Source organism: Bradyrhizobium sp. Ken01, assembly GCF_055807355.1.
Map to the genome: position 1 here is coordinate 1 of NZ_JBVVPC010000007.1, position 205,720 is coordinate 205,720.

At 64.6% G+C, this 205,720-nt stretch carries 189 protein-coding genes, 1 tRNA gene and 1 pseudogene; 108 read left to right on the plus strand and 83 right to left on the minus strand.

What is annotated here, in order from left to right; all coding sequences use genetic code 11:
* Positions 1-170 precede the first annotated feature (170 nt).
* Entirely contained in the window at positions 171-1,223 is a 1,053-nt protein-coding gene (locus AC0L3S_RS09585) for a SphA family protein (protein ID WP_473278887.1), read from the plus strand.
* Positions 1,224-1,240: 17 nt separating this feature from the next.
* Here AC0L3S_RS09585 and AC0L3S_RS09590 read toward each other — a convergent pair whose 3' ends face one another.
* Together AC0L3S_RS09590 and AC0L3S_RS09595 are read right to left on the minus strand one after the other, a co-directional pair.
* The gene (locus tag AC0L3S_RS09590) at positions 1,241-3,208 is read right to left on the minus strand and encodes a putative bifunctional diguanylate cyclase/phosphodiesterase (RefSeq protein WP_473278888.1); all 1,968 of its coding nucleotides are present in this window, start codon (positions 3,206-3,208) and stop codon (positions 1,241-1,243) included.
* Positions 3,209-3,535: 327 nt separating this feature from the next.
* The gene (locus tag AC0L3S_RS09595) at positions 3,536-3,901 is read right to left on the minus strand and encodes a nuclear transport factor 2 family protein (RefSeq protein ID WP_473278889.1); all 366 of its coding nucleotides are present in this window, start codon (positions 3,899-3,901) and stop codon (positions 3,536-3,538) included.
* Between the two features lie 101 nt (positions 3,902-4,002).
* Here AC0L3S_RS09595 and AC0L3S_RS09600 point away from each other — a divergent pair, with 101 nt between their 5' ends.
* The 3 genes from AC0L3S_RS09600 to hemC are packed head-to-tail and all read left to right on the plus strand — an operon-like array spanning position 4,003 to position 7,278.
* A complete protein-coding gene (locus AC0L3S_RS09600) occupies positions 4,003-4,593 on the plus strand; it encodes a TetR/AcrR family transcriptional regulator (protein WP_354057384.1) in 591 nt (196 codons plus the stop codon).
* 53 nt (positions 4,594-4,646) lie between these two features.
* On the plus strand, positions 4,647-6,272 hold the full coding sequence (locus tag AC0L3S_RS09605; RefSeq protein ID WP_473278890.1) for a GMC family oxidoreductase: 1,626 nt from the start codon (positions 4,647-4,649) through the stop codon (positions 6,270-6,272).
* Positions 6,273-6,297: 25 nt separating this feature from the next.
* Positions 6,298-7,278 carry a hydroxymethylbilane synthase gene (gene hemC / locus AC0L3S_RS09610; protein WP_473278891.1) on the plus strand — a complete coding sequence of 327 codons (981 nt, stop codon included), beginning with the start codon at positions 6,298-6,300 and terminating at the stop codon, positions 7,276-7,278.
* A gap of 204 nt (positions 7,279-7,482) precedes the next feature.
* On the opposite strand, the gene hemE is transcribed toward hemC, so the two are convergent.
* Positions 7,483-8,517, minus strand: coding sequence for a uroporphyrinogen decarboxylase (gene hemE, locus AC0L3S_RS09615; protein WP_473278892.1), 1,035 nt, complete (start codon positions 8,515-8,517; stop codon positions 7,483-7,485).
* Positions 8,518-8,627: 110 nt separating this feature from the next.
* On the opposite strand from hemE, the gene AC0L3S_RS09620 reads away from it, so the two are divergent.
* Positions 8,628-8,843: a hypothetical protein gene (locus AC0L3S_RS09620; protein WP_473278893.1), complete on the plus strand. Its 216-nt coding sequence runs from the start codon at positions 8,628-8,630 to the stop codon at positions 8,841-8,843.
* Positions 8,844-9,014: 171 nt separating this feature from the next.
* The gene (locus AC0L3S_RS09625; RefSeq protein ID WP_473278894.1) at positions 9,015-10,919 is read left to right on the plus strand and encodes a sensor domain-containing diguanylate cyclase; all 1,905 of its coding nucleotides are present in this window, start codon (positions 9,015-9,017) and stop codon (positions 10,917-10,919) included.
* 6 nt (positions 10,920-10,925) lie between these two features.
* On the opposite strand, the gene AC0L3S_RS09630 is transcribed toward AC0L3S_RS09625, so the two are convergent.
* On the minus strand, positions 10,926-11,144 hold the full coding sequence (locus AC0L3S_RS09630) for a SlyX family protein (RefSeq protein WP_007606917.1): 219 nt from the start codon (positions 11,142-11,144) through the stop codon (positions 10,926-10,928).
* On the minus strand, positions 11,134-11,916 hold the full coding sequence (trhO, locus tag AC0L3S_RS09635) for an oxygen-dependent tRNA uridine(34) hydroxylase TrhO (protein ID WP_473278895.1): 783 nt from the start codon (positions 11,914-11,916) through the stop codon (positions 11,134-11,136). The genes AC0L3S_RS09630 and trhO overlap by 11 nt, the downstream gene beginning before the upstream one ends.
* A 184-nt stretch (positions 11,917-12,100) precedes the next feature.
* Here trhO and ggt point away from each other — a divergent pair, with 184 nt between their 5' ends.
* The 5 genes from ggt (at position 12,101) to AC0L3S_RS09660 (ending at position 18,311) form a co-directional block, all read left to right on the plus strand.
* Positions 12,101-13,687 (plus strand): gamma-glutamyltransferase, encoded by a 1,587-nt coding sequence (gene ggt / locus AC0L3S_RS09640; protein WP_473278896.1) that lies wholly within the window; start codon positions 12,101-12,103, stop codon positions 13,685-13,687.
* 169 nt (positions 13,688-13,856) lie between these two features.
* On the plus strand, positions 13,857-14,471 hold the full coding sequence (locus AC0L3S_RS09645; protein ID WP_473278897.1) for a (2Fe-2S)-binding protein: 615 nt from the start codon (positions 13,857-13,859) through the stop codon (positions 14,469-14,471).
* A 4-nt stretch (positions 14,472-14,475) separates the two neighbouring features.
* Entirely contained in the window at positions 14,476-15,492 is a 1,017-nt protein-coding gene (locus AC0L3S_RS09650; RefSeq protein ID WP_473278898.1) for an FAD binding domain-containing protein, read from the plus strand.
* Positions 15,493-15,494: 2 nt separating this feature from the next.
* Entirely contained in the window at positions 15,495-17,786 is a 2,292-nt protein-coding gene (locus AC0L3S_RS09655; RefSeq protein ID WP_473278899.1) for a xanthine dehydrogenase family protein molybdopterin-binding subunit, read from the plus strand.
* A gap of 60 nt (positions 17,787-17,846) precedes the next feature.
* Positions 17,847-18,311, plus strand: coding sequence for an FKBP-type peptidyl-prolyl cis-trans isomerase (locus AC0L3S_RS09660; RefSeq protein WP_473278901.1), 465 nt, complete (start codon positions 17,847-17,849; stop codon positions 18,309-18,311).
* A gap of 67 nt (positions 18,312-18,378) precedes the next feature.
* On the opposite strand, the gene AC0L3S_RS09665 is transcribed toward AC0L3S_RS09660, so the two are convergent.
* Positions 18,379-18,597 carry a CsbD family protein gene (locus AC0L3S_RS09665; RefSeq protein ID WP_007606928.1) on the minus strand — a complete coding sequence of 73 codons (219 nt, stop codon included), beginning with the start codon at positions 18,595-18,597 and terminating at the stop codon, positions 18,379-18,381.
* Between the two features lie 128 nt (positions 18,598-18,725).
* On the opposite strand from AC0L3S_RS09665, the gene AC0L3S_RS09670 reads away from it, so the two are divergent.
* The 3 genes from AC0L3S_RS09670 (at position 18,726) to AC0L3S_RS09680 (ending at position 20,329) form a co-directional block, all read left to right on the plus strand.
* Positions 18,726-19,238, plus strand: coding sequence for a cupin domain-containing protein (locus AC0L3S_RS09670; protein ID WP_473262780.1), 513 nt, complete (start codon positions 18,726-18,728; stop codon positions 19,236-19,238).
* A 131-nt stretch (positions 19,239-19,369) separates the two neighbouring features.
* Positions 19,370-19,798, plus strand: a complete 429-nt coding sequence (locus tag AC0L3S_RS09675; RefSeq protein ID WP_473278902.1) for a VOC family protein — start codon at positions 19,370-19,372, stop codon at positions 19,796-19,798.
* A 42-nt stretch (positions 19,799-19,840) separates the two neighbouring features.
* The gene (locus AC0L3S_RS09680; RefSeq protein WP_473278903.1) at positions 19,841-20,329 is read left to right on the plus strand and encodes a VOC family protein; all 489 of its coding nucleotides are present in this window, start codon (positions 19,841-19,843) and stop codon (positions 20,327-20,329) included.
* A 156-nt stretch (positions 20,330-20,485) separates the two neighbouring features.
* Here AC0L3S_RS09680 and AC0L3S_RS09685 read toward each other — a convergent pair whose 3' ends face one another.
* Both AC0L3S_RS09685 and AC0L3S_RS09690 read right to left on the minus strand, forming a co-directional pair.
* Positions 20,486-21,625, minus strand: a complete 1,140-nt coding sequence (locus AC0L3S_RS09685; protein WP_473278904.1) for a hypothetical protein — start codon at positions 21,623-21,625, stop codon at positions 20,486-20,488.
* A 2-nt stretch (positions 21,626-21,627) separates the two neighbouring features.
* On the minus strand, positions 21,628-22,329 hold the full coding sequence (locus AC0L3S_RS09690) for a FecR family protein (RefSeq protein ID WP_473262784.1): 702 nt from the start codon (positions 22,327-22,329) through the stop codon (positions 21,628-21,630).
* Between the two features lie 51 nt (positions 22,330-22,380).
* Here AC0L3S_RS09690 and AC0L3S_RS09695 point away from each other — a divergent pair, with 51 nt between their 5' ends.
* The gene (locus tag AC0L3S_RS09695) at positions 22,381-23,811 is read left to right on the plus strand and encodes a phospholipid carrier-dependent glycosyltransferase (RefSeq protein ID WP_473278905.1); all 1,431 of its coding nucleotides are present in this window, start codon (positions 22,381-22,383) and stop codon (positions 23,809-23,811) included.
* Between the two features lie 57 nt (positions 23,812-23,868).
* Here the strand turns inward: AC0L3S_RS09695 and AC0L3S_RS09700 are convergent, their stop codons facing one another.
* On the minus strand, positions 23,869-24,510 hold the full coding sequence (locus AC0L3S_RS09700; protein ID WP_473278906.1) for an OmpA family protein: 642 nt from the start codon (positions 24,508-24,510) through the stop codon (positions 23,869-23,871).
* Between the two features lie 510 nt (positions 24,511-25,020).
* Between AC0L3S_RS09700 and AC0L3S_RS09705 the strand changes: the two genes are divergently transcribed.
* From AC0L3S_RS09705 to AC0L3S_RS09765, 13 genes are all read left to right on the plus strand, one after another.
* Positions 25,021-25,266, plus strand: coding sequence for a hypothetical protein (locus AC0L3S_RS09705; protein ID WP_473262787.1), 246 nt, complete (start codon positions 25,021-25,023; stop codon positions 25,264-25,266).
* Positions 25,267-25,386: 120 nt separating this feature from the next.
* Positions 25,387-25,641, plus strand: coding sequence for a hypothetical protein (locus tag AC0L3S_RS09710; RefSeq protein WP_473262788.1), 255 nt, complete (start codon positions 25,387-25,389; stop codon positions 25,639-25,641).
* Positions 25,642-25,757: 116 nt separating this feature from the next.
* Positions 25,758-26,921 carry a winged helix-turn-helix domain-containing protein gene (locus AC0L3S_RS09715; RefSeq protein ID WP_473262789.1) on the plus strand — a complete coding sequence of 388 codons (1,164 nt, stop codon included), beginning with the start codon at positions 25,758-25,760 and terminating at the stop codon, positions 26,919-26,921.
* Between the two features lie 146 nt (positions 26,922-27,067).
* Positions 27,068-28,399 carry an MFS transporter gene (locus AC0L3S_RS09720; RefSeq protein ID WP_473262790.1) on the plus strand — a complete coding sequence of 444 codons (1,332 nt, stop codon included), beginning with the start codon at positions 27,068-27,070 and terminating at the stop codon, positions 28,397-28,399.
* Between the two features lie 221 nt (positions 28,400-28,620).
* Positions 28,621-29,727 carry an efflux RND transporter periplasmic adaptor subunit gene (locus tag AC0L3S_RS09725; protein WP_473262791.1) on the plus strand — a complete coding sequence of 369 codons (1,107 nt, stop codon included), beginning with the start codon at positions 28,621-28,623 and terminating at the stop codon, positions 29,725-29,727.
* A gap of 180 nt (positions 29,728-29,907) precedes the next feature.
* A complete protein-coding gene (locus AC0L3S_RS09730; RefSeq protein WP_473278907.1) occupies positions 29,908-33,045 on the plus strand; it encodes an efflux RND transporter permease subunit in 3,138 nt (1,045 codons plus the stop codon).
* A gap of 36 nt (positions 33,046-33,081) precedes the next feature.
* Positions 33,082-33,681, plus strand: coding sequence for a TetR/AcrR family transcriptional regulator (locus AC0L3S_RS09735; protein WP_473278908.1), 600 nt, complete (start codon positions 33,082-33,084; stop codon positions 33,679-33,681).
* A gap of 178 nt (positions 33,682-33,859) precedes the next feature.
* Positions 33,860-34,483, plus strand: a complete 624-nt coding sequence (locus AC0L3S_RS09740; RefSeq protein WP_473278909.1) for a flavin reductase family protein — start codon at positions 33,860-33,862, stop codon at positions 34,481-34,483.
* Positions 34,484-34,760: 277 nt separating this feature from the next.
* Positions 34,761-37,028 carry an acyl-CoA dehydrogenase gene (locus AC0L3S_RS09745; protein ID WP_473278910.1) on the plus strand — a complete coding sequence of 756 codons (2,268 nt, stop codon included), beginning with the start codon at positions 34,761-34,763 and terminating at the stop codon, positions 37,026-37,028.
* Entirely contained in the window at positions 37,028-38,311 is a 1,284-nt protein-coding gene (locus AC0L3S_RS09750; RefSeq protein ID WP_473278911.1) for an acetyl-CoA C-acetyltransferase, read from the plus strand. Before AC0L3S_RS09745 ends, AC0L3S_RS09750 begins: the two co-directional genes overlap by 1 nt.
* A 2-nt stretch (positions 38,312-38,313) precedes the next feature.
* Positions 38,314-40,410, plus strand: coding sequence for a 3-hydroxyacyl-CoA dehydrogenase NAD-binding domain-containing protein (locus AC0L3S_RS09755; RefSeq protein ID WP_473278912.1), 2,097 nt, complete (start codon positions 38,314-38,316; stop codon positions 40,408-40,410).
* A 52-nt stretch (positions 40,411-40,462) separates the two neighbouring features.
* Entirely contained in the window at positions 40,463-40,873 is a 411-nt protein-coding gene (locus AC0L3S_RS09760; protein ID WP_018454990.1) for an acyl-CoA thioesterase, read from the plus strand.
* 221 nt (positions 40,874-41,094) lie between these two features.
* Positions 41,095-41,286 carry a hypothetical protein gene (locus AC0L3S_RS09765; protein ID WP_200472535.1) on the plus strand — a complete coding sequence of 64 codons (192 nt, stop codon included), beginning with the start codon at positions 41,095-41,097 and terminating at the stop codon, positions 41,284-41,286.
* A 226-nt stretch (positions 41,287-41,512) separates the two neighbouring features.
* Here AC0L3S_RS09765 and AC0L3S_RS09770 read toward each other — a convergent pair whose 3' ends face one another.
* Complete coding sequence (locus tag AC0L3S_RS09770) at positions 41,513-42,004, minus strand: nuclear transport factor 2 family protein (RefSeq protein WP_473278913.1); 492 nt, start codon at positions 42,002-42,004, stop codon at positions 41,513-41,515.
* A gap of 154 nt (positions 42,005-42,158) precedes the next feature.
* On the opposite strand from AC0L3S_RS09770, the gene AC0L3S_RS09775 reads away from it, so the two are divergent.
* Both AC0L3S_RS09775 and AC0L3S_RS09780 read left to right on the plus strand, forming a co-directional pair.
* Complete coding sequence (locus AC0L3S_RS09775) at positions 42,159-42,833, plus strand: HAD family hydrolase (RefSeq protein WP_473278914.1); 675 nt, start codon at positions 42,159-42,161, stop codon at positions 42,831-42,833.
* Positions 42,834-42,924: 91 nt separating this feature from the next.
* Entirely contained in the window at positions 42,925-43,767 is an 843-nt protein-coding gene (locus AC0L3S_RS09780; protein ID WP_473262799.1) for a DeoR/GlpR family DNA-binding transcription regulator, read from the plus strand.
* 3 nt (positions 43,768-43,770) lie between these two features.
* Here the strand turns inward: AC0L3S_RS09780 and AC0L3S_RS09785 are convergent, their stop codons facing one another.
* Together AC0L3S_RS09785 and AC0L3S_RS09790 are read right to left on the minus strand one after the other, a co-directional pair.
* Positions 43,771-44,196: a PIN domain-containing protein gene (locus AC0L3S_RS09785; protein ID WP_473262800.1), complete on the minus strand. Its 426-nt coding sequence runs from the start codon at positions 44,194-44,196 to the stop codon at positions 43,771-43,773.
* A complete protein-coding gene (locus AC0L3S_RS09790; RefSeq protein ID WP_473278915.1) occupies positions 44,193-44,474 on the minus strand; it encodes a type II toxin-antitoxin system Phd/YefM family antitoxin in 282 nt (93 codons plus the stop codon). Before AC0L3S_RS09790 ends, AC0L3S_RS09785 begins: the two co-directional genes overlap by 4 nt.
* A 231-nt stretch (positions 44,475-44,705) precedes the next feature.
* Here AC0L3S_RS09790 and glpD point away from each other — a divergent pair, with 231 nt between their 5' ends.
* The 7 genes from glpD (at position 44,706) to AC0L3S_RS09825 (ending at position 52,405) form a co-directional block, all read left to right on the plus strand.
* Entirely contained in the window at positions 44,706-46,256 is a 1,551-nt protein-coding gene (gene glpD, locus AC0L3S_RS09795; RefSeq protein WP_473278916.1) for a glycerol-3-phosphate dehydrogenase, read from the plus strand.
* A complete protein-coding gene (locus AC0L3S_RS09800; protein WP_473278917.1) occupies positions 46,253-47,332 on the plus strand; it encodes an ABC transporter ATP-binding protein in 1,080 nt (359 codons plus the stop codon). The genes glpD and AC0L3S_RS09800 overlap by 4 nt, the downstream gene beginning before the upstream one ends.
* An 11-nt stretch (positions 47,333-47,343) precedes the next feature.
* Positions 47,344-48,429 carry an ABC transporter ATP-binding protein gene (locus AC0L3S_RS09805; protein WP_473278918.1) on the plus strand — a complete coding sequence of 362 codons (1,086 nt, stop codon included), beginning with the start codon at positions 47,344-47,346 and terminating at the stop codon, positions 48,427-48,429.
* Positions 48,429-49,331 carry a carbohydrate ABC transporter permease gene (locus AC0L3S_RS09810; protein ID WP_219684474.1) on the plus strand — a complete coding sequence of 301 codons (903 nt, stop codon included), beginning with the start codon at positions 48,429-48,431 and terminating at the stop codon, positions 49,329-49,331. The genes AC0L3S_RS09805 and AC0L3S_RS09810 overlap by 1 nt, the downstream gene beginning before the upstream one ends.
* The gene (locus tag AC0L3S_RS09815) at positions 49,331-50,137 is read left to right on the plus strand and encodes a carbohydrate ABC transporter permease (RefSeq protein ID WP_007606994.1); all 807 of its coding nucleotides are present in this window, start codon (positions 49,331-49,333) and stop codon (positions 50,135-50,137) included. The genes AC0L3S_RS09810 and AC0L3S_RS09815 overlap by 1 nt, the downstream gene beginning before the upstream one ends.
* Positions 50,138-50,205: 68 nt before the next feature.
* Positions 50,206-50,535 carry a DUF2160 domain-containing protein gene (locus AC0L3S_RS09820; protein WP_211398805.1) on the plus strand — a complete coding sequence of 110 codons (330 nt, stop codon included), beginning with the start codon at positions 50,206-50,208 and terminating at the stop codon, positions 50,533-50,535.
* 127 nt (positions 50,536-50,662) lie between these two features.
* Positions 50,663-52,405, plus strand: a complete 1,743-nt coding sequence (locus AC0L3S_RS09825; protein WP_473278997.1) for an ABC transporter substrate-binding protein — start codon at positions 50,663-50,665, stop codon at positions 52,403-52,405.
* Positions 52,406-52,607: 202 nt separating this feature from the next.
* Here AC0L3S_RS09825 and AC0L3S_RS09830 read toward each other — a convergent pair whose 3' ends face one another.
* From AC0L3S_RS09830 to AC0L3S_RS09840, 3 genes are all read right to left on the minus strand, one after another.
* Positions 52,608-53,708, minus strand: coding sequence for an alkene reductase (locus AC0L3S_RS09830; protein ID WP_473278919.1), 1,101 nt, complete (start codon positions 53,706-53,708; stop codon positions 52,608-52,610).
* A 183-nt stretch (positions 53,709-53,891) separates the two neighbouring features.
* A complete protein-coding gene (locus AC0L3S_RS09835) occupies positions 53,892-54,395 on the minus strand; it encodes a DUF1993 domain-containing protein (protein ID WP_473262807.1) in 504 nt (167 codons plus the stop codon).
* Between the two features lie 261 nt (positions 54,396-54,656).
* Positions 54,657-55,958, minus strand: coding sequence for a lytic murein transglycosylase (locus tag AC0L3S_RS09840; RefSeq protein WP_473278920.1), 1,302 nt, complete (start codon positions 55,956-55,958; stop codon positions 54,657-54,659).
* Positions 55,959-56,144: 186 nt separating this feature from the next.
* Between AC0L3S_RS09840 and htpX the strand changes: the two genes are divergently transcribed.
* Both htpX and AC0L3S_RS09850 read left to right on the plus strand, forming a co-directional pair.
* On the plus strand, positions 56,145-57,077 hold the full coding sequence (gene htpX / locus AC0L3S_RS09845) for a zinc metalloprotease HtpX (protein WP_354057314.1): 933 nt from the start codon (positions 56,145-56,147) through the stop codon (positions 57,075-57,077).
* 134 nt (positions 57,078-57,211) lie between these two features.
* The gene (locus AC0L3S_RS09850; RefSeq protein ID WP_473262809.1) at positions 57,212-57,853 is read left to right on the plus strand and encodes a tetratricopeptide repeat protein; all 642 of its coding nucleotides are present in this window, start codon (positions 57,212-57,214) and stop codon (positions 57,851-57,853) included.
* Positions 57,854-58,047: 194 nt separating this feature from the next.
* Here the strand turns inward: AC0L3S_RS09850 and AC0L3S_RS09855 are convergent, their stop codons facing one another.
* A complete protein-coding gene (locus AC0L3S_RS09855) occupies positions 58,048-58,395 on the minus strand; it encodes a hypothetical protein (RefSeq protein WP_473278921.1) in 348 nt (115 codons plus the stop codon).
* Between the two features lie 164 nt (positions 58,396-58,559).
* Positions 58,560-59,366: a hypothetical protein gene (locus AC0L3S_RS09860; protein ID WP_473262811.1), complete on the minus strand. Its 807-nt coding sequence runs from the start codon at positions 59,364-59,366 to the stop codon at positions 58,560-58,562.
* 229 nt (positions 59,367-59,595) lie between these two features.
* Here AC0L3S_RS09860 and AC0L3S_RS09865 point away from each other — a divergent pair, with 229 nt between their 5' ends.
* The gene (locus AC0L3S_RS09865) at positions 59,596-59,889 is read left to right on the plus strand and encodes an antibiotic biosynthesis monooxygenase (RefSeq protein ID WP_007607017.1); all 294 of its coding nucleotides are present in this window, start codon (positions 59,596-59,598) and stop codon (positions 59,887-59,889) included.
* Positions 59,890-60,096: 207 nt separating this feature from the next.
* On the opposite strand, the gene AC0L3S_RS09870 is transcribed toward AC0L3S_RS09865, so the two are convergent.
* Positions 60,097-61,542 carry a helix-turn-helix domain-containing protein gene (locus AC0L3S_RS09870; protein WP_473278922.1) on the minus strand — a complete coding sequence of 482 codons (1,446 nt, stop codon included), beginning with the start codon at positions 61,540-61,542 and terminating at the stop codon, positions 60,097-60,099.
* A 231-nt stretch (positions 61,543-61,773) separates the two neighbouring features.
* Between AC0L3S_RS09870 and AC0L3S_RS09875 the strand changes: the two genes are divergently transcribed.
* The 3 genes from AC0L3S_RS09875 (at position 61,774) to AC0L3S_RS09885 (ending at position 64,396) form a co-directional block, all read left to right on the plus strand.
* Complete coding sequence (locus AC0L3S_RS09875; protein WP_473278923.1) at positions 61,774-63,405, plus strand: isocitrate lyase; 1,632 nt, start codon at positions 61,774-61,776, stop codon at positions 63,403-63,405.
* A 30-nt stretch (positions 63,406-63,435) separates the two neighbouring features.
* A complete protein-coding gene (locus AC0L3S_RS09880) occupies positions 63,436-63,642 on the plus strand; it encodes a DUF4170 domain-containing protein (RefSeq protein ID WP_007595122.1) in 207 nt (68 codons plus the stop codon).
* A 199-nt stretch (positions 63,643-63,841) separates the two neighbouring features.
* Complete coding sequence (locus AC0L3S_RS09885) at positions 63,842-64,396, plus strand: hypothetical protein (protein ID WP_473262814.1); 555 nt, start codon at positions 63,842-63,844, stop codon at positions 64,394-64,396.
* Positions 64,397-64,516: 120 nt separating this feature from the next.
* Here the strand turns inward: AC0L3S_RS09885 and AC0L3S_RS09890 are convergent, their stop codons facing one another.
* Positions 64,517-65,398, minus strand: a complete 882-nt coding sequence (locus AC0L3S_RS09890; protein ID WP_473278924.1) for a metallophosphoesterase family protein — start codon at positions 65,396-65,398, stop codon at positions 64,517-64,519.
* 80 nt (positions 65,399-65,478) lie between these two features.
* Here AC0L3S_RS09890 and AC0L3S_RS09895 point away from each other — a divergent pair, with 80 nt between their 5' ends.
* From AC0L3S_RS09895 to AC0L3S_RS09915, 5 genes are all read left to right on the plus strand, one after another.
* A complete protein-coding gene (locus AC0L3S_RS09895; RefSeq protein ID WP_473262816.1) occupies positions 65,479-65,970 on the plus strand; it encodes an NUDIX domain-containing protein in 492 nt (163 codons plus the stop codon).
* 62 nt (positions 65,971-66,032) lie between these two features.
* Positions 66,033-66,980 (plus strand): glycosyltransferase family 2 protein, encoded by a 948-nt coding sequence (locus AC0L3S_RS09900; protein ID WP_473262817.1) that lies wholly within the window; start codon positions 66,033-66,035, stop codon positions 66,978-66,980.
* Positions 66,981-67,047: 67 nt separating this feature from the next.
* Positions 67,048-67,563: a GNAT family N-acetyltransferase gene (locus tag AC0L3S_RS09905; RefSeq protein ID WP_247291302.1), complete on the plus strand. Its 516-nt coding sequence runs from the start codon at positions 67,048-67,050 to the stop codon at positions 67,561-67,563.
* Positions 67,564-67,600: 37 nt separating this feature from the next.
* Positions 67,601-68,278, plus strand: a complete 678-nt coding sequence (locus AC0L3S_RS09910; RefSeq protein ID WP_473278925.1) for a methyltransferase domain-containing protein — start codon at positions 67,601-67,603, stop codon at positions 68,276-68,278.
* A gap of 31 nt (positions 68,279-68,309) precedes the next feature.
* Positions 68,310-69,464 carry a hypothetical protein gene (locus AC0L3S_RS09915; protein WP_473278926.1) on the plus strand — a complete coding sequence of 385 codons (1,155 nt, stop codon included), beginning with the start codon at positions 68,310-68,312 and terminating at the stop codon, positions 69,462-69,464.
* Between the two features lie 24 nt (positions 69,465-69,488).
* On the opposite strand, the gene AC0L3S_RS09920 is transcribed toward AC0L3S_RS09915, so the two are convergent.
* The 6 genes from AC0L3S_RS09920 to AC0L3S_RS09945 form a co-directional block, all read right to left on the minus strand.
* A complete protein-coding gene (locus tag AC0L3S_RS09920) occupies positions 69,489-71,879 on the minus strand; it encodes a TonB-dependent receptor (RefSeq protein ID WP_473278927.1) in 2,391 nt (796 codons plus the stop codon).
* Between the two features lie 148 nt (positions 71,880-72,027).
* Positions 72,028-72,432 (minus strand): DUF2946 family protein, encoded by a 405-nt coding sequence (locus AC0L3S_RS09925; RefSeq protein ID WP_473278998.1) that lies wholly within the window; start codon positions 72,430-72,432, stop codon positions 72,028-72,030.
* Between the two features lie 149 nt (positions 72,433-72,581).
* Positions 72,582-74,645 (minus strand): hypothetical protein, encoded by a 2,064-nt coding sequence (locus AC0L3S_RS09930; protein ID WP_473278928.1) that lies wholly within the window; start codon positions 74,643-74,645, stop codon positions 72,582-72,584.
* A gap of 7 nt (positions 74,646-74,652) precedes the next feature.
* On the minus strand, positions 74,653-77,466 hold the full coding sequence (locus AC0L3S_RS09935; RefSeq protein WP_473278929.1) for a DUF4159 domain-containing protein: 2,814 nt from the start codon (positions 77,464-77,466) through the stop codon (positions 74,653-74,655).
* Complete coding sequence (locus tag AC0L3S_RS09940) at positions 77,463-78,407, minus strand: DUF58 domain-containing protein (protein ID WP_473278930.1); 945 nt, start codon at positions 78,405-78,407, stop codon at positions 77,463-77,465. The genes AC0L3S_RS09935 and AC0L3S_RS09940 overlap by 4 nt, the downstream gene beginning before the upstream one ends.
* Positions 78,407-79,405 carry an AAA family ATPase gene (locus AC0L3S_RS09945; RefSeq protein ID WP_007607042.1) on the minus strand — a complete coding sequence of 333 codons (999 nt, stop codon included), beginning with the start codon at positions 79,403-79,405 and terminating at the stop codon, positions 78,407-78,409. The genes AC0L3S_RS09940 and AC0L3S_RS09945 overlap by 1 nt, the downstream gene beginning before the upstream one ends.
* A 280-nt stretch (positions 79,406-79,685) precedes the next feature.
* On the opposite strand from AC0L3S_RS09945, the gene AC0L3S_RS09950 reads away from it, so the two are divergent.
* From AC0L3S_RS09950 to AC0L3S_RS09965, 4 genes are read left to right on the plus strand one after another with little or no spacing between them, the layout of a single operon-like run.
* On the plus strand, positions 79,686-80,297 hold the full coding sequence (locus AC0L3S_RS09950; RefSeq protein WP_063993497.1) for a DUF1285 domain-containing protein: 612 nt from the start codon (positions 79,686-79,688) through the stop codon (positions 80,295-80,297).
* Positions 80,294-80,965: a CoA pyrophosphatase gene (locus AC0L3S_RS09955; RefSeq protein ID WP_007607044.1), complete on the plus strand. Its 672-nt coding sequence runs from the start codon at positions 80,294-80,296 to the stop codon at positions 80,963-80,965. Before AC0L3S_RS09950 ends, AC0L3S_RS09955 begins: the two co-directional genes overlap by 4 nt.
* Positions 80,962-81,225 carry a DUF6111 family protein gene (locus AC0L3S_RS09960; protein WP_018454951.1) on the plus strand — a complete coding sequence of 88 codons (264 nt, stop codon included), beginning with the start codon at positions 80,962-80,964 and terminating at the stop codon, positions 81,223-81,225. The genes AC0L3S_RS09955 and AC0L3S_RS09960 overlap by 4 nt, the downstream gene beginning before the upstream one ends.
* Before the next feature lie 9 nt (positions 81,226-81,234).
* Positions 81,235-82,491: a CCA tRNA nucleotidyltransferase gene (locus AC0L3S_RS09965; protein ID WP_473278931.1), complete on the plus strand. Its 1,257-nt coding sequence runs from the start codon at positions 81,235-81,237 to the stop codon at positions 82,489-82,491.
* A gap of 8 nt (positions 82,492-82,499) precedes the next feature.
* Here AC0L3S_RS09965 and AC0L3S_RS09970 read toward each other — a convergent pair whose 3' ends face one another.
* Complete coding sequence (locus tag AC0L3S_RS09970; protein WP_473262829.1) at positions 82,500-83,741, minus strand: AraC family transcriptional regulator; 1,242 nt, start codon at positions 83,739-83,741, stop codon at positions 82,500-82,502.
* A gap of 33 nt (positions 83,742-83,774) precedes the next feature.
* Between AC0L3S_RS09970 and AC0L3S_RS09975 the strand changes: the two genes are divergently transcribed.
* The 3 genes from AC0L3S_RS09975 (at position 83,775) to AC0L3S_RS09985 (ending at position 85,567) form a co-directional block, all read left to right on the plus strand.
* Entirely contained in the window at positions 83,775-84,203 is a 429-nt protein-coding gene (locus tag AC0L3S_RS09975) for an outer membrane protein (protein WP_473278932.1), read from the plus strand.
* The gene (locus tag AC0L3S_RS09980) at positions 84,097-84,660 is read left to right on the plus strand and encodes an outer membrane protein (RefSeq protein ID WP_473278933.1); all 564 of its coding nucleotides are present in this window, start codon (positions 84,097-84,099) and stop codon (positions 84,658-84,660) included. Before AC0L3S_RS09975 ends, AC0L3S_RS09980 begins: the two co-directional genes overlap by 107 nt.
* Positions 84,661-84,799: 139 nt before the next feature.
* Positions 84,800-85,567 (plus strand): sulfite exporter TauE/SafE family protein, encoded by a 768-nt coding sequence (locus tag AC0L3S_RS09985; RefSeq protein WP_473262831.1) that lies wholly within the window; start codon positions 84,800-84,802, stop codon positions 85,565-85,567.
* A gap of 47 nt (positions 85,568-85,614) precedes the next feature.
* Here the strand turns inward: AC0L3S_RS09985 and AC0L3S_RS09990 are convergent, their stop codons facing one another.
* Positions 85,615-85,950: a nuclear transport factor 2 family protein gene (locus tag AC0L3S_RS09990; RefSeq protein ID WP_473262883.1), complete on the minus strand. Its 336-nt coding sequence runs from the start codon at positions 85,948-85,950 to the stop codon at positions 85,615-85,617.
* A gap of 129 nt (positions 85,951-86,079) precedes the next feature.
* Between AC0L3S_RS09990 and AC0L3S_RS09995 the strand changes: the two genes are divergently transcribed.
* From AC0L3S_RS09995 to AC0L3S_RS10005, 3 genes are all read left to right on the plus strand, one after another.
* Positions 86,080-89,637 (plus strand): LuxR C-terminal-related transcriptional regulator, encoded by a 3,558-nt coding sequence (locus tag AC0L3S_RS09995; protein ID WP_473278934.1) that lies wholly within the window; start codon positions 86,080-86,082, stop codon positions 89,635-89,637.
* 169 nt (positions 89,638-89,806) lie between these two features.
* Positions 89,807-91,000, plus strand: a complete 1,194-nt coding sequence (locus AC0L3S_RS10000; RefSeq protein ID WP_473262833.1) for an L-dopachrome tautomerase-related protein — start codon at positions 89,807-89,809, stop codon at positions 90,998-91,000.
* Positions 91,001-91,039: 39 nt separating this feature from the next.
* The gene (locus AC0L3S_RS10005; RefSeq protein ID WP_473262834.1) at positions 91,040-92,122 is read left to right on the plus strand and encodes a two pore domain potassium channel family protein; all 1,083 of its coding nucleotides are present in this window, start codon (positions 91,040-91,042) and stop codon (positions 92,120-92,122) included.
* A gap of 95 nt (positions 92,123-92,217) precedes the next feature.
* On the opposite strand, the gene AC0L3S_RS10010 is transcribed toward AC0L3S_RS10005, so the two are convergent.
* Entirely contained in the window at positions 92,218-92,433 is a 216-nt protein-coding gene (locus AC0L3S_RS10010; RefSeq protein ID WP_473262835.1) for a hypothetical protein, read from the minus strand.
* 423 nt (positions 92,434-92,856) lie between these two features.
* Between AC0L3S_RS10010 and AC0L3S_RS10015 the strand changes: the two genes are divergently transcribed.
* Positions 92,857-93,930 carry a TauD/TfdA family dioxygenase gene (locus AC0L3S_RS10015; RefSeq protein WP_473262836.1) on the plus strand — a complete coding sequence of 358 codons (1,074 nt, stop codon included), beginning with the start codon at positions 92,857-92,859 and terminating at the stop codon, positions 93,928-93,930.
* A 183-nt stretch (positions 93,931-94,113) separates the two neighbouring features.
* Here the strand turns inward: AC0L3S_RS10015 and AC0L3S_RS10020 are convergent, their stop codons facing one another.
* Positions 94,114-95,025: a DUF1127 domain-containing protein gene (locus AC0L3S_RS10020; RefSeq protein WP_473262837.1), complete on the minus strand. Its 912-nt coding sequence runs from the start codon at positions 95,023-95,025 to the stop codon at positions 94,114-94,116.
* A 277-nt stretch (positions 95,026-95,302) separates the two neighbouring features.
* Between AC0L3S_RS10020 and AC0L3S_RS10025 the strand changes: the two are divergent.
* Positions 95,303-95,608, plus strand: a pseudogene (locus tag AC0L3S_RS10025) (winged helix-turn-helix domain-containing protein); the annotation flags it as partial.
* Between the two features lie 1,058 nt (positions 95,609-96,666).
* On the opposite strand, the gene AC0L3S_RS10030 reads toward AC0L3S_RS10025, so the two are convergent.
* The 6 genes from AC0L3S_RS10030 to AC0L3S_RS10055 form a co-directional block, all read right to left on the minus strand.
* Entirely contained in the window at positions 96,667-96,867 is a 201-nt protein-coding gene (locus AC0L3S_RS10030; RefSeq protein ID WP_473262838.1) for a YodC family protein, read from the minus strand.
* A 370-nt stretch (positions 96,868-97,237) separates the two neighbouring features.
* A complete protein-coding gene (locus AC0L3S_RS10035; protein WP_473262839.1) occupies positions 97,238-97,984 on the minus strand; it encodes an HAD family hydrolase in 747 nt (248 codons plus the stop codon).
* Positions 97,981-98,868 carry an oxygen-dependent coproporphyrinogen oxidase gene (gene hemF, locus AC0L3S_RS10040; RefSeq protein WP_473278999.1) on the minus strand — a complete coding sequence of 296 codons (888 nt, stop codon included), beginning with the start codon at positions 98,866-98,868 and terminating at the stop codon, positions 97,981-97,983. Before hemF ends, AC0L3S_RS10035 begins: the two co-directional genes overlap by 4 nt.
* Positions 98,869-98,884: 16 nt before the next feature.
* Entirely contained in the window at positions 98,885-99,250 is a 366-nt protein-coding gene (locus tag AC0L3S_RS10045) for a 6-pyruvoyl trahydropterin synthase family protein (RefSeq protein WP_007607071.1), read from the minus strand.
* 17 nt (positions 99,251-99,267) lie between these two features.
* Positions 99,268-99,900, minus strand: coding sequence for a 7-carboxy-7-deazaguanine synthase (queE, locus tag AC0L3S_RS10050; RefSeq protein WP_473262840.1), 633 nt, complete (start codon positions 99,898-99,900; stop codon positions 99,268-99,270).
* An 18-nt stretch (positions 99,901-99,918) separates the two neighbouring features.
* On the minus strand, positions 99,919-100,377 hold the full coding sequence (locus AC0L3S_RS10055; protein ID WP_473262885.1) for a tRNA (cytidine(34)-2'-O)-methyltransferase: 459 nt from the start codon (positions 100,375-100,377) through the stop codon (positions 99,919-99,921).
* Between the two features lie 289 nt (positions 100,378-100,666).
* Between AC0L3S_RS10055 and petA the strand changes: the two genes are divergently transcribed.
* From petA to AC0L3S_RS10085, 6 genes are all read left to right on the plus strand, one after another.
* A complete protein-coding gene (gene petA / locus AC0L3S_RS10060) occupies positions 100,667-101,197 on the plus strand; it encodes a ubiquinol-cytochrome c reductase iron-sulfur subunit (protein ID WP_007595042.1) in 531 nt (176 codons plus the stop codon).
* A 62-nt stretch (positions 101,198-101,259) separates the two neighbouring features.
* Positions 101,260-103,332 carry a cytochrome b/c1 gene (gene fbcH / locus AC0L3S_RS10065; protein ID WP_473262841.1) on the plus strand — a complete coding sequence of 691 codons (2,073 nt, stop codon included), beginning with the start codon at positions 101,260-101,262 and terminating at the stop codon, positions 103,330-103,332.
* 138 nt (positions 103,333-103,470) lie between these two features.
* Positions 103,471-104,145 (plus strand): dienelactone hydrolase family protein, encoded by a 675-nt coding sequence (locus AC0L3S_RS10070; protein WP_473262842.1) that lies wholly within the window; start codon positions 103,471-103,473, stop codon positions 104,143-104,145.
* 95 nt (positions 104,146-104,240) lie between these two features.
* Positions 104,241-105,413 carry a DMP19 family protein gene (locus AC0L3S_RS10075; protein WP_473278935.1) on the plus strand — a complete coding sequence of 391 codons (1,173 nt, stop codon included), beginning with the start codon at positions 104,241-104,243 and terminating at the stop codon, positions 105,411-105,413.
* 250 nt (positions 105,414-105,663) lie between these two features.
* Positions 105,664-107,829 carry an anthranilate synthase component I gene (locus AC0L3S_RS10080; protein WP_473278936.1) on the plus strand — a complete coding sequence of 722 codons (2,166 nt, stop codon included), beginning with the start codon at positions 105,664-105,666 and terminating at the stop codon, positions 107,827-107,829.
* An 8-nt stretch (positions 107,830-107,837) separates the two neighbouring features.
* The gene (locus AC0L3S_RS10085) at positions 107,838-108,377 is read left to right on the plus strand and encodes an adenine phosphoribosyltransferase (RefSeq protein ID WP_007595035.1); all 540 of its coding nucleotides are present in this window, start codon (positions 107,838-107,840) and stop codon (positions 108,375-108,377) included.
* A gap of 39 nt (positions 108,378-108,416) precedes the next feature.
* Here AC0L3S_RS10085 and AC0L3S_RS10090 read toward each other — a convergent pair whose 3' ends face one another.
* From AC0L3S_RS10090 to AC0L3S_RS10125, 8 genes are all read right to left on the minus strand, one after another.
* Positions 108,417-109,085, minus strand: coding sequence for a hypothetical protein (locus tag AC0L3S_RS10090; protein WP_473278937.1), 669 nt, complete (start codon positions 109,083-109,085; stop codon positions 108,417-108,419).
* A gap of 60 nt (positions 109,086-109,145) precedes the next feature.
* Positions 109,146-109,898, minus strand: coding sequence for a P-loop NTPase family protein (locus AC0L3S_RS10095; protein WP_473278938.1), 753 nt, complete (start codon positions 109,896-109,898; stop codon positions 109,146-109,148).
* A 205-nt stretch (positions 109,899-110,103) separates the two neighbouring features.
* Positions 110,104-111,333, minus strand: coding sequence for a M48 family metallopeptidase (locus AC0L3S_RS10100; protein ID WP_473278939.1), 1,230 nt, complete (start codon positions 111,331-111,333; stop codon positions 110,104-110,106).
* Positions 111,334-111,365: 32 nt separating this feature from the next.
* Entirely contained in the window at positions 111,366-111,926 is a 561-nt protein-coding gene (locus tag AC0L3S_RS10105; protein WP_007595027.1) for a LemA family protein, read from the minus strand.
* Between the two features lie 139 nt (positions 111,927-112,065).
* Positions 112,066-113,043: a small ribosomal subunit Rsm22 family protein gene (locus AC0L3S_RS10110; protein WP_473278940.1), complete on the minus strand. Its 978-nt coding sequence runs from the start codon at positions 113,041-113,043 to the stop codon at positions 112,066-112,068.
* A 57-nt stretch (positions 113,044-113,100) separates the two neighbouring features.
* The gene (locus AC0L3S_RS10115) at positions 113,101-116,565 is read right to left on the minus strand and encodes a chromosome segregation SMC family protein (RefSeq protein ID WP_473278941.1); all 3,465 of its coding nucleotides are present in this window, start codon (positions 116,563-116,565) and stop codon (positions 113,101-113,103) included.
* A gap of 217 nt (positions 116,566-116,782) precedes the next feature.
* A complete protein-coding gene (locus AC0L3S_RS10120; protein ID WP_007607089.1) occupies positions 116,783-117,439 on the minus strand; it encodes a DsbA family protein in 657 nt (218 codons plus the stop codon).
* 127 nt (positions 117,440-117,566) lie between these two features.
* On the minus strand, positions 117,567-118,061 hold the full coding sequence (locus tag AC0L3S_RS10125; protein ID WP_473278942.1) for a DUF721 domain-containing protein: 495 nt from the start codon (positions 118,059-118,061) through the stop codon (positions 117,567-117,569).
* A 122-nt stretch (positions 118,062-118,183) separates the two neighbouring features.
* On the opposite strand from AC0L3S_RS10125, the gene mutY reads away from it, so the two are divergent.
* Positions 118,184-119,284, plus strand: coding sequence for an A/G-specific adenine glycosylase (gene mutY, locus AC0L3S_RS10130; protein WP_473262852.1), 1,101 nt, complete (start codon positions 118,184-118,186; stop codon positions 119,282-119,284).
* A 68-nt stretch (positions 119,285-119,352) separates the two neighbouring features.
* Positions 119,353-119,775 (plus strand): PaaI family thioesterase, encoded by a 423-nt coding sequence (locus AC0L3S_RS10135; protein WP_473262853.1) that lies wholly within the window; start codon positions 119,353-119,355, stop codon positions 119,773-119,775.
* A 205-nt stretch (positions 119,776-119,980) separates the two neighbouring features.
* On the opposite strand, the gene AC0L3S_RS10140 is transcribed toward AC0L3S_RS10135, so the two are convergent.
* Positions 119,981-121,258: a flavin-dependent oxidoreductase gene (locus AC0L3S_RS10140; protein WP_473278943.1), complete on the minus strand. Its 1,278-nt coding sequence runs from the start codon at positions 121,256-121,258 to the stop codon at positions 119,981-119,983.
* A 140-nt stretch (positions 121,259-121,398) separates the two neighbouring features.
* On the opposite strand from AC0L3S_RS10140, the gene AC0L3S_RS10145 reads away from it, so the two are divergent.
* The gene (locus tag AC0L3S_RS10145) at positions 121,399-122,019 is read left to right on the plus strand and encodes a glutathione S-transferase family protein (RefSeq protein ID WP_354209102.1); all 621 of its coding nucleotides are present in this window, start codon (positions 121,399-121,401) and stop codon (positions 122,017-122,019) included.
* Positions 122,020-122,217: 198 nt separating this feature from the next.
* Here AC0L3S_RS10145 and AC0L3S_RS10150 read toward each other — a convergent pair whose 3' ends face one another.
* Positions 122,218-123,132 (minus strand): LysR family transcriptional regulator, encoded by a 915-nt coding sequence (locus AC0L3S_RS10150; RefSeq protein ID WP_473262855.1) that lies wholly within the window; start codon positions 123,130-123,132, stop codon positions 122,218-122,220.
* 92 nt (positions 123,133-123,224) lie between these two features.
* On the opposite strand from AC0L3S_RS10150, the gene AC0L3S_RS10155 reads away from it, so the two are divergent.
* Together AC0L3S_RS10155 and AC0L3S_RS10160 are read left to right on the plus strand one after the other, a co-directional pair.
* A complete protein-coding gene (locus tag AC0L3S_RS10155; RefSeq protein ID WP_473278944.1) occupies positions 123,225-123,668 on the plus strand; it encodes a nuclear transport factor 2 family protein in 444 nt (147 codons plus the stop codon).
* 335 nt (positions 123,669-124,003) lie between these two features.
* A complete protein-coding gene (locus AC0L3S_RS10160) occupies positions 124,004-126,013 on the plus strand; it encodes a HAMP domain-containing methyl-accepting chemotaxis protein (protein WP_473262856.1) in 2,010 nt (669 codons plus the stop codon).
* 58 nt (positions 126,014-126,071) lie between these two features.
* On the opposite strand, the gene AC0L3S_RS10165 is transcribed toward AC0L3S_RS10160, so the two are convergent.
* From AC0L3S_RS10165 to AC0L3S_RS10175, 3 genes are all read right to left on the minus strand, one after another.
* Positions 126,072-126,758 (minus strand): glutathione S-transferase family protein, encoded by a 687-nt coding sequence (locus AC0L3S_RS10165; RefSeq protein WP_473278945.1) that lies wholly within the window; start codon positions 126,756-126,758, stop codon positions 126,072-126,074.
* Between the two features lie 132 nt (positions 126,759-126,890).
* Positions 126,891-127,217 carry a hypothetical protein gene (locus AC0L3S_RS10170; protein ID WP_473262858.1) on the minus strand — a complete coding sequence of 109 codons (327 nt, stop codon included), beginning with the start codon at positions 127,215-127,217 and terminating at the stop codon, positions 126,891-126,893.
* Positions 127,218-127,337: 120 nt separating this feature from the next.
* Positions 127,338-128,468 carry a site-specific DNA-methyltransferase gene (locus AC0L3S_RS10175; protein WP_007607106.1) on the minus strand — a complete coding sequence of 377 codons (1,131 nt, stop codon included), beginning with the start codon at positions 128,466-128,468 and terminating at the stop codon, positions 127,338-127,340.
* A gap of 405 nt (positions 128,469-128,873) precedes the next feature.
* On the opposite strand from AC0L3S_RS10175, the gene ypfJ reads away from it, so the two are divergent.
* Together ypfJ and moaB are read left to right on the plus strand one after the other, a co-directional pair.
* Complete coding sequence (gene ypfJ / locus AC0L3S_RS10180; RefSeq protein ID WP_473278946.1) at positions 128,874-129,809, plus strand: KPN_02809 family neutral zinc metallopeptidase; 936 nt, start codon at positions 128,874-128,876, stop codon at positions 129,807-129,809.
* Positions 129,810-129,944: 135 nt separating this feature from the next.
* Positions 129,945-130,508, plus strand: coding sequence for a molybdenum cofactor biosynthesis protein B (gene moaB / locus AC0L3S_RS10185; protein WP_473262859.1), 564 nt, complete (start codon positions 129,945-129,947; stop codon positions 130,506-130,508).
* Between the two features lie 270 nt (positions 130,509-130,778).
* On the opposite strand, the gene AC0L3S_RS10190 is transcribed toward moaB, so the two are convergent.
* Both AC0L3S_RS10190 and AC0L3S_RS10195 read right to left on the minus strand, forming a co-directional pair.
* On the minus strand, positions 130,779-131,705 hold the full coding sequence (locus AC0L3S_RS10190; RefSeq protein ID WP_473278947.1) for a bifunctional helix-turn-helix transcriptional regulator/GNAT family N-acetyltransferase: 927 nt from the start codon (positions 131,703-131,705) through the stop codon (positions 130,779-130,781).
* Between the two features lie 62 nt (positions 131,706-131,767).
* Positions 131,768-132,343 carry a glycosyltransferase family protein gene (locus AC0L3S_RS10195; RefSeq protein WP_007607113.1) on the minus strand — a complete coding sequence of 192 codons (576 nt, stop codon included), beginning with the start codon at positions 132,341-132,343 and terminating at the stop codon, positions 131,768-131,770.
* Between the two features lie 328 nt (positions 132,344-132,671).
* Between AC0L3S_RS10195 and AC0L3S_RS10200 the strand changes: the two genes are divergently transcribed.
* On the plus strand, positions 132,672-133,511 hold the full coding sequence (locus AC0L3S_RS10200; protein ID WP_473262861.1) for an RMD1 family protein: 840 nt from the start codon (positions 132,672-132,674) through the stop codon (positions 133,509-133,511).
* Between the two features lie 232 nt (positions 133,512-133,743).
* On the opposite strand, the gene AC0L3S_RS10205 is transcribed toward AC0L3S_RS10200, so the two are convergent.
* Positions 133,744-134,931, minus strand: coding sequence for an acetate/propionate family kinase (locus tag AC0L3S_RS10205; protein ID WP_473278948.1), 1,188 nt, complete (start codon positions 134,929-134,931; stop codon positions 133,744-133,746).
* Positions 134,932-134,939: 8 nt separating this feature from the next.
* Positions 134,940-137,354, minus strand: coding sequence for a phosphoketolase family protein (locus AC0L3S_RS10210; protein WP_473262863.1), 2,415 nt, complete (start codon positions 137,352-137,354; stop codon positions 134,940-134,942).
* Between AC0L3S_RS10210 and AC0L3S_RS10215 the strand changes: the two genes are divergently transcribed.
* The 5 genes from AC0L3S_RS10215 (at position 137,353) to AC0L3S_RS10235 (ending at position 141,758) form a co-directional block, all read left to right on the plus strand.
* Positions 137,353-137,535 carry a hypothetical protein gene (locus AC0L3S_RS10215; RefSeq protein ID WP_473262864.1) on the plus strand — a complete coding sequence of 61 codons (183 nt, stop codon included), beginning with the start codon at positions 137,353-137,355 and terminating at the stop codon, positions 137,533-137,535. The genes AC0L3S_RS10210 and AC0L3S_RS10215 overlap by 2 nt on opposite strands.
* A gap of 30 nt (positions 137,536-137,565) precedes the next feature.
* Entirely contained in the window at positions 137,566-138,729 is a 1,164-nt protein-coding gene (locus AC0L3S_RS10220; protein ID WP_473262865.1) for a PA0069 family radical SAM protein, read from the plus strand.
* Positions 138,730-138,753: 24 nt separating this feature from the next.
* On the plus strand, positions 138,754-139,209 hold the full coding sequence (locus AC0L3S_RS10225; RefSeq protein ID WP_473262867.1) for a VOC family protein: 456 nt from the start codon (positions 138,754-138,756) through the stop codon (positions 139,207-139,209).
* A gap of 84 nt (positions 139,210-139,293) precedes the next feature.
* Positions 139,294-140,151: a ribonuclease HII gene (locus tag AC0L3S_RS10230; protein ID WP_473278949.1), complete on the plus strand. Its 858-nt coding sequence runs from the start codon at positions 139,294-139,296 to the stop codon at positions 140,149-140,151.
* Positions 140,152-140,249: 98 nt separating this feature from the next.
* Positions 140,250-141,758 carry a glycosyltransferase family 39 protein gene (locus AC0L3S_RS10235; RefSeq protein ID WP_473278950.1) on the plus strand — a complete coding sequence of 503 codons (1,509 nt, stop codon included), beginning with the start codon at positions 140,250-140,252 and terminating at the stop codon, positions 141,756-141,758.
* Between the two features lie 118 nt (positions 141,759-141,876).
* On the opposite strand, the gene AC0L3S_RS10240 is transcribed toward AC0L3S_RS10235, so the two are convergent.
* Positions 141,877-142,692 (minus strand): uracil-DNA glycosylase, encoded by an 816-nt coding sequence (locus tag AC0L3S_RS10240; protein WP_473278951.1) that lies wholly within the window; start codon positions 142,690-142,692, stop codon positions 141,877-141,879.
* 135 nt (positions 142,693-142,827) lie between these two features.
* Between AC0L3S_RS10240 and AC0L3S_RS10245 the strand changes: the two genes are divergently transcribed.
* From AC0L3S_RS10245 to AC0L3S_RS10255, 3 genes are all read left to right on the plus strand, one after another.
* A complete protein-coding gene (locus AC0L3S_RS10245; RefSeq protein ID WP_473278952.1) occupies positions 142,828-144,489 on the plus strand; it encodes an electron transfer flavoprotein-ubiquinone oxidoreductase in 1,662 nt (553 codons plus the stop codon).
* A gap of 336 nt (positions 144,490-144,825) precedes the next feature.
* Entirely contained in the window at positions 144,826-146,628 is a 1,803-nt protein-coding gene (locus AC0L3S_RS10250; RefSeq protein WP_473278953.1) for a tetratricopeptide repeat protein, read from the plus strand.
* Positions 146,629-146,656: 28 nt separating this feature from the next.
* The gene (locus AC0L3S_RS10255) at positions 146,657-147,541 is read left to right on the plus strand and encodes a 4-(cytidine 5'-diphospho)-2-C-methyl-D-erythritol kinase (protein WP_473278954.1); all 885 of its coding nucleotides are present in this window, start codon (positions 146,657-146,659) and stop codon (positions 147,539-147,541) included.
* Here AC0L3S_RS10255 and AC0L3S_RS10260 read toward each other — a convergent pair.
* From AC0L3S_RS10260 to AC0L3S_RS10280, 5 genes are all read right to left on the minus strand, one after another.
* Positions 147,538-148,398 carry an alpha/beta fold hydrolase gene (locus AC0L3S_RS10260; RefSeq protein WP_473278955.1) on the minus strand — a complete coding sequence of 287 codons (861 nt, stop codon included), beginning with the start codon at positions 148,396-148,398 and terminating at the stop codon, positions 147,538-147,540. The genes AC0L3S_RS10255 and AC0L3S_RS10260 overlap by 4 nt on opposite strands.
* Before the next feature lie 7 nt (positions 148,399-148,405).
* Entirely contained in the window at positions 148,406-149,038 is a 633-nt protein-coding gene (locus tag AC0L3S_RS10265; RefSeq protein ID WP_473278957.1) for a LysE family translocator, read from the minus strand.
* A 59-nt stretch (positions 149,039-149,097) separates the two neighbouring features.
* A complete protein-coding gene (gene fabF, locus AC0L3S_RS10270; RefSeq protein WP_473278958.1) occupies positions 149,098-150,354 on the minus strand; it encodes a beta-ketoacyl-ACP synthase II in 1,257 nt (418 codons plus the stop codon).
* 1 nt (position 150,355) lies between these two features.
* Complete coding sequence (locus tag AC0L3S_RS10275) at positions 150,356-150,871, minus strand: winged helix-turn-helix transcriptional regulator (protein WP_473278960.1); 516 nt, start codon at positions 150,869-150,871, stop codon at positions 150,356-150,358.
* Positions 150,872-151,185: 314 nt separating this feature from the next.
* On the minus strand, positions 151,186-152,193 hold the full coding sequence (locus tag AC0L3S_RS10280; protein WP_007594965.1) for a polyprenyl synthetase family protein: 1,008 nt from the start codon (positions 152,191-152,193) through the stop codon (positions 151,186-151,188).
* 132 nt (positions 152,194-152,325) lie between these two features.
* Here AC0L3S_RS10280 and AC0L3S_RS10285 point away from each other — a divergent pair, with 132 nt between their 5' ends.
* The 6 genes from AC0L3S_RS10285 to glyS all read left to right on the plus strand — a co-directional run bounded on the left by AC0L3S_RS10285 (position 152,326) and on the right by glyS (position 157,977).
* Positions 152,326-152,553 (plus strand): putative signal transducing protein, encoded by a 228-nt coding sequence (locus AC0L3S_RS10285; RefSeq protein WP_007607161.1) that lies wholly within the window; start codon positions 152,326-152,328, stop codon positions 152,551-152,553.
* Entirely contained in the window at positions 152,546-153,316 is a 771-nt protein-coding gene (locus tag AC0L3S_RS10290) for a tRNA1(Val) (adenine(37)-N6)-methyltransferase (RefSeq protein WP_473278963.1), read from the plus strand. The genes AC0L3S_RS10285 and AC0L3S_RS10290 overlap by 8 nt, the downstream gene beginning before the upstream one ends.
* 211 nt (positions 153,317-153,527) lie before the next feature.
* The gene (locus AC0L3S_RS10295; RefSeq protein WP_473265897.1) at positions 153,528-154,436 is read left to right on the plus strand and encodes a S49 family peptidase; all 909 of its coding nucleotides are present in this window, start codon (positions 153,528-153,530) and stop codon (positions 154,434-154,436) included.
* Positions 154,437-154,552: 116 nt separating this feature from the next.
* On the plus strand, positions 154,553-154,744 hold the full coding sequence (locus AC0L3S_RS10300) for a hypothetical protein (protein WP_007594955.1): 192 nt from the start codon (positions 154,553-154,555) through the stop codon (positions 154,742-154,744).
* 198 nt (positions 154,745-154,942) lie between these two features.
* The gene (locus tag AC0L3S_RS10305; RefSeq protein WP_473265898.1) at positions 154,943-155,878 is read left to right on the plus strand and encodes a glycine--tRNA ligase subunit alpha; all 936 of its coding nucleotides are present in this window, start codon (positions 154,943-154,945) and stop codon (positions 155,876-155,878) included.
* On the plus strand, positions 155,878-157,977 hold the full coding sequence (gene glyS, locus AC0L3S_RS10310) for a glycine--tRNA ligase subunit beta (RefSeq protein ID WP_473278965.1): 2,100 nt from the start codon (positions 155,878-155,880) through the stop codon (positions 157,975-157,977). Before AC0L3S_RS10305 ends, glyS begins: the two co-directional genes overlap by 1 nt.
* 185 nt (positions 157,978-158,162) lie before the next feature.
* Here glyS and AC0L3S_RS10315 read toward each other — a convergent pair whose 3' ends face one another.
* On the minus strand, positions 158,163-158,516 hold the full coding sequence (locus tag AC0L3S_RS10315; RefSeq protein ID WP_473265900.1) for a DUF1236 domain-containing protein: 354 nt from the start codon (positions 158,514-158,516) through the stop codon (positions 158,163-158,165).
* Positions 158,517-158,737: 221 nt separating this feature from the next.
* Between AC0L3S_RS10315 and AC0L3S_RS10320 the strand changes: the two genes are divergently transcribed.
* The 3 genes from AC0L3S_RS10320 (at position 158,738) to AC0L3S_RS10330 (ending at position 163,922) form a co-directional block, all read left to right on the plus strand.
* Positions 158,738-158,893: a DUF3096 domain-containing protein gene (locus AC0L3S_RS10320; RefSeq protein WP_007594951.1), complete on the plus strand. Its 156-nt coding sequence runs from the start codon at positions 158,738-158,740 to the stop codon at positions 158,891-158,893.
* Between the two features lie 96 nt (positions 158,894-158,989).
* Positions 158,990-161,971 (plus strand): pyruvate, phosphate dikinase, encoded by a 2,982-nt coding sequence (gene ppdK / locus AC0L3S_RS10325; protein ID WP_473278966.1) that lies wholly within the window; start codon positions 158,990-158,992, stop codon positions 161,969-161,971.
* Between the two features lie 496 nt (positions 161,972-162,467).
* Positions 162,468-163,922, plus strand: coding sequence for a cell wall hydrolase (locus AC0L3S_RS10330; protein ID WP_473278967.1), 1,455 nt, complete (start codon positions 162,468-162,470; stop codon positions 163,920-163,922).
* Positions 163,923-164,083: 161 nt separating this feature from the next.
* Here the strand turns inward: AC0L3S_RS10330 and nadC are convergent, their stop codons facing one another.
* The 3 genes from nadC to nadA form a co-directional block, all read right to left on the minus strand.
* Positions 164,084-164,962 carry a carboxylating nicotinate-nucleotide diphosphorylase gene (gene nadC, locus AC0L3S_RS10335; protein WP_473278968.1) on the minus strand — a complete coding sequence of 293 codons (879 nt, stop codon included), beginning with the start codon at positions 164,960-164,962 and terminating at the stop codon, positions 164,084-164,086.
* Between the two features lie 11 nt (positions 164,963-164,973).
* Positions 164,974-166,578 (minus strand): L-aspartate oxidase, encoded by a 1,605-nt coding sequence (locus AC0L3S_RS10340; RefSeq protein ID WP_473278970.1) that lies wholly within the window; start codon positions 166,576-166,578, stop codon positions 164,974-164,976.
* A 159-nt stretch (positions 166,579-166,737) separates the two neighbouring features.
* On the minus strand, positions 166,738-167,844 hold the full coding sequence (nadA, locus tag AC0L3S_RS10345) for a quinolinate synthase NadA (protein WP_473278971.1): 1,107 nt from the start codon (positions 167,842-167,844) through the stop codon (positions 166,738-166,740).
* 329 nt (positions 167,845-168,173) lie between these two features.
* Between nadA and AC0L3S_RS10350 the strand changes: the two genes are divergently transcribed.
* From AC0L3S_RS10350 to AC0L3S_RS10385, 8 genes are all read left to right on the plus strand, one after another.
* Positions 168,174-169,427, plus strand: a complete 1,254-nt coding sequence (locus AC0L3S_RS10350) for an MFS transporter (protein WP_473278972.1) — start codon at positions 168,174-168,176, stop codon at positions 169,425-169,427.
* 40 nt (positions 169,428-169,467) lie between these two features.
* Positions 169,468-170,454, plus strand: coding sequence for an acrylyl-CoA reductase (NADPH) (acuI, locus tag AC0L3S_RS10355; protein WP_473265907.1), 987 nt, complete (start codon positions 169,468-169,470; stop codon positions 170,452-170,454).
* Between the two features lie 112 nt (positions 170,455-170,566).
* A complete protein-coding gene (locus AC0L3S_RS10360) occupies positions 170,567-171,166 on the plus strand; it encodes a hypothetical protein (RefSeq protein WP_473265908.1) in 600 nt (199 codons plus the stop codon).
* Positions 171,167-171,331: 165 nt separating this feature from the next.
* Positions 171,332-171,583 carry a DUF6894 family protein gene (locus AC0L3S_RS10365; protein ID WP_473265909.1) on the plus strand — a complete coding sequence of 84 codons (252 nt, stop codon included), beginning with the start codon at positions 171,332-171,334 and terminating at the stop codon, positions 171,581-171,583.
* 208 nt (positions 171,584-171,791) lie between these two features.
* Positions 171,792-173,525 carry a methyl-accepting chemotaxis protein gene (locus AC0L3S_RS10370; RefSeq protein ID WP_473278973.1) on the plus strand — a complete coding sequence of 578 codons (1,734 nt, stop codon included), beginning with the start codon at positions 171,792-171,794 and terminating at the stop codon, positions 173,523-173,525.
* Between the two features lie 328 nt (positions 173,526-173,853).
* Positions 173,854-176,010 (plus strand): methyl-accepting chemotaxis protein, encoded by a 2,157-nt coding sequence (locus AC0L3S_RS10375; protein WP_473278974.1) that lies wholly within the window; start codon positions 173,854-173,856, stop codon positions 176,008-176,010.
* A 206-nt stretch (positions 176,011-176,216) separates the two neighbouring features.
* On the plus strand, positions 176,217-178,187 hold the full coding sequence (locus AC0L3S_RS10380; RefSeq protein WP_473278975.1) for a methyl-accepting chemotaxis protein: 1,971 nt from the start codon (positions 176,217-176,219) through the stop codon (positions 178,185-178,187).
* Positions 178,188-178,471: 284 nt separating this feature from the next.
* The gene (locus AC0L3S_RS10385) at positions 178,472-180,160 is read left to right on the plus strand and encodes a methyl-accepting chemotaxis protein (RefSeq protein ID WP_473278976.1); all 1,689 of its coding nucleotides are present in this window, start codon (positions 178,472-178,474) and stop codon (positions 180,158-180,160) included.
* A 3-nt stretch (positions 180,161-180,163) separates the two neighbouring features.
* On the opposite strand, the gene AC0L3S_RS10390 is transcribed toward AC0L3S_RS10385, so the two are convergent.
* The 6 genes from AC0L3S_RS10390 to ygfZ all read right to left on the minus strand — a co-directional run bounded on the left by AC0L3S_RS10390 (position 180,164) and on the right by ygfZ (position 186,891).
* Positions 180,164-182,872, minus strand: coding sequence for a DUF2339 domain-containing protein (locus AC0L3S_RS10390; protein ID WP_473278977.1), 2,709 nt, complete (start codon positions 182,870-182,872; stop codon positions 180,164-180,166).
* Between the two features lie 49 nt (positions 182,873-182,921).
* The gene (locus AC0L3S_RS10395; protein WP_473278978.1) at positions 182,922-183,890 is read right to left on the minus strand and encodes an NUDIX hydrolase; all 969 of its coding nucleotides are present in this window, start codon (positions 183,888-183,890) and stop codon (positions 182,922-182,924) included.
* A 229-nt stretch (positions 183,891-184,119) separates the two neighbouring features.
* On the minus strand, positions 184,120-184,626 hold the full coding sequence (locus tag AC0L3S_RS10400; RefSeq protein ID WP_473265916.1) for a tyrosine phosphatase family protein: 507 nt from the start codon (positions 184,624-184,626) through the stop codon (positions 184,120-184,122).
* A 149-nt stretch (positions 184,627-184,775) separates the two neighbouring features.
* Positions 184,776-185,390, minus strand: a complete 615-nt coding sequence (locus tag AC0L3S_RS10405) for a YfbR-like 5'-deoxynucleotidase (protein WP_473278979.1) — start codon at positions 185,388-185,390, stop codon at positions 184,776-184,778.
* On the minus strand, positions 185,387-186,013 hold the full coding sequence (locus AC0L3S_RS10410; RefSeq protein WP_473278980.1) for a DNA-3-methyladenine glycosylase I: 627 nt from the start codon (positions 186,011-186,013) through the stop codon (positions 185,387-185,389). The genes AC0L3S_RS10405 and AC0L3S_RS10410 overlap by 4 nt, the downstream gene beginning before the upstream one ends.
* Positions 186,010-186,891: a CAF17-like 4Fe-4S cluster assembly/insertion protein YgfZ gene (gene ygfZ, locus AC0L3S_RS10415; protein ID WP_473278981.1), complete on the minus strand. Its 882-nt coding sequence runs from the start codon at positions 186,889-186,891 to the stop codon at positions 186,010-186,012. Before ygfZ ends, AC0L3S_RS10410 begins: the two co-directional genes overlap by 4 nt.
* Before the next feature lie 101 nt (positions 186,892-186,992).
* Between ygfZ and AC0L3S_RS10420 the strand changes: the two genes are divergently transcribed.
* From AC0L3S_RS10420 to AC0L3S_RS10440, 5 genes are all read left to right on the plus strand, one after another.
* Positions 186,993-188,327 (plus strand): dihydroorotase, encoded by a 1,335-nt coding sequence (locus AC0L3S_RS10420; protein ID WP_473278982.1) that lies wholly within the window; start codon positions 186,993-186,995, stop codon positions 188,325-188,327.
* A gap of 179 nt (positions 188,328-188,506) precedes the next feature.
* Positions 188,507-189,376: a sulfurtransferase gene (locus AC0L3S_RS10425; RefSeq protein ID WP_473278983.1), complete on the plus strand. Its 870-nt coding sequence runs from the start codon at positions 188,507-188,509 to the stop codon at positions 189,374-189,376.
* Between the two features lie 103 nt (positions 189,377-189,479).
* Complete coding sequence (locus tag AC0L3S_RS10430; protein ID WP_473278984.1) at positions 189,480-190,184, plus strand: RNA polymerase sigma factor; 705 nt, start codon at positions 189,480-189,482, stop codon at positions 190,182-190,184.
* Between the two features lie 91 nt (positions 190,185-190,275).
* Positions 190,276-190,809, plus strand: a complete 534-nt coding sequence (locus AC0L3S_RS10435; RefSeq protein WP_473278985.1) for a DUF4142 domain-containing protein — start codon at positions 190,276-190,278, stop codon at positions 190,807-190,809.
* Between the two features lie 10 nt (positions 190,810-190,819).
* Positions 190,820-191,137 carry a cupredoxin domain-containing protein gene (locus tag AC0L3S_RS10440; protein ID WP_473278986.1) on the plus strand — a complete coding sequence of 106 codons (318 nt, stop codon included), beginning with the start codon at positions 190,820-190,822 and terminating at the stop codon, positions 191,135-191,137.
* A 90-nt stretch (positions 191,138-191,227) separates the two neighbouring features.
* Here the strand turns inward: AC0L3S_RS10440 and AC0L3S_RS10445 are convergent, their stop codons facing one another.
* The 4 genes from AC0L3S_RS10445 to AC0L3S_RS10460 form a co-directional block, all read right to left on the minus strand.
* The gene (locus AC0L3S_RS10445; protein WP_275171645.1) at positions 191,228-191,494 is read right to left on the minus strand and encodes a hypothetical protein; all 267 of its coding nucleotides are present in this window, start codon (positions 191,492-191,494) and stop codon (positions 191,228-191,230) included.
* A gap of 250 nt (positions 191,495-191,744) precedes the next feature.
* Complete coding sequence (locus AC0L3S_RS10450; protein ID WP_473278987.1) at positions 191,745-192,122, minus strand: TIGR02301 family protein; 378 nt, start codon at positions 192,120-192,122, stop codon at positions 191,745-191,747.
* 207 nt (positions 192,123-192,329) lie between these two features.
* Complete coding sequence (locus tag AC0L3S_RS10455; protein WP_473265924.1) at positions 192,330-192,764, minus strand: NUDIX hydrolase; 435 nt, start codon at positions 192,762-192,764, stop codon at positions 192,330-192,332.
* Positions 192,765-192,782: 18 nt separating this feature from the next.
* The gene (locus AC0L3S_RS10460; RefSeq protein ID WP_473278988.1) at positions 192,783-193,283 is read right to left on the minus strand and encodes a hypothetical protein; all 501 of its coding nucleotides are present in this window, start codon (positions 193,281-193,283) and stop codon (positions 192,783-192,785) included.
* 63 nt (positions 193,284-193,346) lie between these two features.
* Between AC0L3S_RS10460 and AC0L3S_RS10465 the strand changes: the two genes are divergently transcribed.
* A complete protein-coding gene (locus AC0L3S_RS10465; protein WP_473278989.1) occupies positions 193,347-194,102 on the plus strand; it encodes an SOS response-associated peptidase in 756 nt (251 codons plus the stop codon).
* Between the two features lie 190 nt (positions 194,103-194,292).
* Here AC0L3S_RS10465 and AC0L3S_RS10470 read toward each other — a convergent pair whose 3' ends face one another.
* The 6 genes from AC0L3S_RS10470 to AC0L3S_RS10495 form a co-directional block, all read right to left on the minus strand.
* Positions 194,293-195,486: a CaiB/BaiF CoA transferase family protein gene (locus tag AC0L3S_RS10470; RefSeq protein ID WP_473278990.1), complete on the minus strand. Its 1,194-nt coding sequence runs from the start codon at positions 195,484-195,486 to the stop codon at positions 194,293-194,295.
* A gap of 35 nt (positions 195,487-195,521) precedes the next feature.
* A complete protein-coding gene (locus AC0L3S_RS10475) occupies positions 195,522-196,451 on the minus strand; it encodes a glycine reductase (protein WP_473278991.1) in 930 nt (309 codons plus the stop codon).
* A gap of 70 nt (positions 196,452-196,521) precedes the next feature.
* A complete protein-coding gene (locus tag AC0L3S_RS10480; RefSeq protein ID WP_027568647.1) occupies positions 196,522-197,103 on the minus strand; it encodes an NUDIX hydrolase in 582 nt (193 codons plus the stop codon).
* A gap of 9 nt (positions 197,104-197,112) precedes the next feature.
* The gene (locus AC0L3S_RS10485) at positions 197,113-197,556 is read right to left on the minus strand and encodes a GNAT family acetyltransferase (protein WP_473265929.1); all 444 of its coding nucleotides are present in this window, start codon (positions 197,554-197,556) and stop codon (positions 197,113-197,115) included.
* Positions 197,553-198,980, minus strand: coding sequence for an FAD-binding oxidoreductase (locus AC0L3S_RS10490; RefSeq protein WP_473265930.1), 1,428 nt, complete (start codon positions 198,978-198,980; stop codon positions 197,553-197,555). Before AC0L3S_RS10490 ends, AC0L3S_RS10485 begins: the two co-directional genes overlap by 4 nt.
* Positions 198,981-199,002: 22 nt before the next feature.
* On the minus strand, positions 199,003-199,992 hold the full coding sequence (locus tag AC0L3S_RS10495) for an L-threonylcarbamoyladenylate synthase (protein WP_473278992.1): 990 nt from the start codon (positions 199,990-199,992) through the stop codon (positions 199,003-199,005).
* A 68-nt stretch (positions 199,993-200,060) separates the two neighbouring features.
* Between AC0L3S_RS10495 and AC0L3S_RS10500 the strand changes: the two genes are divergently transcribed.
* Positions 200,061-200,137 (plus strand) — tRNA-Pro (locus AC0L3S_RS10500).
* A 227-nt stretch (positions 200,138-200,364) separates the two neighbouring features.
* On the opposite strand, the gene AC0L3S_RS10505 is transcribed toward AC0L3S_RS10500, so the two are convergent.
* From AC0L3S_RS10505 to AC0L3S_RS10525, 5 genes are all read right to left on the minus strand, one after another.
* Positions 200,365-202,137, minus strand: a complete 1,773-nt coding sequence (locus tag AC0L3S_RS10505) for a hypothetical protein (protein WP_473278993.1) — start codon at positions 202,135-202,137, stop codon at positions 200,365-200,367.
* Positions 202,138-202,178: 41 nt separating this feature from the next.
* The gene (locus AC0L3S_RS10510; protein WP_473265933.1) at positions 202,179-202,370 is read right to left on the minus strand and encodes a hypothetical protein; all 192 of its coding nucleotides are present in this window, start codon (positions 202,368-202,370) and stop codon (positions 202,179-202,181) included.
* Positions 202,371-202,645: 275 nt separating this feature from the next.
* Entirely contained in the window at positions 202,646-202,972 is a 327-nt protein-coding gene (locus AC0L3S_RS10515) for a hypothetical protein (RefSeq protein ID WP_473265934.1), read from the minus strand.
* A 221-nt stretch (positions 202,973-203,193) separates the two neighbouring features.
* Positions 203,194-203,421 (minus strand): hypothetical protein, encoded by a 228-nt coding sequence (locus tag AC0L3S_RS10520; RefSeq protein ID WP_473278994.1) that lies wholly within the window; start codon positions 203,419-203,421, stop codon positions 203,194-203,196.
* Positions 203,422-203,575: 154 nt separating this feature from the next.
* Positions 203,576-203,836 (minus strand): hypothetical protein, encoded by a 261-nt coding sequence (locus AC0L3S_RS10525; protein ID WP_473265936.1) that lies wholly within the window; start codon positions 203,834-203,836, stop codon positions 203,576-203,578.
* A gap of 177 nt (positions 203,837-204,013) precedes the next feature.
* Here AC0L3S_RS10525 and AC0L3S_RS10530 point away from each other — a divergent pair, with 177 nt between their 5' ends.
* Together AC0L3S_RS10530 and AC0L3S_RS10535 are read left to right on the plus strand one after the other, a co-directional pair.
* A complete protein-coding gene (locus AC0L3S_RS10530) occupies positions 204,014-204,487 on the plus strand; it encodes a hypothetical protein (protein ID WP_473278995.1) in 474 nt (157 codons plus the stop codon).
* A gap of 191 nt (positions 204,488-204,678) precedes the next feature.
* Positions 204,679-205,638: an N-carbamoyl-D-amino-acid hydrolase gene (locus tag AC0L3S_RS10535; protein ID WP_473278996.1), complete on the plus strand. Its 960-nt coding sequence runs from the start codon at positions 204,679-204,681 to the stop codon at positions 205,636-205,638.
* Positions 205,639-205,720: the final 82 nt, after the last annotated feature.

Below are 205,720 nucleotides of genomic sequence, written 5' to 3' on the forward strand. Positions count from 1 at the left end.
TGCAGCCTCCATCCTTGGCACGGCGACGCGAATCTACTGCGAATCTATGATTGCGAACTTGTGACTCAGGACACTAGTATTGGATGCCCGTCGTAACTTAAGGCTCCGCGGTTCGCGGGGCGCTTTGCAGTAGCCCGCCACTGGTTGCAAATGCCGCCCAGAGGTTTGCAATGAGATCAAACAAGCCGGGAAGCTGCGCCATCAACTATGCGACAACGGTGGCTGCTCTCGTGCTTTGCGCTGATGTTTCGCATGCCGACCAGGGCGGTAGCTCATTCTGGTTTCCGGGTCAGTTTGCGAGTCTCGCCGCCATGCAGCAGACACCGGGCTGGGCGCTCAGCGTGATCGATTACCATTCCAGCGTCGCCACCGCTGGGAGTGCTGCTGCAGCCAAAGAGATCCTGGCCGGCAAAATCCCCGCGAACGTCAATGTTAATTTGAATCTGAGTCTGAGCGGGCGGGCCGATCTGGTCGCCCTTACGCCATCGTATACATTCGCGACGGCGGTGCTTGGCGGTCAGTTGGTCGTAGGCATATCGGGCCAGTACGGCAGAGCCGCCACCAGTATCGCCGGAACGCTGACTGCGATAGCCGGACCGATTGTGGTGACGCGCACCGGAATGCTGGAAGGATCGCTTACCTCCTACGGCGACCTCGCACCGTTCGCGGAACTGCTATGGAACCATGGCGTCGACAATTACATGGCTTACGTCACGGGCAATGTTCCCGTCGGCGACTATGATCCGACGCGGATTCCCAATATCGGGCTCGGGCACGGCGCGATCGACATTGGGGGCGGCTATACCTATTTCGACCCGGCGGCAGGAAACGAAATCTCGGGCGTCGCCGGCCTGACCTACAATTTCAGGAATCCCGACACCCAGTACCGGAGCGGCATCGATTTCCACTTCGACTGGGGCGCATCGCACTACCTAACGAAGCAGCTTTTCGTCGGCATTGTCGGCTACGCCTACCAGCAAATCACCGACGATTCCGGCCAGAACCCGATCCTCGGTGGTTTCAGGTCACGCGTTTTCGGTGTCGGTCCGCAAATCGGGTACAGCTTCCCGGTCGCAGACATGCAGGGCTTCCTTGGTCTGAGGGGATACGGCGAATTCGGTGCAGCCAACCGTCCGTCAGGATGGAATACTTGGCTGACGTTCACCATTTCCCCGTCCGCGCCTGCCGCCATAGCACCCACGAAGCATCTGGTTGTGAAATAAACCTCGTGCCAGCTCGCCTACGCCGCGTAGGTCGCCCGCAGCTTCTTCGGATCAAGCAGCGCCAGAACGCCATCCGCCGACACCGGCCGGCTGATGAGATAACCCTGGACTTCGTCGCAACCGATCTGGCGCAGATATTCGAGCTGGTCGGCGGTCTCGACACCTTCCGCGACCACGCCGATGCGCAGGTCGCGCGCGAGCCCAATCACCGATTTCACGATTGCGGCGCAGTCCGGCTGCACCAGCATGTCGCGGATGAAGGACTGGTCGATCTTGATGCGGCTGAACGGCAGCTTGCGCAGGTAGGTCAGCGAGGAGAAGCCGGTGCCGAAATCGTCGAGCGCCACGGTGACGCCGAGCTCCAGCAGCGCGTTGAGGACGGACGCGGCGGAGGCGTATTTCGACAGCAGCATCGATTCCGTGATCTCGATCTCGATCTCGAGCCGGTGCGGGGCGATCTTCGCGTCCGCGAGCGCCTGCACGATGACCTGGAGCAGGCCGTTGTTGTGAAATTGCGCGGCCGAGAAATTCACGGCGACCCTGATCTCTTCGGGCCACTCGGCAACCGTCGCGCAGGCGCGGCGGACGACCCATTCGCCGATCTCGTGGATCAGACCGGTTTCCTCGGCGATCGGAATGAACTCGCTCGGCGGCACCAGTCGGCGCTGGGGATGCTGCCAACGCAGCAGCGCCTCGAAGCCGGTGATGCGGTTGCCGCCGAGGTCGAGAAAGGGCTGAAAGACCAGGAACATTTCGTCCCTGGCGATGGCGCCTTCCAGATCCAATTGCAGCGCCTTGCGGTCGCGTGACGAGCGGTCGTCGGCTTCCTCGAAGAAACACACCGTGCCGGGTCCGGCCTTCTTGGCGCGGTAGAGTGCGGTGTCGGCGTTCTTCATGATGTCGAGTTGCGTGCTGCCGTCACGCGGCGCCAGCACGATGCCGACGCTGGTCGCGCCGACGATCTGGCGGCCCTCGATCTGGAACGGTTCGTCGAAGGCCGCGACGAAGCGCTCGGCGATCTCGAGCGCATCCTCCGGCCGCGCCAGATTGGCCATTACCAGCGCGAACTCGTCGCCGCCGATGCGCGCGACATGCTCGGCCGCGCGGGTGCAGCGTTGCAGGCGACTCGCGATCTGGACCAGAAACTCGTCGCCGGCGGGATGGCCGAACTTGTCGTTGACCTCCTTGAAACGATCGAGATCGAGCAGAAAGACCGCGAATTCCTCGCCGGACAGAGCGAGCCGCTTCAAGGCTGCATCGAGCGTTTCGTTGAACGCGACGCGATTGGGCAGATGCGTCAGCGGGTCCTGCCGCACCGTACGTTCGGCCTCGATCTGCCGCATCACGCGCCGTGCGAACGCGATCGAATTGACGAACACGCTGCGCAGCAGCACCGATCCGTAGACCACCACCAGGAAGGCGATCAGCAGAAACGCCGGATCGCCATTCCTGCCGAGGCAGATCGCGATGCCAGCGAAGATCGGGGCCGTGAATGCGATCGCGGCGATCGGGATCGTGGCGAAGGCCAGCGCGCCGCCGGCCAGCATCCCCGAACAGAGGCAGGTGATGACGAGCTGCCCGCCCGTTGAGGCATCGGCGAAGAATGCGACCGGAACGGTGCCCCAGCCGGCGCCGAGGAGAAAGGCATTGCGCACCAGCCGATGCATGGCCCGGCGCGAGACGAATTGTGGTTTGGTGATGCGGCGCGCGGCATGGGATTGCAGGCCGAACGCGATCGCGGCGCCCGCCACGATGGCGGCCCAGATCAAGGCCAGCTTCAAGTCCGGCGAATGCCACAGCGCGACGACGAGCACGCCGGCGTTGCAGGCATTGGCCAGCATGATGCCGACCGAATAGCCGAGCACCAGCGACATCTGTTCGGCGCGGATATGGCCCGCGACGGCTTCGTCGGTTACGGGACCGCCAAAGGCCGACAGATCGCCGGCGAACAGCCGCGCGAAATAGCTGGTCGTTTGAGTCCGCATTCCCAGAGCCTAGCAGCATGGGCCGCTTGTCCGGCCCGGTCCGGAGAATTCGCTGCAAACCTTTGACGAACTATGAATTATCTGAGCTTGCGACGATTGCTGTGACCACTTCTGCGTGTTCGCGATATTGTATCGATAACAAATCGATACAAATGCGAGGCGCGGTCGTCATCGTCGTCGCGGCAGGAGCATGCTCACTACCAACTCCGCTGTCATGCCCCGCGAAGGCGGGGCATCCAGTACGCCGCAGCCTATCGAGGAATCACTGCCGTCTCTGGAATACTGGATCGCCCGCCTTCGCGGGCGATGACAGCTGTGCTTTAGGCATCACCGCCCCAACTGCTTCGGATCGTAATAGAACCGTTCTTCGATCAACTGATCGTCCCGCCATGTCTGCCATGCGATCTCGTCCAACGTTCGGATGATGCCCTCGGCATTGGTGAAGCTGAATCTCCAGCGCGTCGCGACATGGTCGCCTTCGATCAGGCTTGGCCCGATGCGCACCGCCTTGACCTCCCTAGAGGCTGCCAGCACGCCGCGCTCCTTGGCCGCGAGCTTGTCGCGTCCGACCAGAGGTTCGGCCTGGTTTTCATAGGTGGCGGCGTCCGGCGTGTAATAGTCGAGGATCGCTCCGACGAAATCCCCGTCCTCCAATCGTTTGGCAAAAGCTTCGACGACATCACGGCTCGGCATGGGCGCACCTCACGAGTAAAACCGACTTATAGTCGGTAAATACCGACCGGCGGTCGAAAAGTCAACTGGCTGTCCTGGCCCGTTTCGACTACAGCAGAGCCATGGCGAAACAGGCGGAGCGGCGGGCTGCGACATCGGAGGCGATCCTGACGGCGGCGCGCCGCCTGTTCGGGACGCAAGGCTTTGCCGCGACGACGATGGACGAGATCGCCGAAGCCGCCCACGTTGCCAAGGGCGCGGTCTATCATCACTTCAAGACCAAGGAGGCGGTGTTCGAAGCGGTGTTCGACCAGGTCTCGCGCGACCTCGTCGCCGAGATCGACAGCACGGCCCGCGCCGAGAAGGACGTGCTTGCCGCGATGGTCGCAGGCACCCAGCATTATTTCGCCGCGACCGCCAAGGGCCCGACCGGCCAGATCATCCTGCGCGACGGCCCGGCCGTGCTCGGCTGGGAGCGCTGGCGCGAGATCGACGCCAGACATTTCGGCGGCAAGCTGCCGCGTGCGATTGCGGCGGCGATGGAGGCCGGCCTGATCGCGCGGCAGCCGGTCGAGCCGCTGGCCCGGCTGCTGCTCGGCGCGGTCACGGAAGCGGCGGTCGCCTGCGCCGGACGCGCCGATATCGCAAGGGCGGGTGCGGAATATGCCCGTGCGTTCAGGTCGCTGGTCGAGGCGCTGCGCGTCGCTGCATGATCGTGCTAAGTGATGATTGGAAACGCCCACACCAACAAAAAGAACAGTAGCGCATGAACGCAACTTCCTCCCTGACGCCCTCCGATCCTGAATTCGACTACATCATCGTCGGTGCCGGCTCTGCCGGCTGCGTGCTCGCCAACCGGCTGTCGGCGAACGGCAAGCACAGCGTGCTGCTGCTCGAGGCAGGCCCGAAAGATTCCAACATCTGGATCCACGTGCCGCTCGGCTACGGCAAGCTGTTCAAGGAAAAAACCGTCAACTGGATGTACCAGACCGAGCCGGAGCCCGAGCTGAAGGGCCGTCAGGTGTTCCAGCCGCGCGGCAAGACGCTGGGCGGATCGAGCTCGATCAACGGCCTGCTCTATGTCCGCGGTCAGCACGAGGATTACGACAGATGGCGTCAGCGCGGCAACGCCGGCTGGGGCTATGACGACGTGCTGCCCTATTTCAAGAAGGCCGAGAACCAGTCGCGCGGCGCCGATCAATATCACGGCAGCGGCGGCCCGCTGCCGGTGTCCAACATGGTGGTGACCGATCCGCTGTCGAAGGCCTTCATGGACGCCGCGGTCGAGACCGGTCTGCCCTACAATCCTGATTTCAACGGCGCCACGCAGGAAGGCGTCGGCCTGTTTCAGACCACGACCCGCAACGGCCGCCGCGCCTCGACGGCGGTGGCCTATCTCGGCCCCGCCAAGGCCCGCGGCAATCTCAAGATCGAGACTGGCGCGCTCGGCCAGCGCGTGCTGTTCGAGGGCCGCCGCGCGGTCGGCGTTGAGTACCGTCAGGGCGCCACGCTGCGCCGCGCCCGTGCGCGCAAGGAGGTCGTGCTGTCGAGCGGCGCCTACAACTCGCCGCAGCTGCTCCAGCTCTCCGGGGTCGGACCCGGCGACCTCCTCCGCAAGCACGGCATCGATGTCGTGCTGGACGCGCCGGGCGTCGGGCACGATCTCCAGGACCACATGCAGGTTCGTATCGTGATGCGCTGCTCGCAGAAGATCACGCTCAACGACACCGTCAATCATCCGCTCCGCCGCACCATGGCCGGTGCGCGCTATGCGCTGTTCCGCAAAGGTTGGCTGACGATCGCGGCCGGCACGGCGGGCGCCTTCTTCAAGACCAGTCCGCGGCTGGCCTCGCCGGACATCCAGGTCCATTTCCTGCCGTTCTCGACCGACAAGATGGGCGAGAAGCTGCATGGTTTCTCCGGCTTCACGGCGTCGGTATGCCAACTCCGTCCCGAAAGCCGCGGGTCCTTGCGCATCAAGAGCGCTGACCCGACAGTGCCGCCGGAGATCCGCATCAACTACATGTCGACCGAGACCGACCGCTCCACCAACGTGGAAGGCCTGAAGATCCTGCGCAAGATATTGCATGCACCGGCGCTGAAGCCGTTCGTGGTCGACGAATACGATCCCGGAGCGAAGGTGTCCACGGATGCCGAGCTGCTGGATTATTGCCGTGAGCGGGGCAGCACCATCTACCATCCGACCTCGACCTGTCGTATGGGCAATGATGCGCTCGCGGTGGTCGATCAGCGGCTGAAGGTGAGGGGCCTCGAAGGCCTCCGAATCGTCGACGGCTCGATCATGCCCGATCTCGTGTCGGGGAACACCAACGCGCCGATCATCATGATCGCCGAAAAGGCCTCCGACATGATATTGGAGGATGCGCGGTAAACTCGCGTCTTGAGAGGATTTGGGCTTGGCTACGCGATTCAAGATCGGCACACGCAAGAGCGCGATGGCGCTGGCACAGACGGAAGAGATCGCGCGCCGCCTGACCGCCGCCATGCCCGATCTCGACGTCGAGATCGTCAAGTTCGACACCACGGGCGATCTCGACCAGACCAGCAAGCTGTTGCCCCATGGTGGCAAGGGCGGTGCCTTCGTGGCGCAGATCCGCGCCGCCGTGCTGTCGGGCGAACTCCAGGCGGCGATGCATTCGCTGAAGGACATGCCCGGCAACGAAGACACGCCCGGCCTCGTGATCGGCGCCACGCTCTCGCGCGATCCTCCCAACGACGCGCTGGTGCTGCGCAACGGCGTGACGCTGGAGGCATTGCGCCAATCGCGTGGCAAGGGTTTCAAGATCGGCACCAACGCCGTCCGCCGCGCCGCCTATGCGCGGCGATTGTTTGCCGACGTCGAGATCATCCACTTCCGCGGCGCCGCCGACACCCGCGTGCGAAAACTCGACTATGGCGAGAAGCAGCGCCTGCCGGATGGCGACGCGGTGGGGCCTGCGGATGCGCTCATCATGGCGCGGTCCGGCCTCGACCGCGTCGGGCTTTCCCATCGCATCGGCTACGAATTCTCCGCAGCGGAAATGCTCCCGGCAGCGGGGCAGGGCATCGTCGCCGTCGAATGCGCGGCACAGGACTGGCAGACGCGTCGCATCCTCGCATCGATCGACGATCCCGCTGCGCACGCCTGCGCCGATGCCGAGCGCGAAGTGCTGTGGGTGCTGAACGGCCATTGCAATTCGCCGGTGGCGGGCTTTTCGACCATTGCGGGCGATCAGATGTCGCTCACCGCGTCCGTGCTCGATCTCTCCGGCAACACCATCATTGAAGCCTTGCGTTCGGGTCCTGCCAATCGTCCCCGCGAACTCGGCCGTGCGGTAGGACTGGATCTGCTGGCCAGGGGCGCCGCCGAGATCATCGAGCGCAGCCGGCCGAGCTAAGTCGGCCGCGAGGCGGGCATAGGTGCGATGATCGCATCATGCGCCTGTTTTGCCCGACGGGTCAAATGTTGGCGCGACCTGATGTGATGACGGCGCACCTGATTTCCGTCCGCCCTAAGTCATTGATCGGGCGTGGCCTCTCTACTGTGCATGGGGTTGTTTTCGCGCTTTTTTGTTTTCCCGCTCCCCAGGGCGCAAAATAAATCAGCCCCGCACCCGCTTCAGCATCTGCTCGACATGGGCGATCGGCGTCTCCGGCTGGATGCCGTGGCCGAGATTGAAGATGAACCGCCCTTGCGCAAAATTCGCCAGCGTGTTGTCGACCGCGCGGTCGAGCGCGGCGCCGCCTGTGATCAGCACCAGCGGATCGAGATTGCCCTGAACCGCAACCTTGCTCTGCACGCGCTCGCGGATGAAGGCCGGCTCCGCGGTCCAGTCGATGCTGACCGCGTTGACGCCGGTCGCCTCGACGAACCCGGGCAGTTGCGCACCGGCACCGCGCGGAAAGCCGATGATCTTCGCGTCCGGCACCTTGGCGCGCACGCCTTCGACGATGCGCCGCGTCGGCTCAATCGACCAGCGCGCGAACTCGGCGGATGGGAGCACGCCGGCCCAGGTGTCGAAGATCTGCAAGGCGTTCGCGCCGGCCGCAAGCTGTGCCAGCAGATATTCGATCGAGTTCTCGACCAGCACGTCGATGATCTCAGCGAACGCCTCCGGATGCCGGTAGGCCATCATCCGCGCCGGCGCCTGGTCGGGCGTGCCCTGGCCGGCGACCATGTAGGTCGCCACCGTCCACGGCGCGCCGCAGAAGCCGATCAGTGCGATCTTGGGATCGAGCGCCCCGCGCACGATCTTGAGCGCCTCGAACACGGGTGCGAGCTTGCCGAAATCGGCTTGCTTCGCCAGTGTCGCGACCTTGGCGGGATCATCCAGCGGTTCGAGCCGCGGACCCTCGCCGACCTCGAAGCGCACGGAACGACCGAGCGCATAGGGGATCACCAGGATGTCGGAGAAGATGATCGCCGCGTCGAAGCCGAACCTCCGGATCGGTTGCAGCGTCACCTCGGCGGCAAGCTCCGGGTTGAAGCAGAGGTCGAGGAAGCCGCCGGCCCTGGCGCGCACCTCGCGATATTCCGGCAAGTAACGGCCGGCCTGCCGCATCATCCAGACCGGCGGAATGACCTGCCGCTGGCCGGAGAGGACGTCGATGAAGGGTTTTGTCGCAGACTGGGGCACGAACGGTCCTGAAGATGGTTAGGGCTCCTGATACACCGCCATGGCCCGAAGCGGAACAGGGGAACCAAGCGCAATTGGGCCGCGTTGACCAGCCAACGGAGGACGAGACCATGGCTGAGACATTCAACCCCGCGCCGCATGACAAGCACGCCGACGACCTGCACCAAGCGCTCGCCGCCGACCGCCACGCCAAGCTCGACGCCGGCCTGAAAGATACCTTCCCTGCGTCCGATCCCGTGAGTGCCGCCCAGCCGACGCCCTCGAAGGCCGATGCTGAGGCCGACAATCCCTCGCTCTGGGACAAGGTTAAGGCCATCTTCAGCTAAGGCGGGGAGCGCCGGATTCCGATAGGTTTGCTAATGCCTTGTTAGCGATGCGCCGATTCCGGCGTACGTACGACTACGGGAAACCGGCAACATCACTGCATATTTATCCCGGCGTTTCAGAGTTCAATAACAGAAGCAGCAGAAGTTCCGGAGATCGGAGATTTCTGCTGCATGAGCGCTGTGACCCAAAGAGCCGGATGGAGCCGCCTGCCGCTGCGAGCGGCTGCGTTCGTCGCGCTGACCTGCGTGGCCATCCTCGGCGTCAGCGGCTGGCGGGAATGGGCGGCCCGCGACGCGGTGCTCAAGGGTGCCGAGACCGAGATGGCGAATGTTGCTCGCTCGCTGACGCAGCATGCCGAGGACAGCCTCGATCTGCTGGATTCAGGCGTCGTCGGCGTCGTCAGCCGGCTGGAGATGGACGGCGCCGAGCCGGCCACGATCGCCAAGCTCAGAACCCTGCTGGAGGCGCGCAAGAAGGCAATAGAGCGCATCCACAGCCTCGCCATCATCGACGAACACGGCAACTGGTTGACCTCGCCTGGCACGATCGGCTCGACTCTCAACGACGACGCGTTCTTCCGTTATCACCAGCTCTCGCCGAAACGGGAGCCCCATGTCGGCCGTCCCGTGAAGAGCCTGCTCGACGGCGAATGGGTCGTCACCTTGTCGCGGCGGTTCAACAAGCCCGACGGCAGCTTCGGCGGCGTGGTGCTCGCGACCATCAGCTCCAACTATCTCTCGCATTTCTACGAACAGTTCGAGATCGGCCGCAACAGCTCGGTGGCGTTGACGCACGGCGACGGCCTGATCATCGCGCGCAACCCCAGCAACGACAGGTTCGTCGGCCGCAGCGTTGCCGATACGCCGCTGTTTCGTGACGCCGGCCTGCAGCGGCCGGGCGGCGCCTATCATTTCAAGTCGCCGCTCGACGGCGCCGAACGCGTCAGCTTCTTCAAGCGCTCTGGCCGGTATCCGCTGGTCCTGCTCGCCACCGTCGATAAGGCCGAACTGCTGGCGCCCTGGCGTGCTGCGGCGACCTCTCGCATGCTCTACGTGCTCGCGCTGGTCATGCTGATCGCGATTATCGGTGCGGTGCTGGTGCGGCAGTTGCAACGGGGCCAGAGCATGGCGGCCGCGCTGGTCGAGAAGGAAGCGCATTTCCGACTTCTTGCCGAAGGCTCCAGCGACATGGTGACGCGGATCGGCCTCGACGAGCGGTTGCGCTATGTCTCGCCGTCGTCGATTGGCGTCGTCGGCTGGCGCGCCAATCAGCTGATCGGGACCCTCGCGCTCGCCGGCGTTCACGCGGACGACCGGCCGCAGGTGCAGGCTCTCGTCGACGCCATGAAACGCGGCGAGAAGGAGGAGGTGCGCGTCACCTATCGCAACGCGCACCGGCAGAATGCCGAAGTCTGGCTCGAATCGACCATGCGGGTGACCCGCAAGGAGAATGGCCGCGTCGACGGCGTGGTCGCGATCTCGCGGGACATCACCGAGCAGAAGAAGCTCGAGACCCGGCTCGAAACGCTCGCGATCGAGGACAGCCTCACCGGGCTTGCCAATCGCCGCCGCTTCGATGAACGAGTGAAGGAGGAGTGGGCGCGTGCCTATCGCGAGCGCTCCAGCCTCTCTTTGCTGATGATCGACGTCGACCACTTCAAGTCATACAACGACGAATACGGCCATCCCGCGGGCGATGCCTGCCTCCGGCAGGTGGCGCAGATCATCGCCGCAGAGATGCATCGTTCCGGCGATCTGGCGGCGCGCTACGGCGGCGAGGAGTTCGCCATGCTGTTGCCGAACACCGACGCTGCCGGCTGCGCCCTGATCGGCGACCGGATTCGACGGGCGATCCGCGATGCGGGCCTCGTCCACACCAGCAACCATGCGGCTGGCTGCGTCACCGCTTCGCTCGGCGGTGCTGCCTGCCGGCCGGCGCTGGAGCGCACGGCCGGCGTGGTCTCGCTGATCGAGGCGGCCGACCAGGCGCTCTATGCCGCCAAGGAGGCCGGGCGCAACCGGCTGATGATGTCGGGCGAGGTGAGCAACCTCCTGCTCAAGGCGTCCGGTCAGTAACCCCGCTCAATAGTGCGGCGGACGCTCATTGGCGGCTCCCGGCGCATTCGCCTCGGCCTCCTGCAGCCGCTCGCCGAGCTCCGCGATCCTCCGCGTCAGCGCGTCGATCTGCTTCCACTGCGCGGTGATGGTCTGGTTCAGCGTCTCGATCGCGTCGTCCTGATAGGCGAGGCGGGTCTCCAGCGTGTCGATGCGCTCGCCGAGCGTCTTGATCTCATTCGTCACGTGCCGCGTCCTTGTCCCGTTCGCGCAATTTACATTCTTGCAAACCAAGTTGCTGCAAACCATGGCCGAGCGCGACGCGCTCGTCGAACACGAAGCATTCGCCGCGCCAGCGGCTCTCGGCCTCCGGCACCTCTTCCAGATATTTGAGAATGCCGCCCTTGAGTTGATAGACCTCGGCAAAGCCGCGCGCGAGCAGGTGCGCGCTCGCCTTCTCGCAGCGGATGCCGCCGGTGCAGAACATAGCGATTTTGCGGTGTTTGGCCGGATCGAGCTGCTCGGCCGCAAAATCTTTGAATTGGCCAAAGCTCCTGATGCCGGGGTCGAGCGCGCCGTCGAACGTCCCCATCGCCACCTCGAAGGCGTTCCTGGTGTCGAGCACCAGCGTGTCGGGCGCCGCGATCAGCGCGTTCCATTCGCTCGCATCGACATAGGTGCCGACCTGCCGCGTCGGATCGGCGGTTTCGTCACCGAGCGTGACGATCTCCTTTTTCAGCCGCACCTTGAGCCGGCCGAATGGCATCGTCTCGGCGGTCGAGAACTTCAGTTCGAGATCGTTCAACCTGCCGCTGAACATGTCGCCGTGCGCGAGCTCATGGGTGAGGGCGTCGATCGCCTCGCCCGGGCCCGCGACCGTGCCGTTGATGCCCTCCTGCGCGAGCAGCACGCTGCCCTTCAGCGCCAGGCCGGCGCAGAACGCGCGCAACGGCTCGCGCAGCTCGCGGTAATCGGGCAGGGCGGCGAATTGGTAGAAGGCGGCGACCTTGTAAATCATGGCGCCCGTTTAGCAGGCGCAGCGTGCCCGGAAAACCCGCAACGAGCAGCTCTATTCCCAACGGATGGCAGCCATTTCCCTGGCATGCCAGCATTGCCCCGGCGGGCCGGAATGTGTCATGTAGGCCCGACTTTTCCGAAACGACACGCCATCCGCGCCAGACGCCAACGAGAGCAAGAATTCGATGAGAAACTTCCATTTCCCCGGCAGGTCCACGGTCCACGCCACCAACGCGATGGTGGCGACCTCGCATCCGCAGGCGTCGCTCGCCGCGATCGAGGTGCTGCGCGAGGGCGGCACGGCGGTGGACGCGGCCGTCGCGGGCTCGGCCATTCTCGGAGTGATCGAGCCGCAATCGACCGGCATCGGCGGCGACTGCTTTGCGCTGATCCAGCCGCGCGGTGAGGGCAAGATCATCGCCTATAACGGCTCCGGCCGCGCCCCGAAGGCGGCGAACGCCGACTGGTATCTCGAGCGCAAGATCAACTCCGTGCCGCTGACCTCGGCGCATGCGGTCTCGATTCCCGGCGTGATCGACGCCTTTGCGACCGTCTTGCGCGATCACGGCAAGTTCGGCTTCGACCGGCTGCTTCAGCCTGCGATCAAGGCCGCCGAGGAAGGCTATGTCGTCGCCCCTCGCATCGCCTTCGACTGGAAGAACCAGTTCGAGAAGCTGAAGGGTGGCACCAACACGGAGCGGTATCTGTTGCCGCACGGTAAGCCGCCGGTGGCCGGCGACGTCATCCGCCAGGCCGAGCTCGGCAAGACGCTGCGGGCGATCGCCAAGGACGGCCGCGACGCCTTCTACAAGGGCCCGATCGCGGAAGACATGGTGGAGACCCTGCGCGGAATCGGCGGCCTGCACACGCTCGACGATTTCGCCGCGCATACCACCGAAACGACGACGCCGATCGGCACCATGTACAAGGGCTACGACGTCTGGCAGTGCCCGCCGAACGGACCGGGCCTCACCATGCTGCTGATGTTGAACATCCTGTCGCGGTTCGACCTGACCAAATACGCGCCTCTCAGCGTCGAGCGTTTCCACCTCGAAGCCGAGGCCGCGCGCATCGCCTACATGCACCGCGAGCTGCATGTCGCCGATCCCGAGCATATGCAGGTCGAGGTCGCCAAGATCCTCGCCAAGGAATACTGCAACGAGCACATCGACAAGATCCGCATGGACGGCATGCTCGACCTGCCGAACGTCGCGCCGCCGATGAATCCCTCGACCATCTACATCACCGTCGTGGACAAGGACCGCAACGTCTGCTCGTTCATCAACTCGGTCGCGCATTCCTTCGGCTCGGCCATCGTCTCGAACAAGACCGGGGTTCTGCTCCAGAACCGCGCCGGCGGCTTCCGCATCCAGCCCGGCCATCCGAATTGCATCGCCGGCGGCAAGCGCCCGCTGCACACGATCATGCCGAGCCTGCTCACCAAGGGCGGCCGTTCCGTGATGCCGTTCGCGGTGATGGGCGGACAGTATCAGCCGGTTGGCCAGACCCATGTGGTGACCAACATCCTCGATTATGGCTGCGACGTGCAGGAGGCGATCGATATGCCGCGCGGCCTGCATTACGAGGGCCAGTACCAGCTCGAGGACAGCGTGCCGGCCGAGATCGCCGAAGGCCTGAAGAAACTCGGCCACAAGACCACCAGCGTCGTCGGTCCGCTCGGCGGCGCGCAGGCGATCTGGATCGACTGGGACAAGGGCACGCTCACCGGCGGTTCCGATCCGCGCAAGGACGGTTGCGCGCTCGGGTACTGACCACCGCGCACGGGGTTCCCCGCGCAAGATCAGGAAAAGTTGACGAAAGGGCGGCGCGGCATTTGCTGCGTCGCCCTTTCTCGTTCGGAACGGAGTTCATTGCTTCAGGTTAAGGGCCGATGAGCGGTGCAGGCGTGCGCTGCTTGCCCGAAGCGGCGGAGGCCCTCCCATGTCGGAAAAACCAGGTTCCGGACCGTCCGGATTCGATCGGCGCGCCTTCATCGCGGGCGCCGCCGGCAGTGCGCTGGTCCCCATGACGGCGCGTGCGGCCGCGCAGGATGCGAGCATGCCGGCCGCCCAGGATCCGGCGCTTCCCGTCGATGTCACGCTGCGGGTCAATGGCAAGGATAAGCGGCTGTGCATCGACGCGCGCACAACGGTGCTCGACGCGCTGCGGGAGCATCTCAAGCTCACCGGCAGCAAAAAGGGCTGCGACCACGGCCAATGTGGTGCCTGTACGGTGCTGATCGACGATCGACGCGTGGTGTCGTGCTTGACGCTCGCGCTCGCGGCCGAGGGGCAGGAGATCACGACGATCGAGGGTCTTGCCACCGACGATCATCTGCATCCGATGCAGCAGGCCTTCGTCGACAACGACGCGTTCCAATGCGGCTATTGTACGCCGGGCCAGATCATGTCCGCCGTGGCCTGCGTCAAGGAGGGGCATGCGGGCAGCGAGGCCGACATCCGCGAATACATGAGCGGCAACATCTGCCGCTGCGCCGCCTATCCCAACATCGTCGCTGCCGTGAAGCAGGCCGCGCCCGAGATCATGAAAGGCTAGGCGCATGCGACCGTTTTCGTATCAAAGGGCAACAGACCCGGACATGGCGGTGCAGGCGCTCGGCGCTGCCGCGGCTGCGAACAATCCGCTGACCAAGGCTACGGTACAGCCGCTCGCGGGCGGCACCACGCTGATCGACCTGATGAAGCTCGACGTGATGCGGCCCGCCGCGATCGTCGATATCAATCCGCTTGCGCGCAGCTGGTCGGCGATCGAGCTCGGCAGTGACGGCTTGCGGCTCGGCGCGCTGGCGAAGATGTCCGACGTGGCCGCGCATGCCGAGATCCAACGCAACTATCCGGTGATCGCGAATTCCCTGAAGCTCGCCGCCAGCGCCCAGCTGCGCAACATGGCGACGCTCGGCGGCAACGTGATGCAGCGAACGCGTTGCAGCTATTTCCGTGATGTCTCCTATGAGAATTGCAACAAGCGCAATCCTGGCTCGGGCTGTGCCGCCATGGATGGCGTCAATCGCATGCATGCGGTGCTCGGCACGTCCGATCAGTGCATCGCGACCTATCCCGGTGATTTTGCCCAGGCGCTGATCGCGCTCGATGCGATGGTCGAAATCACCGGCAGGTCCGGCACGCGCAACCTGCCGTTCGCGGAGTTGCACAAGGCGCCCGGCAGGACGCCCGAGATCAAGACCACGCTTCAGCCCGGTGAGCTGATCTCTGCGTTTTCCGTTCACGGCCGCTGGCCGCGCTCGGTGTATCTCAAGGCGCGCGACCGGCAGTCCTACGAGTTCGCGCTGTCGTCGGCTGCGGTCGCGCTCGACGTGCAGGATGGCACGATCAGGGACGCGCGTGTCGCGCTCGGCGGCGTCGCCACCGTGCCGTGGCGGGCGCGCGAGGCGGAGGCGATGCTGAAGGGACAGAAATTCGACGACGGTCTGGCGCAGCGTGTGGCCGATGCCGCCTTTGCCGACGCCAAGGGCCGCCGTCACAACGGCTTCAAGATCGCGCTCGGCAAGCGCGTGGTGGCGCGCGCGCTCCAGCAGGCCGTAACGATGGAGATCTGATCATGACCGCTGCAGCTCCCGAGCCGAAAGCAAACATGGGCCGGCCGGTGCCGCGCTATGACGCGGCCGCAAAGGTCACGGGCCGGGCGACATATGCATCCGACATGCCGCTCGACAATCCAGCCTACGCATTCCTGGTCACGAGCGGCGTCGCCAAGGGCCGCATCGACAGTTTCGATCTCGACGATGCCAGGCAGGTCCGCGGCGTAATCGACATCGTCACGCACGAGAGCGCTCCGAAGCTGAAAGAATCGAAACTGTTCAGCAATGGCGGCTATGCCGGCACCACGATCCAGCCGCTGAAATCGGCCGACATCGCCCATGACGGCCAGATCATCGCCGTCGTCATCGCCGAGAGTTACGAGGCGGCGCGCGAAGCCGCCAATCGCGTCAAGGTCAGCTACACGGCCGTAGCGCCGAGTGCGAGCTTCGAGTCGACGGGGACCACCACGGCAGCGGCAAAGGGACAGAACGCACAGTTCAAGGAAGACCCGGAGGTCGGCGATTTCGCCAAGGCGTTCGACGCGGCCGAGGTCAAGCTCACCGCCTCCTATGAAACGCCGACCCAGCACCACAATCCGATGGAGCTGTTTACGACGAGCTGCGCCTGGATGGGCGACGAGCTCGTCATCTATGAGGGCAGCCAATATGTCTATGGCCTGAAGAACGGCGTCGCCGAGCAGCTCGGCATCGACGCCGACAAGGTCCGCGTCGTCAATCCCTATGTCGGCGGCGGCTTTGGGTCGCGCGGCTCGATGACGCCCCGCACCGCCATCATCGCAGGCATTGCCAAACGCCTGAACCGGCCGATCAAGCTGGTGCCGACCCGCGACCAGGGCTTCACCATCGCCACCTACCGCGCCGAGACGCGCCATGAGATCAGGCTCGGTGCTGGTCGGGACGGCAAGCTGGTGGCTTTGAGGCATGACGGCGCGGAGGTTTCGTCGCGTCCCGATGCCTATTGCGTCGGCGGCACCAAGACCACGACGCGGCTCTATGCCTGCCCGAACGTCGCCAGTCTGGTGTCGATCGTGCGCGCCGACCGCAACACGCCGGGCTTCATGCGCTCCCCGCCGGAGGTTCCGTATCTCTTCGCGCTGGAGAGCGCGATGGACGAGCTTGCGGTGAAGCTGAACATGGACCCGGTCGAGCTCCGCCGCATCAACGACACCACCATGGAGCCGATCGGCGGCAAGCCCTATACCTCGCGGTCATTGATGGCGTGCTTCGACGAGGCCGCGAAGGCGTTCGGCTGGTCGCAGCGTTCGCCGCAGCCGAAATCGATGTCGGATGGCGATTGGCTGGTCGGCTATGGCTGTGCCGCCACCTGCTATCCGACGCAGATGGCGCCTTCTGCCGCGCGCGTTCGCCTCCAGCGCGACGGCCGTACCCGGGTCGAGATCGCCGGTCACGAGATCGGCACCGGTGCGTATACCGTGATCGCTCAGACCGCGGCCGAACGGCTCGGCGTGCCCTTGGAGAAGGTCGCGGTCTTCCTGGGTGACAGCGATCTGCCGCCGGCGCCTGTTGCCGGCGGTTCGAACTCGACTGCCAGCACCTGCTCGGCGGTGATGATGGTGTGCGACCGGATTCGTCAAAGGCTGTTCAAGGCCGTGATGCCAAGCAACAGCCTCGCCGACAAGGCCAAGGAGACTGTCGGCATCAGCCAGGCGCCGAGCACGCAGGCGGCGCAGAGCGATCGTCCTCTCGATCTTGAGAAGGCCTTCGACGCGCTCGGCGTCGGTATCGTCGAGGAATACGGCGAGTGGAAGCCCGAAGGCGCGCCGCTGGATTCCTTCACGGCGATGCACAGCGGGCACGCGCGGCTCGTCGGTGGCCATCAGATGAAGGACAAGATCGCCTACGCCTTCGGCGCCGAGTTCGTCGAAGTCCGCGTCAATCGCTTTACCCATGAAATTCGCTGCCCCCGGCTGGTGGGAGCGTTCGCGGCGGGCCGCATCATGAACCCGCGCACGGCGCGCAGCCAGCTCATGGGCGGCCTGATCTGGGGCATGTCCTCGGCGCTGCTGGAAGCCACCGAGATCGACGAGCGCAATGCGCGCTACGTCAACGACAATTTTGCCGACTATCTCGTGCCCGTGAATGCCGACGTGCCCGGTGTCGAGGTGTTGCTGCTCTCCGAGCAGGACGATCACATCAACCCGGCAGGCGTGAAGGGCCTCGGCGAGCTCGCCAATGTCGGCACCAATGCGGCGATCTGCAATGCGATCTATCACGCCACGGGCCAGCGTATTCGCAAGCTCCCCGTGCGGCTGGAAAATATCGAGGTGTGAGGGGTGGAAACGGCGTCGGCGTTGCGCTAGACACCTTGCGCCTCAAACGGAAGGTCTCTTATGCAGCGTTCACAGCGCGTGCTCCTCGCCATCATGTCGGCACTCGCGATCACCGTGATCGCCGGCGTGTCCGATTTTGTTTCCACCACGGCCTCGGCCCAGACCGCAGGGAAGACCATGACCACAGCTTCAGGTTTGCAGATCACCGACAGCGTCGCCGGCACCGGCGCTTCGCCCAAGCCCGGCCAGATCTGCGTGATGCACTACACCGGTTGGCTCTACGAGAACGGCCAGAAGGGCAAGAAATTCGACTCATCGGTCGACCGCAACGAGCCGTTCGAATTCCCGATCGGCAAGGGCCGCGTCATCGCCGGCTGGGACGAGGGTGTTGCCTCCATGAAGGTCGGCGGCAAGCGTACGCTGATCATTCCACCGCAGCTCGGCTATGGCGCCCGCGGCGCAGGCGGCGTGATCCCGCCGAACGCGACGCTGATGTTCGACGTGGAATTGCTCGGGGTGAAGTAAGCCCGCAAACAAAAAGACCGGCCTCTCGGCCGGTCTTTTCGCTTTCAGTGCGACGTGTTATCTCGTCTTATTCCGTCGCGCGCTTGGCCGCAGCGGCTGCGCGATCGACCGCATCCTTCGCGGCGTCCTTGGCGTCGCCCATGGCCTGCTGGCCCTTGCCCTTCACTTCCTGGACTGCACCTTCACCCTTCAGGCGCTCGGACCCGGTGGCTTCACCGACGCCCTGCTTGGCCTTGCCCATTGCCTCGTTTGCGGTGCCCTTGATCTTGTCGGTCGTGCTACCCATGAAACTCTCCTCGCGTTTTGCTCGCTAGGACAACGTTCGACGGCTATGAGGGTTCCGATTTTGTTATGGCTCGATGTCGCGGCTTTGGGTTAGTTTGCCGCACACGGAACCAACAGAAAGCAAGTCTCATGACCGGCCATGACCATTCGCATTCCCACCATGACCACGATCACGACGATCGCTGGAAACATGACGGCGTGCGCGTCATTCCCGGCAACCAGCTCGATACCAACGTGCCTTCGACGGCGGGCATGGACCGCGCGGCCGCGATCAATTTCGCGCGCGTCGGTGCGCAGAAATTGTGGGCGGGCACGGTCAGCATCAAGCCCGACGCCAAGACCGGCGCGCACCACCACGGCCATCTCGAAAGCGTCATCTACGTGGTGAAGGGCAAGGCGCGGATGCGCTGGGGCGAGAGCCTGCAATTCACCGCGGAAGCCGGCCCCGGCGACTTCATTTTCGTCCCGCCCTATGTGCCGCATCAGGAGATCAACGCCAGCGCGGACGAGGTGCTGGAATGCGTCCTGGTGCGCAGCGACGGCGAGGCGGTCGCGGTCAACCTCGACATCGAGCCGATCGAGAAGCCTGAGACCGTGCTGTGGGTCGATCCCATTCACCGCGATCCGAACGAGAAGAAGTGAGGAGCGCCTGAAAGCCAGCGGGTTCTGTGCGACAGAACCTCGCAGGCAAGGGTCAAAAAAAGATCCGGAAGCCGTGTCGGATCGCCGCCTGGCCGTCCGTCCTTGGGCAGAACCCCGCCCAAGGAGCTCCGATGCCCAGGATGATTTTCCTCAATCTGCCCGTGACCGACCTCAAGCGCGCCACTGCCTTTTACGAGGCGGTCGGTGCGACCAGGAACCCGCAATTCAGCGACGAAACGGCGAGCTGCATGGTCTTTTCCGAGACCATTTACGCGATGCTGACGACCCACGAGAAATTCCGTCAGTTCACGCCGAAGCCGATCTCGGATGCAAAGACCTCAAACCAGGCGCTGTTCTGCCTGTCCGCCGACAGCCGGACCGAGGTCGACGATATCGTCAGCAGGGCCGCGGCTGCAGGCGGGGTGGCCGATCCCAGCCCGAAGGACGAATACAGTTTCATGTACGGCCGCAGCTTCGAGGATCCGGACGGCCACATGTGGGGCGTGAACTGGATGGACATGGCGGCCTTCGCGGCGCAGTCCGACATGGCGAACGCCTGATCCAAGCCCACAACAGCAAGAAACTGAAGAGGAGCATTCAAGATGTCCAAGCTCGTGCCCTGCATGTGGTTCAACGGCGATGCCGAGGAAGCCGCGAAGTTCTACGTCTCGCTCGTTCCGAATTCGGAGATCACGCACGTTCAGCGCAACGTTTCAGATGGCCCGTCCGGCAAGGAAGGCTCCGTGCTCGTCGTCGAGTTCTCAGTGGCGGGACAGCCTTTGGTCGCGCTCAACGGCGGCATGAAAATGGAATACACCCACGCGATCTCGCTGATGATCCATTGCGACGATCAGGCCCAGGTCGATAGCGTCTGGAATGCGTTCCTGGCCCATGGCGGCAAGGAAGAGCAGTGCGGCTGGCTCAGGGATCGCTGGGGCGTGGCTTGGCAAGTCGTGCCGAAGGTGATGTTCGAGTTCCTTTCGAGCCCCGACAAGGCGGCTGCCGCACGCGCGATGCAGGCCATGATGAAGATGGTCAAGCTGGACGTGGAAACCTTGCGCCGCGCGTTCGAGGGCAAGTCGGCGGCGTAAAGGGCGTGCCCTTGCCGCATACTCACTGTCATCGCCCGGCTTGACCGGGCGATCCGGTACGCCGAGACGGCCGTTGGTCAATCGATAGACCGCGGCGTCCTGGATGCCCCGGTCGAGCCGGGGCATGACAGTGGAATTTGAGGCGAAAGCCCGCCGCTAATAATTGATCCGCAGCCCCACGCCGCCATGGATGGTGTTACCCACCGGCTGCGGGCCGAGCGTGCCGTTGGCGAACAGGTCCACGATCCAGCCCTTCTGTACGCGGAAGCCGAGCCGGCCGCCATATTCGAACCAGCCCTGGTTGCCCATGGTCGGCACCACCACGCCGTCGCCGGTCACGGTGGCGACGATGCCGCTGTGGGCAGCGAATGACTGCACCCAGCCGCCATTGATGTTGGCCTCGATATTGCTGCCATAGAGATGCGTCCACTGGCCGCCGATCTTGACCAGGCTGGTGCGGTCGGTACCGGTCGCGATGCTGGCGTCGAACGGATTGAACGCCACTGCGCTGTCGGTGTAGCCCGCGACGCGCTGCCACAGCTGCCAGACCTCGATCGAGGCGGCGACCTCGTCGCGGGGCGACACGCGACTTATCCAGCCGGCGCGGCCGTAGACGGCGTAGTTCGAAGCGTTGGTCGAACTCGTAACGCTCACCGGGCCGAGGCTGGTGTTGTAGCTGCGGGTGTAGCGCGCCTTCTCCCACGGCGTCAGGATCGTGCCGACGTCGAAGAACGGGCGCGACGAGCCCCAGTCGGTGAAGTCATAACGCAGCGCGAAGGCGCCGATCGGTGCGCTGGTGATGTTGTAGCCGCCCTCGCTGTATTGCGTGTAGGCGATGCCGGCGAGCAGCGACAGATTGTTGGTCAGCTCCTTGCGGCCGTGGATGCCCGCCGAGAACGAGCCGGCCGAGCCGAACGCGCTGACGCAGTTGCTGCAATTGACCTGCTCGTTGACGCCGAGCAGCACCGTGCCGAGCACCCGGTTGGTGATCATCTGGTTGAAGCGCTGGTTGGCAAGGCCGCCGATCGAGCCGCCGCTGGAATCCGCGCCGGTCGGTGTCGGCGTCGGGCTCGGCGACGATGACGGATAAGGGCTCGGCGACGATGACGGGGTGGGGCTGGGCGAGGGCGAGGGGCTGTAGGTCGGCGTCGGCGAGGGGAAATAGCTCGGCGCCGGTGTGGGCGTCGCCGTGGCGGCTGCCGCCAGACGGGTATCGACCGCGATCAGCGCAACCGCGGCCACGGCGGTCAGCACGCTCCCGAGCATGAAGCGCCTGATGGTGGTGGATATCGCCATCTTCAGCGTCCGCACAGCATGCCGTCGTCATGAACGGCGGGCGTGATGGTCGGCGACGCGTCCGCATATTGGTTGACCGCGCACAATCCCGCGCTCGCGGCGCAGGTCGCGGCAAAAGTCCAGGGCGGCGTATTGGTCTTACTGATGGAGACCTTGCCCCCGGTCGAGGTGATGATTGCAGTGTCGCCGGGCTGGGTGAGCTGCACGCACTGTTGGCTTGTCGTGCAGACACTGGCGGCGCCGTCCTGCAGCACGACGACCGAGCGGCCGCGCTGGGACAGGATATCGAGTGTGGTGCCGCGCACGCCGATGGTCGCGAGCGGGGTCGTGATCTTGTAGGCGGTCTTCTCGGAATGTCCGGTGACGAAACGGAATGCGCCGGTCGTCATGCGGATTGCGACGTCGCGATAGCTGTGCTCGTCGTTGAAGACGGTGCGGTCGAGCTTGAGCGTCGCGCTCGGACCGAGCGACAGATTGGTGCTGTCGGCCATCACGAAGCGCGCCGCGCTGCCGGCGCCGGTGCGCACGGTCTCGTCGCGCAGCATGCTGTCGCCGACGCTGATCGGCGTCGTGTTCGCGGCCACGCGAACGACTTCATTCTGAATCAAGACGGCTTCACCGACGCGCGTCTGCGCCTGGGCGCAAGGGGTCGCGCACAAGCCGGCCGACAACAGCGTGAAGAAAAGCCAGAAACGCAAATTCATTTCGCAACCGATCGATGTGTCCCTGATCGTACCGGATCATGCGCGCTTGCGATGTGGCGGAATTATCACAAGCGGCGCGCGACCTGCGTTATGCTTAGTGACAGTTGCGGCAGAATGCGTTCAATGAAAACCGCGATCCCTACTATTCTCCGCGGTGACGCAAAATTGCCACGCAAAACATCCCCCCAAATGCCGCTCGACTTGCCCGCGGTTCCGAAGGTGTCGCGGAGCGCAGTGATTGCTGTCGCGATTTTCCTGGTCGCGCATCTCGCACTGCTGATCGGCCTGACGACGCCGGAAAAGTTTGTCTTCGACGAGGTGCACTACGTGCCGGCGGCGCGACAGATGCTGGCACCATCGATGTCGCAGCCGATGCTCAATCCGATGCATCCGCCATTGGCGAAAGAGCTGATCGCGCTATCGATCGCGGTCTTCGGCGACACCGCGCTGGGCTGGCGCTATCCCGCGGCGTTGTTTGGCGCCCTCGCTATCGTCGCGATCTATCTGTGCGGCCTCGCACTGTTCGCCGCGCAAGGGCCTGCGATCGCCGCTGCGCTGATCGCCGGCTGCAATCAGATGCTGTACGTGCAGGCGCGCGTCGCGATGCTCGACATTTTTGCGCTCGGCTTCGGCCTGCTCGCGATTGCCGCCTTCATGCACGGTTTTCGAAAGGATCGTCCTCATGCGTTGTTCGCGGCTGCCGGCAGCCTGTTCGGCTGTGCTGCGGCCTGCAAATGGAGCGGCCTGTTTCCGCTCGCAATCTGCATCGTCATCGTCGCGGTGATCCGCCTGATGCAGGGCTGGCACACTATGTTTGCCGACGCGAAGCCGGGGGATTGGTACCGGCCCGATCTCTGGCCCGACTTCAGACTACATCACGTCGTGCTCTGCTTCATCGTCCTGCCCGTGGCGACATATCTTGCGGCCTTCGTCCCGCTCTACGGCGTGTCGCTGCCGGATCTGGTCGAGGCGCAACGCCGGATCTTCGCCGACAACACCACCACCGCCATCGCCGGCCACACTTATATGAGCGCGTGGCCGTCATGGCCGCTGCTCGCGCGCCCGGTGTGGTTCCTGTTCGACAAGGGCGCGGACGACAATGTCTCCGCGATCGTCTTCCTCGGTAACCCCCTGGTGCTGTGGCCGGCGCTGCTCGCGCTCGCCGTCGTGCTGCGCGACTTCGTCGTCGCGCGTCGCCGGGATGCGTTCCTGATCGTGGCCTTCTATTTCGGATCCTGGCTCTCCTGGGCGTTGCTGCCGCGCACGCTGGCCTTCATCTATTACTATCTGCCGGCCGCGACCGTGGCGTCGCTTGCACTGGTCTACGTGCTGCGCCGGGACGGTCTGCCACGCTGGCTGTTGTGGGCCTATGTCGCGGTCGCGGCAGCAGGCTTTGCCGCCATGCTGCCGATCTCGGCGGCCTTCGTCGGCACGTCGATGCAGACCTTCAACCGGCTGATGCTCTTCCAAGCCTGGATATGACATCGCCGCCTGCCGGGGGAGCGGCAGGCGGCGCCTTTATGGGCGATGACCTGTGAATTATTTCGACGCTGTCTTGGTGTCCATGTTCACGACCTGGACGCGGCGGTTGATCGGGTCGGCGCCGTTGGCGGCGTCCTTCAGCTTGGTCTTGCCGTAGCCGACGGTGACGAGATCGGTGCCGGTGAGGCCGTAGTTCTGCACCAAATATTTCTTGATGGTGTCAGCACGCCGCTCGGAGAGCCCCTGATTGTATCCCTCGGTGCCGACCGCATCGGTGTGGCCGGCGACCACGAAGGTCGAGCCCTTCAGCGAGGGATCGGACAGCGCCTTGCCGAGCGCCTGCACCGACGGCACTGACGTCTTGGCGATGTCGGCCGAGTTGTAGTCGAACTGGATCTCCAGATCGATCTTCGGCTTGGTCGCGGCGAGCTCGGCAATCTGCTCGCGCTCGCCCGTCGACAGCGACCGCGTCGAGCGGTTGCGCACGGTGTTCAGGAACGTCGATTCCTTGGCCTGCACCGCCGGATCGACCTGCGGACCTGCGGACAGGCCGCGGGTCGTCGACTTCGGCTTCAATGCATCCAGGATCTGGTTGGTAGAGACATTGCCGTCGCCGGCCATGGCCAGGCCGGCTGTCATCGACAGAAGTGCCGAGAGGGTCATCGCCTTCAGTGCAAAAGACTTATTGAAACTAGTCATTGTCGTATCCTCATTGTGACGCCTGATGGCTATTTGATGCTGCAAGCATAGGGCAGGTTCAAAACCCCTGGTGTGATCTTGGTCACGGTGGAAACGGGTTCCTCCGGGGCCATGCAGCGAATTTCAAGCGGTTTCGGGTTCATGGAGGGCCGTCCCGCGGTCCGCTCCAAGGACGGATGCTGACGCGTGAAGAGAGTGGTCGCACGCCTGCCGACGAACGTTCGAGCCGTCGCAATCCTGGCGTGATCCGCATCACTGAGGACCGCCGCGCCCAGGGGCCGCTCGGGGGCCGGGGCCCGGTTCACTCAGGAAACCTGTGCTGACCGATTGTCGCAAAGCCGTCGCGTGATGGCCTGTCTGTGAACAATTTTTCGGCCAGATGGGCGCCTAGCAGGGCACAGCCTCCGACAAGCGCGAACGAAGGGAGCCGAGTTCCACCCAGTGCCGAGGCCGAGTGATTATCAGTTCTATCGCAGTGGCCCGCCGGATCGGACCGTGTCCCTGAGCTCCATGCCCATTTACATCGGCGCGGCGATGATCGCGGTGGCGATCCTGCTGTCGACACTGATCACGGGGCTGACCTCCCGCTATGTCGGGTTTCAAGCGCCGACCGACGAGAACATGTGGCTGGTCGATCGTCTCACCGGCAGTGTCTATCGGTGCCAGGCGGAGGAGCGCGGCAAGGCCTCGTGCGAACCCGATGTCGCAACAGGCAGCGTTGGCGACCGGTCCAAAGCCCCGAAAGCTGGCCGCTGAGCCCTCCGCCTTCGCAGCGCAGCAAGAAAATTGTCTTCTCCCCGAAACGTCTTCGCCGGAGAATACGTATTGCGAAGGCCGGCATGACGCCGGTTTCGTTTTTACGGAGGAGACTTTTCGATGAAAATGTTGCTCACAGCCGCAGCTTTGGTCGCGCTCACCCTTTCCCTTTCACCGGCATCCGCCGCCATGATGGCGTGCACCGGCGATAACATGATGAAATCGACAGCCATGATGATGGGCACGGCCGATACTCCGGCCAAGGTCGCGGCCAACAAGGAAATGGCCATGGCCAACACCGACATGAGCAATGGCAAGATGAAGGGCGGCTGCATGCATTACATGAAGGCGCAGAAGGCCATGATGATGAAATAGGGCCTCGGCCACGCCAAGCGGCCGCGCTGTCAGCAGATGGCAGCGCGGCTTTTTCTTTTGCTGCGTCCAGTCCGCTTCTTTCTCCCGGCGCGAATCCCGCTACATTCCCTCCCGCAATGTCCCGCGCCCCCAAACCGATTCCACTGACCACGAGACAGGCCCGGCAAATCTGGCTTCATGCCCAGCGGCTGGACGAGCGCGCGCCGTTCGGTGACGGCGCGCAAGCCGTCTCCGACGCGGTCGCCCATCTCGGCTATGTGCAGATCGACACCATCAACGTGATCGAGCGCTGCCATCACCACATCCTGTTTAGCCGGATCCCGTCCTACCGCCGCGCCGACCTGCGCCACGCCCAGAGCGTAGATAGAAGCGTCTTTGAGTATTGGACGCATGCGCTCTCTTACGTGCCGGCCGGTGACTTCCGCTTCTTCCTGCCGGCGATGCGCGAGCACCGCCGTGAGGGGCACAAATGGTTCGCCTCGGTAAAACCCGCCGACATGCGCAAGGTGATGCGGCTGGTGCGCGCCGGCCCGCTGACGATCCGCGACATCGAGGACGACGTGCTCACCGAGAAGGAGCATCTCTGGCAAAGCCGAAAACCCTCGAAGCGGGCATTGCAGCTCGCCTTCTATACGGGGGCCGTGACCGTCAGCGAGCGCCAGGGCATGCTCAAGACCTATGAGCTGATGACGCGCCATTTCGGCTGGGAAAAGCTGCCGAAGCCGGCCTCGGCAAAGGACATTACAGGCTATCTGCTCGATCGTGCGCTGCGATCGCAAGGTGTTGTGAGCCTCGATTCGGTCTGCCATCTCGACGCGCCGCGCAAAACGGGGGTGGCTGCGCTGATCGCCTCGCGCGTGCGCCGTGGCGAGCTCGTGCCTGTCGCCATCGAAGGTGCCGGCAAGCAGGAGCACTGGGCGTCGCCGGCTGCGCTCGAGCCAGGCGAGCGTGCGCCGCCGGACCTCGTCCATATCCTGTCGCCGTTCGATCCGCTGATTATCCAGCGCAAGCGCACCAATGTTATCTTCGGCTACAACCATCTGTTCGAGGCCTATGTGCCGAAGGCCAAGCGCAAGCTCGGCTATTTCGTGCTGCCCGTACTGGTCGGCGACGAGATCGTCGCCGCGCTCGATCTGAAGACCGACCGGCAGGCAAAGAAGCTGCTGATGCAGAAATGGACCTGGGTCGGCGAGGGGAAGAAGACCGCAGGGCGCAAGGAATTCAAACGGAAGATCGAGGAGGAGCTCGATCGTTTTGAGAAGTTTCAATTGGCGGAGTAGTTGTGCGCTGCGCGGATGACCGAGCTCTGTCGTAGCGCAACGTGGTGACGGGCTGCGCCCCTCGCATTGCTTGCTCCATTGACTCTTTTGCGGTGATGCTCAAAACCCCGGATCAGCCCATAAAAGCAACAACCCCGGGGGAAGCCATGAGCCAGACCACGACCTATGCCGGTTCGACCGGCGCAGCCAAGTCGGAAATCGAGACCTCGACGATCCGCGCCATCTCCTGGCGCCTGATCCCGTTCCTGGTGCTCGCCTACTTCTTCTCCTATCTCGACCGCGTCAATCTCGGTTTCGCTGCGCTGACCATGAATGCCGAGCTGAAATTCACGCCGCTGATCTTCTCCTGGGGCGCCGGCATCTTCTTCATCGGCTATTTCATCTTCGAGGTGCCGAGCAATCTTGCGCTGGAGAAGTTCGGCGCCAGCCGCTGGATCGCCCGGATCATGGTGACCTGGGGTATCATCTCGGCGCTGATGGCGCTCACGAGCGGCGTCACGAGCTTCTACGTGCTGCGGTTCCTGCTCGGCGTCGCCGAAGCCGGCTTCTTCCCCGGGATCATCCTCTATCTCACTTATTGGTATCCGGCCGAATATCGCGCCCGCTTCCTTGCGGCCTTCGCCATCGCCGTTCCGGTCTCCACTGTGATCGGCGCCCCGGTCTCGGGCCTGCTGCTCGGGCTCGACGGCGCCATGGGCCTGAAGGGCTGGCAGTGGCTGTTCATCATCGAGGGCATTCCCTCCGTGCTGCTCGGCATCGTCACCTGGTTCTATCTCACCGACAGGCCGGAGAAGGCGGATTGGCTCTCCGCCGAGCAGAAGGCCTGGCTCAAGACCAAGCTCGATGCCGAGATCGCTGCCAAGCAGGCGGTGAAGCATTTGTCGCTCAGTGAGGCGCTGTCCTCACCGAAGGTGATCATGCTGAGCCTGGTCTATTTCGGCTTCGTCGGCGCGCTGTATGGCATGCAGTTCTGGCTGCCGCAGATCGTCAAGGCGTTCGGCCTCACCAACGCCCAGACCGGTTTCGTCACCGCCATCCCGTATCTGTTCGGCACCATCGCGATGATCCTGTGGGCGAGGCATTCCGATGCGACGCGCGAGCGCGTGATGCATGTCGGCGCGCCGTTGCTGCTCACTGCCGTCGCGCTCGGCGTCTCCAGCTATCTCACGGACCCCACCCTGACGATGATCGTGCTGACGGTCGCCGCGATCGGCGTGTTCTGCTGCTTCGGCGTGTTCTGGACCCTGCCGACCGCGTGGCTCTCCGGCACGGCGGCGGCCGGCGCCATCGCCCTGATCAACTCGATCGGCAATCTCGCCGGCTTCGGCGGACCGTATCTGATCGGCTGGGTCAAGGAAGCCACCGGCCAGACCTCGAGCGGACTGCTCGTGCTCGCGGTGCTGCCGCTGATCGCCGGCATCCTGGTCTTCATCGGCGGCCACGACAGCAAGCACGAGTTCGCGGAGCAGGGGCGGTAGCCTCGAAATATCGCCCTGGCGAAAGCCAGGGCCCATTTCCGCCTGGCCCTCCGGAGGGCCCGCGGCGCGACGCTTTCTTCTAACAGCCCAGACTTCCGCCAAGGGCAATCGCGGACGTTACCACCTCTTAACGATCACGCTTTCCTGATGACTGACGAATATTGACTTTCATCAGTGATTAGTCGACATTCCTCTCATTGCAGCCGAGGGAGTGTCCTCCGATGTTCGTCCGATCCGTTTTGTCCAGCTATTCGAGGCTCTTGGCTGGTGTTTCGCTGGCGTTGATGGCTGCCGCCCTCGCGGGATGCAATGACACCGTCGCTGAAAAGGCCGAGCCGCCGCGGCCGGTTCTGGTCGCCACCGCCCACTATGACGCCGAAAAGCCCGAGCGCAGCTTCGTCGGCACCATCAGGCCGCGGATCGAGAGCGATCTGGGCTTTCGGGTCGCCGGCAAGGTCGCCAAGCGTCTGGTCGAAGTCGGCCAGACCGTCGAAATCGGCCAGCCGCTCGCGGTCCTCGATGAGGTCGATCTGAAGCTCCAGGCCGAGCAGGCCGTCGCCGAGCAGACCGCCGCGACCGGCGTGCTGGCCCAGGCCGCCGCCGCCGAGCAGCGCGCCAAGGATTTGAAGGCCAAGGGCTGGACTACCGACGCGCAGCTGGATTCGAGCCGCGCCGCCGCCGACGAGGCCCGTGCCCGCCTGAACCGGGCCGAGCGCTCGGTCGAGCTGACCAACAATTCCCTTTCCTACGCGACGCTCAACGCCGACGCCCGTGGCGTCGTCACTGCAACGTTGATCGAGCCTGGCCAGGTGGTTGCCGCAGGCCAGACCTCGATCCGTGTCGCCCGCTTTGCCGAAAAGGAAGCGGTCGTCGCGATCCCTGAGACGCTGGTCGGACGTGCCAAATCGGGCGCCGCCAGCGTCACTCTTTGGTCGGAGCCGGGCAAAAAATATACGGCCAGGCTGCGCGAGATCGCGCCCACCGCGGATCCCGCCACGCGCACCTATCTCGCCAAATTTTCGCTGCCCGAGGCCGACGACAAGGTTTCGCTCGGCATGACCGCGACGCTGACGCTGTCGGACGCTGCCACCGAGCGCGTCGCGCGGCTGCCGCTGTCGGCACTGTTCAACGAAGGCGGCAAGCCGTCCTTCTACGTCGTCGACGACAACGGCGCGGTCACGCTGAAGCCGGTCGTGGTGAAGTCCTACGAGAGCAACGACGTCGTCATTACCGGCGGTGTTGAAGAGGGCGCCAAGATCGTCGCTCTCGGTGTGCAGAAGCTCGATCCGGCCCAGAGGGTGCGGATCGTGTCGTCACTGTCCTTCTAAGTCTCGTTTATGAGTTACGTCGTGTGAGGTGAGTTTCGGCCCGAGCGCAAATGCTTTGGCTGAAGCGGCGAAGCGATCCAGAACCTGCCCAGCCCCCTGGATTGCTTCGCTGCCTCGCGTCGACGCGTTCAACAGAGTGGCTGTCGTTTTTTTGCAACCGGATCATCTTTGGAGAGTGCGATGAAGCGCTTCAACCTTTCGGCCTGGGCCGTCAGCCATCCGACGCTGATCCTGTTCCTGATGCTCATACTCGGCGTCGCGGGGTTCTTCTCCTATCAGAAGCTCGGTCGCGCCGAGGATCCGTTCTTCACGGTGAAGGTGGTCAACGTCTCCGTGCTGTGGCCGGGCGCGACCGCGCAGGAAATGCAGGCGCAGGTCGCCGATCCCATCGAGAAGAAGATCCAGGAGCTGCCCTACTTCGAGAAGGTGCAGACCTATTCCAAGCCCGGCTTCACCGCGCTCCAGGTCACCTTCCGCGATTCCACGCCGCCGAAGGACGTGCCGTATCTCTTTTATCTGCTGCGCAAGAAGCTGGCCGACGTGCAGGGCCAGCTGCCCGCAGGGATTCTCGGGCCCGTCGTCAACGACGAGTTCTCCGACGTCGATTCCATCCTCTACATGATGACCGGCGACGGCGCCGACTACGCCCAGCTCAAGAAGGTCTCGGAGGGTTTCCGTCAGCGCCTCCTGAAGGTGCCGGGCGTGACCAAGGTCGACGTCTATGGCAACCAGGATGAGCGCATCTTCGTCGAGTTCAGCCATGCCAAGCTCGCCACTCTCGGCATCACGCCGCAGGCGCTGTTCGATTCGCTCGCCAAGCAGAACAACGTGACGCCGGCCGGCACGGTCGAGACCTCGTCGCAGCGCGTGCCGCTGCGCGTCACCGGTGCACTCGACGGCGCCAAGGCCGTCGCCGAAACCCCGGTCGAGAGCAACGGTCGCGTGTTCCGCCTCGGCGACATCGCCACGGTCACCCACGGCTATGTCGACCCGCCGAGTTTCATCGTGCGCCAGGAAGGCAAGGCCGCGATCGGCATTGGCGTCGTCACCGCCAAGGGCGCCAATATCCTCGATCTCGGCAAGGAGGTCGAGAAGGCGACGGCTGAATTCATGAAGGCGGTGCCGCAGGGCGTCGACATCAAGCTGATCGCCGACCAGCCCAAGGTGGTCGAGCACGCCGTCAGCGAATTCGTGCACTCCTTCATGGAGGCGCTGGTGATCGTGTTGTTCGTGTCGTTCCTCGCGCTTGGCTGGCGCACCGGCATCGTGGTCGCGTTGTCGGTGCCGCTGGTGCTCGGCATCGTCTTCATCGTCATGAACACCATGTCGCTCGACCTGCACCGCATCACGCTGGGTGCGCTGATCATCGCGCTCGGCCTGCTGGTCGATGACGCCATCATCGCTGTCGAGATGATGGTGGTGAAGATGGAGCAGGGCTGGGACCGCATGCGTGCGGCGTCCTTTGCCTGGGAATCCACTGCGTTTCCGATGCTCACGGGAACGCTGGTCACGGCCGCTGGCTTCCTCCCCATCGGCTTTGCCAATTCCGCGGTCGGCGAATATGCCGGCAGCATCTTCTGGATCGTGGCGATCGCGCTGGTCGCGTCCTGGTTCGTGGCGGTGATCTTCACGCCCTATATCGGCGTCATGCTGCTGCCCAACATCAAGGTGCACCACAATCACGATCCGCACGCGGTCTACGAGACCCGCATGTACCGGGGCCTGCGCGCGATCGTGCAGTGGTGTGTCAACCACCGCATCACCGTGGTGGCTGCGACCGTCGGCGTCTTCGTCGCCTCGATCGTCGGCTTCGGCCACGTCCAGCAGCAGTTCTTCCCGCTGTCCGAGCGCCCCGAGCTCTTCCTCCAGCTTCGTCTGCCCGAGGGCACCGCCTTCAACGTCACGGAAAAGGCGGTGAAGAAGGCCGAGACCATGCTCAAGGACGACAAGGACATCGAGACCTATACGGCCTATGTCGGGCAGGGCTCGCCGCGCTTCTGGCTCGGCCTCAATCCGCAGCTTCCAAACGAGGCTTTTGCCGAAATCGTCATCGTCGCAAAGGGCGTCGAGGCGCGCGAGCGCATCAAGGCCAGGCTTGAAAACGCCGTTGCCGACGGCGCTCTCAACGAGGCCCGCGTGCGCGTCGACCGCTTCAATTTCGGTCCCCCCGTTGGTTTTCCCGTGCAGTTTCGCGTCATCGGCCCCGACGCCAACAAGGTGCGCGAGATCGCCTACCAGGTCCGCGACGTCATGCGGCAGAACAAGAGCGTCAAGGACGTCCAGCTCGACTGGAACGAGCAGTCGCCTTACCTCAAGCTCGTCGTCGATCAGGATCGCGCCCGCGCGATGGGTCTGACCCCGCAGGACGTGTCGCAGGCGCTGTCGATGCTGATCTCCGGCTCACAGGTGACGACCGTGCGCGACGGCATCGAAAAGGTCGGCGTGGTCGCGCGCGCCGTATCGTCCGAACGGCTCGACCTCGGCGCAGTCGGCGATCTCACCATCACCTCGCGTAACGGCGTGGCCGTGCCGCTGCAGCAGATCGCCAAGATCGAGTATGCCCACGAGGAGCCGATCATGTGGCGGCGTAACCGCGACATGGCGATCACAGTGCGTTCCGACGTCGTCGACGGCGTGCAGGCGCCCGACGTCACCGGCCAGATCGCGCCGAAGCTGAAGGCGATCAAGGACAACCTCGAGCCGGCCTACCGCATCGAGGCGGGCGGCGCGTTCGAGGAATCCGCCAAGGGCAACGCCTCGATCTTCATTCTCTTCCCGCTGATGGTCATGGTGATGCTGACGCTGCTGATGTTCCAGCTGCAGAGCTTCTCGCGCCTGATCCTGGTGTTCCTGACCGCGCCGCTCGGCATCGTCGGCGCCTCCTTCGGGCTCAACATCGCCAACGCGCCGTTCGGCTTCGTGGCGCTGCTCGGCCTGATCGCGCTCGCCGGCATGATCATGCGCAACGCGGTCATCCTGGTCGATCAGATCGAGACCGACGTCTCGCACGGCCTGACCCGCCGCGAGGCGATCGTCGAGGCCACCGTCCGCCGCGCCCGTCCGGTGGTGCTGACGGCGCTTGCCGCCATCCTCGCCATGATCCCGCTGTCGCGCTCGGCGTTCTGGGGGCCGATGGCGATCACCATCATGGGCGGCCTGTTCGTCGCAACCTTCCTCACGCTGCTGTACCTGCCGGGTCTCTACGCCCTCTGGTTCCGCAAGAGCCTGGACGAGGCGGGCACGCCCGAACAGCCTGCCGCGCCGCAGCATGGGAGCGATGACGAGAACGCAATTCCGCTTGCTGAGGCGGCTGAATAAGTGAAGATGAATTGGCTGATTGACGAGTCCTGACAGATGACACTGGTTTCGGAACATATCGAAGGCGACACCCGGGATCGTATTCTCGAGGTGGCCGAGCGGCTGTTCCGCCAGATCGGCTATCTCAAGACCACGGTCGGGGACATCGCCAAGGAGCTCAAGATGAGCCCCGCCAACGTCTATCGCTTCTTCGAATCGAAGAAGGCGATTCATCAGGCGGTGGCCCGTTCGCTGATGGGCGAGGTCGAGCTGGAAGCGCAGCGGATCGTGGCGAGACCCGGTCCGGTAGCGCCGCGCTTCCGCGAGCTGCTCACCACCATCCATCGCATGAACACCGAACGCTATGTCGGCGACAATAAGCTGCACGAGATGGTCGAGATCGCGATGCAGGAGGACTGGGACGTCTGCGTCAACCACATGGAGTGCATTGCCGGGGTCATCGGCCAGATGATCGCGCAAGGCGTGGCCTCCGGCGAGTTCGAGGCGCCGGACCTGCAACTGGCCGCGCTCTGCGCCTGCACCGCGATGATGCGCTTTTTCCACCCCCAGATGATCGCCCAGTGCGCTACCAAGCCGGGCCCGACCATCGACCAGATGATCGATTTCGTCATCGCGGGATTGTCCCCGCGGCACTGACGCGGCGACGGATTTCCTCCTATAAGCAGGCCCACCGCCCCGGAATGACGGCTGGTGGCGGGCAAGAACGGATCGACAAACTCCGTCATTGCGAGCGTAGCGAAGCAATCCAGACTGTCTCTGCGGAGGGATTCTGGATTGCCTCGCTGCGCTAGCAATGACGAGAAGGAAACAGCGCGTGACCGACAAAGACCTGCACTTCTACGAGCCCGCCAAGGGCCACGGCCTCAAGCACGATCCCTTCAACGCCATCGTCGCGCCGCGGCCGATCGGCTGGATTTCGTCGCGCGACACCAAGGGCCACGTCAACCTCGCGCCCTATAGCTTCTTCAACGCATTCTGCTACGTCCCTCCGATCATCGGCTTCTCCTCCACCAACTGGAAGGACACGGTGGAGAACATCCAGCAGACCGGTGAGTTCGTCTGGAATCTCGCCACCATGGACCTGGCCAGGCACATGAACGCGACCGCGGCGCATGTTGGCCCTGAGGTCGACGAGTTCAAGGTTGCCGGCCTCACTGCCGTGCGCGGCAGGCTCGTCAACGTGCCGCGCGTCGGCGAGAGTCCCGTCGCCTTCGAGTGCAAGGTGTCCGACATCGTCCGGCTCAAGGGCGCCGACGGCAAGGAAGCCAATGCCTGGTTGACGCTCGGCGAGGTGGTCGCCGTCCACATCGACAAGGCCATGATCAAGGATGGCGTCTACCAGACCGCCGCCGCCCGCCCGATCGTCCGGGCCGGCCGCAGCGGGGATTATTTCGAGATCAAGCCGGAAAACATGTTCGAGATGGTGCGGCCGGATTAGGCGCCTCTCTCTCCATCCCGTCATTCCGGGGCGCGCCGTTAGGCGCGAACCCGGAATCCATTCATCGACCAACGCTGCCGCACCATGGATTCCGGGCTCGTGCTTCGCGTGCCCCGGAATGACATCCCCCGGAACTGCCACCACGCCTTGGCCGTTATGGCCCCTGGGCGGCCGCACGGCCGCGTCAATTCGCGTCTTTTCGCGGGCGAAGTGTTCACCCCCGCCGGCCACTTTCCGCTAAAATGCCCGAGCACCGCGCCGATCCATGAGGTCCGCCATGAGGTTCCGCCGCGACACCCTGACAAAGCCGATTTTCTCCTGGGCGCGCGGCGTGCTGCCGGCGATGTCGGACACCGAGCGCGAGGCGCTGGAGGCCGGCGACGTCTGGTGGGACGCCGATCTCTTTACCGGCAACCCTGATTGGTCGAAGCTGCTGAAGGTCCCGCAGGCAATGCTGACCGACGAGGAGCAGGCCTTCCTCAATGGCCCCGTCGACGAGCTCTGCGCCATGCTCGACGAGTGGAAGATCTTTTGGGAATGGCGCGACCTGCCGCCCGATGTCTGGCACTTCATCAAGCGCGAAAAATTCTTCGGCATGATCATTCCGAAGGAGTTCGGCGGCCTCGGCTTCTCGCCCTATGCGCATTCGGAAGTGGTGCGCAAGATCTCGACCCGCTCGATCGCCGCCGCGGTGACGGTGATGGTGCCGAACTCGTTAGGCCCCGGCGAACTCCTGATGCACTTCGGCACGAAGGAGCAGCAGCAGCGCTGGCTGCCGCGTCTTGCCGAGGGCCGTGACATTCCCTGCTTCGGCCTCACCAGCCCCGAGGCTGGCTCCGATGCCGCCTCGATGGTCGACACCGGCATCATCTGCAAGGGCAGCTTCGAGGGCCAGGAGGTGCTGGGTCTGAAGCTCAACTGGCACAAGCGCTACATCACGCTCGGTCCGGTCGCGACGCTGCTCGGCCTCGCCTTCAAGGCGTATGACCCCGATCATCTCGTAGGCGATCAGGAAGAGCTCGGCATCAGCGTGGCGCTGATCCCGACCAACCTTCCCGGCGTCGAAATCGGCAAACGCCATCTGCCGTCGATGCAGGTGTTCCAGAACGGCCCGAACTGGGGCCGCGACGTTTTCATTCCGCTCGACTACGTCATCGGCGGCCAGGCGCGGCTGGGGCAGGGCTGGAAGATGCTGATGACCGCGCTCGCCGCCGGCCGCGGCATCTCGTTGCCGTCGCTCTCCGCCGCCGGCGCCGCCTATGCCGCCCGCACCACAGGCGCCTATGCCCGCATCCGCGAGCAGTTCGGCATCTCCATTTCCAAATTCGAGGGCGTCGAAGAGCCGCTCGCCCGCATCGTCGCGACCGCCTATCAGCTCGACGCGGCGCGGCGGCTGACCTGCGCCGCGCTGAATGCCGGGATCCATCCGGCCGTCATCTCCGGCATCATGAAGCTGCACGCGACCGAGCGGATGCGCACCGCGGTCGACGACGCCATGGACATCCATGGCGGCAAGGCCGTGATCGACGGTCCGCAAAACTATCTCGGCAATCTCCACCGTGCCGTCCCCGTCGGCATCACCGTCGAGGGCGCCAATATCCTCACCCGCAATCTCATCGTGTTCGGGCAGGGCGCCATCCGCGCCCATCCCTATCTGCTCGACGAGATGAATGCGCTCGCGGATACCGATCGCGAGCGCGGGCTCACCGCCTTCGACAAGGCGTTCTGGAAGCATGTCGGCCACAGCTTCGAGACACTCTTGCGCGCGTTCGGCCGCAGCTGGAGCTTTGGCGTCTTCGCGCTTGCACCCGACGCCGGTGACGCCAGGCCATTCTATCGCCAGCTCTCGCGCTACTCCGCGGCGTTTGCCCTCTGCGCCGATATGGCGCTGCTGACACTCGGCGGCGCGCTCAAGCGCAAGGAGATGCTGTCGGCACGCTTCGGCGACATCCTGTCTGAGCTGTATCTGCTCTCGGCCGCGCTCAAGCGCTGGCAGGACGAGGGCCGGCAGAAGGAGGACTTTGCCGCGCTCGAATGGTGCATGGCGACGGGCTTTCGGACCATCGAGAACCGGCTTGCCGAAATCCTCGCCAATCTGCCCAACCGCTTTGTAGCTGCAATCCTCAAGCTGGTGGTCCAGCCGTTCGGCGCCCGCGTGCTGGGTCCCTCCGATCGGGTCGTGCATCAATGCGCGAGCCTCGTGCTGGAGCCGTCGGCCGCGCGCGACCGCCTCACGCCTGATCTGGCTTATGTCGATGACGATGGCGGCTTCGCCCGGCTGGAGCGCGCGTTCAACCTGGTCGCAGGCACGGACGCCATCGCCAGGCGCATGCGCGCGGCGCACATGAGCAACTGGAAGGATGCGGTGGCCAAGGGCGTGATCACGCAGGCCGAGGGCGAGCAGCTGGCCGCGGCCCGCGAAGCGGTGACAAAAGTGATCGAGGTCGACGATTTTGCGCCGGAGGCGCTGTCGCCGATTTACAAGAAAACCGGTGACGTGCATCAGTTCTTCCAGGAACTCGGTGAACAGAGGGCGGCGAGCTGATGGCACGACCGGTTTTCATCGTCGACGGCAGCCGGACGCCGTTTTTGAAGGCGCGTTCGGGGCCGGGGCCGTTCACCCCGGTCGATCTCGCCGTGCAATGCGGCCGGCCGCTGCTGGCGCGCCAGCCGTTTTCGCCGGATAGCTTCGACCAGGTCATCCTCGGCTGCGTCAACGTGATCGCGGACGAAATGAACCCGGCCCGCGTCGCCGCGCTCCGGCTCGGCATGGGCGAGGACATGGTCGCCTTCACCGTGCAGATCAATTGCGGCTCGGGCATGCAGTCGATCGACACCGCCTACCGCTACATCCGCGAGGGCCATGCCGACATGATCCTCGCCGGCGGCACCGAAGCCTTGAGCCATGCGCCGCTGGTCTGGCCCAATTCCGGCGTGCGCTGGTTCGCCGGCCTTGCCACCGCCAAGGGCGTCGCCGCGAAGCTTGCCGCAGCCTTCAAGCTGCGGCCGCGTTATCTCAAACCTATCATCGGCCTCGAGCGCGGGCTGACCGACCCCATTACCGACTTGAACATGGGCCAGACCGCCGAAGTCGTCGGCCATCTCTTCGGCATCACCCGCGCGCAGTCCGATGCCTATGCCGCCGAGAGCCATCGCCGGCTCGCGCATGCGCAGGCGGAAGGTTTTCTCAAGGGCGAGGTCGAGACCGCGTTCTCCCGTGACGGAAAATTCTTCGAGCATGACGATGGCGTGCGTCCGGACTCGACAGCCGAGAAGCTGGCGAAGCTGAGGCCGGTGTTCGAGCGTCCCTGGGGCCAGGTCACTGCCGGCAATTCCTCGCAGATCACCGACGGCGCGTCCTGGGTGATCCTGGCGTCCGACGAAGCGGTCGCCAGGCACAAGCTGACGCCGAAGGCCGTCATCATCGACAGCAACTGGGCCGCACTCGATCCAAGCATCATGGGTCTCGGTCCGGTGATGTCGGCGACGCCGCTACTCAAGCGCAACGATCTCACTATCCAGGACGTCCAGACCTGGGAGCTCAACGAAGCGTTTGCCACCCAAGTGCTCGGCTGCCTTGCCGCCTGGAATGACGACAAGTTCTGCCGCGAGATTTTGGGGCTCGATGGCGCTGCCGGCGAGATCGACCGCGAAAAACTCAATGTCGACGGCGGCGCTATCTCGCTCGGACATCCCGTCGGCACCTCCGGCAATCGCATCGTGCTGCATCTCGTCAACACGATGAAGCGGCTCGGCACGCGGCGCGGCATTGCCACCGAATGCATCGGCGGCGGGCTCGGCGGCGCCATGCTGATCGAGGCGGTGTGACGATGGATTCCAGGATCATGACCGCGCTCGGCGACCGCGTGCTGGAGCTCGGGCCCAAGCCCGCGCCTGACAGTCCTTACCGCCATTTCAAGCTGACGCGCGACACCGACGGCATCGCCTGGCTGCTGTTCGACCGCACTGACGCCAGCGCCAATACGCTGTCCTCGGACGTAATGGAGGAGTTCGACTCCGTGCTGGCGGCGATCGAGACCGAGCGTCCGGCCGGCCTCGTGATCCGCTCCGTAAAACCGTCCGGCTTCATTGCAGGCGCCGACGTCAACGAATTCCGTGGCGCCGATGATGCCGCGATGGTGGAGACTCGCATCCGTGCCGCCCATGCGGTGGTCGACCATCTGGAAGCGCTGAAGCTGCCGACGGTCGCGGTGATCCACGGGTTCTGCCTCGGCGGCGGGCTCGAAGTCGCGCTCGCCTGCCAATCGCGCATCGCCATCGACGGCGCGCGCTTCGGCTTCCCCGAGGTGATGCTGGGCCTGCACCCTGGGCTCGGCGGCACCGCGCGTTTCACAGCGCTGGTCAATCCGACCCAGTCGATGGCCCTGATGCTGACCGGCCGCACCATCGATGCCCGCCGCGCCAAATCGCTCGGCCTCGTCGACACCGTGACGCAGGAGCGCCACGTTCGCAACGCGGTGAAGGACGCGCTGTTCGGCCGCCTCAAGCGGGCGCGGCCGGGCTTTCTGACGCGTGCGGCGAATTTCGGCCCGGTGCGCGGGTTGCTGGCCAAACGAATGCGATCGGAGGCGGCGAAGGCCGCGTCCCGCGAGCATTATCCTGCGCCTTACGCGCTGATAGATCTCTGGGAGACCCATGGCGGCAGCAAGGCCGCGATGCTCAGGGCGGAGCAGGCCTCGTTCGCCAAGCTTATGGTGACGCCGACCGCGCAGAATTTGATCCGCGTGTTCTTCCTACGCGAGCAGATGAAGAAGGCGGCAGGTTCCGGCAACGCGATCAAGCATGTCCACGTCATCGGCGCCGGTGCCATGGGCGGCGACATCGCGGCCTGGTGCGCGGGGCAGGGGCTGCGCGTCTCGCTCGCCGACATGAAGGCGGAACCGATCGCAGGCGCGGTCAAGCGCGCCGCCGAGCTCTACGGCAAGATCATCCGCAAGCCGATCGAGGTGCGCGACGCGCTCGATCGCCTGATCCCCGACATGGACGGGGAGGGCGTCCGCAATGCCGATCTCATCATCGAGGCGGTCCCGGAGAAGCTCGAGCTCAAGCAGAAGGTCTATGCCGGTATCGAGCCGCGGATGAAGGAGGGCGCGATTCTCGCGACCAACACGTCGAGCATTCCGCTGCATGATTTGCGCACCACGCTGGCGCGTCCGGAGCGGCTGGTCGGCTTGCACTTCTTCAACCCGGTGTCGCGGTTGCAGCTGGTCGAAGTCGTCAGCCATGACGGCAACGATACGCAGGCGCTGAAGGAGGCGCTCGCTTTCGTTGGCGCGATCGATCGGCTGCCGTTGTCGGTGAAGAGCTCGCCGGGCTTCCTCGTCAACCGCGCGCTGACGCCCTACATGCTGGAAGCGATGGTGATGCTGGACGAGAAGATCGACCAGCGCCTGATTGACGCGGCCGCGGAGCAGTTCGGCATGCCGATGGGGCCGATCGAACTGGCCGACCAGGTCGGGCTCGACATATGTCTCGACGTCGGCGACATGCTGCGCAGCAAGTTCGGCGATCTGCTGCCGCCAACGCCGGCCTGGCTGCGCGAGAAGGTCGCCAAGGGCGAGCTCGGCCGCAAGACCGGCAAGGGCTTTTACGTCTGGCGCGACGGCAAGGCCGAAAAGGCGCCGTTGCCCGAGACCGGTCCGCGCGTCACCGACCAGATGATCGACCGCCTGGTGCTGCCGATGTCCAATGTCTGCGTCGCCGCGCTTCGCGAAGGTATCGTCGATGATGCCGACATGGTCGACGGCGCCATGATCTTCGGCACCGGTTATGCACCGTTCCGTGGCGGCCCGTTGAACTATGCGCGCACGCGTGGTGTGGATCATGTCGCATCTACGCTGCGCGCGCTGGCTGGAAGATTCGGCGAGCGCTTTGCGCCGGATCCGGGCTGGGACAATTTCAAGTGAGATGTTTTCAAGTGGGCAATCTTCAAATGAGCAATCTTCAAGTGAGAGCGGCATGAACGAACAAGCCGATGCCGGGCCGGGCGGCGATCTCTGCATTCGCACGCTGGCAATGCCTGCCGACACCAACGCAAACGGCGACATCTTCGGCGGCTGGCTGCTCAGCCAGATGGACGTCGGCGGCGGCGTGTTTGCGTCAAAGGTCGCAAAGTCGCGCACCGTGACCGTCGCCATCGAGGCGATGAATTTCCGCAAGGCCGTCTATGTCGGCGATCTCGTTTCGGTCCACGCCCACCTTGTTCGCGTCGGGCGCACGTCCATCACCGTGCATCTGGAAGCGTGGGCGCTGCGCCGCGGCGAGCAGCAACCGTTCCTCGTCACCGACGGCAACTTCACCTACGTGTCGATCGACGAGCACGGCCGCCCGCAGCCGGTTCGCCCGACCGACACCGCGATCGCGACGTAATCGCGCGCGGCGTTGCGCCTCATCATTCGGTGTATGCGGGGCCACCAAACGCGGCGCGACTGAGACACGGCGTCGCGGCTTTGCCAAGAACCAGTCATAAAACGGATGAGGTCCCGGCGTACCCAATTGCCTGTCGATTCGGGGTGGAAACCGGCTGATTTGCCCGAGGAACTTTCGGGCCGCGATCCGGTTATTTGCCCGCACTGAGGAATCTACGGGCCATGCCGGACAGCTACATCATCGAAGTTAATTCAGAGGCTGCGGGAATCGTTGTTCGTGGCCAGGGCGGCTACTGCTTCTTCGCATCGTCCCACCAATTCAACCGACTCGAAGGCCAGCTCTTCCGCAACGCCCGCGAAGCCGAGCGCGCCGCGCGCAAGCTGGTTAACGGTGATGTGAAGGAAGCGGCGTAGTCCTCCCGCTGGTCATTCCGGGCCGCGCGTAGCGCGAGAGGTAGGAATCTTTTGCCGCGAACTCTTCTTCCCTTCTCCCCTTGTGGGAGAAGGTGGCGCGTAGCGCCGGATGAGGGGTCGTCTGCGCAAATTCCACTGCGAGAGATTCATTCTCGGAGAGAAACCTCACCTGAGTTCGCTTCGCGAAGCCACCCTCTCCGCGTGGGGAGAGGGGAACAGCCGTTGTTCACAACTTCGTCGCCGCCCGCGAGAGCAGCTTCCAGTCGTCGCCCTGCTTCTGCCAGTTCATCAGGATATGAAGGTTGGTCGGCACTTTCTTCCCATCGGCCGCCATCTCCTGTTCTGCCACCCAGTGGAAACGCACGATCGCAGCGGGGCCGACGACCTTGATGGTCGGGTCCTTGTATTCGATGGACAGGAATTTGGATTTGCCGTCGGTGGCGTTGGCGACGAAGGTCGCCTTGTCCTCGACCTTGCCGCTGGAATGGCTGTAGCTCACCTCGTCGGCGCAGAGCGCGCCGAGCGCCTTGGGATCGGCCGCGATCTGGGCGAGACGGAACGCCTCGACCTTCTTCGCCACGGCTTCCTCGTCCGCCGAGGCCGCCAGCACCGGTGTTGCGAGCGCTGAGACGGCAAGAGTGGAGACGGCAAGAGTGGAGACGGCAAGAGCTGGGACTGCAAGAGTCGAGAGAGCCAGATCGCGTCGGTTGATCGTCATCGTTTCCTCCTTTTTGATCTTGCATGGAGTGTTGCAGCCGCGCGCGACTTTGTCGAGTGTCGCGTGGTGGTCATGCACGTGCGTCATTGCGCGATTGGCGCTGTATTGATACGGCTTTCGTATTGATGCGTCATATATTCGGGAAAGTACGGACATGATCGAGGCTATCGGCAGGGCGTTGCTGTTCGACATCGACGGTACGCTCGCCAACACCGATCCGCTGCACCTGAAGGCCTTCAATCAGGTGCTCGGTCCTCGCGGCCATGTCTTCGATCACGCGCGCTTCTCCAGGGAGCTGCAAGGCTTCGCGAATGTATCGATCGGCGAGCGCTTTCTGCCCGACGAGGCGCCGGAACGGCGTGCCTTGATCCTCGATGAGAAGGAGGAAGTCTTCCGCGAACTCGTCGCCGGGCAGATCGAGCCGCTGCCGGGCCTGATGGCGCTGCTCGACAGGGCGGATGCGGCCGGTATTCCCATGGTCGCCGTGACCAACGCCCCGCGGCTCAATGCGGAGCTGCTGCTGTCCGGCCTCGGCATCACGCACCGCTTCAAGGCGCTCGTGATCGGTGCCGAGCTGTTGCACGGCAAGCCGCATCCGCTGCCTTATCAGGAAGGGTTGCGCTTTGCCGGCGCCAGCGCGATGGCCTCAATCGCGTTCGAGGACTCCCGCACAGGCGTGCAGTCGGCCGCGGCGGCCGGCATTCCGACCATCGGCATCCGGACCAGCCTCAGCCATGCTGATCTGGTCGCAGCCGGGGCTATCGCTTCCGCCAGCGCCTTCGACGATCCAGACCTGCTCGCGCGCCTTGCGGACGCGATGGCGTGGTGAGGACCTTCGTCCGTTAACCGTGATCGGCACGCACATTGACCGAACGCGCGAACCGCCGCACCATGCGGCTTCCTGACTTGAGGCCATCGCCGTGACCGGACTGACCCATCGCCAAGCCGAAATCCTCAACATCGCGCGCGCTTCGGGCCGCGTCATGGTCGAGGAGCTGGCGCGCCGATTCGAGGTCTCGGCGCAGACCATCCGCAAGGATCTCAACGATCTCTGCGAGCGGAGATCGCTGACCCGCATCCATGGCGGCGCGATCATTGCTTCCGGCGTGGAAAATCTCGCCTACGAGGCGCGGCGCTTCGTCGCCGCCGACGAGAAGAAGGCGATTGGAGCTGCCGCCGCCTCGCTGATCCCGAACGGCTGCTCGCTCTTCATCAACATCGGCACCACGACCGAGGAGGTGGCGAGCGCGCTGACCTCGCACGAGGACCTCCTCGTCATCACCAACAATCTGAACGTCGCCATGCTGCTGTACCGCCATCCTCGCATCGAGGTGGTGGTCGCCGGCGGCACGGTACGACGCGCCGACGGTGCGGTGGTCGGCTCGACCGCGACGCAGCTGATCGGCCAGTTCAAGGTCGACTACGCCATCATCGGCGCGTCCGCGATCGACGAGGAGGGCGCGCTGCTCGACTTCGACTATCGCGAGGTGCAGGTGGCGCAGGCCATCATCGCCAATGCCCGCAGCGTCATGCTGGTCGCCGATTCCACAAAACTCCGGCGCAGCGCGCCGGTGCGCATCGCCCATATCAGCCAGATCCAGACCTTCGTCACCGACCAGGAATTGCCCGAGCGCCTCGCCACCATCTGCCACGGCAAGGGCATCGAGGTGATGGCGGCGATGCCGAAGGGGGCGGACGTCGATGATGCCCAAGGCGAGGCACAAGAAGCGCCCGAGGCCGCGCCGGTGGTGCGGCTGCGCTAAATTTCATGTGGCTTCCCATGGATTGAGTAGCGGGACGCCGAATACCGCGAAATCCTTCACATTGCGCGTGACGAGCATGAGGTCGTTTGCCAGCGCGGTCGCGGCAAAGAAGCCGTCCATGACAGACAATGCGACGCCGCTTCTGCGGCTCTGAGCCATCAGGTCACCCCAGCGTTCCGCCACCGCGTGGTCGATCGCCAGGGTGCGCCCGGCAAAACGCTCCGGCAGATCGTGGGCAAGCCAGGCGGCCAGTGCTGCGCGCCGACGGCCATCCTCCAGCAATGCGATGCCGCGGCGAAGCTCGGCGATCGATGCCACGCTGATGAACGCACGATCCTCGTCGATCGTATCAAGCCATGACAAGACTTTCGGCGAAGGGGCCGGCCTCTGGACCTCCGACAACACGTTGGTGTCGAGCAGCAGATTCACGGCGTCTCGTCGTGCGGCGCGTCGTGCACGCGTACAAGCTCGAGATCGGCGCTACGCAGCGGCGAAGCCAGCAGGAATTCGGCTAGGGTACCTTTGCGCGCCGTCTTGCGCGCCCATTCCTCGGCGGAAACGATCACCGCATTTGGCTTGCCGTGTCGGGTGATGATTTGCGGGCCGGCCTGGGCACGGTCGATCACCTCGGAGAGCCGGGCCTTGGCGTTGGCAAGCGTCCATGAGTCGGTCGCTGGTGAGTCTGGTGCAGTGCTGTGTTCTGTCATGCAGATAAAGACCAATATGACTACAGTAACTAATAATGGTCCTCGACGACTATTCAAGAGCAAAAATGCTGCTCCGATCCTCTCCTGGACTGCCCATTTTCGCACCCCTTTGCCCACTTATAAGTTCCGCTTTCACTTCCTTTCGCCTCTCTTTCATCTTGCTTTCGTTTTCTGGTGTGATCTAATCAAAAACGAAAGTAACCGCTCGATTGAACGGGCGGTCGCCGGGGGATGCGTCTGTTGGAGCGAATTTTCGACCTCGCCATCATTGGAGGCGGTGTTAACGGCTGCGGCATCGCGCGCGACGCGGTAGGCCGCGGCAACACGGTTTTCCTGTGCGAAATGAACGATCTGGCGAGCGGGACGTCGTCCTGGTCGACCAAGCTGGTGCATGGCGGCCTGCGCTATCTCGAATATTACGAGTTCCGGCTGGTCCGCGAGGCGCTGATCGAGCGCGAGATTCTCTGGGGCATCGCGCCCCACATCATTCGTCCCCTGCGTTTCGTCTTGCCGCACCATGCGGGCCTGCGGCCGGCCTGGCTGCTGCGCCTCGGCCTCTTCCTCTATGACCACATTGGCGGCCGTCATCTGTTGCCGGCGACGCGCTCAGTCGACCTTGGGCGTGACGAGGTTGGCCGCCCGCTGATCCCCAACCGCTACGGTCGCGCGTTCGAATATTCCGACTGCTTCGTCGACGACGCCCGTCTCGTCGTGCTCAACGCGCGCGATGCCGCCGACAAAGGCGCCGAGATCCGCACCCGGACCCGCGCAACCGATATAAAACAGACCGACGGCATCTGGACCGTTGGCATGATCGACACGCTGACCGGCGCGCGCTCGTCGATCCAGGCCCGTGCGCTCGTCAATGCCGGCGGTCCCTGGGTCGAGGATGTGCTTGGCCGCGGCGCCGGCGTCAATGCCAAGGCCAAGGTGCGCCTGGTACAAGGCTCGCACATCGTGGTGAAAAAACTCTACGACCACGACCGCGCCTACATGTTCCAGAATGCCGACGGCCGCATCATCTTCGTCATTCCCTATCAGGACGATTTTACGCTGATCGGCACCACCGACCGCGACTATGACGGCGATCCCGCCAAGGTGAAGGCGACGGCCGAGGAGATCCAGTATCTCTGCACGGCGGCAAGCGAATATCTGGCCAAGCCTGTCACGCCCGATGACGTGGTCTGGACCTATTCCGGCGTGCGTCCGCTCTATGACGACGGCGCCAGCGAAGCCAAGGCCGCGACGCGCGACTATGTGTTCGAACTCGACACGCCCGGCGGCGTGCCGCTGCTGTCGATCTATGGCGGCAAGATCACGACCTACCGCCGTCTCGCCGAGGAGGCGCTGGAACGGCTCGCGCCCTATCTTCGCAGTGCGAAAGCGCGCGAAGGCTGGACCGGCAAATGGCCGCTGCCCGGCGGCGACATGGGCGTGTCCGATGTCGACGGCCTGATCGCCGAGCTTCAGCGCGGTTATCCCTTCCTCAGCCACGAGCATGCGCGGCGCCTTGCGCGCGCCTATGGCACGAGAGCAATCAAGCTGCTTGGGGATGCGAAATCGGCGGCCGATCTCGGCCAGGCCTTCGGTGCGACGCTGAGCGAGCGCGAAGTCCGCTATCTCATGGCCAACGAATGGGCCGTCACCGCCGACGACGTCGTCTGGCGCCGTTCCAAGCTCGGCCTGCGACTAAGTGTCGACGAGATCGCGGCGCTTGACGACTGGATCAGGACCCACGCCGTGCAGCAAAGTCCCCTGCTGGAAGCCGGAGGACGCTCATGACCGTGACCCTCGATCACGTGACCCGGACCGTCGACGGTATCGAGCACATCCGCGACGTCTCGCTGACGCTCGAGAGCGGCACGCTCAACGTGCTGCTCGGACCGACGCTGTCGGGCAAGACCTCGATCATGCGGCTGCTCGCGGGCCTCGACAAGCCGACATCGGGCAAGCTGCTGGTCAATGGCAAGGACGTTACCGGTGTCGACGTGCGCCAGCGCTCGGTCGCCATGGTCTATCAGCAGTTCATCAACTACCCCTCTCTGTCGGTCTACGAGAACATCGCCTCGCCCTTGCGCGTGCAGGGCAAGCCTCGCGCCGAGATCGAGGCGCGCGTTGCGGAAGCCGCCCGGCTGCTCCGGCTCGAGCCGTTCCTGAAGCGCACGCCGCTCCAGCTTTCCGGCGGCCAGCAGCAGCGAACTGCGATGGCTCGCGCGCTGGTCAAGGGCGCCGACCTCGTGCTGCTCGACGAGCCGCTCGCCAATCTCGACTACAAGCTGCGCGAGGAGCTGCGCACCGAGCTGCCGCGCATCTTCGAGGCGTCCGGCGCGATCTTCGTCTATGCCACGACCGAGCCGACCGAGGCGCTGCTGCTCGGCGGCAACACGGTGTGCATGTGGGAGGGAAAGGCGCTCCAGATCGGTGAGACGCCGAGCGTTTACAGGCGGCCGCAGACCTTGCGGGTCGCCCAGGTGTTCTCCGATCCGCCGCTCAATCTCGTCGGCGTCGAGAAAAAGAACGGCTCCGTGCAATATGCCGGAGGCATTGCCGCGCCGGCATCCGGTCTCTATTCGTCTCTCGCCGACGGCGCCTATCGCGTCGGTTTCCGCGCGCACCAGCTCGCGCTCGCCAATGGCGAGACCGACCGCCACGCCTTCCACGCCACGGTAACGGTGACCGAGATCACCGGTTCGGAGAGTTTCGTGCATTTGACCCGCGACGGATCGAACTGGGTGGCGGTGCTGCACGGCGTGCACGAGTTCGAGCCCGGCCAGACGCTCGATGCCGTGCTCGATCCCAACGACGTCTTCGTTTTCGATGCGGCAGACCGTTTGGTCGCCGCTCCTGGCAGTATCTGAGGAGATGCGACATGGCCCGCATTGACCTCGTCGATCTCGCGCACTCCTACGGCGGCAATGATGCGCCGCAGGACAGCTTTTCTCTCAAGCCTGTCACCATGACCTGGCGGCAGGGCGGCGCCTACGCGCTGCTCGGGCCGTCCGGCTGCGGCAAGACCACGCTGCTCAACGTCATCTCGGGCATCATCACGCCGTCGCGCGGGAAAATCCTGTTCGACGGCGAGGACATCACACCGCTGTCAACCCAGAAGCGCAACATCGCCCAGGTGTTCCAGTTTCCGGTGATCTACGACACCATGACGGTGGGGCAGAATTTGGCGTTCCCTCTGAAGAATCGCGGCGTGCCGAAGGCCGAGATCGACAAGCGCGTCGCCGAGATCGGCCGCCTGCTCGACCTCGAGCCCTATCTGAACCGCAAGGCGACGCGGCTCACGGCCGATGCCAAGCAGAAGATCTCGCTCGGCCGGGGCCTGGTACGCTCCGATGTCGCCGCCGTGCTGTTCGACGAGCCGCTCACCGTGATCGACCCCGAGCTGAAATGGCAGCTCCGCTCCAAGCTGAAGGCGTTGCATCGCGAGCTCGACCTGACGATGATCTACGTCACCCACGACCAGACCGAGGCGCTGACCTTCGCCGACACTGTGGTGGTCATGCATGACGGCCGGGTGGTGCAGAGCGGCACGCCGGCCGAGCTGTTCGACAAGCCGGCGCATACCTTTGTCGGCTATTTCATCGGCTCGCCCGGCATGAACATTCTTCCGGCCGAGGTGAGGGGCCGCGAGGCCAGGATCGGCGGTCATGTGATCGCGCTCAACCGCAGCTACGACAAGCTGCCTGATGGCGCGAAGATCGAGATCGGCGTCCGTCCGGAATTCGTCGAGGCCGTTGCGCCTGCGCCCGGCCTGCTCAGTGCGAAGATCGAACGCGTCGACGACCTCGGCCGCATCCGCTTCGCGCGTGCGCGGCTCGGCGACGCAAAACTCGCGGCCCGTGCACCGGCCGGCTTCACGAGCCCGGACGGCACGGCCGGCCTGAAATTCGACCCGTCGCACGTCCACGTCTATGCCGACAGCCTTCTGGTGGAGGGAGCCGCCTGATGGACAAGACCGTCAACCAAAAAGCCTGGTTCCTGGTGCTGCCGGTGTTCCTGGTCGTCGCCTTCTCGGCAGTGCTGCCGCTGATGACGGTGGTGAACTATTCGATGCAGGACACCTTCGGCAACAACCAGTTCTTCTGGAACGGTGTCGGCTGGTTCAAGGAATTGCTCGATCCCTCGACTGATCTCGGCGGCCGCTTCCTGGCCTCGCTCGGCCGCAATCTGTTCTTCTCGCTGGTGATCCTCGCAATCGAGGTGCCGCTCGGCATCGTCGTTGCGCTGTCGATGCCGCGCCAGGGCTGGACGGTCGCGGCATGCCTCGTCATCCTCGCGTTGCCGCTGCTGATCCCATGGAATGTGGTCGGCACGATCTGGCAGATCTTTGGCCGCCCCGACATCGGCCTGCTCGGCTATGTCCTCAATGCCATCGGCATCGACTACAATTACGTCTCCAACGACATCGACGCCTGGGTCACTGTCATCGTGATGGACGTCTGGCACTGGACCAGCCTGGTCGCGCTGCTCTGCTACGCCGGCCTGAAGTCCATTCCCGAAGCCTATTACCAGGCGGCGCAGATCGATGGCGCCTCGCGCTGGGCGGTGTTCAAGGCGATCCAGCTGCCGAAGATGAACCGCGTGCTGCTGATCGCGGTGCTGCTGCGCTTCATGGACAGTTTCATGATCTACACCGAGCCGTTCGTGGTGACGGGTGGCGGGCCCGGCAATTCGACGACCTTCGTGTCGATCGAACTGGTCAAGATCGCGCTGGGCCAGTTCGACCTCGGCAAGGCCGCCGCACTGTCGCTGGTCTACAACCTCATCATCCTGATCGTCTGCTGGATCTTCTACACCGTCATGACCAATGCCGGCGCCGAGCGGAAGCCGCAGGAAGGAGCCGCGTGATGCACTCGATCCCCGGCCGTCGCCTCATCATGGCGCTGTTCTTGATCTTCCTGCTGTTGCCGATCTACTGGCTCGTCAACATGAGCTTCAAGACCAATGCCGAGATCGTCTCGACGATGACGCTGTGGCCGCACGCCCCGACGCTCCAGCACTACAAGCGCATCTTCACCGACGAGAGCTGGTATTCCGGCTACATCAACTCGCTGGAATATGTCGTCCTCAACACCATCATCTCGATCTCGGTGGCGCTGCCGGCGGCCTACGCGTTCTCGCGCTACCGTTTCCTCGGCGACAAGCATCTGTTCTTCTGGCTGCTGTCGAACCGCATGGCGCCGGCCGCGGTCTATGCCCTGCCGTTCTTCAATCTCTATTCGGCGATCGGGCTGTTCGATACGCCTTGGGCGGTCGCGCTGGCGCACTGCATCTTCAACGTCCCGCTGGCGGTGTGGATCCTGGAAGGCTTCGTCTCCGGCGTGCCGCGCGAGATCGACGAGACCGCCTTCCTCGACGGCTATTCCTTCCCGCGCTTCTTCATCAAGATCCTGGTGCCGCTGATCGCGAGCGGCATCGGCGTCGCCGCCTTCTTCTGCTTCATGTTCTCCTGGGTCGAGCTGCTGCTCGCGCGCACGCTGACCTCGGTGCAGGCCAAGCCGATCGCGGCGATCATGACGCGCACGGTGTCGGCCGCGGGCATGGACTGGGGCCTGCTGGCTGCGGCCGGCGTGCTGACCATCATCCCGGGCGCGCTCGTGATCTGGTTCGTCCGCAATTATATCGCGAGCGGTTTCGCGCTCGGTCGGGTGTAGGGAGGCGCGCATGATCCCGAAAAGTGGAAACCGGTTTTCGGACCAGATCATGCGCAAGGAGTAAGAGCATGGAATCTATTGCATGGATGGCCTGGACGCCGCCGACGGCGATCTTCTTTGTCGCGCTCGCCTGCACGCTGGCCGTGATGACCTGGCTCGGGGTGGCCTATCCCGAAGCCGAACGCGTCGGCGTGCTGCGCATCCCGACCACGCGCGGCGACCGCCTGTTCATCTCCCTGATCACGGCAGCGGTCATCCATTTGCTTTGGATCGCTTTCGCCGGCACCGACGCCCTCGCCACGCTGCCGATCGGCGAGGACGGACTTGAAATTTCGCGCCTTTGGATCGCATCAGGAATTTCGCTGGCCACGGCCGTACTCATTTTCCGCACGGTCTAGCCCGCGAAGGAACGGCCAGATCCGGGACCAACCCGGGCCTGTAAAAAGTTTGTCGCTGCAACGGAGGAACAACATGCGGCAGTTTAGGAGAAGGGAACGTCCATTGACCAAGAATAGCTTTCTGACGATGTCCAGCGTCGCCGCCATGGTCGCGGTGTCGTTGGCCGTCTCGGCGCCGGTGCGCGCCGCCGACGACGCCGCGATCCAGAAGTGGATCGCGGAATTCCAACCCTCGACGCTGTCGAAGGAAGACCAAAAGAAGGAGCTGGAGTGGTTCGCCAAGGCCGCCGAGCCCTTCAAGGGCATGGAGATCAACGTGGTCTCCGAAACCATCACGACCCATGAATACGAGTCGCAGACGCTGGCCAAGGCGTTCTCCGAGCTCACCGGCATCAAGCTCAAGCACGACATCATCCAGGAAGGTGACGTCGTCGAGAAGCTGCAGACCCAGATGCAATCCGGCAAGAACGTGTACGACGGCTGGATCAACGATTCCGACCTGATCGGCACGCACTTCCGCTACGGCCAGACCATCGCGCTGTCGGACTACATGACCGGCGAGGGCAAGGACGTCACCGACCCCATGCTCGACGTCAACGACTTCATCGGCAAGTCGTTCGGCACGGCGCCGGACGGCAAGCTCTATCAGCTGCCCGACCAGCAGTTCGCGAACCTCTACTGGTTCCGCTACGACTGGTTCACCAACCCCGACTACAAGGCCAAGTTCAAAGCCAAGTACGGCTACGAGCTCGGCGTGCCCGTGAACTGGTCGGCCTATGAAGACATCGCCGAGTTCTTCACCAACGACATCAAGGAGATCAACGGCGTCAAGGTCTACGGCCATATGGACTATGGCAAGAAGGACCCGTCGCTCGGCTGGCGTTTCACCGACGCCTGGCTGTCGATGGCCGGTAACGGCGACAAGGGCATTCCGAACGGTCTGCCGGTGGACGAATGGGGCATCCGCATGGAAGGTTGCCGTCCGGTCGGCTCCTCGGTCGAACGTGGCGGCGACACCAACGGCCCGGCCGCGGTCTACTCGATCACCAAGTACCTGGAGTGGATGAAGAAGTATGCTCCGCCGCAGGCTCAGGGCATGACCTTCTCCGAGTCGGGTCCGGTGCCGGCGCAGGGCAACATCGCCCAGCAGATGTTCTGGTACACCGCCTTCACCGCCGACATGGTGAAGCCGGGCATCGCGGTGATGAACGCGGACGGTACGCCGAAGTGGCGTATGGCTCCGTCGCCGCACGGTTCGTACTGGAAGGAAGGCATGAAGCTCGGCTACCAGGACGCCGGCTCCGTGACGCTGCTGAAGTCGACCCCGGCGGATCGCCGCAAGGCGGCCTGGCTCTATCTTCAGTTCATCGTCTCCAAGACGGTGTCGCTGAAGAAGAGCCATGTCGGCCTCACGTTCATTCGGGAATCCGACATCTGGGACAAGTCGTTCACGGAGCGTGCGCCGAAGCTCGGCGGCCTGATCGAGTTCTACCGCTCGCCCGCGCGCGTGCAGTGGACCCCGACCGGCAACAACGTGCCCGACTATCCGAAGCTGGCGCAGCTGTGGTGGCAGAACATCGGCGATGCGTCGTCCGGTGCGAAGACGCCGCAAGCCGCGATGGACTCGCTCGCCGCTGCTCAGGACTCCGTGATGGAGCGCCTGGAGAAGTCCGGCGTGCAGGGGGCCTGCGGTCCGAAGCTGCACAAGAAGGAGACGGCCGAGTACTGGTTCGCCAAGGCCCAGAAGGACGGAACGATTGCTCCCCAGCGCAAGCTCGCCAACGAGAAGCCGAAGGGCGAAACGGTCGACTACGACACCCTGATCAAGTCGTGGCCGGCCCAGCCCCCGAAGCGCGCTTCGCTGCAGTAAGGCACGTCTCATAACGACGAAAGGCCGGGAGCAATCCCGGCCTTTTTCTTGTTTTGCGTGACGTCGTACTCTCTCGATTATCCTCCGCTGTCATCGTCCGCGAAGGCGGACGATCCAGTATTCCAGAGGCGGTCGTGGCTTGAATCGAGAAGCCGCGGCGTACTGGATGCCCGCCTTCGCGGGCATGACAGCTGTGCCCGCCTTACTCCGCCGGCTCAGCCGCCAGCGTCGGATAGTCGGTGTATCCCTTCGCGCCGCCGCCGTAGAACGTGTTCTTGTCCCAATCGTTCAGCGTCGCGCCCTGCTTCAGCCGCTCGACCAGATCGGGGTTGGAGATGAAAGGCTTGCCGAAGGCGATGAGATCGGCCGCGTTCGCGTCCAGCACCTTGGTGGCGAGGTCGAAATCATAGCCGTTGTTGGCGATGTAGGCGCCGGGGAAGCGCTTGCGCAGGCCCGCATAGTCGAACGGCGCGATGTCGCGCGGACCGCCGGTCGCGCCTTCGACGACATGAAGATAGACCAGCTTCAGCGCGGCGAGCCCGTCGACGATATGGTCGTAAAGGGCTTGCGGGTTCGAATCCGAGATGTCGTTGGCCGGCGTCACCGGCGAGATGCGGATGCCGGTGCGGTCGGCGCCGGCCTCCGCCACGACGGCCCTGGAGACTTCCAGCATCAGCCGCGCCCGGTTCTCGACGGAGCCGCCATAGGCGTCGGTACGCTTGTTGGTGCCGTCCTTGGCGAACTGCTCGAGCAGATAGCCGTTGGCGCCATGGATCTCGACGCCGTCGAAGCCGGCTTCGAGCGCATTCTTCGTGGCGCGCTTGAAATCGTCGATAATCCCTGGAATTTCGGAGAGCTCGAGCGCACGGGGCTCGGAAACATCGGCGAAGCCGCCGTTGACGAAGGTCTTGCCCTTGGCGCGGATCGCGCTCGGCGCCACCGGGGCTGCGCCATTGGCTTGAAGGTCGACATGCGAGATGCGACCGACATGCCAGAGCTGGATGAAGATCTTGCCGCCGCGCTGATGCACCTGATCGGTGACCTTGCGCCAGCCGGCAACCTGCTCCTTGGAGTAGATGCCGGGGGTGTCCTGGTAGCCTTGGCCCTGCTGCGAGACCTGGCTCGCTTCGGTGATCAGAAGGCCCGCGGAAGCACGCTGGCCGTAATAGTCCGCCGCGAGCGGGCTCGGTACGAAGGTGCCGGGAACGGCGCGGTTGCGCGTCAGCGGCGCCATCACCAAGCGGTTGGCCAGCGTGATCGGGCCGAGCTTGTAGGTCTCAAACGATTTGGTCGAACGGCTCATGAGAATGCTTCCAGGCGATGAGTGGTCCGGAACATTTGTGCATCGCGGCAATCAACGCAAGGGAGGAGCCATACAGAAACTGCAGGCGAGATGCGCATTGGAGCCGCGCAGCATAAATCATGTGCAATTTCGGCCGCGGCAGCAGATTCGATCTCCCGCCGCGGCCGCCTGAATAATCGCGTTTTAGTTCGCGCCGAGGAAATCGCGCTTGCCAATCTCGACGCCGGCGTGGCGCAGAAGGCCGTGGGCAGTCGCGGCGTGGAAATAGAAGTTCGGCAGCGAGAACGCGCTCAGGAATTGCTGGCCCTTCATGGTGATGGACTTGTCGGGACCGGCCGGGAAGGTGACGTCCCTGGTGTCGGCGCCCTCGAACTGCGCCGGCTTGAACGATTTCACATAGTCGATGGTCTTCGCCAGGCGCTGCTTCAACTCCGCAAAGCTGGTCTCGGTGTCCGGTGTGGAGGGCACTTCGCTATGGGTCAGCCGGGCGCAGCCTTTGGCTGCGAAATCGCTGACCAGCTGGATCTGCTTCGACAGCGGCAGCATGTCCGGAAACAGGCGGGACCCCAGCAGGACGCTCGGGTCGACCTTCTTGGCCGCACAATGCGCCTCGGCTTTCGTGAGCAGGCCGGTCAGGCTGTTCAGCATCTGCAAATAGGCAGGAACGACGGCGTCGTGGAAAGACATGTGATGCTCGCTCTGTGGTGGGAAATCTCAGGAGAAACCTGAGCCACTCACATGGGAACCTCATGGAAAAATACAATCGCAAAAGCCGCTTGTGCAGTGCGAAAATTCTACCGGGGCTGTGGCGCTATCGGCGTCATACCCTCGGTGTCATCGCCCGGCTTGACCGGGCGATCCAGTAATCCGAGGCAGCTGGAATTGAATCGATAGGCCGCGGCGTACTGGATGCCCCGCTTTCGCGGGGCATGACAACGATCCTGGTGCTTAGCGGATCGTCGCCGCAGGCTGCGCCTGCGCCGTACCACCGCGCATCCGGGCCAAAAGCTCGGCGGTGGGCCAGGAATCGGCGGGCAGACCGTATTTGATCTGCATCGCCTTGACGGCGGCGCGGCTCTGCTGGCCCAGCACGCCGTCGACCTTACCGACATTGAAGCCGGCCTGGACCAGAAGCTGCTGCAATTGCTTGAGCTCGTTGAACGGCAGCTGCGCGACCGGTGTGGACGGCTTTCGCATCGGAGCCGCGCCCGCGATGCGGGTGGCGAGATAACCAGCGGTGGTCGAATAGATCAGCGAGTTATTCCACTCGGTGTAGGCGGCGAAATTCGGGTACGCCATGAAGGCCGGGCCGAAGCGTCCCATCGGCAGCAGCACGGAGGCCGCGAGGTTGTCGTTCGGCAGCGGCCGGCCGTCGGGATAGGTCACGCCGAGCTGAGCCCATTTCGAGCGCGGCTCTCGCACCGTGAGGTCGGTCTGATCCCACGGCAGGTTCTGCGGCACCTTGATCTCCTCCAGCCAGGGCTCACCGCGCCGCCACTTCAGCCCGTTGGCGATGTAGTTCGCCGTCGAGCCGATCACGTCGTCCTCGCTGCGGAGGAGATCGCGTCGTCCGTCGCCGTCATAGTCGACGGCATAGTTGACGTAATGCACCGGCAGGAACTGGGTCTGTCCGAGCTCGCCGGCCCAGGAGCCGACCATCTCGTCGGGATGCAAATCGCCGCGGTCGATGATCTTCAGCGCGGCGATGGTCTCGTTCACGAACATCTCCGAGCGGCGGCAATCATAGGCCAGCGACACCAGCGATTTCAGCGTCGGCAGATTGCCCATGTTGACGCCGAAATCGCTCTCCAGTCCCCAGAACGCGGCGATCACCGCGGGCGGCACGCCGTATTCCTTTTCCGCGCGCGCGAACGCGGCCGCATGTTGCTTGATGTGCTGCTGGCCGTTCTGCATGCGATAGGGCGCGGCCATGCGGCCGGCAAATTCGGTGAAGAGCTGGCCGAACACGCGCTGGCCGCGGTCGCGATTGACGATGCCCTGGTCGTAGACGAGGTAAGGCGAGGCCGCCGCGATCGTCCGCTGCGACACGCCGGCGGCAACGGCCTGCTGTTTCACGTCGGCCAGGAAGCGATCGAAGTTCGCTCCGTTGTGACACGACGCCGCGCGCGGGGAGGGCGCGCTGGCCCTGGGGGCCGCCGGCTTTGCGGGTGGCGGAGCGAACTGGGCAGAAGCGGGAAGGGCGAGCGTGAGCAGGGCGGCGGCCGCGATCGCAAATCGGGTCTGGAGCATGAGGTTTCCGCAAGGGGAGGAGACGCTTGGATTCTTGGCCAAGCTTAATGGAACGATTGACTTCAAACCAGTGCCGCGGCTCCGCGACGCACCCGGAAACCTTGCGGGCGGGCCGGGGTCATCCCTACCTCATGCTTGCCGGCCCGCAATCCCTCAAGCGGCCACGGCCGGCCTCGGGAGACGGCCATGAACTATCTTCGTACCGCAATGCTGCTTGCAGGCCTCACCGCCCTGTTCATGGGCGTCGGCTATCTGATCGGCGGTGCCGGCGGCGCCATGATTGCGCTCGTTATTGCCGCGGCGACCAATCTCTTCACCTACTGGAACTCCGACCGGATGGTGCTGTCCATGTATGGCGCCCATGAGGTCGACCGCAGCAGCGCGCCGGAGCTGGTCGGGCTCGTCGCCGAGCTTGCGGGCCGCGCCGGCTTGCCGATGCCGCGTGTGTTCCTGATGGACGAGCCGCAGCCCAACGCATTTGCCACCGGGCGCAATCCCGAAAATGCCGCGGTTGCGGTCACCACCGGGCTGATGCGCCAGCTCAGCCGCGAGGAGCTCGCCGGCGTGATCGCGCACGAGCTTGCCCATATCAAGCACCACGATACGCTGCTGATGACTGTGACCGCGACCATTGCGGGTGCGATCTCGATGCTGGCGCAGTTCGGCATGTTCTTCGGAGGCAACCGCGACAACAACGGTCCGGGCATCGTCGGTTCGATCCTGATGATGATCCTTGCCCCGATCGGCGCCATGCTGGTGCAGATGGCCATCAGTCGTACGCGTGAATACGCCGCGGACAATCTCGGCGCACGCATCGCCGGTCAGCCGATGTGGCTGGCATCGGCGCTGGTGAAGATCGAAGGTGCTGCGCATCAGGTCCCGAATGTCGAGGCGGAGCGAAATCCTGCCACTGCGCACATGTTCATCATCAATCCGCTGTCGGGCCACGGCGTAGACAATCTGTTCGCCACCCATCCTTCGACGCAGAATCGCATCGCGGCGCTTCAGCAGCTCGCAGCCGAGCTCGGTGCGCAGGCGTCTCCGTCGGTCGGCGCGAATGAGAACTATCCGCCCCGGAGCCCGTGGGGCCGCTCTTCTTCACGCGGGCCTTGGGGCTGACGCGGACGCGGCCCGAATTTGCTCGCTTTGTGACCTGTCGCACACAGAACGGTCCCGGCCGGTGTTAACACCCTGCCGTGACAGTTCCTGCGAAAGGGGATGCGTGGCCGGCCCTCTGCCTGCCACCGTCGAAGATGACCAAAGCTGCAGTACCATTGTTGATCGCCCTCGGCGTGCTGATCGGCCTGTCCACGCACACCGTCGTCAATTGCGGGGACGAGGACGAGCCCGACATCTGCTCGGCGGTGATCGGCTTCTCGCCGCTGCGCGGCTCGCTGATCGCTTTCGCCTATGAGGGGCGCGGACGGATCGCGCTGCGCCACGGCGACTGGCAGCGGGCGATCGCGGATTTCGACGAGGCCATCCACCTCAATCCCAACCGCGCCTCGCTCTATCGCGATCGGGCGCTGGCGCGCCGGCAGAACGGCGATCTCGAACTTGCGATCGAGGATTACGACGAGGCGATCGCGCACGATCCCAGGCACGCCGCGCCCTATCACCAGCGCGGTCTCGCGCTCGCGGCCGCCGGCGATCTCGATCGCGCGATCCTGAGCTACAACACCGCGATCCGCCTCGACCCCTCGGATGCGCAGCCTCGGCTCGACCGCGGCCTCGCTTTCCTGGCCCGTGGCCAGGCGAATGAAGCGCGCGCCGATTTCGAGGCCGCGCTGGCGCTGCCCGCCGGCAAGGATGCCCACACCCGCGATGCAGCGCGCGCAAAACTCGCCGAACTCGCGAGCGCCGAGCCGACCCGGCTCGCCGCGCCAGGAAGATAGAGATATCTAGAGCTGCGTGCGCCGCTGTAACCCTCTCCCCTTGTGGGAGAGGGTGGCTCGCCGCGAAGCGGCGAGACGGGTGAGGGGTATCTCTCCGCGCGTGAGCCTGCTGCAGTTGAATTCGCGGAAACAACCCCTCATCCGGCGGTTCGCGCCACCTTCTCCCACAAGGGGAGAAGGAAGAAGGTGAGCGCCTACTTCGCCTTCTTGGCTTTGGCTTTCTTGGCCTTCTTCACCGGCTTGTCCTTGGGCGCCTTCTTCTCCGCCTTCACCGCGACCGGCGTGCTGGCGGCGATTCGCATCGACCGCGCGTAGCTGTCGGCGACGTTGTCGGCGGACATCTGCAGGCGCTTGGCGGCCGCAATGGCCTGCTCCATGGTGGCCTTGGCCATCATCTTGAAGCGGTCGCCGGTCTCCTTGCCCTTGGCCTTGGCCGCAAGGCCGTTGAATCGATCCCGCCGCTCCTTGGCGCGGGACATCAGGCCCGTATGCAGCTGTCTGGCCAGTTGCCGGATCACGACATCCAGGTCGGCGTCCGCCATGTTGTTCTATCCTCTTCGAAAACAATATCGATGCGGGCGGGACTATGCAGATCAGGCCCCACCTTGGCAATTCCCGGCCACGCGTCATCCGCAGCTTCCGGTGAGCAAAACAAAAGAGCCGCGCTGCGCGCGCGGCTCTCGGGCTTGGTTTGGCGCTTTCTGTCTTACTTCAGCGAGGCGACCGGGCCGCTCGAGGCTGCCGGATCGGGGTCGAAGCCGAACACGCCGACCAGATATTTGTAATAGTCCGGCAACTTCTCCTTGAGCGCCTCGCGCGACTTCGGGTCGTGGAATTCGCTCTTCCCGGCCAAGAAGATGCTGGCGGTCACCGCGAAGAACTCCATGTGATTCTTCAGCGCATAGGATTCCTTGGGCAGGAGATCCTTGGACTTGGCGTAGGCGTAATAGCCGATCACGCCCTTGTTGGCGTAGCCGTCCGGCAACAGCCGCGCGTGGTAAGCGTGCAGCAGCTCGTGCAGCAGCACGGCTTCCTTTTCGTACCGCATCATGTCCGGCCGCAGCATGATCACGCCGAGGCCGGAATCGACCGCGAGGTCGACGGCGTTCGGATTGCTCCAGCGCTGCTTGTTGGGGTCCCAGACCGTCAGCGTGCGGGGAGCGGTGCGCTGGATGTCAGGCGTGACCCGGCCGTAGCAGGCGGTCGCGGCGCCTTCGTCGAGGCAGGCGAGCTCGCTGGCGATGATCGGGACCGTGCGGAAGAAGCGCAGCACGCGCGGCGAGAGGCCGGCAGCCTCGACCACGTCGATCTGGCTCTTCACATTCTCGGTGAGCTTGTCGACATCCTTGCGGTCGGAATTCTCCGACAGGTCGAACATGTAGCCGCGGTAGCTCTGGAAGCCCGGCGGTAACGCCTGCGCTGCGCCGGCGGACGCATCAAGCGGTCCGGCATGGGACGAATTGGCAAAGAGCGCGCCGACAATGGTCGCGGTCAGCAGCAACGCAATGCGCATGATGAACCCCCTGATGTCACTTCACGCGGCAGAATAAGCCGCCGTTGTTTGCGAAAAGTGAGTGGGGCGAGACTAAGGCAGCGATGTTGAGGCGTGCTTAATCGATCGTTGCGGATCGCGGAACTGAATTAGCGCCGGGTTAACCAAGCGTGGATTGCCCGCGCGCTTCGGCGTAGCATGCGGTCCGGGCACCAAGCCCTCAAACCAGATAGCCGGAAGGGAGGATGCCATGTATGCCGCCATCCGTCAGGCCAAGGCGAAAAGCGGGAGCGCCGAAGAGTTGGCGCGCCGTATCAAGGAAGGCGCCGTTCCGATCATCAGCGACGTCGACGGCTTCCGCGCCTATTACGTCGTCTATGCCGGCGACGACACGGTCACGGCGATTTCGATCTTCGACAAGTTCGAGCAGGCGGAGGAGGCGAACAGGCGTGCGATCGCCTGGATCGAGAAGGATCTGGGCGCGCTGCTTGCAGGCGACGCCCGCGCCGCCGCGGGGCCGGTGATCGTGCATACGCTGGCGTAGGGATTGGGCGGATTGCTGCTTCCCCGATGTCGTCCTGGCGAAAGCCAGGACCCATTACCCCAGCGAGTCGTTGTGGCACGAGATCGTAGTTACGAATCTTCGCCAAACTCGCTTCCGGGGTAATGGGTCCTGGATCTGCGCTTCGCTTGTCCAGGACGACAGCGGAGTGAATGGCGTGCGCTTGCCACTCAGCGCGCAGCCGTCCCCTCACAACTCCCGCGCATTCGAGAATGCAAAGCTCGACACCCGCCGCGTCGTCTCGTCCAGGATCAGCGTGCGCGTGATCGGCGGCTCGGCGCGCTGGGCGCAGTTTTCCCGTTCGCAGAGACGGCAGTTGACGCCGATCGGCGTGCCCTCCGTTTTCTCCAGATCGATGCCGGCGGCGTAGACGAGGCGCGCGGCGTGACGGATCTCGCAGCCGAGGCCGATGGCGAAGCGCGGCTGCGGCAGCGGGTGCGGCGCGACGGGGCGGCGCACCATCTGCGCGATCGAGAAATAGCGCGTGCCGTCGGACAGCTCGATCACCTGCTTCAGCAGGCGATCAGGCGTATCGAAGGTCGAGTGCACGTTCCACAACGGACATGTGCCGCCGAATTTCGAGAACGGGAACGTGCCCGATGAAAATCGCTTCGAGACGTTGCCGGCATTGTCGACACGAAGCAGGAAGAACGGGATGCCGCGCGCATTCGGCCGCTGCAGGGTGGTGAGCCGATGGCAGACCTGCTCGAAGCCGGAATTGAAGCGCTGCGCCAGCAGATGGATGTCGTAGTTCAATGCTTCCGCCGCAGCCAGGAAAGCCGGGTAGGGCATCATCACGGCGGCCGCAAAGTAGTTGCCGAGCGTGATGCGGAACAGGCGGCGCGGTGTATCGTCCAGCGGGCCGGCGCGGGCGATGATGGTCTCCAGGGCTTGCGCGCATTCCACCAGGCCGAGCTGAAAGGCGAGTTGGAACGCGCGGCCGGGCGGATCGACCAGCTCGGAGATCAGGAGCTGGCGGCGGTGGCGGTCGAACCGCCTCAGCGTCTCCCGCATCACGTCCACCGGCATGATGCGGGTCTGGATCGAATGCTTCTCACGCAGCCGCGCCGCGAGCGCCGCATAAAGCTCTTCGGCCGGCACGTTCAGCTCGTCGCGCAGAGTCTCCGCGGCCTGCTCGAGTTCCGGAAAGTAGTTGCGGTTGGCCTCGATCAGCTCGCGGACGCGCTCGACCGGATTGGCCTCATAGCGGGTGCCGACGTCGCGGTCGGCCATTTGTGCCGCGGCCAGCGTCTCGCCCTGCCGGGCCTCGGTATAGGCGGCATAGAGCCGTTGCAGCGCATGGGTGACGCCGGGGCAGAGCTCGGCGAGATCGCGCAGTTCCTGCTTGGGAACGTCGATCTGGCGGAACAGCGGGTCGGAGAAGATCTCGTTGAGCTCGGCGAAGAAACGGTCCTCGTCGGCGGTCGCGAGGTCGCGCAGGTCGAGGTCGTAGGTTTCGGCCAGCCGCAGCAGGATCTGGGCGGTCACCGGACGCTGGTTGCGCTCGATCAGATTGACATAGCTCGGCGAGATCCCGAGCCCCTCGGCGATCTGGGTCTGCGACAGCCCCAATTGTTGCCGGATCCGCCGGAAGCGCGGGCCGACGAAGAGCTTCTTGCTGGAACCGGCGGGCATTCTCAGGTCTCCGGAGGCGGTATCAAGGGCAGGCTTGCTGACCAATTTGATTTACAAGATTTACAAAGTGACATCTATTACAAGTACCGATGTTACATGACATCACCATTCAAATACAAGCCCACTATACGAGCTGAGCTTTCTCGCGTTTAGCTTCTGACACGCATCTCGCAATGCATTGTCAAGAATGTCGATGGCTGGTGGCCATCGTTGGCGAAAAGGATCAGGCACATGAACTACCAACCCCGCGGCATCAGCACCCTCCAGGCCCCCGCCTCGTATCAGAGTGAAGTCGAGGCGGCCCGCTCGCTACTGGAGACCCAGCCGACCTGGAACGGGGTGTCGGCCGAGGCCGTCGCCCGCATGCGCCTGCAGAATCGCTTCAAGACCGGCCTCGACGTCGCCCGCTACACCGCGGCGCTGATGCGGGCGGACATGGCCGCCTATGACGGGGATCCCACCAAATACACGCAGTCGCTGGGCTGCTGGCACGGCTTCATCGCCCAGCAGAAGCTGATCTCGGTCAAGAAGCACTTTGGGAAGACCGATCGCACCTATTTGTACCTGTCCGGCTGGATGATTGCGGCGCTGCGCTCCGAGTTCGGCCCGCTGCCCGACCAGTCGATGCACGAGAAGACCTCGGTCCCGGCGCTGATCGAAGAGCTCTACACTTTCCTCCGTCAGGCCGACTCGCGCGAGCTGAACGATATCTTCCGCAACCTCGATAAGGCCCGCAAGGAAGGCGACAAGACCCGAGAGAAGGAGTTGACCGAGAAGATCGACAACTTCCAGACCCATGTCGTCCCCGTCATCGCCGACATCGACGCCGGCTTCGGCAATGCGGAGGCGACCTATCTGCTCGCCAAGAAGATGATCGAGGCGGGTGCCTGCGCGCTCCAGATCGAGAACCAGGTCTCGGACGAGAAGCAGTGCGGCCACCAGGACGGCAAGGTCACCGTGCCGCACGAGGTGTTCCTGGCCAAGATCCGGGCCTGCCGCCACGCCTTCCTCGAACTCGGCGTCGAAGACGGCATCGTCGTGACCCGCACCGACTCGCTCGGTGCCGGCCTGACCCAGCAGATCGCGGTCAGCCACAAGCCCGGCGACCTCGGCGACCAGTACAACAGCTTCCTGGATTGCGAGGAAGTGACGGCGGAGAACGCCCGCAACGGCGACGTCATCATCAACCGCAACGGCAAGATGATGCGTCCGAAGCGGCTGCCCTCCAACCTCTATCAGTTCCGCCCGGGCACCGGCGAAGACCGCTGCGTGCTCGACAGCATCACCTCGCTGCAAAACGGTGCGGACCTGCTCTGGATCGAGACCGAGAAGCCGCATATCGAGCAGATCGCCAAGATGGTCGACCGGATTCGCAAAGTGGTTCCGAACGCGAAGCTCGCCTACAATAATTCGCCCTCATTCAACTGGACGCTCAACTTCCGCTGGCAGGTCTACGACGCGATGAAGGAAGCGGGCCAGGACGTCAGCAGGTACAATCGTGCCGAGCTGATGAAGGTGGAATACGACGATACGCCGCTGGCGAAGGAAGCCGACGAGCGCATCCGTACCTTCCAGGCGGATTCGGCCAAGCGTGCCGGCATCTTCCACCACCTGATCACGTTGCCGACCTACCACACGGCGGCGCTCTCGACCGACAATCTGGCGAAGGAATATTTCGGCGACCAGGGCATGCTCGGCTATGTCAAGAACGTCCAGCGCGCCGAGATCCGTCAGGGTATCGCCTGCGCCAAGCATCAGAACATGGCCGGCTCCGACATCGGCGACGACCACAAGGAATACTTCGCCGGCGAGGCTGCCCTGAAGGCGGGCGGCGCCCACAACACGATGAACCAGTTCGGCTAACGCATCACGCTAATCGACAGGAGACTGACAATGACCAACAGCAATTTCTGGGTGATCGGTGGCGAGTTCGGTTCGATGAACTTCCACAAGCTGGTGGAAGGCTCGGCCCAGGTGCAGGGTCCGTTCAAGACCCGCAAGGAGGCCGAGGACGCCTGGCGTTCGGTCTCGGAAGAGAACCGCCACAAGGCCGGCGTCCGCTTCTCGATCGTGGAAGAGCCGTCGCGGGTCTCGGCGTGACAATCTGAACTAACATGACAATCTGAATAAGAAGACGTCCAAGGACGGAGGGTCCCATCCGGCGCAAGCCGGGTGGGACCGTCTGTTTTTGGCACAGGTGAAAGATTTGTGGGCGCCGTAAGTCACTGGAATTGTAGGCCCTTTGCGGACACTTTGGTTGCTGATAGGTTAATCCCGCCAAGTGAGGACGAGGCCGCCAATGTCAGAGCCCGAGACCAGCGGGATCCATCCCAGCCAGCCGCGCCCGGTGCGGCTGCGCGATGCGCTGTTGCGGGCGCGGATCGAGGCCGCCGACCGGACCGGCGTCGTCGTCGATTTGCGCGATGCCGAGGTGGCGCGGCTCGAGATCCTCAACGATTCGCTCGATCCCCTGTTCGCGCAGGTGCCGGACAAGATCGACCTGTTCGACCGCGGCATCAGCCAGGGCGATACGCCCAGGCTCTGGATCGACGTCGTCGCGCACATCTTGATGGGGCGCGACAAGCGGATGTACCGCTTCGTGCAGGACACCCGCTTCGGCCGCATCGTGCTCGCCGAATCGCACGACACCGCTGTCATCGTCGAGGCCGTGACCGACTACGTCGCGCGCCGCATGATCGAGCGCGAGCATGCGATGGTGGTCCCGCCCGAGCCGAAGCCCGAGGTGGCGCAGCCACCGCGCCGCTCGCGCGTCTGGCCATTTGTGTTCGGATTTGTGCTCGGCGCCGCCGCGCTGTTCGGGGTTGCCGTGCTCGCGGCCCTACGGAGCTGGTGAACTTTCCTCCACCGTCATTCCGGGGCGCGCGAAGCGCGAGCCCGGAATCCATTCATCAGCACGTATTGCGGCCCGATGGATTCCGGGTTCATGCTTCGCATGCCCCGGAATGACAGTGGTCTAAATCAACTTCACATGCTTGATCTGTCCGATCTGAAATCCGACCCCCACGCTCCGCACCGTCTGCTCGCAACGCCAGCCGGTGTTATCCTTCTCGATCGTGAACAGATTGTAGGCCGCAGCCGGGGTGTGCCCGTGCGCGAGCGCGGAGGCCGACGGCACGCCGATCGAGGGGATGTTGCCGTTGGGGCCTTCGAACCACATCGTCGAATGAATGTGGTCGTGCCCGTGCAGGATCAGCTCGACGCCGTGGCGTTGCAAAAGCGTCAGCAGTCCGGCGGAGTCAGTCATCCGCTTGTGGCGCGCGCCGGACTTCAGCGGATGATGCACCAGCAGCACGCGAAACACGTCCTCGGCTGCGAGCCGCTCGAGCACCTGTTCGAGGGACGCGAGCTGATCCCGTCCAAGCGTGCCTGTCGCCATCAACGGCAAAGTGGGCACCGCCGTGGACAGGCTGATCAGCGCGAGCGGCCCGCGCCGGCGCAGGCTCGGAAAGCCGATACGGCCGTCGTCCCCCGCAAGATAGGGCGCGAAGGTTTCGCCGAAGCGATGAAAGGTGGCGCGGACATAGGCGTCGTGATTGCCGGGAATGGCGGTGACGCGGTCGGGCGGACCGACGCCGTCGAGCCAGGCGCGCGCCGGCGCGAACTCCGCCTCCAGCGCCAGATTGACGAGATCGCCGGTGACCGCGATGTGGTCGGGACCTTGCGCCTTCACGTCGGCGACGAGTGCGTCGAGCACCTCGCGGCGCTGGTACTTGTGACGGTTGCGCGTCCAGTTGACATAGCCGAACGCGCGCTTGCCGGCGAGCTCGATCAACCGCGGCTTCGGCAGCGGCGGCAGATGCGGGTCGGACAGATGGGCGAGCGTGAAGGGGGCCATTGGGGGCGATTGCCTCGCTATTCGCCCGATGTAATGGCAAGGTCGCAGGCCAGGTGCAAGCGGGGCATCAAGGGAGCCCGATGGGAGAACGTCTGAACAGCGTCCGGCGCAGATTCGAGCCGCTGCTGCGGCGAATCTTCCACGCCTATTTCCTGCTGGTCCGCGGCATGACGCTCGGCGTCCGCGCCGTGGTGCTGGATGCCGACACCAGAGTGTTCCTGGTCCGGCACAGCTACGTCACAGGCTGGTACCTGCCCGGCGGCGGCGTCGATCTCGGCGAGACCATGGAGCAGGCGTTGCGGCGCGAGCTCAAGGAGGAGGGGGATATCGATCTCACCGGCGACGCCGTGCTGCACGGCGTCTTCCTCAACAGCCACGTCTCCCGCCGCGACCATGTCGCGGTCTACGTCATCAGGCAGTTCAGGCAGGATCGCCTGCCCGCGCCCAACCGCGAGATCGCCGAGTGCGGGTTCTTCGCGGTTACCGCGCTGCCCGAGGGGACCACGCCCGGCACGCGGCTGCGGATCGCGGAAGTCCTTCACGACAGGCCGCGGATTGCGACGTGGCGATGATGGCGGCCTGTGCTAGTAAATCGCCGCGCTTGCGGTGTCGGCGCATGGACGAGGGATGAAGATTGTCTGAATCGACGAGGTCATGGCCATTTCGGGTCGCCGTGCTGGTGCCCTGCTACAATGAGGAAGCCGCCGTCGCGACGGTCGTCGCCGATTTCCGCAAGGCACTGCCTGCGGCCGAGGTCTACGTCTACGACAACAACTCGACCGATCGTACCGCGGCGGTCGCGCGCGAGGCCGGAGCGATCGTGCGCAGCGAACGGCGCCAGGGCAAAGGTCACGTCGTGCGCCGCATGTTCGCGGACATCGAGGCCGACATCTACGTGCTCGTCGATGGCGATGCGACCTACGACGCGCCGAGCGCCTCGCGCATGATCGACCAGCTCCTCGATGAGCATCTGGATATGGTTGTCGGTCTGCGTGTCGATCAATCGCAAGCGGCCTACCGGCGCGGTCATCGCATCGGCAATCGGCTCTTCACCGGCTTCCTGGCATCGACCTTCGGCCACGCCTTCAAGGACATCCTGTCCGGTTACCGCGTGTTCTCGCGCCGCTTCGTCAAATCCTTCCCGGTCCTGTCCGGCGGTTTCGAGATCGAAACCGAGTTTGCGGTCTATGCGCTGGAATTGTCGCTGCCGGTCGTCGAGGTCGAGACGCCCTATTACGCGCGTCCGGAAGGCTCCTTCTCCAAGCTCAATACTTGGCAGGACGGGTTGCGCATCTTCAACACGATGCTGAAGCTTAACCGGTCGGAGCGTCCGCTGCGCTTCTTTTCGGCGATCGGCATCGTCTTCGCGCTGCTGTCGATCGCTTTCGGGCTGCCCGTCGTGATCACCTTCCTCGAGACCGGCCTCGTACCGCGCCTGCCGACTGCCGTGCTCTCCATGGGCCTGATGATCATGGCGCTGCTTTCGGCTTCGTCGGGGCTCGTGCTCGACACCGTGACGCGCGGGCGGCGGGAAATGAAGATGCTCGCCTACCTGTCCCAACCGCCGCTCGGCCGGACCTGAAATTGCCTCCGGAGCCGGGCGCAATCGTATGGACCGCTGCCCTCCAAGGTGATATCCCGCCGACGCGATGAACGATCTCTCCCTCACCATCCGGTCGGAAGCCGCCGGCGATGCTCAGGCCATCGAGCGGCTGCACGAACGCACCTTCGGACCCGGCCGGTTCGTGCTCAGCGCGTACCGCATCCGCGAGCATGTGGATCATGTGCTCGATCTCTCCTTCACCGCCCGCGTCGGTACGTTGCTGATCGGATCCGTCCGACAATTGCCGATCTGCGTCGGCGACACGCCGGCACTGCTGCTGGGACCCCTGACGGTCGAGCCTCCGTTCCGCAGCCGCGGCGTCGGCCGGCTGTTGCTCGAGCGCGCGCTGAAGGATGCCAAGGCGCAGGGCCATCGCCTGGTGCTGCTGGTCGGCGATGAGCCCTATTACAGCCGCGTCGGCTTCAAGCAGGTCGCCAAGGGACGCGTCACCATGCCGGGCCCGGTCGATTACAGCCGGCTCCTCGTCATTGAACTCGTCGAAGGCGCGTTCGAAGGTGTGTCGGGGCCGGTCGGTCCCGACTGGAGCAAGACGCGCACCTGACGCGCCATCGCTTCGAAGCTCACATGAAGGTAGGGCAGTGCCGGTCGATCAGCAATACTACCGGGAAGTGGCGTCCGGGAGCACGGCGGAAAAGCTGCTGATCGCGGCGCGCGACCGCATCTTCCAGGATTTCATCGCCCGGATGCAGCCGTCCGCGGCGGACGAGATCCTGGATGTCGGCGTGTCCGACGTGATCAACGACGGCGCCAACGTGCTGGAACGAAGCTACCCGCATCAGCACAAGATCACGGCCTGCGGGCTCGGCGAAGGAATAGGATTCAAGGCGGCTTTTCCGCGTTGCCGTTACGTGCAGATCGAACCGAATACGCGGCTGCCGTTTGATGACAATGCGTTCGACCTCGCGACGTCCAATGCCGTGCTCGAACATGCCGGCAGCCACGGAAACCAGGTGCTCCTGGTCGAGGAGCTTTGCCGCGTCGCGCGGCGGGTGTTCATCACTGTGCCCAACAGGTTCTTTCCGGTCGAGCACCACACGGCCATTCCGCTGGCGCATTATCTCGACGGCACCTTCAGGATCGCCTGCAGGGTCGCCGGCAAGTCGGAATGGACCGACGAGCAGAACCTGATCCTGATGACGCGAAAACGACTGCTGGGGCTCGCCGCCAAGTCCTGCACCCCCAAGTCCGCGGCCGTGGGCTACACCGGTTTGTCGCTCGGCCCGCTATCGTCCAATCTCTATCTCGCATTCCGCTAAAGCAGCGCCGTCTCCCCGCAGCATGATCCCGATGAATAAAATCAACACCAGCAAAGCCGTCTTCGCCGTGTTGTTTCTCGCGGTGCTGGTCGGCCATTTCTGGACCATGATGCGATGGAGCGAGGCGCGCGGCGTCTATGACGACATCTGCTACCTCAGGCAGGCGCATCTGTTCCAGAGGTTCGGGCTGGTGGAGGGCTTCGACACCAGCCTCAGCCGCGACGACGATGGCTACCAGAAAGCAAAGCTGAAGGAGATCGGCTACCCCGACTGGAACGATACGACCGCTGCGCCCTGTCACAATCTGATGCCGGCCACGGGGAAGGTCGTCATTCAATACCCGCCGGGTGTCGGCCTCGTGTTGGCGTTGTTTCCGCCGGGTCACCAGGTCGTGCCCATGTACATGCTGGCGACCATTGTCGTCCTCGGCCTTGCGCTGTTTGCGCTTTCTCTCGCGCGCAGCATGAGGTCGGTCCTGATGGCCGGGGCGTTCGGCTGTCTTGCGATCTACCTGATGGTCAATCCGGTCAAGGCGAGCTATTCGATGGCCCCGACCGTCGTCGTGTGCGCGCTCGCAGGATGTCTCACGGCGCGATGGCTGGCGACCCCGCGATCTCAACCGGGGATCTGGCTGCTGGCGCCCATCGGTTTCCTGCTCGGATTGACCGTCGATTTCCGGTTGGCCAATCTCTTCCTGGCGTCCGGCTATGGCGTGTTTCTCCTCGTCGCGTTCCTTGCGGAGCGGAAATTGTCCCGGTTCTTGCAGGGGGCCGTGTTCGGCGTCGCGTTGCTGGCCGGCGTGATCCCGACCATCGTCTTTCACGTCGTCAACGCCGGCAGTCCGTTCGCATCGACCTACGGCAACAACCCCGATGTCAGGCCGCTGGATTTTTCGTTCGCAGTGGTCCGGGACTATCTCGCCGATCCGCTCCAGACCTTGCTGATCGTCATCGGAGTTGCAGGCTCGATCTGGCTGTTGCGGCAGGCGAACGGCATTCGCCGCGTCGCGCTGCTCACGTTGGCCAATCTGGTGCTCAACCTCGCCTTCTTCTTCACCTATCCGATCGCGACCCCATACTACACGATCCCGATTTCTCTCCTGACATTGTGGACCCTGCTGTTTGCCGTGCTGTTTCAGGAGGCGGCGGAGGACGCCCCTGAAGCAGCCGCTTTGGCCAAAGCGTGACGAAGTCGGCTCGCTATCGCGCTTTCAGAACTTGAAGTTCGCGAACGCCCGCACGCCGATGCCGGGCATCAACACCTCGTCCTTGGTGTAGGACACCGAGTTGCGGATGTTTTCGTTCAACAGATTGTTGCCGACGAGGCCGAGCAGCATCTCGCGCGCGCCGAATGCATTCGGGTTGAGCTTGGTCTTATAGCTGACCTCGGCCTTCAGCAAATTGTAGCCTGCCGTCGGCGTCTCCGCGATCACCGCGACGTCATTGTGAGCGAAGGCGTGCAACAGATTGACGCGCATCAACCAGTTGTCGTCGCGCCAGAACACGCCGCCGCCCAGTCTCACCGGCGGAATGCGCGGCACGTTGGTGCCGTCGGTGAAGGTGGCGCGGACCACGTCGAACTGGTTCTCGATGCCCCAGATGCCGCCCTGCAACGCACCGACGTCGAGCTGCGACTGGAATTCGCCGCCGCGGAAGTTCGCGTCCCGCTGCGAATAGACCGCCTGGTTCACCTCGGCGCCGCGCGTGCCGCACGAGGCAAAATCTTCGTCGCACATCACGCCGGTGAGACGGCGATAGATGAAGTTGCTGAAGTGCGTGTAGTAGACGGTCGCCTCGAACCGGAACGGTCCCGTCGCCTTGCGCAGGCCGACCTCGACGGATTTTGCGGTCTCGATGCCGAGGTTGGGATTGCCGATGTCGAAGGTCGCGGTCGCATCATGTGCGCCGCGCGAGAACAGCTCCGCCGCCTTCGGCGCGCGCTCGACATATTGCGCGGTGATGCTGCCGACCAGGCCGCCCGGCAGGTCCTGCAACAGGCCAACGCTGCCGCTCTTCGGCGTGAAGGACGGATTGCGGCCGATACCCGCCTGCGGCGTGCCGTCGGGCAGGAAGTCCGCGGGAAAATCCGGCGTCGTGCCGTGCAGCTCGACATGCTCGATGCGCCCGGCGATCTGCGCCCGCGTCGCGTCCGTGAACTTGAACTCGTTGAAGGCGTAACCGGCAACGCGCGTGCTGTTGTTGGGGTCCCACAGGCCGTTGAACAGCGTGCCCGGATTGTCCGGGCTCGGCGCGCTCAATTCCTGATGGCCGACTTGGAAGCCCAGCGCCGTCGTCACCTCGGCGAAGCGCGCGTTGAACGGCATCAGCTGCACCTCGGTGCGGATCTCCTGCTCCTTGTTGGTGAAGGTCTGCCGCACGCCGTCGCTGGTGGGATCGGCGGGATCGGCAAGCCCGATCTCGTTGTGCCGATAGTCGGTCGCACCGGCCCAGAAGCGAACGACATCGATCGCGGTAGCGTCGGGATGGTACTCGCCCTTGACGTTGATCTTGGTCTGATGGCCGTCGATCCGCGTGTTGTGGTCGGCGCCGTCGATGCCGGGGATGTGGTAGAGCGCGTTGTTCTGGGTAATCGCCGCACCGATATAGCCGCCCTGGAAGAAGTAGGAGCCGCCGATCGAGGCGCCGTCCGAGCGCGTCGCCGAGTTGGGCTGGCGTCCGTTGGCGACGGACCGGGTCTGGTCGGTGAGGTACGGGTAGCTCGGGATGCTATAGTCGGTGGTGTTGCGGCCGTAGACGTCGGCATGGAAGGCAAAATTGCCGCCGCCGGTGTCGAGCAGCACGCCGCTCTCGATGCCACGGTCGACCGAACTGAACGCGCTGCGCGTCTCGGCGCTGACGCAAGGCGAAGTCGCGGCGCTCGCGAGCGGCGCCTTGGCCGGCAGGCCGAAGCTCTGGAACGGCTGGGCACCGCAGTTCGGCAGCGCATCCGGAATCCGGTTGTTGGTGGCGCTGACGACGCCGCCGATCGAGGTCGAGCCGTAGCGCAGCGCGGCGGGTCCGCGCACCACCTCGACCTGGTTGGTCGCGAGCGGATCGATCGGGACGAAGTGATCCTCGCCGAGGTCGGAGGCGCCGCCGGAATTGGTGCCGTTCTCGACGATGCCGACGCGGTTGACGTCGAGCCCCCGGATGATTGGCCGGCTGGAGGCGCCGGGCGCGAAGCTCGAGCCGGTGATGCCGGGTTTCGAGAACAGGAGGTCGCCGAGCTGGCCGCCGCCCTCGCGGCGGATCTCCTCGTTCGGCACCACCGTGACCGTCGCGAACTGGTTGGTCACGATGGGCAGCACGCCCTGCTGAGGTGCGGCGGCGGTAGCCGCTGCCGCCGGCGTGGCTTCCGCCGCGGGCTGGCGGCTGCGCGATCGTCCGGTGTGGGCGACGCGGACCGGGCTGCGGGTCGGCACCACGGCTCTACGCACGATCGGGCTTGGCGCCGTCACGGTGACGGCAGGGATTTCCGTCGACGACTTATCCTGCGAAGGCTGTTGTACCGGTTCTTGGGCGAGCGCGGATGTGGCGGCGGCGCCGACCAGGAGCAGGCTTGCTCCGGCGAGATGCTGCACGCGTCGCAATTCAAATGACATGGTCTTGATTCCAGTCAGGCGCCGTCCGCATGATGGTCTGCTGATCGGCGGCGGCCTGCCGTCGCTGCACGACGGAATTCGACTTCAACTGCTCCCGGGTACGCGCCTGAAAGCGGCGAGCCCGGGCGTGATCAAGCGTTGTTGGAAGTCAGGACGCGGGAGGGGCGCGGGGCTGGAATGCCGTGCCGGCCGATTTCAGATGGACGAATTCGGCGTCGGTGGTGCGGTAGAGCAGGTCGATCGCCTGCGGCAGCAGCAACACAGGCGGCGCCGCGAACAAGACGGTGCCGGCCATCGCGACCAATGCGCAGATCGCGCAATTGTCCTCGCCCGGGTGCTCCCGGTCGGGAGCCAAAGGCGATGGCTGCTCGACCGCGGCGCGGTCGATCGAAGCGAGAGCTTGGGCGCTGTCGGTCTGCTGCAGCGAGGGCTGGGTGAGGGGAGCGGCTTGGGCAAACCAATGGCTGTGGCCGAACGTCAGCGCAAACTGCACCAGCATCGCGAAGATCGCGAGCCGGGCGCCGTGCCTGATATTCGACCGGAACCACTTCATCTGGAAACGCCACCCCACATCGCGAGGTATCATCCCCTGATCCCGCGATGTTATAATGTAACATCGCGCGATCCGTCAGCGAATGTCAACCGCAGCCACAATGATCCGTTCGGGCGATTGCCGGATGTGTCGTTCGCGCAACAGAGCGATCAGCGCCCCTCGCGGATCCACGTCGCAGCAAACGCGCCAAGCAGCAGCAGCAACCCGATCAGGCCGGCAAAGATCGGCAGCACGCCGACGCCCTTCACGACGCTGGCGTCGCGCATCCGCACGCCCATCCAGCCGTCACCGTGGAAGACGCTCGCCGAGCGGACCGGCAGGATGCGCGGCAGCTCGACGCTGGCGCCGTCGACCACCCGCACGGCGTCACCGCCGGTCGCCTGGGTCAGCGGCTTCAACGTCTCGGTGGTGGAGGTGACTTCCGAAAACTCCTTCGGATTGGTCGGACCGACATTGATCAGCGCCTTCAGCGTGCCGTCGGTAGCCTGCCACAGGCCGAGCTCGCTCGCCGGCAGGCTGGCGCGCCATTCGCCGGGATCGCCGGCCGCAAGCGTCAGGTCGCGCGACACGCCCGACGGCGAGGTCACGCTCACCGGCTGAACGCTGTCCGCCATGGTTTGGCGCACCACCACGAGATTCTTGCCCTGCACCTGCAGGCGCAACGCTTCCTCATCCAGATCAGGTTGTTTCATCAGCCAGTGCGACATCCGCCGCAAGAGGTCGAGATGCGGGCCGCCGCCTTCATAGCCGCGCGCCCACAGCCAGATGTGGTCGGAGAGCAGCAGCGCCACGCGGCCCTCGCCGAAACGCGACAGGAACAGCAGCGGCTTGCCGTCGACGCCCGTCATGACGGGCGGGTTGACCGCATTGCGGGTATCGACGGTGCGGAAGAACCGGCTCCAGCGCGGCGGCTCGGAGGCCGAACCCTCGAGGCCACGCGTGACGGGATGGCGTTTGCCGACGTCGGACAAATGCGCGTAGAACGGCTTTTCCGTCACCCCGACCGGTTCGGCCGGCAGCACGGAATCCAGCGGCGTGCGCCAGATGCTGGTGTTGGAGGCGTAATCAGGGCCGGCCGAGACCAGCACTGCGCCGCCTGAGCGAACGTAGCGCGCGATGTTGTCGAAATAGGCGATCGGCAGCACGCCCTGGCGGGCATAGCGGTCGAAGATGATCAGCTGGAATTCGTTGATCTTCTGCTGGAACAGCTCGCGGGTCGGAAATGCGATCAGCGACAATTCGTTGATCGGCGTGCCGTCCTGCTTCTCCGGCGGCCGCAGAATGGTGAAGTGGACGAGATCGACGCTGGCATCGGACTTGAGCAGGTTGCGCCAGGTGCGCTCGCCGGAATGCGGCTCGCCCGAGACCAGCAGCACGCGCAGCTTGTCGCGCACACCGTCGATGGCGACGACGGCACGGTTGTTCACCGGCGTCAGTTCCCGCTCGAGCGGCGAGGCCTCGATCTCGACGATGTTCGGCCCGGAATGCTTGATGTCGACATCGACGCTTGCGCTCTGGCCGCTTCCCAGCGTGCGCTCGTTGATGACCTCGCCGTCCCTGCGGACCGTGACCTTGGCGCGCTCGCCGCTGACGCCCTGGTCATCGAGGCGGTAGGTGATGGTCTGGGGCTGCCCGACGATGCCGAAGCGCGGCGCCGCGATGACCGCGATACGGCGGTCGCGCTCGTCTTTTTGCCCGGTGATCAGCGCGTGCACCGGCGCCTGGAAGCCGAGCCCGGTGGCGTTGGCCGGAATGTCGTGAACGCGGCCGTCGGTGATCAGGAAGGCGCCGGCGACGCGGTCGACAGGCACGTCCGACAAGGCCGAGGCCAGCGCGCCGAAAAGTTTGGTGCCGTCGGTCTCCCCGTCGGCCTGTCCGGCATCGACGACACGGACTTCGAGCCCCTTGATCTTCTTCAGGCTGTCGACCAGCGCTTCCTGCGCCTGAGCGGCCTCGCGATTGCGATTGCCGAAATTCTGGCTCGGGCTCTTGTCGACGACGATTGCGGTGACCGAGGTGAGGGGATCGCGGTCCTCGCGGGTGAAGGAGGGATTGGCGAGCGCCAGCAGGAACAGCGCCAACGCGGCCACGCGCACGGCAGCGCCGCGCGCACGCGCCAGCAGCAGCACGAGCGCAATGACGACGATCGCGGCCAGCGCGAGCCACAGGACGATCGTGGGAACCAGCGGCGTGAATGCGATGCCGTAATTCATATAGATCCTACTGCCCCAGCCGTTCGATCAGGGCCGGCGCGTGCACCTGATCGGCCTTGTAGTTGCCGGTCAGCGTGTACATCACAATGTTGGCGCCGGCGCGGTAGGCGAATTCGCGCTGGCGGGGGTCGCCGCCGGTCACCGGCAGCATGGACTGGCCGTCGGGCCGCACGGCCCATGCGCCGGCCAGGTCGTTCGAGGTGATGATGATCGGCGAGACGCCGTCGCCGCCGCGTGCCGGCCGTTGCGCGCCATCGTCATCGTCGTCACGCGGCAAGGTCTCGACCCAGGTCTGGCCGGTGGTGAAGCGGCCGGGAAAGTCGCGCAACAGAAAGAAGGTCTTGGTCAGCACGTGCTCGCGCGGCACCGGCTCCAGCTCGGGCACGTCGAGCGAGGACAGGATCTCGCGGAGCGTCTGCATGGCGGGGGTCTGCGCGGCGCCGTTCGCGCCGGGCGGCGCTTCGACGGCGTCGCGGGTGTCGAACAGCACGGTGCCGCCCTGCTTCATGTAGACGTCGATCTTGTTGATGGCGTCCCGCGACGGCTTTGGCGCGCCCGGCACGATCGGCCAGTAGATCAGCGGGAAGAAGGCGAGCTCGTCGCGCGCCGGGTCGACGCCGACGGGATCGCCGGCCTCGAGCGCGGTGCGCTGCGCCAGAAACAGCGTCAGTCCCGATAGCCCGGCCCTGACGATGGAATCGACGTCGGCATTGCCGGTCACGACATAGGCGAGGCGGGTCTGCGACACCGCCTTCATCGCGAACTCGTCGGACGCGCTGTCCGCGTGCGACGGCGTCGGCACGAACGAGGCGAGGCCTGCGAACACCAGCCCGAAGACGATCATCGCGGGCGCGGCGCGGCGGCGCAGCAGCGCGGCAAGGCCGCCGCCGAGCACCGCGACGATGATGGCGTCGATCAGGAACAGCGCGAGCGCCGTCGACAGCAGCCAGCCGCGCAAATCCTGCGGTTCGGCATTGGTGTAAGTGGCGCGGCGGGCGCGCAGGCTCGCGGTGTTCAGGGCTGCGATACGGTCGGCGCTGGCAAGCGTGTTCACGGCGAGCGGTCCTTCTGCCGGACCATAGAAGCCTGGCGGATGATCGGGTGTGGCGCGGTCGCGATAATCCGCGGGCAGCGGCTTTGCGGCGGCCGGCGGCGGACCGAAGGCGCCGAAGCCGTCGAGGATATGCAGCGGCGCCACCGTCTCGGCGGTCCCTTCAGTGGCAACGCCTGCCCCCGGCTTGGCGGTATAGCCGGACATGTCGACGACACGCCGCAGAATTTCGACGAAGGTGCCCGACATCGGCAGATCCGACCAGCGCATGTCGGCGCTGACGTGGAACAGGCTGACCACGCCCTTACCGCGATGCTCCCCGGTCACCAGCGGCGTGCCGTCTTCCAGCGACGCCCAGCTCTTGGTGGCGAGCACGGCGTCGGGCTCGGCCAGCACCTGGCGGCTGATGGTGACGTCCTTGGGGACCACCACGCCGGCAAACGGACCGTCGGCGGCAAAGGAGGCCAGATGTTGCGGCTTTTCCCAGGTCAGGCTGCCGCCGAGCGTCCGGCCGCCCTTGCGCAGCTTGACCGGAACGAGATCGTCCTCGGCCTGCGCCAGCCGCGGACCGGCGAACCGCACCAGCACGCCGCCCTGGTCGATCCAGGCATTGAGACGCTCGCGGATTTCAGGCGCGATGGTGCCGACATCGGCAAGGATGATCATCGGCAGCTTCTGGTCGAGGAACTGAGTAATGCCCTGCTGCGGCGAGCCCTTGTCGGCGAGCCGCACGTCGGCGAACGGCGCCAGCGCGCGGGTGAGATAGAAGGTCGGCGCCAACAGCGGCTGCGCGGTCTCGCTGGTGGAGCCCGAGACGATGCCGATGGCGCGGCGGCGCCAGCGCTTGTCGAGCAGCTGCACCGCGCCTGCGGAGCGCTCGCCGGCAATTTCCAGCCGCGTGATGTCGTTGCGCAGCTCGACCGGCAGATCGAACGAAGCTTCAGCTTCCTTGTCCTGCGGGCCGAACGAATAACGGGCCTCGCCGATCGGCGAGGCCTTCTGGTCCAACGCGCGCACGGTGCCGATTGCGATGCCGCTGTCGGTGCGCAGCACCTTCACCGTCATTTTGGCTGCGGCGTTCTCGGCCGCGACCAGGGCCAGCGGCGACGAGGTGCCGCCTTCGAACACGGTCAGGCTGCGATCGCCGATGGTCTTGCCGAGGCCCGTCACGAATTCCTCGCCGCGACCGGTGTCGACGCTGTCGGAGAGCCAGGCGATCTCGCAGTCGCCGGTCGCTTTCAGGAAGCGATCGATCGCGGTCAGGGTCTCGACGCGCTCGATCGAATACGGCTTTGGCGTCAGCTGCCGCAGCGCGACGCGCGCGGCGCCCGCCGGCATCAGGGTGATATCGCGGTTCGGCTCGGACAGCGGCACCAGCGCAATCGCACGGCGGTCGTTCTCGGCACTGGCGATCAACTCGTCGGCGGCCCTGATCCGGATGTCCCAGTTCGATGCCGCGCTCCAGCCGTCGTCGAACATGATCATCAGCGGCGCCTTGCTCGTGGCCGCGCCCGTTTGCGGATTCCAGATCGGGCCGGCGGCGGCGAAAATGACCAGCGCCGCAGCCATGAGCCGCAATGCGGTCAGCCACCACGGCGTCCGCGACGGGGTCTCTTCGCGCGGTGCGATGTCGAACAGCAGGCGCGTCGGCGGAAACTCGATGCGGCGCGGCCGCGGCGGCATCACGCGCAACAGCCACCACAGCACCGGCAGGCTGACGAGGCCGATCAGGAGCAGCGGTTCGGTGAAGGCGAGCGGCAGTCCCATCATGCGGCCGGCCCCGCCTTGATGGTCGTGGTGCGGGCGCCCGATTTGCTCACCTGCATGCCGGCATGCAGGAACAGCAGCAGCTCAGCGGCAGAGCGGTCGGTGGCGTGGGTCGTGAACAGCCAGTCGAGCTTGTTGGTCTCGGCGCGGATCTGGTCGCGGTGCAGCGCGAGCCGCGTGGTGTAATCCTGCGCCCAGCTCTCGGCGCGGCCGGCGGTGATCACGCCGAATCCCTCGGGCTCGACGAACTCGACGCGGCCGGAATACGGGAATGATTCCTCGGCGGGATCGACGATTTGCACCAGCGTGCCATGCGCACCGGAGCCGGACAGGCCGGCGAGCGTGGTCCTGATCTCGGAGATCGGCGACCAGAAGTCCGACAGCACGATCGTCTCGGCCAGCGCCGCGGGCACGAAGGATGGCGGCAGGCTCAGGCGGTCGGCATCGTCATGCAGCATCGCCTGTGCCATCTTGTCGATGACGCTGCGGCTCGCGGTCGGTGCCATCAGCCCGGGAATGCCGACGCGCTCGCCGCCGGAGACGAGCAACTCGGCCAGCGCAAAGGCGACGATCAGCGTCCGCTCGAGCTTGGATTCGCGCGCCTGCTTTGAAGCGAAGGCCATCGAGGGCGAGCGGTCGGGCCAGATCCAGACCGTGTGCGAGGCTTCCCATTCGAGCTCGCGGACATAGAGAAGATCGTCACGCGCCGAGCGCCGCCAGTCGACGTTCTGCGACGGCTCGCCGGAGACGAAGCGGCGGTACTGCCAGAAATTTTCGCCGGAGCCGGCGCGACGGCGGCCGTGCAAACCGTGGATGACGTTGGCGGCGATACGGCGGGCCTCGAGCACCAGGCGCGGCAGCGAAGCGGCGAGCGTGCGGCTTTCGCCATCGGCACGTCGGATCGCGATGATCTCCTTCGCTGCGTGCCCGTTCTCTGCGGCCATCAACCGATCCGTGTCTTGAGCTGCTTGATGACGTCCGGAATCGTGCGGCCTTCGGCGCGCGCCTGGAACGTCAGCGCCATGCGGTGCTTCAGCACGGGCTCGGCGAGGTCGAGCACGTCGTCGATCGAGGGCGCGAGGCGGCCGTCGATCAGCGCGCGTGCGCGCACCGCGAGCATCAGCGATTGGCTGGCGCGCGGGCCCGGTCCCCAGGCGATGAACTTGCTGGTGTCGCCGCCGTCCGGACCCGGACGGGCCGACCGCACCAGCGACAGGATCGCCTCGACCACGGAATCGCCGACCGGCAGGCGCCGGATCAGCCGCTGCGCGGTGATGAGTGCGTCAGGTGTCATGGCGCCCTTCGCCAGCGTTTCGTCGGCGCCGGTGGTTTCGAACAGGATGCGGCGCTCGGCGTCGCGATCGGGATAGTCGACGTCGATCTCCATCAGGAAACGGTCGAGCTGGGCTTCAGGCAGCGGATAGGTGCCTTCCTGCTCCAGCGGGTTTTGCGTGGCGAGCACGTGGAACGGCTTCGGCAGATCGTGACGCGCGCCGGCAACGGTGATGTGCTGCTCCTGCATCGCCTGCAGCAGCGCCGACTGCGTGCGCGGGCTGGCGCGGTTGATCTCGTCGGCCATCAGCAGTTGCGCGAACACGGGGCCGGAGATGAAGCGGAAGGCACGCTTGCCGGAGGTGCTCTCGTCGAGCACCTCGGCGCCGAGAATGTCCGAAGGCATCAGATCGGGCGTGAACTGGATGCGCTTGGCATCGAGGCCGAGCGTGACGCCGAGCGTCTCGACCAGCTTGGTCTTGGCGAGGCCGGGGACGCCGATCAACAGCGCATGGCCGCCGGAGAGGATGGTGACCAGCGTGTTCTCGATCACGCGATCCTGACCGAAGATGACGGACGCGATCGCATCCTTTGCCGCGCGAATCTGGCTCGACACCTGCTCGGCCGAACGGACGACACCGTCTTCGAGCTTCTCGACACTCTCCGCCATCCGTTAGCTCCTTCAGCCTGCCATGCGGCTCGCTTGCGTCGTCATGTCATCACGTCCTCAACTCAAGACGCGGGCCCTATGCTAGACTTGCAGGAAGGCCATGTATTCGTTGAATTAACCTATCCCCACCTTATCGGCTTAGGGATATGTAGGGCATCACGAAGTGGCGACCTCCACACCGGACAAATGCGGGGTGGAACCGAGCACCCGGATACAACGTAAACCTGCACCAATCGTGCCAAATGACCGATCGTGCCAAATGACAAAGTCAGGGCAAACCATGGCGAACCAAGGGCAGAGCGCCGATCGCGGTCTCGAGGGGCTGACTGCCGCTGCCAAAACTGCTGCCGATGCCGAAGGTGCCAAAAAGGGCCTGCCTCCGGTGCATTTGTGGAATCCGCCGTTCTGCGGCGATCTCGACATGCGAATCGCGTCCGATGGTACTTGGTTCTATTTGGGGACGCCAATCGGCCGTCATGCTTTGGTTCGCCTGTTCTCGACCATCCTGAAGCGTGAAGGCGACAAGCATTTCCTCGTCACGCCGGTGGAGAAAGTCGGCATTCGCGTCGATGACGCGCCGTTTATGGCGGTCGAAATGCAGAAGGACGGCGAGGACAACCACCGCGTGCTCCGCTTCCGCACCAATGTCGACGACTGGGTCACCTGCGATGCGGCGCACCGGCTGCGCTTCGAGCAGGCCAAGGACGGTGGGCTGACGCCCTATCTGCATGTCCGTGCCGAGCTCTGGGCCAAGGTCACCCGCGCGCTCTATTACGATCTGGTTGACATGGGTGAGGAGCGGATGGTCGATGGCCAGCCGATGTTCGGTGTCGAATCGGCCGGCGAGTTCTTCGCCATGGCCGATGCGGAGCAGGTGAGGGCCGCGCTTTGAACAAGCCTATTTCCAGGAACGATCCCGCCGTGATCGGTGCGGCCGATTTCTTCGCCCGCTCCACGGCGCGGCTCGGCTTCGACGTTCCGCCCGGTCTCTACGATCCCAACATCATTCCGGCCTCGGGCGATCCCGGCACCGACAAGATGCTCGAGATCATCGCTCGCGAGCAGCCGGTGCGGCCGGCGGCGGTGTTGATCGCGGTGGTCGATCATCCCGAGCCGACCATCCTTCTGACGCAGCGTTCGGCGCATCTGAACGACCATGCCGGCCAGATCGCCTTTCCCGGCGGCAAGATCGACGCGATCGACCGCTCGCCGCTCGATGCGGCGCTGCGCGAGGCCGAGGAGGAGGTCGGGCTGTCCAGAGACTTCGTCGAGCCGATCGGCTATCTCGATCTCTACGGCACCGGCTTTGGCTTCCGCATCCTGCCGACGGTTGCCAGGGTGCGCCCGGGTTTTGAGCTGACGATCAACCATTCCGAGGTTGATGATGCGTTCGAAGTGCCGCTATCCTTCCTGATGAACCCGGCCAACCACCAGGTGCATAGCAAGGAATTCCGCGGCATGGAGCGGTCCTACTACGCGATGCCGTTTGCGGAACGCTACATCTGGGGCGCGACGGCCGGCATGCTGCGTGTGCTCTACGAGCGGATCTATTCATCATGATCAGACCGATCCTGACCGAGATCGGAATCTTCCTCGTTCCCTTTGCCGTCTATGCGCTGTTCCTCGCCGCCACGCGCTCCGGCCTGTTCGTGCAATCGTCCTGGCCGATCACCATCGTTGCGCGGCTCATGCTGGCGGCGCTCGTGCTGGTGATCGCGGGCCTGATCGGCTTTGCGCATTTCTCCGGCGCTGCGCCGGATTCCACCTATGTCCCCGCCCATGTCGAGAACGGCAAGCTCGTGCCGGGCGTGGAAAGATAGGACCGGCCGATGAGCGCGGTGCCCATGCTCGCCGATGCACGCTGGTTGATTTCGGGCGGGACCGCGCGCGTCCTGCAATTGCTCAACGCAGATGGCGAGGAGGCGCGGGTGGTCGGCGGCGCCGTGCGCAACGCGCTGCTCGGCCTCGTGCCTGGGGACATCGACATCGGGACCACGGCGCTCCCGCACGAGGTAATGCGGCGCGCCAAGAGCGCCGGCATCAAGGCCGTGCCGACCGGCATCGACCACGGCACCGTCACCCTCGTCATCGACGGGCAACCGTACGAAGTCACGACGCTGCGTGAGGATACCGAGACCTTCGGCCGCAAGGCCACGGTCGCGTTCGGCCGCGACTGGGTGAAGGACGCCGAACGCCGTGACTTCACCATGAACGGCCTCTCGGTCGATTGTGACGGCGTCGTCCACGATTATGTCGGAGGCATCGCGGATGCGGCCGCGCGTCGCGTGCGCTTCATCGGTGATCCCGACCAGCGCATCGCCGAGGATTTCCTGCGCATCCTGCGCTTCTTCCGCATCCACGCCGCCTTTGGCGCCGGCGATCCCGACCGCGACGGCTACCTCGCCTGCATCCGGGGACGCGCGGGCCTGGCGAGCCTGTCAGCCGAGCGGCTGCGCATGGAGATGCTGAAGCTGCTCGTCGCTCAGGGCGCTTCTGCCGCCGCGCTCGCGATGGCCGACGGCGGATTGCTGCAAGCGCTGACCGGCGGCGTCGCCTATACCGGGCCGCTCACGGCGATGATCGCGATCGAGCGCGAGCTTGGCCTCACCGCAAGCAGCACGCGGCGGCTCGCCGCGCTGACGGTCGCGGTGACCGAAGACGCCAAGCGCGTCGCCACGCGCCTGAGGCTCTCCAATGCGGAAACCAAGGCGCTGGATTCGATGGGACACCGCTGGTGGCGCTTGGCCACCAAGGGCGAAGCCGATGCGCGGCGGCTGCTCTACCGGCTCGGTGCGGAGCGCTATCACGATCGCGTGGTGCTGGGCTGGGCGCGAGCCGGCGGCGACGTCGGCTCGTCGCGATGGCGTGCGCTCGCCGAGCTGCCGCAGCGCTGGACTGCGCCGAAATTTCCGCTGCGCGCCGCCGACTTCATCGCGCGCGGCATGGCGGAAGGACCCGCGCTCGGACATGTCTTGACGCTCGCGGAGGACGCTTGGCTTGCGGCGGATTTTCCCCTGGAGCAAGCCGCAATCGCTTCCATCGCCGATCAAGCTGCGGCACGAATCAGCCGCGACGAGAGAACGTGACCATCGTCTCATGTGGCGCCGTGGTTCGGTCCCATCCGATATTGCGTCGGTGAGCAGCCGAAGCGATCGCGGAAGCGGCGATTGAAGTAAGTCACTTCATTGAAGCCGCAGGCAAAGGCGATGTCACTCACCTTGGTGTCGTCGTAGCGAACGTCCGACAGCATGGCCCGCGCCTTCTGCAGGCGCAGTTCAAGGACTCGCTCGGAGAATGTCGCGCCGCTTTCGAGCAGCAGATCGCTCGCATAGCGGCGCGACAGCTTAAGGGCATCCGCGATCGCCGTGGTCGACAGAGACGGCTCGGCGAAGCGTTTCTCGATCATTGCGATCAGCTCGCGCTGCCGCGCGGCGCGCAAGCCACGTTCCGCCGCAATCTCCGCGACTTCGCCGCGCGCGCCGAGCGCCAACACGATCAAGTCTCCCAGCATGGCCTTGGCGCGCCGCATCAGCTCCGGGTCTTCGTAGACTTCATCGGCTTCGAGGAGAAAATTGATGGTGCGCTCGAGATGCCGTACCGCCGGATTGGCCGGGTCGAGCAACATGGCCGCGCGATGATCGGCATGCGGAACAAGCTTCAGAATTTGCGCACGAGGTATCGATGCCAAATTCCACGCCGTGAGGCCGTCCGTGAAGCTCGAGACCGGTTGGGCGATGTTGAAGGCGACGACGCTTCCCGATTTCAGCTCGAAGCCCTGGTTTCCCACTGTCCATAATTGCGGCTGGGGGCTGCGATAAAAGCCGACCAGGATGTCATCGCGATCGTTGGCCACGTGCTTGCGCGTGCGCACGTAGTGCCCCGTCGTGGTGGTAAACCGGCCGACGCTCAATTCGCCGAGAAGGACATTCTTCGATGCGGTGTAGAAGGGCTTGTCCTCGGCGTGCTTCATCTCCGCCTTGCCGAGTTGCTCCATCCATATCTCGTGCCACAGCCGGAAACGGACCTTGTCATTCAGGTAGGATGGAAGCTGGTCCGATGAAAATTCTACCTTCGGCATGTCCGTCGATGATCCTCGCGTGCCGGTTCCATTGGTACCATGAGGCGGCGTGAAAGGCATCGGGGTACCTGTCCATCGATGTGATGCAAAAGCGGACCGCTGTGCATTCCAGGTCAAGTTCAGTGCCGGATAGGTCAAGTTTTCGGCTGCCGAGCGTTGCGCCGAAAACACATTCGCCAGCGATCCCACTGCCGTACCGTTTCGATCAAGCCCAGCACCTTCGCGGACAAGACGGCCCAGGCGCGGCCCGGTAGTCATTCCGAGCGACGGACTTATTGGGAATTCATAAACATGAGAAAATCGATCGCGGCCGCTGTTGTTTCAGGCATGATGCTGTCGTCGGCATCGGCAGCCGACCTGCCAGTGAAGGCAAACCCGGTCCCTGTCTATGGCTGGACCGGATGGTACGGTGGCGTGAATGCCGGCTACGGTTGGCAAGACAAGAGCGCGGCTTACACCGGCGATTACTTTGCCGATCCGGTGACGAATCTCGGCGGCGGCGCGGGCACTGTGTTCAGCGATGAGCTGGTGACGAGTTCGTCGCACGGGGACGAAGACGCGGCCGATAATCATCCCGCCTACCGGCAACCTCTTCGCGCGTCCGGCTTCACCGGTGGCGGACAGATCGGCTACAATTGGCAGATCGAGCGCAACTGGGTCACGGGTTTCGAAGCTGACCTGCAATACGCCAACATCAAGGGCAATAGCTTCGCCCGATGAGGGCGGTGTCACGCTCTCGGCCGCGTCTTCCCATCAACTCGACTGGTACGGCACCCTGCGCGGCCGGATCGGCTATTTGTTGAGCGATCGCCTCCTCGCTTTCGGCACAGGCGGCCTCGCCTATGGTGGAACGAAGGCACAGGCTGCCATCGCGATCATTGGTCCGCTGGGCTGGAGCGTCGGCGCCGGATTCGCCACGCAGATTTTCTGTCCCGGCTTCACGACCTGCCTCGCGGGCTCCTCGTCACAGACGTCGGTCGGCTGGACAGCCGGTGGCGGCCTTGAATATGCGGTGCTCCCGAACGTCACGATCAAGGCCGAATATCTGCACATGGACCTCGGCCACCAGAACGTGAAGCTGACGGTGCAGAGCCCGGCGACCGGCAATGGCTTCGTCAATGTCAGGTTCAGCAACGCGTACGACATCGTGCGCATGGGAGTGAACTTCCGGTTCTGACGCACTCGCGCCAGCCAAAACGGCGCTCCATCCGGCGGCCGACTGCTTGTTGACACGCGCCGAAGACGCTTGGCTTGCGGCGGATTTTCCACTAGAGGAAGCCGCGCCCGCTTCCACGCATCAACCGCGAACGGAAACATTGACCATCATCTCGGGCTTCGCCGACATCTCGATCTTCCAGCTCCTGCTGGTCGCGTTGATGGCGTTGTTTGCGTCCGTGATCGGTGGTCTCGCCGGCTATGGCACCGGCGCCTTGATGCCGCTGGTGCTCGTGCCTCTCGTTGGCGCCGAGCCCGTGGTGCCGATCATCGCGATCTCCGCGATCTTCACCAATTCCAGCCGCGCGCTTGCCTATCTCCGTTATGCCGATCGCCGCCGCGCGCTGATCGTGCTGGCCTGTGCGGCACTGACGACAGCGCTTGGTGCCTACGGCTATACCCGCCTCACCAATGCCGGCGCGGCGCTGGTGATCGGCTCCATGCTGATCCTGAGCGTGCCGCTGCGCCGTGTGCTCCGCCGCCGCCAGGTCAGGATCGGCGACACCGGTCTCGCGGCCGGCTCGGTCGGCTATGGCGTGCTGGTCGGCGGCACCTCCGGCTCCGGCGTGATCCTGCTGTCGCTGCTGATGGCCGCCGGCCTCGAAGGCGCCGCCGTGATCGCGACCGATGCCATGATCTCGCTCGGCACCGGCCTCATCAAGATCTCGGTGTTCGGCCTCGCCGGTGCCGTCACCGCGCAGGTGCTCGCCTTTGCATTGTTGATCGGCGCGATTGCCATTCCCGGCGCGTTCCTGGCCAAGGCCTTCGTCGAGCGGATGCCGGTGCACATCCACACCGCGATCCTCGACATCGCGGTGATCACCGGCGGGCTGGTGATGATCTCGGCTGCGGCGAGGCAGCTCATCTAATCAAGTCGGATGTGGCACGGGTCCCGCTGCGGGGTTTGGATAACGCCTCAGGCCTGGTGTGAGGGACTGCAGTCCAGTTCCTTGATCCTGCCGGCGGCGTCAAACGCCAAAAGTGCACTCATGACGCCGGCACTGGTGAGGTAAGAGATAATGGTACCGTCGTTGCGCCAGGGATTGAGATCATCCAACGTGCCTGCCGGATATTTTCGGAGGTGATCGACCCAATAGGCACGCAGTGCCTCGCGCCCGGTGATGGTTTGGCGGCCGGCACAGCCGCAGTGGACCACGGCGTCCTCCGCATGAAGTTCCAAAATCGCTTCGATATCGCCCGCGCGATAGGCATCAAGCCAGTCGACTGCAACGGCCATGGGGTCAAAGGACATATTTTTCACTCACATGCGTCCAAATCTGGTTCAGGCTGGGGAACCACCAAGCCTTCTAAGATTTTAGTATCCCACCCGGCCACGGCCATATGCCGAAGGACATAGAGGACCGGGCCGAGGGCAAGATCGATGTTGGACGCGTCCGCCAGGCAGGGGATACTCAAGCCCATCCGGCTTTTGCTCGTTGATCCACAGCCGATTGTTTTGCAGGGACTGAGGTCGGTCCTCGGGACGCAACCGGACTTCGACGTTGTCGCAACGTCCAGCGATCGGACGAGCTGCCTCCAAGCAATCCGGAAGCTGACACCTGACGTCGCGCTTCTTGCCGACAAGGTGCCGGATCTGACGGTCGCCGAGATCCTCGCGATCGTGAAAGCTGAGAAGCTCTCCACGCGCCTGGTGTTCTTTACCGAGTCCGACACCGACCACGATCTGACTTCCGCCATCGCAGCCGGCGCCTGCAGCGCAATTTCGAAATATGCCTCTCCCGCCACGATGCTGCGATCGCTGCGGCTGATGACGAAGAGCGGTGTGGCACTGGCGAAGTCCGATCTCTCGGCAGCCGGCAAGGAAGCGGACGGCGACGGCAAAGTCGAAAAGATGCTGGAGCTGTTGACGCAACGGGAACGTCAAATCGCACGACTCGTGGCGGAAGGACTGTCGAACAAGGAGATCGCGCGCCAGCTCAACGTGTCCGACGGGACGGTCAAAGTCCACCTCTACAATATTTTCCAGAAGCTTGAGATCACCAACAGGACTGTGCTCGCGACCATTGCGTTGCTGCAACGCCCCTCCGGCCTGGCCGCGCTCTCGCTGGCCTTTCTGGCGTTCGCTATTGCGGACGAACTCAAGGCGTCGGAAGCGAACGACATCTTTTCGGATCAGAACGGCAACGGCCACGCGGACGAGCACGCCGCGTACGAGCCCTGGAAAAAAGGAATTCTCCGGCACCTCGTGGTCTGGGAATCCGGCGAGACGCCGACGCAAGCCCAGAGAGATCTGTTCGCCAAGGCCGCCCAAATCACGAACCCGGCGGCGGCAATGGAAGCGCTGCGCACGGCCGAGCAATCCGGAGGCGCGACACCGTGGACGCACCACGCTCCTGCTGGATCGAGCGCGCCCGATCTTCCTGCGCGCTTACTGCGAGAAGCGATCGACATACAGACCGGTGACGACCCGGCCCCGGAACATCAATTCCCGCGGCTTCTTTCCAATGCGATGTCGATGCACGGAGGATCTGGCAACTTTGCTATCCTCACCGGCGCGTTGATCTACGCGCTGCAGGACCCTCATCTCGCCGCGCACGCGCATGACCTCCGTGAAGCCTCGATCGACAGCATCCTGGCTGTCACCGAAGAGAGTGCGACCACAAAACTGGCTGCGATCACTCATGCTGCCGCCAATCCTGACGACCATTCAGCCCCAAGTTTCCTTTCGTACGATGTCCACCTGTCTTCCGCCGGTGCGACCACTGGCCACGACAACGCCGCTCAAGAAGGCGCTCCGGGCCAAAGGGGCGCGGGCGATGCGGGTGACAATCTTCACAAACCTGTTGGCGCGGACCTTGGTCACGATGCCAGTATCGGCGTAGGCGGCAACGTTGAAAACGTAGTTTTTCGTTCCCCGATCGACTCCAAGTCGACAGCTTCCGACACCGTGTTCGACTTCGCATCTGGGCCGGGCAGGATCAATCTTGCGGCTTTCGGAGCGCTTGCCTGGCTGCATGTGACGGCGGCAGCCAAGTCTATACCGCCACATACACTCGCCTGGGTCTACGACTCCGCAAGCAACGAAACGATCGTCTACGTGAATGCGACCGATCGTGTGCTTGATGTCGGCGATCGCGGCCTGCTGGAAATCCATCTGGAGGGGATTGTATCCATTGCGGAGGCGGATGCCGCCTCCGCGCCGGATAGCGCGGCTGTCGTGGCTACCCTGGAGCAGCTCGAAGCAGTGCTGATATCGGCGACCGAAACCGATGAGACTGTTTCGAGCAAGGACCATGTCCAAACCACTATCGAGGGGAGCGAGAGCTCGCTCGGGACGGCTGGAGCCTGGGCCCTTCTGGCCAACAACGGCTCGGGTTTCCAGTTCGGGCAGGCCCGGACCGGCTTGGGAACGTCAACGAGGTTCGGAAGCTCCACAGACGCGTCGGCGGATGCAACGGAAGGGAGCGATGGTGCGTCCGCCGCGTCGGCTCACGCATCATCCATCGAGCTTGCGCATAGCGCGCCGGCCCCGACAATCGCAAATGTGACATCGAACAATGGGCCGATCAACACAGGCGCCGGGGCTTCATCGACTGCACCGAACGAGATCGGCCAACCCAGCGTCGTCACCGCCGACAGCGCGGGGCACGGCAATTCGCAGCACGCTTCGGACCCATCGACTGAAGCTGGCTCCAAACCGGGCAACGGCGTCGGCAATGGCGCCGAGCATCACGATAAGGGCCCGGAGGCTCCGGGAGGGTCAGCGAAGAAGGCAGAACCAGACGGCGCGGAACACGGCAAAGCCGGGCACTCAAACGCTGCAAAAGCACCGGACGCAGCTGAGACCGATCCGGACGTCGCAACGGCCGCCAACGCGGGTCATGGCAACTCAAAGCATGCTTCGGAGCCGGGGTCTGCAAAGGCGGCAGCCGACGAATCGACTGAAGCTGGCTCCAAACCGGGCAAGGGCGTCGGCAATGCCGCCGAGCATCACGATAAGGCCTCGGAGGCTGCGGGAGGGGCAGCGAAGAAGGAAGACCCAGCGGGGGCGGAACACGGCAAATCCGGGCACTCAACGGCGCCGGACGCAACCGATATCGATCCGGGCGCCGCAGCGGCTGCTAGCGCAGGCCACGGCAACTCGCAGCACACTTCGCAGCCGGGGTCTGCAAAGGCGGCGGCCAGCGAATCGACTGAAGCTGGCTCCGAACCGGGCAACGCCTATGGCGCCGATCATCATAACGCTTCGGCCTCTGACGCTGCGCACGGACCAGCGAAGACGGCAGAACCAGGTGCCGCGGAACACGGCAAGTCCGGGCACTCATCCGCTGCAAACGCATCGGACGCAGCTGAGACCGATCCGGACGTCGCGATAGCCGCGAGCGGAGGTCACGGCAACTCGCAGCACGCTTCAGAGCCAGGCTCTGCAAAGGTGGCATCCACCGAATCGACTGAAGCTGGGTCCAAACCGGGCAACGGCACGGGCGATAGCGGCGAGCATCACGCTTCGGCTTCGCACGCTGCGGGGGCAGTGAAGACGACAGAACCAACCACCGTGGACCACGGCAACTCGGAGGACGAGTTACACTCAACCTCTGCCAACGCATCGCAAGCAGCCGATATCGGAGAGCCGAGCGTCGCAGCCGGCGGTAACGCTGGACGCGGCAACTCGCAACACGTTGCGCAATCTGCTGCAAGTGCATCAGAAGACGCACACCCCGCCAAAGCTGCGGTGGAGACCGGCGACCTCGAGCAAGGAGCGGTGTTCCGCTTCGATAGCGGACCAACTCCTTCTACTCTCGTCGCGGTCGTTGAGCTGAAACAGCTCAATAATACGCTCGATCCGCACGTTCCGCATGGTCAAGCGGAGGACCTCGCCAAGCCCGTCCCTCATGCACTGAACGGACACGCGGACGATCACGGCAACAACGGCGCGCATCAAGCGATTGTACCTGCGCATCATGATTTGCTGATTTGAACTGTGATCGCGATGGCGGCGATGGTCTCGCTCGCCCTGCCATATACCTCGGCAACGATCATCGCTGGACCGCTTGATGGAACTAGCCGTCAAAGGCGCGTTGGCAGATGTGCTAGGAACGATCGAAGGAAAGCCGGATTGGGCCCTAAACTTTTTGAAAGGGCCTCTCATGCGTGCAATCGCGTTCAGCTCCTGCGTAGCAGTCGTGCTATCCATTTCGTCCGCGGTTCATGCGCAATCCGCAACGGCTGATATCAAGTCCAAGGCCCAGCGCCTTGTCGCGCCTCTTGTCGAAAGTCGCGACAGCCGGCTGCAATCGGTCGCAACATTCGAGCATCAGGTGACCGGCGTCACCGTCGCCCCGGACGGCCGCATCTTCGTGAACTTCCCGCGCTGGACGGAGGATACGCCGGTTTCGGTGGCCGAACTCATGCCGGACGGCTCGACCAAGCCATATCCCAATGAGGAATGGAACGGCTGGCGCAACGCGCGAATGTCAGAAGTATCGCCCAATGATCACTTCGTCTGCGTTCAAAGCGTCGTAGCGGACCGGCGCGGATCGCTTTGGGTCGTCGATCCCGCGGCTCCCAATGCCGAGAAGACTGTGAAGGGTGGACCCAAGATCGTCGAGGTCGATCTGAAGTCGAACGCTGTGAAGCGGATCTTTCCGATCGCGGCGGATGTCGCTGGTCCGGCCAGCTATCTCAACGACATCCGTATCGCCCCCGACGGAAAATTCGCCTATTTGACCGATTCCGGTTCGCCCGGCGGCCTGGTTGTTCTCAACATCGAGTCCGGGCAGGCTTGGCGGGTGCTGAGCGAGGATCCTTCTACCCAATTCGATCCGAGCGTCACCGTGATGACAGATGGCCAGCCGTTGCGGCGGCCGGACGGACGGCAGCCCTTGTTCAATGCCGACAGTCTGGCGCTGTCGAAGGACGGCAACACCCTCTATTGGCAGGCCCTGACCGGAAAGACGCTCTACCGGATCGCCACGTCCAGCATCCAGAGTGCGGACGCGGCGGCTCACGCTCGCCCGGAAACAGTGGCAACGACGGAGCCCGTCGATGGGCTCTGGACCGGCGAACATGACGAAATCTATCTAAGCTCGATCGCCGACAATGCCGTCAAGGTCCTCAACCCCAGTGACGGGACCGTGCGACAGCTGTTGACGGATTCGCGCCTGCGCTGGCCGGACACCTTCTCGCAAGGTCCTGACGGCGCAATCTATGTCACCGCGTCGCATATCCAGGATTCACCCTGGTTCCACATGGCCTGGACGGACAAGAACTTCACGCTTTTCAAGTTCATGCCAAGCGACGCGAACACCGTCGGGTCAAGTCGCGAGCCGAACCGGCAGTAAGCGCGCGGCTCGGGAGGCGGCTTAGGACGAGGAGGACAGATGGCCCATTGGGTTGAGCCTGTGGCCGGCACGCTGCTGATGGCACTTGTCCTTGCCGACGTATTCCTCACGGTTCTCTACGCACGCGCCGGCACCGGAATTATCAGCGACCGCCTGGCCAGACTGGTTTGGCTTGCACTGCGCCGGTTTTCCTCGCTCTGCAATGGCAGCCATTTGCTTTCATTCTGCGGCCCGTTGATCCTGGTCGCCTTGCTGCTCACCTGGTCGATTCTGCTCGCGCTCGGGGCTGCACTGATTGTGCACCCTCAGCTCGGGACCAGCATTACAAGCAGCCACCAGGAGACTCCAACCGACTTCGTGACTGCGCTTTACGTGGCGGGAAGCAGCCTCTCGATCGTAGGCGGCAGCAACTTTGGTCCGCAAAGTGCCGGAGCGAAACTCCTGTTTCTCCTGAATTCGGTGATCGGGACGTCGGTCATTTCGCTCACCATCACTTACCTGATGCAGATCTATGGCGCGCTCAGGAGCAGGAACTCGCTTTGCCTCAACATTCACGCGCTTTGCGGTGAGACCGGCGATGCAGCGGACCTGCTCGCGCATCTGTTCGCAAATAACCAGCTGAGCGCGGGCTACAACAATCTGTCCGAGTTGGCCGCGGAGGTCACCGATACCAAAGAAGCTCACCACTTCTATCCCGTCCTGTTCTACTTCCGCTTTCCTGAACCGTTCTACTCCGTCGCCCGGTCGTCACTCATCGTGCTCGATGCCGTCTCGCTGATCCGAAGTGCATTGCCGAAGGACGCCGATTGGCTCAAGCAATCCGGCGCGGTCACCCAACTATGGTCCTCCGCGCTGCTACTCCTTTCCACCCTCAACAACGTTTTCCTGCACGAGAAAGCATCGGCTGAAGCCGACGACCGAGATCGGCAGCTCTGGCGGATCCGGTTCGACAATGCACGACGGCGGCTGCGGCAAGCAGGTATCAGTGTCACCGACGATCTTCCGCATTCGTGCGAATCCTACATGGAACAGCGAAGAAGGTGGGACTCTCTGGTTTGCGTGCTTGGCAATTCCATGGCTTACAGGCCCTCGGACATCGATCCGGCGATACTAAGGGCGTAAACCCCTGCCGTACTTCTCGCCGAGCGCGCCTGGCCTGGTCTCGCGTCTCAGCGACGCGACGCCTTCGGCGGATCAGCCTCATGAGGCGAATTGTTTCAGGGTTGGAGCCGTGAGAGCAGACGTTGTCGATCCTGATCGCGATCTCGCTGCTCCATCCGCATTCGTTCGAGTTCGCCTTCAGCTTTGGCTGTGTCCTGATTCTGGCGCTTCATTTCAATGATCAGCGCCTCCTGCTCGGCGAGCCGCCGTTCTCCTTCGACGACGTCGCGCTCGATCTGGCTCAGCTCATCGTATATCGCCGTCGTGTACATCGCGATCCTCGCGCGGCCGTGCTGCAGAAGGCACGCCGGAGAGTAGTTTTCGCCTTTTCCAGGAGCTTGATCGGGCCGCTTGGTGCGGCCTTGACCAAAGCGCAAGGCGCATGACTTTCAACTCAATCAGCTTCTCGAACGTTCCGGCTGTTTCCATTTTTTCCCGGGCTTTGATCGGTCGAACGAGCGGCCGTGTTGTAATCATTTTGGCGGAAGCGGCTCACCTAACACGCGACTGCCTGGAACGGACCTCGTCGCGGCGATAGTGCACTCGGCTCACGGCTGCGCTTCAGTCAAGTTGCAAACAAGCGGTCGGCACAATATCGTCGATCGTCCGCCCGCATCTCTTCCGCCCACTATGTCTTCCGCTCCCACGTCTTCCGCCCCCATGTCTGACGTCCAATCTCCCCAGGAGCCAACACGATGAATGTGGTCTCAGTGCCCGGCGGGATCCATCGCCCTCCAGGGAAGGTCGATATCCCATCCGCATGGCAGGGCGGTGAGATGAAAGCCAATCCCGATCGATGGTTGATATCGCTTGCGGCCGGCGAGATCGCCGAGCTTGAGGGCGCGGCTGAAACATTTCTTGGCAGAAACAAAAAAATCGCCGAGATCACGAAGGAAAGCTTTCCGCTTCCCCGCTTCGGCGCGCATCTGGAAGAGGTTAAGACAACGCTCCTGGCTGGCCTTGGCTTCGAAGTCATCCGCGGCCTCCCGGTGGCAAAATATAGCCAGGAGTTCGCCGCTACGATCTTTTGCGGAGTAGGCGCGCATCTTGGATCGGCGCGGTCCCAGAATGCAGCGGGTCACATTCTCGGTCACGTCCGTGACACCGGCGCCGATGCGAAGGATCCGAACACCCGAATTTATCAAACTTCGGAACGGCAGACATTCCACACGGATTCGTCCGACGTGGTTGGATTGTTATGCATTCGCGAGGCGATGGAGGGAGGGGATTCCCTCCTGGTCAGTACGACGACGATCTACAACGAGATGTTTGACAGACGTCCCGACCTTGCCGCTCTCTTGTTTCATCCGATCGCGACAGACCGGCGAGGCGAGGTGCCGGAGAACGAAAAGCCATATCTTGAAATCCCGGTGCTGAATTGGCATGCGGGGTTCCTGACCGGGTTCTATCAGCGCCAGTATATCGATAGTGCGCAACGCTTTCCCGATGCGCCGAGACTGACGCCGGCTCACGTCGAGGCGCTCGATCTCTTCGACGCGCTCGCAAATGATCCCGCGCTGCATTTCGGCATGCGGCTTCAGCCGGGTGACATGCAGTTCGTTTACAATCATGCCTTGCTGCATGACCGGACCGGATTCCGCGATTGGCCCGATGCAGGCCAAAAGCGTCATCTGTTGCGCCTTTGGCTCAGCATGGAAGGCGACCGGCCGCTGCCCGATTGTTTCAAGCAGCGCTATGGTTCGATTGAGATTGGCAACCGTGGCGGCATCATCACCAAAGGTACCAGTTTGAACGTCCCGTTGGATTGACGTTCCGAATGGGTTGAACCGGAAGCCCGGACCCACCTAGCCTCGCAAGCTCAAGCCGCATGATCAGCCCGGACCATCCCTTCGACAGCGCCAGGCTGAAACTCTCAGGTGCCTCGACGCGACCAGGGCGAGTACCCACAAATGCCGCTTGTTGGCATAAAGCGGACATACGCATCACCCGAGCTACTTGAATGATGCGGTCTCGGCCGGGGCGGGTGTACTTGGCCGCACGAATACAATGGTGGAGTTCACTGGAATTTCCGCGTTCTCGCGGGTGCTCTGGCCGATGAGAATGAGGCCTGCTCCACCATTGGCTACCGTCAGGATGACCGGTTCACCCGCCCATGTCCTGATCGGCTCCATCCCGATGATGAGAAACTCACCGATTGGCTGGTCCAAGTACTGAAGTCTCAGCTGCGGAGCGATTTCTGCGGGCGCAAGTCCGAAGCCCAGCCGTTGCGCGCGCGCATGGATTTCGGTCAGCGACGCTGTCTCGCCCTCGAAGCCGAGCTCAGCGGGCGAGAGAGGGACGAGCTCTACGTCCGTTTTCTTGTCACTCAGAGTAAAAGCCGGCCGCGCAAGGACTTCAGCAGCTGCGCTTCCGACGTCGCAGCCCATTGCACTCATCGCCTTGCGAAGGGCGCGCATGTCCCTGAACGTCCCTGTCGCAATCGTCTTCCAGGGCCGAACATCGGCGGCCGAACTGACGGGAGTCCGCGATCTCGGCACCGGAGCAGCGGTCTTGAGGTCCAGGTGATTCCGCAGAACGTCCTGCGCGGTGCATTGAGCTTTGGCCTCGCTTGCGAAAGCGAGGATAAGGGCGCTACAGAGCAGCAGGGCAATAACGCCGCTGTCCCGTTCTGTCGAACGACTCGGCCTCGCGATGTTTCGGTGCGAGGCGATGTAGTCGATCTCGCCGCGCGTCGTGCCGATGTCCATGAGCTCCCTGTCGCTGAGGCCGCACAGGGTCGCTTGTACGCTCCGGCGTCTGCGGCGCTCCCGCCATGCGCTCAAGAATTGCCGGACGAGGCTGACAACGCGCTGCGTTGATCCGAAGGGCCGTCGCATCCACGCGGCGCCATAGATCGCGCTCATCGCAATCTCCTTTGGCTTGCTTCTCACCGAGGGCTAAGGTGCCAATGCTCGGTCCGGTACGCTTGACGAGGGGCTTACATTTCTCTTACCGGCGGCTTATTCTTTGCGTTCCAGCCGGTGCGGGGCGTTTCCGTGCGGCTGACGTCCGCCGATCCCGCGACACTGGGGCAAGGCACACTTGATATTCGGCTTACATTTTCCGTTTCGAAGGCCTATCTTCTCTGGACAATCGCTGCGGCGCTCTCGGAAGTAGAGGGCACGCCTGGGGAATGGTGCCATGCGCTATTTCTTCGAGGACTGTGTGCTGGATACCGACCGGCGCGAGTTGTGGCGCGGGCCCGATGCCGTTCCTACGACGCCACAGGTACTTGATCTGCTCGGCTATTTGATCCGCAGCAGGGATCGCGTCGTCAGCAAGGATGATCTCATAAACGCAATTTGGAATGGTCGGATCGTTTCTGATGCGGCGCTGACCACCCGATTGAACGCGGTCCGACGCGCGATCGGCGACTCCGGCGCGCAACAACGTCTTATCAAGACATTTCCACGAAAGGGCTTTCGTTTCGTGGGCGCTGTCCACGATGACGAGCGATGTCCCGAAACTGCGGTGATATCAGGCGCCCTCGCAGAATCGTCGAATTTTGCGTGCGCAACCGCCGAGGCAGCGGTTTTGGTCCCGGAGTTCTCCGAAAAAGTAGCTTGCAAACGGCGGCCCAAGAACTGGGTGCGTCACATCAGAGGCCCTCTGAAGTTCGTTGGCGGGACGCTGGCGTCGGTTGCGGCGATCGGTGCAATTGCCGGCGGCCTTCTTGGTTATTGGAATGTTTGGAAGACGCTCCGTACTGACCCACTTCGGGAAGCTCGAGAGCTTCAAGGACAACCGATAGTCAGGCCCGAGATCGCGCATCGTCTCTCTCTCATCGTGTTGCCCTTCATCAACCTCAACAACGATCCAGAGCAGGATCACCTTGCCGATGCCATCACGACAGATTTGACGACCGATCTTGCGCGAGCGCCCGCCACTTTCGTCATCGGACGCGAGGCCGCCCTTGCCTACAAGATTAAGTCGATCGATCTGAAGCAGCTTGGAACGGATCTCGGCGCCCGCTGGGCCGTGCGCGGCGCGGTGAGGGGCAACGGAGATCAGGTGCGGATCAGCGTATCCCTGACCGATCTTCAGACTGCGCGCGACATATGGTCCGACCGGTTCGACGGCGATCGGACAGATCTGGCCATTTTGCAGAAGAACATCACGGTGCGGCTCCTCTGTGTTGCGCACCTGCAGCTCCGTCAATACGAAGAAGCGATCGAACCGTGTAGCCGATCGTTAAACATCGGCGCGGGCCTTCAAGCCTACACAAGCTGATCTCGGCTTACGGCCGACGCGACAAATGGGAAATCATCATGACGGTGCTGGCTGCACCCCTTACGCGAGACACGATGATCCTGAAAGTATCCGCCGAGGAATCCCTTCAGCAAGGTGACGGATGCTGACAAGAGGATGAATTTGGACGACGTCCCGTCGGCCGTTCTGCGCCATGCAGCGATGTCCGCTATCGCGCCATAGTTGGCGACGAAGTGGACATCACACGCGCCGGAAGCTGTGCGCTCCGATCAAACTAGGATGCGGGTCAGCCGCGCCTACTCCTCGTCTTCGTCATCCTCGTCTTCGTCGTCGAGCTCTTCCAATCGATCGAGCACCGCGAACGGCAGCGTCTCGCGAAACAGATCGCCTTCCGCGCCCATCCAGAGACAGATCACGTCGTCGCCCTTCACGTCAGCGACGGTGAGCGGCTGGCCGCCGGATTTCAGCATGACGATGTCGCCGGCTTTTAGTTCCATGGATGGTCCTTTCGGTTTGAATGACGGGAGAAGCTAGCAAAACGGCATGACATGCCGATCACGGGCTACTCGGTCAGTGGATGTGTTGCGGTAGCGCGCATGCGCCGGCCGGGCTGCTGAAATCGATCAGAGAGCTTTAGGCCGGAGCGATCCCATCACGAGAGGCAATGGCGCCTGTTCGATGGATGGCGCAAGGGCTCTTCCGTCCCGTGCGTCGCGACCATGACACCATGCGCCTGTTTTGCCCGACGGAGCAACCGATTTTGTCAGATCCGCAGTTTGCGTTTTCCGCAAGTCCTTGATTCTGCTGCGGCCGTCTACTGTGCATGGGGTTGTTTTCGATGTTTTTGCTTGCGCACCCCGATTGCAGTCAGCCCGGCACCAGTTCTGTCAGCGAGCGGATGATGCGGTCGGGCTTGACGATCGAGCCTTCGGGCAGGCCGTCGCCATGCACGTCGATCCAGATCGAGTAGATGCCGAGACGCTGCGGCGTCACCACTTCCCATTCCAGATTGTCGCCGATCATCCAGGTATCCTCAGCGGTGACGCCGAGCGCCTCCATCGCGTGCAGATAGGCGCGCTCCTCGGGCTTGCCGAAACCGTGCTCGCCCTCGATCTGGATGTGGTGAAAGCGATGCGCCAGCTCGAAGCGCTCCACCTTGGCGCGCTGGGTGTCGGCGGCGCCGTTGGTCACCAGCGCGAGCTTGATGCCGAGCGCCTTGAGCCTGTCGATGGCGTCGTGCGCGCCGGGGAAGACGAACATCTCCTCCTCGCGATAGGCCGTGAAGCGGTCGGCGAGGCGAACGGCGAGGTCGTCGGGCAGGGCGCGATGACCGGCGGCCGCGAGCGCGGCAAAACCGCCCTTGACCGTGAGATGGCGGGCTTCGGCGAGCTTCATCCGCCACGAAGCGTCCGCATTGGCCCAGAAGTTTTTCGCGAAGGCCAGGACGGTGCTTGCGACCAGTTGCGGCGGCAGCGGCGCGAGCTCCTCGGCGAACTCCGCTGTGATCGTGTTCCAGGCGATCTCGGGCCGCGCATAGGCCGACAGGATGGTGTCGTCCATGTCGATCAGCATGGCGCGCGGCAGCGGCTTCATTGCGGGCTTCATCGTCGTCATGGCCACTTCACCTCCGGTGGCAGCGACGACAGGATCGAATCCACATTGCCGCCGGTCTTGAGACCGAAGATGGTGCCGCGGTCGTAGAGCAGGTTGAACTCGACATAGCGCCCGCGCCGGATCAATTGCTCCTCGCGATCCTCCGCGGTCCAGCTGGTCGCGAAATTGCGCCGCACGATGTCGGGATAGATCTTCAGGAAGGCGCGGCCGACATCGCGGGTGAAGGCGAGATCGGCGTCCCAGTCGCCGCTGTCGTGCCAATCGTAGAAGATGCCGCCGATGCCGCGCGCCTCCTTGCGGTGCGGCAGGTGGAAATACTCGTCGCACCACTTCTTGTACTTGTCGTAATCGGCGACGCCGTTCGGCTGCGTGCAGGCCTGTTTCATTGCGGCGTGGAAGGCGATGCTGTCGGCATCGTCCTGCGTGCGCCGGCGGTCGAGCACCGGCGTGAGATCGGCACCGCCGCCGAACCAGGCCTTTGTGGTGACGACGAAGCGTGTGTTCATGTGCACTGCGGGCACGTGCGGATTGCGCAGATGCGCGATCAGCGAGATGCCGGAGGCCCAGAACTTCGGGTCGTCCGCCGCACCGGGAATTTGCGCGCGAAACTCGGGCGCGAATTCGCCGTGCACGGTGGAGCAATGCACGCCGACCTTCTCGAACAGGCGGCCTGACATCATCGACATCACGCCGCCGCCGCCTGCCGCGCCGGTATGATCGGTGCGCTGCCACGGTGTGCGTTTGAAGCGGCCCGGCTCGCCCGAATAAAGGCTTTGCGGGGCATCGTCCTCCAGCCGCTCGAAGCTCGTGCAGATGTCGTCGCGCAAGGATTCGAACCAGGCGCGTGCGCGCGTCTTGCGGTCTTCGATCAAGCTCGGGTCCATCGTGGATGTCATTCTCTCAACCCTGCGGACCGTAGTAGGTGCAGCTCTCGTTGCAACTGTCGCGGTGGATGCTGACGCGGGTGAGCTTGCCGATAGGCGCCAGCCGCTCCCAGACGAAGCGCGAGAGGTTTTCCAGCGTCGGTGTGCCCAGTGCCTCGATCTTGTTGAGATACTTGTGGTCCAGAATCATGCGCACGTCTTCGATGGCGCGCTGGACCAGGCCGAGATCGACCACCATGCCGGTTTTGGGATCGGGCGTGCCGCGCAGCGTCACCTCGGCGCGGAAGGAGTGGCCGTGGATCTCTTCGCTGGCCGCGCCGAACGTCGTTCCCGACAATGAGTGCGCCGCCTCGAAGCGAAACGATTTCGTCAATTCCCACATCTGTTCGAAAACCAATCCTATCTGATACCGAGCGATTTATGCGTCTGCACGCTGAGCCGCCATTGCGGATGATTGAGGCAATAGTCGATGGCGCCCGCAGTGTTTTGGACGACCTCGGGCCCGTCCATCGGCTGCAGCGAGAAGCGCTCGAAGGCGAGATCCGCGAAGGCTTCCGGCATCGCGAGCGGCTGCGGATAGACCAGCTTCAGCTCGTGGCCGCGCCGGATCACCAGATCGCTGCCGCCCTTCGGGCTGACGCAGATCCAGTCGAGCCCCTCGGGCGGGGCGATCGTGCCGTTGGTCTCGACCCCGATCTCGAAGCCGCGGGCATGGAGCGCGTCGACCAGCGCCGCATCGACCTGGAGCAGCGGCTCGCCGCCGGTGAGCACCGCATAGCGGTTGTCGGTGGAGGCCGTCCATTGCGCCGCGATGGTGCCGGCGAGTTCCGCGGCCGAGGCGTAGCGCCCGCCGAGCGTGCCGTCGGTACCGACGAAGTCGGTGTCGCAGAATTTGCAGGTCGCCGCGCTGCGGTCCGCCTCGCGCCCGCTCCAGAGATTGCAGCCGGCAAAACGGCAAAATACGGACGCGCGCCCGGCATGGGCGCCTTCGCCTTGCAGGGTCAGGAAGATTTCCTTGACCGCGTAACTCAACCGTCTCTCCTCAACATGTCAAACTTGCGGGTTCCGGAGCTGCCGCAGCGCTTCGCCTGCGGCCATCGCCGCGGTCATGGCGACATTGAGCGACCGCAGCCCCGGAGCGATCGGGATCACCAGCCGCGCGTCCGCCGCCTCGACCACCGCCTCGGTGACGCCGGCGCTCTCGCGCCCGAATAGCAGGATGTCCGCCGTCTGGTAACGGAAATCGCGGTAGTCGGTCGCGCCTTTGGTGGTGAACAGCAGCAGGCGGGCGCCCTGCGCCGCCCGCCATTGCTCGAATTTCGACCAGGAGTCGTGCCTGACGATGCTGACCTGATCGAGGTAGTCCATTCCCGCCCGGCGGAAATGCCGGTCCGAGACGGGGAAGCCCGCCGGTTCGATGATATGGGCGGCCACGTCCAGACAGGCGCAGAGCCTGAGAATCGTGCCGGTGTTCTGGGGAATGTCGGGTTGGAAAAGCGCTATCTGCATGGGCTGTGCATGGGCTGTGCCGGGTTCGGTGCGGGCCGGAAATGTCTCAATAAAACATCGCTGGCCGCGGAATTCGTGCATTGCACGCTCCCGCGCCGATAGCGGGCTTGCGCTCGCCCGGCAAGGGTGCCAATAGAACGATTCTGGACTGCTGTTTTCGCCTTGTTTTGGTGGGGGCACGTGAAGTTCTGCCGCCGCGGGGGGCCGCGGGCGCCGGCAGGCTGTTCTGGGGACCTTGGGGGCTCCTGGAGCGGTTCCGCCGGCCGCATAAGAAGAAAGGGTTGGAATCGTGACGACAGCGTCTTCGGCGGACCATCCGACACGCCGTGATTTCTTATTCGTTGCAACGGGGGCAGCTGCAGCAGTAGGGGGCGCAGCTGCGCTCTGGCCCTTTATCTCCCAAATGAATCCTGATGCGTCGACCATCGCCGCCGGTGCGCCGATCGAGGTCGATCTCAGCCCGGTCGCCGAGGGGCAGGACATCAAGGTGTTCTGGCGCGGTAAGCCGATCTATATCAGCCACCGCACCAAGAAGCAGATCGACGAGGCGCGCGCCGTCAACGTGGCGAGCCTGCCCGATCCGCAGTCCGACGAGGCCCGGGTCAAGTCCGGCCATGACCAGTGGCTGGTCGTGATCGGCATCTGCACCCATCTCGGCTGCATCCCGATCGCCCACGAAGGCAATTACGACGGGTTCTTCTGCCCCTGCCATGGTTCGCAGTACGATTCGTCCGGCCGCATCCGCCAGGGGCCCGCGCCCGCGAACCTGCCGGTGCCGCCGTACCAGTTCGTTTCCGACACCAAAATCCAGATCGGCTGAGCTTCGGGCCCTCGTCCGAAGCTTCGCGCCGTCTCGTCGTACTATTTCCTCAGGATCGCATCATGAGCGGACCATCCGACTACCAGCCGAGCAATCCGGCCCTGCAATGGATCGAGCGACGTCTGCCGATCCTCGGCCTCATGCACTCCTCGTTCGTGGTCTATCCCACCCCGCGCAACCTGAACTATTGGTGGACCTTCGGCGCCATCCTCTCGTTCATGCTGGGGATCCAGATCCTGACCGGGGTGATCCTGGCGATGCACTACACGCCGCATGCCGACCTCGCCTTCAAGTCGGTCGAGCTGCTCGTCCGTGACGTCAATTACGGCTGGCTGCTGCGCAATATGCATGCCGTCGGCGCCTCGATGTTCTTCGTCGCCGTCTACGTCCACATGCTGCGCGGCCTCTATTACGGCTCCTACAAGGAGCCGCGCGAAGTGCTCTGGATCCTCGGCGTCATCATCTACCTGCTGATGATGGCGACCGGCTTCATGGGCTACGTGCTGCCGTGGGGCCAGATGAGCTTCTGGGGCGCCACCGTCATTACCAATCTGTTCTCCGCCATTCCCTATGTCGGCGAGAGCATCGTGACGCTCTTGTGGGGCGGCTATTCGGTCGGCAACCCGACGCTGAACCGCTTCTTCTCGCTGCACTATCTGCTGCCGTTCCTGATCGCGGGCGTCGTCGTGCTCCACGTCTGGGCGCTGCATGTCTCCGGCCAGAACAACCCTGACGGCGTCGAGCCCAAGACGGAAAAGGACACGGTTCCGTTCACGCCGCATGCGACCATCAAGGATATGTTCGGCGTCTCCTGCTTCATGCTGCTCTACGCCTGGTTCATCTTCTACATGCCGAACTATCTCGGCGACGCCGACAATTACATTCCGGCGAACCCGGGCGTGACGCCGCCGCACATCGTGCCGGAATGGTATTATCTGCCTTTCTACGCGATCCTGCGTTCGATCCCGAACAAGCTCGCGGGCGTGATCGGGATGTTCTCGGCGATCATCATCCTGTGCTTCCTGCCCTGGCTCGATGCCGCCAGGACGAAGTCGTCGAAGTACCGTCCGCTGGCCAAGCAGTTCTTCTGGATCTTCGTCGCGGTCTGCATCCTGCTCGGTTATCTCGGCGCGCAGCCGCCGGAAGGCATCTATGTGATCGCCGGCCGGGTCCTGACGTTCTGCTACTTCGCCTACTTCCTGATCGTGCTGCCGCTGCTCTCGCGCATCGAGAAGCCGCGGCCGGTGCCGAACTCGATCTCGGACGCCGTCCTGGCCAAGACCGGGAGCAGGTCGACGCCGATGGTGTCGAGCGCGATCGTGCTTGCGCTGGCGGGCGCGTTGTTTGCGGGCTCAGCCGACAGCGCGCGTGCCTCCGAAGGCAGCGACAAGCCGCCGGGCAACAAATGGTCGTTCGCCGGTCCGTTCGGCAAGTACGACCGCGGTGCGCTCCAGCGCGGCCTGAAGGTTTACAAGGAAGTCTGCGCCAACTGCCACGGCCTGTCCTACGTCGCCTTCCGCAACCTCGCTGAAGCCGGCGGTCCTGGCTATTCGGTCGCGCAGGCTGCAGCCTTCGCCTCCGACTACAAGGTCAAGGACGGCCCGAACGACGCGGGTGACATGTTCGAGCGCGCGGGCCGGCCGGCGGATTATTTCCCCTCGCCATTCCCGAACGAGCAGGCCGCGCGTGCGGCGAACGGCGGCGCGGCGCCGCCGGATCTGTCGCTGATCACCAAGGCGCGCTCCTACGGCCGCGGCTTCCCGATGTTCATCGTCGACTTCTTCACCCAGTATCAGGAGCAGGGCCCGGACTACGTTTCGGCGCTGCTCCAGGGGTTTGAGGACAAGGCGCCCGAAGGCGTTACCATCCCCGAGGGGTCCTACTACAACAAGTACTTCCCGGGCCACGCCATCAAGATGCCGAAGCCGCTCAGCGACGGCCAGGTGACCTATGACGACGGCTCGCCGACCACGGTCGCGCAATACGCCAAGGACGTCACCACTTTCCTGATGTGGACCGCCGAACCGCACATGGAAGCGCGCAAGCGCCTCGGCTTCCAGGTGTTCATCTTCCTGATCATCTTCGCCGGCCTGATGTACTTCACCAAGAAGAAGGTCTGGGCCGACTCGCACTGAGCGGCCCGAGCCGAGAATGAAGAGGCCCCCGCAAGGGGGCTTTTTTGTTGGGCACGAGAGTGTGTTGTCAGGCGCGATTGCCTATCGCGCGCTCAAACGCCAAAATGCCGCGAATCCAAAAACTCGTCGGAGGACACCATGGGAACCGCCATCACCTTCAAGCGCCCGGACGGCAAGGACGCATCGGGCTATCTCGCCAATGCCGCGCGCGGCAACGCGCCGGGCGTGGTGGTCATCCAGGAATGGTGGGGTCTGTCGGACCAGATCAAGGGCCTGTGCGACCGCTTCGCGCTGGCCGGGTTCGATGCGCTGGCGCCCGATCTCTACAAGGGCAAGGTGGTGCCGTATCACGACACCGACGCCGCCGGCAAAGAGATGAACTCGCTCGACTTCATGGACGCCACCACCCAGACGGTGCGCGGCGCCACGCAATATCTGTCGCGCAACGGCGCCAAGGTCGGGCTAACAGGCTTCTGTCTCGGCGGTGCCGTGACCATCATCGGCGCGGTGCATGTCCCGGAGCTCACGGCGGGCGTTGTGTTCTACGGCATTCCGCCCGAGCAGGCCGCCAAGCCCGCCGACGTCAAGATTCCGCTCCAGGCCCATTTCGCCAACAAGGACGATTGGTGCACGCCGGAGCTGGTCAACGGCTTCGAAAAAGCCATGAAGGCCGCCGGCAAGTCGCTGGAGCTGTTCCGCTATGACGCCGAGCACGCTTTCGTCAACGAGCAGCGCCAGGCCGTCCACGATCGTGAAGCCGCCGAGCTCGCCTGGGGCAGGGCGACGGAGTTTTTCCGGAAGCATCTGGGGTAGGCTGGTCGCCGACGGACCGCGATCAGCGCTACTGCCGCGCCACGATTGAAAGTCATTCACCGCAATCATAGAGTGCAGTCGCAGGGGTTTCCACCATGCGACTGCAGGAGAGCACGATGATTGTGGATGGCCGCTTGACCAAGGTTGTGGTTCCCAGCAAAGCGCTGGAAGCGGCTCGGGACCCCGAGAAGGCCAATTATCTAACCGGCGCTGTGGTCGACTATGTCAGCCAAATTCAGCACTTCGGCGTCTACACGAGAGGTGAGCTTCCGGCCGTGGCCATACAGGCCTATCATGCCGACTTCTATCTCGCTCAGGTCTGCAACGGCGGTCACAGCCAGTTCATCGGCAACACAGGGGTCGCGATGCTCCCAACGACGTCCGGCGATGCACTCGCTGGATTGGAGGCGATGGGAGCGAGCGCGCAACACCAGATCTTGCAGGAGATGATCGCCTGGGTAGAGGCTCATCCCGACGAGGCTGCGCTGCAGACCGGATTCGAAAACCGCGCCGCGGCGCTCAGCGCGCTTGATAAGCGCTTCTATGCGGTAGAACGAGAGCAACCAATGATACCACTCGCGGCCCGATGGATCGCGAGCTGGCCCGAATTGCACGCCGTCTCGCAGGAGCAGTATGCTTCCGAAATCGAGCGGCTTGCGCAGCTTAACCCACATCTGTCCCACCGCCGGATCTGGCAAAGCGTTCGCCACATCAGCTTCCAGATGACTGACGACTTGCAGATCACGGTCGCGGCGGCCTGCGGGGCGGTGAGGCCTGACCCGGAGCTCAAGGTCATGGTGCTTCCAGGATTCGACACGGATGTGGAGGGGCAGCAATGCACGGCGTTCGGCGTCAGGACCAACAAGGGCTCGCGGCTATGCGTCTTTGACGAGGCGGCTGGGCGACTTTATGAACTTGCGAAGCCCCCTACGATAGTGGGCGCGCGGCTGTCGACTGTGGGGACTGACACGATCCAGAATTTCTTGAGAATTGCCGAGAAAAACTTTGCGGCCGAAGCGATCGACCTGCTGTTGCGGAAGTTAAGTCTGGGTCCCACCGCGGTGATCACGGCCTTGAGCGTGAGCGACGATCGAGCCACTTGGTGTGCGGTCACAGGAGAGACCCGCGTTTTGGTCGAAACCTTGGGCGACCGCGCCCAGGTCATCGGATCTGGTGGCGAGCTCGTGCTCAAGGTCATGCGAGACGAAATCGAGCGTCATGCCGCAGACGCGGCCGTGGGGCGCGACAGCCTGCGAGACCGGCAATAGCCCTCGTTGCGATATGCGCCATTTTGCCGGTCGAGGCGGCCCCAGCCACCCTTGACGCCGTCCCCGCGCCATGGTGAGTATCCGGCCATGAGCACCGCCGTCCGCCCATCCCGTCTTTGGTGGCGCACCTCCTGAGAGGTGGCCGGTGCGATTTATTCTCCCAAAATCGTCTGAGGTCGCCCACGCAGTGCGGCGGCCTGATCGTTTGTCCTGTGTGGCGTTCCCTCGACAAGTTTCGTAAGAGGACACCATGAACAGGACCGTCTTTGCCCTTCCGGCTCGAAGCGACTATGTGACCCGCGCGGGGCTTGCGATCACGCGTGTGGCGGAGCAGTTTTCCGGCGGCGCCAACCGGCTCGACGATCTCGTCAACCTGCTCGACCGTCGCCGCGGCGTTGTGCTGTCGTCGGGTACGACCGTGCCCGGCCGTTACGAGAGTTTTGACCTCGGCTTCTCCGATCCGCCGCTCAAGCTCGAGACCACCGGCGTCAATTTCAAGCTGGAAGCGCTGAACGCGCGTGGGGAGGTGCTGATCGCCTTTCTCGCCGACGTCTTCCGCGAACCCTGTGCCGTGATCTCCGAGAAGACGCCGACGCGCCTTGCCGGTCATATTGTCCGCGGCGAAGCCCCAATCGACGAAGACCAGCGCACGCGGCGCGCCAGCGTGATGTCGCTGGTGCGTGATCTCGTCGCCGCTTTCTCCGCCAATGACGATGGGGTGCTCGGCCTGTTCGGCGCCTTCGCCTACGACCTCGTGTTCCAGATCGAGGACCTCGTGCAGAAGCGCGCGCGCGAGAGCGACCAGCGCGACATCGTGCTCTACGTCCCCGACCGCCTGCTCGCCTATGACCGCGCCACCGGCCGCGGCGTCGTGCTCATTTACGATTTCGCGTGGAAGGGCAAGTCCACCGCGGGCTTGCCGCATGAGACCGCCGAGAGCCCCTACCTCAAGACACCGCGCCAGGGTTTTGCCGATCACGCGCCCGGCGAATATCAGGCTACGGTCGAGACCGCGCGCGCCGCCTTTGCGCGTGGCGATCTGTTCGAGGCGGTGCCGGGGCAGCTCTTCGCCGAGCCCTGCGACCGCTCGCCGGCGGAAGTGTTCCAGCGGCTCTGCGTCATCAACCCGTCGCCGTACGGCGCCCTAATGAATCTTGGCGAGGGCGAATTTCTCGTCTCGGCCTCTCCGGAAATGTTCGTGCGCTCGGACGGACGCCGGGTCGAGACCTGCCCGATCTCGGGCACCATCGCGCGCGGTACCGATGCGATCGGCGATGCCGAGCAGATCCGCCAGCTCCTGAACTCCGAGAAGGACGAGTTCGAGCTCAACATGTGCACCGACGTGGACCGCAACGACAAGGCGCGCGTCTGCGTCCCCGGCACGATCAAGGTGCTGGCGCGCCGGCAGATCGAGACCTATTCAAAGCTCTTCCACACCGTCGACCATGTCGAAGGCATGCTGCGTCCCGGCTTCGATGCGCTCGATGCGTTCCTCACGCATGCCTGGGCCGTCACCGTCACCGGCGCACCAAAACTCTGGGCGATGCAGTTCGTCGAGGATCACGAGCGCTCGCCGCGTCGCTGGTATGCCGGCGCGATCGGGGCGGTGAATTTCGACGGCAGCATCAACACCGGCCTCACCATCCGTACCATCCGGATGAAGGAAGGCCTTGCGGAAGTGCGCGTGGGGGCCACCTGTTTGTTCGACTCCGATCCCGCCGCCGAGGACCGCGAATGCCAGGTCAAGGCCGCGGCCCTGTTCCAGGCGCTACGCGGCGATCCGCCGAAGCCGCTGTCGGCCTTTGCGCCCGATGCGACCGGAAGCGGCAAGCGGGTACTGCTGATCGACCATGACGACAGCTTTGTGCATATGCTGGCCGATTACTTCCGCCAGGTCGGCGCCGACGTCACCGTGGTCCGCCATGTGCATGCGCTCGACATGCTCGAGCAGAAGCGCTGGGATTTGCTGGTGCTGTCGCCGGGCCCCGGCAGGCCTGAGGATTTCGGGATCAAGAAGACCATCGACGCGGCACTGGAGAACAAGCTGCCGGTGTTCGGCGTCTGCCTCGGCGTCCAGGCGATCGGCGAATATTTCGGCGGCGAACTCGGGCAGCTCACGCATCCCGCCCACGGCCGGCCCTCGCGGGTGCAGGTGCGCGGCGGGCGGCTGATGCGCAATCTTCCGAACGAGATCGTGATCGGCCGCTATCACTCGCTCTATGTCGAGCGCGACAGCATGCCGGAGGTGCTATCCGTCACCGCCAGCACCGAGGACGGCGTCGCCATGGCGCTGGAGCACAAGACCCTGCCGGTCGCCGGCGTGCAATTCCATCCGGAATCGCTGATGTCGCTCAGCGGCGAGGTGGGCTTACGAATTGTCGAGAACGCGTTCCGCCTGGATGCGCGCGCTGATTGAGAGGCACAATGACTTTTGACCACGATCTGAAGGCGAGCGTCCGCACCATCCCGGACTACCCGAAACCCGGGATCTTGTTCCGCGACATCACCACGCTGCTCGCAGATGCGCGTGCGTTCCGCCGCGCGGTCGACGAACTCGTCAATCCCTGGGCTGGCAACAAGATCGACAAGGTCGCCGGCATGGAAGCGCGCGGCTTCATCATCGGCGGCGCTGTGGCGCACCAAGTTTCGGCCGGCTTCGTGCCGATCCGGAAAAAAGGCAAGCTGCCACACACCACCGTGCGCATCGCCTACTCTCTCGAATACGGCATCGACGAGATGGAGATGCATGTCGACGCCATCCAGCCCGGCGAGCGCGTGATCCTGGTCGACGACCTCATCGCCACCGGCGGCACCGCGGAAGGCGCGGTGAAATTGCTGCGTCAGATCGGCGCCAATGTGGTCGCCGCCTGCTTCATCATCGACCTGCCGGATCTTGGCGGCGCCGCCAAGCTGCGCGCGATGGACGTGCCGGTGCGCACGCTGATGACGTTCGAGGGGCACTGAGCCAGGACGCAGACGAGTATCGGCCGGGTAAATTCTCGCCTAGGACCGTTGCAGGATCAGGCTGAGCTCCAGCTCGCGGAACGCGAGATAGTTCCGCCGGGTCCACTGGTGCAGCTCGGTCGAGGCATCCTTCTCCTGGCGCAGATAACCGGTGAAGGAGAAATTCAGCCGGCCGATATAGGTCTTCAGGAATCCGGGCAGCGCGGGCAGTCGGAATACCCGTCCGGTAGCCATCGCGGCCGGTAGTTCGCCGCGCACGATGTGCTCGTTGTCCACCGTGATCAGGTTGATCCGCGGGATTTGTTCGCGCAACATCTCGTGGGCGCGGGCCGAGACGCGGTCGGTGTCGGCGACGAACAGGATCATCGGCGCGACGTGGCGGCGCGCCGCCTCTTTCAACAGGCCGATCTCCTCGGTCATCTTGAAGAACTCGTCAAAGGCGTGGAAGCCGAGGTCGATGACCTTGGCAACCCCGTCATCGACGATGACGCGATCCATCAGCTGCATCTTGCCGTAGGTGTCGATCACGTCGGCGGTCTCGGTGATCGTTGGCAGATAGTCGAGCAGCGACGGCTCCTTCAGGTTGACGTCGAAGGCGGCGACGTTGCCGTTCTTGAGCAGCAAAAATTCGCTCAAAAGCCGCGCCAGCAAGGTCTTACCGACCTGCGGGCGGGGCGAGCAAATGATGTAGAGGGGCGTCGCGGACATCGCTAGCTATATCAGTCGAACCTGGCGACCAATCCAGCCGTATCCGCCCGGCTTGCGCAACTATTTTTCGCTGTTGCGGCTCGTGGGCTTGGAGCCGACGATGTCGGTCAGCCGGATCCGGTCGAATTCGCTCCAGACGTTCGCCAGCCAATGCCGGACATAGCCGCGCAGCACGAACGAATAGTTCGCGGCCTCGTCATTGATGCCCTTGTTGGCGACGAATTTCAGGAACGGGACGGAGGACACTTCGACCTGCTCATAAGCCATTTCGTTGAGCTTGGGGATGGTCAGCTCGGTCGCATCCTTGATGCGGTGGAAGTAGGAATTATAGGTCGCCTGGTCCCACTGGAAGAACTGGGTGTCGTTGATGAAGTTCTTCACCAGGAAGTATTTGGCACCGGTCATGAAGCCCGCGGTCTCGGCGATTTCGTCCAGAGAGGCGATCGAGGGTCCGAGGATGTGGAACACGGCAAAGGTGATCTGGCCGGCCTTGGCGGCGTCGAGGAAACCGATGTCGCGCAAGGAGGCGAGCGCCGGCGAGAGCAGACCGGCGCGGACGTCGATCACGGTGACCGACGGGCTCGTCGCGTTGAGCGTATCAAAGATCTTCATCTGATCCGATGTCGTCGTCATGTCGACGATCTCGGTGATGTCAGGGTGGAAGCGCTTCAGGGTTCCGCGCGGCGATTCGGTGTCGAAGGCGCGCGTCGGCACGTTGTTGGCGGAAAAATAATCGAGCAAGGTGCGCGATACGGTGGTCTTGCCGACCCCGCCCTTGTCCGCGCCCACCACAACCACTGCCGGCTTTGCCATTGCTGTCCCCTAACGCGCGCCCCCGATCACGAAGTCGCAATCGGCCGGGCCCCAAATCGATGTCGCAAACATGTCCCAAGTCTGCTGTTGGGCGCGAACATGGCAGAAACAAGGGAGAATTCAATTGCTCGGCATGCAGTTACGCCAATTCCCGAGGTTTTTCCCAATCGCGACGAATCTTGCCGCGCATGGCGTCAAATCCCGCTCAATGGCGGCTCCAAGGACCCAAGGGATTGCCTACCGGGTTGCTACCGGCGGTTCCGGCGGAGCTGGGTGCGGGCACGGGCGGCGGATTGGCCGCGCCGCCTACGTCGTTCCAAGGACCTTGCCAGGGGCCCTGGCGTAGCGGCGGTGGGGTGTTCTTGCGGCCGGCTTGCGGGTCTGGCTCCTCGGCCTCATCGGCCGGAGGCGGCAGCGGGCCAGGATCATGGCCGCCGGCGAACTTGACCAGTGCGTCGACTCGCGACTGCACCGAGGGGTGGGTCGCGAACAAATCGGCAAAACCCTCGCGCGGATTGTCGACGCAGAGCTCCATCACCGCCGAGGTTGCGCCCGGCAGCTCGCCGCGCTTCTCGATCTTGCGCAGCGCCGAGATCATGGCGTCCGGGTTTTTCGTCAGCTCGACCGAGCCCGCGTCCGCGAGATATTCGCGCGAGCGCGACAGCGCGAGCTTCACCACCTGCGACAACAGCCAGGCCACCACGATCAGCACGACTGCGATGATGATGACGATCACCGCGCCGCCGCCCGAACTCTTGCTGTCGCTCGACGACGAGGACGATCGTGACGACGAGGAGGAGCCCGACGACCAGGAGCCGCCGGAGCCCCAGCTGAAATTCGTGAACAGGCGGAAGAACAATTCGCCGAAGAACCCGACCACGCCCGCGATGATGACGGCGACCACCATGAGCTGCACGTCGCCGTTCTTGATATGGGTCAGCTCGTGGCCGAGCACCGCCTCGATCTCCTTGTCATCAAGCGCATTGAGGAGACCGGTGGTGACGGTAACTGAATATTGCCGCGGGTTGAGGCCGGTCGCGAACGCGTTCAGCGCCGGGCTCTCCATGATCTTCAGCTTCGGCATCGTGATGCCGCGCGAGATGCAGAGATTTTCGAGCAGATTATAGAGCCGCGGCTCCTCCTGCCGGGTGACGTCGTGGCCGCCGGTCACCGCATCGATCATCGACTGGTGGAAGAAATAGGCGATCACGATCCAGGCCGCTGCGACGACGGTCGCAACCGGTGCGGCGACTTTCAGATCATAGAAGGCGCGTCTCAGATAATCGACGACGGTCTCGTCGCCATTGATGACGACTTCAGCGATCAGCGCGCCGGCATAGACCAGCACATAGACCAGCGCGAACAGGCCGGCGAGCAGCAGCATCGAACGAAACTTGTTCGAGGCGATGTGCGTGTAGAGACCATACGCGGCCATGACGCGATGCCCTGCCGACCTATCGGCTCAACTCAGAACTTCACCTGCGGCGTGGCTTCGACCTCGGAGCGGCTGGCACCGAGATCGAAGAAGTCCTTTTTGGTGAAGCCGAACATACCGGCGAACAGAGCGGCGGGCATCTGCTGGATGCCGGTGTTATATTCCTGGACCGCGCTGTTGAAGAAGCGGCGGCTGGCCGCGATCTTGTTCTCGAGGTCGGACAGCTCGCTGGCGAGCTGCTGGAAATTGGCGTTGGCCTTGAGGTCGGGATAGGCCTCCGACAGCGCGATCAGTCGGCCAAGCGCGCCGGAGAGCTGGTTCTCGGCCGCGGACACCTGCGCCGGCCCCTGTGCCGACATCGCCGAGTTGCGCGCCTTGATGACGTCGTCGAGCGTGCCGCGCTCATGCGATGCGTAGCCCTTCACCGTCTCGACCAGGTTCGGGATCAGGTCGTGGCGCTGCTTGAGCTGCACGTCGATGTCGGCAAAGGCCTGGCCGACGCGCTGGCCCAGCGCCACCAGCCGATTGTAGGCGGCGAAGGCAAAGAACACGAGGACGACGATAACGCCGAGGACGATCCAGCCGGTCGACATGGAGAACTCCTGAAGGGGGAAGAAGGCGGGCGCTAGGGTAGACCAAATTGGCGCGGAGCGAGAGCCCCGGCGCAGAGGGGAGGTAAGACTTGGTCGGATGAGGGACCATCCGAGTTCAAGGCGAAAGCCCCGGAGGAGGTTAACTTTCGGACAGGTCGGCATCACCCCAGCGCCAGCGGCGGGCGCTTGCATAGGCGGTCTTGTCGCGGCGCGGGATCCTGGCGAGTCCGACACCGCCCTCAGCGCAGAGCTTTGCCGTGATCTCGGCCTTGCCGACATCGGGCGGCGCCAGCACGCGCGCGGCGCGGGCTGCGGGCGGCGTACGGGTCAGCGCCACGTAGATGAATCGCTCGTCCTCGAACGGCACCTCGGCGCCCTTGATCTGGCGATGAGCCTGCGAGCGCGGCAAGCGTCGCGAGAAATGGCACCAGTCGGGCGCCGTCAGCGGACACGGCTTTTCGTGCGGGCAGGGTGCGGCGACGTAGGCGCCCGCCGCGATCAGTTGCTGGCGCAAAGCGAGGATGCGGGCGTAGCCGGCGGGCGTGCCGGGCTCGATCACGACCAGCGCGTGGCGGGCTTTCGCCCACATCGCTTCCGCGAGCTTGCGTTGATCGCCCTCACTGAGCTCGCCGATGACATAGCTCGCGACGACGAGATCGGCTTGCGAGACCTCAGCGAGGTTCGCGCCGGCATCGCCCGGCAGATGGCGGCAATCCGCCAGACGCGTGCTGTCGCGCGCCAGTTCGAGCGCGAGACGGCTGAGCGTGGCGTTGGCGTCGAGCAGGGTGAAATCCTGCAGCGAGGAGAACGCCTCCGCCGCGGCCCAGCTCGCGGTGCCCGGACCTGCGCCGACGTCGAGCAGTGTTTCCGGAGCGAGGTCCGGTGCGATCTCGGTCAGCGCATTCAGACTTGCCGCCACCGCCGCATAGGTCGCCGGCATGCGGGCGAGCGCATAGGCGAGCGCGTCGGCCTCGGATTTGATCGTGCCGGAGCCGCCGCCTGCGCGATAGGTGGTCGAGATTTTCTGCGATCGCTGTGCAGCATCGGTGCGTGAGAACCCCTGCAGCTTGCCGTCGAGGGCCGCCTTCAGTTCCGCGGGGAGGGTAGGTGAGATCATGTTTCATCATCCGCTTTCGCGGATGATGACGTCAATGGGTGCGTGACGGGCGCAGCCTCACGCCACGTTCTGGTCGAGAATGTCCACCGCCTCTTGCAGATTCACCGACACCAGTTGCGAGACGCCGCGTTCGGCCATGGTGACGCCGAACAGGCGGTTCATCCGCGCCATCGTGATCGGGTTGTGGGTGATGATGATGAAGCGCGTCTCGGTCGAGGCGGTCATCTCGTGCAACAGATTGCAATAGCGCTCGACGTTGTGGTCGTCGAGCGGCGCGTCGACTTCGTCCAGCACGCAGATCGGCGAGGGATTGGTGAGGAACACCGCGAAGATCAGCGCCATTGCGGTCAGCGCCTGCTCACCGCCCGAGAGCAGCGACAGCGTCTGCGGCTTCTTGCCGGGCGGCTTGGCGATGATTTCGAGGCCGGCTTCGAGCGGATCATCGCTCTCGATCAAATGCAGCGCGGCTTCGCCGCCGCCGAACAGCTCGACGAACAGGCGCTTGAAGTGGTTGTTGACGACCTCGAACGACGTCAGCAGCCGCTCGCGCGCCTCCTTGTTGAGGCTCTGGATGCCCTGGCGCAGCCGTTTGATGGCTTCGACGAGGTCATCGCGCTCGGTGACCAGGCCGTTGTGCTGGGTCTCGACCTCGCGCAGCTCTTCCTCGGCGCGCAAATTGACCGCGCCCAGTCGCTCGCGATCGCGGCGCATTTTTTCGAGGTCTTCCTCGATATCGTTCAGCGGCGGCAGCTCGGCGCCGGGCTCGATCTCGGCGAGGCCGGCGACGGCCTGCGGCTCGACTTCGAGCATGTCACGGATCTCGCGCTCGATGTCATCGAGCCGGCGCCGCGCGCTTTCCATGCGCTCCTCGGCGCGGGCGGTCGCCTCGCGCGAGCTCGACAGCGCCTCGAGTGTCAGCTTGGCGACGCGATCGGTTTCGGCCATCGCGGTTTCCGCGCTGGCGAGCGCATCGGCGGCCATGCGGCGGTCGTTTTCGGCATATTCGATCTCGGTGATCAGCGCGCTGCGCTTCTCCGCGAAAACCGCCGGCGCGTTCTCGAGATCGCTGCGCTCGATCGAGACTTCGGCGATGCGCGCCTGGATGGTGTCGATATGGGAGGCCGCGCTCTCCTTGCGGTTCTGCCACTCGGTACGCTCGGCGAGGATCGCCTGCACGCGGCGGTCGGCCAGCTCGGCTTCGCGCGCCAGCGCCTGGGCCTCGGCGCGGACCTGCGCGGCCATGCGGCGATGGCCTTCGATGTCGCTGCGGACGGCGGCGAGACGGGTTTCGGTGTCCTCGCTCGACGGCAGCTCGGAGATCCCGGCTTCAGCGTATTCGCAGGCGGCTTCGGCTTCGGCACGGTCGGCGGCCAGACGGCTGTGGGCTTCCGACAGCGTCGCCTTGCGCGCGGCGTGGCGGCTGATCTCGCGCTCGACCATGGCATGCCGCTCGCGCGCGACGTTGAGCTCGCGCTGTGCTGCGCGCCAGGCTTCGCGGCTTGCACCTTCGGTGCTGGCGGCCATCTGCAGCTCGGCCTCGGCGTTCTCCAGCGCTTGACGCTTGATCTGCGCGTCGATGCGGGCCTGCTCCAGCTCGTTCTCGATTTCGATGAGGCGGGCGCGCTCGGCAAGCCGCCGTGCTGCGCCGGTCGGCGCGTGGGCGGCTGCGACAAAACCGTCCCAGCGCCAGACGTCGCCTTCGGGCGAAACCAGCCGCTGGCCGGTCTTGAGCTGCGAGACCAGCTCGGCGCCGCGCTCGCGCGGCACCACGCCGATCTGCGCCAGGCGGCGGGTCAGCTCGGCCGGGGCCTGCACGTGGCGGGCGAGCGGCACGACGCCGTCGGGCAGTTCCGGATCGCCGTCGGTGACGCCGGCATTGGTCCAGCGCATCGGTGCGGACGGATCGACCGGGGCGTCGAGATCGTCGCCAAGCGCCGCGCCGATCGCCTTTTCAAATCCCTTGTCGACGGTGATGCCGTCGATGATGGGCGGCCACAGATTCTTGGTCTCGCCGTTGAGGATCTTGGAGATCGTGCGCGCCTCGGTATCGAGCCGCTGCACGCGCTTGTCGGCTTCGACGAGCGGCGAGCGCGAGGATTCCAGCGTCTGCCGCGCGGCGACGTGCGCTGCCTCGCTGGCTTGAGCCGCGGCTTCCGAGGCCGCCAGTGTCTGCTCGGCGTTCTCGACCGTCGCGGTCAGCTCGTCGAGATCGCCGAAGCCGCCGGTCGCCTCGGTCAGCTTCTGCTCTTCCGTCGCGACGTTCGAAATCTCCTGGTCGAGCCGGGCGAGCTTGTCGCGGTGGGTCCGAACGTTGGCTTCGAGTTGATTGCGCTTGGCGGTGAGGTCGGCGAGCGCGGTGGTGAGCTCGGCGAACTGCTGCTCGGTTTCGGTCAGCACCGCCTCGGCTTCGGCGACACGCTCGTCGACGCCGGAGCGCTTCTCGACGCGCGACTTGATCTCTTCCTTCAGCTCGGCATCTTCGGCGTCGAGGCGCTGCAGCGCGACATCGGCGTCCATGGTCTGCTGCTGGGCACGCGAGATGTCGCCTTCGAACTGGGCGAGGCGCCGCTCGAGTTCCGCGACGCGCTCCTTGGCGCGCTCTTCCTCGCGATCGAGCAGCTCGCGGGCGTTGGTCAGGCGCTGGAGCCCCGCCGCGGCGCGCGCTTCGGCATCGCGCAGCGCCGGCATTTCGGCGGCGCGGATCGCCTGGATGCGGGCGGCCTCGGCCTGGTGCTGGGTACGCTCGGCCATCTCGCGGACCGCGAGATCGTGGGTCTGGCCGGATTCGTTGACGTCGGCATGGGCCCCGATCCAGCGCAGATGGAACAGGGTTGCTTCGGCCTTGCGGACCTTGGCCGCGACCTCGCGATAGCGCACGGCCTGGCGGGCCTGCTTCTTCAGGCCCTCCATCTGGCCTGCGAGCTGGCCGATCACGTCCTCGACGCGGGTGAGATTGGTTTCGGCGGCCTTGAGCCGCAGCTCAGCCTCATGGCGGCGGGCATGCAGGCCGGCAACGCCGGCGGCGTCTTCCAGCACGCGGCGGCGCTGTTCGGGCTTGGCCTGAATGATCTCGCCGATCTTGCCCTGGTGGACCAGGGCCGGCGAGCGCGCGCCGGTGGCGGCGTCGGCGAACAGAATCTGCACGTCGCGGGCGCGCACGTCGCGGCCGTTGATGCGGTAGACCGAACCGGCCTCGCGCTCGATGCGGCGGGAGATTTCGAGCAGCTGGCTGTCGTTCATCGCCGCCGGCGCGGTGCGATCGGAATTGTCGATCGTCATCGTCACTTCGGCGTGGTTGCGCGCGGGGCGATTGCCGGAGCCGGCGAAGATCACCGCGTCCATGTCGGCGGCGCGCAGCGACTTGTAGGAGGTCTCGCCCATCGCCCAGCGCAGCGCCTCGACGAGATTCGACTTGCCGCAGCCGTTGGGGCCGACCACGCCGGTCAGGCCAGGCTCGATGACGAAGTCGGTGGCCTCAACGAAGGACTTGAAGCCATGAAGGCGCAGGCGGGTGATTTTCATAAGCACGCATCTCTGTTGGCAGGCGCGAATCCCCCTGCCGGGACAATACCATGGAAGGCAGTGTCGCTATCCGGGCGAGTCGCGCGAGGCGCCTCATGCGGCTGGACAATGGCCGCGGTGTGCCGCGAGGGCAACCGGCGAAAGCCGCTTTTCCCAAGGGATTTATGCCGGGAAAGATACGGCTCTCGAGATGCGAATCAGGATTGTGCCGTGCGAATCAGCTCTTGAGCAGCGGATTGATCTTCTTGGCGAATTCCTCGAACGAGGTCTCGCCCTTGATCTTCTCGCCGTTGACGAAGAACGTCGGCGTCGAATCGACCTTCAGAACGTCGCTGGCATATTTCTGGTCGGCGGCGATCTTATCGAGCAGCGCCTGGTCCTTCAGGCAGGCCTCGACCTGCTGCTGGGTGAGGCCGGCCTGCTTGCCGATCCGGGTCAGGGTCTCCGTGGTGTTCTTCACCACCCAATCGTTCTGCTGGCGGAACAGCATGTCGGTGACGGCAAAGTATTTCGGCGCGTCGCCATTGGCGATGCAGCGTGACAGCATCGAGCCGGCGGCGGCTTTGATGTCGAGCGGGAACTCGCGGAAGACGTAACGCACCTTGCCGGTGTCGATGTATTCCGACTTGATCTTGGGAAACACCTGCTCGTTGAAGGCCGCGCAATGTGGGCAGGTCATCGAGGCGTATTCGGTGATGGTGACGGCGGCGTCCTTCGGGCCCAGCGCCATGTCGGGCAGCGACACCGGCTTGGCGACGTCGCCAGCGGCCTGCGCGATAGCTTCCGAGATGAACCGCAGCGGTGAGAGCCCGGCGACCGCGGCAAGCCCGGTCAGCGACAGCATCGTGTTGAAGGCGCGGCGGGTGATGATCAAGGTCGGCTCCCGGATTGGCGTGGTGTCGCCCGAAATTCCTATTCAGACGGCCTGTCGCTAGCTTGAAACGTCGTTTGAGGCAATGGCGAGCGGCAAGGACAGGTCCAGTTTGGCCGCAGAATAAGGCTCAATTTCGCTTGATGGCGGCCCCGAGGCGCGCCAGCGCCGACTTCAGTTGTTCATCTTCGATGTCGCCCAGGCGCTCAGCTACCTCGGCCACCGACTTGGCATCCGGCGGGTCGGGCCGGGTTGGCCGTCGGGCGCGCGACAGCGGAGCCTGGCGGAAGGCCAGCTTGCCGACCGCGCTCCAGCCGAAGAACCGGTTGACCCGCTGCAGGATCACATCGGCGGAGTGCTGGATCTCCAGCGCCATCGGCCCTTCGACCCGCAGCACCAGCGTTGCCGGCTCCTGCGGCTGGCCCTCGACCGGCCGGGGCCATTGCATCTTGAGCGGCTCGGCATGGGCCGCGATCTCCGGCCCGGCAATGTGCGCCCACCGCGTCACCAACTCACGGGCAGCAAATCCCTGCTTGGCATAGGCCTCGGCAAAGACGTCGTTGAGCAGGAGCGACAGCGGCTTGGCGCTGATGGGCCCTGGTTTGATGGGGCGAAGCTTGGACATGGGACCTTATAGCACTCCGGGGCGTCGGCCACAGGCTCTTCGCCGCGAAGAAAGACGTGGATGCCCGCGCCCAGCGTGGGCATGACGTGGAGAGATCGGTGCATTGCCGCTACAGTGCGAGCATGAGCCCCAAATCCGCCCTTAAAGCGAAATCGGAACCGCTTCAGCCGGAGACCTCGTCGCGCCCACTCGCGCTGCTCGATTGGTACGACCGCCACCGCCGCCGATTGCCCTGGCGCGCTGCGCCCGGCGAGGCATCCGACCCTTACCGCGTCTGGCTGTCCGAGATCATGCTGCAGCAGACCACGGTGAAGGCGGTCGGGCCCTATTTCGAAAAATTCGTCGCGCGCTGGCCGGATGTCACCGCGCTCGGACGGGCCTCGCAGGAGGACGTGCTGCGGATGTGGGCCGGGCTCGGCTATTATTCTCGCGCTCGTAATCTCCATGCCTGCGCGGTTGCGGTGACGCGCGAGCATGGCGGCACCTTTCCCGACACCGAACTGGGTCTGCGCGCACTACCGGGCGTCGGGCCCTATACGGCGGCAGCAATCGCGGCGATCGCGTTCGACCGCCGCACCATGCCGGTCGACGGCAATATCGAGCGCGTGGTCTCGCGGCTCTTTGCAGTTGAAGAAGATCTCCCGCAGGCCAAGCCGCTGATTCAGGAGTTGGCGGCGACGCTGCTTGCGGACTCTCGCGCCGGCGACAGCGCGCAGGCGCTGATGGATCTGGGCGCCTCGATTTGCACGCCGAAAAAGCCGGCCTGCTCGCTATGCCCACTCAATGAGGATTGTACGGCGCGCGCGCTGGGAACGCAGGAAACGTTTCCGCGCAAGGCGCCGAAGAAGAGCGGCGCGTTACGGCGCGGCGCGGCCTTCGTTGTCACGCGCGGCGACGAGCTTCTCGTCCGCAGCCGCCCCGAAAAGGGTCTGCTTGGCGGCATGACCGAGGTGCCGGGGTCGGACTGGCTGGCCGGACAGGACGACGCCAAGGCAAAACAGCAGGCGCCCGAGTTGAAGGGGCTGTCGCGCTGGCAGCGCAAGGTCGGCGTCGTCACCCACGTCTTCACGCATTTTCCGCTGGAACTGGTGGTCTACACGGCGAGTGTGGAAGCGCGGACGCGGGCACCCGCCGGCATGCGCTGGGTGCCCATCGCCACTCTGGCCGACGAAGCATTGCCCAACGTCATGCGTAAGGTGATTGCGCATGGATTGGACCCCTAGCAGCCCATCCTGCTGACAAGATGCTGGCAGCAGGCCTGCGTTAGCTGTGGCCGGCAACGGAGGCTCGCATGATCAAGACCGCGCTGGACAACTTTCCCAGGCCACCCTGTGCCGAGCTATTGGGGTGGCGCCTGCTCGATGCCCGTCCCGGGGAAGGCTGGATCAAGCTCGCCTTCGACGGCAAGCCGGAGTTCTGCAATCCAGCCGGCTTCATCCAGGGCGGCATGCTCTCGGCCATGCTGGACGACACGATGGGCCCCGCCGTGCTGGTGATGAGCGAGGGCCGGCTCTACACCACTACCATCAGCATGACCGTGAATTTCCTGGCGCCCGCCAAGCCCGGACCGATTATCGGCGAGGCCAAGGTGACGCAGCTCGGCAGGACGATTGCATTCGTCGAGGCCAGGCTGACGGCGGAAGACGGAACGGTGCTGGCGACGGCAAGCGCGAGCGAGCGGCTGCTCGAAGCGGCGAGGGTGGTGGGCAAATAGCTGCCGCGCACTCTTCCTTCCTTCTCCCCTTGTGGGAGAAGGTGGCGCGAAGCGCCGGATGAGGGGTTGGTTCAGCGAGTTCTAATGCGAGTTGGTTTCGCGGAGACAGACCCCTCACCTGAGTGAGTCCGCGTCTACCGGCGTCGCTGCCCTCTCCCGCAAGGGGCGAGGGCCCATCAACGTGCGTCTCGCTTCGTGCGAATACTCATTTCGTCGCGCGCGCACCCGCGCTCACGATCGGCGGCTTCGCATTCAGCGCTTCCACCTGGAAGCCGGCGACGCGCTTGTAGTTGGCGGCAACATCCTCGAGCTCCTGTTGCGACAGCACGTCGGTGACGACCTTGTAGCCGTCGGGCGCGCGCTCCTCGACGAGCTGCATCACCTGTTCGGGGCCGTTCTTGCGGTTGAGCAGGACGAGACTGGTGGTTGCGGACCGCCGCTCGGCCTCATAGGCGAGCAGGGCCGCCTGCGTTGGGCCGTGCGCCAGGATCTCGCGGGTGATGGTGCGGGCATCGAGGATCGCCTGCGAGGCGCCGTTGGAGCCGATGGGGTACATCGGATGTGCGGCGTCGCCCATCAGCGTGACGCGGCCGAAAGTCCATTGTGACACCGGATCGCGATCGACCAGCGGATATTCATAGGCATGCGGGCAGTTCTTGATCAGGCCGGGCACGTCGAGCCAGTCGAACTGCCAGCTCTCGAACCAGGGCAGAAATTCTTCCAGGCGGGCGGTGCGGTTATAGTCCTCGCGCCGCCATTGATAGGTCGGCGGCATGTGGCGCTCGGCAACCCAGTTGATCAGATGGTTGCCCGCGGCGTCCGGTTCCTTCGAGATCGGATAGCAGACGAATTTCAGGATCTCGTGGCCGGCCATGATCATGGTGCGGCCGCTGAGGAACGCTTTTGCGGGCGTGACGCCGCGCCAGAGGATGCGGCCGTTCCAGATTGGCGGGCCTTCGTCGGGATAAAGTTTTTCTCGCGCGGCGGAATGGATGCCGTCGGCGGCGATCAGGATCGCGCCCTCGTAAGTCCCCGCGGGCTTGCCGGTCGCCTTGTCGATGAAATCGGCGCGCACGCCGTCAGCGGTTTCGCTCCAGCCGGTCAGATGATGGCTGGTGAGGATGTTGTCGCGACCGAGGCGCTCGATCGCGGTGTCGAGCAGCAATTGCTGGAGCGTGCCGCGATGGATCGAAAATTGCGGCCATTTATAGCCGGCCTCCAGCCCGCGCGGCTCGCTCCAGATCGGCTTGCCGTGCTTGGAGAAATAGGCCAACTCACGTGTGCGCACGCCGGCGGCATCGAGCTTGTCCATCAGCCCGAGCTCGATCAGCTCGCGCACCGCGTGCGGCAGCACGTTGATGCCGACACCGAGCGGCCGCAGCTCCGCGACGCTCTCGAACACTTTCACGGGAATGCCGATTCCGTGCAGACTGAGCGCAAGCGTCAGCCCGCCGATGCCGCCACCGGCGATGAGTACGGTCATGGGAAAGCCCTCCAACTAGGGGCGTCTTGGCACAGCCGGCCGCCGGTGGGCAACTGCGAAGAGCAAGAGCACCGAAAACGCCATGCTATGGACCTCGGGGCCCGCAGCCGTTAACTTCCGGCTTTCCCATGAGGTCCGACATGCTCAAGCTCTACTACGCCACCGGCACCTGCGCGCTCGCCACCTACATCACTTTGGAAGAAGCCGGCGCCGACTACGCGGCCGAGCGGCTGAGCTTCAAGACCAACCAGCAGAACAGCGCGGAGTACCTCGCGATCAACCCGAAAGGCCGCGTCCCCGCGCTGGTGACCGATCGCGGTGTCCTGACCGAGACCCCGGCGATGCTGGCCTATCTCGCGCAGACGTTCCCCAAGGCCAAGCTCGCGCCGCTCGACGATCCCTTCGACTTCGCCCAGGTGCAGTCCTTCAACTCCTACCTCTGCTCGACCGTGCACATCAACCATGCCCACAAGATGCGCGGCGCGCGCTGGGCGAGCGAAGAAAGCTCGTTCGCCGACATGAAGGCGATGATCCCGAAGACCATGGGCGCCTGCTTCGCCCTGATCGAGCAGAAGATGTACAAGGGACCCTGGGTGATGGGCGAACAGTACACGATCTGCGATCCTTATCTTTACACCCTGTCGACCTGGCTCGAAGGCGATAGCGTCGATATCAACGCGACGCCGAAGATCGCCGATCATTTCAAGCGCATGTCCGACCGTCCCGCCGTGCGCAAGGTGATGGACGCGCAGAAGGCGTGACAAACTCGATGTCGTCCCGGGCAAGCGCAAGCGCAAGCGCAGACCGGGACCCATACCGCGGAATCTATCGATTGTGCTCGGTTGAAGTACCGAACGACCAGTCTTCGTCAAACTACGCCCTGGGGTTATGGGTCCCGGATCAGCGCTCCGCTTCGCTGCGCTTGTCCGGGACGACACCGAGATTGGTGAAGCCGCCTCTTAAGAAGCTTTCTTCTCCAATTGCCGTCCCGTCTCCAGCATCAGCCGCCTGAGCCAGATCGAGCCCGGATCCATCTGTGCGCGGGTCGGGTAGAACATGAACTGCTCGTCGATGCCGGGGTCGAGCGGTGGCGTCACCGTGACGAGGCCGAGCTGCTTCGACAGCGCCGCGATCAGCCGGCGCGGCACGAAGGCGACGAGGTCGGTGCGGGCGGCGACGTGCAGCGCTTCGAGATAACCCGGGACGACGAGAGCGATGTGCCGGTCGATGCCCTTGGTGCGTAGCCAGGTGTCGATCAGGTCCTCCGGCTGGCCGCGGATGATTACGCCGACATGGCGTGCGGCCAGAAACATCTCGCGCCGCTTCAGCTTCGTGGCCACGGGGTGGCCGCGCCGTACCGCCAGCGCGTCGCTGTCGGTGTAGAGCAGCTGGCGGTGAAAGCCCTTGAAGGCGTTGCCGATCGAGATCACGAGATCGATGGTGCGGGCGAACTCCGCGTGGAAGATCGCAGGCCCCCGCCACGGCACCACGTCGATTCGGACATTGGGCGCGGCCTGGGTCACCTTTTCCATCAAGGGCGGCATCAACAGCTCGACCGCGAGATCTGGCATCATCAGGCGGAATTGCCGCTCGCTGCGCGCCGCGTCGAATTCATCCGATAGGAACAGCCCGCGCACCTGATCGAGCGCCTGCGCCAGCGGCGCGCGCAAGGCTTGCGCCCGCGGCGTCAGTTCCATCCGGGCACCTGCGCGTACCAAGAGCGGATCGCCAAAGATGTCGCGCAGACGCTGGAGCGCATGACTCGCCGCCGGCTGCGACAGCCCGATCCGCAAGGCGGCGCGGCTGACGCTGACCTCGCGCAACAGTGCGTCGAGCGCGGTCAGGAGATTGAGGTCGAGCGAATTCAAATTCATAGAGCGAATAGATATCATATCCACTATCGATTTGAAGAATTTAGAGCCGGCGGCGATGATCTCGATTGTTCTCACCAAAAGGAGATGCCGCCATGAACGCGAGCGCCAACAAGAAACTGATGCAGGATATCTTTGCAGCCGCCGCCAGCCTCGATCCGGCTGCGCGCGACCGCGGCTTGTTCACCGAAAGTCTTGCCGACGACGCCAAATGGATCGTGACCGGCCAGTACTCCTGGTCGCGCACCTTTTCGGGCAAACAGGCGATCCTCAACGATCTGCACGGTTATGTGCGGACCCGTCTTGTCGACCGGACACGGACGGTCGCCCACCGCTTCATCGCCGACGGCGATATCGTCGTCGTCGAAGCAAAGGGCGACAATGTCACGCCAGAAGGCGTGCGCTACGACAACGACTATTGTCTCGTGTTTCGGCTCGAGGACGGCAAGATCAAGGAGATCCGAGAATATTGCGACTCGGTGCTGACCGAGAAGGCCCTCGGCCCGTTTCCGCAAACGATCGTGAGGGCCGCGAGCTGAGCGGATCGAGCGGCGTCGCGTCCGCCGGCCGGTGCCGTCCGCTGCGGTCGGCGAGGGGCGTGTTGGTCGCGCAGGCCGGTAGGCTGCAGCGGCATGCAGGCCGCTGCGGGTTTCGCACCAAAACCTTGCTCACCTGCCGATAAAATCAGCAGATGTTGTGCCGCCTGGCGCATACGCGCGCGAAAAATTTGAAGGTTCAATTAACGAGTGTCCCCCATTGTGTCGCGGTGCAGCGTGGGTCGCGAAAGACGCGACGCGCGGCTGCCAGGGCGGCGCGACAATGGCCGGAGTTGTTCGTCCGCCCGAATTCACATGCTTCTGAGTGGACAGTGGGAATGCCGAAGTTTCGTTTGCGGATCAGGGGACGCCTGTACGCGGGTTTCATGGCCTTGGTGGCGGTTGGTCTTGTGATGGCGGTGGTCGCCATCTGGAATTTGCAGTCCGTCCAGGATCAGGTCGCAAAACTCTCCAAATTGTCGGACAGCACGGCGCGCATCCTGGAGATATCGACCCATCTTCAGGCCATCCAGCGAGCCAATCTGCGCTACGTCTACGACGCCAACGAGCCTGCGATGCGGGAGGCTGCCGAGCGAGAGAACGCGGCGACCGGGCTGTTGCAGCTCGGAGCAAAGGGCACCCTCTCGGAGGATCGGCGGAAGCTCTACAACGATCTGATCGCCGACATCGCCAAAATGAAAAGCCTGCGTGACAGTCTCGGCGACGCCGTCAACGAGGCCCGGACCGGCAAGGCGACGCTGTTGCCGAGTGGCGAAGAGCTGACCGTCAAGATGGCCAAGCTGGTCGATGTGGCCCGCGCCGCCGCTGACGACGACACGGTGTCGCTCGTCGCGGACCTCGAGTCCCGGGTCCTGCTGGTTCGAATCGCGAACTGGCGCTTCCTCGCTCTGCGCGACACCAACGGGCCCACCGCCTTCAGAACCAATGTCGACAGGGCGGTGCAGCGGCTGGCAGCCGTCGAAAGGAGCCCGCAGGCGGCGGACCTTCGCTCGTCTCTGACGCCTGTGAAGACCGCCCTCGGTATCTACAAATCCGCGTTCGAAACGACCTCTGCCGCGATGCTGCGGTCCGACGAGATCTACCACAAGGATCTCGCACCGCTCATCTCTGCGAGCATCGCCAAGCTCAAGGTCGCGGAAACCACCTTGAAGACCGATTACAACGATTCGCGCACCGCGGCCGATGCCGTGATCGACGGCACGACCTCGCTGCAGGGGATCGCCGGGGGCCTCGCCGTCCTGTTCGGACTGGTCGTCGCCTTCCTGACCGCCCGCAGCATCGTGGGGCCGCTGACCTCGATGACGCGCGCAATGGGGCTGCTTGCCGGGGGCAATCTCGCCGTCGAGATCCCCTCGCGCGGCAAGGCCGACGAGATCGGCGACATGGCCAAGGCGATCGACGTCTTCAAGACCAACATGATCGAGACCGAAAGGCTGCGCCACGAGCAGACGGCAACCGAGGCCCGCCAGGCCGAGAGCCGCAAGGCCGACATGGCCCGGCTCGCCAGTCAGTTCGAGCAGGCGGTGGGCGAGATCGTCGACACCGTATCCTCGGCATCGCAGGAGCTCGAGGGCTCGGCCGGCACCTTGACCGCGACCGCGAGGCGCGCTCAGGATCTCTCCACCGAAGTGCAATCCGCCTCCCAGGAAGCCTCGGCCAATGTGCAGGCGGTCGCCTCCGCGACCGAGGAGTTGTCCTCTTCGGTGACGGAGATCGCGCGCCAGGTGCAGGAATCGGCGCGCATCGCCGGCGAAGCCGTCGGTCAGGTGAGCAAGACCAACGCGCGCGTGAGCGAGCTGTCCAAGGCTGCAGCCCGCATCGGCGACGTGGTCGAGCTGATCAGCACCATCGCCGGCCAGACCAACCTCCTGGCGCTGAATGCCACCATCGAGGCGGCGCGCGCGGGTGAAGCCGGCCGCGGCTTTGCGGTGGTCGCCTCGGAGGTCAAGGCGCTCGCGGAGCAGACCGCGAGGGCCACCGGCGAGATCGCCCAGCAGGTCTCGGGCATCCAGGCCGCGACGGAGGAATCGGTCGGCTCGATCAGGGAAATCAGCGGCACCATCGAGCGGCTGTCGGAGATCTCGTCGACGGTCGCCGCCGCCGTGGAGGAGCAGGGTGCGGCGACGCAGGAGATCTCCCGCAACGTCCAGCAGGCGGCCCAGGGCACACAGCTTGTATCGTCCAACATCGGCGACGTGCAGCGCGGCGCGTCCGAGACCGGCTCGGCCTCTTCGCAGGTGCTCTCGGCGGCACGCTCGCTGTCGGCCGACAGCAACCGCTTGAAGCAGGAAGTCGCCAACTTCCTGAACTCGGTCCACGCCGCCTGAGCCTCAAAAGCAAAAGGCCACGCGCATGCGCGTGGCCTCGCATTGTGACCTGGCGCGGTCAGGCGACTTTCGTCGTCATGTGCTTGAACATGTTGCTGCGGGCCTCGTCGTCCATCTCCGCCTTGAAGGTGAACTTGTCTTTCAGCGCGATCGCGCGCGTCGCCGCAGGCCGCGCCGTGACCTCGTCCACCAGCCGCTTGACGTTCGGATATCGCGCGAAGGCATCGTCGCCGAGCTTGAACGGCAGCATCCGCGCCCAGCCCCACAGCGCCATGTCGACGATCGAATAGCTGTCGCCGACCATGTAGCGGCGGCCTTTGAGGTGACCGTCGAGAATCTTATAATGGCGATCGGTCTCGAACTGGTAGCGGTTATGCGCGTAATCGTGGTTCTGGTCCTTCGGCGCGAAATGCTTGAAGTGCACGGCCTGGCCCGAATACGGACCAACGCCGGTGGCGACAAACATCAGCCATGACAGCATCTCGCCGCGAGAATTGGCGGCCGGCAAGAATTTGCCGGTCTTCTCGGCAAGATAGAGCAGGATGGCGTTGGAATCGAACACGATGGTGCCGTTGTCGTCGATCGCTGGCACCTTGCCGTTCGGATTGATCTTCAGATAGTCCGGCGTGAACTGCTCGCCCTTGCGGGTGTCGATCTTCACCGGCTCGAAGGGCAGGCCGGCCTCTTCGAGATAAAGTGCGACCTTGGTCGGGTTCGGCGAACCGTTGAAATAGAATTTGAGCATCGGGCATCTCCCCTGTGTTTGTTGGCTGAGAGTGGAGGCAGCAACATGTCCGCAAGCGGCCTTGTCTTGCCTGAACCTTATCGGGGAGGGCAACCGGCGAGTTTGCCGGGCGGTATCTGCGCGTCACGCAGATCAGCCGGCGTAACAAAGGCCGATCGCCGCCGTAATGACCATGGCCGCGCCCACGAGCTCCAGGCGCAGCCCGAGCCGGGTGGCGATATGCATGTCGGAGGCCCGCGCCTTGCGGTCCGATCCGCGCGCGTAGCCGTGAACGATGACGTCGTGATTGAAGCTGTCATGGGCCTCGTTGCTGCTGGCGAGCCCGACGCAGACCACGAGCACGCCGAACAAGGCGAGGCCAAAGAATCCCAGCAGCGCGATCAGGAACATCGGAAACATGCCGACCAGAAAGATCGGCAGCAGCGGCACCAGCAGCAATGTCTCGGACTGTCGTCGCATGGCTCGACCGGTCAGGACGGGGCGCAGGAGATTAGTCTAGTCCCGGCGGCGGCCGTGTTCAACCAGTCTCGTCATTCCGGGGTCGCGCCACGAGGTGCGCTCCGGGATACGAAAGAAAGGCTACCCCGCCGCCATGCCGGCGCGGATCTCGGCGCGAAGCTCGTCGATCAGCTTGAGACCCTTCTTGGTCTCGATGTGCCAGAAGGTCCAGCCGTTGCAGGCTTGCGCGCCTTGCGCCACCGCGCCCATGCGGTGGATGGAGCCGACCTTGTCCCCGAACATGATGGCGCCGTCGGCTCGGACCAGCGCACCGAGCTTCTTCTTGGCGTCGAACAGCTTGGTGCCGGGCATGATCATGCCACGCTCGATCAATTCCGAGAACGCAACCCGCGGCGCTTCGCGCGCCGTCATGAACGGGGCGAGGCTTGCCTCCGGCAACGGCTCGACCGCGGCGATGCGCGCTTGAGCCGCTTTCGCATAGGTCTTGTCGCGCTCGAAGCCGATATAGGAGCGGCCGAGGCGCTTTGCGACCGCGCCGGTGGTGCCGGTGCCGTTGAAGGGGTCGATGACGAGATCGCCGGGTTTGGAGGACGACAGCAGCACGCGCGCGAGCAGGCCTTCCGGCTTCTGCGTCGGGTGCACTTTCTTGCCATCGGCGCCCTTGAGGCGCTCCTCGCCGGTGCAGAGCGGGATCAGCCAGTCGGACCGTGCCTGCACGTCCTCGTTGGCGGCCTTCAGCGCCTCGTAGTTGAAGGTGTAGCCCTTGGCCTTTTCGTCGCGCGCGGCCCAGATCATGGTCTCGTGCGCATTGGTGAAACGGCGGCCGCGGAAATTCGGCATCGGATTGGTCTTGCGCCAGACGATGTCGTTCAGGAGCCAGAAGCCGAGGTCCTGCATGATCGCGCCGACGCGGAAGATGTTGTGATAGGAGCCGATCACCCAGATCGTCGCGGACGGCTTCATCGCGCGGCGGGCGGCGAGCAGCCAGGCGCGGGTGAAATCGTCATAGGCGGAGAACGAATCGAACTTGTCCCAGTCGTCGTCGACGGCATCGACATGGGATTCGTCGGGGCGCTTGAGATCGCCCTTGAGCTGGAGATTGTAGGGTGGATCGGCGAACACCAGGTCGACCGAACCAGCCTGAAGCTTCGACATCTCTGCGACGCAATCGCCGAGGACGATGCTGTGCGAAGGAGACTCAAAATTTGTGCGGGGCGCCCTTGCAGACGCCCCGCGACGCGACTCTACCATGACTCAAGAACTCTGACTCAGGCGACGCTGTCGGCGACGCGGGACCAAACAACCGACTGACCGTTACATTGAAGCGGCAAAGTAAAAATCGACTTAACCCGTGGCCTTCGTGAACAGCCCTCACATCGCGCCTTGCACGCCGTTCGCTCCGCGCATTCTCCATGTTTTGCAGTGTATTTCGTATTTGTTCGCGTTGCGGGAGTAACCGGAGCGCAAAAAGACTCCAAATTTCTCTCGGAAAAAATTGCTCGACGCCCGGAAAAAATTGCTGGCATTGCCATGCTGTCGCACTAGGCAATAATTGCCGAGCGGGATATTGATTAACGCAAGGGAAATTTTACGTATGTGGCGCGTTGAGCTTTCGCGCTCTTGCGCCGAATTGAGCCAGGACCGAGGGAAGCCGCCATGCGCTACGATGATTTCCGCCGCAGCGACGACATCGAGGATCGTCGCGACGATGGTGGCGGCGGCGGTGGAGGAGGCGGGTTCGGCCTCCCCATGGGCGGCGGCGGGCTCGGGATCGGCGCCATCATCGTACTCGGCCTGGTCGGCTACGCCTTCGGCATCGATCCGCGCATCCTGATCGGCGGCGCCGAGATCCTCACCGGTGGCGGCCAGGCGCCGTCCTACCAGACCGATCGCCAATCGTCGTCCAACGCCAAGCGCGGCGCGCCGACCGACGAGATGGGCAGCATGATCTCCGGCATCCTCGGCGAGATCGACGATCGCTGGAGCGAGATATTCCAGGCCTCGGGCCAGTCCTTTACCGGTCCGAAGGTCGTGCTGTTCCGCAACGTCACCAATGGCGGGCGCTGCGGCCGGGCGGAGTCGGCGATGGGACCGTTCTATTGTCCGCCCGACAGGACCATCTTCCTCGACACCGGTTTCTTCCGCGAGGTCGAGACGCGTTTTCGCGGCTGCTCCGGCAAGTCCGCTTGTAACTTCACCACCGCCTACATCATCGCCCATGAGGCCGGCCATCACATCCAGAACCTGCTCGGCATCATTCCGCGCGTGACGCGGCTGCAGCAGCAGGCCGGCAGCAAGGCAGAGTCGAATGCACTCCAGGTGAAGGTCGAATTGCAGGCCGACTGCCTGTCCGGCGTCTGGGTCAATCGCGAGGCGAAGAAGCGGCCGAACTTCCTGGAGCCTGGCGACATCGACGCCGCACTCACCACGGCGAGCGCAATCGGTGACGACACGCTGCAGCGCCAGTCCACGGGCCGCGTCGTACCCGATTCCTTCACCCACGGCTCGGCGGCGCAACGCAAACAATGGTTCATGACCGGCTACCAGCAGGGCACCGTCCAAGCCTGCAACACGTTTGGCGGCGGCCAATAGGGGTTATCCGTCATCCTGAGGTGCTCGCCAATTGGCGAGCCTCGAAGGATGGCGAGCCCGTGGCCCCTCCTTCGAGGCGCGCAAGAGCGCGCACCTCAGGATGACGCAGTGGGCGGTGAAAGAAGGTGAGTTGCAATGACCTCCACCGACGAAACAAAACAGTTCGTTCCGCTCAACATCGCGGTACTCACCGTGTCCGACACGCGCGCGCTGGCTGACGACAAGTCCGGCCAGACGCTCGCCGACCGTCTCGCCGCTGCCGGCCATCATCTCGCCGCGCGCGAGATCGTCACCGACGACGTCGAGACGATCCGCGCCGCCATCCGCCGCTGGATTGCGGACGCAGGCGTCGACGTCGTCATCACCACCGGCGGCACCGGCTTCACGGGGCGCGACGTCACGCCGGAGGCGATCGAGCCCTTGTTCGAGAAGCGCATGGACGGCTTCTCGATCGCATTCCACATGCTGAGCCACGCCAAGATCGGCACGTCGACGATCCAGAGCCGCGCCACGGCCGGCGTCGCGGGCGCAACCTACATCTTCTGCCTCCCAGGTTCGCCCGGTGCCTGCCGCGACGGCTGGGACGGCATCCTCAAAGCCCAGCTCGACTACCGCACGCGTCCCTGCAATTTCGTCGAGATCATGCCGCGATTGGACGAGCACCTGCGCCGGCCAAAGGCGCAGGGCGCGACGGTGTAGTTGGACATTCCTTCTCCGCTCATGTCCGCCGAAGCTTTAGCGAAGGCGGATGTGGGGGAAGGTGGCATAGGCGGCCTTGGGCCGTCGTTCTCAGAGAACGCCGAAGCGAAGCTTCGGCTATGGCGCCGGATGAGGGGTATCTGTCCATTTGCACAGATGCTTGCGGAGACAACCCCTCACCCAAGTGAGCTTGGGTTTACCAGCATCGCTGCCCTCTCCCGCAAGGGGGGCGAGGGCACATTCATGCGCATCTCGCCCGCTGTTGCAGCATCACAGATCCCGCTCCCACGTTTCCCCAATCAGATCCTGCCCGAAGCTGTGGTGCTTCTCTTCCTTCACGAGCTTGAAGCCTGCACTTTGATAGATGCCACGCGCGGCGACCAGGATGCTTTGCGTCCACAGCGTCATCTTGCTGTAGCCCCTCTCGCGTGCGCCCTGGATGCATTGCTGGACCAGCGCGCGGCCGACACCGAGTCCCCGCGCTTTCTTTTCCACCTGCAACAGGCGCAGCTTGGCGATCTGGTCCGTAGCCTTGACCAGAAAGATCGAGCCGACCGGCTCGCCGCCCACTTCCGCAATCCAGCAGTGCTCGCGCGCGGCGTCATAGTTCTTGATGAACTGTGCGCAGATCTCGGCGACCAGGGCCTCGTAGCTGATATCCCAGTTGTAGTCGGCCGCATAGGCGGCGGCCTGCCGGGAGATGACCCAGCCCATGTCGCCGACGCGATGGCTGCGCAGCATGAAAGCCGCGGGCTGGCTTCGACGCTCCAGCACGGCCTCGATGGTCGCCATAGCCTGTGTGAGCCGCGTTGCATCGCTGGCCGAAAGCTGAGCCAGCATTGCGGCGACCTCATTTTGCGAGCCCAGGTTCAGCTTGGCAAAGGTCTGGCGCCCCTTGGCGGTGAGGCTGAGCTGGTATTGCCTGCGATCCGCGGGCAGGGGCTTGCGGGTGATCAGGCCCTTTTCATCGAAGCTTTGCACGATCCGGCTCAGATAGCCGGGGTCAAGGCCAAGCTCGTTGCCGATCTCCTTTGCGGCAAGGTCGTCCCGTTGCGCGAGCTCGTAGAGCACGCGGGCCTCGCTGAGCGAGAACGGGCTTTTTCCAAGGTGCTGGTCGAGCACGCCAAGTTTGCGGGTGTAGAAGCGGTTGAAGGCGCGGACCGCTGCGATGTGGTCGCTGGGAGGATTGAACGACATGGGCCACCTCGATATTTGCCATTGTCAAATAATTATTTGACTTTGGCAAGTATCTAGGTGCCTCAGCCGACCATGACGATCCGGCTGCGCAGCATGATGCGCGACGAGCGACCGAGCCGCCGCAGCAGCCGCGCCTCGGAGCGGCGGGCTTGGGGCGGGTAGCCGCCGATGCGGTCGTAGTGATCACGCGCGATCAAAAGTCCCTGATCGCCGAAGGGCCCAACGAGCTTGCGCATCAGGGCCCGGAGGATATCGCGGAAACCGGCATCGGCGTAGGGCGAGCGCGCATAGCGGAAGACGGCCGCACGATCCCGGCCGCTGGTCGAGACCGACTGGATGAACTGGGTGGTTTCCTCGATCCAGCCGGTTTCCAGCACGGCGCCGGCAGGGAGGAACATCAGCCAGGACGAACGGGCCTGGAGTGCGCCGGCGGCAAGCGCGGCGCCTTGCGTGGATCCTTCGAAGCCGATGAAACGGCAGCCCGCGACGTCGGCAACGCGCTCGATGACGCCGTTGCGGGTGCCGTCGACCAGGAGCACTTCCCGGATGATGCCTGCGGCGGCACCGGGTACCAGCGCGGCCAGAGTTGCGACCGCGGTCTGCTCGACGCCTTCGGTCGGAATGATGACGCTCAGCATGATTGAAGCTTCAGTGTCCACACTTCGGGAGAAGCGTAGCTCATTATGATGGCGTCATAAAACATGTGACGCTGCCGAGTGCAACTTTCCGGCCCCGCTTCGGTATACGATGGTAAACCGCTGAGCTGCCGCATCCAAATATGCCCCGTACAGGGCCGCGATATTGCCAATCTGTCGCCCCAAGCCTGTCCTGTCCGTATTAGTCCGGAGATGTGCCGCAACATTGCCCGGCGCACCGGCCGTTCGCAATCCTGCAAGAGGAGGATGCGATAGCCGACGAGCGCGAGAACAGGAAAAACGTGCAATGGTGCTGCTGAAGAGGCTTCGAATGAACGCCGATCAACTTGCTGTTAACTCGCCAGCCACATCTCCCAGGCCGGACGGCGCGCCGACCTTGCGGATACGCGCCGTGATGCTCGGTGAACGCATCAATCCCTCCGGACTCGAAATGGGCGCGACAGTCTCATCGACGCCGGCCGCCTTCCGCGTCCATGCCGGCCTTGCGGTCATCTTCCGCTACGGCGTCGTGGTGCTGATCGGTCTCCTCCCTTCGGAGGAGAAAGTGCTGATCGACAGCCTGAAGCCCCGCGTGATCGGCGAGTTCAGCCCCTACGAGGAAGAGATCGCACATGCGCAACTTTGCAAGGACGAAAGCGCCGAGGCTATCCAGCCGGGCGGCCCGATCTGCCTCGCCAAATTCTCCGACGACCGGCTGTTGCTGATCGCGGACGCGCTTGCAAAGAGCACCTCGCTCGCACGTGACGAGCGCCGCGTCGCCGCGGTCTTCGACGTGATCGAGCCATTTGCGCGCAAGCTCGCCGAGCAGGGCCGCACGCCGCCCCGGCGCAAAGGCATCTTGCAATTGATCGGCAATGCGCTTCTCGTCCAGCAGCGCGTCGCCGGCCGTGTTGCGGTGGCCGAGAAACCCGACGTGCTCTGGGAGAAACCCGAACTCGACCGGCTCTATGCCCGCCTTGAAGACGAGTACGAACTGAAGGAGCGCCTGGACACGCTCGAGCGCAAGCTCGCCGCCGTGTCCGCGACCGCAAACGCGCTTACCGACATCATCGATACCCAGCGCTCGCTCCGCCTCGAAATCGCGGTGGTGGTGCTGATCGTGATCGAGGTCGCGATCGGGTGTTTCCAGATTTGGTCGGGGACGCACTAGAATGCGCGGGCCGCCGGATCAATTTACCCTGCGATCGAGATGCTCGTGACTGCGCCCTCGCCCCTTGCGGGAGAGGGCAGCACCGCGATGAGACACAAACTCACAGGGGTGAGGGTATGTCTCCGCATACTCACATGCATATGTAAGCGACGAAAGAACCCTTCATCCGGCGCTTCGCGCCACCTTCTCCCGCAAGGGGAGAAGGGAAGCAACGCCGACCGTACGCCGTTGATCACGAGCAGACGGCCCGCAGCACCGCCGCACAATGCCGTGCGATCATCAGTTCCTCATTCGTTGGAATGACGAAGACATCGACCGTGCTATCGCCACTGTTGATGCGCTCGCGCGCCGCATCATTCGCAGCCGCATCGATGCGCACTCCGAGCCAGTCGAGACGCTCACCGATCGCACTGCGGATTTCCCTGGCATGCTCGCCGATGCCGCCGGTGAAGACCAGGCAGTCCAGCCCGGCAAGCGTTGTCGCCATCGCCGCCACTTCCTGCGCGGCGCGGAAGGTGAAGAGCTCGACCGCCTCCCGTGCCGCAGCTTCGCTGCTTGCAAGCAGCGTGCGCATGTCCGAAGCGATGCGGGAGACGCCGAGCAGTCCCGATTCGTGATAGAGCAGGTGCTGGACATCTTCGACCGACATCTTCTCGTGCTGTTGCAGATAGAGCAGCACGCCCGGGTCGATCCTGCCGCAGCGCGTGCCCATCACCAGCCCGTCGAGCGGCGTCAGCCCCATCGTGGTGTCGATGCTGCGGCCGTCGCGCAAGCCGCACAGGCTCGCGCCGTTGCCGAGATGCGCGATCACAGTGCGCTTCGGTACGAGCTGCGGCGCGATTCGGGCGAGCCGTCCCGCGACATATTCGAACGAGAGGCCATGAAATCCGTAGCGCCGGACGCCGCGCTCTTCATAACGTCGCGGGATGGCGAAGCGGCTGGCGGGCGGCGCAATGCCGTGGTGGAAAGCGGTGTCGAAGCAGGCAATGTGCGTCAGGTCGGGCCTGATGGCCCTGATGGCACGGACCGGCGCCAGGCACCGCGGCTGGTGCAGCGGCGCCAGCGGCGTCAACGCCTCCAGCTTTGCGGTGACATCGTCCGTCAGCTCGACCGGCGCGGAATAGTGCGGACCGCCATGGACGACACGATGGCCGACGGCGCGCAAGCGACGATCGCCGAAACGATCCTCGATGAAGCCGAGCACGTCGGCGAACAGGTGATCGCTGGCCGCATCCGACGCTTCCCTCCGATTCTCGAACAGGTCTTCGCCCTCGGGGCTCTTCACGACGAGCCGCGGCTTCGTCTCGTGCTCGTCGAGCAGGCCCTTGCAGAGCAGGGTGGGCCCGGCCGCCGAGATATCGAACAGGCCGAATTTGATGCTCGAGGATCCCGAGTTGAGAACGAGAACTGTGTTCGACATCGCTGCTGTCAGTCGCCCGCCTCTGCCGGCGTGTTGCCGCCGGCGCTGTTCTGCCAGACCCATTCCTGAATTTCCGGCATGTCCTCGCCGTATTCGCGCACATAGCGCGAATGCTCGATCAGCTTGTCGCGGAATTGCTGCTTCACGTGCGCCGCCCTGGTCGCGAGCCCCGGCACGCGCTCGATCGCCTCGATCGCGAGGTGATAGCGGTCGAGCTCGTTGAGCACGACCATGTCGAACGGCGTCGTCGTGGTGCCTTCCTCGGCAAAGCCGCGGACGTGCATGCCGGCGTGGTTGGTGCGGTTATAAGTCAGCCGGTGGATCAGATAGGGATAGCCGTGATAGGCGAAGATCACCGGCTTGTCGCGCGTGAACAGGCCGTCGAAGTCGCGGTCGGACAAACCGTGCGGGTGCTGCTCCCTGGGTTGCAGCGTCATGAGGTCGACGACGTTGACGACGCGGATCTTCAGCTCGGGCAGCGCCTTGCGCAGCAGGTCGACGGCAGCGAGCGTTTCCAGTGTCGGCACGTCGCCGGCGCAGGCCATCACGACATCGGGCTCGCCATTCGCGTCTTCCGTGCCGGCCCAGCTCCAGATGCCGATGCCGGCATCGCAATGCGTGGCTGCCTCCTGCATCGACAGCCATTGCGGCGCCGGCTGCTTGCCGGCGACGATGACGTTGACGCGGTCATAGGTGCGCAGGCAATGATCGGCGATCCACAGCAGCGTGTTGGCGTCCGGCGGGAAGTAGATGCGGACGATGTCGGCCTTCTTGTTGGCGACGAGATCGACGAAACCTGGATCCTGATGGCTGAAACCGTTGTGGTCCTGGCGCCAGACATGCGAGGTGAGCAGATAGTTGAGCGAGGCGATCGGTCGCCGCCACGGCAGATGCCGGGTCACCTTCAGCCATTTGGCGTGCTGGTTGAACATGGAATCCACGATGTGGATGAACGCCTCGTAGCAGGAGAAGAAGCCGTGGCGTCCGGTGAGCAGATAGCCCTCTAACCAGCCCTGGCAGAGATGCTCGCTCAGGACTTCCATCACGCGTCCGTCCTGGGCGAGATGCACGTCGTAAGGTTTTGTCGGCTCCATCCAGACCCGTTCGGTGGCCTCGAACACCGCATCGAGCCGGTTTGACGCGGTCTCGTCCGGGCCCATGATGCGGAAGTTGCGGGCCTCGGCGTTGAGGCGGATGACGTCGCGCAGGAATTTGCCGAGCTCGCGGGTTGCCTCCGCCACGACGCCGCCCGGCTCAGCGACCTCGACGGCGAAGCTGCGGAAGTCCGGCAGCTTCAGCTCCTTCTTCAGAAGGCCACCATTGGCGTGTGGATTGGCGCCCACGCGGCGATTGCCTCCGGGCGCGAGCGCCTGGAGCTCGGCAATGAGCGCGCCGTTCGCGTCGAACAACTTTTCTGGCTCGTAGCTGCGCATCCAGTCTTCGAGAATCTTCAAATGCGCTGGATTGTCGCGGCAGTTCGCGACGGGCACCTGATGCGCCCGCCAAAAACCCTCCACCTTCTTGCCGTCGACTTCCTTGGGGCCGGTCCAGCCCTTCGGGCTGCGCAGCACGATCATCGGCCAGCGCGGGCGTTCGACGCTCTTGCGGCCGTCGCGGGCGTGCTGCTGGATCGAGCGGATGCTGACGAGCGCGACGTCGAGCGCGTCTGCCATGGTCCGATGCATCAATTTGGGATCGTTGCCCTCGACGAATAGCGGCTCGTGACCGAGCCCGCGGAAGAGATCGCGGATCTCTTCGTCGCGCATCCGCCCGAGCACGGTCGGATTGGCAATCTTGTAGCCGTTGAGATGCAGGATCGGCAGCACCGCGCCGTCATGCGCGGGATTGAGGAACTTGTTGGAGTGCCAGGACGCGGCGAGCGGGCCGGTCTCGGCCTCGCCGTCGCCGACGACACAGGCGACGATCAGGTCGGGATTGTCGAAGGCCGCGCCATAGGCATGCACCAGCGCGTAGCCGAGCTCACCGCCTTCGTGGATCGAGCCCGGCGTTTCCGGCGCCGCGTGACTCGGGATGCCGCCGGGGAAGGAGAATTGCCTGAACAGCTTGCGCAACCCCTCGGTATCGCGCGCGATATCGGGATAGATCTCGCTGTAGCTGCCTTCGAGATAGGTGTTGGCGACCATGCCGGGGCCGCCGTGCCCGGGACCGCAGACATAGATCACGTTCAGGTCCAGCGCGCGGATGACGCGGTTGAGATGGGCATAAATGAAGTTCAAACCGGGCGTCGTGCCCCAATGGCCGAGCAAACGCGGCTTGATGTGCTCGGGCCGCAACGGCTCGCGCAGCAGCGGGTTGTCGAGAAGGTAGATCTGCCCGACGGAGAGATAGTTCGCGGCGCGCCAATAGCGATCGAGCAGATCGAGGTCGCTGCTCGCGGCGGCCAATTGTTGTTGATTCGTCATGTTCCTGCCGACCTTCACCCGGGATCGTCACCAACCGAGTTCCGGCGAGATCGATCCTTCGGCAGCATCAAACGGGATCGCCGTGACGCTACTGTTGCGTGAAGTCAAAAGCGGGCGCGCGAAGTTTGGGCAGCTCTACTGTGCATGGGGTTGTTTTCACGTTTTTGGTTTGTGTTCTTGATTTGTTCCGTTGGCGTGCTATCTTGGCTTCATGAGTCCAGCATCCTCTCATGCTCTCAAGCACCCGCCGGTCACGGCGCCCTCCGAGCCGGCGGGTGCGCCTTCTGACTTCCCTGAGCTGGCGGTCGCCATCGACCGCCAGCGCAGGCGAGGCCGGGGCGCGCAGTCCAACGCCAGCGGCCGGTTTGAGGCCGAGGCGCGCGTCACATTCGACGATGGCTGGCAGAGCCTTGAAGAACTGCCTCCGTTCAAGACCACGGTCGGGATCGACACCTCGCGCAAGGTGATCACCCGCAACGAATCTCCCGACATTGGCTTCGACCGCTCGATCAATCCCTACCGCGGCTGCGAGCACGGCTGCGTCTATTGCTTCGCGCGGCCGACGCATGCCTATCTCGGCTTGTCGCCGGGGCTCGACTTCGAGTCGAAGCTGTTCGTGAAGCCCGAGGCGCCGGCTCTGCTCGAGAAGGAGCTTGCGGCGCCGGGCTATGAGCCGCGGATGATCGCGATCGGCACCAACACCGATCCCTATCAGCCGATCGAGCGCGAGCGCAAAATCATGCGCGGCATTCTGGAGGTGCTGGAGCGCGCCGGCCATCCCGTCGGGATCGTCACCAAGTCGGCGCTGGTGACCCGCGACATCGACATTCTTGCACGCATGGCCAGGCGCAACCTCGCCAAGGTCGGGATCTCCGTGACCTCGCTCGATCCGAAACTGGCGCGCACCATGGAGCCGCGGGCATCGACGCCGCCGAAGCGGCTGGAGGCGCTGAAGCAGCTTTCCGAGGCCGGCATTCCGACCACCGTCATGGTCGCGCCCGTGATCCCCGCGCTGAATGATTCCGAGATCGAGCGCATCCTGGATGCCGCCGCCCATGCCGGCGTCAAGGAAGCCTCCTACGTGTTGCTGCGGTTGCCGCTCGAGGTGCGCGATCTCTTCCGTGAATGGCTGATGGCGAACTATCCGGACCGCTATCGCCACGTCTTCACGCTGATCCGCGACATGCGCGGCGGCCGCGACTACGACGCGAAATGGGGCGAGCGCATGAAGGGCACCGGGCCGATGGCCTGGACGATCGGCCGCCGCTTCGAGATCGCCTGCGACAGGCTCGGGCTGAACAAACGGCGCTCCAAGCTGACGACGGATCATTTTGCCAAGCCGAAGCGGAACGGCGATCAGCTCAGCCTGTTCTGAGCGACGAAGTGGGAGAGGCGTCGTATGAGTCAGGAACTGCCAGCTCCAATCCCGCGGCTTACCGTCATCACGCTGGGCGTGAATGATATCCGCGCCAGCATTGCCTTTTACGATGCGCTCGGTTTTTCGCGCCGGCTGAAGGTGACCGGCGAGGCCGTTGCGTTCTATGACACCGGCGGTTCGGTGCTCGCGTTGTTTCCCTGGGATCAGCTCGCGGCCGACGCCACATTGCCTGATCATCCGAGGCCATCGACGTTCCGCGGCATGACGCTCGCCTGGAACTGCCGCGCGCGTGAGGAGGTGGATGCGGTGCTGGCCTTCGCCGTCGGCAAGGGAGCCGCGCTGCTGAAGGCCGCACACGAGACCGACTACGGCGGCTATTCCGGTTATTTCGCCGATCCTGACGGCCATCCCTGGGAAGTCGTGGTCGCGCCCGGCATCGACGTCGGCGAGGACCGGCGGGTGCATCTGGCGGAATAGGGCGGCTGACTTGAATCTTGAATAGCGGGAATTGTCCGAGGTTCCCGGTTGCGCAGGCCATGCCGCTTGCGCACGATCCCGACCATGATTCGGGATCAATCCGCCAAGAAGCCGGCCAAAGGCGCGCCCACGAAGGCTGCACCTGAGAACACGAAGGCTGCGCCTAAGAACGAGAAGGCTGCGCCCAAAAAAATCGCCAAGGCGCTGGCCGGCACAAAGAGCGCCATTATCGTCGCCCCAAGCTTCCGTCGCGAGCGCGCGCTGATCAAGCGCGGCGTCTGGCCGGTGGCGGGCTGCGATGAGGCCGGCCGCGGGCCGCTGGCCGGTCCTGTGGTGGCGGCGGCGGTGATTCTCGATCCCAACCGCATCCCGCGCGGCATTGATGATTCCAAGCGCCTGACGGCCGAGGAGCGCGAAAGGCTGTTCGACAAGATCTGCGCCACCGCCCAGGTCTCGGTGGCCGTCGCCTCGCGCGCCCGCATCGACCGTGACAACATCCTGCGCGCCTCGCTGTGGGCGTTGAAGCGCGCCGTGGTGGCGCTGCCCGAGCAGCCCCGGCACGTCTTCGTCGACGGCCGCGACCGGCTCGACACGGAATGCGATTGCGAGGCCGTGATCGGCGGCGACGGGATCGTCCTGTCGATCGCAGCGGCTTCGATCATCGCCAAGGTGACGCGGGACCGCCTGATGTGCGCGCTGGCGCAGGACTGCCCCGGCTACGGTTTCGAGCAGCACAAGGGCTACGCCGTGCCCGAGCACCTCGACGCGCTCAACCGCCTCGGCCCCACCGTCCACCACCGCAGCTTCTTCGCCCCCGTCGCCGCCGCGCGCGCCAAGCACATGCCCTGGACGGTCGAGCAGGCGCAGGATCTGTTTGCGGTGACCGAGATCGAGGTACAGGTGGATACGAGCCTGGAAGTCGACGCGTCGGCAAATCTCTAGACGAGACTCGGTTGCCACGACGCGTGCCGCCCTCTATCAAACCAATCGTGAGCGAATAGGGCCGGCTTCACGGGTTGGCTGCATCTTTCGGACGTTGCATGCGGTTTACCTCCCTGGTCATCGAGCTCATTCGCGCGCGGCCGCGGCTGATCGTCTGGATCGCCGTGCTGCTCCAGGCGGCGATGTGGCTGTTCGTGGCGCTGGTGTTTTATCGCAGCCCGCCCGGCAGCCTCGCGACCCTGCTAGCCTTCGGCCGCGAATACCAGGTCGGTACTGATTTGGGCCCGCCCTTGCCGGTCTGGCTTGCCGACATCGCCTATCGCGCCGCCGGCGGCCACGTGTTCGGCGTCTACGTCCTGGCGGAGCTCTGCGGGGTCGCGACGTTGATCTCCCTCTATCATCTGTCCCGCGCGGTGGTCGGCGCCCAGCAGGCAGTGCTGGCCGTGCTGCTGACCATGACGCTGCTGGCCTTCTCCTCGCCCGCACTCGACTTCGGCCCGCTGGTGCTGGCGCGGCCGCTCTGGGCGCTGCTGCTGCTGCATTCCTGGCAGATCATCGGGCAGCGCCGCGGCAACGCCTGGTTTGCCTGGTCGATCGAGGCCGGCCTCTTGCTGCTGACGACGCCGGCTGCGATCTTCCTGCTGTTGCTGATTGTCGTCTTCGCACTCGCAACCGCGGACGGCCGCCGCACGCTGCGCGCATTCGACCCGCTGTTTGCACTGGTGGTCGTCGCCGTGCTGGCATTGCCCTATGCCGTCTGGCTGATGCCCGCGGAGGTGCTTGTCCTGCCGGCCTTGCCTGAGGTCGCCCAGCTCAATGCCCGCGCGCTGCACGCGGCGTGGCTGCTCGGGGGACTCCTGCTCGGTGCGGCGGCGATCCCGGCGCTGACGGTCCTCAACACCGGCCTGTTCGTTCCTAAGAGCGAGGAGGCGCCGATCATCTACCGCCCGCCGGTCGAGCCGCTCGCGCGCAATTTCGTCTATTTCTTCGCGCTGGCGCCGGCGCTCGGAGCGGTGCTGATCTCGGGCCTGTTGGGCCTCGATGCCGTCGTCGGCGGCGCCGGCGTCGTGCTGGTGTTGTCGGGACTTGCCGTGGTCGTGGGAGCCGGCGATCTCATCGCGATGCGTCGCGCGAGGATGCTGCGGATGGTCTGGGCGGCCGCCGTCATCGCGCCCGCAATCGGCGTCGTGCTCGCCGTCCTGCTCCTGCCGTGGACCGGTGCCAACGAGATCGCGACCTCGATGCCGGCGCGGGCGATTTCGGACTTCTTCGACGAGAGCTTTGCCCGCCGCACCAATCATCGTCTGCGCGCGGTCGCCGGCGAGACCCAGCTTGCGAGCCTGATCACGCTGCATTCCGGCCGGCCCCATCTCTTCATCGATGCCGAGCCCGCGCGCACGCCCTGGATCAATCAGGCCAAGTTCAGCGAGACCGGCGGCGTCGTGGTCTGGCGCGCCTCCGATACCGCCGGCACCCCGCCGCCGGACATCCTCGCGCGCTTTCCCGGCATCGTCCCGGAAGTCCCGCGCGCCTTCGAATGGCTGGTGACCGGACGCCAGCAACTCCTGCGTATCGGCTGGGCCATCGTGCGGCCGAAGGGGACGTAGCTTGTCATTCCGGGGCGCGCCGTCCGGCGCGAGCCCGGAATCCATCGGACGGCAGTTGGTGGATGGATGGATTCCGGGCTCTCGCTTCGCGAGCCCCGGAATGACACCGCGTGTGTCGCTATGGCGCGCCTTGCGCCAGCACCTTCGCGATCGCGCGCAGATCCTGCCAGGCCAGCCGCTTGTACGACGGCGAGCGCAGCAGATAGGCGGGGTGGAAGGTCGGCAGCGCGCGGATGGTGCGCCCGCCCGTCTCGTAGTCGAACCAGCGGCCGCGGGTACGCATGATGCCTTCGCGGGTCGACAGCAGCGTCTGCGTCGAGGGATTGCCGAGCGTCACCAGCACGTCCGGATTCACCAGCTCGATCTGGCGCTGGATGAAGGGCAGGCAGATTTGCGTCTCCTGCGGCGTCGGCGTGCGGTTGCCGGGCGGCCGCCAGGGAATCACGTTGGCGATGTAGGCGGTGGTGCGGTTGAGGCCTATGGCTCCCATCATCAAATCGAGCAGCTTGCCGCTGCGCCCGACGAAGGGCAGCCCCTCGATGTCCTCGTCGCGGCCCGGTGCCTCGCCGACGAACATGATGCGCGCCTGCGGATTACCGTCGGCGAAAACCAGCCGTGTCGCCGTGTGCTTCAGCGCGCAGCCGTCAAAGCTCTGCATCAACTCGCGCAGCGCCTCGAGCGTCGGCGCGGTGCGCGCGGCCTCGCGCGCCGAGGCGATCGCGACGTCGGGCGCCGGTGCCGCCTCGCCGCGCATCACCGCGGGCGCGGCGGCCGGCCGTGAAGCCTCGACGGGAGGTGGCGCGCGCGGGGCCGGAGGTGGAACATCCAATTCCGCCAGGCGGTCGATCGGCTCCTCCGCGAGCGTGCAATCGACTCCGGCCTCCAGATAGAAGGCGAGAAGCTCTCGGACCGTGGGTGCGGGTTCTGGGATCATCGGAAAGTCTGACTATTAGTCCAGTTTGGGGCGCCTTGCACCCCGGCGAAACGCATTTCCGAGGTTGTCCTACCCGGAAAAATCGGAAACAAGAGGGCGCAATCGACCAAGGACCGTCTCAAGGGCTGAGATCAGATGAGCACCGAAGAACTTCCCCCGCGCGAATCCATGGAATTCGACGTCGTCATCGTCGGCGCAGGCCCCTCGGGCCTGGCTGCAGCGATCCGGCTGAAGCAGATCAATGCCGATCTCAATGTCGTCGTGGTGGAGAAGGGCTCCGAGGTCGGTGCGCATATTCTCTCCGGCGCCGTGATCGACCCGGCCGGGCTCGACAAGCTGATGCCGGACTGGCGCGAGGATTCCGATTGTCCTCTGAAGACCCAGGTGAAGGACGACCGCTTCTACTGGATGACGAGCGGCGGCGCGATCAGGCTGCCTAACTTCATCATGCCGCCGCTGATGGACAATCATCACTGCTATATCGGCTCGCTTGGCAATGTCTGCCGCTGGCTGGCACGCAAAGCGGAAGCGCTAGGCGTCGAGATCTATCCGGGCTTTGCCGCGGCCGAGGTGCTCTATGACGAGCAGGGCGCGGTGAAGGGCATTGCCACGGGCGACATGGGCATCGGCCGGGACGGTAAGCCGAAGGACTCCTTTACCCGTGGCATGGAATTGTTCGGCAAGTACACGCTGTTCGCGGAAGGCGCGCGCGGCAGCCTGACCAAACAGCTCATCGCGAAGTTCGCGCTGGATACCAAGAGCGAGCCGGCGAAATTCGGCATCGGGCTCAAGGAAGTCTGGCAGATCGATCCCGCCAAGCACCAGAAGGGTATGATCCAGCATTCGTTCGGCTGGCCGCTCGATCTGAAGACCGGCGGTGGCTCGTTCCTCTATCACTACGACGACAACCTCGTTGCCGTCGGCTTCGTCGTGCATCTCAACTACGATGACCCGTATCTGTCACCGTTCGACGAGTTCCAGCGTTTCAAGACCCATCCGTCAATCCGCTCCACCTTCGAAGGTGCCAAGCGGCTCGCCTATGGCGCGCGCGCCATCACCGAGGGCGGCTATCAGTCGGTCCCGAAACTCAGCTTCCCCGGCGGCGCCCTGATCGGCTGCGCCGCCGGCTTCGTCAACGTTCCCCGGATCAAGGGCGTGCACAACGCGATGGGCACGGGCATGCTCGCCGCCGAGCACGTTGCGTCCGCCATTGCCGCCGATCGCGCCAATGACGAGATCGTCGACTACGAGAACGCCTGGCGCTCCTCCTCGGTCGGCAAGGATTTGTTCCTGGTCCGCAACGTCAAGCCGTTGTGGTCGAAGTTCGGCACGGTGCTCGGCGTTGCGCTCGGCGGCTTCGACATGTGGTGCAATACGCTGTTCGGCGGCTCGCTGTTTGGCACCCAATCGCACGCCAAGCCCGATCGTGCGACGCTCGATCCGGCCAAGACCCACGCACCGCGGACCTACCCGAAGCCGGACGGCAAGATTTCCTTCGATAAGCTCTCGTCGGTGTTCCTGTCCAATACCAATCATGAGGAGGACCAGCCGGTCCATCTCAAGGTCACGGACATGAACCTCCAGAAGACCTCCGAGCACGACGTGTTCGCCGGTCCCTCGAATCGCTATTGCCCGGCCGGCGTCTATGAGTGGATCGAGGAAGGTCCGGGCCCGCGCTTCCAGATCAACGCCCAGAACTGCGTTCACTGCAAAACCTGCGACGTGAAAGACCCCAACGGCAATATCACCTGGGTTCCCCCGGAGGGCGGCGGCGGTCCGAACTACGAGGCGATGTAGGCTGGGGTCATCAAGCCACGATCCATGTGACCAAGGCCCAATGTGACCAAAGTTGCGTGATCTTCGCCCTGTGACGCACGTTCGCGTGAGAACCCGGCCGCCTTCGCGGGTCGTGGCCACGATACGGCCATACTGGCGGCGTCTTGGAGCGCTCTTGACCGGCCACTTGGTCGATTTGGGCCGTGCGGAGGGGATCGCCCGGCCCGAATCCTTGCGGTGAAGCGCCAAAAGCGGCATTGTCGGCCTGACGGTTCCGGGTCCCCATGCCACCGGCCGCGTTCGCATGCGATACGGCCTTCTGCAAACCCAGGCACTACCAACTCAAGGCGAGCCCTGATGCTTTCAAATCGTTTCAACCGTTGGACTGTTGCCGCCATTGCCCTCATGGGCTCAGCGATGGCGACGGTCCCCGGCGCGGTCCTGGCGCAGACGCCGGATCATCCGTCCGATACGGCGGCGCAGTTTCCGACCCGAAACGATCTGAAGGCGCTGACCACCTCCGGCAGCTATCTCGCCGCCCGCCACGCCAGCGTCGAGCGCGATGCGGCCTCCGCCGCCGCGTTCTATCGCTCGGCCCTGCGCACCGATCCCAAGAACAACGAGCTGCTCGACCGCGCCTTCATCTCTTCGGTCGCCGACGGTGACATCGACGAAGCGGTCAAGCTCGCCGAGCGCATCCTGACCATCGACAAGACTAACCGCGTTGCACGCCTCGTCGTCGGCGTGCACGATCTCAAGTTCAAGAAGTATGCGGCCGCGCAGACCAACATCAACCAGTCGATCCGTGGTCCGATCACCGATCTCGTTGCCACGCTGCTGTCGGGCTGGGCCGCCTATGGTGCGGGGGATGCCAAGGGCGGCGTCGCCACCATCGACAAGCTGGCCGGTCCGGAATGGTATCCGCTGTTCAAGGATCTCCACGCCGGCATGATCCTCGAGCTCGCGGGCAAGGAGAAAGACGCCGGCACCCGGTTCGAGCGTGCCTACAAGCTCGACGATTCCATGCTGCGCGTCACCGAGGCCTATGCGCGCTGGCTGTCGCGCAACAAGGACTCGGCGGCCGCGACCACGGTCTACCAGGCTTTCGACAAGAAGCTCGCCCGCCATCCGCTAATCGTGGAAGGGTTGCGCGACACCAAGGCCGGCAAGAAGATGCCGCCGCTGGTCGATAGCGCGCAAGCCGGCGCCGCAGAAGCACTCTACGGCATCGGCGCCACACTGACCCGCCGCGGCGGCGAGGATCTGGCGTTGGTCTATCTGCAGCTCTCGCTCTACCTCCAGCCCACCCATCCCCTGGCGCTGCTCTCGCTCGCCGATCTCTATGAATCGGTGAAGCGGCCGCAGATGGCGATAAAGGTCTATGAGCGGGTGCCGGCGTCCTCGCCACTCAAGCGCAACGCCCAGATTCAGCTTGCCATCGATCTGGATTCCGCCGACCGCACCGACGAGGCGATCAAGATCCTCAAGGGCGTCACCACTGAGGATTCCAAGGATCTGGAAGCCATCATGGCGCTCGGCAACATCGAGCGCGGCCGCAAGAAGTTCGGCGAATGCGGCGCGACCTATTCGCAAGGCGTCGACGTGCTGCCGGCCGGCAACGACAAGGCCAACAGCGTCTGGTATTATTATCGCGGCATCTGCGAGGAGCGCTCCAAGCAGTGGGGCAAGGCCGAAGCCGACATGAAGAAGGCACTCGAGCTGCAGCCCGACCAGCCGCACGTCCTCAACTATCTCGGCTATTCCTGGATCGACCAGGGCATCAATCTCGACGAAGGCATGAAGATGATCAAGCGGGCGGTCGAGCAGCGCCCGGACGACGGCTACATCGTCGACTCCCTTGGCTGGGCCTATTACCGCATCGGCAATTACGAGGATGCGGTGAAGAACCTCGAGCGCGCCATTGATCTCAAGCCCGAGGATCCCACCATCAACGATCACCTTGGCGACGCCTATTGGCGGGTCGGCCGCACGCTGGAAGCCAAGTTCCAGTGGGCGCACGCCCGCGACCTCAAGCCCGAAGCGGATGAGCTTCCGAAGATCGAGGCCAAGATTGCAAACGGCATGACCGACGACAATTCGAACTCCTCGGCTGCGCAGGCGGAGAAGGAGAAGAAGAAGGACGACGGCAAGGGCGGCTGAGTGAGTTGAGGTTGGGGGCGTGTCGTCAATGCCGGCGTTGATTGAAGAAGGGCGCGCGAAGGTCAATCTGAGCCTTCGCGTGGTCGGCCGTCGTACCGACGGCTATCATGATCTCGAAAGCGTCGTCGCGTTTGCCGACTGCGCCGACCGGCTCACGCTGGAGCCCGGCGGCGAGCTGAAGCTCACCACGACGGGGCCGCTCGCGGCGGCCTGCGGCGATATGGCCGACAACCTCGTGTTCAAGGCGGCCAAACTCCTGGCCGAAGCCGTCCCGAACCTGAAGCTGGGCGCATTCGCGCTCGACAAGGTGCTCCCGGTCGCGGCCGGCATCGGCGGCGGTTCGGCCGACGCCGCGGCGGCGCTGCGATTGCTGGCGCGTCTCAACGATCTTTCGCTCGAAGACCCGCGGCTGCAGAACGTTGCGCTTGCGACCGGCGCCGACGTGCCGGTGTGCCTGTTCTCGCGCGCCTGCGACATGACAGGTGTCGGCGAGCAGCTGCTGCCCTTGATGCTGCCGAGCATGCCCTGCGTGATGGTCAATCCGCGCGTGCCGGTCGCGACCAAGGATGTGTTTCAGGCACTGGGTCTGCGCAACGGCGAACTCCTGGTCGGCGCCACCTCCGTCCTCGACGCCCCGGCCTGGCCGGGCGAGGGCGCCTCCATTGCCGATTGGATCGACACGCTTGAGGCCGTCGCCAACGATCTCGAAGCCCCCGCGATGCGCATCGAGCCTGTCATCGGCGACGTGCTGGAAGCCTTGCGTGGCTCCGCCGGCGTCAAGCTCGCCCGCATGTCCGGCTCGGGTGCGACGTGTTTTGCGATCTATGGTGCATTTGCCGAGGCGCATGCCGCCGCCGAGAAGATCCGCAGGGATCATTCCGGCTGGTGGGTGCACGCGGGGACGCTGAGCTAGGCCAGCCCGAGAAACTCCCGGATCTCACTCAACACCTCCTGCGGTTTGTCATGTTGCAGCCAGTGTCCAGCCCCGGCGATGGTCTCGACGCGCGCCTGCGGAAAGTAGCGCTCCAGGCCCGCGGCCCTCGCGCCAACCAGAAAGCTTTCGCCGGCATTCAAGAGCAGTGTCGGACAGGTGATGCGCGACCACAGCGCGATGTGATCGTCCGGCCAGAGCCGGTGCGGCGCAGAGGCGCGCTGGTAGGGATCGAACTTCCAGCTATAGGTGCCGTCCTCGTTCTGCCGCGCGCCGTGGGTGGCGAGATGCAGCGCAAGGTCGTGGGACAGCCGCTTGTTGTGAAGCACCATCTGCGCCGCCGCGTCTTCGAGCGTCGAATAGCGGCGCGGTGCGCGGTCGTGCAGCTTGTCGAGCTGACCGACCCATTTGCCGATCCGTTCATGCACCGGCGGTTTTGGTGTATCCGGCAACATCGTCACGCCGTCGAGCACGACCAGCTTCGAGACCTGCTCTGGGAATGCCCCTGTAAAGATCAGGCTGACCATGCCGCCCATGGAATGGCCAATGAGAGTCACTTGAGGCGCCGCGATGGCACGGATGAGCTGGGTCAGATCATACACATACTCCGTCAGCGCGTAGCTGCCGCCTTTGGTCCAGTCGGAATCGCCGTGACCGCGCAGGTCGGGTGCGAGCACGTGAAAATGCGGCTGTAGCGACCGGGCGATGACGTCCCAGCTCCGGCAATGATCGCGCCCGCCATGGACCAGGATGGCGACCGGCGCGCCGTCGTTGCCCCAGTCGGCATAGTGCAGTCGCAAGCCGTGAGACTCGTAAGTGCGGCTTTGCGGGGCGGGCATGGTGGAGCTATCCATTCACGGGCCGCCGCGCCAGTGCGAGCGACAGGCCGAGCCCTGCGATGAAGACGCCGGAGCCCTGGGTGAGACGTCGCATCAGATCAGGCCTTCCGATCAACTGCGTGCGTGTCGCGGAGGCCATCAGCACCACCACGATATCGGCCAGCGTGTTCAGCGTCACCGAGATCGCGCCCAACATGATGAACTGCAGCGTCGGGTTCGATCCCGCCGGGTCAAGGAACTGCGGAATGAAGGCGAGGAAAAATGCGGCGGTCTTCGGGTTCAGCGCCTCGACCAGCACGCCGTCGCGAAAGGCGCGCTTGTCGCCGACGGGCTCGCTGTCGAGTGACAGCGCCCGGCCAGCGTTGCGAAAAGTCCTGATGCCGAGCCAGACCAGATAGAGTGCGCCGACGAATTTCACGGCGGCAAACAGTTCGGCGCTGGCAAGAATGATCGCGGAGATGCCGAGGCTGCCCGCGACCACATGAACCAGCCCGCCGAGCGCAGTGCCCGCGGTCGATGCAAAACCGCTGGCGCGCCCTTCCGACAAGGTCCTTGCCGCGACGTAGAAAATGCCGGGGCCGGGAACGGCGGCGATGAGACAAGCGGCGGCCAGGAACAGCCAGAAATTCGTGTTGATCATCCTGCTTTGGTAGCGATGCTTGCCGCGATTGCAAGGCCGTCGTTTGTAAGGCCCGTCGTTTAGCCCATCCGGCGGAAGATCACGCTGGCATTCACCCCGCCGAAGCCGAACCCGTTCGAGATCGCGTGCTGCATCGGCATCGGGCGCGCCACACCGGCGACGATGTCGATGCCGTCTGCGGCGGGATCAGGATTTTCGAGATTGAGCGTCGGCGGCGCGATCTGATCGCGCAGGGCGAGCACGGTGAAGACCGCTTCCAGCCCACCCGCGGCGCCGAGCAGATGGCCGGTGGCCGATTTGGTCGCGCTCACCGCGATGCCGCGGTCGCGGCCGAACAGCGCGGCAATCGCGCCGAGTTCGCTCTCGTCGCCAGCCGGCGTCGACGTCGCATGCGCGTTCAGATGCTGCAAATCCGCGGGCGCAAGCTTGGCCTGCCGGAGCGCGATCTCCATTGCGCGCCGGGCGCCGTCGCCGTCAGGCGGACCCGATGTCATGTGATAGGCGTCGGCGGTCGTGCCGTATCCGACGATCTCCGCGATCGGCGTCGCGCCGCGCGCCAACGCATGCTCCAGCTCCTCGATCACCAGGATGCCGGCGCCTTCGCCCATGACAAAACCGTCGCGGTCGCGATCGAACGGGCGCGAGGCGCGCGCGTCGTTGAACCCGCTCGACAGTGCGCGGGCCGCGGCAAAGCCGCCGAGGCTGACGATGTCGATGCAGGCTTCCGCGCCGCCGCAGATCGCCACATCAGCCTCGCCCGCGCGGATCATGCGCGCGGCATCGCCGATCGCCTGAACGCCGGCGGCGCACGCCGTGACCGGTGTGCCCAGCGCTCCCTTGTAGCCGTATTTGATCGAGACGTGGCCGGCCGCGAGATTGGCGAGGAAGGAGGGGATCGTGAACGGCGACAGCCGGCGCGGGCCGCGTTGTTCGGTGATGCGCACCGCTTCCGCCATCGCCGGAAAGCCGCCGACGCCGGAGGCGATGATCGTTGCGGTTCGTTCCTGTGCTGCCGCGTCCTGCGGCGTCCAGCCGGCCTGTGCCACAGCTTCTGCGGTGGCGAGCAGCGCGCACAGGATGAAGCGGTCCATCTTGCGCTGGTCTTTCGGCGCGGCAGCCTGTGCGGGATCGAAGCCGCCGTCCGCGTCCTCGGCCTTGTCGGGCACGAGGCCGGCAATGCGTGCGGGCAGCGCCTGCGACCACTCCGGCAGCGGGCGCAGCCCGCTTTGGCCGGCCAGCAGCCGGCGCCAGGACAGTTCGACACCGCAGCCAAGCGGCGATACCGCGCCCATTCCCGTCACGACGATACGACGCATGTCAGTCTCCAGCCGGCGCGACGGCCGGGTTCATGGCTTTGAGCGAGGTCAGCCGTTTACGCATGAGACGGCTGGCGCGGGGACCGGCGATGATGACCGCATTGGTGAGCGTGATCGGCTGCATGTCGGCGGCATCGACCACGACCGGATCGAACGGACGACGATCGTGCCGGTTCGCGAGCAGGATCGCTTCGCCCTTCGGCGCGAGATGCTTGTTGCCCCAGGCGAGCAGGGTCGCGACCACGGGGAAGAAGTCCCGGGCCTTGTCCGTCAGCACATATTCGTAGCGCGGCGGCCGTTCATTGTAGCGGCGGCGGACGAACATGCCCGTCTTGGTGAGGTGAGCAAGGCGCCGCGATAGGATATTCGGCGCAATCCCGAGGTTCTGTTCGAATTCGTCGAACTTCGTTGCGCCCTGGAAGGCATCCCGCAGGATCAAGATGCTCCACCATTCCCCGACCGTCTCCACGGCGCGGCCGACCGGACATTCCTGGATGGAAGGAGATTTGGGCTGCATGGCGAGAAGCTAGGTAAGTTACTTGCAAAATGCAAGTCACTGGGCGAGCAATGGCCGATTCGGGTGGAGGGAGCCAAGGCAGCTGCGAAGCTGGAGCTGTCGCTGCGCTCGCAGTGACGGTGTTGATGCAGTGGTGGCGCCTACCTCAGCGATGTCGTCCCGGCGAAGGCTGAGACCCATACCCACGACTGTTGTTGTGGTGCACGATGGTGGCCAGAGCCGCTAAGACAACGCTGACCGGGGTAATGGGTCCCGGCCTTCGCCGGGACGACACTGAGGGTGTGGCGACCAGCAAGCGCTAGGGATGCGAGAAGCTAATGCGACCGGGCCAGACAGAACGCCACGACCTGCTCCAGCGCGCTCTTCATCGGCGAGGACGGGAACAGCGCCAGCGCGTCCACCGCCATGGCGCCGTAATGCTGGGCGCGGCTCCGCGTGTCTTCGAGCGCACGATGCTTGTTCATCAACCCGATGGCGTGGTCGAGGTCGGTGTCGCCGATCTCGCCGCGCTCGAGCGCGCGGATCCAGAAGGCGCGCTCGGTGTCGTTGCCGCGGCGGAAGGCGAGCACGACGGGCAGCGTGATCTTGCCCTCGCGGAAATCGTCGCCGGTGTTCTTGCCGAGCTTGGCGCTCTTGCCGCCATAGTCGAGGACGTCGTCGACGAGCTGGAAAGCGATGCCGAGATTCATGCCGACCGAGCGGCAGGCGGTCTGCTCCGCCTTGGGGCGGTTGGCGATCACGGGCCCGACCTCGCAGGCGGCCGCGAACAGTTCGGCGGTCTTGCCCCGGATCACGGCGAGATATTCGTCCTCGGTGGTCGCGGTGTTCTTGGCGGCGGCAAGCTGCATCACCTCGCCCTCGGCGATGGTGGCGGCGGCGGCGGAGAGAATGTCGAGCGCGCGGAGCGAGCCGACCTCGACCATCATGCGGAAGGCTTGCCCGAGCAGGAAATCGCCGACCAGCACGCTCGCCTCATTGCCCCAGAGCATGCGCGCCGACAGCTTGCCGCGGCGCATCTCGCTCTCGTCGACGACGTCGTCATGGAGCAGGGTGGCGGTATGCATGAACTCGACGCTGGCGGCGAGCTTGATATGACCGTCGCCGGTGTAGCCGGCGAGGTTGGCCATGGCCAGCGTCAGCATCGGCCGCAGGCGCTTGCCCCCTGAGGAGATCAAATGGTTGGCGACCTCCGGGATCATGGTCACGTCCGAACCTGTCCGCGACAGGATCGTGGCGTTGACGCGCTCCATGTCACCGGCGACAAGGGCAACCAGCTCTTCGATCGACGCGCCGGGAGTTTCGAATGGTACGATGACGGCCACGCCGGTCTCCAATATTTGCCCCGGAAGGGCTATTCTGATGGAAAGACAATAGAAACTGGACGGGGATGCGGCAAGGGCCGTGGAACCATTGACATTTGCCGCTTCATCCCCGTCAGGCAGGAGGCCTGTGTTTTGCGAGAACTGGTTCGGACCAACGATATGGTGCTGGTGTCGGCGATCGGCGCGCTGCTCGACGGTGCCAACATCCATCATCTGGTGCTGGACCAGAACATGAGCATCATCGAGGGCTCGCTCGGCATTTTGCCGCGGCGGATCCTGGTCCACGAGGACGACGCCATCGAGGCCCGGCAGCTTCTGACCGAGGCCGGCCTCAGCCACGAACTGCGCGGCGATGAGTGAAGCGCTGGCAGACCTCACCGAGGACGCCTTTCTCGGCGGGCGATTGCGGCTGAAGCAGAAGCGGTCCGGCCATCGCGCCGGGCACGACGCCATTCTGCTCGCGGCGGCGACGGAGGCGAGGGCGGGCGACCGCGTCGTCGATCTCGGCGCCGGCATCGGCACGGCCGGGCTTGCGTTGGCGCGGCGCGTGGCCGGGATCAGGCTTGGCCTGGTCGAGATCGATCCCGAGCTGGCGGAGCTTGCGCGCGCCAATGCGGCAGCGAATGCGATTGCCGCCGAGACGATTGTGCTCGACGTTACCGCGGACGCGCAGGCCTTCGCGGCCAGCGGGCTCGCGCCCGACAGCGTCGACGTGGTGCTGATGAACCCGCCCTTCAACGATCCCGCTCGCCATCGCGGTTCGCCCGACGAGGCGCGCCAGATCGCGCATGTGGCGACGAATGAGACGCTGAATGCCTGGGTGCATGCGGCCCGGCGCATCCTCCGATCAAATGGTGCGCTGACATTGATTTGGCGCGCAGATGGGATCGCGGAGGTTTTGGCGGCGCTGTCTCGCGGCTTCGGCAGTCTCGCGATCCTGCCGGTTCACGGTGAAGCCGGGCGGCCAGCGATCCGCGTGCTGGTGCGCGCGATCAAGGGCGGGAGGGCTCCGACACGATTGTTGCCGGGCCTCATCCTCAACGAGGAATCACGCGTGCCTAAAAAAGAGGTGATGGATATTCTGGAGGGAAGGGCGGTTCTACCCCTGGTGGAACCGTGCTGAGCTATTGCGGAAGCGATTCCGATTGCTGCTCTTGGGGAGTCGTCAGGCGGATCGCCATGAACAGCGCACCGATCAGCAGCATCAGCAGATAGATTTTCATGGTGTTCTCCGCTGGCCCATTGCAGCCTCTCAACGGAGTTTCTGCAAAACACGTTCCGGGCCCTTCCAATGACAGTCGCGTGATAAGAAATGGTTAATCAGAGGTAACGGCATGGCCGAACAATTGAACGATCGTGAGAGTTCCGGCCTGGCCGACAAGCTCATGCAATATCTGCCGGCGCGCTTCCGTCCCGGCACGGCCGTGGTGCCGGTGGTGCGGCTGTCCGGTGTGATCGGCGCGGTGACGCCGCTGCGCCCGGGCATGACGCTCGCGACCGTTTCGCGGGTGCTGGAGCGGGCGTTTTCGATGCGCAACGCCAAGGCGGTGGCGCTGGTGATCAACTCGCCCGGCGGCTCGCCGGTGCAGTCGCGCCAGATTTACCTGCGCATCAAGCAGCTCGCGGCGGAGAAGAAGCTGCCGGTGCTGGTGTTCGTCGAGGACGTCGCGGCCTCCGGCGGCTACATGATCGCCTGCGCCGGCGACGAGATCATCTGCGATCCGTCCTCGATCCTCGGCTCCATCGGCGTGGTCGGCGGCAGCTTTGGTTTCCAGGAGGCGATCAAGCGGCTCGGCATCGAGCGGCGCCTCTACACCGCCGGCGCGCACAAGGCGATGCTCGACCCGTTTCTCCCTGAAAACCCCGACGACGTCGCCAAGCTCAAGGCGCTCCAGCGCGAGATCCACCAGATATTCATCGCGCTGGTGAAGGAGAGCCGCGGCGCGCGGCTGAAGGGCTCCGACGACACGCTGTTCACGGGTGAATACTGGGCCGGCGAGAGTTCGGTCGCGCTGGGGCTCGCCGACAGCATCGGCGATCTCCGCTCAACTCTTCGTGCCCGCTATGGCGAGAAGGTTCTCACCCCCGTGATTGCCCAGCCGACCGGTCTGCTCTCCAGCCTTTTGGGCCGGAAATCGCCCGGCGCGGGGCAGCTTTCGGCCGTGGAATCAATGGTCGGCCTGCCGGACGAGCTGATCTCGGCGGTCGAGACGCGCGCGATCTGGGCGAAATTCGGGTTCTAGGCGGCGCCCTCCCGCGCCATTTGGTCCCAAGGAGACTTGAGGCTGAGCCAATTGCGGTGCAGCCGGGTCTGGGCAAGAATGCGCGTGGGGGCTGAGCATTGAACAAGGATCGACCGATGCCGCCGTTCGTCGCTTTCGCGGGCGTCCTGGGCGGGCTTGCCGTGGTCCGCTGGGCCTACAAGACCGCTATCCGGATCAATCAGGAGCTGGAGGAGATGCGCCTCTCGCGCGTCGCCGAGGCCGCCCATGCCGGGGATATTCAGACCCTGAAGCGTGACCCCGTGAGTGGATCTTACCGGCCGGGGTAGCCGCCACAGGCGTCATGCCCGGGCTTGTCCCGGGCATCCACGTTCTTCGTACTGCGGGGAAGGCGTGGATGGCCGGGACAAGCCCGGCCATGACGAAGAGTTCGCCGCCTTGCATTCCACCCCCTTTGCCTTGATTCCCACTCCTGCCGTCGATACGGTCCCGCGCGATTCAACCCCCCGCGAGAGCCCGATCTGACGATGGACGCCTCCTTGCCCGCCCATATGCGCCCGGAACGCTCGTTCCAGGGCTTTATCCTCGCGCTCCAGCGGTTCTGGGCCGAGCAGGGCTGCGTGATCCTGCAGCCCTACGACATGGAGATGGGTGCGGGCACCTTCCATCCGGCGACCACGCTGCGCGCGCTCGGGCCAAAGCCCTGGAATGCGGCCTATGTGCAGCCCTCGCGGCGGCCCAAGGACGGCCGCTACGGCGAGAATCCGAACCGGATGCAGCACTACTACCAGTTCCAGGTGATCATGAAGCCGTCGCCGCCGAACCTTCAGGAGCTGTACCTGAAGTCGCTCGCCGCGATCGGCATCGATTCTGCCATGCACGACATTCGCTTCGTCGAGGACGATTGGGAGAGCCCGACGCTGGGCGCCTGGGGCCTCGGCTGGGAGTGCTGGTGCGACGGCATGGAAGTCAGCCAGTTCACCTATTTCCAGCAGGTCGCGGGTGTCGAATGCGCGCCGGTCGCGGGCGAGCTCACCTACGGGCTCGAGCGGCTCGCGATGTATGTGCAGGGCGTCGATCGCGTCTACGACCTCAACTTCAACGGCCGCGACGGTGACGCCAAGGTCAGCTATGGCGATGTCTTCCTGCAGGCCGAGCGGGAATATTCGAAGCACAATTTCGAGATCGCTGACACCGCGATGCTGTTCGAGCAATTCAAGATGGCTGAAAGCGCGTGCAGAAAGTACCTAGAAGCCGGCTGGAAGGACGGCAAGCGCGAGGCGCATCTGATGTCGCTGCCGGCCTATGACCAGTGCATCAAGGCGAGCCATGTGTTCAACCTGCTCGACGCGCGCGGCGTGATCTCGGTGACGGAGCGGCAGAGCTACATTCTTCGCGTGCGCGAATTGGCAAAGGCATGTGGCGAGGCCTGGATCCATACTGAAGCGGGCGGAGCGGCCTGATGCCTGATTTGTTGCTTGAACTGTTCTCCGAAGAAATTCCCGCACGCATGCAGGCCAAGGCGGCCGACGATCTGCGCCGCATGGTCACCGACAAGCTCGTTGCCGAAGGCCTCGTCTACGAGGGCGCAAAGGCGTTCGCGACGCCGCGCCGGCTCGCGCTGACCGTGCACGGCATTCCGGCGCGCCAGCCTGACCTGAAGACCGAACGCCGCGGACCGAAGATCGGCGCGGCCGATGCGGCCGTGCAGGGTTTTCTGAAAGCGACAGGTTTGACGTCGCTGGATGAGGCCAAGATCCAGCGCGACCCGAAGGGCGACTTCTACATCGCGCTGATTGAGAAGCCCGGCCGCGACGCGATCGACGTGCTCGCGGAAATCCTCCCCGTGATCATCCGCACCTTCCCCTGGCCGAAATCGATGCGCTGGGGTGCGCGCTCGGGCAAGCCGGGCTCGCTGAGCTGGGTGCGCCCGCTGCACGCGATCACCGCGACCTTCGGGCTCGAGACCGAAGAGCCCGACGTCGTGAAGTTTGCGGTGGACGGCATCGAGACCGGCCAAACCACTTACGGTCACCGCTTCATGGCTCCTAGCGCGATTTCCGTGCGACGCTTCGAGGATTACGAAGCGAAGCTGAAGGCGGCAAAAGTCATCCTCGATCCGCAGGCGCGCAAGGACATCATCTTCGCCGACGCCAAGGAGCTGACCTTCGCGCAAGGGTTCGAACTGGTCGAGGACCAGGCGCTGCTGGACGAGGTTTCGGGCCTCGTCGAATGGCCCGTCGTCATGATGGGATCGTTCGAAGCAGAATATCTCGCGATCCCCGACGAGGTGATCCGCGCCACCATCCGCAACAACCAGAAGTGCTTCGTCGTCAGGGATGCCAAGACGGGCAAGCTGACCAACAAGTTCGTTCTCACCGCGAACATCGAGGCGCCCGACGGCGGCAAGACCATCGTCGCCGGCAATGAGCGCGTGATCCGTCCGCGCCTGTCGGATGCGAAGTTCTTCTATGAGACGGACCTGAAGACGAAGCTGGAAGACCGGCTGCCGAAGTTCGAGCAGATCGTGTTTCACGAGAAGCTCGGCACACAGGCCGCGCGCATCAAGCGGATCGAACGTCTCGCCGCCGAGATCGCGCCGCTGGTCGGCGCCGATGTCGCAAAGGCCGCGCGGGCCGCGCATCTGGCGAAGGCGGATTTGCTGACCGAAGTCGTCGGCGAGTTTCCCGAGGTGCAGGGCCTGATGGGCAAGTACTACGCGCTGGCGCAGGGTGAGGATGCGTCCGTCGCGGCCGCCTGCGAAGAGCACTACAAGCCCCAAGGTCCTGCCGATCGCGTGCCGACCGATCCGGTTAGCGTCGCGGTGGCGCTCGCGGACAAGCTCGATACGCTCGTCGGCTTTTGGGCGATCGACGAAAAGCCGACCGGCAGCAAGGACCCGTATGCGCTGCGTCGCGCGGCGCTGGGTGTGATCAGGCTGATCGCTGAGAACGCACTGCGTCTGTCGATCATGAAGATGGCGGCGTCCGCACTCACCGGCTTGTCCTTGAAGCCTGCCGATGCGCAGAAGCTCCCGAGCGACCTGCTTGCCTTCTTCGCCGACCGCCTCAAGGTCCAACTCCGGGAGCAGGGCGCGCGGCACGATCTCGTCGATGCCGTGTTTGCGCTCGGCGGCCAGGATGATCTCTTGATGATCGTCCGCCGCGTCGAGGCGCTCGGAAAGTTTCTCGAGACCGACGACGGCAAGAACCTGCTCGCCGGTATCAAGCGCGCCAGCAATATCCTCGGCATCGAGGAGAAGAAGGACAAGCGCAGCTTCGACGGCGCGCCCGATGCCGCGCTCTACAGGCTTGCCGAGGAGAAGGCGCTGGCGAAGGCGATCGGCGAGGTAACCGCGGAAGCAAGCGCCGCCGTCGCCAGAGAAGATTTCGCTGCTGCCATGAGCGCGATGGCAAAGCTGCGCCCGCCGGTCGATGCATTTTTCGAGAAAGTCCGCGTCAACGACGAGGATACGCAGGTGCGCGAGAACCGCCTGAAGCTGCTCAACGAAATCCGCAGCGCCACGCGTGCGGTGGCGGATTTCTCGAAGATCCAGGATTGAGCGCGGTCCCGCGGCCGCCAACACTGTCATTCCGGGCTCGCGCTTCGCGCGCCCCGGAATGACGAAAGCACAAAAAAGCCCCGCCCGGCGGGGGGAGGACCGGGCGGGGCCTGATGTCCGACTATACTGCTCGCGTCAGCCTGATTGATGTGACGCGCCGGACACCTAGTCGATTCCGGAGAACGCTAGTCCATCACCTCGACGATGCGCCGCGAGCGCGGCTCGACCAGCACGGTCTCGCCGTTCACGACGGTATAGCGATAGGTGGTGGCGCCGAAACGTTGCGGCACGTCATAATAGGTGACGCCACTTTCAGGTAAGGTGGCACCGACCACCACGCGATCCGGGATGCGGAAAGCCGGTACACGTTGTTCGACGACATAGTCGCGGAAAGCCGGCCGCTGCTCGACCGCGATGGTCGGGCCGCTCTCGACGACGACGGGCGCGCGTCCCACGGTGACGCTGCTTTGCGCCTGCGCCGCAAGGGGCGAGCCGATCGCGGCCGCGAGCGCTGCAAGAGCAAGAATCCTGTTCCGCATGGGCAACTCCTTCGAGAAGGTTTCGGGAAGCGCCAATGGCGCGACCGGTTGCCAATGCATGCGTCTTGGCGATGTTCCGGAAAACGCCCGCCGCATTCGCGGCATTTTCGGGCTGTTTTCGCGGAGCCGGGAACTCGCGCGCGCCCAGCGCGTCTCTACCCGCGGAACCCAGTCCGCTATGATCCGCCGCGATTCGCCCCCACTCCACGGAAAGAAAATTCATGCACATCACCGTCGCCCACATCTCGCCGATCCTGTCTCTGCTTGCGGGTGTGCTCATCCTGATCATGCCGCGCTTGCTGAACCTGATCGTCGCGATTTTTCTCATCATAAATGGTGCGATCGGGCTCGGATTGTTGAAGTGGCTCCATCTCTAGGCCTTCATTCTACGGAACTCTTCGACTTGCGCGGACCTGCCCAAAGTGGTGTAAGGCCCGCAATTACCCATTCCTCTCGCAGGTTGTGTGCAAGCTATGGCCAAAGCCGCCTCGAAAACTTCAGCGAAAATGCCAGCGAAATCAAAGTCCTCCGCCAAGGCGAAAGCCGCGCCGGCGGCCCGCAAGGCACTTGCCAAGCGCGCCCCGAAGCCCGTGGCCAAGGCCGCTGCGAAGCCGCTGGCCAAGCCGGCTGTGAAGCCTGCCGCCAAGTCGATTTCCAAGGCTGTTGCAAAGGCACCGACGAAGCCGGTTGCGCCGAAGGTCGCCGCGAAGCCGGTACCGAGCAAGGCTGCTTCAAGCAAGCCTGCTTCAAGCAAGGCTGCGCCTGTTGCGGCCAAGGCCGGCAAGTGGGTGTTCACGTTCGGCGACGGCAAGGCCGAGGGCAAAGCGGAGATGCGCGACCTGCTCGGCGGCAAGGGCGCCAACCTCGCCGAGATGGCCAATCTCGGCCTGCCGGTGCCTCCGGGCTTCACCATTCCGACCTCGGTCTGCACCTACTTCTACGCGCACGACAAATCCTACCCGAAGGAATTGCAGTCGCAGGTTGAGAAGGCGCTCGACCATGTCGGCAAGTTGACCGGCAAGATCTTCGGCGATTCCAGGAACCCGCTGCTCGTCTCCGTGCGTTCCGGCGGCCGCGCCTCGATGCCGGGCATGATGGACACGGTGCTCAATCTCGGCCTCAACGACGAGACCGTGGAAGCGCTGTCGGAACTGTCGGGCGATCGCCGCTTCGCCTATGACAGCTATCGCCGCTTCATCACCATGTATTCGGACGTGGTGCTCGGCTTCGAGCACCATCACTTCGAGGAAATCCTCGACACCTTCAAGGACAGCCAGGGCTATACGCTCGACACGGATCTCACCGCCGACGACTGGGTCGATCTGGTGGGCAAGTACAAGGACGCGGTCGCGCGCGAAACCGGCAAGGATTTTCCGCAGGATCCGCACGACCAGCTCTGGGGCGCGATTGGCGCGGTGTTTTCATCCTGGATGAACGCACGCGCGGTGACCTACCGCAGGCTGCACGACATCCCGGAATCCTGGGGCACCGCGGTCAACGTGCAGGCCATGGTGTTCGGCAACATGGGCGAGACCTCGGCGACCGGCGTCGCCTTCACCCGCAATCCCTCGACCGGCGAGAGCAAGCTCTACGGCGAGTTCCTGATCAACGCGCAAGGCGAGGACGTGGTGGCGGGCATCCGTACGCCGCAGGACATCACCGAAGACGCGCGCAAGGAATCCGGCTCCGACAAGGCGTCGATGGAAGCGGCGATGCCGGAGGCCTACAAGGAGCTGACGCGGATCTACACGCTGCTCGAGAAGCACTACCGCGACATGCAGGACATGGAGTTCACGGTCGAGCAGGGCAAGCTGTGGATGCTTCAGACCCGCGGCGGCAAGCGCACTGCCAAGGCGGCGCTGCGCATCGCGGTCGAGCTCGCCAATGAAGGCCTGATCACCAAGAAGGAAGCGGTGACGCGGATCGACCCCGCCTCGCTCGACCAGTTGCTGCATCCGACCATCGACCCCAACGCCAAGCGCGACGTGATCGCGACCGGCCTGCCGGCCTCGCCTGGGGCGGCCTCCGGCGAGATCGTGTTCTCCTCGGACGAGGCGGCCAAGCTTCAGGCCGACGGACGCAAGGTGATTCTGGTCCGGATCGAGACCAGCCCCGAAGACATCCACGGCATGCACGCTGCCGAAGGCATCTTGACCACCCGCGGTGGCATGACCTCGCATGCCGCGGTGGTCGCGCGCGGCATGGGCAAGCCCTGCGTCTCCGGCTGCGGCACCATCCGCGTCGATTACGGCCGCGGCACCATGAGCATCGGCTCGCGCACCTTCAAGACCGGCGACGTCATCACCATCGACGGCTCGCTCGGCCAGGTGCTCGCGGGCCGCATGCCGATGATCGAGCCCGAGCTGTCCGGCGAGTTCGGCACGCTGATGAAATGGGCCGACCAGGTCCGCAAGATCGGCGTGCGCGTCAACGCGGACACGCCGGAGGATGCGCACACCGCGATCAAGTTCGGCGCGGAAGGCATCGGCCTTTGCCGTACCGAGCACATGTTCTTCGAGGAGACGCGCATCCGCACGGTGCGCGAGATGATCCTCTCCGAGGACGAGCAGTCGCGACGCGCTGCGCTGGCAAAGCTGCTGCCGATGCAGCGCGCCGACTTCGTCGAGCTGTTCGAGATCATGAAGGGCCTGCCCGTCACGATCCGCTTGCTTGATCCGCCGCTGCACGAGTTCCTGCCGCACACCCATGCCGAGGTCGAGGAAGTGGCGCGCGCCATGAACACCGACCCGCGGCGCCTGGCCGACCGCGCGCGCGAGCTGTCGGAGTTCAATCCGATGCTCGGCTTCCGCGGCTGCCGTATCGCGATCGCCTATCCCGAGATCGCCGAGATGCAGGCGCGTGCGATCTTCGAAGCGGCGGTCGAGGCCGAGAAGCGCACCGGCAAGGCCGTCGGCCTCGAGGTGATGGTGCCGCTGATCGCCACCAAGATGGAGCTCGACCTCGTCAAGGCGCGTATCGATGCCACCGCGAAGGCGGTGATGCGCGACACCAACACCAAGCTGACCTATCAGGTCGGCACCATGATCGAGTTGCCGCGCGCCTGCCTGCTCGCGGCCGAGATCGCGGAGAGCGCCGAGTTCTTCTCGTTCGGTACCAACGACCTCACGCAGACGACCTACGGCATCAGCCGTGACGATGCCGCGAGCTTCCTCGGGACTTACGTCTCCAAGGGCATCCTGCCGATCGATCCCTTCGTCGCGCTCGACCAGGAAGGCGTCGGCGAGCTCGTCAAGATCGGCGTCGCACGCGGTCGTAAGACGCGCGCCTCGCTCAAAGTCGGCATCTGCGGCGAGCACGGTGGCGATCCCGCCTCCGTCGCCTTCTGCCACGCGATCGGCCTCGACTACGTCTCCTGCTCACCCTACCGCGTCCCGATCGCCCGCCTCGCCGCCGCGCAAGCCGCGCTCGGCAAGGCGATCGCGAGCCAGGCATAAGCCGATTTGAAATGCTGAATGCGGAGAGGCGGGGCTAAGCCCCGCCTCTTTCTTTTTGAGGCTCGACTGCTTCCACGCCGTCATTGCGATCACCACACACTCGCTGTCATCACCCGGCTTGACCGGGCGATCCAGTACGCCGAGACGTGAGTGCCAGAACGTAGAAGCCGCGGCGTACTGGATGCCCCGATCAAGTCGGGGCATGACAGCGGATGATGTTGCAACACCGGGAACCCATCGCGCGTCCCGCAATGACACGTGCGCGCAAGAGTTCCTTCACCATTCGCGTTGACCGATTGTTTACCCCGTCGCGTGAGGGCGCATTTACCACCGCGCATCATCACCCCGTGAAAACACCTGCGATTGCTTGCGTGTGCCGCATGCGCAACGCCGATTAACGCCTCGGCAACCTAAATTAGATACTCACGATAAAGATCGAATTGCACGGATGTACTGCGGCTCGATTTTCTAGCGTAAGCGTAGCGTGAGCGTATCGATGTTTTTGTTGCGTACCCATCCGAAGGGCGCGCGGTTCGCGTCCTTCGGCATCGGTCTCTGCATCTTCGCATTGATGCCGAGAGAGACCGGCTATCAGGACATTGCCTCGCTGCTGGCGCGCCAACCCGGCGTCGCGGAGCGTTGGCAGAAGCAGGTGTTCTCTGCCGCGTCCTCCATACAGCTCGCCACCTACAGTTTTTCCCGACCGATCGGCACTTCGGCGCCGCAGAGCGCGATGGTTCGCCTCGCGAGCCTCGACGGCCGCGACGTCACCGGCGCGATCAGCCGCAATCCGGCGCTTCAGGCGCCGCCGCGCTACCAGGCCGCCGATTTTCCCAAGGTCGATCGCTCCATGAAGGGTGATCGCCTCGCAACGGTCACACCGACGCAGGCTCCCGAAGCGGGCGCGCCGACGGCAGCGCCGACGCAGGAAGATCCCGCGACGTCGAACAGCTCGGTGTTCGGCGCCAAGACCGTCGCGCTGCCACAGGCGATGTCGCCGGAGTCCGCGGCCGCGCTCGATCCCGAACTCGCCGAAGCGCTGCGCTCGCCGCCGCTGCCGCAATACACCAATGCGCCACAAGCCAGTGATGTTGCGCGCTCGCTCGCGCTCCAGCCGCTCGAAGCGCTGAAGCAGGCCACCATTCCGGCTGCACCGCCGCGCGATCCATTCCGCGTCAAGACCTCGAACCTGTTCTTCGGCAGCTCGTCGCTCGGTGGCAATGTCGAGAGCATCGAGAGCTGGCAACCCGGTGCGGAGCCGCTGATCGTGATGCCCGATCCCGACATGAAGGTGACGGCCTCGTTGTCGCCGCCCTCGGAGGATATTGCGAAGGATATCGAAAGCGGCGAGAGCGTCGCGCCGAAGGGTGAGGTCAACGTCGACAACCAGCGCGCCAGATCGCCGGCGGAGCGGCTCGCACTCGACGACAAGTCGCGCGCGAAGTCTGAAAAATGCCTCGCGGAGGCCGTCTATTTCGAGTCGCGCGGCGAGGCCGTGCGCGGCCAGATGGCTGTTGCGCAGGTGGTAATGAACCGCGTGTTCTCCGGCAAATATCCGGACACCGTGTGCGGCGCCGTCTACCAGAACAAGCACCGCCATCTCGCCTGCCAGTTCACCTTTGCCTGCGACAACAATGCCGACGTGATCCGCGAGCCCGAGATGTGGGAGCGCGCGAAAAAGATCTCGAAGGCCATGCTCGACGGCCAGATCTGGCTACCCGAGGTTGGCAAGTCCACGCACTACCACGCCTATTGGGTGCGCCCGTCCTGGGTCGCCGAGATGAAGAAGATGTACAAGACCGGCGTCCACACCTTCTATCGCCCGCGTGCATGGGGCGACGGCAGCGAGGAGCCGAGCTGGGGCACCCCCGCGCAGACCGCCGCGCTCTCCGCCGAGCTCACCCAGGAAGCCAAGAGCTCCGCCGAGATGGGCGCGACCGAGCGAAGGTAGGCGTTCTTCGCCTCGCCCCGCTTGCGGGGAGAGGTCAGATTGCATCGAAGATGCAATCTGGGTGAGGGGGACTCTCCACGAGTCCAACTCTCACCTTCCCTGTGGAGGCTCCCCCTCACCCCAACCCTCTCCCCGCAAGCGGGGCGAGGGAGAAGCCCACCTCACGCCTCGATATCCAGCGCGCAGTCGAAATTCGGCGCCGAATGCGTCAGCGCTCCGGCTGAGGCGTAGTCGACGCCGGTCGCCGCGATGGCTGCGATCGAGTCCAGGGTGACGCCGCCGGATGCCTCCAGCTCGAGGCGTCCCTCGTTGATCCCAACGGCTTCGCGCAGCGTCGCAATGTCCATATTGTCGAGCAGCACGGCGTCGGCAAGGCCGGTGTCCAGTACCTCGCGCAACTGCGAAAACGTGTCGACCTCGATCTCGATCTTGACGAGGTGGCCGGCATGGGCGCGGGCGCGCGCCAGCACGGGGCGGATGCCGCCGGCGGCCGCGATGTGGTTGTCCTTGATCAGGATCGCGTCGTCGAGCCCGAAACGGTGATTGAAGCCGCCGCCGCAGCGTACCGCGTATTTCTCCAACGCGCGCAGCCCGGGCGTGGTCTTTCGCGTGCAGCAGATCCGCATCCGGGTGCCCTCGGTGCGCGCAACATAGTCCGCCGTGAGCGTCGCAACGCCCGACAGGCGGCCGACGAAATTCAGCGCGGTCCGCTCCGCCGTGAGGATGGCGCGTGCCGGCCCGGAGATCGTCAGCACCTGCTGTCCGCGGGCGACGCGCGCGGCGTCACGAACATGTGCGCGTATCTCGATCCCGGGCGAAAGCTTTTGCAAGGTGGCGACCGCCAGCGGCAAGCCGGCGATCACGCCGGATTGCCGTGCGACCAGGATAGCTTGCGCCTTCGTTGTCTCGGGTATCGTCGCAAGCGAGGTGATGTCGCCGGCGCGGCCGAGATCCTCATCGAGCGCGCGCAGCACGGCCTCGTCGATCGCGAGGGGGGAGAGGAAGGCGTCGGGATAGAGGAGGGAGGTCGGGGTGATCATGGCAGACTCCATCAGGCGATCAGGGGTTGCGCGGTGCGCGGTGTCGGGCGTTCGCTCAGGCTGTCCGCGATCTCGCGTGCCGCCGTGAGCATGGTCATGGTGCGTTGTGCGAGTGCGGGAACGTCCGCGGCATGGTCGGTGCGGAAATGCGCCCCGCGGCTCTCGCACCGGTTCCAGGCCGACGCCGCCACGAGCAGGGCTGCCGTGGCCATGTTGCTGACCGCGATGCTCGTGGCCTCGCGTTCGAGCGCGGCGAAGCTGCGAACTGCGTCCGCAAGCCCGTCACCATCGCGGATCACGCCGACATAAGTGCTCATCAGCATCCGCAGCCGCTTCACGGCCGCAGCATCCGGCGCGCCGCCCCGTGGCGTCACCACGTCGGCAAGGCGGGCGGGCGAGGGAATCGCGCGGCCGGCGATGTCGTCGGCGATGCGCGCGGCGTAAACCACGGCCTCCAGCAGCGAATTCGACGCCAGCCGGTTCGCGCCGTGCGCGCCGGTGGACGACACTTCGCCGCCGGCCCAGAGCCCGTCGATCGAGCTGCGGCCGCGATCGTCCACCGCGATGCCGCCCATGTGATAGTGCGCCGCCGGGGCGATCGGGATGGCCTGCGTGGCGGGGTCGATGCCGGCGGCGATGCAGCTTGCATGAACGGTCGGGAATTTGTCGGCAAAACGTCCGCCCAGCGCCTGCTGCGCATCGAGGAAGGCGCCGCGCCCGGCCGCGATCTCCGCGAACACGCCGCGAGCCACGATGTCGCGCGGTGCGAGCTCGGCGAGCGGATGGCGCGCGGCCATGAAGCGCTCGCCATGGCAGTTGATCAGCGTCGCGCGTTCGCCGCGTAGCGCTTCCGTGGCGAGCGGCACGGGATCACGGCCGACCATGATTGAGGTCGGGTGAAACTGCACGAACTCGGGATCCGCGATGACCGCGCCTGCGCGTGCGGCGATCGCGAGGCCGGATCCGCTCGCCTCGCGCGGATTGGTGGTGACGGCATAGAGATGGCCGATGCCGCCCGTGGCGAGCACCACGGTGCGCGCGGCGAGCAGGACCGGCCGTGCGGCGAAATTTCCGGCTTCGCGCAATTGAAGGCCGGTGACGGCGCCGTCGTCGGTCAGCAGTGCTTCGGCGACGAAACCTTCGATCAGTCGAATTGACGGTGTGCGCCGCACGGCGTCGCTCAGCGCCGCAATGATGGCGGCGCCCGCGCCATCGCCACGCACATGCACGATACGCCGCGCTGAATGTGCGGCCTCGCGCCCGACTGCGAGCCTGCCTTCGAGATCGCGGTCGAACGGCACGCCATAGGCGAGCAGATCGTGAATCCGCGGCGCGGCCTCGCGCGCGATCCCGAGTGCAACAGCTTCGTCGACGATGCCGCCGCCAACGGCAACCGTGTCCGCGGCGTGCGCTTCCGGCGTATCGCCTTCGGCCATTGCCGCGGCGATGCCGCCTTGCGCCCATGCGGACGATGCGCCCTGTCCGAGCGGCGCGGCCGAGATCAATGTCACGGGCCGCGGCGCGAGCTTCAATGCGCAAAAGAGTCCGGCGAGGCCGCCGCCGACGATGACGACATCGTCGGTGCGGGGGAGGGTGTTGATGTTGTTTGTTGTCATAGCTTTCTCCAAGCTCTCCACCGTCGTCCCGGCGAAGGCCGGGACCCATACTCCGCAGCAGGAGTTGTTTGATTGAGCTGCTCGACGTCGTTCTTCGCGCCGACATCTTCGCGCGGTTATGGGTCCCGGCCTTCGCCGGGACGACCGCTGTGTGTGTCGCTAGTTCTTCAGATTGATCATCCGCTCGACCGAGCGCCTTGCACGTTCCGCAAGTGCGGCATCGATCGTCACTTCCTCGCGAAGCGTCAGCAGGCTCTCCAGAATGTTGGCAAGCGTGATGCGTTTCATGTGCGGGCAGATGTTGCAGGGGCGCAGCATCTCCACATCGGGCAGCTCGGCGCGCACATTGTCGGCCATCGAGCATTCCGTGATCATCACCAGCCGACGCGGCCGCCGCTCGCGCACCCAGTTGATCATGTGCGCGGTCGAGCCGGTGAAGTCGGCCTCGGCCAGCACGTCCGGCGGGCATTCGGGATGAGCGATGATCTGTACGGAGGGGTCGGCCTCGCGATAGCTGCGCAGCTCGGCACCAGTGAAGCGCTCGTGCACCTCGCAGGCGCCCTTCCAGGCAATGATCTTCACGTAGGTCTTCGAGGCCACGTAAGTGGCGAGATAGCGGTCGGGCAGGAAGATCACGCTGGGTGCGCCGAGGCTCTCGACCACTTGGACAGCGTTCGACGAGGTGCAGCAGATATCGACCTCGGCCTTCACCTCCGCGGAGGTGTTGACATAGGCTACGACAGGCACGCCGGGAAATCTGTCGCGGAGCAGGCGAACGTCGGCGCCGGTGATGCTGGCGGCGAGCGAGCAGCCGGCGCGCGTATCAGGGATCAGCACCGTCTTGTCCGGATTGAGCAGTTTCGACGTCTCCGCCATGAAGTGAACGCCGCACTGGACGATGATGCCGGCCCTCACCCTGGTGGCTTCGACCGCGAGCTGGAGCGAATCACCGCCGATGTCGGCGACGCAGTGGAAGATCTCCGGCGCCTGGTAATTGTGCGCGAGGATCACCGCGTTCCGCGCCTGCTTCAGCTCGTTGATCGCCTTGATCGTCGGGGCCATCAGCGGCCATTCGATCGGCGGGATGACGTGTTTCACGCGCTCGTAAAGCGGTGCGGTGGCTCGCTCGACCTCCGGCGTCCATTCCAGCGAAGGCATCGGCAGCGGAGGTCCGGTTCGCGCCTGCTCGCCCCGTGCCGGGGCGAAGACGTGGCCCTGCGGCCGGTTGGCAAAGTCGTCGGGGCCGTAAATTCCAGTTAGCGGCATCCAAGCCTCCCGTGCATGTCATTTATACTCATTCTGAGCATATACAGAGCCTGAGAAATCCGGCCGACAGGCCGGGGACCTTCAATATGCTCGTTATGAGCAAATAGAAGCTAACATGCAGCGCGGCAGGCCGCCAGATCTCGCCGCACACATTTCCGTCAGGTCGGTCCCCTCGGCGCGTCGGCTGAGCGCGCGAGGAAATGCAATGCTCCCGCGTCAGCTCTTCGCGGAATGCAATCGCTTTTGACTTGGGGTTTTCATGCAGATGCATTAAACGAGCTGGCTCGCGGCTGCCATTTGCGAATCCGCGACCACGCACGAGGAACAGCATGTCGACACAGATGAGCGAGCTCGGTTCGGTTTCCCGTTCCTCCTCCTGGCGCACGCCGTCGATCATCATTCTCTGCGGCTGCGCGATCGGGATGCTCGGCTTCGGCCCGCGCTCGGCGCTGGGCTTCTTCGTGCAGCCGATGAGCCATGAATATGCCTGGGGCCGCGACGTGTTCGGCCTCGCGATCGCGTTTCAGAATTTGCTGTGGGGACTGGGCCAGCCCGTCGCCGGCGCCGTCGCCGATCGCTTCGGCCTGTTCCGGGTGATGTGCGTCGGCGCTCTGCTCTATGCCGGGGGCTTGCTCCTGATGCGCTATTCCTCGACGCCGCTGTCGCTCAACATCGGCGCTGGCGTCATGGTCGGCTTCGGTCTCGCCGGCTGCTCGTTCAATCTGGTCCTGTCGGCATTTACCAAGCTCTTGCCGGCCGAGAAGCGCGGCCTTGCGCTCGGCGCAGGCACTGCGGCGGGATCGTTCGGGCAGTTCCTGTTCGCGCCGATCGGTGTGGCCCTGATCGACAATTTCGGCTGGCAACAGGCGCTCACCGTGTTCGGCTTCCTGATGTTACTGATCATCCCGCTGTCGCTGGCGCTCTCGACGCCGCCGGTCGCAAGCACGGCAAGCGCGGCGCCTGCGGACCAGCAGACCTTCACCAAAGCGCTCGCGGAAGCCTTCGGCCATCGCTCCTACGTGTTACTTGTCCTCGGCTTCTTCACCTGCGGCTTCCAGCTTGCCTTCATCACGGTGCATCTGCCGGCCTTCCTGGTCGATAGCGGCATCTCCACGCAAATCGGTGGCTGGGTGATCGCCGCGATCGGCCTGTTCAACATCATGGGATCGTTGAGCGTCGGCTATCTCCAGAACAGTCTGCCCAAGCGCTACATCCTCTCGACCATCTATTTCACCCGCGCGCTTGCGACGCTTGCCTTCATCTCATTCCCGATCACGCCGTTCTCCGCGATTGCGTTCGGCGCTGCCTCCGGCCTGACCTGGCTGTCGACGGTGCCGCCGACCTCAGCGCTGGTTGCGATCATGTTCGGCACGCGCTGGTTCGCCACCCTCTATGGCTTCGCCTTCGTCAGCCATCAGGTCGGCGGCTTCCTCGGCGTCTGGCTCGGCGGCATTGTGTTCGAGCGGTTCGGTTCCTACACGCCGATCTGGTGGCTCTCGATCCTGTTCGGCGTGCTCTCGGCGCTGATCAATCTTCCGATCGTGGAGAAACCGGTCCAGCGGGCGGTTGCGCAGCCTGCCTGATCGGCTAAACATCCCCTGAAACAAGTCAGGGAGTTTTGGTGTGGCGACGTTCAAGGCGATCCGGATCGACAAGGCGGACAAGGGCACCACCGCGCAGTTCACGCAGTTCGACGAAGCTGAGCTGATGGAGGGCGACGTCACCGTCCGCGTGGAATGGTCGACGTTGAACTACAAGGACGGCCTTGCGCTCACCGGCAAGGCGCCGGTGGTGCGCCGCTTCCCGATGATTGCCGGCATCGATTTCGCCGGCACCGTCGAGCAGTCTTCCCATCCGCAATGGACGGCGGGCGACAAGGTCGTCTGCACCGGCTGGGGCATGGGGGAGACCCATCTCGGGGCCTATGCCGAGAAGGCGCGGGTGAAAGGCGACTGGCTGGTCGCTCTTCCGCAGGGCCTGTCGGCGCGCGACGCCATGGCGATCGGCACCGCCGGCTTCACCGCGATGCTGTCCGTGCTGGCGCTGGAGAAGCACGGAGTGTCGCCGAACAGCGGTCCGGTCGTGGTGACGGGCGCGGCGGGCGGCGTCGGCTCGGTTGCGACCGCCGTGCTCTCGAAGCTCGGCTATCACGTCATCGCGTCCACCGGCCGTGCGTCCGAAGCCGACTACCTGAAAGAGATCGGCGCCACCGAGGTGATCGACCGCAATGAATTGTCGGCGGCCGCCAAGCCCATCGCCAAGGAGCGCTGGGCGGGTGGCGTCGACAGCGTCGGCTCCACCACGCTCGCAAATCTGCTGTCGATGACGAAGTACGGCGGCGCGATCGCGGCCTGCGGCTTGGCCGGCGGCATGGACCTGCCGTCTTCCGTCGCACCCTTTATTTTGCGCGCGGTGTGCCTTCTCGGCATCGATTCCGTGATGTGCCCGATCGAGCCGCGGAAGGTCGCCTGGCAGCGCCTGGCCTCCGATCTGGATCGGACGAAACTAGCTGAAATTACTCACGAAATTTCGCTTTCCGACGTTCCGGAGTGGGGCGCGAAAATCCTGGCCGGCCAGGTCCGCGGTCGCACCGTGGTAAAAATTGTCTAATGGCGTTCAGACTTTACCAACCATGCTGCTTCAATGTCGCCATGGTTAGTATGGTAAGCAGCGGGTAAAGAGATAAGGCATAGCCCGCTGCGGGGTTGGTTCGGAGTTGAGCATGCTTGCGCGTATTGTGTTGGGGGCGGTCACGGCGGTAGCGACGTTTGCGCCGGCCATTGCTGGAAGCATGAACGCCGATGAGGCGCGCCGCTTCGTCGCCGGGAAGGTGTTTGCTTTCACCTGCTTTGACGGCACCCGGGGCGCGGGCCGTATCATGGACGATCTCGGCGCCGCCGGCGCCGTGCAGTTCTCGGGTGCAGGTCCGGTGAAACATCTACGCCTGCCCGGCAACACGCTTCAGATCCGCGGCCAGAACGTCTGCGCCTCGATCAAGGGCATTCCGTTCGAGCCCTGTTTCAACCTTGAAAAGACCGACGATCGCAGTTTCCGCGGCTCGGTGTCGGGGATGGGCTTCGCCTATTGCGACTTCCATCACCAGGGCGGCAACCAGATGCTGATGGCGCGTGCCGTCGCGCGGCCGCGCTCGCTGCGCACCTCGGAACACACGGGTTCGGTCGGCGCGGCCAACACCGAAGTCGCCGCGCGTGTCGAGACCCCGCGCGTCGAGAGTAGCCGGCTCGAGCCGGTGAAGCCGCAAGCCAAGTCGGAGCCCGCCAAGGACGACGCTCCGCTGGAGCTTCGTCGCTCCACCCAGTGAATTGGTGCGCGGGACAGTCCGCGCACTTTGTCGTTGAGAGCTGCCGTCAAGCACGAAGCCGCCGCGCCGTAGTCATACGGACGGTGGCTTTCATGCGTTGGTAGCTGTTCGCGCCCCAGTTTGCGTACGGCCGGGGGGGGCGCGGCCCGATAAAAGGGTTCAACGATGTCGCTGTACTTCTTCCGTATCAGCACGGGCCGCTATTCCGGTGCTGCCGACCAGCCATATGAGTTCGAGGATCGCGCTGCGGCCTGGACCGAGATGACCGAAGTCTGCGCCAATCTGCTCGGCGGCATCTCGCGCAGCCTGAAGCCGAACGCCGAATGGCGCATGGAGCTGCTCGACGAGAACAAGGAGCCGGTGTTCCGGATCAGCCTGATCGGCGAGAGTCAGAAGGCCCTTGGTCGCACTGGCTAGAAGTCGGGCATCCTACCGCCGCGTGTGGTTAACCTGTTAAGCGCGCGGACCGTGCCGTTTTCAGGGGATTTTCCGGTAAGTCCGGTATTTGTCCGGGGGCGATCGTTAACCGGATCACCACACCTGAAGCTCAGTTTTTAGGCAAGGGCGATCAACGCCGAGGGCGGCCGACAATGACTTGGCCGCGTAATCCCCGGGAAACGCGCCCATGTCGAAACTCATCCAGAATCTGCAAATCGGTACCAAGCTCGCGCTCGCTTCGGCGTTCGGCGTTATTCTCGTCGGCGCGATGATCGCGAGCCAGGTCATCGGCAACAACACCGTGCGTCATTCCAACCAAGCAGCGATTGCGCAGCAGGAATTGGTCCGCGAGGCCACCGAAGCCAAGCTTGGGATACGCGGCATGCAGCTCGCTGTACGAGACATGCGTCTCGCCAACAATCAGGGCGACTTGCAAAAGGCGAGCGAGCTTCTGCTGGAGCGGTCGAAAGCGCTGAACGGCGTCGTCGATTCCATGCTCAGATTGACGCACTCCGCGGAAAATCGCGCGCGGATGGAGAAGGTCAAGTCTACGTCCGCCGATTACCTGAAAGGCGCGCAGCAGAACGCCTCTGTTCGCAGCGAGGCCATTGCCGTGGCGGCTACGGACCCCGCCCGCGCTGCCAAGATTTCCGAGGAAGGCGCGCGCCATGTCCGTGAGGTGACGCTGCCGCTCGCCACCCAGCTGGATAATTTGACCAGCGAGATTGCCGATTTCGCCAAGCACAAAGGCGAGGAAGAAATCGCGGCCGCGGCACAGGAGATGGCCGCGAGCGAGCGTCTCGGCATGATGGTCGGCGCGTGCGCCGTGCTCGTTCTCATGGGCTCGTGGCTGATGTCCTTCCTGACCATCGCGCGGCCGATCCGCGCGCTCACGGTTGCCATGGACAAGCTCGCTGGTGGTGACTTCTCTGTTGTCCTGCCGGGTCTCGGCCGCAAGGACGAGGTCGGCGGCGTCGCTGCGGCTGTCGAGAAATTCAAGGTCGTGTCGGAGCAGAAGGCGCGCGGGGAAGCGGAAGCCAAGATGCGGCAGGACCAGGTGGCGGCCGAGCAGCGCAAGGCCGATATGCGTAGGCTTGCCGACAGTTTCGAAGGCGCCGTCGGCGAGATCGTCGATACCGTCTCCTCGGCCGCGACGGAGCTCGAGGCTTCGGCCTCGACGTTGACCTCGACGGCGGAGCGGGCACAGGAACTGACGATAGTTGTGGCTGCGGCTTCCGAGGAGGCGTCGACCAACGTGCAGTCGGTTGCCTCCGCGACCGAAGAGCTGTCGTCCTCGATCACCGAGATCAGCCGCCAGGTGCAGGAATCGGCGCGGGTCGCGAGCGAAGCGGTGACCCAGGCCCGAACCACGACCGACCGTGTCGGCGAATTGTCCAAGGCGGCGGCTCGCATTGGTGACGTGGTAGAGCTGATCAACACCATTGCCGGTCAGACCAACCTGCTGGCGCTCAATGCCACCATCGAGGCGGCACGCGCCGGGGAGGCCGGTCGCGGCTTTGCCGTGGTGGCTTCCGAAGTGAAGGCGCTCGCGGAGCAGACCGCGAAGGCGACCGGCGAGATCGGCCAGCAGATTTCCGGCATTCAGGCCGCGACGCAGGACTCGGTCAGCGCGATCAGCGCCATCAGCAACACCATCGAAAAGCTCTCCGAGATATCGTCCACGATCGCCGCGGCCGTCGAGGAGCAGGGCGCGGCGACGCAGGAGATCTCGCGCAACGTGCAGCAAGCGGCGGAAGGTACCCATCAAGTGTCGTCCAACATCACCGACGTGCAGCGCGGCGCGGGCGAAACTGGATCGGCATCCTCGCAGGTGCTGGCAGCGGCACAGTCGCTGTCGGGCGACAGCAACCGCCTCAAGCTCGAGGTCGGAAAATTCCTGGACACCGTGCGCGCCGCCTAAGAACCTCGTTCCAGACAGTTCGGGAGACGCCCTGCCTCCTTTGGCGGGGCGTTTTTGCATCCTGATCGTCGCCGCGAATGTCTCGCGCATGCCTTGGCGAACGTCGGCTGCAAAAGCAAACAGCGGCGACCTCAAGCTGAAATTTACAACTTTCTCGCGAAATTATTTCTTCCATTTCAACTATTTGGGCTGAAATCTCAGTATTTCTCCGAGCCCTCCCGTTAACCAGAATGCGAAACCCCAGGGATTAGATTCTCCTGCAAGGACGATCAACGTCCATGCAGCCGGCAAGGACTTGGCTGCGTGTTTCCTGTGGGGGAAACGTACCATGTTGAGCCCTGCTCATCATCAGCAGGCCCGAGCTCAGGCCGCCAGCGCGTGGAGTCGACTCGGGCATGTTCGGATCGGCACGATCTTGCCGATCATCATCTCTGCCCTGGTCTTGCTGGGGTTGGCCTCGGCCGGATTCATCGCCTATGAGGCCATCCTCAAGCGGCGAGAGTCCGACGCATTCCTGAAGGTCAATGCAGTTGCCCATCTGCTGTTGCGCAGCGCAGGACATTGGGCGATTGAACGCGGGCTGACCAACGCCGTGCTAAAGTCTCCTGATGTCGTCAGCGCCGAGCGCCGTGCCGAGATCGCAAAGGCGCGCGCGACGGCCGACGAGGCCTTTCGCCAAGCCATCCTCGATATCAGCGCGATTCCCGAAATGACGGCGGGGCAAAGACAGATTGCGGACGCCGCGGCGAAATTCGAGGCGCTGCGTCTCTTGCGTGAGAAGGCCGACGCGGCAATGTCGCGCCCGCGCGTCCAACGTGAGCCTGACCTCGTAGATGGCTTCGTTCCAACGATTACGGAGGTGATCGACGTCGCGAGCAACCGCTTGCGGCTGACGCTCGAGACGCTCACCAGCCCGCCCGTGGCAAGGCTGGCGCAGCTCATCGGCTTGCGACATCTGACAGCTCAGATGGCCGAGAATGCCGGACGGGAGCGGGCCCTGCTGGCTGGGGTCGTCGGTGCGCGCGCGAAGTTCGGGATGGAGGGCTATGAGCGCCTCTCGGCGCTGCGGGCCAAGGTCGAACTCGCATGGGACACGGTATTGCCGGTGCGGCTGCGCTCCGACCTCGCCGTGCAGATCGGCGAGGCGATGACGGAGGTCGAAAAATCCTATTTTGGAGCCTACGGTGAAACGCGGGCGCTTGTGCTCGCCGGTGGCGAGGGCGGGGACTACAAGATCACCGGACCCGAGTACTTCACGCGGGCCACTGCCGGCATCAACGCGGTGCTGAAGCTCGGTGAAGCCATCGGCGCGGCCGCTGACCGCGAAGCCACGATGCAGGCAGAAGGCAGCACTCGTAGTTTCGCTTTCACGGTCGTGTTGCTCTGCGCCTCGGTGATGCTCGCTGGCCTCAGCTTCTGGATCACCTTTGGCCGGATCATCAAGCCGCTTTCAGCCATTTCGGCAGCGATGGGTGGGCTCGCCAATGGCGACTTCACGACGGTCGTGCCAGGCACCCGCCGAGGTGACGAAGTCGGCGAGATGGCCCGGACCGTTGAAGTCTTCAAGCAGAACGGCCTCGAAGTCGAACGCATGCGTGGCGATCACGCTGCGGCCGAGAGGCAGGCAGCCGAGCAGCGCAAGGCGGAGATGCGGAAGCTGGCCGACGGCTTCGAAGCCGCGATCGGGGAGATCGTCGATACCGTGTCCTCGGCAGCGACCGAGCTGGAAGCGTCGGCCTCGACGCTCACATCGACCGCGGAGCGTGGGCAGCAGCTCACGACCATGGTTGCTGCGGCCTCCGAGGAGGCGTCCACCAACGTGCAAGCGGTGGCGTCCGCGACCGAGGAGCTGTCGTCCTCTATCACCGAGATCAGCAGGCAGGTGCAGGAATCAGCGCGCGTGGCCAACGAAGCTGTCGGCCAGGCGCGTGTCACCACCGAGCGTGTCGGCGAATTGTCCAGGGCGGCGACGCGGATCGGCGACGTGGTCGAGCTGATCAACACCATCGCGGGTCAGACCAATCTCCTGGCGCTCAACGCGACCATCGAGGCCGCGCGCGCCGGCGAAGCCGGTCGCGGCTTTGCGGTCGTCGCCTCCGAGGTCAAGGCACTCGCCGAACAGACCGCGAAGGCCACCGGCGAGATCGGGCAGCAGATCGCCAGCATCCAGACCGCGACCGAGCATTCGGTCGGCGCAATCAAGGACATCAGCGGCACTATCGAGAAGCTCTCGGAGATTTCCTCCACCATCGCGGCTGCCGTGGAAGAGCAGGGCGCGGCGACGCAGGAGATCTCCCGCAACGTGCAGCAGGCGGCGGAAGGCACCCACCAGGTGTCGGCCAACATCACCGACGTGCAGCGCGGGGCGAACGAGACCGGCTCGGCATCGTCGCAGGTGCTGGCGGCGGCGCAGTCGCTGTCGGGCGACAGCAACCGCCTCAAGCTCGAGGTCGGCAACTTCCTCGATACCGTGCGCGCGGCATGACGCGGCCGCCGTCACCAATCATCGATCGACTGCAACCGCCGCGCGAAGACGCGCGGTGGTTCGCATGCGTTCGCAGTTGGATGCCGCGGCGCGATGAGCCGCACGGTTAACCTTCCGGAAAACCGATGCAGTCATGATCTCCGCAATATTCCGGGTGCCGAGTCGCCCTCCTTGTATTGCGTATCGATTTTATTGGAGCACATCCCATGAGTGGCCCTTCCATTCGCCTCACCCATAAGGTCATGGCGATCGGACTGTTCGGATTGTTGGGTCTCGTCGCCTTCGGCGCGATCTATGAGATCGGCAGTCTCTCCCAGGACGCCTCCCGCGACGTTGCCAACCGGGCTCGTGCGATTGCGGATCTCGACAAGCAGCTCTCGATCGAGATGCTGGAGGCGCGCCGCAACGAGAAGAATTTTCAGCAGCGCCGCAACGAGAGCTACGCCAAGGCCCACGCGGAGTTGATCGGGCCGATCAACCGCGATTTCGAAGAGATAGAGCGTCTGATGGCGGCCGGCGGCATGACCGCGCTGTCCGACCGGATGAAGCAGGCCCAGGACGACTTCAAGCGATACGCCTCGGACTTCGGCAAATTGGTGGCCGCGGAGACCCGGCTCGGCCTGAACGAGACGCTGGGCCTGTCCGGCTCGCTCCGCGCCGCGGTGCACGACATCGAAGCCAAGCTCAAGGAGATCGACGATCCCAGGAGCACGAGCTGGATGCTGATGATGCGGCGGCACGAGAAGGACTTCATGCTGCGGCGCGACCAAAAATACACTGTCGAGATGAAGAAGGCCGCAGCCGAATTCTCCAAGGCGATCGAGGTCGTCGCAGTCCCTACGGCCGTGATGAATGACATCACGGCCAAGCTGCAGAAGTACCAGTCCGAGTTCGCGGCCTGGGTGGAGACCGCGCAGCAAACTGCGGCCCTCGACGCCAGTATGATGAAAACATTCCGTGGGTTGGAACCGGGCATGATCGAGGTGCGCAACACAGTCGAAGACCTCTACAGGAAGGCCGAAGCTGCAGAGGCCGCGACCCGCGATTCCGTGCGTCTGTGGATGGCCGTCGCCTTTGGCGTCACCGTCGTCGTCCTCGCCGCGGTTGGCTTCCTTCTGGGGCGCTCGATTTCGAAGGCGCTTGCCGGCATGGTCGGGGCGATGACGCGGCTTGCGCGCGGCGAGCTTTCGATTTCCGTTCCCGGCATCGGGCGCAGGGACGAGATCGGCGAGATGGCCGGTGCCGTCGAGGTGTTCAGGACAAATATGGCGGAAGCCGAGCGGCTGCGCACCGAGCAGATCGAAGCCGAGGCGCGCGGGCGCCAGCAGCGCAAGGCCGACATGCACCGGCTCGCCGATAATTTCGAAGGCGCCGTCGGCGAGATCATCGAAACTGTTTCGTCGGCGGCAACCGAGCTGGAGGCGTCCTCGAACACGCTGACGCAGACCGCAGAGCGCGGCAACGGGCTTGCCACCGTCGTGGCGGCGGCCTCCGAAGAGGCCTCCGCGAACGTGCAGTCGGTGTCTTCAGCGAGCGAGGAAATGACCTCCTCGATCTCCGAGATCAGCCGTCAGGTGCAGGAATCGGCGCGTGTCGCCGATGTCGCCGTCGAGCAGGCCCAGCGCACCAATGCGCGGGTCGCCGAGCTGACCAAGGCCGCTTCCCGCATTGGCGACGTGGTCGAGCTGATCAACACCATCGCCAGCCAGACCAATCTGCTGGCGCTCAACGCGACGATCGAAGCGGCGCGGGCGGGCGAAGCCGGCAAGGGTTTTGCCGTGGTCGCGACCGAAGTGAAGGCGCTCGCCGAGCAGACCGCGAAAGCGACCGGCGAGATCAGCCAGCACATCGGTGCGATCCAAAACGCAACGCAAGACTCAGCCGGTGCGATCAAGGAGATCGGCGACACCATCGCGCGAATGTCGGAGATCTCGTCGACCATCGCCGCCGCGGTCGAGGAGCAAGGCGCGGCCACGCAGGAGATCTCCCGCAACATCCAGCACGCCGCGAATGGCACCTCCGAAGTCTCGGCGAATATCGGCCACGTCCAGCGCGGCGCAGGCGAAACCGGGGCTGCCTCGGCGCAGGTGCATTCGGCAGCACAATCGCTCTCGCAGGAGAGCCACCGGCTGAAGAGCGAGGTCGCGCGCTTCCTGGAATCGGTACGGGCGGCGTGACAGCCGCCGCGTCGGTCGCATGTTGCGGTGCAAGCGGGCAGGGTGCGCGTGGCAGCATGAGGTGGCCGTGAGCTGCAACAGATGGTTGCATGAGAAATCACGACTGTCGGAAGTGTCCCGTAATTTTACGTAGGTCCCTGTTAACGCCTGCTTGCGACTATGTGTGCAATCTCACGGGATAAGAACCAGCCAGCATTGTTGAACTGACATCCGTCTCGCCACCGTCGTGGCGATCACGGCGCAAGTGATTTGCGCGTTGTCAGGTAACATCGGGATTTGTCGTGATGTCGAAATTGTCGATCGTCTTCAAGCTTCTGGCCGTGCTGTCGGTCCTCGTCCTTTCGCTCGCCGGTGTCGGCGTGACGGCGATCGGCACCATGCAGAACATCAATTCCCATACGGTCGAGATTGCGGAGAGCTGGCTGCCCAGCGTGCGCGCGCTCGGCTCGCTTCGCGCCGACATCAACGAGCTGCGCGTCGCGCTCCGTCTGCATCTGATGCAGGACACCATCGAGGGCAAGGACGCCGCCGAGAAGCGCTTGGCCTCGCTGCGCGCGCGCATCGACCAGACCCGCAAGGTCTACGAGCCGCTGATCACCTCCGCCGAGGAGCGCTCGCTCTACGGGCAATGGAGCGCGGCATGGGCCGAGTATCTGAACGGCGTGCAGGACGTGATGGCGCTGTCGCGCAAGGGCGTTGGGCGTTTCCCGGCCGACGCCAACGAGCTGTTGCAGACCAAGGTCGCGAAGATGGCCCAGGCCGCCGACCCGCTGCTTCAGAAGGGCATCGAGATGAACAATCGCGGCGCCGAGCTGGAGACCAAGCAGGCCGCCGACAGCTACGCCATGATCTTCCGCGTGCTGGTCGGCATCATCGTGCTCTCGGTCGTGATCGCGATCGGCGCCGCCTACTATCTCGTGCGCGACGTTTCTCGTGGCATTGCCTCGATCATCCGCCCGATGCAGTCGCTCGGCGAGGGCGACCTTTCGGCCGAGGTGCCGCATCGCGGCGAGAAGACCGAGATCGGCTCGATGGCGGATGCGCTGCAGATATTCAAAGAGGCGCTGATTGCCAAGAAGGCCGCCGACGAGGCCGCTGCGCGCGACGCCGAAGCCAAGATCGAACGCGGCCGCCGCGTCGATGCCATCACCCGCAAGTTCGAAGCCATGATCGGCGAGGTGGTCGGGACCGTCTCCTCGGCCTCGACCGAGCTCGAGGCCTCCGCCTCGACGCTGACCAACACCGCGCAGCGCGGACAGGAACTCGCGACCGTCGTCGCAGCCGCCTCCGAGGAAGCCTCGACCAACGTCCAGGCGGTGGCATCGGCTTCGGAGGAGCTGTCGTCCTCCATCACCGAGATCAGCCGCCGCGTGCAGGATTCGGCGCGGATGGCGGCGGAGGCCGTCGAGCAGGCGAGCCGGACCAACGACCGCGTCAACGCGCTGTCGCAGGCGGCGTCCCGCATCGGCGACGTCGTCGAGCTCATCAACACCATCGCAGGCCAGACCAATCTGCTGGCGCTGAACGCGACCATCGAGGCCGCGCGTGCCGGTGAAGCGGGCCGCGGCTTCGCGGTCGTCGCCTCCGAGGTCAAGGCGCTGGCGGAGCAGACCGCGAAAGCGACCGGTGAGATCGGGGCGCAGGTCTCGGGCATCCAGGCAGCGACGCAGGAATCGGTCAGTGCCATCCAGGAGATCGGCGGCACCATCGAGCGGCTGTCCGAGGTGGCTGCGGCCATCGCCGCCGCCGTCGAGGAGCAGGGCGCGGCCACGCAGGAAATCTCGCGTAACGTGCAGCAGGCCTCGGTCGGCACGCAGGAAGTCTCCTCGAACATCACCAACGTGCAGCGCGGCGCGATCGAGACCGGCGAGGCTTCCACCGAGGTGCTGTCGGCGGCGAAATCGCTGGCGACGGACAGCACCCGTCTCAAGGTCGAGGTCGCGCACTTCCTGGAATCGGTTCGTGCGGCCTGATCCTCACATGCTCGTCTGCGGAGCCGGCGGCGGTGCGACCTGCCGCCGGAACAGGATACGCTGGTAGAGCCAGCCGATCGCGACCAGCACGATGCCGAGGCACATGAACGACAGCGCGCGGTAGACGCCCGTCAGCGTCGACATGTCGATGACGAAGGCCTTCAGGATCGTCAACGCGATCACGACGGCCGACGCCAGCCGCGCCCGCTCGGAATTGACGAGAATGCCGACGCCGAGCAGCACCACGCCGAAGCCGAGCCAGCCGATCGAATAGGTATATTGCTCGGCGCCCGTCGTCGCCCCGGCGGAGAGGATCGGGCCGTGATAGAAGCGGCGGATCTCCAGCGTGACATAGGTCAGCGCGAACAGCAGTGCACCCCCTGCAATCGTGTTGGCGTAGGCCTTGCCGCGTTCGCCAGCCACGGCATAGGACAGCAGCAGCATCAGCACCGCCGGCAGCGCGTAGCCGAGCAGCAGCAGGTTGAACACGGCGCCGCCGACGTCGGTGCGCCACAGCAGCGGGTTCTCCAGGATCAGGAGGCCGAACACGCCGACGAGCCCGGCGATCACCGTGAGCACGACCGCGCCAACATCGTGCACGACGCTGCGGCTGCGCAGCCGCAGGCGCTCCAGCCCGATCGCCATCGCGAGCATCACGCAGACCTGCAGCGCGCATTCGAGCAGCGACGGTGCGTCCGTCATGCCGCCGCCGGTCGCAAAATGGCGGATCTCCATGAAGGCGAGCAGCGCGGTGAACAGGATCGCGGCGCTCTCGACCATGCGCAGCGGCGCGTCGTCGGCGCGGCGGCGCAGGAACAGGCTCGCCGCCCAGAACGATGCCGCCGGCAGGCCGTAGCCCCACAACAGCCAGTTGAAGATCGGCGTGGTTCCGACGGCGTCGCCGACGATGCGCGGATCATAGCCGATCCGAGCGGTGACGAGGCCTGCGAAGATCGCGGCCAGCCAGCGCAGGAACGGGATCGGCCGCTGCATCGAGATCCAGGCGGTGCCGAGCGACATCAGCGCCAGTGCGATCGTGAGCCAGCCCTTCTCCAGCGCAAATGTCAGCGCCAGCGCCAGCGCACCGAGCGTGCCGGTCGCGAACAAGGCCGTGGAGATCATGGCGCCCGGCCGGGTCTCGCGGCGCGCAAGCGCCTCGGTGGCAGCGCCGAAGGCGGCGGCGAGCAGCACCGCGAGGATGGCGAAGGGGATCGAGCGGTCGAGATGCGCGATGCGTGCGTAGAGCGCGACCAGGATCGCGATCGGCGTCGCGACACCCGCGACCGACCACACCACCGGAATGATCGCCGAGTTCGAACGTCCCTGCGCGAGGAAGCCCGCGATGCCGAAGCCGGCGGCGAAGATCGCCGCCATCACCAGATGCAGCGTCACCGCGTTATCGATCGCCGTCGGTGCGATGCCGGCGAGGGGGCCGCCCGGCAGCACCAGCATGTCGGGATTGGCGCGCACCGCCCATTCGGCGAATACGACGAAGACGGTTGCGGCGGCTGCGCCGAGCGCGCCGGTGGCCGCCGGCGCGCGCCAGGCGACAAGCAGCGTCGCGCCGACGAGCAGCGTGAAGGCGATCAGCGCCAGGTCCGCGTGCGCGCTCGACAGCACGATCAGCATCGCGCCGAACAGATAGGCACCGAGCGAGCCCGACGAGACCGGCTCGATCTCACCGTCCTCGATCGTCGGGCCGAACATGAAGCCGCAGACGACGAGAAGAGCGGCAAGAACGAAGCCTGCGATCACATGGAAAGCGTGCGGCGCGACCTGCAAGTCGCTGGTATCGAGACCCGGAAAGATCCAGAGCAGGGCGAAGGCGATCGTGGTGACCGCAAGCCAGCGCCACAACCGGATACGGGCGAGGCTGAAGCTCGCGGCGGTGACGATGGCGAGATAGATGTAGAGCGCCCAATAGTCCGGCTTGCCGCTGGAGACGAGGAGCGGCGTCACGAACGCGCCGACCACGCCGAGGCCCGCGAGCGCGGGCCCGTGCAAGAGCGCCGCAGCCAGCGTGCCGAGCGCGACGAGGCCGAGCAGCACGAAGGCGGTCGCGGGCATGAGGAAGCCATAGAGCGCGTATGCCGCGTAGATGGTCGCAAACGCCACCGCCGTGCCGGCCGCGGTGAGGATCGCGGGAATGTTGGCGATCGGCAGCGCGGCGATGGTGGAGATGCTCTCCTTGCGCCGCGACCATTCGCCGGCGCCAAGCAGCGCAAGCGCGAATACGCCGCCAAGGAACACGCGCACGCCGGGGCCGACGAGGCCGGCCTCGATCGAATAGCGCACCATGAAGAAGCCGCCGAGCGCGAGCGCCAAGCCGCCGATCCAGACCACCCAACGCGTGCCGAGCCGTTCCTCGAAGCCGGGCGCGGGGGCGGGCAGCGGGGGCGGCGCGTTGGCCTCGGTGCTCGCTTCGAGCGGAAGCGGTGAAGCATCCTCGGTGACGATCGGGGGCGGCGCGTCGGCTGCCGCTTCGGCTTGGGGCACAAGCGGCGGCGGCGCTGCGGAAGTCGTCGCGGACGCTTCAGCCCACACATCTGCCGGGATCCGCGGCGGCTGCACGGGCCGTTGCGCGTGGAATGTCGCTTCGAGCGAGCTCAGCCGTCGTCGCAGCTCAGCCGTCTGGCTGGAGGCCTTGATCGCGATGATGAAAGCGATGACCGCAATGATCAGCGCGAAGACGTCGAACGGGCCGTCAGACATAAAGCCTCCAGGCAATCGGCGGGCAGGGGCCGATCGCGCATATCTCGGGTTAGCGCCGGGAGCGTACGCGCAAGCCCGGCGCGGGCCGCTCCTGGAGCACGTCGCGACGGAAGCGGTAGAGCGCCGCCGGACGTCCGCCCGTCTGTGTCGACATCACCCCGGTCGGTTCGACCAGGGCTTCCATTTCGACCAGGCGGCGGAAATTTTGTTTGTGCAGGTGTCGGCCGGAGATCGCCTCCACCGTATACTGCAATTCGGTAAGTGTGAACTCGGCGGGCAAAAGTTCAAAGACCACAGGACGATACTTCAGTTTGGCACGCAGTCGCGCGATCGCTGTCGCAAGAATCCGGCGGTGGTCGAAGCGCATGGATGTGCCGAGCGCGGACAGGGCCTTGCGCGCTAATGCCGCAGGGCGGCCGTCGCGCCGCGCTTCCTCGACCAGCCCAGCCTCGTACAGGAGCTCGTAGCGGTCGAGCACGCGCTCCTCGTCCCATGATGCGCCGTCGAGACCGAAATAGAACCGCACCCGATCCCTCCGCGGCAATGCGCGCGTCGTCTCCGGCGTCTCCCCTTCGGCCCACTCGGTCAATGCCGGAATGATATTGTCCGCGATGATCGCGGGCGGGCCCTCGCGCCAGTCCTCCCAAGGCAGGAAGCGATACCACGGCGCGAAGCTCGCACTCGTGGCTGCCAGTTCGCCGCCGATGGCGCGCGTTAGTGCGAGATAGCCGATCGACACCATGTGCGCGCCGGTGTCGCCGGCCTCGGCATGCCGGCCGCGATCGCCGAACGTGTAGAGCTGTTCGACATAGCCGAGCCGCAGGCCCGTCTGTTCCTCGACCCAGGCCCGCAGGCCGATCTCGAAAGTGCGATGGCTCGGCGCATCGAACGGGCCGAACGGCAGGCCCGCCAGTCCGTCACTGTCGCGCGCGGTGAGGATCAGCGGCTCGTGATTCTCGATCGCGACGATCGCGGCAGTCAGGCCGATCTCGATCGGCGTCAGCAGCTTTTCGCTCATGCGGATGAGATCGCGTGAGTGATCACATACGTATTCCAGTTGATTGAGCCGGTCTCGCCGCGGGCTCGCTGTAACCTCTCCCGCTTGCGGGAGAGGTCGGCGCGCAGCGCCGGGTGAGGGCTTTCTCCTCTAGGGGACTGTCCCGATGCGGAGATACCCTCTCCCCACCCCTCTCCCGCAGCCGGGAGAGGGAGCGCAGTCCCGTTGGGGCTGCTATCCGACTCTCTTCTCATTCGAGCTCGATCACGAAGGGGCGGCCCTCGACCATCATCGCGCCCGGGCCCATCTCGTCGAGCGCGCGCAGCATGCGGCCGTTGCGCCCCAGGGCACGGTCGGCAAGGCCGACGATGCGGCGGTTCGGCGAGGCGATCGGGGAAGCCGCGCGGATCTTCTTCGCGATCTCGGTTTCGTCGCGATCCGGATTGAGTGCACACACGGCGGCGAAGGCGCTCGCGGTGGAGCGGCTGATGCCGGCATAGCAATGCACCACCAGCGGCGCATCGCGGTCCCAGCTGCGCACGAAGTTCAGCACCTGCTCGATATGCGCTTCCGATGGCGCGACGAAGCCGTCCATCTCCTCGGTGATGTCGTCCATCGACACCTTGAGATGGTTGGCCGGCAGTACCGACACCGGCCGCGCCACCTGCTCGACATTGGCCATCACGGTCAGCACGTGGCTGGCCTTGGTAAGGCGGACGGTTTCGGGAAGTGCGGCGAGGGAGCAGACGTGGATCATGGCGGACCTTTTTCCGCAGATTATAGCGAGCGTTGGCGGGGTGGGCAAAGCGAAGCGTACCCACCACTTTCGTCTCATTGCGCAAAATCAGTGGGGGCGGCGCAAGGGCCCAATTGCCCGCCCTGCAGGACTTTAACCCACGACAACGATCACGCAAACACGACGCCAAACCGCTCCAGAAACTGTTTCTCGGCCCGGGCAGCAGTCCAGGGGGTGAGATAGTCGCGCCGGACGCTGTCGGACAGGCCGGGGTCCTTGCCGAACAGGCGCTTGGCCTCGCTCTCGCTGAAGCCAGCGAGCGTCGTCGCCTCCAGATAGGCCGCGCCGCGATCGGCGGCCTTGATCGCCAGCGTGATCTCGTCCGGCAGTATCGGCGGCAGGCCAAAGCGGATGTGGATGGCGCCGAGCAGGCGCTTCTCGACCGCCTTGTAATGGCCGTCGAGCACGGCCTTGAACGGCGAGATCATGTCGCCGATCACATATTCGGGCGCGTCATGCAGCAGCGCGGCAAGCCGCATGCGCAGATCCACGCGCGGGTTCTCGTGCCGCATCACGGTTTCGACCAGCAGCGTGTGCTGCGCGACCGAGAAGATGTGCGCGCCAATGGTCTGGCCGTTCCAGCGGGCGACACGCGCCAGCCCGTGCGCGACGTCGGCGATCTCGATATCGAGCGGGGAGGGATCGAGCAAATCGAGCCGCCGGCCCGACAGCATTCGCTGCCAGGCACGAGACGCCACATCGGGTGACGACTTCCTGGCCGTCATTTGGACTTGAGGCGTGGCTTGCGCTGCGTCTTGCCGCAGTTCGCGTGACAATGGCAGTCGACCAGATGATCGTTGACCATGCCGGTCGCCTCCATGAAGGCATAAACGATGGTCGGGCCGACGAACTTGAAGCCGCGCGAGGACAGCTCCTTGGAGATCTGCATGGAGAGCGGCGTCGAGGCCGGCACGCTCGCGGTGGTCTTGAAATGATTGACCTTGGGCCTTCCGTCCATGAAGTCCCACAGGAATTTCGAGAAGCCGGGGCCCTTCTCCATGATGTCGAGATAGGATTTCGCGCTTGATATCGCGCCGTCGATCTTGGCCTTGTTGCGCACGATGCCGGCGTCGTTCATCAGCGCGTGAACTTGCTTCTCGTTGTAGCGTGCGATCTTTTCCGGCTGGAAATCGTCGAAGGCTTTGCGGAAATTGTCGCGCTTGCGCAGGATCGTGATCCAGGCCAGGCCGGCCTGGAATCCGTCGAGGATCAGCTTCTCATAGAGCGCGCGGTCGTCATATTCCGGCACGCCCCATTCCGTGTCGTGATAGGCGACGTAGAGCGGATCTTCGCCGGGCCAGGGGCAACGCGTCTTTCCGTCGGGATGCAGGCGGGGAGCACGGCTCATGCGATGGGTTGCTTCGTTGGAATGCGCACGACATCAGGTTCCGCTAAACTCATAGCGAGGCCACCGGCAGTCAGCGCCTCTCCTGCATCGAGCGCATCGGCGACACGGTCGATGCGCACCAGCGCGATGCCCTTGCCCTGCGCCGACGAGCCCATCGTGCCGACCGGCTTGTCGCCGGCCATCACGCTGACGCCGGGCTCAGGCGAGAGATCCTCGAGCAGCACCTTGACGCTGCGGGTCCGCGCGGTGCCGCGATGCTGCATGCGCGAGACGACCTCCTGGCCGACGTAGCAACCCTTGTCGAAATCGACGCCGGAAAGGCGGTCCATGTTGGTCTCGTGCGGGAACGCATCGCTGTACGTGAAATCGAGCCCGCCGCGCGGCACGCCGAGCGCGATACGGTGGGCCTCGTACGCGGCGGCGTCGACAAGCTCGGCGCCGATCAGATCGGAGAGCTTCTGCTTGAGATCTTCGGGGATCAGGATGCGGTAGCCGAGGTCTTCATTGCGCGGATCGGCGAAGGCGAGATCGGGCTGAGCCGCGGGCTTGCCGTCCCAAGCCGCGAGCACGCCGAGTTCGTCGGACAGGTTTTCGACCGTCACCTTGGCGCGCAGCTTGTAGAATTTCAGCTTGGTGGCGAGGCCGTCGGCAAGCGGCTTCGGGCAATCGATCAGGAACCCGCCGCCATGGCCGGCAGGCGCTTCCGTGATCAGGAAATCCACGATGATCTTGCCCTGCGGCGTCAGCAGCGCGCCGAATCGGCCCAGGCCCGGCTTCAGCTTGTCGACGTCGGTCGTGACGAGGCCATTGAGGAAGTTGCGCGCATCCTCGCCTGCGACCTTGATCACGCCCCGGTCCGGAAGAAACGCTGATTTCATACGAAAATCTCTTGCGACATGTTGCTCCGGAACGTAAGCCCGCAAGGCAAAAACGACAAGACCTCAAGCCCTGCGCTTGGGGACGAGAGAGGCCTTCAGCCATGACCCAGCGTTTCGACGTGATCCTCAAGGGCGGCACTGTCGTCAACCAGGACGGCGAGGGAGCCCGCGATATCGGCGTCGTCAACGGCCGCATTGCCGAGATCGGCACCCTGTCGCAGGCTTCCGCCGCCGAGGTGATCGACTGCAAGGGCCTGCACATCCTGCCCGGCGTGATGGACACGCAGGTGCATTTCCGTGAGCCCGGGCTGGAGCAGAAGGAAGACCTCGAGACCGGCTCGCGCAGCGCCGTGATGGGCGGCGTCACCGCCGTCTTCGAGATGCCGAACACCGCGCCATTGACCGTGACGGAGGCCACCTTCACCGACAAGGTGAAGCGCGCTCATCACCGCATGCATTGCGACTTCGCCTTCTTCATCGGCGGTACCCGCGAGAACGTGCAGGATCTGCCGGTGCTGGAGCGTGCGCCGGGTTGCGCAGGCGTCAAGGTCTTCATCGGCTCCTCGACCGGCGCGCTGCTGGTGGAGGACGACGAGAGCCTGCGCCGCATCTTCCAGGTGATCCGCCGCCGCGCCGCGTTTCACGCCGAAGACGAATACCGCCTCAATGAGCGCAAGCCGCTGCGCATCGAGGGCGACACGCGCTCGCACCCGGTGTGGCGCGACGAGACCGCGGCGCTGATGGCGACGCAGCGGCTGGTGAAGCTCGCGCACGAGACCGGCAAGCGCATCCATGTGCTGCACATCTCGACCAAGGAAGAGATCGAATTTTTGCGCGACCACAAGGACGTCGCGTCGTGCGAGGCAACGCCGCATCATCTCACGCTGGTCGCGCCCGAATGCTACGAGCGGCTCGGCACGCTGGCGCAGATGAACCCGCCGGTGCGCGGCGCGGATCACCGCGCCGGGATCTGGCGCGGCATCGAGCAGGGCATTATCGATGTGCTCGGCTCGGACCACGCCCCGCATACGCTTGAAGAGAAACAGAAGACCTATCCGGCCTCGCCCTCCGGCATGACCGGCGTGCAGACGCTGGTGCCGCTCATGCTCGATCACGTCAATGCGGGTCGGTTGTCGCTGGCGCGTTTCGTCGACCTCACCAGCGCCGGCCCAGCGCGCCTCTACAACATGGCCCGCAAGGGCCGCATTGCCGCCGGCTATGACGCGGATTTCACCGTCGTCGACCTCAAGCGCAGCGAGACCATCACCAACAAATGGGTCGCGTCCAAGGCCGGCTGGACTCCCTACGACGGGTTGCGCGTCACCGGCTGGCCCGTCGGCACCTTCATCCGCGGTCGCCGCGTGATGTGGCAGGGCGAGCTCGTAACGGCCGCGCAGGGCGAACCGGTGCGGTTTCTGGAGACGTTGAAGGCGTAGGGGGTTATCGTTAGGCGGCACAAAAGTGCCGCATCCTCGGTGTCGTCCTGGCGAAAGCCAGGACCCATTACCCCGACTGCATTTTGCTGCGAAGATGGGTGGCTACACGTGTGTGCCACAACTTGATCCTGTGGTAATGGGTCCTGGCTTTCGCCAGGACGACCCTGAGGGAGGAGTGAATGTCCCAACCGACCCCCCTCATCACCACCGAGCAACTCGCCGCCATTCTCGGCGATCCCAACCTGCGCCTCTACGACTGCACGACCTACAACGAGCCGGTGCCGCCAGGCAGCGACGTGCCCTATCGCGCCGTGCCCGGCGACAAGACGTTCGAGGCGGGCCACATCCCGGGCGCCGATTTTCTCGACCTGCAAGGCGAGTTCTCCGACGCCTCCGCGCAGCAATTCTTCATGATGCCTGATGTGGCCCAGCTGGAGGCTGCCTTCGGCCGCCACGGCCTCGATGCGTCCAAGTCCGTCGTGCTCTACAGCATCGGCACGATGATGTGGTCGACGCGGTTCTGGTGGATGCTGCGTTCGCTCGGCGTCGACGCGCGGGTGCTCGACGGTGGCCTCGACAAATGGAAGGAAGAGGGTCGGCCGGTCGTATCAGGAGGACCGAAGGGTTATCCCGCCACGACCTTCAAGGCGGCGCCGCGCGCAGACTTCTTCGTCGACAAGAATGCGGTGCAGGCGCGACTCGGCGATCCCGCGACTGTTATCGTCAACGCGCTCGGTCCACAATTTCATCGCGGCCTCGAGCCGAGCCGCTACGGGCGGCCCGGCCGCGTTCCCGGCAGCGTCAACGTATCAGCGGCAACGCTTGTCAATGCCGATAAGACCCTGACCTCGCTCGCCGACGCCGAAGCCAAATTCGCCGCGGCAGGCGTCACCCGCGACAAGAATGTGATCTGCTATTGCGGCGGCGGCATCTCGGCGACGATCGACCTGCTGCTGCTGGCGCAACTCGGTTACGACAAGCTGACGCTCTATGACGCCTCGATGGGCGAGTGGGCGAGAGATCCGGCGCTCCCGATCGAGACGGATTAGGACATTCCCTGGTCCCTCCCCAGGGGAGGCCAGAAAGTTGGGAACCTTTCCCTTGGGGCGGCATCCAATGTCAGGACGAAGCCAAAACGAGCAGGTGACCGCCATGCCACGGACCGCAGCCGGCCTATCCGCCGGCGCCAAAACATCGGAAATCCGGACCTTGGAAGCGGAACTGGTCGAGCGGGCGCGGGGCCGTGACGAGGCCGCGTTACGCGAGATCATGCAGGCCAACAATCGCAGGCTCTATCGTCTGGCGCGCGGAATTCTGCGCAGCGACAGCGAAGCCGAGGATGTGGTTCAGGAAACCTATGTCCGCGCCTTCACCCATCTCGATGGGTTCCGCGGCGAGTCCGGGCTGTCGACCTGGCTATCGCGCATCGCCATCAACGAGGCGCTTGGCCGGGCGCGAAGCGGCAGGCCGCATGTCGAGCTGGGCTCGGTGCCCGAAGCGACGCTCGAGGCGCAGATCATCAAATTTCCCGCTTCTTCCGCAGGCGATCCGGAAAGGACCATGGCCCAACGTGAAATCCAGCGCGTCGTCGAGCGCGCCATCGATGAATTACCGGATGTCTTCCGCATGGTCTTCGTCGCACGCGTCATGGAAGGCATGAACATCGAGGAGACTGCCGAGCTGCTCGGCGTCAAGCCCGAGACCGTGAAGACGCGGCTGCACCGTGCGCGGACCATGCTGCGCGAGAACGTCGAGAAGGAGATCGGTCCGGTGGTGATGGATGCGTTCCCGTTCGCCGGGTGGCGCTGCGAGCGGCTGACCGTGTCAGTGCTGAAGCGGCTCGGCATCGGCGGCTGAAGTTTTTCGGGAACGTTCGCGCCATAGTCCCATCCAACGCCTGTGAAGCAACGCGCCGGCAAAGCGTCCGGCACCACAGGAGCGTCAAACCATGTTCGTTCGTTGGAGCGCGGCGATCGCCGCTGCAGTCTTGTTGTCGAGCCCCGCGCTGCTGCAAGGCGCCAAAGCAGCCGACAAGCTGACCGATCCGCAGATCGCCCATATCGCCTACACCGCGGGCGTGATCGACATCAACGCTGCCAAGCAGGCGCAGAAGAAGGCCAAGAACAAGGACGTCAAGGCGTTTGCCGAGGACATGCTGCGCGACCATGAGGCCGTCAACAAGCAGGCGCTCGCGCTGGTCAAGAAGCTGAACGTCACGCCTGAAGACAACGAGACCAGCAAGGCGCTGTCGAAGCAGGCGAGCGAGAAGCTCGCCGAACTGGACAAGCTGAGCGGTGCGGCCTTCGACAAGGCCTATGTCGCAAACGAGGTCGCCTACCACAAAACCGTCAATGGCGCGCTGGAAACCCAGCTCATTCCGTCCGCCAGCAATGCCGAACTGAAGAGCCTGCTGCAAACCGGCCTGAAAATCTTCCAGGGCCATCAGCAGCACGCCGAGCACGTCGCGGCGGAGCTGAAATAGGGAGGCGATAATGCCGGGACGATTGTCTGCGATCGCGTCAGCGGTCCTGCTCGTGGCGTTGGCCGTCCCGGCGCACGCTGCGATCATCGAGATCACGATGGAGAATCTCGAAGTGTCGCCGAAAGACGCTTCGGCCAAGGTCGGCGACACCATTGAATGGATCAACAAGGACGTGTTCGCCCACACCGCGACGGCCAGGAACGGCGATTTCGACGTCAACCTGCCCGCGAAGAAATCAGGGACGTTGGTTCTCAAGAAGGCGGGCACGATCGATTATTACTGCCGCTATCATCCCAACATGAAAGCGACACTCAAGATCGAGCCGTAACGGGCTCGGGAGCGTATTCCGTTTGCAGCGGAAGCTGGCCCCGCCCGCGTGGCGGGGGCGTTTTCGAAGGCTTACTGCCTGGAGAAAGACTTACTGTCTGGAAATGTCGATCGAGAATTCGCCGTTGCGGATGCGGCCGGGAAAGCCTTCGACGAACTTCGCCACCGCGTCCTCGCCATAGGTGCCGACGAGCTCGGCAAGGGCCGCGAACAGGCTCGCCTGCGCCAGGCAGTCGCCGTCGACGCCATCATGGCGCGCTTCGGCCCAGGCCTCGTTGAGATAGCTCAGTGCGGCCTGTTTCTGCTCGTGATCGGGCAGCGGCGCGCGTGCGGGGGCGTAGGACACTGGATGGCTCATGAAACTCGATCAGGGCTGGGGCGCGATCCACGGCGATGCGCTGTGCGAGAGGTGTAGCACGCGGGTTAACGCCCGCTAGGCCACATCTTTAGGAACGGTTAACGGCTATGTACAAACTCGCTGACAGGGTTCCCGCCGCTGTCATTCCGGGGCGCAGCGCGAGCCCGGAATCCATCTGGTCGCAGAGACGGTTGAAGAATGGATTCCGGGCTCGCGACTTCGTCGCGCCCCGGAATGACGAATGGAGAGTTCAGTTCGCGTAGCGCGCCGTGAGATCGCGCGAGATCTTCGCGCCTTCCTCGATGTAGCGGCGGATCGCCACCGTCGCGGCCGGCGTGCAGCTCCGGTAGGTCTGCTGAAAACCGTTATAGCCGCGGTTGAAGCCGGCGATCATGCGGGTGCGGCGTTCGCCGGCGGGGGTTTCGGCATCGATCAGCGCCTGCATCTCGCTGCGCCATTTGTTGCCCTCGTTGGACCCGCAGATGCCGCGCAGATAGTGCAGCCCGCCGAGGATCTCCGCCAGCCGCTGCAAATCGCCGTCAAACGGCGCTGCCGCGTCCTGAGCCCTCGTGGGCACCGAGGCGCAGGCGAGAATCAGGGCAAAAATGGCCAGAAATCGCGTCGACATCGGCCGGGTGTATGCCTCCTCGGGGCGGCAGACGCAAGGCGCCGGGGCGCGAGCGGTGCGCTCCCTCCCCCGCTTGCGGGGGAGGGTCGGGGAGAGGGTATCTCCGCAGGCGAGCACCCCCAAGAGGAAAAAGCCCTCACCCGCCGCGCTCTCGCGCGTCGACCTCTCCCGCAAGCGGGAGAGGTGCGGGGGAGCTCGCCGTGCGGCCTATGCCTCGATCAGGCGCGCGGCGGACTGGATGACCTCTTCCAGTCCGCCGGTCAGCTTGAGGTCGCCAAGACTGGCCAGGGCCTGCGGGGCGATCCAGCGGTAGTCGTCGAGCTCGTCGTTGAGAACCGGCTCCCGGGCCACCCAGCGGGCGGCAAAGGACATGATCAAATAGTGGCCGGCGCCGGTCGCGGCCGGCAGCACTTCGCGCCAGCCCGCGAGCCCAATGATGTCGATATCGAGCCCGGTCTCCTCGTCGATCTCGCGCGCCAGCGCCTCGTGCAGCGATTCGCCGAACTCGACCCGGCCGCCCGGCAGCGAATAGAACCCCTTTGCCGGCGAGCGCGCACGGCGGGTCAGAAGCACCTTGCCGTCACGAAAAATCGCGGCACTGACCGCGATCTGGGGACGGCTGGGCTGAACGATCGCAGCCATGACTTCACCTGCTCGGGCTCAGTTCGCCATGATGGTGTCGATGTCGGCTTCCGCGCCGCCATTGATGATGCCGCCGCACGCCGCGATCAGCGGCTTGACCCACTGGGCGGCCTGCTCGGCGAGGCGAACGCGGGTCGTGTCCTTCTCGACCTCGCGCATGGCCGAGCCGACCGCCGTCAGGATCGAGGTCATGGTGTCGGTGAGGTGGTCGAACTGGGCGCGCACGTTCGGGTCGGCTTTTTCATAGGCCTCGATCGCCAGATCCCGGGCCTTGAAATTCGAGGCGGTGAAATGCTCGGCATAGGACAGCGGCGACCAGGTCAGAAAATCTTCCGCGCATTCCGGCATGTCCGGCACCATTTCCAGCAGCATCACGGCTTCATTGAAATGGTTGAGATAGTCGGTGGCAAGCCCGGTCCGCGGGTTGATGTTGGCCACGCGCAGCCGCTCGGCCCAGGCCGCAGCCTCGGGCCCGCTCCGTCCATGCATCCGCGCCGGCTGGGCGACCGTTGAGCTCATCTGCCGCAGTGTTAACGTTCGGGGTTAAAAGGACCTGAACGGACCCTATATAAGCCCTCAAGGATGTGTGGACGCTTCGTCATAACTTCGGCCCCCGCGGCTTTGCGGCAACTGTTCGGCTACATTGAGCAGCCGAATTTCCCGCCCCGGTTCAACGTGGCCCCGACACAACCGATTCCGGTGGTGCTGGCCGAGAACGGCGCGCGCCATTTTCGCCTGATGCGTTGGGGCCTGTTGCCGGGCTGGGTCAAGGATCCCAAGGGATTTACGCTCCTGATCAACGCCCGTTCCGAGACGGTGCTGGAGAAGCCCGCCTTCAAACGCGCGATTCGCCGGCGGCGCGGCCTGATTCCGGCCGACGGCTATTACGAATGGAAGACGGAGGATGGCCGCAAGCAGCCCTTCTTCATCCATCGCGCCGACGGCGCGCCGCTCGGCTTTGCCGCAGTATTCGAGACCTGGGTCGGGCCGAACGGCGAGGAGCTCGACACGGTCGCGATCGTCACGGCGGCCGCAGGCGAGGATCTCGCCACGCTGCATGACCGCGTGCCCGTCACCATCAGCCCGCGCGATTTCGAGCGCTGGCTCGACAGAAGCAGCGATGACGTCGATGCCGTGTTGCCGCTGATGACCGCGCCGCAAATCGGCGAATTCGCCTGGCACCCGGTCTCCACCCGCGTCAACCGCGTCGCCAACGACGACGACCAGTTGCTCCTGCCGATCAGCGCGGAGGAGATGGAAGCGGAGGCGCCGAGGAAGAAGGTGGCGCGGAAAGCGGCGGCCGGCTCGGCCGATGACGGGCAGGGATCGTTGTTCTAACCAAGCTGGCGCGTCTTACTCCGCTGTCGTCCCGGACAAGCGAAGCGCAGATCCGGGACCCCATAACCACAGGGAGAAGTTTGGCGCGGGCTGGCAACTGCGAGTCTTCGCCAAACCCGATCCTGTGGTTATGGGTCCCGGGCTCGCGCTGCGCGCGCCCCGGGATGACACTGAATGTGGGGGCGCCACCCTACACGATCTCCCTCGCCCGCAGCGCCGCGATGTCCGCTGCGTCAAATCCCAGCTCGCCCAGCACCGCGTCCGTATCCGCACCGAGCTCCGGTGCCATGCGGTCGAGCCGGCCGCCGCCATGCGCGAGCTTGAAGCCGCTGCCGGCAAAGCGCAGGCGGCCATAGGGCGTATCCAGCTCCTGGATCGCGCCACGCGCCTTGATCTGCGGATGGTCGATGACTTCCTCGACCTTCCAGATGCTGGCGCAGGGCGCGCCGGCATCTTCCAGAATGGTCTCCCACTCGCGTGCCGGCCTAGCCGCGAGCGCCTCTTCGATGATGGCGCGTAAGGCCGGCTCGTTCTCGTTGCGCGAAAACCAGTCGGCGAAGCGCGGATCGCTCAACGTGTCCTCGCGGCCGAGCGCAGACATCAGCGCGCGATATTGTTTCTCGTTGTTGACGGCGAGCAGGATGTGGCCGTCGCCGCATCTGAACAAATTCGCCGTGGTCCTGCGGCTGACGGCCTGGTTGCCCGACAGCTGCTGGCGATGGCCGGCGACCGACCAGTCCGCGATTTGCCCCGACAGAAACGCCATCGTCGCCTCCAGCATGGAGACGTCAATGAGCTGGCCTTTGCCGGTGCGGTCGCGCTGGTACAGCGCGCTCGACACGCCGAACGCAGCAGTCGCGCCCGACAGCACGTCGCACACCGCAAAGCCGGCACGAGTTGGCCCAGTCTCCGGATGACCCGTGATCGCCATGATGCCGGACAGCGCCTGCATCTTGCCGTCATAGCCGGGGCGCAGCCGATCCGGACCGGTCTGGCCGAACCCTGATACCGCGCAGTAGATCAGCTTCGGATTGATTGCGGACAGCGCCTCGTACCCAATGCCGAGCTTGTCCATCACGCCGGGGCGAAAATTCTCCATGACCACGTCGACTTGCGCGGCGAGCTTTTTCACGATCGCGATCGCATCGGGCTTTTGCAGATCGAGCGTCAGGCTGCGCTTGTTGCCGTTGATGGCCTGGAACGCCGGCGCCAGCCCGCGCTCGGCCCATTCGCGCGACAGCGGCGTGCGGCGCATGTCCTCGCCCTCGCGCCGCTCGACCTTGATGACGTCGGCGCCCAGCAGCGCGAGCTGATAGCTCGCATAAGGGCCGGCCAGCACTTGCGTGAACTCCAGGATCTTCACGCCCTCGAACGGTCGCGTCACGTCGCTCTCCCTTTTGTTTTGGTTGTCGGAGGACGTCAGGCGGCGCGATTGCCGCGCGCGATCTCCTTCTGCTTGTCGAATTCGGCACGGCGGCGCGCCAGCTCTTCGGGCGAGAGTTGCGCGACGTTGTTGTAGTCGAGCTTCCAGGAAGCGTCCTCGCTCCAGCGCAGCGGCGACTGCATCGTGGTCTGGGGGCCGCTCGCGGTCTCCAGCAGTCTGAGCGCCAGCTCGAGCGTCTGTGCCTGCGAGGCGATGTCGTGCGGTTTGCCGGCGGAATTGCCGAGCGGGAAATCCGAGAACAGGAAGCGCGGCACGGCGGCGTGCTCGATGATGTCCTTGGCGCAGCCCATGATCACGGTCGGAATGCCGTTCCGCTCCAGATGCCGCGCCACCAGCGCCGTGGTCTGATGGCAGACCGGGCAGTTCGGCACCAGCACGGCGACATCGACCTTGTCGGCGACGGCTCGCGCCAGAATTTCCGGCGCGTCGGTGTCGAGCGTGACGCGATGGCTACGGTTGGTCGGCGCGCCGAAGAAGCGCGGGGCCACCTCGCCTATGCGCTCCGCAGCGCTCGCCTTCAACAGTTGCGGCAGCGGAAACCAGGTGCCGTTGTCGGTGGCCGTGGTGTGCTTGCGGTCGTAGCCGATATGCGAGATGCGAAGGTCGTGCGGCTTCGCCGTGTCGCCGTCATAGACCTGGTAGAATTTCGCACCGCCATTATAAGCCGCGCCCGGGCCCTGGTCGCCCTTGGTGGGATCGTATGGCGCGGCCGTCGTGATGATGGTGACGCGTGATTGCGACAGCGGCTTCTTCAGCGGCTGGAACGGCGCCTCGGTGTAGTGAGCCCAGCGATACGCCGTGGTGTAGCCAATCGCGGCGTAATAGTCCCGCGTGCGCTGCATATAGGGGACGGGGGCGTCGTAGTCGGGCGCAAAGCCGAATTCGTCGTCGCGCGAAGCGGACATGGGCGCGTCTCCTGGTTCTTGTTGGCGACAGACTAGAGATAGTCGGGGGTGAGCTCAAGAGTAAGCAAGCTCACCGAAACACATGCAGCGCCACATGCTGCAGCAGCATGATCGCCTTGGCGTCGATGATGCGGCCGTCCGCGATCATCGCTAAGGCCTCGTCGATGCCGAGCTCCAGCACCTCGATGTCCTCGCCTTCATGTTCGAGGCCGCCGCCGTCGCTGACCCGCATCTCCGGCTCGTATTCGGCGACGAAGAAATGCAGCTTCTCGGTGATGGCCCCGGGGCTCATGAACGCTTCAAACACCTTGTGGACGTGGTGCAGGCGATAGCCGGTTTCCTCCTCGGCCTCGGCGCGGATGCGCATTTCAGGCGAGGCGTCGTCCAGCACGCCGGCGGCCGCCTCGATCAGCAGATCGTCGTAGCCGCGAATGAACGCCGGCAGGCGGAATTGCTTCACCAGGATCACCGTACGGCGTGCCAGATTATACGGCAGCACGGCCGCGGCGTTGTCGCGCTCATAGGTCTCGCGGTGCTGCGTCTGCCATTCGCCATTGGCGCGCCGGTACTCGAACGTGGTGTTCTTGAGAGTGGTCCAGCCGTCCGAGAGCACGCGGACGTCCTTGATGCGGACGCGGTCGGAAATCGTCATGCTTCGATCTCAATTGCTTGGCGTTGTGGTGCGGCCGTCGAGCCACTTCTGGAACATCACCGAGGTGGATTCCTCGAAACCCAGCGACTGGTAGAACGCGTTGGCCTGCTCATTGCCGCGCCGGACCAGGAGCTGGAGCTTTGCGATGCCGGCCGCGCGCAGCCAGTCCTCGGCTGCGGCCATGATGACGCGACCGTAACCACGCTTCTGGCTTTCCGGATCGACCGCGACGTAGTAGACCCAGCCGCGATGGCCGTCATGGCCGACCATCGCGGTGGCGACGATGGTGCCGCCGTCGCGGCCGAGCAGGATGGTGGAATTGTCGCGCCTCCGCGCCAGCGCGATGTCGGCATGCGGATCGTTCCACGGCCGCGTCAGGCCGCAGCGCTGCCACAGCGTGACCACGGGCTCGACATCGGCCTCGGTGATCGCGTCGATCGTGAGCGCACTCACAACACTTTTCCCGGGTTCATGATTCCAAGCGGATCGAGCATCGCCTTGATGGACCGCATCAGCTCGATTGCAGTCTTGTCCTTCACATCGGGAAGCTCGTCGCGCTTGAGCACGCCGATACCGTGCTCCGCCGAGATCGAGCCGCCCATGCGCAGCACGATGGCGAACACGACCGCGTTCATCTCGTGCCAGCGCGCCAGATAGTCCGCGGTGTTGGCGCCGATCGGCTGGCTGACATTGTAGTGCAGATTGCCGTCGCCGAGATGGCCGAACGGCACCGGCCGCGCGCCGGGGATCAGCTTGACCACGGCTTCATTGGCCTCGGCGATGAAGGCGGGCACGGTCGCCACCGGCACCGAGATATCGTGCTTGATCGAGCCGCCCTCCGGCTTCTGTGCCGACGACATCTCGTCGCGCAGCTTCCAGAAGCCGGCGCGCTGGGTGAGGTTGGCCGCGATCACCGCGTCGTCGACGATCTCGTCCTCCATGGCGCGGCCGAGGATCGTTTCCAGCGGCGTGCGGGCGTCATCGCCGGGCGAAGACAATTCCATCAGCACGTACCAGTCATGCTTTTGCGCGAGCGGATCGCGCACGTCGATGCCGTGGCGGATCGAGAAATCGACCGCCATCTCCGAGAGCAGCTCGAAACTCGTCAGCGCATTGGCGGCCTCGCTTTGCGCGATCGCCAGCAGTTTCAGCGCGGCGTCCGGCGACTTCAGCCCGACGAAGGCGGTCTCGATCGACCGCGGCTTCGGAAACAGTTTTAGCGTCGCCGCGGTGATGATGCCGAGCGTGCCTTCGGCGCCGATGAAGAGGTTGTGCAGATTGTAGCCGGTGTTGTCCTTCTTCAGCTTCGACAGCACGCCGAGCACGCGCCCGTCCGCCAGCACCACCTCGAGCCCCAGCGCCATCTCGCGCGCGACGCCATAGGCGAGCGCGGCCGTGCCGCCGGCATTGGTCGAGAGATTGCCGCCGATGGTGCAGCTCCCTTCCGCGCCGAGCGAGAGCGGAAACAGCCGGTCCACGTCCGCGGCCTTCTGTTGCGCGATCTGCAGCACCACGCCGGCCTCGCAGGTCATGGTGTTCGAGGCGGTGTCGATCTCACGGATCTTGTCGAGCCGCCGCAGCGATACCACCACCTCGCCATTGTGCGGGGTCTGGCCGCCGACGAGCCCGGTGTTGCCGCCCTGCGGAACTAGTGCGATTTTGTGCTCGGAGGCGAGCTTGCAGATCGCGGCGACCTCCGCGGTCGAGCCCGGGCGCAGCACCAGCGGCGAGCGGCCGTGGAACAGATTGCGCTCCTCGGTGACATAGGCCTCGATGTCGGCCGCATCGGTAATGGCGTGCCTCTCGCCGACGATTCTGCGGAATTGTTCGATCAGTTCGGGCGCAAGCGGTGGGCTGGCGGAATGATTGACGTTCATTGTCTTGTCTCTTGCTTCGCTCTTATCTCGCGACAGCCGCCCGGCGCAGCCGGTCGTTGATCGCTTCGCCCAGATCTTGTTCGGGGATCGCCATCACCGCGATCGCCCGCGGCCCGCTGGCATCGAGGGCGCGAAGATAGCCGAACAGATTGGCGGCGGCTTCATCGAGATCGCCGCTGGGCGACAAATTCATGACCGCGGTGGCGGCCTCCAGGCCGGGCAGGCGCGCGGGGCCGAACGCCAGCAGCGCTTCGCCCGGCGCGACATCCAGCGCATTGAGCCGCACATTGGCGCGCGGCGCGTAATGCGAGGCCAGCATGCCCGGCGCCAGCGGCTGGCTGTCGTCGCTGTCGGTCTCTGCGGGCAGTCGCGCCAGCGATGCTCCGAGCACGGCTTCGATCCGCTCGCGTGACAGCCCGCCGGGCCGCAGCAGCATCGGCACCGCAAAACAGCCGACGATGGTCGATTCGACGCCGACCGTAACCGGCCCGCCGTCGACGATCAGGTCGATCCGCCCCGCAAGGTCGCCCTCGACATGGGCGGCCAGCGTCGGTGAGACGTGGCCGGAGAGGTTGGCGGACGGCGCCACCACCGCCCCGCCGAAGGCGCGCAGGATCGCCTGCGCCACCGGATGGGCCGGAATGCGGATCGCGACCGTATCGAGGCCCGCGGTGGCAAGCTCAGCCACCGGGCAGTTTTTCGTCTTCGGTACCACCAGCGTCAGCGGCCCCGGCCAGAACGAATCCGCGAAGCGCAAGGCGCAGGCGTCGAACCGCCCGATCCTGCGCGCGGCCGCGAGGTCGGCGACATGCGCGATCAGCGGATTGAAGGCCGGGCGCCCCTTGGCGGCGTAAAGATGGGCGATCGCGCCGGCATTTCCGGCGTCCGCCCCGAGCCCGTAGACCGTCTCGGTCGGGAACGCGACCAGCCCGCCGGCGGCCAATGTCCGGGCGGCAGCTTCCGCGCCGGCCGCGCCGGCCGGTAAAATCAGCGTTTCGAGACCCGTTTTCACAGGGATAAGATTCCTCAGCTCGGCCGCTTGCGGTGCGCCAAACCCGACGCTATAAGCCGGCCTCTTGTCGGAGTGTGGCTCAGCCCGGTAGAGCACTGCGTTCGGGACGCAGGGGTCGCAGGTTCGAATCCTGCCACTCCGACCATTCTTCCAAAAGTCGACGTTTTCCTAGAGGCTTGGCGGACCGGCCGCCGGCGCCCTAGAGTGCCTTTATTGCAACGATTTTCGGTGCGGGTCCACGGCCGATTTGGCCGGGCAGGGGCGCCTGTGCGCGTGGCATGGCTGATCCGGCTCCAAGCCTCACCGCAATGCAGAGGTCTTGCGACAAGCCCGGATCGGCAATCCCGATCCGGATTGGTGAAGGCGGCAGGCTCAGGCGGTCAGAGACTGTGGGCGTTGCAGCAAAGCGATTGCGCGCTCGAACCCGTCTCCGCCGGCCGCTGCAGCGAGGCGGGGTGAGATGCCGTCAAGCGCAGGATGCTGCTGATCGAGCCAGATTGCTGCCGCGCCGCCCAGCCGAGCCTGGGCTGCGGTTTGCAGCGCGCGTACGCGTTCCTGGCTTTCGTTGACCAGCGGATCGTAACGGAGTGCGGCCGCAGCTTGCGGGATGTACCAGGCAAGTGCAAACCCCACCGCGGCATTGATAAGGGTGGTGAGAATGATTCTATCCACCGCGGCACCGGCGGTGCCCAGAATGATCTGCCATGTGGCGCAGGCGGCGATAAGCCCGCAGAGCCCGGTGATGACAGTCTCGGCGCCAAGCTCCCATGCGCGCGACGGGCGCTGACCAGCCTGCGCGTTGTCAAGATGAAAGACGTAGAATGCTCCCGTCACCATGGCGAGCAGGGCACTGGGAATCTCAATTCTGAAGCTGTCTTCCGTTGGTGGGGCCTGGGTAAGTCCCCAGATGATGAGCGCGAGATATCCTGCGATGCCACAGATCACAGCCACCCGGACGTAGTTTGCTATACTTGTCTGTTGACGCTGTCCCGAGGTGACGAACCATCGTCCCTTGCCGATGGCGCGTCTGCGCACGAGATCGGCCACGATGATCGCAGTTGCGTAGGGCACGAACGTTGCTGCGGCATCCCAGAAAGGCTGCATCACGGTTTGCGGAAAGACCGGCGACGTCGTCCATAAGCCGAGCTGGCCGAGCCCGTCGGCGGCGAGACCCAGCAAGACGACGCTCATTGCGACAGCCGTCAGACTGACAAGCTTTAGGTCACCTGTACCCTGCGGGCGAAGCGTGGGTTTCAGCATGATGCCAAATGGTCGCAGCGCCAGATCAATATCGTCGTTGGGCTGCGTCTTGAGTCGTACCGCACATCCGAGCAGGACGTAGAGCTTGCGCAGATTGTCCACGATGCAGCGGCGAAGCTCTTCGTTCGTGTAATAAGGGTCGCTTTCCCGCGCGCTTCGATAGGCCGTCATCTGAGGTTCCATGGATCTTTTCTGGCTCTCGATGAGATCCAGATCGCTCTGGTAGTCCTGTAAGAGGCTCGCATCGAGGGCGCCGGTGAAGCCTTCCATGCGATAGGATTTCAGAGCGTAGAGAAGACAGCAAAGCCGCGCCCAATTATGCTCGAGCGTATGGCGGGATCGCGTGAAGTCGTCAGGCAGGATACCGCGCATTTGCAGCGACCGAAGTGCCTCACCCGCATAGGCTGTGAAATCGAAATCAGCGGTCGCTATCCGCTCCGCTGTGGCGCGTGCGGCATCGGGAATGTAGGCGCGCTCATGCGCGTACTGGCGCATATAGGTCTCGATCAGCATGAGGCCAGGCACGTTCGGGAGCGCCCCCATCAGCACAAACGCGAGGGCGAGCGGCATTCCCAGATAGCTGAACTGCTTTGGTAGCGTGAGGCCAAGCTGTTCGAGATTGTTTGCTCCCAGCAGCGACAGCACCACCAGGATTGTAGCCATCGAACCGAAATAGATCAGGAAGCCGTGCGAATATTCCTCATGCGTTGCCAGTTGACGCGGCAGCATCTGATAGATGAAGTCGCCGCTTCCAGTGACGCTGCGCTCGGCGAATTTGCGCTGGCAGAACACGTAAATGAGCCAAACCGCGAGCGCGAGGGACGCAAAGAAGAATATGCTCATCTGGTCCAGCGGCACTCCAAGCTTCATGGGAAGCGTAGGCATGGCCATCCTCCATCACGCACGATAGTCATCAACCGGGTAAGTTAATAGCATCTGCCGTTGAAGCAGCGCCCTTGCGCGACCGTCGTCGGCGCGGAGGCGGGTCGATTGATACTCGTCTGGTTTGCAGCCCCCGTGTCTGCCGTCTGATTGCCGGCGATGGGGCCGCTGGTCTGCGAGACGACGGCGGCCAGCACGAGTGTGCGCATTAAAGATGTTGCTGAAATCAGAGTCATGGCAATCTCCTCTGGAGATCGGTTAGCAGGCACCTCGGGTCTCGTTGTCGGAGTTTGCTGTCCGGCGTCCCGCGACCCAGACCTGCGGGTTGCAATAAACAAGCGGAGCCAATCCATGCTAGGACGATGTGGAGGATTCAAATGTGAAGCGGTTCACATGCAACCGGAGCATGTTTTCACAAGCGCGAGATTGCATGAAGCAGACGAGCGTGGGGTGACGAACGAACCGCTGCGTGGGTACAAGAAAACCGGCGCGAGTTCTGCGCAGATGCCGATCAGTGTCGGGCCACCAGCACACCCAACAAAAAGGCGACCGCCAGCGCCGGCAGCGGCGCCTCACGGACCATGCCGCGAACGATATGTGTCCAATGTTGCTCCGGGACGAGTTTCGGAGACCTGATCTCTGGCGTCGGCGTGATGCCCCATTCCGACGCGAACTCGGCGATCTCGCTTGAGGCGAGCCGGACGCCGTCGCGGACGCGGAAGATGGCGGCGTCCGCGCGCTCGCGCGGCGCAAGCAGCATCATGGTCGTGACGGCCGTACGCAGGGTCATTTCGCCGTAGCCTTGCAGCCTGACCGATTCCTCGGGGTCGGACGTCATCGCAAATACCTCACAGCGCCAAATGCTCTAAAGCGCGAAGTGGCGCGCGACGGTAAAGGCCATCGTCGCGCACAGGACCAGCGTGGATACCGCGCCGGCCACGCCGCGCGCGAGATTGGCCCGCGTCAGGTGCCTCGTCATGATTTTGCTCCATGCTCGGCATGGCAATGGCGGGGAGGCGGCGTTGGTTCCTTGCGCGACGGGCGAATCGCGAACGCCCGCTATTTCCGCAGCAGCTCGCTCAGCGCCGCCGTCGCCTCGGCGCAGCGGATGTCGTCGATCTCGCGCGATAGGCTGAGCGCGCTCGATCTGAGCTCTTCGACTCTCCAGCTTTCGGGGTGCTGGGTCTCGAGTTGACCGAGCCGTTTGTTCAGATCGTCCAATCTGGTCTGCAACTGTTCGACGCTGGCGGCCCCGTTCACCACCCAGACTCTTTGCGCACGCATCATCGTTCCCCTGCTCGTCTCACGGCGTTGTGAGAGGGGTTCGTGGCCGCAATGGGAGTTTCTTTTGTCCGGCTTCAGACGGACGGGAACCGTTGCAGATCGGCAACGCGAGTTCCTTCGCGTTGACCGGGGAAGAGAGCTACCGTCATCGTGCGCATCAGGCCGCGCGCGGCCACTCGGTCGATCGCTTTTCAAGCCGGCTTTCGAGAATGGCGATGCTCACCCGGATATTGTCGCGCCGGGCCCGCAGGTTCTGCGCGAGCATCGGGTAGGCGACGTTCTGGGGATCGGAGATTCCGGCCTTCCGCTCTTCCTCCAGAATGTCGGCGTCGATCATTCGCATGCGCCAGCGCAGATCGGAGATCAATGCGTGGAGCTGTGTCGGCATGGTCGCTTCGAAACGGGACGTCGGGTGCATGATCGCCTCACGATGAGACAGACCCACTGCGGGTCTGAGGGAATTGACTGCCGTGCAGCAAGCGGAATGCCAGAGGGCGGCTGAGCGCCTCCCGCGATTGCTCGACGGCGCACCGGAACGATTGCCACTCTTTCCCGTTGCTGCAGGGGCCTCGACAACGAGGCGATCGAGGGACCCATGCCGCTCATCCGCTATTTCGTCGTTACCGGCGGCGCTCTGCTCGCCCTCCTGTACCTTGCTGACTACTACCTGGCCGGTCCGGTGAGCGCCGCCGCTGAAACCGGGCCGGACCTCTCGATCGCCCGGATTCATTCCGCGCAGACCTGGCCGGAGAAGATCGTCTTCGACACCAACGTCCGACAGATTCCGTTGACCAAAACCGTGGCGTCAACATCAGACGCGGCGGCGCCAGCCGCGACGGAAGGCACGCGCCAGGCATTTGCGATGGCGGCGCAGCCCGCCGCGGAGCTCAAGGCTTCGGACGCCAAGGCTTCGGACGCCAAGGCTTCGGACGCCAAGTCCGCGGAGCCCAGGCAGGCCAAGGCGGCCGCTCCGAACAAGCGCGTTGCGGAGCGGCATCGTCGCCGCCAGCCGTCGCGCATGGCGGAACGCGGTCAGTTCTTCAACGAGCCCGTCGCCGCAGAATGGTGAGCGGCGCTCCGTGAGGGTGTTTTCGCGCGACCTGGATGCGGTCAATTGCAATTCATCCTCGGCGCTTCCCACGTGACGATCGGGCTGCCTCTCGGTTGGGCACCGTGCCGGACAGCGAGGCTGTGCGCGCGACGCATCGCACGATAGTCTCTGCCGCGACCTGACCCGGGAAGCGGAAGAGGGAAAGATTCGTGGCGAGATTTGTGACGATCGCGGCTGGCCAGCTCGGCCCCGTGGCGCGGACCGAGACGAGAATCGCGGTCGTGGCGCGCCTGATGGCCTTGATGCGCCAGGCGCACGCCAACGGCTGCGACCTGATCGTCTATCCCGAGCTCGCGCTGACCACGTTCTTTCCGCGGTGGTATTTCGAGGCTCAGGCCGAGATCGACAGCTTCTTCGAGCGCGAGATGCCGGGGCCGGAGACGAGAGCCCTGTTCGATCTCGCGCGCGAGATCGGCATCGGATTTTGCCTTGGCTATGCCGAGCTGACGGTCGAGGCCGGACTTGTCAGGCGCTACAACACCTCCATCCTGGTCGATCGAAGCGGCGCCATCGTCGCCAGATATCGCAAGGTGCATTTGCCCGGTCATGCCGAGCACGAGCCCTGGCGCGAATTCCAGCATCTGGAAAAACGCTATTTCAAGCCGGGCGATGGTTTTGGCGTGACCGAGGCCTTCGGCGGCGTGATGGGGATGGCGATCTGCAACGACCGCCGCTGGAGCGAGACCTATCGGGTAATGGGCTTGCAGGGCGTCGAGATGGTGATGATCGGCTACAACACGCCGGTGCACAATCCGCCCGCACCGGAGCATGACGATCTCTCGCTGTTTCACAATCATCTGGTGATGCAGGCCGGCGCCTACCAGAACGGCACCTTCGTGGTCGGCGTCGCCAAAGCGGGTGTCGAGGAGGGCGTCGACCACATCGGCGGAAGCTGCGTCATCGCGCCCTCCGGCGAAATCATGGCGCGATGCACGACCAAGGGCGACGAGATCGCGCTCGCCCGCTGCGATCTCGATCTCTGCAATTCCTACAAGCGCACCACCTTCAATTTCGACGTTCACCGTCAGCCTCAGGCCTACGGGATGATTGTCGAACGGAAGGGCGTGACACTCATGGCGGACGGAACGGCAGTGCGAACGAAGGAGTGAGGCTTCGTAGATGGGGTAACGGGTCGGCCTCCGCGGCCAAGCCGCGCTAGCTACGGCGCTATGTGATGCGCGCGTCGCGCGG

Excerpts from the sequence above, each read along its gene's own strand:
- AC0L3S_RS10160 (WP_473262856.1), top strand. The coding sequence starts at position 124,004 with ATGCCGAAGTTTCGTTTGCGGATCAGGGGACGCCTGTACGCGGGTTTC.
- AC0L3S_RS09830 (WP_473278919.1), bottom strand. The coding sequence starts at position 53,708 with ATGAGCCGTTCGACCAAATCGTTTGAGACCTACAAGCTCGGCCCGATC.
- AC0L3S_RS10465 (WP_473278989.1), top strand. The coding sequence starts at position 193,347 with ATGTGTGGACGCTTCGTCATAACTTCGGCCCCCGCGGCTTTGCGGCAA.
- AC0L3S_RS10420 (WP_473278982.1), top strand. The coding sequence starts at position 186,993 with ATGACCCAGCGTTTCGACGTGATCCTCAAGGGCGGCACTGTCGTCAAC.
- AC0L3S_RS09850 (WP_473262809.1), top strand. The coding sequence starts at position 57,212 with ATGACCAAAGCTGCAGTACCATTGTTGATCGCCCTCGGCGTGCTGATC.
- AC0L3S_RS10235 (WP_473278950.1), top strand. The coding sequence starts at position 140,250 with ATGCGGTTTACCTCCCTGGTCATCGAGCTCATTCGCGCGCGGCCGCGG.
- AC0L3S_RS10200 (WP_473262861.1), top strand. The coding sequence starts at position 132,672 with ATGAACGCCGATCAACTTGCTGTTAACTCGCCAGCCACATCTCCCAGG.
- AC0L3S_RS09760 (WP_018454990.1), top strand. The coding sequence starts at position 40,463 with ATGAACGAACAAGCCGATGCCGGGCCGGGCGGCGATCTCTGCATTCGC.
- AC0L3S_RS10140 (WP_473278943.1), bottom strand. The coding sequence starts at position 121,258 with ATGACCGTACTCATCGCCGGTGGCGGCATCGGCGGGCTGACGCTTGCG.
- AC0L3S_RS10410 (WP_473278980.1), bottom strand. The coding sequence starts at position 186,013 with ATGAGCCGTGCTCCCCGCCTGCATCCCGACGGAAAGACGCGTTGCCCC.
- AC0L3S_RS09930 (WP_473278928.1), bottom strand. The coding sequence starts at position 74,645 with ATGAATTACGGCATCGCATTCACGCCGCTGGTTCCCACGATCGTCCTG.
- AC0L3S_RS10530 (WP_473278995.1), top strand. The coding sequence starts at position 204,014 with ATGCCGCTCATCCGCTATTTCGTCGTTACCGGCGGCGCTCTGCTCGCC.
- AC0L3S_RS10210 (WP_473262863.1), bottom strand. The coding sequence starts at position 137,354 with ATGACGAATCAACAACAATTGGCCGCCGCGAGCAGCGACCTCGATCTG.
- AC0L3S_RS09725 (WP_473262791.1), top strand. The coding sequence starts at position 28,621 with ATGTTCGTCCGATCCGTTTTGTCCAGCTATTCGAGGCTCTTGGCTGGT.
- AC0L3S_RS09950 (WP_063993497.1), top strand. The coding sequence starts at position 79,686 with ATGGCGAACCAAGGGCAGAGCGCCGATCGCGGTCTCGAGGGGCTGACT.
- AC0L3S_RS10030 (WP_473262838.1), bottom strand. The coding sequence starts at position 96,867 with ATGGAACTAAAAGCCGGCGACATCGTCATGCTGAAATCCGGCGGCCAG.
- AC0L3S_RS10095 (WP_473278938.1), bottom strand. The coding sequence starts at position 109,898 with ATGGCAAAGCCGGCAGTGGTTGTGGTGGGCGCGGACAAGGGCGGGGTC.
- AC0L3S_RS10260 (WP_473278955.1), bottom strand. The coding sequence starts at position 148,398 with ATGCCCGCCCCGCAAAGCCGCACTTACGAGTCTCACGGCTTGCGACTG.
- AC0L3S_RS10165 (WP_473278945.1), bottom strand. The coding sequence starts at position 126,758 with ATGCTCAAATTCTATTTCAACGGTTCGCCGAACCCGACCAAGGTCGCA.
- AC0L3S_RS09715 (WP_473262789.1), top strand. The coding sequence starts at position 25,758 with ATGTCCCGCGCCCCCAAACCGATTCCACTGACCACGAGACAGGCCCGG.
- AC0L3S_RS09820 (WP_211398805.1), top strand. The coding sequence starts at position 50,206 with ATGGAATCTATTGCATGGATGGCCTGGACGCCGCCGACGGCGATCTTC.
- trhO (WP_473278895.1), bottom strand. The coding sequence starts at position 11,916 with ATGATTTACAAGGTCGCCGCCTTCTACCAATTCGCCGCCCTGCCCGAT.
- AC0L3S_RS10170 (WP_473262858.1), bottom strand. The coding sequence starts at position 127,217 with ATGCGACGACAGTCCGAGACATTGCTGCTGGTGCCGCTGCTGCCGATC.
- AC0L3S_RS10360 (WP_473265908.1), top strand. The coding sequence starts at position 170,567 with ATGCTTGCGCGTATTGTGTTGGGGGCGGTCACGGCGGTAGCGACGTTT.
- AC0L3S_RS09680 (WP_473278903.1), top strand. The coding sequence starts at position 19,841 with ATGTCCAAGCTCGTGCCCTGCATGTGGTTCAACGGCGATGCCGAGGAA.
- AC0L3S_RS10115 (WP_473278941.1), bottom strand. The coding sequence starts at position 116,565 with ATGAAAATCACCCGCCTGCGCCTTCATGGCTTCAAGTCCTTCGTTGAG.
- AC0L3S_RS09835 (WP_473262807.1), bottom strand. The coding sequence starts at position 54,395 with ATGTCTTTCCACGACGCCGTCGTTCCTGCCTATTTGCAGATGCTGAAC.
- AC0L3S_RS10250 (WP_473278953.1), top strand. The coding sequence starts at position 144,826 with ATGCTTTCAAATCGTTTCAACCGTTGGACTGTTGCCGCCATTGCCCTC.
- htpX (WP_354057314.1), top strand. The coding sequence starts at position 56,145 with ATGAACTATCTTCGTACCGCAATGCTGCTTGCAGGCCTCACCGCCCTG.
- AC0L3S_RS10525 (WP_473265936.1), bottom strand. The coding sequence starts at position 203,836 with ATGCACCCGACGTCCCGTTTCGAAGCGACCATGCCGACACAGCTCCAC.
- ppdK (WP_473278966.1), top strand. The coding sequence starts at position 158,990 with ATGGCCAAAGCCGCCTCGAAAACTTCAGCGAAAATGCCAGCGAAATCA.
- AC0L3S_RS10455 (WP_473265924.1), bottom strand. The coding sequence starts at position 192,764 with ATGGCTGCGATCGTTCAGCCCAGCCGTCCCCAGATCGCGGTCAGTGCC.
- AC0L3S_RS09660 (WP_473278901.1), top strand. The coding sequence starts at position 17,847 with ATGCAGCGTTCACAGCGCGTGCTCCTCGCCATCATGTCGGCACTCGCG.
- AC0L3S_RS10230 (WP_473278949.1), top strand. The coding sequence starts at position 139,294 with ATGATTCGGGATCAATCCGCCAAGAAGCCGGCCAAAGGCGCGCCCACG.
- AC0L3S_RS10475 (WP_473278991.1), bottom strand. The coding sequence starts at position 196,451 with ATGTCCGCTTCGCGCGACGACGAATTCGGCTTTGCGCCCGACTACGAC.
- glpD (WP_473278916.1), top strand. The coding sequence starts at position 44,706 with ATGCGTCTGTTGGAGCGAATTTTCGACCTCGCCATCATTGGAGGCGGT.
- AC0L3S_RS09645 (WP_473278897.1), top strand. The coding sequence starts at position 13,857 with ATGTCGGAAAAACCAGGTTCCGGACCGTCCGGATTCGATCGGCGCGCC.
- AC0L3S_RS10370 (WP_473278973.1), top strand. The coding sequence starts at position 171,792 with ATGTCGAAACTCATCCAGAATCTGCAAATCGGTACCAAGCTCGCGCTC.
- AC0L3S_RS09765 (WP_200472535.1), top strand. The coding sequence starts at position 41,095 with ATGCCGGACAGCTACATCATCGAAGTTAATTCAGAGGCTGCGGGAATC.
- AC0L3S_RS09670 (WP_473262780.1), top strand. The coding sequence starts at position 18,726 with ATGACCGGCCATGACCATTCGCATTCCCACCATGACCACGATCACGAC.
- AC0L3S_RS10190 (WP_473278947.1), bottom strand. The coding sequence starts at position 131,705 with ATGTCGTTCAATCCTCCCAGCGACCACATCGCAGCGGTCCGCGCCTTC.
- AC0L3S_RS09915 (WP_473278926.1), top strand. The coding sequence starts at position 68,310 with ATGAATAAAATCAACACCAGCAAAGCCGTCTTCGCCGTGTTGTTTCTC.
- AC0L3S_RS10015 (WP_473262836.1), top strand. The coding sequence starts at position 92,857 with ATGAATGTGGTCTCAGTGCCCGGCGGGATCCATCGCCCTCCAGGGAAG.
- AC0L3S_RS09935 (WP_473278929.1), bottom strand. The coding sequence starts at position 77,466 with ATGATGGGACTGCCGCTCGCCTTCACCGAACCGCTGCTCCTGATCGGC.
- AC0L3S_RS10020 (WP_473262837.1), bottom strand. The coding sequence starts at position 95,025 with ATGAGCGCGATCTATGGCGCCGCGTGGATGCGACGGCCCTTCGGATCA.
- AC0L3S_RS09870 (WP_473278922.1), bottom strand. The coding sequence starts at position 61,542 with ATGCCCGCCGGTTCCAGCAAGAAGCTCTTCGTCGGCCCGCGCTTCCGG.
- AC0L3S_RS10320 (WP_007594951.1), top strand. The coding sequence starts at position 158,738 with ATGCACATCACCGTCGCCCACATCTCGCCGATCCTGTCTCTGCTTGCG.
- AC0L3S_RS09685 (WP_473278904.1), bottom strand. The coding sequence starts at position 21,625 with ATGGCGATATCCACCACCATCAGGCGCTTCATGCTCGGGAGCGTGCTG.
- fabF (WP_473278958.1), bottom strand. The coding sequence starts at position 150,354 with ATGCGTCGTATCGTCGTGACGGGAATGGGCGCGGTATCGCCGCTTGGC.
- fbcH (WP_473262841.1), top strand. The coding sequence starts at position 101,260 with ATGAGCGGACCATCCGACTACCAGCCGAGCAATCCGGCCCTGCAATGG.
- AC0L3S_RS09695 (WP_473278905.1), top strand. The coding sequence starts at position 22,381 with ATGTGGCGGAATTATCACAAGCGGCGCGCGACCTGCGTTATGCTTAGT.
- AC0L3S_RS09890 (WP_473278924.1), bottom strand. The coding sequence starts at position 65,398 with ATGGCCCCCTTCACGCTCGCCCATCTGTCCGACCCGCATCTGCCGCCG.
- AC0L3S_RS09990 (WP_473262883.1), bottom strand. The coding sequence starts at position 85,950 with ATGTCCTTTGACCCCATGGCCGTTGCAGTCGACTGGCTTGATGCCTAT.
- AC0L3S_RS10155 (WP_473278944.1), top strand. The coding sequence starts at position 123,225 with ATGAACGCGAGCGCCAACAAGAAACTGATGCAGGATATCTTTGCAGCC.
- AC0L3S_RS10145 (WP_354209102.1), top strand. The coding sequence starts at position 121,399 with ATGCTCAAGCTCTACTACGCCACCGGCACCTGCGCGCTCGCCACCTAC.
- AC0L3S_RS10390 (WP_473278977.1), bottom strand. The coding sequence starts at position 182,872 with ATGTCTGACGGCCCGTTCGACGTCTTCGCGCTGATCATTGCGGTCATC.
- AC0L3S_RS10220 (WP_473262865.1), top strand. The coding sequence starts at position 137,566 with ATGAGTCCAGCATCCTCTCATGCTCTCAAGCACCCGCCGGTCACGGCG.
- AC0L3S_RS10305 (WP_473265898.1), top strand. The coding sequence starts at position 154,943 with ATGGACGCCTCCTTGCCCGCCCATATGCGCCCGGAACGCTCGTTCCAG.
- AC0L3S_RS10435 (WP_473278985.1), top strand. The coding sequence starts at position 190,276 with ATGTTCGTTCGTTGGAGCGCGGCGATCGCCGCTGCAGTCTTGTTGTCG.
- AC0L3S_RS10215 (WP_473262864.1), top strand. The coding sequence starts at position 137,353 with ATGTTCCTGCCGACCTTCACCCGGGATCGTCACCAACCGAGTTCCGGC.
- AC0L3S_RS09745 (WP_473278910.1), top strand. The coding sequence starts at position 34,761 with ATGAGGTTCCGCCGCGACACCCTGACAAAGCCGATTTTCTCCTGGGCG.
- ggt (WP_473278896.1), top strand. The coding sequence starts at position 12,101 with ATGAGAAACTTCCATTTCCCCGGCAGGTCCACGGTCCACGCCACCAAC.
- AC0L3S_RS10080 (WP_473278936.1), top strand. The coding sequence starts at position 105,664 with ATGAACAGGACCGTCTTTGCCCTTCCGGCTCGAAGCGACTATGTGACC.
- hemF (WP_473278999.1), bottom strand. The coding sequence starts at position 98,868 with ATGGACCCGAGCTTGATCGAAGACCGCAAGACGCGCGCACGCGCCTGG.
- AC0L3S_RS10055 (WP_473262885.1), bottom strand. The coding sequence starts at position 100,377 with ATGCAGATAGCGCTTTTCCAACCCGACATTCCCCAGAACACCGGCACG.
- AC0L3S_RS09945 (WP_007607042.1), bottom strand. The coding sequence starts at position 79,405 with ATGGCGGAGAGTGTCGAGAAGCTCGAAGACGGTGTCGTCCGTTCGGCC.
- AC0L3S_RS10240 (WP_473278951.1), bottom strand. The coding sequence starts at position 142,692 with ATGATCCCAGAACCCGCACCCACGGTCCGAGAGCTTCTCGCCTTCTAT.
- AC0L3S_RS09970 (WP_473262829.1), bottom strand. The coding sequence starts at position 83,741 with ATGACTACCGGGCCGCGCCTGGGCCGTCTTGTCCGCGAAGGTGCTGGG.
- AC0L3S_RS10340 (WP_473278970.1), bottom strand. The coding sequence starts at position 166,578 with ATGACAACAAACAACATCAACACCCTCCCCCGCACCGACGATGTCGTC.
- nadC (WP_473278968.1), bottom strand. The coding sequence starts at position 164,962 with ATGATCACCCCGACCTCCCTCCTCTATCCCGACGCCTTCCTCTCCCCC.
- AC0L3S_RS10175 (WP_007607106.1), bottom strand. The coding sequence starts at position 128,468 with ATGGTAGAGTCGCGTCGCGGGGCGTCTGCAAGGGCGCCCCGCACAAAT.
- AC0L3S_RS09965 (WP_473278931.1), top strand. The coding sequence starts at position 81,235 with ATGAGCGCGGTGCCCATGCTCGCCGATGCACGCTGGTTGATTTCGGGC.
- AC0L3S_RS09735 (WP_473278908.1), top strand. The coding sequence starts at position 33,082 with ATGACACTGGTTTCGGAACATATCGAAGGCGACACCCGGGATCGTATT.
- AC0L3S_RS10300 (WP_007594955.1), top strand. The coding sequence starts at position 154,553 with ATGCCGCCGTTCGTCGCTTTCGCGGGCGTCCTGGGCGGGCTTGCCGTG.
- AC0L3S_RS09600 (WP_354057384.1), top strand. The coding sequence starts at position 4,003 with ATGGCGAAACAGGCGGAGCGGCGGGCTGCGACATCGGAGGCGATCCTG.
- AC0L3S_RS10150 (WP_473262855.1), bottom strand. The coding sequence starts at position 123,132 with ATGAATTTGAATTCGCTCGACCTCAATCTCCTGACCGCGCTCGACGCA.
- AC0L3S_RS10275 (WP_473278960.1), bottom strand. The coding sequence starts at position 150,871 with ATGCAGCCCAAATCTCCTTCCATCCAGGAATGTCCGGTCGGCCGCGCC.
- AC0L3S_RS09905 (WP_247291302.1), top strand. The coding sequence starts at position 67,048 with ATGAACGATCTCTCCCTCACCATCCGGTCGGAAGCCGCCGGCGATGCT.
- AC0L3S_RS10090 (WP_473278937.1), bottom strand. The coding sequence starts at position 109,085 with ATGTCCGCGACGCCCCTCTACATCATTTGCTCGCCCCGCCCGCAGGTC.
- AC0L3S_RS09790 (WP_473278915.1), bottom strand. The coding sequence starts at position 44,474 with ATGACAGAACACAGCACTGCACCAGACTCACCAGCGACCGACTCATGG.
- AC0L3S_RS10365 (WP_473265909.1), top strand. The coding sequence starts at position 171,332 with ATGTCGCTGTACTTCTTCCGTATCAGCACGGGCCGCTATTCCGGTGCT.
- AC0L3S_RS09665 (WP_007606928.1), bottom strand. The coding sequence starts at position 18,597 with ATGGGTAGCACGACCGACAAGATCAAGGGCACCGCAAACGAGGCAATG.
- AC0L3S_RS10255 (WP_473278954.1), top strand. The coding sequence starts at position 146,657 with ATGCCGGCGTTGATTGAAGAAGGGCGCGCGAAGGTCAATCTGAGCCTT.
- nadA (WP_473278971.1), bottom strand. The coding sequence starts at position 167,844 with ATGCCGCTAACTGGAATTTACGGCCCCGACGACTTTGCCAACCGGCCG.
- AC0L3S_RS10430 (WP_473278984.1), top strand. The coding sequence starts at position 189,480 with ATGCCACGGACCGCAGCCGGCCTATCCGCCGGCGCCAAAACATCGGAA.
- AC0L3S_RS09675 (WP_473278902.1), top strand. The coding sequence starts at position 19,370 with ATGCCCAGGATGATTTTCCTCAATCTGCCCGTGACCGACCTCAAGCGC.
- AC0L3S_RS09620 (WP_473278893.1), top strand. The coding sequence starts at position 8,628 with ATGGCTGAGACATTCAACCCCGCGCCGCATGACAAGCACGCCGACGAC.
- AC0L3S_RS09860 (WP_473262811.1), bottom strand. The coding sequence starts at position 59,366 with ATGCGCATTGCGTTGCTGCTGACCGCGACCATTGTCGGCGCGCTCTTT.
- AC0L3S_RS10105 (WP_007595027.1), bottom strand. The coding sequence starts at position 111,926 with ATGTCGACCGGCTGGATCGTCCTCGGCGTTATCGTCGTCCTCGTGTTC.
- AC0L3S_RS09595 (WP_473278889.1), bottom strand. The coding sequence starts at position 3,901 with ATGCCGAGCCGTGATGTCGTCGAAGCTTTTGCCAAACGATTGGAGGAC.
- AC0L3S_RS10385 (WP_473278976.1), top strand. The coding sequence starts at position 178,472 with ATGTCGAAATTGTCGATCGTCTTCAAGCTTCTGGCCGTGCTGTCGGTC.
- AC0L3S_RS09865 (WP_007607017.1), top strand. The coding sequence starts at position 59,596 with ATGTATGCCGCCATCCGTCAGGCCAAGGCGAAAAGCGGGAGCGCCGAA.
- AC0L3S_RS10405 (WP_473278979.1), bottom strand. The coding sequence starts at position 185,390 with ATGACGGCCAGGAAGTCGTCACCCGATGTGGCGTCTCGTGCCTGGCAG.
- AC0L3S_RS09755 (WP_473278912.1), top strand. The coding sequence starts at position 38,314 with ATGGATTCCAGGATCATGACCGCGCTCGGCGACCGCGTGCTGGAGCTC.
- AC0L3S_RS09815 (WP_007606994.1), top strand. The coding sequence starts at position 49,331 with ATGCACTCGATCCCCGGCCGTCGCCTCATCATGGCGCTGTTCTTGATC.
- AC0L3S_RS09625 (WP_473278894.1), top strand. The coding sequence starts at position 9,015 with ATGAGCGCTGTGACCCAAAGAGCCGGATGGAGCCGCCTGCCGCTGCGA.
- AC0L3S_RS10505 (WP_473278993.1), bottom strand. The coding sequence starts at position 202,137 with ATGCCTACGCTTCCCATGAAGCTTGGAGTGCCGCTGGACCAGATGAGC.
- AC0L3S_RS10380 (WP_473278975.1), top strand. The coding sequence starts at position 176,217 with ATGAGTGGCCCTTCCATTCGCCTCACCCATAAGGTCATGGCGATCGGA.
- AC0L3S_RS10315 (WP_473265900.1), bottom strand. The coding sequence starts at position 158,516 with ATGCGGAACAGGATTCTTGCTCTTGCAGCGCTCGCGGCCGCGATCGGC.
- AC0L3S_RS10295 (WP_473265897.1), top strand. The coding sequence starts at position 153,528 with ATGGCCGAACAATTGAACGATCGTGAGAGTTCCGGCCTGGCCGACAAG.
- AC0L3S_RS10510 (WP_473265933.1), bottom strand. The coding sequence starts at position 202,370 with ATGACTCTGATTTCAGCAACATCTTTAATGCGCACACTCGTGCTGGCC.
- AC0L3S_RS10290 (WP_473278963.1), top strand. The coding sequence starts at position 152,546 with ATGAGTGAAGCGCTGGCAGACCTCACCGAGGACGCCTTTCTCGGCGGG.
- AC0L3S_RS09975 (WP_473278932.1), top strand. The coding sequence starts at position 83,775 with ATGAGAAAATCGATCGCGGCCGCTGTTGTTTCAGGCATGATGCTGTCG.
- moaB (WP_473262859.1), top strand. The coding sequence starts at position 129,945 with ATGACCTCCACCGACGAAACAAAACAGTTCGTTCCGCTCAACATCGCG.
- AC0L3S_RS09730 (WP_473278907.1), top strand. The coding sequence starts at position 29,908 with ATGAAGCGCTTCAACCTTTCGGCCTGGGCCGTCAGCCATCCGACGCTG.
- AC0L3S_RS10010 (WP_473262835.1), bottom strand. The coding sequence starts at position 92,433 with ATGTACACGACGGCGATATACGATGAGCTGAGCCAGATCGAGCGCGAC.
- AC0L3S_RS09590 (WP_473278888.1), bottom strand. The coding sequence starts at position 3,208 with ATGCGGACTCAAACGACCAGCTATTTCGCGCGGCTGTTCGCCGGCGAT.
- AC0L3S_RS09885 (WP_473262814.1), top strand. The coding sequence starts at position 63,842 with ATGTCAGAGCCCGAGACCAGCGGGATCCATCCCAGCCAGCCGCGCCCG.
- AC0L3S_RS10425 (WP_473278983.1), top strand. The coding sequence starts at position 188,507 with ATGTCCCAACCGACCCCCCTCATCACCACCGAGCAACTCGCCGCCATT.
- AC0L3S_RS10440 (WP_473278986.1), top strand. The coding sequence starts at position 190,820 with ATGCCGGGACGATTGTCTGCGATCGCGTCAGCGGTCCTGCTCGTGGCG.
- AC0L3S_RS09800 (WP_473278917.1), top strand. The coding sequence starts at position 46,253 with ATGACCGTGACCCTCGATCACGTGACCCGGACCGTCGACGGTATCGAG.
- AC0L3S_RS10450 (WP_473278987.1), bottom strand. The coding sequence starts at position 192,122 with ATGTCGACGCGATTTCTGGCCATTTTTGCCCTGATTCTCGCCTGCGCC.
- AC0L3S_RS10490 (WP_473265930.1), bottom strand. The coding sequence starts at position 198,980 with ATGAACGTCAATCATTCCGCCAGCCCACCGCTTGCGCCCGAACTGATC.
- AC0L3S_RS09875 (WP_473278923.1), top strand. The coding sequence starts at position 61,774 with ATGAACTACCAACCCCGCGGCATCAGCACCCTCCAGGCCCCCGCCTCG.
- AC0L3S_RS10245 (WP_473278952.1), top strand. The coding sequence starts at position 142,828 with ATGAGCACCGAAGAACTTCCCCCGCGCGAATCCATGGAATTCGACGTC.
- ygfZ (WP_473278981.1), bottom strand. The coding sequence starts at position 186,891 with ATGAAATCAGCGTTTCTTCCGGACCGGGGCGTGATCAAGGTCGCAGGC.
- ypfJ (WP_473278946.1), top strand. The coding sequence starts at position 128,874 with ATGCGCTACGATGATTTCCGCCGCAGCGACGACATCGAGGATCGTCGC.
- glyS (WP_473278965.1), top strand. The coding sequence starts at position 155,878 with ATGCCTGATTTGTTGCTTGAACTGTTCTCCGAAGAAATTCCCGCACGC.
- AC0L3S_RS10460 (WP_473278988.1), bottom strand. The coding sequence starts at position 193,283 with ATGAGCTCAACGGTCGCCCAGCCGGCGCGGATGCATGGACGGAGCGGG.
- AC0L3S_RS10075 (WP_473278935.1), top strand. The coding sequence starts at position 104,241 with ATGCGACTGCAGGAGAGCACGATGATTGTGGATGGCCGCTTGACCAAG.
- AC0L3S_RS10330 (WP_473278967.1), top strand. The coding sequence starts at position 162,468 with ATGTTTTTGTTGCGTACCCATCCGAAGGGCGCGCGGTTCGCGTCCTTC.
- AC0L3S_RS10480 (WP_027568647.1), bottom strand. The coding sequence starts at position 197,103 with ATGACGATTTCCGACCGCGTCCGCATCAAGGACGTCCGCGTGCTCTCG.
- AC0L3S_RS10100 (WP_473278939.1), bottom strand. The coding sequence starts at position 111,333 with ATGGCCGCGTATGGTCTCTACACGCACATCGCCTCGAACAAGTTTCGT.
- AC0L3S_RS09940 (WP_473278930.1), bottom strand. The coding sequence starts at position 78,407 with ATGGCCGCAGAGAACGGGCACGCAGCGAAGGAGATCATCGCGATCCGA.
- AC0L3S_RS09895 (WP_473262816.1), top strand. The coding sequence starts at position 65,479 with ATGGGAGAACGTCTGAACAGCGTCCGGCGCAGATTCGAGCCGCTGCTG.
- AC0L3S_RS09705 (WP_473262787.1), top strand. The coding sequence starts at position 25,021 with ATGCCCATTTACATCGGCGCGGCGATGATCGCGGTGGCGATCCTGCTG.
- AC0L3S_RS10350 (WP_473278972.1), top strand. The coding sequence starts at position 168,174 with ATGTCGACACAGATGAGCGAGCTCGGTTCGGTTTCCCGTTCCTCCTCC.
- AC0L3S_RS09770 (WP_473278913.1), bottom strand. The coding sequence starts at position 42,004 with ATGACGATCAACCGACGCGATCTGGCTCTCTCGACTCTTGCAGTCCCA.
- AC0L3S_RS10445 (WP_275171645.1), bottom strand. The coding sequence starts at position 191,494 with ATGAGCCATCCAGTGTCCTACGCCCCCGCACGCGCGCCGCTGCCCGAT.
- AC0L3S_RS09825 (WP_473278997.1), top strand. The coding sequence starts at position 50,663 with ATGTCCAGCGTCGCCGCCATGGTCGCGGTGTCGTTGGCCGTCTCGGCG.
- AC0L3S_RS10225 (WP_473262867.1), top strand. The coding sequence starts at position 138,754 with ATGAGTCAGGAACTGCCAGCTCCAATCCCGCGGCTTACCGTCATCACG.
- AC0L3S_RS09880 (WP_007595122.1), top strand. The coding sequence starts at position 63,436 with ATGACCAACAGCAATTTCTGGGTGATCGGTGGCGAGTTCGGTTCGATG.
- AC0L3S_RS10205 (WP_473278948.1), bottom strand. The coding sequence starts at position 134,931 with ATGTCGAACACAGTTCTCGTTCTCAACTCGGGATCCTCGAGCATCAAA.
- AC0L3S_RS10520 (WP_473278994.1), bottom strand. The coding sequence starts at position 203,421 with ATGATGCGTGCGCAAAGAGTCTGGGTGGTGAACGGGGCCGCCAGCGTC.
- AC0L3S_RS09655 (WP_473278899.1), top strand. The coding sequence starts at position 15,495 with ATGACCGCTGCAGCTCCCGAGCCGAAAGCAAACATGGGCCGGCCGGTG.
- AC0L3S_RS10070 (WP_473262842.1), top strand. The coding sequence starts at position 103,471 with ATGGGAACCGCCATCACCTTCAAGCGCCCGGACGGCAAGGACGCATCG.
- AC0L3S_RS09995 (WP_473278934.1), top strand. The coding sequence starts at position 86,080 with ATGTTGGACGCGTCCGCCAGGCAGGGGATACTCAAGCCCATCCGGCTT.
- AC0L3S_RS10085 (WP_007595035.1), top strand. The coding sequence starts at position 107,838 with ATGACTTTTGACCACGATCTGAAGGCGAGCGTCCGCACCATCCCGGAC.
- AC0L3S_RS09720 (WP_473262790.1), top strand. The coding sequence starts at position 27,068 with ATGAGCCAGACCACGACCTATGCCGGTTCGACCGGCGCAGCCAAGTCG.
- AC0L3S_RS09700 (WP_473278906.1), bottom strand. The coding sequence starts at position 24,510 with ATGACTAGTTTCAATAAGTCTTTTGCACTGAAGGCGATGACCCTCTCG.
- AC0L3S_RS10005 (WP_473262834.1), top strand. The coding sequence starts at position 91,040 with ATGGCCCATTGGGTTGAGCCTGTGGCCGGCACGCTGCTGATGGCACTT.
- AC0L3S_RS09840 (WP_473278920.1), bottom strand. The coding sequence starts at position 55,958 with ATGCTCCAGACCCGATTTGCGATCGCGGCCGCCGCCCTGCTCACGCTC.
- AC0L3S_RS10135 (WP_473262853.1), top strand. The coding sequence starts at position 119,353 with ATGATCAAGACCGCGCTGGACAACTTTCCCAGGCCACCCTGTGCCGAG.
- AC0L3S_RS09750 (WP_473278911.1), top strand. The coding sequence starts at position 37,028 with ATGGCACGACCGGTTTTCATCGTCGACGGCAGCCGGACGCCGTTTTTG.
- AC0L3S_RS09960 (WP_018454951.1), top strand. The coding sequence starts at position 80,962 with ATGATCAGACCGATCCTGACCGAGATCGGAATCTTCCTCGTTCCCTTT.
- AC0L3S_RS09775 (WP_473278914.1), top strand. The coding sequence starts at position 42,159 with ATGATCGAGGCTATCGGCAGGGCGTTGCTGTTCGACATCGACGGTACG.
- AC0L3S_RS09585 (WP_473278887.1), top strand. The coding sequence starts at position 171 with ATGAGATCAAACAAGCCGGGAAGCTGCGCCATCAACTATGCGACAACG.
- AC0L3S_RS10400 (WP_473265916.1), bottom strand. The coding sequence starts at position 184,626 with ATGATCCACGTCTGCTCCCTCGCCGCACTTCCCGAAACCGTCCGCCTT.
- AC0L3S_RS09650 (WP_473278898.1), top strand. The coding sequence starts at position 14,476 with ATGCGACCGTTTTCGTATCAAAGGGCAACAGACCCGGACATGGCGGTG.
- AC0L3S_RS09855 (WP_473278921.1), bottom strand. The coding sequence starts at position 58,395 with ATGGCGGACGCCGACCTGGATGTCGTGATCCGGCAACTGGCCAGACAG.
- AC0L3S_RS10195 (WP_007607113.1), bottom strand. The coding sequence starts at position 132,343 with ATGCTGAGCGTCATCATTCCGACCGAAGGCGTCGAGCAGACCGCGGTC.
- AC0L3S_RS10515 (WP_473265934.1), bottom strand. The coding sequence starts at position 202,972 with ATGACGTCCGACCCCGAGGAATCGGTCAGGCTGCAAGGCTACGGCGAA.
- AC0L3S_RS09925 (WP_473278998.1), bottom strand. The coding sequence starts at position 72,432 with ATGAAGTGGTTCCGGTCGAATATCAGGCACGGCGCCCGGCTCGCGATC.
- AC0L3S_RS09920 (WP_473278927.1), bottom strand. The coding sequence starts at position 71,879 with ATGTCATTTGAATTGCGACGCGTGCAGCATCTCGCCGGAGCAAGCCTG.
- AC0L3S_RS09805 (WP_473278918.1), top strand. The coding sequence starts at position 47,344 with ATGGCCCGCATTGACCTCGTCGATCTCGCGCACTCCTACGGCGGCAAT.
- AC0L3S_RS10035 (WP_473262839.1), bottom strand. The coding sequence starts at position 97,984 with ATGACGACGATGAAGCCCGCAATGAAGCCGCTGCCGCGCGCCATGCTG.
- mutY (WP_473262852.1), top strand. The coding sequence starts at position 118,184 with ATGAGCCCCAAATCCGCCCTTAAAGCGAAATCGGAACCGCTTCAGCCG.
- AC0L3S_RS09710 (WP_473262788.1), top strand. The coding sequence starts at position 25,387 with ATGAAAATGTTGCTCACAGCCGCAGCTTTGGTCGCGCTCACCCTTTCC.
- AC0L3S_RS10000 (WP_473262833.1), top strand. The coding sequence starts at position 89,807 with ATGCGTGCAATCGCGTTCAGCTCCTGCGTAGCAGTCGTGCTATCCATT.
- AC0L3S_RS10110 (WP_473278940.1), bottom strand. The coding sequence starts at position 113,043 with ATGATCTCACCTACCCTCCCCGCGGAACTGAAGGCGGCCCTCGACGGC.
- AC0L3S_RS10265 (WP_473278957.1), bottom strand. The coding sequence starts at position 149,038 with ATGATCAACACGAATTTCTGGCTGTTCCTGGCCGCCGCTTGTCTCATC.
- AC0L3S_RS10045 (WP_007607071.1), bottom strand. The coding sequence starts at position 99,250 with ATGTGGGAATTGACGAAATCGTTTCGCTTCGAGGCGGCGCACTCATTG.
- AC0L3S_RS10375 (WP_473278974.1), top strand. The coding sequence starts at position 173,854 with ATGTTGAGCCCTGCTCATCATCAGCAGGCCCGAGCTCAGGCCGCCAGC.
- AC0L3S_RS09605 (WP_473278890.1), top strand. The coding sequence starts at position 4,647 with ATGAACGCAACTTCCTCCCTGACGCCCTCCGATCCTGAATTCGACTAC.
- AC0L3S_RS10395 (WP_473278978.1), bottom strand. The coding sequence starts at position 183,890 with ATGAGCGAAAAGCTGCTGACGCCGATCGAGATCGGCCTGACTGCCGCG.
- AC0L3S_RS09810 (WP_219684474.1), top strand. The coding sequence starts at position 48,429 with ATGGACAAGACCGTCAACCAAAAAGCCTGGTTCCTGGTGCTGCCGGTG.
- AC0L3S_RS09690 (WP_473262784.1), bottom strand. The coding sequence starts at position 22,329 with ATGAATTTGCGTTTCTGGCTTTTCTTCACGCTGTTGTCGGCCGGCTTG.
- AC0L3S_RS10125 (WP_473278942.1), bottom strand. The coding sequence starts at position 118,061 with ATGTCCAAGCTTCGCCCCATCAAACCAGGGCCCATCAGCGCCAAGCCG.